This is a genomic window from Flavobacterium fluvii (assembly GCF_900129545.1).
Classification (GTDB): Bacteria; Bacteroidota; Bacteroidia; order Flavobacteriales; family Flavobacteriaceae; genus Flavobacterium; species Flavobacterium fluvii.
The window spans coordinates 1-182,638 of sequence record NZ_FQWB01000008.1 but is presented as its reverse complement, the minus strand read 5'-3'; the positions used below and the strand labels follow the sequence as shown (position 1 = coordinate 182,638).

The 182,638-nt window shown below is 37.4% G+C and carries 140 protein-coding genes and 1 pseudogene; 74 read left to right on the top strand and 67 right to left on the bottom strand.

Going from position 1 to position 182,638, the window contains the following annotated elements; all coding sequences use genetic code 11:
- The coding region (locus BUC16_RS15715; RefSeq protein WP_211517993.1) for a hypothetical protein at nt 1-385 on the top strand (385 nt) is incomplete at its 5' end.
- Nucleotides 386-753: 368 nt separating this feature from the next.
- Nucleotides 754-1,275, top strand: coding sequence for a porin family protein (locus tag BUC16_RS15710; RefSeq protein ID WP_073371755.1), 522 nt, complete (start codon nt 754-756; stop codon nt 1,273-1,275).
- 80 nt (nt 1,276-1,355) lie between these two features.
- Here the strand turns inward: BUC16_RS15710 and BUC16_RS15705 are convergent, their stop codons facing one another.
- Nucleotides 1,356-2,561, bottom strand: a complete 1,206-nt coding sequence (locus tag BUC16_RS15705; protein ID WP_073371754.1) for a sensor histidine kinase — start codon at nt 2,559-2,561, stop codon at nt 1,356-1,358.
- A gap of 214 nt (nt 2,562-2,775) precedes the next feature.
- Between BUC16_RS15705 and recG the strand changes: the two genes are divergently transcribed.
- From recG to pheT, 8 genes are all read left to right on the top strand, one after another.
- Nucleotides 2,776-4,911 carry an ATP-dependent DNA helicase RecG gene (gene recG / locus BUC16_RS15700; RefSeq protein ID WP_073371753.1) on the top strand — a complete coding sequence of 712 codons (2,136 nt, stop codon included), beginning with the start codon at nt 2,776-2,778 and terminating at the stop codon, nt 4,909-4,911.
- A gap of 71 nt (nt 4,912-4,982) precedes the next feature.
- Nucleotides 4,983-6,074 carry a fatty acid desaturase family protein gene (locus BUC16_RS15695; protein WP_073371752.1) on the top strand — a complete coding sequence of 364 codons (1,092 nt, stop codon included), beginning with the start codon at nt 4,983-4,985 and terminating at the stop codon, nt 6,072-6,074.
- A 210-nt stretch (nt 6,075-6,284) separates the two neighbouring features.
- Nucleotides 6,285-7,343, top strand: a complete 1,059-nt coding sequence (locus tag BUC16_RS15690; protein WP_073371751.1) for an efflux RND transporter periplasmic adaptor subunit — start codon at nt 6,285-6,287, stop codon at nt 7,341-7,343.
- A gap of 80 nt (nt 7,344-7,423) precedes the next feature.
- Nucleotides 7,424-10,522 (top strand): efflux RND transporter permease subunit, encoded by a 3,099-nt coding sequence (locus BUC16_RS15685; RefSeq protein WP_073371750.1) that lies wholly within the window; start codon nt 7,424-7,426, stop codon nt 10,520-10,522.
- 150 nt (nt 10,523-10,672) lie between these two features.
- The gene (locus BUC16_RS15680) at nt 10,673-11,983 is read left to right on the top strand and encodes a TolC family protein (protein ID WP_073371769.1); all 1,311 of its coding nucleotides are present in this window, start codon (nt 10,673-10,675) and stop codon (nt 11,981-11,983) included.
- Nucleotides 11,984-12,009: 26 nt separating this feature from the next.
- Nucleotides 12,010-12,873 (top strand): bestrophin family protein, encoded by an 864-nt coding sequence (locus BUC16_RS15675; protein WP_073371749.1) that lies wholly within the window; start codon nt 12,010-12,012, stop codon nt 12,871-12,873.
- 175 nt (nt 12,874-13,048) lie between these two features.
- Nucleotides 13,049-13,570, top strand: a complete 522-nt coding sequence (locus tag BUC16_RS15670) for a MepB family protein (protein ID WP_170860887.1) — start codon at nt 13,049-13,051, stop codon at nt 13,568-13,570.
- 102 nt (nt 13,571-13,672) lie between these two features.
- Entirely contained in the window at nt 13,673-16,093 is a 2,421-nt protein-coding gene (gene pheT, locus BUC16_RS15665) for a phenylalanine--tRNA ligase subunit beta (protein WP_073371747.1), read from the top strand.
- A 409-nt stretch (nt 16,094-16,502) separates the two neighbouring features.
- On the opposite strand, the gene rpsA is transcribed toward pheT, so the two are convergent.
- Nucleotides 16,503-18,281, bottom strand: a complete 1,779-nt coding sequence (gene rpsA / locus BUC16_RS15660; RefSeq protein WP_073371746.1) for a 30S ribosomal protein S1 — start codon at nt 18,279-18,281, stop codon at nt 16,503-16,505.
- Nucleotides 18,282-18,692: 411 nt separating this feature from the next.
- Here rpsA and BUC16_RS15655 point away from each other — a divergent pair, with 411 nt between their 5' ends.
- The 4 genes from BUC16_RS15655 to BUC16_RS15640 all read left to right on the top strand — a co-directional run bounded on the left by BUC16_RS15655 (nt 18,693) and on the right by BUC16_RS15640 (nt 20,978).
- The gene (locus BUC16_RS15655; RefSeq protein ID WP_141226184.1) at nt 18,693-19,523 is read left to right on the top strand and encodes a hypothetical protein; all 831 of its coding nucleotides are present in this window, start codon (nt 18,693-18,695) and stop codon (nt 19,521-19,523) included.
- Nucleotides 19,524-19,644: 121 nt separating this feature from the next.
- Nucleotides 19,645-19,833, top strand: coding sequence for a hypothetical protein (locus tag BUC16_RS15650; protein WP_073371744.1), 189 nt, complete (start codon nt 19,645-19,647; stop codon nt 19,831-19,833).
- A gap of 144 nt (nt 19,834-19,977) precedes the next feature.
- Nucleotides 19,978-20,526, top strand: coding sequence for an REP-associated tyrosine transposase (locus BUC16_RS15645; protein WP_073371743.1), 549 nt, complete (start codon nt 19,978-19,980; stop codon nt 20,524-20,526).
- An 80-nt stretch (nt 20,527-20,606) separates the two neighbouring features.
- Nucleotides 20,607-20,978 (top strand): RDD family protein, encoded by a 372-nt coding sequence (locus tag BUC16_RS15640; RefSeq protein WP_073371742.1) that lies wholly within the window; start codon nt 20,607-20,609, stop codon nt 20,976-20,978.
- A gap of 27 nt (nt 20,979-21,005) precedes the next feature.
- Here the strand turns inward: BUC16_RS15640 and BUC16_RS15635 are convergent, their stop codons facing one another.
- Nucleotides 21,006-21,770 carry an oxygenase MpaB family protein gene (locus BUC16_RS15635; protein WP_073371741.1) on the bottom strand — a complete coding sequence of 255 codons (765 nt, stop codon included), beginning with the start codon at nt 21,768-21,770 and terminating at the stop codon, nt 21,006-21,008.
- Nucleotides 21,771-21,939: 169 nt separating this feature from the next.
- Here BUC16_RS15635 and BUC16_RS15630 point away from each other — a divergent pair, with 169 nt between their 5' ends.
- Entirely contained in the window at nt 21,940-22,278 is a 339-nt protein-coding gene (locus tag BUC16_RS15630) for a potassium transporter KefB (protein ID WP_073371740.1), read from the top strand.
- 95 nt (nt 22,279-22,373) lie between these two features.
- Here BUC16_RS15630 and BUC16_RS15625 read toward each other — a convergent pair whose 3' ends face one another.
- The 11 genes from BUC16_RS15625 to BUC16_RS15570 all read right to left on the bottom strand — a co-directional run bounded on the left by BUC16_RS15625 (nt 22,374) and on the right by BUC16_RS15570 (nt 38,628).
- Nucleotides 22,374-23,630, bottom strand: coding sequence for a nucleoside permease (locus BUC16_RS15625; protein WP_073371739.1), 1,257 nt, complete (start codon nt 23,628-23,630; stop codon nt 22,374-22,376).
- A gap of 547 nt (nt 23,631-24,177) precedes the next feature.
- Nucleotides 24,178-24,822: a pyridoxamine 5'-phosphate oxidase gene (gene pdxH / locus BUC16_RS15620; RefSeq protein WP_073371738.1), complete on the bottom strand. Its 645-nt coding sequence runs from the start codon at nt 24,820-24,822 to the stop codon at nt 24,178-24,180.
- 146 nt (nt 24,823-24,968) lie between these two features.
- Nucleotides 24,969-25,874 carry a ribonuclease Z gene (locus tag BUC16_RS15615; protein ID WP_073371737.1) on the bottom strand — a complete coding sequence of 302 codons (906 nt, stop codon included), beginning with the start codon at nt 25,872-25,874 and terminating at the stop codon, nt 24,969-24,971.
- 93 nt (nt 25,875-25,967) lie between these two features.
- Nucleotides 25,968-26,300: a ribonuclease Z gene (locus tag BUC16_RS15610; RefSeq protein WP_073371768.1), complete on the bottom strand. Its 333-nt coding sequence runs from the start codon at nt 26,298-26,300 to the stop codon at nt 25,968-25,970.
- A gap of 71 nt (nt 26,301-26,371) precedes the next feature.
- Nucleotides 26,372-27,298 (bottom strand): aspartate carbamoyltransferase catalytic subunit, encoded by a 927-nt coding sequence (locus tag BUC16_RS15605; protein WP_073371736.1) that lies wholly within the window; start codon nt 27,296-27,298, stop codon nt 26,372-26,374.
- 7 nt (nt 27,299-27,305) lie between these two features.
- The gene (pyrR, locus tag BUC16_RS15600; RefSeq protein WP_073371735.1) at nt 27,306-27,845 is read right to left on the bottom strand and encodes a bifunctional pyr operon transcriptional regulator/uracil phosphoribosyltransferase PyrR; all 540 of its coding nucleotides are present in this window, start codon (nt 27,843-27,845) and stop codon (nt 27,306-27,308) included.
- A 134-nt stretch (nt 27,846-27,979) separates the two neighbouring features.
- The gene (locus tag BUC16_RS15595; RefSeq protein WP_073371734.1) at nt 27,980-29,596 is read right to left on the bottom strand and encodes an ABC-F family ATP-binding cassette domain-containing protein; all 1,617 of its coding nucleotides are present in this window, start codon (nt 29,594-29,596) and stop codon (nt 27,980-27,982) included.
- Between the two features lie 234 nt (nt 29,597-29,830).
- Nucleotides 29,831-31,903, bottom strand: a complete 2,073-nt coding sequence (locus tag BUC16_RS15585) for a beta-N-acetylhexosaminidase (RefSeq protein WP_073371732.1) — start codon at nt 31,901-31,903, stop codon at nt 29,831-29,833.
- 42 nt (nt 31,904-31,945) lie between these two features.
- Entirely contained in the window at nt 31,946-33,886 is a 1,941-nt protein-coding gene (gene nagB, locus BUC16_RS15580) for a glucosamine-6-phosphate deaminase (RefSeq protein WP_073371731.1), read from the bottom strand.
- A gap of 82 nt (nt 33,887-33,968) precedes the next feature.
- A complete protein-coding gene (locus BUC16_RS15575) occupies nt 33,969-35,552 on the bottom strand; it encodes a RagB/SusD family nutrient uptake outer membrane protein (RefSeq protein WP_073371730.1) in 1,584 nt (527 codons plus the stop codon).
- 10 nt (nt 35,553-35,562) lie between these two features.
- Nucleotides 35,563-38,628 (bottom strand): SusC/RagA family TonB-linked outer membrane protein, encoded by a 3,066-nt coding sequence (locus BUC16_RS15570; protein WP_073371729.1) that lies wholly within the window; start codon nt 38,626-38,628, stop codon nt 35,563-35,565.
- A 276-nt stretch (nt 38,629-38,904) separates the two neighbouring features.
- On the opposite strand from BUC16_RS15570, the gene BUC16_RS15565 reads away from it, so the two are divergent.
- The 11 genes from BUC16_RS15565 (at nt 38,905) to BUC16_RS15515 (ending at nt 51,297) form a co-directional block, all read left to right on the top strand.
- Nucleotides 38,905-39,954 carry a sensor histidine kinase gene (locus BUC16_RS15565; RefSeq protein ID WP_073371728.1) on the top strand — a complete coding sequence of 350 codons (1,050 nt, stop codon included), beginning with the start codon at nt 38,905-38,907 and terminating at the stop codon, nt 39,952-39,954.
- Entirely contained in the window at nt 39,944-40,645 is a 702-nt protein-coding gene (locus tag BUC16_RS15560) for a LytR/AlgR family response regulator transcription factor (RefSeq protein WP_073371727.1), read from the top strand. The genes BUC16_RS15565 and BUC16_RS15560 overlap by 11 nt, the downstream gene beginning before the upstream one ends.
- Before the next feature lie 389 nt (nt 40,646-41,034).
- Nucleotides 41,035-42,471 carry an MFS transporter gene (locus tag BUC16_RS15555; protein WP_073371726.1) on the top strand — a complete coding sequence of 479 codons (1,437 nt, stop codon included), beginning with the start codon at nt 41,035-41,037 and terminating at the stop codon, nt 42,469-42,471.
- A gap of 237 nt (nt 42,472-42,708) precedes the next feature.
- Nucleotides 42,709-43,086, top strand: coding sequence for a hypothetical protein (locus BUC16_RS15550; protein ID WP_084546304.1), 378 nt, complete (start codon nt 42,709-42,711; stop codon nt 43,084-43,086).
- Between the two features lie 223 nt (nt 43,087-43,309).
- Nucleotides 43,310-43,570 carry a heavy metal-binding domain-containing protein gene (locus BUC16_RS15545; protein WP_073371724.1) on the top strand — a complete coding sequence of 87 codons (261 nt, stop codon included), beginning with the start codon at nt 43,310-43,312 and terminating at the stop codon, nt 43,568-43,570.
- A gap of 55 nt (nt 43,571-43,625) precedes the next feature.
- On the top strand, nt 43,626-44,915 hold the full coding sequence (locus tag BUC16_RS15540) for an efflux RND transporter permease subunit (RefSeq protein WP_073371723.1): 1,290 nt from the start codon (nt 43,626-43,628) through the stop codon (nt 44,913-44,915).
- A gap of 1 nt (nt 44,916) precedes the next feature.
- A complete protein-coding gene (locus BUC16_RS15535) occupies nt 44,917-46,851 on the top strand; it encodes an efflux RND transporter permease subunit (RefSeq protein WP_073371722.1) in 1,935 nt (644 codons plus the stop codon).
- A complete protein-coding gene (locus BUC16_RS15530) occupies nt 46,841-48,094 on the top strand; it encodes a TolC family protein (RefSeq protein ID WP_073371721.1) in 1,254 nt (417 codons plus the stop codon). Before BUC16_RS15535 ends, BUC16_RS15530 begins: the two co-directional genes overlap by 11 nt.
- 2 nt (nt 48,095-48,096) lie before the next feature.
- The gene (locus BUC16_RS15525) at nt 48,097-49,344 is read left to right on the top strand and encodes a heavy metal-binding domain-containing protein (protein WP_073371720.1); all 1,248 of its coding nucleotides are present in this window, start codon (nt 48,097-48,099) and stop codon (nt 49,342-49,344) included.
- A 2-nt stretch (nt 49,345-49,346) separates the two neighbouring features.
- Nucleotides 49,347-50,609: an efflux RND transporter periplasmic adaptor subunit gene (locus BUC16_RS15520; RefSeq protein WP_244534378.1), complete on the top strand. Its 1,263-nt coding sequence runs from the start codon at nt 49,347-49,349 to the stop codon at nt 50,607-50,609.
- 61 nt (nt 50,610-50,670) lie between these two features.
- Nucleotides 50,671-51,297 (top strand): peptidylprolyl isomerase, encoded by a 627-nt coding sequence (locus BUC16_RS15515; protein WP_084546302.1) that lies wholly within the window; start codon nt 50,671-50,673, stop codon nt 51,295-51,297.
- Between the two features lie 122 nt (nt 51,298-51,419).
- Here the strand turns inward: BUC16_RS15515 and BUC16_RS15510 are convergent, their stop codons facing one another.
- From BUC16_RS15510 to BUC16_RS15415, 20 genes and pseudogenes are all read right to left on the bottom strand, one after another.
- Entirely contained in the window at nt 51,420-52,862 is a 1,443-nt protein-coding gene (locus BUC16_RS15510; RefSeq protein WP_073371719.1) for a glycoside hydrolase family 28 protein, read from the bottom strand.
- Between the two features lie 275 nt (nt 52,863-53,137).
- A complete protein-coding gene (locus BUC16_RS15505; protein WP_073371718.1) occupies nt 53,138-53,953 on the bottom strand; it encodes an SDR family oxidoreductase in 816 nt (271 codons plus the stop codon).
- A 134-nt stretch (nt 53,954-54,087) separates the two neighbouring features.
- Nucleotides 54,088-55,650 (bottom strand): glycoside hydrolase family 28 protein, encoded by a 1,563-nt coding sequence (locus BUC16_RS15500; protein ID WP_084546300.1) that lies wholly within the window; start codon nt 55,648-55,650, stop codon nt 54,088-54,090.
- A gap of 26 nt (nt 55,651-55,676) precedes the next feature.
- Nucleotides 55,677-57,314, bottom strand: coding sequence for a sodium:solute symporter family transporter (locus tag BUC16_RS15495; RefSeq protein WP_073371717.1), 1,638 nt, complete (start codon nt 57,312-57,314; stop codon nt 55,677-55,679).
- 54 nt (nt 57,315-57,368) lie between these two features.
- The gene (locus tag BUC16_RS15490; RefSeq protein ID WP_073371716.1) at nt 57,369-58,511 is read right to left on the bottom strand and encodes an acyltransferase family protein; all 1,143 of its coding nucleotides are present in this window, start codon (nt 58,509-58,511) and stop codon (nt 57,369-57,371) included.
- 49 nt (nt 58,512-58,560) lie between these two features.
- The gene (gene lacZ / locus BUC16_RS15485) at nt 58,561-61,689 is read right to left on the bottom strand and encodes a beta-galactosidase, LacZ type (RefSeq protein ID WP_073371715.1); all 3,129 of its coding nucleotides are present in this window, start codon (nt 61,687-61,689) and stop codon (nt 58,561-58,563) included.
- Between the two features lie 65 nt (nt 61,690-61,754).
- Nucleotides 61,755-62,627, bottom strand: coding sequence for an inositol oxygenase family protein (locus BUC16_RS15480; RefSeq protein ID WP_073371714.1), 873 nt, complete (start codon nt 62,625-62,627; stop codon nt 61,755-61,757).
- A gap of 127 nt (nt 62,628-62,754) precedes the next feature.
- On the bottom strand, nt 62,755-66,789 hold the full coding sequence (locus BUC16_RS15475; RefSeq protein ID WP_073371713.1) for a hybrid sensor histidine kinase/response regulator: 4,035 nt from the start codon (nt 66,787-66,789) through the stop codon (nt 62,755-62,757).
- A gap of 222 nt (nt 66,790-67,011) precedes the next feature.
- A complete protein-coding gene (locus BUC16_RS15470; protein ID WP_073371712.1) occupies nt 67,012-68,838 on the bottom strand; it encodes a metallophosphoesterase family protein in 1,827 nt (608 codons plus the stop codon).
- 49 nt (nt 68,839-68,887) lie between these two features.
- Nucleotides 68,888-70,975 (bottom strand): alpha-L-fucosidase, encoded by a 2,088-nt coding sequence (locus tag BUC16_RS15465; RefSeq protein ID WP_073371711.1) that lies wholly within the window; start codon nt 70,973-70,975, stop codon nt 68,888-68,890.
- A gap of 19 nt (nt 70,976-70,994) precedes the next feature.
- Nucleotides 70,995-71,132: pseudogene (locus BUC16_RS17915) on the bottom strand (phosphatidylinositol-specific phospholipase C1-like protein); the annotation flags it as partial.
- Nucleotides 71,133-71,404: 272 nt separating this feature from the next.
- The gene (locus tag BUC16_RS15455) at nt 71,405-72,253 is read right to left on the bottom strand and encodes a DUF4861 family protein (RefSeq protein ID WP_073371710.1); all 849 of its coding nucleotides are present in this window, start codon (nt 72,251-72,253) and stop codon (nt 71,405-71,407) included.
- A gap of 83 nt (nt 72,254-72,336) precedes the next feature.
- Nucleotides 72,337-74,133 carry a hypothetical protein gene (locus BUC16_RS15450; RefSeq protein WP_141226183.1) on the bottom strand — a complete coding sequence of 599 codons (1,797 nt, stop codon included), beginning with the start codon at nt 74,131-74,133 and terminating at the stop codon, nt 72,337-72,339.
- 37 nt (nt 74,134-74,170) lie between these two features.
- Nucleotides 74,171-74,740, bottom strand: coding sequence for a hypothetical protein (locus tag BUC16_RS15445; RefSeq protein WP_073371709.1), 570 nt, complete (start codon nt 74,738-74,740; stop codon nt 74,171-74,173).
- Nucleotides 74,741-74,747: 7 nt separating this feature from the next.
- Nucleotides 74,748-77,024 carry a GH92 family glycosyl hydrolase gene (locus tag BUC16_RS15440; RefSeq protein WP_073371708.1) on the bottom strand — a complete coding sequence of 759 codons (2,277 nt, stop codon included), beginning with the start codon at nt 77,022-77,024 and terminating at the stop codon, nt 74,748-74,750.
- 60 nt (nt 77,025-77,084) lie between these two features.
- Complete coding sequence (locus tag BUC16_RS15435; protein ID WP_073371707.1) at nt 77,085-79,397, bottom strand: GH92 family glycosyl hydrolase; 2,313 nt, start codon at nt 79,395-79,397, stop codon at nt 77,085-77,087.
- A gap of 282 nt (nt 79,398-79,679) precedes the next feature.
- Complete coding sequence (locus BUC16_RS15430; protein WP_073371706.1) at nt 79,680-81,293, bottom strand: RagB/SusD family nutrient uptake outer membrane protein; 1,614 nt, start codon at nt 81,291-81,293, stop codon at nt 79,680-79,682.
- Between the two features lie 18 nt (nt 81,294-81,311).
- Nucleotides 81,312-84,323, bottom strand: coding sequence for a SusC/RagA family TonB-linked outer membrane protein (locus BUC16_RS15425; protein ID WP_073371705.1), 3,012 nt, complete (start codon nt 84,321-84,323; stop codon nt 81,312-81,314).
- A 154-nt stretch (nt 84,324-84,477) separates the two neighbouring features.
- The gene (gene nagB, locus BUC16_RS15420; protein WP_073371704.1) at nt 84,478-86,406 is read right to left on the bottom strand and encodes a glucosamine-6-phosphate deaminase; all 1,929 of its coding nucleotides are present in this window, start codon (nt 86,404-86,406) and stop codon (nt 84,478-84,480) included.
- A 33-nt stretch (nt 86,407-86,439) separates the two neighbouring features.
- Nucleotides 86,440-88,629, bottom strand: a complete 2,190-nt coding sequence (locus BUC16_RS15415; protein ID WP_073371703.1) for an alpha-N-acetylglucosaminidase — start codon at nt 88,627-88,629, stop codon at nt 86,440-86,442.
- A 220-nt stretch (nt 88,630-88,849) separates the two neighbouring features.
- On the opposite strand from BUC16_RS15415, the gene BUC16_RS17760 reads away from it, so the two are divergent.
- The gene (locus BUC16_RS17760; protein WP_170860886.1) at nt 88,850-89,014 is read left to right on the top strand and encodes a hypothetical protein; all 165 of its coding nucleotides are present in this window, start codon (nt 88,850-88,852) and stop codon (nt 89,012-89,014) included.
- 78 nt (nt 89,015-89,092) lie between these two features.
- Here the strand turns inward: BUC16_RS17760 and BUC16_RS15410 are convergent, their stop codons facing one another.
- Nucleotides 89,093-89,863: a helix-turn-helix domain-containing protein gene (locus tag BUC16_RS15410; RefSeq protein WP_141226182.1), complete on the bottom strand. Its 771-nt coding sequence runs from the start codon at nt 89,861-89,863 to the stop codon at nt 89,093-89,095.
- Nucleotides 89,854-89,988, bottom strand: coding sequence for a hypothetical protein (locus tag BUC16_RS17940; RefSeq protein WP_262987420.1), 135 nt, complete (start codon nt 89,986-89,988; stop codon nt 89,854-89,856). Before BUC16_RS17940 ends, BUC16_RS15410 begins: the two co-directional genes overlap by 10 nt.
- Nucleotides 89,989-90,158: 170 nt before the next feature.
- Here BUC16_RS17940 and BUC16_RS15405 point away from each other — a divergent pair, with 170 nt between their 5' ends.
- Together BUC16_RS15405 and BUC16_RS15400 are read left to right on the top strand one after the other, a co-directional pair.
- Nucleotides 90,159-90,563: a cupin domain-containing protein gene (locus BUC16_RS15405; RefSeq protein ID WP_073371702.1), complete on the top strand. Its 405-nt coding sequence runs from the start codon at nt 90,159-90,161 to the stop codon at nt 90,561-90,563.
- 184 nt (nt 90,564-90,747) lie between these two features.
- Nucleotides 90,748-91,776, top strand: coding sequence for a rod shape-determining protein (locus BUC16_RS15400; RefSeq protein ID WP_073371701.1), 1,029 nt, complete (start codon nt 90,748-90,750; stop codon nt 91,774-91,776).
- Nucleotides 91,777-91,817: 41 nt separating this feature from the next.
- On the opposite strand, the gene BUC16_RS17665 is transcribed toward BUC16_RS15400, so the two are convergent.
- From BUC16_RS17665 to BUC16_RS15385, 3 genes are read right to left on the bottom strand one after another with little or no spacing between them, the layout of a single operon-like run.
- Nucleotides 91,818-91,946, bottom strand: a complete 129-nt coding sequence (locus BUC16_RS17665; protein ID WP_244534377.1) for a helix-turn-helix domain-containing protein — start codon at nt 91,944-91,946, stop codon at nt 91,818-91,820.
- Between the two features lie 14 nt (nt 91,947-91,960).
- On the bottom strand, nt 91,961-92,254 hold the full coding sequence (locus BUC16_RS15390) for a 4a-hydroxytetrahydrobiopterin dehydratase (protein WP_073371700.1): 294 nt from the start codon (nt 92,252-92,254) through the stop codon (nt 91,961-91,963).
- 41 nt (nt 92,255-92,295) lie between these two features.
- Entirely contained in the window at nt 92,296-93,060 is a 765-nt protein-coding gene (locus BUC16_RS15385) for a 5'-methylthioadenosine/adenosylhomocysteine nucleosidase (protein ID WP_073371699.1), read from the bottom strand.
- Between the two features lie 155 nt (nt 93,061-93,215).
- On the opposite strand from BUC16_RS15385, the gene BUC16_RS15380 reads away from it, so the two are divergent.
- The 5 genes from BUC16_RS15380 to BUC16_RS15360 all read left to right on the top strand — a co-directional run bounded on the left by BUC16_RS15380 (nt 93,216) and on the right by BUC16_RS15360 (nt 98,125).
- A complete protein-coding gene (locus tag BUC16_RS15380) occupies nt 93,216-93,692 on the top strand; it encodes a DNA-deoxyinosine glycosylase (protein ID WP_073371698.1) in 477 nt (158 codons plus the stop codon).
- Nucleotides 93,693-93,787: 95 nt separating this feature from the next.
- Nucleotides 93,788-94,303: a hypothetical protein gene (locus BUC16_RS15375; protein ID WP_073371697.1), complete on the top strand. Its 516-nt coding sequence runs from the start codon at nt 93,788-93,790 to the stop codon at nt 94,301-94,303.
- Between the two features lie 69 nt (nt 94,304-94,372).
- Nucleotides 94,373-95,002 (top strand): MCP four helix bundle domain-containing protein, encoded by a 630-nt coding sequence (locus BUC16_RS15370; RefSeq protein ID WP_073371696.1) that lies wholly within the window; start codon nt 94,373-94,375, stop codon nt 95,000-95,002.
- Between the two features lie 23 nt (nt 95,003-95,025).
- Nucleotides 95,026-95,586, top strand: a complete 561-nt coding sequence (locus BUC16_RS15365) for a DUF6642 family protein (RefSeq protein WP_073371695.1) — start codon at nt 95,026-95,028, stop codon at nt 95,584-95,586.
- Between the two features lie 193 nt (nt 95,587-95,779).
- On the top strand, nt 95,780-98,125 hold the full coding sequence (locus tag BUC16_RS15360) for a glycoside hydrolase family 2 TIM barrel-domain containing protein (protein WP_084546293.1): 2,346 nt from the start codon (nt 95,780-95,782) through the stop codon (nt 98,123-98,125).
- 152 nt (nt 98,126-98,277) lie between these two features.
- Here BUC16_RS15360 and BUC16_RS15355 read toward each other — a convergent pair whose 3' ends face one another.
- Nucleotides 98,278-99,090, bottom strand: a complete 813-nt coding sequence (locus tag BUC16_RS15355) for a hypothetical protein (RefSeq protein WP_141226181.1) — start codon at nt 99,088-99,090, stop codon at nt 98,278-98,280.
- A 298-nt stretch (nt 99,091-99,388) separates the two neighbouring features.
- Between BUC16_RS15355 and BUC16_RS15350 the strand changes: the two genes are divergently transcribed.
- The 11 genes from BUC16_RS15350 to BUC16_RS15300 all read left to right on the top strand — a co-directional run bounded on the left by BUC16_RS15350 (nt 99,389) and on the right by BUC16_RS15300 (nt 106,059).
- Complete coding sequence (locus BUC16_RS15350) at nt 99,389-99,760, top strand: hypothetical protein (RefSeq protein ID WP_073371693.1); 372 nt, start codon at nt 99,389-99,391, stop codon at nt 99,758-99,760.
- Between the two features lie 166 nt (nt 99,761-99,926).
- Nucleotides 99,927-100,934, top strand: coding sequence for a hypothetical protein (locus BUC16_RS15345; RefSeq protein ID WP_073371692.1), 1,008 nt, complete (start codon nt 99,927-99,929; stop codon nt 100,932-100,934).
- Between the two features lie 147 nt (nt 100,935-101,081).
- Nucleotides 101,082-101,543: a DUF6896 domain-containing protein gene (locus tag BUC16_RS15340; RefSeq protein ID WP_073371691.1), complete on the top strand. Its 462-nt coding sequence runs from the start codon at nt 101,082-101,084 to the stop codon at nt 101,541-101,543.
- A gap of 188 nt (nt 101,544-101,731) precedes the next feature.
- Nucleotides 101,732-102,181 carry a DUF6585 family protein gene (locus BUC16_RS15335; protein ID WP_073371690.1) on the top strand — a complete coding sequence of 150 codons (450 nt, stop codon included), beginning with the start codon at nt 101,732-101,734 and terminating at the stop codon, nt 102,179-102,181.
- 137 nt (nt 102,182-102,318) lie between these two features.
- The gene (locus tag BUC16_RS15330; RefSeq protein WP_084546291.1) at nt 102,319-102,825 is read left to right on the top strand and encodes a DUF6678 family protein; all 507 of its coding nucleotides are present in this window, start codon (nt 102,319-102,321) and stop codon (nt 102,823-102,825) included.
- Between the two features lie 190 nt (nt 102,826-103,015).
- The gene (locus BUC16_RS15325) at nt 103,016-103,393 is read left to right on the top strand and encodes a hypothetical protein (RefSeq protein ID WP_141226179.1); all 378 of its coding nucleotides are present in this window, start codon (nt 103,016-103,018) and stop codon (nt 103,391-103,393) included.
- Nucleotides 103,394-103,606: 213 nt separating this feature from the next.
- Entirely contained in the window at nt 103,607-104,065 is a 459-nt protein-coding gene (locus BUC16_RS15320) for a hypothetical protein (RefSeq protein ID WP_141226178.1), read from the top strand.
- A gap of 164 nt (nt 104,066-104,229) precedes the next feature.
- A complete protein-coding gene (locus BUC16_RS15315; protein ID WP_073371687.1) occupies nt 104,230-104,544 on the top strand; it encodes a peptidyl-tRNA hydrolase in 315 nt (104 codons plus the stop codon).
- A gap of 3 nt (nt 104,545-104,547) precedes the next feature.
- Nucleotides 104,548-104,937 carry a hypothetical protein gene (locus BUC16_RS15310; protein ID WP_073371686.1) on the top strand — a complete coding sequence of 130 codons (390 nt, stop codon included), beginning with the start codon at nt 104,548-104,550 and terminating at the stop codon, nt 104,935-104,937.
- Between the two features lie 235 nt (nt 104,938-105,172).
- Nucleotides 105,173-105,622, top strand: a complete 450-nt coding sequence (locus tag BUC16_RS15305) for an SRPBCC family protein (protein ID WP_073371685.1) — start codon at nt 105,173-105,175, stop codon at nt 105,620-105,622.
- A 29-nt stretch (nt 105,623-105,651) separates the two neighbouring features.
- The gene (locus BUC16_RS15300) at nt 105,652-106,059 is read left to right on the top strand and encodes a VOC family protein (protein ID WP_073371684.1); all 408 of its coding nucleotides are present in this window, start codon (nt 105,652-105,654) and stop codon (nt 106,057-106,059) included.
- Nucleotides 106,060-106,147: 88 nt separating this feature from the next.
- On the opposite strand, the gene BUC16_RS15295 is transcribed toward BUC16_RS15300, so the two are convergent.
- From BUC16_RS15295 to nusB, 3 genes are all read right to left on the bottom strand, one after another.
- Nucleotides 106,148-107,095 carry an ABC transporter ATP-binding protein gene (locus BUC16_RS15295; protein WP_073371683.1) on the bottom strand — a complete coding sequence of 316 codons (948 nt, stop codon included), beginning with the start codon at nt 107,093-107,095 and terminating at the stop codon, nt 106,148-106,150.
- Nucleotides 107,096-107,260: 165 nt separating this feature from the next.
- Entirely contained in the window at nt 107,261-107,536 is a 276-nt protein-coding gene (gene yajC / locus BUC16_RS15290; RefSeq protein WP_073371682.1) for a preprotein translocase subunit YajC, read from the bottom strand.
- 54 nt (nt 107,537-107,590) lie between these two features.
- Nucleotides 107,591-108,502: a transcription antitermination factor NusB gene (nusB, locus tag BUC16_RS15285; protein WP_073371761.1), complete on the bottom strand. Its 912-nt coding sequence runs from the start codon at nt 108,500-108,502 to the stop codon at nt 107,591-107,593.
- Between the two features lie 158 nt (nt 108,503-108,660).
- Between nusB and BUC16_RS15280 the strand changes: the two genes are divergently transcribed.
- Both BUC16_RS15280 and BUC16_RS15275 read left to right on the top strand, forming a co-directional pair.
- On the top strand, nt 108,661-110,421 hold the full coding sequence (locus BUC16_RS15280) for an ABC transporter ATP-binding protein (RefSeq protein WP_073371681.1): 1,761 nt from the start codon (nt 108,661-108,663) through the stop codon (nt 110,419-110,421).
- Nucleotides 110,422-110,491: 70 nt separating this feature from the next.
- Entirely contained in the window at nt 110,492-110,878 is a 387-nt protein-coding gene (locus BUC16_RS15275; protein WP_073371680.1) for a PUR family DNA/RNA-binding protein, read from the top strand.
- A gap of 545 nt (nt 110,879-111,423) precedes the next feature.
- Here BUC16_RS15275 and BUC16_RS15270 read toward each other — a convergent pair.
- The 3 genes from BUC16_RS15270 to BUC16_RS15260 all read right to left on the bottom strand — a co-directional run bounded on the left by BUC16_RS15270 (nt 111,424) and on the right by BUC16_RS15260 (nt 117,725).
- Nucleotides 111,424-112,977, bottom strand: a complete 1,554-nt coding sequence (locus BUC16_RS15270; protein ID WP_073371679.1) for a RagB/SusD family nutrient uptake outer membrane protein — start codon at nt 112,975-112,977, stop codon at nt 111,424-111,426.
- A gap of 11 nt (nt 112,978-112,988) precedes the next feature.
- Nucleotides 112,989-116,381: a TonB-dependent receptor gene (locus BUC16_RS15265; protein ID WP_073371678.1), complete on the bottom strand. Its 3,393-nt coding sequence runs from the start codon at nt 116,379-116,381 to the stop codon at nt 112,989-112,991.
- Nucleotides 116,382-116,576: 195 nt separating this feature from the next.
- A complete protein-coding gene (locus BUC16_RS15260) occupies nt 116,577-117,725 on the bottom strand; it encodes a FecR family protein (RefSeq protein ID WP_073371677.1) in 1,149 nt (382 codons plus the stop codon).
- A 192-nt stretch (nt 117,726-117,917) separates the two neighbouring features.
- Here BUC16_RS15260 and BUC16_RS15255 point away from each other — a divergent pair, with 192 nt between their 5' ends.
- From BUC16_RS15255 to BUC16_RS15240, 3 genes are all read left to right on the top strand, one after another.
- Nucleotides 117,918-118,439, top strand: a complete 522-nt coding sequence (locus BUC16_RS15255; protein WP_170860885.1) for a sigma-70 family RNA polymerase sigma factor — start codon at nt 117,918-117,920, stop codon at nt 118,437-118,439.
- 165 nt (nt 118,440-118,604) lie between these two features.
- Nucleotides 118,605-119,426 carry a sulfurtransferase gene (locus BUC16_RS15250; protein ID WP_073371760.1) on the top strand — a complete coding sequence of 274 codons (822 nt, stop codon included), beginning with the start codon at nt 118,605-118,607 and terminating at the stop codon, nt 119,424-119,426.
- A 414-nt stretch (nt 119,427-119,840) separates the two neighbouring features.
- Nucleotides 119,841-120,227 carry a GreA/GreB family elongation factor gene (locus BUC16_RS15240; RefSeq protein ID WP_244534376.1) on the top strand — a complete coding sequence of 129 codons (387 nt, stop codon included), beginning with the start codon at nt 119,841-119,843 and terminating at the stop codon, nt 120,225-120,227.
- A 41-nt stretch (nt 120,228-120,268) separates the two neighbouring features.
- Here BUC16_RS15240 and BUC16_RS15235 read toward each other — a convergent pair whose 3' ends face one another.
- Nucleotides 120,269-120,604 (bottom strand): tRNA-binding protein, encoded by a 336-nt coding sequence (locus tag BUC16_RS15235; RefSeq protein WP_073371758.1) that lies wholly within the window; start codon nt 120,602-120,604, stop codon nt 120,269-120,271.
- Between the two features lie 109 nt (nt 120,605-120,713).
- Between BUC16_RS15235 and BUC16_RS15230 the strand changes: the two genes are divergently transcribed.
- On the top strand, nt 120,714-121,274 hold the full coding sequence (locus BUC16_RS15230) for a thioredoxin family protein (RefSeq protein ID WP_073371674.1): 561 nt from the start codon (nt 120,714-120,716) through the stop codon (nt 121,272-121,274).
- A gap of 38 nt (nt 121,275-121,312) precedes the next feature.
- On the opposite strand, the gene BUC16_RS15225 is transcribed toward BUC16_RS15230, so the two are convergent.
- The 7 genes from BUC16_RS15225 to BUC16_RS15190 all read right to left on the bottom strand — a co-directional run bounded on the left by BUC16_RS15225 (nt 121,313) and on the right by BUC16_RS15190 (nt 130,081).
- Entirely contained in the window at nt 121,313-121,606 is a 294-nt protein-coding gene (locus tag BUC16_RS15225; RefSeq protein ID WP_073371673.1) for a c-type cytochrome, read from the bottom strand.
- 104 nt (nt 121,607-121,710) lie between these two features.
- Nucleotides 121,711-122,643, bottom strand: coding sequence for a peptidylprolyl isomerase (locus tag BUC16_RS15220; protein WP_073371672.1), 933 nt, complete (start codon nt 122,641-122,643; stop codon nt 121,711-121,713).
- Between the two features lie 86 nt (nt 122,644-122,729).
- Entirely contained in the window at nt 122,730-123,089 is a 360-nt protein-coding gene (locus BUC16_RS15215; protein WP_073371671.1) for a cupin domain-containing protein, read from the bottom strand.
- A gap of 148 nt (nt 123,090-123,237) precedes the next feature.
- Nucleotides 123,238-123,792: an REP-associated tyrosine transposase gene (locus BUC16_RS15210; RefSeq protein WP_073371670.1), complete on the bottom strand. Its 555-nt coding sequence runs from the start codon at nt 123,790-123,792 to the stop codon at nt 123,238-123,240.
- A gap of 219 nt (nt 123,793-124,011) precedes the next feature.
- Entirely contained in the window at nt 124,012-125,103 is a 1,092-nt protein-coding gene (locus tag BUC16_RS15205; RefSeq protein ID WP_073371669.1) for a hypothetical protein, read from the bottom strand.
- Nucleotides 125,104-125,455: 352 nt separating this feature from the next.
- Nucleotides 125,456-127,588, bottom strand: a complete 2,133-nt coding sequence (locus BUC16_RS15200) for a M3 family metallopeptidase (protein WP_073371668.1) — start codon at nt 127,586-127,588, stop codon at nt 125,456-125,458.
- A 363-nt stretch (nt 127,589-127,951) separates the two neighbouring features.
- Nucleotides 127,952-130,081: a M3 family metallopeptidase gene (locus BUC16_RS15190; RefSeq protein WP_073371666.1), complete on the bottom strand. Its 2,130-nt coding sequence runs from the start codon at nt 130,079-130,081 to the stop codon at nt 127,952-127,954.
- A gap of 198 nt (nt 130,082-130,279) precedes the next feature.
- Between BUC16_RS15190 and trmD the strand changes: the two genes are divergently transcribed.
- The 3 genes from trmD (at nt 130,280) to BUC16_RS15175 (ending at nt 134,078) form a co-directional block, all read left to right on the top strand.
- Nucleotides 130,280-130,957 carry a tRNA (guanosine(37)-N1)-methyltransferase TrmD gene (trmD, locus tag BUC16_RS15185; protein WP_073371665.1) on the top strand — a complete coding sequence of 226 codons (678 nt, stop codon included), beginning with the start codon at nt 130,280-130,282 and terminating at the stop codon, nt 130,955-130,957.
- Nucleotides 130,958-131,215: 258 nt separating this feature from the next.
- Complete coding sequence (rplS, locus tag BUC16_RS15180; protein WP_073371664.1) at nt 131,216-131,566, top strand: 50S ribosomal protein L19; 351 nt, start codon at nt 131,216-131,218, stop codon at nt 131,564-131,566.
- A 289-nt stretch (nt 131,567-131,855) separates the two neighbouring features.
- On the top strand, nt 131,856-134,078 hold the full coding sequence (locus tag BUC16_RS15175) for an NADP-dependent isocitrate dehydrogenase (RefSeq protein ID WP_073371663.1): 2,223 nt from the start codon (nt 131,856-131,858) through the stop codon (nt 134,076-134,078).
- A gap of 83 nt (nt 134,079-134,161) precedes the next feature.
- Here the strand turns inward: BUC16_RS15175 and BUC16_RS15170 are convergent, their stop codons facing one another.
- Complete coding sequence (locus tag BUC16_RS15170) at nt 134,162-136,777, bottom strand: glycoside hydrolase family 3 C-terminal domain-containing protein (protein WP_073371662.1); 2,616 nt, start codon at nt 136,775-136,777, stop codon at nt 134,162-134,164.
- An 87-nt stretch (nt 136,778-136,864) separates the two neighbouring features.
- A complete protein-coding gene (locus tag BUC16_RS15165; protein ID WP_073371661.1) occupies nt 136,865-139,333 on the bottom strand; it encodes a glycoside hydrolase family 95 protein in 2,469 nt (822 codons plus the stop codon).
- Nucleotides 139,334-139,932: 599 nt separating this feature from the next.
- On the opposite strand from BUC16_RS15165, the gene BUC16_RS15155 reads away from it, so the two are divergent.
- The 14 genes from BUC16_RS15155 to BUC16_RS15085 all read left to right on the top strand — a co-directional run bounded on the left by BUC16_RS15155 (nt 139,933) and on the right by BUC16_RS15085 (nt 157,266).
- On the top strand, nt 139,933-140,349 hold the full coding sequence (locus tag BUC16_RS15155; protein WP_073371659.1) for an SRPBCC family protein: 417 nt from the start codon (nt 139,933-139,935) through the stop codon (nt 140,347-140,349).
- Between the two features lie 20 nt (nt 140,350-140,369).
- Nucleotides 140,370-140,810, top strand: a complete 441-nt coding sequence (locus BUC16_RS15150) for a VOC family protein (protein ID WP_073371658.1) — start codon at nt 140,370-140,372, stop codon at nt 140,808-140,810.
- Nucleotides 140,811-140,826: 16 nt separating this feature from the next.
- A complete protein-coding gene (locus BUC16_RS15145) occupies nt 140,827-141,666 on the top strand; it encodes a VOC family protein (RefSeq protein WP_073371657.1) in 840 nt (279 codons plus the stop codon).
- A 12-nt stretch (nt 141,667-141,678) separates the two neighbouring features.
- Entirely contained in the window at nt 141,679-142,041 is a 363-nt protein-coding gene (locus tag BUC16_RS15140; RefSeq protein ID WP_073371656.1) for an iron chaperone, read from the top strand.
- A gap of 1,109 nt (nt 142,042-143,150) precedes the next feature.
- Nucleotides 143,151-145,736, top strand: coding sequence for a T9SS type A sorting domain-containing protein (locus BUC16_RS15135; RefSeq protein WP_170860884.1), 2,586 nt, complete (start codon nt 143,151-143,153; stop codon nt 145,734-145,736).
- A 310-nt stretch (nt 145,737-146,046) separates the two neighbouring features.
- The gene (locus BUC16_RS15125) at nt 146,047-148,449 is read left to right on the top strand and encodes a TonB-dependent receptor (RefSeq protein ID WP_073371653.1); all 2,403 of its coding nucleotides are present in this window, start codon (nt 146,047-146,049) and stop codon (nt 148,447-148,449) included.
- 4 nt (nt 148,450-148,453) lie between these two features.
- Nucleotides 148,454-149,275: a DUF4249 domain-containing protein gene (locus tag BUC16_RS15120; protein ID WP_073371652.1), complete on the top strand. Its 822-nt coding sequence runs from the start codon at nt 148,454-148,456 to the stop codon at nt 149,273-149,275.
- 79 nt (nt 149,276-149,354) lie between these two features.
- Complete coding sequence (locus BUC16_RS15115; protein ID WP_073371651.1) at nt 149,355-150,017, top strand: thiamine diphosphokinase; 663 nt, start codon at nt 149,355-149,357, stop codon at nt 150,015-150,017.
- A gap of 169 nt (nt 150,018-150,186) precedes the next feature.
- Nucleotides 150,187-151,143, top strand: coding sequence for a 23S rRNA (adenine(1618)-N(6))-methyltransferase RlmF (gene rlmF, locus BUC16_RS15110; RefSeq protein WP_073371650.1), 957 nt, complete (start codon nt 150,187-150,189; stop codon nt 151,141-151,143).
- 53 nt (nt 151,144-151,196) lie between these two features.
- On the top strand, nt 151,197-151,544 hold the full coding sequence (locus tag BUC16_RS15105; RefSeq protein WP_073371649.1) for a DUF5763 domain-containing protein: 348 nt from the start codon (nt 151,197-151,199) through the stop codon (nt 151,542-151,544).
- A gap of 137 nt (nt 151,545-151,681) precedes the next feature.
- Nucleotides 151,682-152,620: an alpha/beta fold hydrolase gene (locus BUC16_RS15100; protein WP_073371648.1), complete on the top strand. Its 939-nt coding sequence runs from the start codon at nt 151,682-151,684 to the stop codon at nt 152,618-152,620.
- 106 nt (nt 152,621-152,726) lie between these two features.
- Entirely contained in the window at nt 152,727-154,718 is a 1,992-nt protein-coding gene (gene uvrB / locus BUC16_RS15095; protein WP_073371647.1) for an excinuclease ABC subunit UvrB, read from the top strand.
- A gap of 173 nt (nt 154,719-154,891) precedes the next feature.
- On the top strand, nt 154,892-156,871 hold the full coding sequence (locus BUC16_RS15090) for a PAS domain S-box protein (protein WP_073371646.1): 1,980 nt from the start codon (nt 154,892-154,894) through the stop codon (nt 156,869-156,871).
- The gene (locus BUC16_RS15085; RefSeq protein ID WP_073371645.1) at nt 156,868-157,266 is read left to right on the top strand and encodes a response regulator; all 399 of its coding nucleotides are present in this window, start codon (nt 156,868-156,870) and stop codon (nt 157,264-157,266) included. The genes BUC16_RS15090 and BUC16_RS15085 overlap by 4 nt, the downstream gene beginning before the upstream one ends.
- 9 nt (nt 157,267-157,275) lie before the next feature.
- On the opposite strand, the gene BUC16_RS15080 is transcribed toward BUC16_RS15085, so the two are convergent.
- Nucleotides 157,276-157,677 carry an excinuclease ABC subunit B gene (locus BUC16_RS15080; protein WP_073371644.1) on the bottom strand — a complete coding sequence of 134 codons (402 nt, stop codon included), beginning with the start codon at nt 157,675-157,677 and terminating at the stop codon, nt 157,276-157,278.
- 295 nt (nt 157,678-157,972) lie between these two features.
- Here BUC16_RS15080 and BUC16_RS15075 point away from each other — a divergent pair, with 295 nt between their 5' ends.
- Together BUC16_RS15075 and BUC16_RS15070 are read left to right on the top strand one after the other, a co-directional pair.
- Nucleotides 157,973-158,431 carry a DUF1456 family protein gene (locus BUC16_RS15075; RefSeq protein WP_073371643.1) on the top strand — a complete coding sequence of 153 codons (459 nt, stop codon included), beginning with the start codon at nt 157,973-157,975 and terminating at the stop codon, nt 158,429-158,431.
- A 345-nt stretch (nt 158,432-158,776) separates the two neighbouring features.
- Nucleotides 158,777-161,287, top strand: a complete 2,511-nt coding sequence (locus BUC16_RS15070) for a mechanosensitive ion channel family protein (RefSeq protein ID WP_084546286.1) — start codon at nt 158,777-158,779, stop codon at nt 161,285-161,287.
- An 89-nt stretch (nt 161,288-161,376) separates the two neighbouring features.
- On the opposite strand, the gene BUC16_RS15065 is transcribed toward BUC16_RS15070, so the two are convergent.
- The 3 genes from BUC16_RS15065 to sucC all read right to left on the bottom strand — a co-directional run bounded on the left by BUC16_RS15065 (nt 161,377) and on the right by sucC (nt 165,003).
- The gene (locus BUC16_RS15065; RefSeq protein WP_073371641.1) at nt 161,377-162,942 is read right to left on the bottom strand and encodes a protein adenylyltransferase SelO; all 1,566 of its coding nucleotides are present in this window, start codon (nt 162,940-162,942) and stop codon (nt 161,377-161,379) included.
- A 182-nt stretch (nt 162,943-163,124) separates the two neighbouring features.
- Entirely contained in the window at nt 163,125-163,463 is a 339-nt protein-coding gene (locus BUC16_RS15060; protein ID WP_141226177.1) for a hypothetical protein, read from the bottom strand.
- A 346-nt stretch (nt 163,464-163,809) separates the two neighbouring features.
- Nucleotides 163,810-165,003 carry an ADP-forming succinate--CoA ligase subunit beta gene (gene sucC / locus BUC16_RS15055; protein ID WP_073371639.1) on the bottom strand — a complete coding sequence of 398 codons (1,194 nt, stop codon included), beginning with the start codon at nt 165,001-165,003 and terminating at the stop codon, nt 163,810-163,812.
- Between the two features lie 431 nt (nt 165,004-165,434).
- Between sucC and gltB the strand changes: the two genes are divergently transcribed.
- The 4 genes from gltB to BUC16_RS15035 all read left to right on the top strand — a co-directional run bounded on the left by gltB (nt 165,435) and on the right by BUC16_RS15035 (nt 173,746).
- Entirely contained in the window at nt 165,435-169,949 is a 4,515-nt protein-coding gene (gltB, locus tag BUC16_RS15050) for a glutamate synthase large subunit (protein WP_502493347.1), read from the top strand.
- A gap of 2 nt (nt 169,950-169,951) precedes the next feature.
- Nucleotides 169,952-171,406 carry a glutamate synthase subunit beta gene (locus BUC16_RS15045; protein ID WP_073371638.1) on the top strand — a complete coding sequence of 485 codons (1,455 nt, stop codon included), beginning with the start codon at nt 169,952-169,954 and terminating at the stop codon, nt 171,404-171,406.
- Nucleotides 171,407-171,585: 179 nt separating this feature from the next.
- Nucleotides 171,586-172,803 carry a diaminopimelate decarboxylase gene (lysA, locus tag BUC16_RS15040; protein ID WP_073371637.1) on the top strand — a complete coding sequence of 406 codons (1,218 nt, stop codon included), beginning with the start codon at nt 171,586-171,588 and terminating at the stop codon, nt 172,801-172,803.
- Nucleotides 172,804-173,017: 214 nt separating this feature from the next.
- Entirely contained in the window at nt 173,018-173,746 is a 729-nt protein-coding gene (locus BUC16_RS15035; RefSeq protein ID WP_141226176.1) for a hypothetical protein, read from the top strand.
- A 116-nt stretch (nt 173,747-173,862) separates the two neighbouring features.
- Here the strand turns inward: BUC16_RS15035 and pafA are convergent, their stop codons facing one another.
- The 7 genes from pafA to BUC16_RS15000 form a co-directional block, all read right to left on the bottom strand.
- Nucleotides 173,863-175,479, bottom strand: a complete 1,617-nt coding sequence (pafA, locus tag BUC16_RS15030) for an alkaline phosphatase PafA (RefSeq protein WP_073371635.1) — start codon at nt 175,477-175,479, stop codon at nt 173,863-173,865.
- Between the two features lie 86 nt (nt 175,480-175,565).
- Nucleotides 175,566-175,982: a hypothetical protein gene (locus BUC16_RS15025; RefSeq protein WP_073371634.1), complete on the bottom strand. Its 417-nt coding sequence runs from the start codon at nt 175,980-175,982 to the stop codon at nt 175,566-175,568.
- 45 nt (nt 175,983-176,027) lie between these two features.
- Entirely contained in the window at nt 176,028-176,972 is a 945-nt protein-coding gene (locus BUC16_RS15020) for an NAD(P)H-dependent flavin oxidoreductase (RefSeq protein ID WP_073371633.1), read from the bottom strand.
- Between the two features lie 15 nt (nt 176,973-176,987).
- Entirely contained in the window at nt 176,988-178,613 is a 1,626-nt protein-coding gene (locus BUC16_RS15015) for a S8 family peptidase (RefSeq protein WP_073371632.1), read from the bottom strand.
- Between the two features lie 26 nt (nt 178,614-178,639).
- The gene (gene mnmA / locus BUC16_RS15010) at nt 178,640-179,827 is read right to left on the bottom strand and encodes a tRNA 2-thiouridine(34) synthase MnmA (RefSeq protein ID WP_073371631.1); all 1,188 of its coding nucleotides are present in this window, start codon (nt 179,825-179,827) and stop codon (nt 178,640-178,642) included.
- Between the two features lie 161 nt (nt 179,828-179,988).
- Entirely contained in the window at nt 179,989-180,699 is a 711-nt protein-coding gene (locus BUC16_RS15005) for a toxin-antitoxin system YwqK family antitoxin (RefSeq protein ID WP_244534375.1), read from the bottom strand.
- Between the two features lie 241 nt (nt 180,700-180,940).
- A partial coding sequence (locus BUC16_RS15000; RefSeq protein WP_141226175.1) for an MBG domain-containing protein occupies nt 180,941-182,638 on the bottom strand: 1,698 nt, incomplete at its 5' end.

The window sequence follows — 182,638 nt, the reverse complement described above, 5'->3', positions numbered from 1 at the left end:
TCTTGGTGTTTTCATACTTATTTCAAATTTAAGGATTTTGAAAACACTCTCTTATTTTTTGTCTAAATCAGTCCACTTTTTGCTGACGATTTACACAAGATTAAAAAAACAGAAAATGAACTCAAAACTATTAAAACTTAAAACTATTGGGAGTACTGAAAAATTAGTCCTAATGCTTATACTAGACTACCCTCCTATTGCTTTATTCAATCTAAGAGCTGGAGATATAGCAAAAGAACTTGGAACGACCAGAAAAATTATACTTAAAACAATATCCAATCTAGTTGAAGTCGGATATATCAAAACCAAGGTTGTTTCTTCATGTTATTCAAGAACAACTACTTTAACTCCTGAATTTCTGAAGTTGATAAATAATGAAGAATAAGAATCGAGTAGAGATGTAAATCAAATTCAATACAACCTTTGACTATTTGGTAAAAGGCTTCAATGTTTTATACTTATAGAATGAGGTCAATGTCTTATATTAGCTTATTTACAGAAATATTGAGTGATTTTTAATTTGTTAAAAATAAATAAAGTGCTAATTGTAAATTTGTTACATATTTTTAAATTATCATTACTTGTTTAAATTATCCCACGAAGCAATGCGAGATGGGTTTTCATTTTAAGGTGTTTTTTATGCGAAGATATTCTGTTTTTAACATAATATCCCGTCAATTATCATATTTTTCAATATTAAATTATTATTTTTGATATTGATTATAAAAAAATTCCTAACTTAAATCACACAAAATGAAAGCATTAAAGACATTATTTTTCGTAATCTTCCTTTCTTTGATTGCAAATTCAGCAAATGCGCAAAGTTGGGGTATTCGTGCCGGAGCCAATTTTTCTACCTTGTCCAATAGCGATGCCAAAAGTCAAACTGGATATTATGGCGGTGTATACAGGCAATTCGGAATCGTAAAAGATTTTCTATACATTCAACCAGAACTACAATTCTCCAAACAAGGTTTTGACACCGATTTATCGACCGTTGATTTAAACTATATTCATCTTCCTATTGTTGCCAGAGTATATGTATTGAAACTTTTAAGTTTTGAAACCGGGCCTCAATTTGGTTTTTTGGTAAGTGATAATGCAGACAACTTTGATTTCAATTCAGTGGATACTTCTTGGGACTTTGGAATGTCCATTAATTTACCGTTTAGACTATCTATTGACGCACGTTACATTACCAGTTTAAATGAATTAATTGAAGGTAGAGATTCTAAAAGTCAAGTGATTCAAGTAGGTGCCAGTTTCAGATTTTGATCGAAAACAAATTCAATTTGAATAATCCAAAAAAAACTCCGAAATCTTCTGAATTCGGAGTTTTTTTTATGACAGTTGTTTTAGAATCTGCTTATCGTAAACATAAACTTTGACCCTTTTCCAATTTCGGATTCAACAGCAATAGTTCCTTTTAAAGTTTCAACTATTTTCTTTACCGTTGCCAATCCTATTCCATTTCCATTTTCCCCAAATCGGTCTTTCGTTGATAATACTTCAAATATTTGAAAAATTCTATCAAAATGCTCTTTTGAAATACCAATCCCATTATCCTTGACCGAAACGCTATAAAAAGCTTCTTCCTCAATCACTTCAATTTGAACTTCTACAATTTCTTTGTCATTGTATTTTATGGCATTGGCAACCAAATTAATCAATATTTGTTCAATAGCCGTTTTATTGGTTAGTATCGAACTCACATTTGATTGTACCGAAATCAAACAATTATTTTTGAACGTAAAGAGATTTGAAAGTTCCTCTTTTAAAACCTGAAGATTTACTTCCGTTCTACTATTTTTCAAATTTTGATCCGATTTACTGTACTCCAGTAAACCGTCAATCATCTCTCTTAACTTGGCTGAAGAAGTTTTAATCAAATTTAGAATCTCTTGTCCATCAGCATCAATGTCAATTCCATAATTTTCAACAAAAAACTCCGTAAGTCCCGATATATTGGCCAAAGGAGATTTCAAATCATGCGCCGCTATATGGGCAAATTTTTCCAACTCAACATTCTTGCCTTCCAATTTACCCAGTGTTTTTTCCAACTCAATTTTATTCAATCGCAACTCCAACAACTTCATCGTTTGATCCGAAAGCGCTTTTAAAGACTTAATCTGGTTCTGGGTTAATTCTCTTGGCTTTTGGTCCACTACACATAAGGTTCCGATTGGCAAACCTTTTTCAGTTACTAAAGGAACACCTGCATAAAAAACAACTTTTAGTTCTCCCGTAACGGCTGGATTATCGAAAAAACGTTCATCCTCCCTGCTATCTGGAACAATAAAAATATCATTGGACAAATTTATGGCATGTCCACAAAAAGTATAATCCCTGTCTATTTCATAAGCCTCTATTCCTACACGGGACTTATACCATTGCCTTTTTTCATCTATAAAAGTAACAAGTGAAATTGGAGTATCACAGATTTCGGCGGCCAATATCGCCAAATTATCAAAATCTGCTTCAGGAAGAGTATCCAAAATACAATACGATTCCAACGATTTTAGTCTTTCTTCTTCGTGCTTATGCTTTTCAGGTTTAATCATGCTTTAATTCAATTTTATTAAGCAAAACTAACTTTTTTTTCAGACCTAAACCTCACTTCTTACCCTTTCAAGCTAATTTTAAATTTCTCTTAATTAATTATCTCATTTTCTAATTTCCAAACAAAAAACTATCTTCGCTTCAACAAATAAAAATTCGTTTTTAATCTGCGTTTTTGCTTAAGCAAATCCGTTTTATCCGTGTCCAATAAACTGTATGCAGCAAAACCTACTGGAAACTTCAATCGAATACCTCAAAGGTGTTGGTCCCAACCGAGGCACTTTGCTTCGCAAGGAATTGGGAATTCACAAGTACGGACATTTGCTCAATTTTTTCCCCAATCGATACATCGACAGAACCCGTTATTACAAAATTAACGAGTTACAAAACAATGTTGCCGAAGTCCAAATCATCGGTAAAATCATCAACGTCAAAACCGTTGAATTTGGCAAAAACCAGAAACGATTGGTAGCTACATTCGTGGACGATACGGGTCAAATGGAACTCGTTTGGTTTCAAGGCCACAAATGGATTCGGGAGAGTTTGAAATTGAATGAAATGTGCGTGATTTTCGGGAAATGCACTTCTTTCGGAAACACTTTCAATATGGCGCATCCCGAAATCGAGTTGATGACGGAACACGAACAAAGTCTGCGCTCGGCAATGCAACCCGTTTATCCATCGACGGAAACCTTGGCAAATCGAGGGATTTCCAACCGTGTCATCAATAAAATGATGCAGCAATTGTTCTTGGAAACGCAAGCCAAATTCTCTGAAACACTGCCCGATTATTTGATTTCCGAATTAAACCTGATTCCGAAAAATGCGGCTTTGTTCAACATCCATTTTCCAAAAAGTGCCGAAGCCTTGGCGAAAGCACAATTCCGATTGAAATTCGAGGAATTGTTCTATATCCAATTGCAATTAATTACCAAAAACCTGATTCGGAAGCATAAAATCAAAGGACATCCGTTCACGAAAGTGGGAGAATATTTCAATGATTTTTATAAAAACCACCTGCCTTTTGAATTGACCAATGCCCAAAAAAGAGTCATCAAGGAAATCCGAATCGATATGGGAAGCAACGCCCAAATGAACCGATTGTTGCAAGGTGACGTGGGTTCCGGGAAAACAATCGTGGCCTTGATGAGTATGCTCATTGCATTGGACAACGGCTTTCAATCTTGCTTGATGGCACCAACTGAAATCTTGGCAAACCAACATTTTAACGGCTTAACAGAATTGGCCAAAGAATTGAATATCAACATAAAAATACTGACAGGTTCAACCAAAACTGCAACTCGAAAAATCATCCACGAAGAGCTCGAAAACGGTAGTTTGCACATCCTGATTGGCACGCACGCCTTATTGGAAGACAAAGTAAAATTTCAAAACTTGGGCTTGGCCGTGATTGACGAACAGCATCGTTTTGGAGTGGAACAACGTTCGAAATTGTGGAAGAAATCCACCCCTAACCCCTCCATTGGAGGGGAACAAATTCCGCCACACATTTTGGTGATGACCGCCACACCCATTCCACGAACTTTGGCAATGAGTTTGTATGGTGACTTGGATATTTCAGTTATTGACGAATTGCCGCCGGGACGAAAACCCATCCAGACCGTACATAGATTTGACAGCAATCGCTTGAAAGTCTGGAAATTCATTCGGGACGAAATTGCCATTGGCAGACAAATTTATATCGTCTATCCGCTAATTGAAGAATCGAAAACCATGGATTTCAAGGATTTGATGGACGGTTATGAAAGCATTTCCCGGGATTTTCCATTGCCGCAATATGCCATTTCCATCCTTCACGGAAAAATGAAACCCGCCGACAAGGATGCCGAAATGAAACGCTTTGCCGAAGGAAAAACCAATATTATGGTTGCCACAACCGTGATTGAAGTAGGCGTGAACATTCCCAACGCCAGTGTAATGATTATCGAAAGTGCCGAACGTTTTGGATTGTCGCAACTGCATCAGCTTCGGGGTCGTGTGGGACGTGGCGCGGAACAAAGTTATTGCATCCTGATGACGAGCCACAAACTGAGCGCCGACAGTAAAACCCGAATGGAAACAATGACAGGAACCAATGACGGTTTCGAAATTGCCGAAGTCGATCTCAAACTTCGTGGTCCTGGAGATTTGATGGGAACCCAACAAAGTGGCGTCCTCAATTTACAGATTGCCGATATTGTTCGCGACAGGGATATTTTGCAATTGGCACGCAATTATGCCTTGAAAATTTTAAAGGATGATGCACCCATACAAAAACCTGAAAATACAATCTTAAGAGCGACTTACATCGAATTGACCAAGAAGAAAAACATCTGGAATTACATCAGTTAAACCAATCGAATTATTTTTTTTTTGATTTTATTTTGTAATTTTACTAGTGTAAACTTTAAACATTTATTCAGATGTTTGAAAAACCAACTTTTACAAAATGTGCCGAAGAAGATCGGAATTTTATTCTGTTAAAAGAAAGTATCAAAGAACGATTGAATACCGACAATAAAGATTATCAAAACCAAATTAAAGTTTTTTTACTTCCTTTTTTCTATTTTCTTTTTTGGTTAGCCGCAATGCAGTATAGGTCTATACCGCTGCTTTATTATGTATTTTATGGTTTGATTGGAATAGCGACCACTTTGATTTTTGCAAACCTTATTCACGAAGCTTGCCATCAAACCCTGTTCAAACAGAAATGGAAAAATAAAGTCGTAATCTATTTTTTCGATTGTATTGGTGCCAATAGTTTTATTTGGATCAACAGGCACATCAGAATGCATCACAATTATCCAAACATCATTGGCTGGGATACCGATATTGAGCAAGGTGGCCCCATAAAACTCTTCCCGTCAGACAAACATTCAACGATTCAAAAATACCAACATTATTGGGCTTTTTTCCTTTATCCTTTTTTCTTTATAAACTGGGTATTACTAAGGGATTTCAAGGATTTTTACATCTCTGGTAGATACATTAAAAAAGTGATCAAAATTCCTTTAATAGAGCATTTTAAATTATGGTTCTTCAAATCGTTGTTTATTTCTTTCATCTTGATTATTCCGATTTTAGTTTTCAAAGTTGGTGTTGCCCAAGCCTTATTGGGATTTTTGACCCAAATGATTATTGGGAGTTTGTTTGGAATGGTGATATTACTTCCAACACATGCCAATGTGGGCAATGAATTTCCCATTCCTGACAGCAATTCTAAACTTCAAACCTCTTGGATACGACACCAATTTAATACGGTAAATGATGTCAGTGGTCAAAATTTCATAACAAAACATCTAATGAATAATTTCAATTATCATTTGGCACACCATTTATTTCCGAACATAAGCTCTATTTATGCCGATCAACTCACGGAAATTATTAAAGATTTTGCCAAAGAGCATCAATATCCTTATAAAAGTTACTCCCTACTGAAAGGCATTCAACTTCATTATCAACTGATAAAAAGAAATGCCATCGAGCCACAAAGTTTTTTTGAAGAAACGATGTGATTTATATTCAAACCTTTAAGTTTTTTTTCATTTGGTTTTAAACCATTTCATTTATTCTCGGTCTAAAAAGTGTACGTTTTTTGGAATATTAAAATTCGAATTTAAATTGTTAAATATTCAACAAAACGCTCTTCATTCAAAATTCTAAACATTAAATTTGTCTTCTAACAAAAATATTAAGGAGTCTAATCTCACTTTTTAAAATAAACCATGAAATTAAAACATATTATTTACACCCTATTAATCATAGGATTTGGTTCTTTTATCGGATATAGAATTACTTCAAATAAAAGCAAGAATGATGATTCCAAAGGCAAAGACGGAAAAGGCAAAAAAATGACCGTTAGTGGCATCGTAGTCAAGACCCAGACTTTCGACAACATTCTTTCACTTTCCGGTTCCATTGAAGCCAACGAACAGGTGGAAATTCGTTCCGAGATTTCAGGAATTGTGGAAGGCATTTATTTTAAGGAAGGAAGTAATGTCAGCAAAGGACAATTGCTTTTCAAAGTAAATGATGTCGAATTGAGAGCCCAATTGCAGCAAGCAAAAACCAAACAAGGATTGGCATCCGAAAACGAAAGACGTGCCAAACTTTTACTCGCAAAAGAAGCCATCAGCCAAGAAGAATATGATGTGGCCAGAGCCGATTTTAAATTGGCACAATCCCAAGTTCAACTAATTGACGCACAAATTGCCAAAACTTCAGTCAAAGCGCCGTTTTCCGGAAAGATAGGATTGCGTTCCATTTCGCCTGGAACCTACATCACTCCTAGCCTTCTGGTTGCAAAATTGGTCAATATCAGCAATTTGAAAATCACGTTTTCCATTCCTGAAAAATATGCCAATCAGGTAAAACCCAATTCCAATTTAAGTTTCACGATTGCCGGTTCAACCGAAAAATACCTCGCCAAAGTATATGCCATTGAGCCCGAAGTTGAAATCTCGACCAGAACATTGCAAGTTCGTGCCCTTGCCGAAAATAGGGATGGGAAATTATTGCCGGGTACTTTTGCCAACGTGGAATTACCATTGGACATTATCAAAGATGCCATAGTGATACCTTCGGAAGCGATTATTCCGGTACAAGACGGAAAAAAAGTTTTAATTTCATACAACGGTAAAGTCAAAGAAATCATGGTGGAAACTGCCACCAGAACAGACGCTTCCATTTTGGTTCTTTCAGGTTTGAAAGCCGGCGACACACTTTTGACAACGGGTGTGATGTCTTTGAAAGAAGATGATGGCGTAAAAGTTAAAGTGAAATAGATTACAGATTTCAGGTGTCAGTAGGAAGCAAATCATAAAATCAGAAATCTGCAATCAAGAATCAAAAATCTAAAATCTCAATGAGTTTATCCACCATAAGCATAAAAAGACCCGTACTGACCATCGTTCTCAACCTGACCATCGTTTTGTTTGGAATAATTGGATATACTTTTCTGGGCGTTAGAGAATTTCCTTCGATAGATCCTGCCCAAATCTCGATTCGAACCAGTTATACCGGTGCCAATTCTGATATTATTGAATCCCAAATCACGGAACCCATCGAAAAAGCGATTAATTCAATCGACGGAATTCGAAACGTGACCTCTTCGAGCACCCAAGGGAACAGCAACATCACGGTCGAATTCAATTTGAACAAAAATCTGGAAGAAGCAGCCAATGATGTTCGTGACAAAGTCTCCCAGGCGGCACGAAATCTACCCAAAGATATTGACTCGCCTCCAGTGGTTTCCAAAGCTGATGCCAATAGTGACGCCATTATTTCGATGACCGTGCAAAGTGATTCTCGAAATGAATTGGAACTAAGCGATTATGCCGAAAACGTAATTTCACAACGCCTCGAAACCATTCCTGGCGTGAGTGGTGTTCAAATTTGGGGACAAAAAAAATACGCCATGCGTTTGTGGATTGACCCCGTAAAACTAGCTTCCTACGGTTGTACGGTTTCTGAAGTCAGGGATGCACTGAACAAACAAAACGTTGAATTGCCGTCGGGAAAATTAACCGGTGATTCCACGGAATTAACGGTAAAAACCGTTGGAAATCTATCCACTCCGGAAGAATTCAACAATATTATTATTCGCACTGATGGCGAAAAAATAGTTCGTTTGAGCGATATAGGCTCTGCTTCTCTTGGATCTGAAAATTTGGAAACCAAGATGAGCCAATCCGGTTTGCCGTTGGTTGGTGTTGCCATTGTGCCGCTTCCTGGAGCCAATTATTTAGATATTTCAAAGGAATTTTACAAAACACTTGAGTCTTTAAAAAAGGATTTACCCAAAGACATCAAACTAAACGTTGCCATTGACAGTACACTTTTTGTAAAAAAATCAGTTCTCGAAGTGGCGGAAACATTGGCAATTTCGTTGGTTTTGGTAATCTTGATCATCTTTTTGTTTTTCAGGGACTGGGCCATTGCTTTCCGACCTTTAATTGACATTCCCGTTTCCTTGATTGCGACATTCTTCATTATGTGGCTGTTTGGTTTTTCGATAAACGTGTTGACTTTGCTCGCCATTGTTCTCGCAACAGGATTGGTTGTCGATGATGGAATCGTGGTTACCGAAAATATTTTCAAAAAAGTGGAAGAAGGAATGTCGCCTATAGAAGCAGCAATCAAAGGTTCTAATGAAATCTTTTTTGCAGTAATATCCATTTCCATAACCTTGGCAGCGGTATTTTTACCGGTAATTTTTCTTGAAGGATTTGTCGGGCGATTGTTCAGGGAATTTGGCGTCGTCATTGGTGCTGCCGTCTTAATTTCGGCTTTTGTTTCCTTGACGTTGACACCTATGTTGAATGCCTATTTAATGAAGGGTGGCGAACAGAAAAAATCCAAATTTTATATTGCGACCGAACCCTATTTTGAAAAATTGAACAGCAACTATGCAGATACTCTTGGCCGTTTCATGAAAATAAAATGGTTGAGTTTTCCCATATTGATTTTCTGTTTTGGATTGATTGCCTTGTTTTTTAGTTTACTCCCAAAAGAAACCGCGCCCTATGATGATCGAAGTTCTTTAACGATGAGCGTAACCACGGCCGAAGGCTCATCCTACGAATATACCGATCGATTTATGCAGGAAATCTCCAGATTGATTGATGATTCCATTCCGGAGAAAAAAGTGAGTTTGATAATCACTTCTCCCGGTTTCATTTCTGCAGCTTCAAACAGTGGAAGAGTTAGAATTGCATTGGCAGATCCAAGCGAAAGAAAAAGAACCCAAAAAGAAATAGCCGAGAAATTAACCAAATGGACCAAGAAATATCCGGAAGCCAAAACATCGGTGACGGAACAAGCCACAATTGCGGTTAATAAACGAGGGGGTATGCCTATTCAGTACATCATTCAGGCTCCAAATTTTGAGAAATTACGAGAAAAAATTCCTTTGTTTATGGACGAAGTGTCAAATAACGAAACTTTTTCCAACTCCGACGTGAATCTAAAATTCAACAAGCCCGAAATCAATGTTTCCATCGACCGGGAAAAAGCCGAAAGTTTGGGAATATCGGTAATCGACATTGCACAAACCCTGCAACTTTCGTTAAGCGGCCAGCGTTTTGGTTATTTTATGCGAAACGGTAAACAATACCAAGTCATTGGACAATTTGACCAAAAAGATCGCTCTAAACCCTTGGATTTAACTTCCATGTTTGTCAAAAACAACAAAGGCGAATTGATTCAAATGGACAATGTCGTGACCATCGAAGAAAAAAGCAATCCACCACAATTGTATCACAACAACCGCTATATGTCGGCAACGGTATCTGCGGGACTTGCTCCTGGCAAAAGTATCAGCGACGGCATTGATGCCATGGACGAGATAAAAACCAAAGTGTTGGACGATACTTTTACCACTGATTTGGGTGGGGAATCCCGAGATTTTGTCGAAAGTAGTTCGAATACTTCCTTTGCATTTGGACTGGCTTTGTTGCTGATATTCTTGATTCTGGCGGCACAATTCGAAAGTTTTATCGACCCGTTCATTATTATTCTGACCGTGCCAATGGCCGTAGCAGGAGCGTTGTTTTCCTTGTGGTTATTTGGTCAAACCTGGAATATTTTCAGCCAGATTGGTACGGTGATGCTCATTGGTTTGGTAACCAAAAACGGAATCTTGATTGTGGAATTTGCCAACCAATTGCGAGAGCAGGGAAAACCAAAATTGGAAGCCATCCTGGAAGCTTCGGAAGCACGACTTCGACCAATATTAATGACCAGTTTGGCCATTTCATTGGGAGCCTTGCCAATTGCTTTGTCCCTTGGCGCTGCTTCGACCAGTAGAATGGGAATGGGTGTTGTCATCGTTGGAGGAACTATTTTCTCTTTGGTTTTAACCTTGTTTGTAATTCCTGCTTTGTATTTAATGTGGTCAAAAGCCAGAAAACACTGTCCTGAATTTGATCATATCGAGGAATATGAAACCAGCATAAAAAAATAATTTTCTTCCAATGAAAAAAAAGCTGGTTCCTGACGACCTTATGCAAAATAATTTCACCGGAAGAAAAAGAAAGTAAATAATTTATTAGCCACAAATTCACGAATTTAATTCTATATAATTCGTGAATTCGTGGCAAAAGAAAAACAAAATATGAATACTAAAATTCTATTCCGCAGTTTAATACTTTTCCTCTTTTGCATTGTAAAAATGAATGCCCAAGAAGTTTTGACTATCGAAAATGCATTGAAAATAGCATTGGAAAACAATTTTGAAATAAAAATGGCTTCCAATAATTTGACTATTGACAAAACCAATGTAGCCTCTGGAAATGCGGGAATGTTGCCCAAAGTCACCGCAACATTGACCGATGCCAACAGCATTCAAAACAGTTCGCAAACGCGACAAGACGGAACAGTTACCGCTCTCGACAATGCCAAAAATAACAGTTTAAATTATGGAGTTGGACTGGATTGGACAGTTTTTGACGGTTTCAAAATGTTTGCCAAACTGGATCAATTAAAAGAATTGCAAAAATTGGGTGAAGCCCAATTAAAACGCACCATAATATTAAAAATCAGTGCCGTGAACGCGGTTTATTTTGATTTGGTCCAACAGCAGCAACAATTGGCGGCTTTAGACACCACCATCGTGATTTCGACACAGCGATTGACTTTGGCACAAAATCGTTTCAACATCGGGAAAGCTTCCAAGTTGGAAGTCTTGAATGCCCAAGTGGATTTAAACACGGACAAAGTGGCTCTTTTGAGACAAAAAGAATCCTATGCCAACCGAAAAATAGCCTTGAATCAAATTTTGGCGAGAGATTCCAAAGTCGATTTTAAAGTGGTGGACGAAGTTACCGTTGACGACAAATTAATACTGGCGGAATTAATTGCCTTGGCGGAAAAACAAAACCCACAATTGGAATCTGAAATCATCAATAAAAGGGTTTCCGAATTAGAATTGAAACAAATCAAAGGGGAACGTTATCCAACCATCAACTTGAATACGGGTTATAACTTTGCCGATAGCCAATCCAGTCTTGGTTTCACTTCGCAATCATCGTCTCACGGACTCAGTTATGGAGTCAGGGCTTCCTTGAATGTTTTTGATGGATTCGCCCAAAACCGAAACGAGAAAATTGCCAAAATTCAAATTGAAAATTCCAAAATTGCCATCGAACAACAAAGTCTTTTGCTCAATTCCGAATTGACCGTGGCTTTTCAAACCTATTTGACCAACTTGGAATTGATTCAATTGGAAGAAACGAACGAAGCCATAGCTAAACAAAATCTAAGCATCACTGTGGACAAATTCCGCATTGGAACCATAACTACCATAGAATTCAGGGCTGCACAATTGAATTACATCAATGCAAAAGTACGTTTTAGCAACGCTCAATTTCAAGCCAAATTATCTGAAATTGCCTTGAAAGAATTAGCAGGAAATATGACTTTTTAGTTTATTTTTGCTCAAAAAATTACTCGATGACTTCATATAACCCAAAAGAATGGATTGGTTTTATTTTTAGTGTAAGTAAAGCAGATACTTTTCAAAAATTAATTCCAATGATGCTTATTATTGGAGGCTATTCTGGAATTATTGGATATTTGGAAATTGAATATTGGGATTTACCCGATGACAGTCACATCAAGAACATCTCTGTCATGCACAGTTTGTTGGGTTTCGTAATTTCATTGTTGTTGGCTTACAGAACCAATACGGCCTATGATCGCTGGTGGGAAGGGCGAAGAATGTGGGGAGGCTTGGTCAACAGTAGCCGAAATTTATCCATTAAATTATCCGTGATTTTAAAAGACGAAAGTGATCGCGTTTATTTCAGGAAAATGATTCCGGGTTATGCATCAATCTTGCAGAAACATTTGAACGACAGCGATACGGCAAAACAGTTATTTGACGATGTTGATTTGGATATTGACCATCACAAACACAGGCCCAACCAAGTTGCCAAAATACTATTTCAAAAAGTGAATGATTTATATGCTTCGAAAAAAATTACGGGTGACCAACTTATTATCCTTAACAGCGAACTACAATCCTTTACCGATATTTGCGGTGCTTGCGAACGAATCAAAAATACTCCCATTCCCTACTCTTACAGTGCATTTATCAAGAAATTCATTTTTATTTACGTACTCACGTTGCCTTTTGCCTATGTGTTTATTTTGGGCTATTTCGTAATTCCCGTGGTGGTTTTTATCTTCTATGTATTGGCGAGTCTGGAATTAATCGCCGAAGAAATCGAAGATCCTTTTGGAACCGACGACAATGATTTGCCAACAAAAAAAATAGCGGAAAACATCAAAAAACACGTCGAGGAATTGATTTGATTATTTGGTTCTATTTGAATGTTGTGAACATTCTTTTTCTTTAACCATTAAGAAAATTAAGGTTCATTAAGTTCCGATACCAAAAATCTTAATCTTCTTAATTTTCTTAATGGTTTACATGTTTCGTCTTTTAAACAAAAGCTTGTAAAATTTTTTTTTGATAACTGAAATGTTTATGACAATTCCAAATTCCTTTCACGACGACTTGAAAACAGCCAAAGAATTGGTTTATGACCAATGCAATTTTGTCTTGAAAAATCCACAATTGAATTCCGAAAGCATTGAATACGGTGCTTGTTCCTTCGAACTTGATGGAAGGAAAATTCAATACAGGGTTTCCAAAATTACTCCCACAAAAAACGGCCAATTTGTAACGATTTGGAAAAGAAACCAAGATGGAATAACCGAACCTTTTGATGTAAATGACGAAATAGATTTTATCATTGTTTCTTCCAGAAATGGTGACCATTTTGGACAATTTATTTTCCCTACAACCGCTCTGGCCGACAAAGGAATTATAACACAAAACGGTAAATCAGGAAAACGGGGCATTCGTGTTTATCCTCCTTGGGATATTCCCCAAAACAAGCAAGCCGAAAAAACCCAAAGCTGGCAACTAAACTTTTTCTTGACCATCAAGATGGATGGTTCAACCAACCTTGGTTTGGCAAAAAGATTATTGGCAGCAAACAACTAGAATTACCCATTTGAATATGTAAATTCTATTCAAAAAACCAAATAAATTGTTTCTTACTCCAAACTGCAATCCTTATATTTGCATTCTCATTAAAATTCTCAAATGAAAATATCTTACAACTGGTTAAAACAATTCATAAAAATAGACTGGAAATCCGATGAAACTGCGGCATTATTGACAGACTTGGGTCTGGAAGTGGAAGTGGTGGAAAAATACCAATCGGTAAAAGGCGGCTTGGAAGGCATTGTTGTAGGCCACGTTCTTACTTGTGTTCCGCATCCTGATGCCGATCGTTTGAAAGTAACCACGGTTGATTTAGGCAATGGTGTTCCCGTTCAAATTGTTTGTGGTGCAGCCAATGTTGCCGCAGGACAAAAAGTACCCGTTGCCACTATTGGAACCACATTATACGACAAAGAAGGTGTTGCTTTTCAAATCAAAAAAGGAAAAATTCGCGGACAAGAAAGTCACGGAATGATTTGTGCCGAAGACGAATTGGGTCTTGGCGAAAGTCACGACGGAATTATGGTACTTGACAATTCCATAGCAGCGGGAACTTCTGCTGCAACAGTTTTCAAAATTGAAAATGACGAAGTATTCGAAATTGGACTCACTCCCAATCGTGCCGATGCCATGAGCCATTTTGGAACTGCCAGGGATTTAAGAGCCGGGTTGTTGCAAACGGGTGTTAAAGTGGAACTACTTTCCCCTTCCGTGAGTAATTTTAGAGTGGACAAAAGAACCTTGAAAATAGATGTCAGTGTCGAAAAACCTCTTTTGGCTCCAAGATATTGCGGGGTTACCATTTCTGGAATTACCGTAAAACCATCACCTGCTTGGTTGCAAAACAGATTAAAATCCATTGGATTAAATCCAAAAAATAATATCGTGGATGTTACCAATTATGTTTTACACGAATTGGGTCAACCGCTTCACGCCTTTGAGGCTTCGAAAATTCACGGTAAAATAATCGTAAAAACACTTCCTGCAGGAACTAAATTCACGACCCTTGACGATATAGAGAGAAGTTTGCACGAAGAAGACTTGATGATTTGTGACGAAAAAGGGCCTTTGTGTATTGCGGGAGTTTTTGGTGGAAAAGATTCTGGAGTTACAGAAAAAACTACTTCTATTTTCTTGGAAAGTGCTTATTTCAATCCCGTGAGCATTCGAAAAAGTGCCAAAAGACACCAACTAAACACGGACGCTTCTTTCCGTTTTGAAAGAGGAATCGATCCAACCATCACGGAATATGCATTGAAACGTGCCGCCTTGTTGATTCAAGAAGTGGCCGGAGGCGAAATCACTTCCGATATTGTGGATATTTATCCAAAGAAAATTGCCGATTTCCCGGTGGTTTTGAATTTCAACAATGTAAAGAAAATCATCGGTCAAGAATTGCCGAAAGAAATCATCAAAAACATCTTGGCTTCCTTGGAAATCAAGGTAAACAGCGTTTCTGATGCCGGATTAGGATTGACCATTCCTGCTTATCGCGTGGACGTACAAAGAGAAATCGACGTTATCGAGGAAATTCTACGAGTGTACGGTTACAACAACATCAAATTTTCGGACAAATTGAATGCCACGGTTTCCAATGCTCCGAGAACGGAAGATTACAAAGTGCAAAACGTTATCGCAACACAATTGAATTCACAAGGTTTTCATGAAATGATGGCCAATTCCTTGACGACTTCTACCTACGTGCAATTGTCGGAAATGCTGAAAGAGGAACACAACGTAATGATGTTGAATCCATTGAGCAATGATTTGGCAGCGATGCGTCAATCGTTGTTGTTTTCTGGTTTGGAAGCGATTTCGTATAACATCAATCGCAGAAATTCGGATTTGAAATTGTTCGAATTTGGAAAAACCTACCACAAGTTTCCATCGGGTTACGAAGAACACAAGCATTTGACGATGTTCATCACCGGAAACAGAAATCAGGAAAACTGGACCAGTGCACAGAAACCAACCGACTTCTTCTTGTTCAAAGGTTATGTTGATGCCGTGCTTTCGAGGTTGGGAATTCAAAAAACACAAAATCTTCCCGTGACTACCGATGTTTTCTCTGAAGGAATCGCAATAGGCCAAGGAAATGATATTCTTGTAGAATATGGTGTGGTAAAAAAATCAATTCTGAAACATTTCGATATCAAGCAAGAAGTTTTGTTCGCCGATTTCAACTGGGCTTTGATCTTGAAACTACTTTCCAATAAAATCAAGTTTGTCGAAATTCCTAAATATCCAGAAGTTCGCAGAGATTTGTCTTTATTGTTGGATGACAACATATCTTTTGACGCTGTTTACAATCTTGCCAGACAAACCGAAAAATCATTATTGAAAGACATTAGTTTATTTGACGTGTACCAAGGAAAAAATCTTCCGGAAGGCAAGAAATCGTATGCGGTAAGTTTCACGATTCAAGACAACACCAAAACCTTGACCGATGTCCAAATTGACAAGATTATGGGCAAATTACAAAAGAATCTGGAAACTGAATTAGGTGCTAGTTTGAGATAATTTTTTGAACCATATAAGTCATTTAAGTGCATGTTTAAATTGTATAAAAAATGCCAATCCTAAAATCAGGATTGGCATTTTTGTTTAAAAACAAATCTTCATATATTTTACACAGATTAGGAATCCAATTCCTAATCTGTGTAAAATAATAGCAAAAAAAGTTCAACATTGCTGCGGAGATTACTATATTACTAAATATATTTTTTGTAAACTTCTAAAATAAACAATTCCTAAAGTCACTTAAATTTGCCCTATCAAAAAAATGACCAACTTAATAAATCTTAATTTCTTAATGGTTTAAAATCAAAAAAACTTAAATTTAAAAAAAGTAAATCCAAATTTATGGCAACATCAATAACAAAAAAAGTCCCGATTGCTCGGGACTTTCTATATTCAAACGATTAAAAGATTATTTCTTTTTTTCGTTTTTTTCCATTTGGGCTTTAAGACCTGCAAGGATGTCATTGTTGTCTCCAAGAGTTGCAGCTGGTGCATTTGTAGAGGCAGCAGATGAAGTTTCAACTGCAGCTTTCACATTTTTCTCTTCTTCTTCACGGAAGATTGCAGTGTGTGAAGCAACTACTCTTTTGAATTCTTTGTTGAATTCGATTACTTTGAAATCAGCAGTTTCGCCTTTTTTCAATTTCTTACCGTCTTCTTTTTCAAGGTGACGTGTAGGAATGAAAGCAACGATATCATCACCAAATTCTACGGTAGCTCCTTTGTCAACAATTTCAGAGATTTCACCTGAGTGGATAGTTCCCACTGCGAATGAATCTTCGTATTGATCCCAAGGATTGGCAGTAGTTTGTTTGTGACCTAAAGATAATTTACGTCCGTCAACATCCAATTCCAATACCACTACGTCTAATTTTTCACCAACATTTACAAATTCAGATGGGTGTTTGATTTTCTTGGTCCAAGAAAGGTCAGAGATATAAATCAATCCGTCGATTCCTTCTTCCAATTCCACGAAAATTCCAAAGTTTGTAAAGTTTCTAACGATACCTGTATGTTTAGAACCTACTGGGTACTTGGCAGTGATGTCAGTCCAAGGATCTTGAGTCAATTGTTTGATACCTAATGACATTTTACGGTCATCTCTATCCAAAGTAAGGATAACAGCCTCAACAACATCTCCAACTTTTACGAAATCTTGTGCAGAACGTAAATGAGTTGACCATGACATTTCAGAAACGTGGATCAAACCTTCAACACCTTCAGCAACTTCGATAAATGCACCGTAATCAGCGATTACAACTACTTTACCTTTTACTTTGTCTCCAATTGCCAATTTAGCGTCAAGAGCATCCCAAGGGTGAGCGTTCAATTGTTTCAATCCTAATTGGATTCTTGTTTTCTCATCATCAAAATCAAGGATAACCACGTTAAGAACTTGGTCTAATTCAAGAACTTCAGATGGGTGGTTGATTCTAGACCAAGAAAGGTCAGTAATGTGGATCAATCCGTCAACACCACCTAAGTCAATAAACACACCGTAAGAAGTGATGTTTTTAACAACACCTTCCAACACTTGTCCTTTTTGTAATTTTCCGATGATTTCTTTTTTCTGTACTTCAATATCCGCTTCGATAAGCGCTTTGTGAGATACAACAACATTTTTGAATTCGTGGTTGATTTTTACCACTTTGAATTCCATCATTTTGTTTACATATACATCGTAGTCTCTAATTGGTTTAACATCAATTTGAGAACCTGGAAGGAAAGCTTCAATTCCGAAAACGTCAACGATCATACCACCTTTAGTTCTGCATTTTACAAAACCATTAACGATTTCTCCTGTTTCGTTAGCCGAAATAACTCTATCCCATGATTTGATAGTACGTGCTTTTCTGTGAGACAATACCAATTGACCTGTTTTATCCTCACGGATGTCAATCAATACTTCTACTTTGTCACCTACTTTTAATGCTGGATTGTAACGGAATTCGTTCAATGAAATAACACCTTCCGATTTTGCGTTGATATCAACGATAACGTCTCTATCAGTGATTCTAACAACGATACCTTCTACTACTTCTTCTTGATCTGTCGCGATAAAAGTTTTTGAAACTAGGTCTTCGAATTCTTGTAAGTTTTTCTCATCTACTGCATCAATACCTTCTTCGAAGTTGTGCCAGTTAAAATTTGCTAAAAACTCTTCTTGTGATTTTAAAATTTCAGACATGCTGATTAAAAATTTGTATTCTGCATTCTCTCGAGTTTCATAACGTGCTAGAAAACAACAGAAGTTGTTTGTATATTTTGTTGATACCTAAAGGAAACTCCTATTCACCAAAAGGTGTGCAAAAGTAATTCTTTTTTATTTATCTGCAAAATATTTGTCCAGAGATAATGGATTGATTTTTAGGAGCAAGACATTTTGGGGTTTTTATGACCTCTGCTCCCGCTTTTCGTTGCAATCTTGCCATTGCGAGCTTGCGCGGCAATCTCACCATAACAAGGATTTTCACTTCACTCGGGGCTAATTATGACTTTTAGTATTCTAAAACAAAATCTTCGCTTCATATTCGAAGAAATAATATTATTTTGTACTATTTTTTTTATTATTTTTGATAAAAATAACCTATTCCAAAAAATGCAAAAAACTATCCTATTTCTGTTCCTTATTGCCTCACACCTATGTAGCGCACAAAGCAAAAACGAATTCCAATTGAAGATACAATACAATCCCGAAACAAGTTACAACCAAACAATGGATCAAACGAGTCATATAGAAATGAAATATTCGGGTGATCCAGAAATCATGCAAAAAATAAAAGGCAAAGGAATTCAAAACCCTACCGTCAATGACAGTCATTCTATAGTTGAATCCGTTTATAAAACCGGGAAATTGTCTGCCAAAAAGGATTTTCCACTAACTATCGAGTTTCTCAAAACAACCAATAGTGACAACAAAATAACAATTCCAAATGGAACAATTATCTACGGAAAAGGAACCGTTGGAAATATGCCTACGTTGGATTCCATCGTTTCAAACGGTCTAAGTGAAGAATTTAAAAAAAATATTCTGCAAACTATGCAAGCTACTTTTGCCCAAATAAATATTCCGGAAAGGAAAGTTAAAGTTGGGGAAGTTTTTGCTTTAGACACTCCACTTTCCATTCCAATGGCCGGCGTACAATTAGACATGACAATTACCACTACCTATAAATTACTAAACATCAAAAATAACATAGCCGATTTTGACATCTCGCAAGTGTACACGATGAAAAGTAGCACGACTAAATTTCCAATGAATGCTGCAGGAACTGGTAAAGGAAAATTACTTTACGATGTCATCAATAATTTCAACCTTAAATACCAAATGGACATGGAAATGTCGGCAAATGTAAAAAATGAAAAAATTGAATTGGATATTATATCAAAAAGCGGAATCATCCAAACAGCAAGAATTTCAAAAACTTGATAACCCTGCTGTACGAAGTCGAGACTTCATACCCACTACATTATGCAACTACAACTCTCATAGTTTTGAACAACAGACTAAACGAAACATAAATTGACTTGTTAATCAAATAGTAATAAATATGGAAAATAAAAAAGGAATAAACTGGTTTTTTGCCTTTATCGCATTTACTTTAGGTTTGACATTATTCAAACACATAGATTTTAAAAATTTCACGTTGAAAGAGCCTGCTTTGGATATTCTTTATTTAATTGTATTTGTATTATCTATTTACTTTTTAATAAAAGGTAAAAACCAGCCTGAAAAATAAAACCCCAGCCGTCGCGAGCATAAGGCAACACAGCGCTAGTGCGAGCTTCAAGCTCGTACCCACAAAGTTGAGCAAACCAATTACATACTTATAAAGTTGCAGTTTTTCGTTTTAAGAATATTTATAGTTACAAAAAAATGACCAATGAGCCGAAAATATAAATTTCACGAAAAAGGCGGCGCTTATTTTATAAGTTTTGCAACAGTCAATTGGATAGATATATTTACAAGAGATCTATATTTTTCAATAATGACCGAATCATTAGACCATTGCAGAAAAAACAAGGGTATGGAAATTTATGGTTATTGTATTATGCCAAGTCACGTGCATTTAATTTTTAGGTCGGCTTTAGGCGACCCATCAGGATTGATGAGGGATTTAAAAGGTTTTACATCCAGAAAGATAATGAAAACAATTCAAGACAACCCACAAGAAAGTCGGCGCGAATGGCTGCTGTGGATGTTTGAAAGAGCAGGAAAGAAAAACAGCAATGTCAAGGAAAAACAGTTTTGGCAACAAAACAATCAGCCAATAGAGATTTGGAGTTTAAAAGTGTTTGAGCAAAAACTAAATTACATTCATAATAACCCTGTCGAATCGGGTTTTGTAACCGACCCTACAGATTGGAAATACAGCAGCGCAAGGAATTATGGCAATAATGACCAAACAATTTTAGAAATAGATTTGAATTGATTGTGATAATGGGTACGAGCTTGAAGCTCGCACTAGCTCAAGAAAAAAAGTGGATTTAAATATTAAAAATAACAAGCAAAATGACTGAATTTAAAGAATTTGAAAACGATAATTATGAACTGAAAAAGACTGAAGTTTTAAGAAAAAATGGTGCAGGAATTATAGATGCCATTTTAGTACTTGTTATTCAAACTACTCTTTTTCATTATTTTCCCAAACTATCGAATCTAATAGAATTCCCAAACCAGTTGAGTTTTATGTTTTTTTATGTTTTTGTGATATTCATTATGTATAGATTCCTGACCATTTTTGCTTTTGGAAAAACAATTGGAATGGCAATTTTGAATATGCAATTTGCAAAACGAAATGAAACAAAACTTTCTTTCAAGGAAAAGACTCTTTCCGTAGTGATGATTTATACCAATACCGTGGATTGCTATCATCTTGAATAAAGCCAAACCAATTATACATCTTCTGCTTTAATCCTGGCGAATGTCCAGTTCGTTTATTTGGTCTTTGTATTCTGAAGGAAACAACAAGCTTTTGACCAACCAATCCAGGTGCATCAGCCTGCTAATTTTATACATCGGAACTAGGGGCGTAAGCAGGGTAAAATCATTAAAATGCAACAATTCTTTTACTCTGTTGGGAACCATTACTTTTTGGCTTTCAATCAGCATCCTATACCGCAAGGCACCAAGGTGTTTTTTATATTGTTTAAAAAGATCCGCAGTATAGTCACTCTTGCGCAAGTTTTCCATTAAATGCGCTTCCCTCACCGGCAACCATTCGACGTAAGTAAGTGGCAAAGCCGTCAATCCCATTCTTGCGCCAACACGATAAAAAACATTGTAAACTTCTTCCTTTTCTTCATCGCTTAATTTTTCTTCCAGCAACTCGTATGACGCAATGGAATAATGAATAAGCATAAACAGCACGTCACGATAAGCCCAGTCCGGTATGGCGGCTCCGCGGTTTTGTTCCACCGCTGAATGTATTTGCCGCATGACGTCAATGGCTCCATAAGCTTCATCCCTTGACGAGAAAACAATCCTTCTGGCATACCTGACCGTGGAGAACAGCCTGCCCAAAGGATCCGAAGGCAACTTGCCCGTAAAATAAAGCCAATCCACGGCTTTGTTGAGGGCAAATTCAGCAGAGGCTCCCGCAAAAATAAAAAGTACGGTGTCGCTCTTTCCCCATATTTTCCTGACAATCGATTTATTTTCAACAAAGAATTGCATAACGTCCTATTTTGTTGTGCTAAATTACAAATATTTTTTTATATACAAAGTACTTTGTATTTCAAAGTTTATTGCATTTGTAAAATAAAATCAAAAAATGGACAATTTAAAATTGAGGACACTAATAAATTCTTGGTTGGTTTAAAAAAAATTAATTCTCTAAATTATCATGACAGAACGAAACAATTTAAGAACAGATTCAATTCATTCGGCTTCTTTGGAGGTACGAATGTTGCAAGGCTCAGGAATTGCATTAATCCTGATTGCAGTTTTTCTGCTGCGATCCGGAGAACCCAATCCAGAATGGGGAAAGTTCTGGATGGTTAAACCCCTAATCATGGTTCCGTTGGCCGGTGCAACGGGTGGCGTATTTTTCTACTATTTGGATAATCTACGTTACAAGGGCGGCTGGAGAAAAGTTGTGGCCAATCTATTGAGCCTTGTTATTTACATCATCGGACTTTGGATGGGTACTGTTTTGGGTTTGAACGGCACGATGTGGAATTGAAAATCTGAATCGAAATTTCAGGACAAGACAATTGTCCACAAAAAAACCTCCTTTAAATCATCTTTTAAGGAGGTTTTGCTTTGTATGAAAGTTTCTTAATGTGTTACTTTCGCCACTTCTTCTGGATTATGTTTGTGTTTGAACAAAACGGCAAAAGCAATCGCGATTACCAAGGCATAACCCGCAAAACTCAACCAGATACCGTGCCAATCCCTTGCGCCGTCGTGGGTAAAAAACGCATCAATAACCTGACCGCTTATGATTCCACCAAAGAAAGCGCCAAAACCATTGGACATCATCATGAACAATCCTTGCGCACTGGAACGAATCTTGGAATCGGTAGAAGTTTCGATAAACAACGAACCCGAAATATTGAAGAAATCAAACGCCATTCCGTAAACAATGCAAGACATAATAATTAAAGCCGTTCCTCCAAAAGAAGGATCGCCATAAGCAAAGAATCCAAAACGCAAGACCCAAGCCAACATCGAAATCAACATCACTTGTTTAATGCCAAATCGCTTCAAGAAAAAGGGAATCGCCAATATAAATGCTGTCTCAGAAAATTGTGAAATCGACATAATCAAGGTGGATTTTTGTACCACAAAACTATCCGCATATTCTGGAATTTTTCCAAATTCAGAAAGGAACACATCACCATACATATTGGTTAATTGCAGGGCAGCACCCAAAAACATCGAGAAAATAAAGAAAACAGCCATTTTGTAGGTACCAAATAATTTAAAGGCATTCAAACCTAATTTTTGGGTTAATGAAGCGTCTTTTTCTATTAGTTTTTGCGGTGGACATTCCGGCAGCGTGAAAGAATAAATTCCCAGTATGAAAGCTGAAACGGCAGATATGTAAAACATGTTGCCAGAAGCTTTGTTTCCAGATAAATTAGTAAGCCACATTGCGGCAATAAAACCAACAGTTCCCCAAACCCTGATGGGCGGAAAAACCTTGACAACATCATAATCATTATTCTTCAAAATCGTGTAAGCCACCGAATTGGACAAGGAAATAGTGGGCATGTAACAAAGCATCGCTCCAAAAATCACCCAGTAAAAGGTTGCAGGATTATCCACTTGCGGAATGTAACACAGCGCCAAACCTCCCAGAATATGAAGAGTTCCATACAACTTTTGGGCGCTAACCCATCGATCGGCCATAATTCCTATCAATGCCGGCATTATGATGGAAGAAAGTCCCAAGGTCGAAAATATGGCACCAAATTCGGCTCCACTCCATTGCTTGGTTCCAAACCAATAATTTCCAACGGTAATCAGCCAAGCTCCCCAAACAAAAAACTGGAGAAAGCTCATCAGCGTTAGACGATTCTTAATATTCATGATAGTGTAGGTTTAATTTAACAGTATTTTATCCTGTGCGTAAATCTACCATTAAATTCAGATATTCAAATTAAATAAATAAAAAAAAATCCACCAAATAAAAAAAAACCATCCCGTTTTACGGGATGGTTTTCCTAACTAATTAACAACTTAAAAAACTCTATATTTTTTTTAAATTAGTTGATTAAGTCTTTAAAGTAGATTGTGGGGCAAAATCTTTAAATTTCTTAATTTTTTTTAATTTAACAGGTTAAGTTTAAAGTAGATTGTGGGGCAAACTCTTTTAAATCTTTTAAAGCAATATTATTTAAACTAAATCAAAATATAATGAAAGTAATTGTGGGGGCAATTCTTTAAAAACACTTATTAATTTAATCAATATTGCTTTAATTCCTTGTGTCAAATATAGAACTATCATCGATTAAAAAGCAAATAAAATCGATAAAATACACAAATTAAATTATTAAATATAAATTATCCTACAAATTAAATAAATCGCACAACAATCAAACCCTTGAATAAGTCAACTAAATAACCAGAAATCTTTTTATGGAGAAAGTCGGTCTATTTTCCAGGAATAATCTTCCTGTAAATGATAGCGAATTCGGTCGTGCAGTCTATTGGGTCTTCCTTGCCAAAATTCAACTTCTACCGGACGAATTAAATAACCGCCCCAAAATTGGGGTCTTGGGATTTCTTTTCCTTCAAAATCTTTTTCCAAGTGTTTCAATCCTTCTTCCAGAACTTCTCTCGAAAGAATAACCTCGCTTTGATTCGAAACAATGGCACCCAACTTGCTGCCAGTTGGCCTGGACTCAAAATAACCGTCGGAAATGTTCTCCGAGGTTTTCTCTGCAATTCCCTTGATGATGACTTGGCGTTCGAGCGAATGCCAAAAAAAAGACAGACAAACATTGGGATTATGATCAATGGCCCTACCCTTTTCGGAATTGTAATTGGTGTAAAAAATAAATCCTTCATACGTGAATTGCTTCAAAAGCACCACTCTCGATTTCGGAAAACCATCCAATCCAATGGTGGAAACCGTCATGGCATTCACTTCATCCACACCACCAAAATCCTCGACTTCGTGAAACCATTTGTTGAATAAATTGATGGGGTCTTCTGGAATGTTGGTTTCCAAAAGTTCTCTTTTTTCATACGCCTTTCTATAATTCCCTATGTCTTTCATTATTATCTTTCTTTAATGCAAAAATAAGCAAACTTATCATCATAAAAGAATAAACTGCGAATGTTGAAAACATTGATTCTTATTTAAACCATTAAGATCATTGAAAATAGTGCTTAAGTTTTAATGTAAAAAATCATTTAATAAAATCAAAACTCGAATGATTTGCCGTCTTCGGCCAAAAGGATGTTTGGAAAAATGGTTTCGGCTTGTTCCTTGAAAAGTTCAATACTGTCGTATCGGGTGGAATAATGTCCCAGGACCAATTGTTGAACATTGGCTTTCAGGGCAATTCTTGCCGCTTCTTTTGCCGTGGAATGCATTGTCTTTTCTGCCAAAGCTTCCTCTGATTCCAAAAAGGTGGATTCGTGATACAAAACATCAACTTCTTTTATAATGGGAATAATGTTTTCATTATACACCGTGTCGGAACAAAAAGCATAACTCATTGGCGGAACGGGGTCAAATGTCAATTTATGGTTTTCAACAAGACGACCGTCGTCCAGCGTGATGTCTTTTCCGTTCTTGATATTTTGGTAATAACACTTTTCGATTTCGTAGCTTTGAACGGCATCCAAGTTCAATTTTCGTTCCCTGATTTTCTCTTGAAACAAAAAACCATTGGTGTAAACCCTGTGATTCAAAGGAATCGTTTTCACGATTACCTTGTCGTCTTCAAAAACAACTTCACTTTCTTTCGATTCCAATTCGTGGAAAAACAAACCATATTTTGTCCAAGAATTAGACAATCGCAATTGCAGATTAATGATTTCCTTGATTCCTTTTGGACCATAAATATGCAAGTCGGTAGTTCTGTTGAGCAAGGCAAAAGTAGAAATCAATCCAATCAGGCCAAAAAAGTGGTCTCCATGCAAATGCGAAATAAAAACATGGTTGATTTTAGAAAACTTGATTTTGTTTTTTCGCAATTGTACCTGCGTTCCTTCGCCGCAATCAATTAGAAACAATCGATTCCTGATTTCTAAAACCTGTGAAGTGGGATTGGTAAAAGTGCGTGGCGTGGCTGCATAACAACCAAGGATGGTTAAATTCAAAGTTTATTCGGTTAATCGGTTATTTGGTTAATCGTTAAGGTTACATTCGATTAAACAGTTAAACGAATAAACAAAATAAACAATTAACCCATTTTAAAAACCCAAATCTCGTTCTATTTCCTCCATTTCAATAATATCGTGGGCTTCTTGCAAGGATCGAACAACTGCCAATTTGTGTGAAACAGCATTAAAGTCAAGCTCCGAAGTTACTATGATAAATGATTTTTTGGATTTTTTGTGTGTTTTGGAAAGCGGCAAAAAACTGTCAATTTCTGCTATGGAAAGGACTTTATGCGGTCTAATATCAACAATGATGTTGTGTTTTTGGAACGTTTTATACTCGTGGGTCAATTTCAAACGAAATGAAACCAAATCACCCTGCGTATCTTTTATGGTAACAGTATGTCCTTTTTGCTCTACTTTCATCATGTTTAAAATTAGGTTATCGCTAATTTACAAAGAATATTCTAATTACGACAAAGTATCTGTTGCAAAATTTAATGAATTTTTGAAGCCAATAAATAAATCACCGCCATTCGAATCGCAACTCCGTTTTCCACTTGGTTCAAAATCACCGATTGTTTCGAATCGGCTACATCCGAGGTAATTTCCACTCCACGATTGATTGGCCCCGGGTGCATAATTACTATCTCCTTGTTCAACGAATCCAGCAAGGTTTTATCCAGTCCGTATTGTTGGGCATATTCCCGTGTGGAAGGGAAAAAATTCACGTCCATTCGTTCGTTTTGGACACGAAGCATATTGGCTACGTCACACCATTCCAATGCTTTGCGTAAATCAGGTTCCACTTTCACTCCAAGTGATTCAATGTATCTTGGAATAAGTGTTTTTGGACCGCAAACTTTAACTTCGGCACCTTGCATTTGCAAAGCATATATATTCGAAAGTGCTACTCGAGAATGCAAAATATCTCCCACGATGACCACTTTTTTACCGGCAACATCACCCAATTTTTCACGAATGGAATAACTGTCCAGTAAAGCTTGTGTTGGGTGTTCGTGTGCACCATCACCGGCATTTACGATACTTGCCTTCACGTTTTGGGACAAGAAGTGAGCCGCACCGGGACTGGAATGTCGCATGACCACCATATCGACTTTCATCGAAAGGATGTTGTTTACGGTATCAATCAGGGTTTCTCCTTTTTTAACGGATGATTGCGCTGCCGAAAAACTTATCACGTCGGCCGACAAACGTTTTTGGGCTAATTCAAAGGAAAGTTTGGTTCGGGTACTGTTTTCGAAAAAGATGTTGGCAATGGTAATATCCCTAAGTGAAGGCACTTTTTTTATGGGACGATTGATAACTTCTTTAAAATGATCGGCGGTTTCAAAAATAAGGTCAATATCTTTCTTGTTGATATATTTTATTCCCAATAAATGATTTACACTTAACTCGCTCATTTTACTCTTATTTATTAATTAAATAAACGGCATCTTCCCCGTCTTGTTCTATCCAACACACTTGCACTTTTTCGTCGTTTATGGCATCCACCTGACGACCGCGATAATCGGGTTGAATAGGCAAATGACGGCTAAAACGACGGTCAATAAGCACCAATAATTCAATTTCCGATGGTCTTCCAAAGGATTGAATGGCAGTCAATGCCGACCGAATGCTTCGACCGGTATATAAAACATCGTCTATAAAAACGACTTTCTTGTTTTCTACGATAAAATCTATCTGTGTTTTGTTGGCCTCCAATGGTTTGTTGGTTCTGCGGAAATCGTCCCTGAAGAAAGTGATGTCCAAATACCCCAAGGCAATTTTTGAAATGGCATATTCTTTTTCCAACAAATCTTTTAATCGCTCCGCCAAGAAAGTACCACGCGGCTGGATACCGACTAAAATGGTATCCGAAAAATCAAGATGTTTTTCGATTAACTGACAGGCCAAACGATGCAGAATGATATTGACTTCTTTTGAAGTGAGCAATACTTTTTGACTCATAATGAAGTGTTGTTTGGGATGTAAAGATATACTATTTTTTGAAATTTTTAATTTGCTTTTTCCATAAAAATTTTCAAAAAAAATCCCGCTACATCGCAGCGGGAAATCTTATATCCAATTGTAATTCTTGTGTTTTAAGAATACATTTTTGTTCTTAATTCCTGAACAGCTTCGTTGTCAAGATATTCATCAAAAGTCATGTAACGGTCAATGGCTCCTTTTGGAGTCAACTCCACTACCCTGTTTCCAACGGTTTGGGCAAACTCGTGATCGTGCGTGGTGAAAATCACGGAACCTTTATAGTTTTTCAACGAATTGTTGAAAGCCGTAATCGACTCCAAATCCAAGTGGTTTGTTGGTTCGTCCAACATCAAGACATTGGCTCTTTCCATCATCATTCGAGACAACATACAACGCACTTTTTCCCCTCCTGACAACACGTTACAAGTTTTCAAGGCTTCCTCTCCAGAGAAAATCATTTTCCCCAAGAAACTACGAATGTTTACCTCGTCACGCTCTTCCTCTGTTTTTACCCATTGACGCAACCAGTCCACCAAAGAATAATCATTCTCGAAAAAGGAATGGTTATCTCCCGGCAAATACGCTTGATTGGTCGTAACTCCCCAATCATAAGTTCCTGAATCAGCGGTTTGATTTCCATTCAAGATTTCATAGAATGCCGTTGTGGCACGAGAATCTTTGGAGAAAAGCACGATTTTGTCGCCTTTGGCCATATTCAAGTCAACACCTTTAAACAAAAGCTCTCCATCGATGGAAGCGCTTAAATCTTGAACGTTCAAGATTTGGTCTCCAGCCTCACGCTCTTGGTCAAAAATAATCGCAGGATAACGACGGCTTGACGGTTTAATCTCGGAAATATTCAACTTGGAAATCATCTTTTTACGAGAAGTGGCTTGCTTTGATTTAGCGACATTCGCAGAAAAACGACGGATGAATTCTTCTAATTCTTGTTTCTTTTCTTCGGCTTTCTTGTTTTGTTGTGCACGTTGTTTGGCCGCTAATTGACTGGATTCATACCAGAAAGTATAGTTTCCTGAATAATGGTTGATTTTGCCAAAATCAATATCGGAAATATGGGTACAAACGGCATCCAAAAAGTGACGGTCGTGAGAAACCACGATTACCGTATTTTCATAATTGGCCAAGAAATTTTCCAACCAAGCAATGGTTTCAAAATCCAAGTCATTGGTAGGCTCATCCATGATCAATAAATCTGGATTTCCAAAAAGGGCTTGTGCCAAAAGCACTCGTACTTTTATTTTCCCTTCCAAATCAGCCATTAAAGTATAGTGATTGTCTTCGGTAATACCTAAATTGGATAGCATTGAAGCTGCATCAGAATCGGCATTCCAACCGTTCATTTCTTCAAATTGAACTTGCAACTCCCCTATTCTATCTGCGTTTTCATCGGTGTAATCCAAATACAGGGCATCCATTTCGGTTTTTACTTTATACAAAACCTTGTTTCCCATCATCACGGTTTCAAGAACCGTATGTTCGTCGAACATATTGTGGTTTTGGTTTAAAACCGACATCCGTTTTCCCGGCTCCAAATGAATATTTCCCGAAGTAGGATCCATTTCGCCAGCAATTATTTTAAGAAAAGTGGATTTTCCAGCACCGTTGGCTCCAATAACTCCGTAAATATTACCGTTTGTAAAGACTGTATTTACTTCGTCAAACAAAATTCTTTTGCCAAACTGAACTGATAAATTATTGATTGATAACATAAATTGTTTTATAAAATTTTGTGCAAAAGTACAAAAAAATAATAGATTTCTTAACCAAAATAAATCACTTCAATCTAGCCTTAACGGCTTAAACATAAAATTAAAAAACCCGGCAAAAACTGCCGGGTTCTATTCATTATTTCCTTTTAAACCTAAACAAACTAAAAGAATAAAGGAAATAACACCACTCTAAACAAAACTATTAATCAAACTTGTTTTTAACCTAAACTTATTTTATGCTTGAATCAATTTTTTCAAGCTCTTATAGACTGCCAACTCCACATCGGCGTGATTTTTTGAATTGCATTGTTCCAACAAATCTTTTAGAACCGTTGGATTCACGGATTGTTTTTTGTCAATCATTAATAACAATTGTTCCGACAAATCAGCCAAACTTTTTGACAATGGCAAAAGCGGTTGAACCAATGGAGCATTGGTACTCAATTCCATCAAGTTTGAATTGACGTTGATCCATTTTTTCAAAAAATCAGTTACCAAAACCTGATTTTCAATACTCTTGTTTTTTAAATACTGATTTACGGCAGCGTCAAAATCCAATGCATCAATGGCATCTGGTGTACAGACATCGGCAAAAAGTGTCAAAGGCGAATACGTTTTGTATTCGGTTCCGTCTATATTTCTGGAATAGATTTTTAGTGGTTCACAAATATTGGAGAAATCCTCCAAAGCCTCACTTTTCTGATTGTTGCTTATGTTTCGAAACAGAACCGCTTTATTCCTGATGTGGGTAATTCCCAATTCTTCCAATCGGAACGAAACAGTTTTCATTCTTTTACGCAAACTGCTTAAATCCGTGACATTTTCATTCGACCATAATCTTTCGGCAATGGCGGCCGTTCTGGGCCAAATTCTGGAATCAATCGTCATTGGCGATGCCAATTCGCTCCACATCGTGGCTTCTCCCCCCAGAATTCGTGCTTTCTCTTCGACAGAAAGCGTGGTGTTTTTTGGCATTGGATCATTCAAATAGTGACTTTCGACTCCTTGCATCAAATCTACATAATAGCCATTGGATAAAACTGTTTTATAGCCATTCTTCACAGCATTGACAAGTGAACTACCTGTTGCAACGCCCTCGTTTGTCCCTTTCCAGGAATGGATTATGGCGTCTTTGGACATGTTTTTCGTCATTATTTCTTCCCACCCCATTAATTCCTTGTTGTGTTTTTTAAGCATTGGAATCAACTGCATCGTAAAATAAGTCTGCAACTCGTGATTGTTGGCCAACTTGTTTTTCTTTTTGAATTCCTGAATTTTAGGATTGGAATCCCAGTCTTTTCCTTCGTTTTCATCGCCACCAATATGAAAATACTTGCCTGAAAACAACGGACAAACCTCATCGAAAATCTCGCTCAACAATTGATAGGTTTTCGGATTGGAAGGATCTAATGTTGGGGTGAAAATCCCGGAATTTCTTTCCAAAGCATACGATTGTACTTGCGTAAACTGCTGCTCTTTTTCACCCGAATTCACGTTCAACATGACCACTTTGCTCCCAATTTCTGGATAAGCGGCAAGTATTGCCGAGCCGTGACCCGGAACATCTATTTCTGGAACAACCTGAATCCCTCTTTGATCGGCGTATTTTACGATGTTTTTGATTTCTTCCTGGGTATAAAAATTCCCATCCGAAGCCAATTCCGTCAGTTTGGGATGTTTCTTCATTTCGATTCTCCAACCTTGATCATCAACCAAATGCCAATGAAAAACATTCATTTTCATGGCTGCCATCGCATCCAAATTTCTCTTGATGACATCCACGGGCTGAAAATGTCGGGCAGCATCAATCATCAAACCTCTCCAACTAAATCTTGGAAAATCTTCGATAACGGCTGCTGGAAAATAATAGGAAGTACTGTTGTTTTGCAACATCTGCAACAAAGTTTCCAAGGCATGCAGCGCCCCCAAATCGGAAGTGGCATTTATCATTATTTTACCGGAAATGATTTCAAGACGGTAACTTTCGTCTTCATGCAATCCTATTTTTCCGTTTTGGACGCAATTGATTTGCAATTCGGCATTGGGAAATTCATTCAAACCTGTTATAAATCCTTGATTAAAAAACAAGCCTGTTCTTCCGTCCAATTTTCGAAGAAACTGGGTTGCCCCATTAAAAATACGAGAATTGGGATTGCCTGTAATGTTGACTTTAAAACCTTTGCCTATGACAAAAGTTCCTTGAGTCAAGTTTATGCTTTGTGGCCAAGGCATAAGATTTAATTGATCCGTTTTCACTTGGGCATTCGCCAGAAAACTTGAAATTAATAAGATGAAAATGTATTTCATGTCGTGTTGGATAGTTATCTTTTGGATTGTAAATTTTGCGTTTTAATACTGAAATCGCTTGAAGGCTTCGATGGCTTCGTATTCGGCAAGTCCCAAATCATCGTACAATTTTGCGGTATGCTTGTTGCGATCTTCGGCTCTAACCCAGAATTCCCTGGAATCATTTCCTTGGAACATAACCCTGTCTTTTTGGGATTGGTGAAACAAAATGGCATGTCTTTTAAGCGTTACCTCATCTGGACTTAATGGAACGGCCATGTCAATTTCGTGAACATCCCATTCATGCCAAGCACCTCTGTACAACCACAACCAACAATCAGCCATATAAGGTTCTGATTTCAAACTTTTCAATGCTGCAAAAATGGAGTTTAGACAAACTTCATGCGTTCCGTGTGGATCGGCCAAATCGCCAGCTGCAAAAATTTGATGTGGTTTAATTTTGGCAATAATATCAGCAACAAGGTTAATATCCTCGGTGCCAATTGGGTTTTTCTTGATTTGCCCCGTTTCGTAAAAAGGCATATCCAAGAAATGGGTATTTTCGTCTTTCAATCCAATGTATCGAACGGCAGCGTGGGATTCACGTCGTCTAATCAATCCTTTCAACTTTCGAACTTCCAAGGAATCAATTTGGTTCTCCGATTTGTTTTTCAAGAAATTGATAATGGACAAGAAATCAACTTTGCATTCATCATCCGCCACGTAATCGTTGCAAACTTCGGCAAACTTTAAGGCTTCGTCATCTGTAACGGCAATGTTTCCAGAGGTTTGATAGACCACGTGCACCTCATGTCCTTGTTTTATCAATTTTGAAAAAGTTCCTCCCATAGAAATCACGTCATCATCTGGGTGCGGACTGAAAAGTATGACTCTTTTTTTGGCTGGATTGGCTCTTTCGGGTCTGTTGCTGTCGTCAGTGTTTGGTTTTCCTCCCGGCCATCCCGTGATCGTGTGTTGTAAAACATTGAACATATTGATATTCAAATCATAAGAAGATCTATCGCCTGCAGCAAGTAAATCGGACATTCCATTATTGTTGTAATCCCTGTCGGTCAGTTTTAATATGGACTGATTGGTTTGTTGGCATAACCAAACAATCGCCTTGCTTTTTAATTCCTGTGTCCAAATGCATTCTCCAACCAACCAAGGCGTTTTAAATCGCGTCAACTCTGAAGCTGCTGCTTGGTCTAAAACGAAGGTGGCATTGCCGTGATTTTGTAAAAATGTGGCAGGAACTTCGGAAGTAATATCGTCTTGAATGGTTCTTTTGATGACATCGGCCTTGTTTTGACCCCAAGCCATCAACACGATTCTTTTGGAACGAAGAATGGTGGAAACTCCCATCGTTATGGCTCTTTTGGGAACGTTGTCGATTCCGTTGAAATCAGACGAGGCATCCACTCTGGTGATGTGATCCAAAGTAATGATTCGGGTTCCTGAATTGATGTGGGAACCTGGCTCGTTGAAACCTACGTGACCCGTTCGGCCAATACCCAACAATTGGAAATCAAGTCCACCGGCATTTTTGATGTTCATTTCATAATCAATGCAATATTGATTCAAATCTTCAAAAGCTACGGAACCATCAGGAATGTGTATGTTTTCAGGTTTAATGTCGACATGATTGAAAAGATGCTGGTGCATGAAATGGAAATAGCTCTGGTTATTTTCCTTTGTCATTGGATAATATTCGTCCAAATTGAAAGTAACCACGTTCTTGAAACTAAGACCTTCTTCCTTGTGCATTCGCACCAATTCTTCATACACTTTTATTGGAGAAGAACCGGTAGCCAATCCAAGCACGCAAGATTTGTTTTTCTCTTGCTTGGATTTGATCAATTGAGCTATTTCCTGCGCTACAATTATGGAAGCTTCACTGGAATTATTAAAAATTTCGTTATGAATTTTTTCAAATCGGGTTTCTTCAAATTGCCCAGCTGTCTTGAAGCTAATATCCTTGACTATGGTTTTAATGGTTCTCATGTTGTGTTTGTTTATTTATTATATTTTTTTATTTCCAGACAGGCTTTGACAACCTGTCCGGAATAAAATTCAATGATTATTCTTAATTCTGGATGATTTCCACGTCTTTGTCCCACCAAAGCCTGGTTCCTCCATTGTCTGGGCCTCCCAATAAAGGAAGTGCCGATGCCACGCCTTGAGGATTTCCTGCTTTCTCGGAATCAACAAAATTCACCCTGCGAATTCCCAAGGCAGAATCGATGGTTCCGGCACTGGCGTTTACAAGCACAGGGAACAATTTTGGAAAACCGGTTCTTCTGTATTCAGACCAAGCTTCTTGTCCTTCCGGGAAGTTGGCAATCCATTTTTGGGTAATGATTTGTTGCAGTTGCACTTTTTTGGTGGCGGCAGCATCATATTTCACGGGAACCAAATTCACCGCAGTACCATTGTTGCCGGCAGCTACTGGATCAACATAATTTTTAGGCAAACTGGTCGAAGTTAAATAAGTCGCCACTCCTGAAATTCCGTGTTGTTCGAATGAAGCTGTAACGCCTTCTTCGTATAAACTTTGGGCAGTACCTGTTCCCATGTTCCAACCTCTCAATTTTCCTTCGGCTCTCAAGAAATAGATTTCGGCAGTGCTCATCCAAACTGTCGCTTTGATATTTACGGAAGAAAAATCTTGACGATCTGATTTGTTGGCAATTTGAATCCCGGTGCGAATCCCTTTGTATTCTCCAGGAAATTGTTTGGAAGTCAAGAAAAATGCTGATAATCTAGGGTCATTGTAACCTCCCATAATTGATTCCATGTCGGCCGACATTTTGATGTCTCCCCAACCTTGGCTAATATCAGAAATAGGATTGCTGTAGTTTTTAGGTTGAAGCGTAAAAGTATCCGCTTTGGTTGACAAAACTCCAAATTCCTGGGCTACGGCCAATTCCGCTTGTTTTTTGGCTTCCGCAGGATTTACTTTCACGATACGCATCGCTAATCTTAGTCGCAAAGAGTTGGCATATTTTACCCATTTAGAATAATCTCCTCCATAAGAAGAAACGTCCGAGGAAGCAAACAATGAAGTTTTGTTTCCTGTGATATTGGCTTTTGCAATGGGTGTCAAACCAGTGATGGCTTTATCCAATTCAGTGAACATTTGTGTGTAAACCTGCTCTTGGGAATCATAAGGAAAAACCGTCGTGTTTGGCGTTCCAAAGGAAGAATAAACACAAGGCCCATAAATATCGGCAATTCTATGCATGGCTTGAACTTTGATAATCAAAGATACATAATAAAATTCATCGTATTTACCTTCGGCTTGTTGTTTTACTTTCAAGGCATTGGACATCACGCCTCTATAAGCCGATTCCCAAGCTTGGTTGTTCCAACCATTGTTCAATTTGTACTGTGGATTGTTTCCATTGGCAAAACCGGTTGGCGTGGCCATATAACCTGACCAAATGTCTCCTTGCAAGTTTTGAAAGATTTGGTACGGCCAAGCAGTAAGCAAAATCACATTGCTGAACATTGGAGAAAATGGTGCCTTGATCGTATTGTAATCTTGTTCCAATTGTGAATTGGTGGCTCCTTGCGGATTGGTGTTTATACTCTCAAAATCTGATGTACAACTTACTGCTGAAAGCAAAGTGATACAGATAGCGGTTGTTTTTATTTTATTTAATATCATGATTTTTTTATTAGAAAGTTACATTTAAATTAAGACCCACACTTTTGGTTGACGGCATTCCATACACGTCAACACCTTGTAAACCTTCGCCTGAACTCAAAGCAATATTGGGATCGAAAGGAGCATCTTTGTAAATAAAGAACAAGTTTCTTGCGATTAACGACAAGCTGGCCGATTCCAGGAATGGTAATTTTTTGGTGCTGAAATTATAACCCAATGAAATCTCTCTCACGCTTATGTTTGTCGCATCATACACATATTCTCCAGTGGCTTTGTTTCTGCCTCCAACATTGTTGTAGTATTGAAAAGCATCCATTGAGGTAACGGGAGTCACACCGTCAGCTGCAACAGCGTCAATGTTTACCACGCCACCATTGTTTCTGGCATCGCCCGTAGCTTTCGACACTCCATTGTAATCGTTGATGGCTTCGGTCAAACTCATTACTTCTCCGCCAAATCTTCCGTCAAGAAGCACATTCAAATTGAAAGCTCCGTATTTGAAAGTATTCGAGAAACCCAACATGAAATCAGGGTTGGCATTTCCCACTTCTTCCCAATCGGTCAATTGTACATTTCCTGTACCGTCCAATAAAATCTTGCCTTGGGCATTTCTCAAAATATTCTTGCCTTCGATGATACCAAAAGGTCTACCTTCATTCAATACATAACGGTAGTTGTTGGAACCCGATGGAGTCAAGACGATTTGTCCTCCCAATTCGGTTGGAATTCCTGTAACCTTGTTTTTGTTTTGAGAGTAGTTTAAAGTGGCATCCCAAGAAAATTTGTCTTTCTCGATGATTTTTCCATTCAAGATAATTTCCATCCCTTTGTTTTGAACGCTTCCACCATTGTAGGCATAATTCACGTATCCATTTGGATCTGTGGATGGAGCGGCAACGGTAATCAATTGGTTGTCGGTTGTGGAATCATAATAAGTAAATTCAAATCCAAGCCTGTTTTTGAACATTCTCCATTCTGTACCAAATTCCCAAGCGGTTTGCATTTCTGGTTTCAATGAAGAACCCGGTCTTGGGCCCACTGATGGCGGAACAAGAATACCTCCAACAATTGTTGACGAAGGCGTGGTCAAATAAGAAGGAACATCGTTACCTACTTGAGCCCAAGAAGCACGCACTTTTCCAAAGCTGATCCATTCCGGCATTTTAGTCATTTCGCTGATAATTCCAGATATTCCCACAGATGGATAGAAATAAGAGTTGGTATCAGTGTTTACCAATGTCGATGACCAATCATTTCTACCGGTCACGTCAAGATACAAATAGTTTTTATACCCCAAAGTAGCTGTTGCAAAAATGGATTGAATTTCTTTGTTTCCGAAGGTAACTTGTTGATTTTCAGAGTTATTCGCAAAATTACCTAAAGTAAACCAGTTGGCATATACCAAACCTCCACTTCCTCTACCCGAGTTTAATATAGTGGAACCATTGGCAGTTTTGGCAAAACTGGTTCCTAGAATGGCATTGAAACTTAAATCCTCATTGAATGTTGTATTGAATTTCGCCAACAAATCGCCGTAATTTTGAGTGCCTACCGTATTTACGTTGATATAAGTTCCGTTGATATGGGAAAGTGAAGTCGCTGAAGTGGCATATATTTCTTTTTCGAAAATAGACTCCAAACGATCGTAACTGTATCGTGCAGACAAATCCAACCATTCGTTCACTTTGTAATCCAAGCTAAGTCTTCCCTTGAAAAAACGGTCTTCATTTGTCGAAGCATTTCTTTTGATCAACCAATATGGGTTTTGGGAATCCTCATTTGGAGTGGTAATCCAATTTTGGGCCATCAAGTTTCTGGATGGATCGAAAACCTCAAAATTATTTTTGTAATATTCCAAAGAATTTCCGCCTCTTGGCATCGAATAAACAGCCGTTATCGGGTTGAAATAGAAACCATTTACAGGTCTGTTATTGATTTTTTGGTTCACATAATTGGCATTGACAGTAACCACCAATTTGTTGTCTAAAAATGTGTTGACTTGATTAATTCCAAAATTATTTTTGTTCAATTTATTGCCTTCAATAATTCCCGAAGCAGTTGTGTTGGCATAAGAAACTGTCGTAAAAGAAGTATCGGTTCCAGCAGTGTATCCCAAAGAGGTAATTTGTGTGGAACCTGTATTGAAGAAATCTTCCACTTCATTTTTAAAATTTCCTTTGGCGTAAGTTCCATCAGGATTTTTACCCCAAGTTGTCGAAGCGCCGGCAACTGAAGAAGCCACGTATTGATTTTGAAATTTTGGCAAATAAGCCGCTTGTTCAAAAGTGGTAACCGAGGAAACTTTCAAGTTGGCTTTTTGTGATTTCGCTTTTTTGGAAGTCAACAAAATAACGCCGCTAGCTCCTAAACTTCCATACAATGCAGAAGCAGAAGCTCCTTTGAGAACTGTCATTCCTTCGTAATCGTCTGGATTCAAAAGAGAAATAACATCTCCTCCATCTGTATTTCCTCCTGCCAAACTACCAAAAGTTTCATTGGGTTGGGTGGTGCTGGTTCCCATCAAAGGCACACCGTCTATAACATAAAGCGGTTGATTGTTAGTAAGAGACGAATTTCCTCGAATCACAACTTTGGTCGATCCACCGGCACCCGAAGCACTTTTGGTCACGGCCACACCGGCAATTTTTCCAGCTACCGTGTTCATCAAGTTGGCATCTTTTACTCGAACTAATTCTTCTGCTTTTAACTCTTGGACAGAAGACGTTACGGCTTTTTTAGATTTTTTGATACCCAATGAAGTAACAACAACTTCGGTAAGTGCGGTTGAAGAACCTTCTTTCAATTGTATTTTGATAACACTTTCGTCACCAACAACCACTTTTTGGGTTTCCAAGCCAACGAAAGAGATAACCAATGTTTTCCCTTTTTCTGCTTGAATCGAAAAATTACCATCCATGTCGGTGGTAACTCCTATTGTTTCGCCTTGTACATTGATGTTGGCCATTGGCAATGGCAATCCATTGGCGTCGCTCACGGAACCTTTGACGGTTTTTACTTGTGCAAAGGCAAATTGCGAAGTAAAAATAATCATAAAGATCAAAATAATTTGTTTCATGTTTATATGTTTTTTTGGTTAGTTATGGTGTAAATTTATCAGGAAGGAGTTTCCCAAAAAAATAAATTATACCAACTGTATTAGAATTTAAACCAACGACAGTTTTTAATCAACAATCCGTTTCACGAAAACGTTTTCTAGTTTTTGATTCTGATTCTATATCTAATATTTTTGAAATTAAATTCAACAAATAGTGTTTTTTACTGACAAAATGATTAAAGTTGCAAAAGTTTTAATCCTGTATTTTAGCATTCCACTAATAGTTGTTTTCACCAGATGAGTAAATTCAATGAAATAAAATTCGACATCAAGCTTCAAAATCATCTTTGGTTTTGGGGATTGTATTTTTCGTTAAACTTTCTGCGTTGGGGTGCTTATTTTAACGACTACGAATATTCTTTTAAATCGAATATTATTGAATTTTCACTTCACATTCCCTTGGTGTATTTCAATTTGTTTGTCTTGGTGCCAAGATATGTATTGAAGAAAAAATATTATCAATATACATTGGCTTTACTGTTGAGTTTAATAGTGGTCTATCTGCTGAAAACAGGAATGACCTATTTTCTCGTCTCCGAAGACATTTGGCCGGAAGCCAATAGAGAATACAAACCATTTGAAATCAATCACATTGTGGCGGTTTGCATTGGCGAATTGTATGTACTTGCCATGGCGTCTTCCGTTTATTTGACGCTGACTTGGTTAAAAGAAAGAGATAGAAACCGGGCTTTGAGGGAAGAACAATTCAAAATCAAGCTGAAATACCTGAAAAACCAAATCCAGCCCCATTTTTTCTTCAATACCCTGAATAATTTGTATGCCCTGTCATTGGAATCTTCCGACAAAGTTCCCGACGTGATTATCAAACTTTCCAAATTGATGGAATATGTGCTGTATGATGTCGAGGGAACCAAATTTGTCCCTTTAATCAAAGAGATTGACTATATCCAAAATTATATAGAAATTGAAAAATTGCGCTTCGAAAACGTGGAAGTGAACATCAATATAGAATCGAATATTGATGATGTCAAAGTTCCTCCTCTATTGTTCATTTCACTGCTGGAAAATGCCTTTAAACACGGTGGCTATAACAACAACAAGCTTAAAATAAAGATAAATTGCAAAATTGTTGAAGGTTTTCTGCATTTTGAAATACTGAATAATTTTGTACTTTCACAAAATTTTACTACCCAAAAAGGCATTGGATTGACCAATACCAAAAAGCGGCTGAAATTAATTTTCAAAAACAACTATGTTTTAGAACATAAAGTCAAATTCAATTATTACATCATCCTTTTAAAAATACCACTAAGCAATGAAGATTAAATGTGTTTTAGTTGATGATGAACCTTTGGCCATAAAGGTTTTACAAAATTATTTTGTGAATTTTCCTGATTTTGAAATTATCGGAACATTCAACAATTCATTGGAAGCCCTTGATTTTGTAAACAATAATGCTGTTGACGCCATGTTTTTGGACATCAATATGCCCATGATGACTGGTTTCGAATTGATTAGTTTGCTTGAAAACAAACCCAAAGTTGTCATTACCACAGCCTTTAGGGAATTTGCCGCCGAAAGTTATGATTTGGAAGTCTTGGATTATCTGGTAAAACCAATTCCACTGCCTCGTTTTATTAAATGCATCAACAAAATTACCACCGAATTCAATTTAAAAAACAACATCAAAACCGAAGCTGTTAGGACAGATTCCCACATTTTCATCAAGGTGGACAAGAAAATGATGAAAATCAATATCGATGAAATTCTTTTTATCGAAGGAATGAAAGAATACATCAAGGTAGTCACACTCGACAAAACCTATATCACGCACAAATCATTGACTTCCCAGTCGGAAGAATTGCCTGCCGACCGATTTATGCGAATCCACAAATCCTACACCATTGCCTTGGACAAAGTAAAATCCATTGAAGGAAACAGAGTCCAGATTCATACTTACACCATTCCCATTGGTCGCAACTTCAGCAAAGACGTGAAAGTTAAAATTCTGGAATAAATCATTTTTCATCAATTTTAAACTTTATAAATTGTCGTTTGTTGAAACAATAATGTTGTTCGTTTATAAAAGTCAATTTATATGATGAATTACTTTTTTATAATACTCTTTAAATATATATTTACTTTATTATTATGTGTTTAGAGAACAAATACATCCAATCTTATTTATTAAAAATAGTTAATGTGTCTATAATTTTGAATGCTATGTCCATATTTTAAAGATTCATTATTAATATATTTATCAAAAAATTAGCCGCTAATTTATTATGCTTAAAAAATTGAATGATTCTTTTTATTAGAAATAATAAATACATTTTGCGTATTTACTTTTCAAGTACAAATAAACAACGCTAAACTAAAAACCAAACCTTTAACCAATTTAAAATTATGAGTTCAGAAAATTTACAAACCAAATGGGGACAATTTATTCCCCTAGTTACCGTATTCTTCTTTTGGGGATTTGTTGCAGCCAGCAACGATATTTTAATCCCCGTATTTAAAAAAGCATTTGATTTAACACAAGGCCAAAGCCAGTTCGTGTCCATTGCTTTCTACATTTCTTATACCGTGGGTTCCTTGATATATATGGGTATTTCCTTGTTGATGAAACAAGACTTGGTCAACAAAATTGGCTATAAAAACGGACTTGCCCTAGGATTGGTAATTTCGGCACTTGGAACATTGTTGTTTTATCCTGCGGCCAATACAGGGTCATATCCCCTGATGCTTGCCGGTTTATTCACTGTTGGCTTGGGATTTTCTTTGCAACAAACCGTTGCCAATCCTTTGGCGATTGCCTTGGGACCAATAAAAACGGGTTCCCAGCGATTGACTTTGGCAGGAGGAATCAATAATTTTGGAACCACCATTGGACCACTAATTGTAAGTTTCGCCATTTTTGGTGCGGCTGCAACAGGAAATACCGATATGAGTATCGAAAGCGTTAAAATCCCTTATTTAATTCTAGGATTGGCATTTATAATTGTAGCCGTTTTGTTGAAGTTTTCTTCCTTGCCGGAGCATCCTGAAACAATTGAGGAATCTGTAGAAGAAACAACCTCCGCAAAAAGTTCCGCTTTGCAATATCCGCAACTGGTTATGGGAATGATTGCCATTTTTCTTTATGTGGGTGTTGAAGTGGCAACTGCAGCCAATTTGCCTGCTTATATGGAATCGAAACTAGGATTTGCCATTGGAGATATTGCGCCATACGTGTCTTTATATTGGGCGAGTTTGATGATTGGTCGTTGGACTGGTGCCGTAGAAGCTTTTACGGATAACATGACGACTCAAAAAGTGTTGCGATTTTTGGCTCCCTATTTGGCGTTTGGCGTTTTCTTGCTTGTTAATGCCATTGCCAAACACGATTTGACTCCATTCTACATTTACGGAATAATTATTTTGGTGTTGATTGCTGCCGATATGGCCAGTAAAGGTAATCCTGCCAGGATGTTGCTCATATTTTCAGCATTGGGAATTATAGCCTTGTTTACCGGAATGGCAACAACCGGAATAGTGAGCGTTTATGCCTTTACCAGTGTTGGATTGTTTTGCAGCACGCTTTGGCCTTGTATTTTTACATTGGCGGTAAGCGGATTGGGAAAACACACCAGTCAAGGAAGCAGTTTCTTGATCATGATGATTATGGGTGGTGGAATTATCAGTTGGTTGCAAGGATTTGTTTCTGACAGCATTGGCATCCAAAACAGCTATATTGTCGGTGTTTTGTGTTTTGCTTATTTGGTATTTTATGCCTGGAAAGTAAGCGGAATTCTAAGAAATCAAGGTATCGATTTTGACAAGAAAATCAGTGGAGGACATTAAGAATCTATAATAACATAAAAAGAGGATGTTTCATTTATTTTGAAACATCCTCTTTTTGTTTATGAATCAAATGAATATTTTGAGTAAAAACTCAAATTGTCGACAAAAAATCAAAAACAAAAAAACAGTTTCACAATCATTTTGAAATCTGACCAACAAAATCACGAAACCTTTTTAACAACCATTTATTGCTGTTTTATAATAATTTTGATTAAATTTGGTTAAAATTCATTCATAATGAAAAGATTACACATCATAGTATTGGTTGTACTTGGCTTCTTGCTGATGCCGGAATCAACTTTTGCGTGTGGATGTAATTCTGGAAAAAAATCTTGCAACAAAGAGGTTGCCGAAAATACCGAAAAAATGGATCGTTGCAAAATGGATTGTTGCAAAAACGACAACCATTCCAAAAGTAAAAACAATGATTGCAATGGAAAATGTGGCCATTCCAATTGTGTTACTTCATCTACTCATTTTAGTGTACTATTATCGGAAACTAGATTCCAAATAAACAACTTTGACTTTTCAGAAAAAAATCAAAATTACTTCAATTCAGAAACCAATCTCTCTTCTGGTTTCTCTTCAATTTGGCTTATACCAAAAATAGGCTAAATCAATTTTTGACAGCCATAAGTGTGTCAATTTCAAAGCAGTTCTTGCTTTAAACTATTTATTTTATAAGTTAATTGAATCAAATAAATTATAGTTTTTTGCTATTGCTTTATTATTTTATAACCTATTCAATTCAAAATTATTTATACTTAAACCAAAACGGTAATTCGCTAAATCGAAGCTTTCGATGAAATCAAATTTCGTTTATTAAAATCAAAAAAAAATGAAAAATTTAATCCTGTCAGCCATAGTTATGGCATTCATAATGGTTTCTTGTAACCAAAAAAACAAAGAAGTTGAAACTACAATTGCTCCAGTGACGGAACAAGATTCAACCAAAAAAATAAAAGATGGCACTGAGGTGGTGAAAGACTCTGCAGTGGTCGATAAAATTTATGCTTGTCCGATGCATCCAGAAGCTAAGGGCAAATTAAATGACAAATGCCCAAAATGCGGAATGAAGTTGACTGAAGAAGTGAAATAATTCATCTCCCTTTCAACGTTTTTACGCAGAAAAGGGTAATTATATCAATAGTATTATGGTAGAAAAATTAATATCATTTTCATTAAAAAACCGATTTGTTGTCTTGCTCGTTTCGGCCTGTTTATTCTCTTGGGGCGTATATAGTGTGCAACAAAACCCCATTGATGCCATTCCGGACTTATCCGAAAATCAAGTAATTGTGTTTACGGAGTGGATGGGAAGAAGTCCGCAAGTTATCGAAGCACAAGTAACTTATCCCTTGGTATCCAATCTGCAAGGAATCCCAAAAGTCAAGAATATTCGTGGTGCTTCCATGTTTGGAATGAGCTTCGTCTATATCGTTTTTGAGGACAATGTCGATATTTATTGGGCAAGAACCAGGGTTTTGGAAAGGCTCAATTATGCCCAACGATTGTTGCCCCAAAACGTGGTTCCCACGCTTGGTCCTGACGGTACAGGGGTTGGTCACGTATTTTGGTATCATTTGGATGCTAATGGTATGGACTTGGGTGAACAAAGAGCCTTGCAGGATTGGTACGTAAAATTTGCATTGCAAACTGTTCCGGGAGTTGCAGAAGTGGCATCTTTTGGAGGTTTTGAAAAACAATACCAATTGGTTTTGGATCCTTTGAAAATGCAATATTACAAAGTCAGTATGATGGAAGTAATGAACGCCGTCAAAGCCAACAATAACGATGTTGGAGGACGGAAATTCGAAATGAGCGATATGTCATACATCATAAGGGGTTTGGGATATATCAAAAACATAAAGGATGTAGAAGAGATTGCCATCAAGAATTACAATTCTATTCCGGTACGGGTAAAAGATATTGGCTCCATCCAAATGGGAGGCGATTTGCGGTTGGGGATTTTTGATGAAGATGGCAAAGGTGAAGTGGTTGGCGGTATTGTGGTTATGCGATACGGAGAAAATGCCGATAAAGTGATAAATGCGGTCAAAGCAAAGATGAAAGAAGTGGAGAAAGGATTACCCGAAGGTGTTACTTTCAAAACCTCTTATGACAGAAGCGAATTGATTGAGAAAGCAATCGAATCAGTCAAAGGAACGCTAATCGAGGAAATGATTGCTGTTTCCATTGTCATTCTTCTTTTTCTTTTTCATTGGCGAAGCGCTTTAATTATTTTAATTCAATTGCCCATTTCCGTATCTGTCGGATTTATTTTGCTCCAAACTTTTGGAATTTCATCCAATATTATGTCATTAACGGGAATTGCATTGGCGATTGGTGTTGTGGTTGATGACGGAATTGTAATGGTGGAGAATGCCTATAGGACAATTTCGGAGCGACAAGAAGAAATGGATAATAACCAACATCTAACTTAAAATGGAAGATAAACTTAAAAATATTTTCAAGAAAGAAATCGACCCATTATCGTCTGATGAGAAACTGAAACTAATCGAGGCTTCTTCCAAATTAGTTGGTCCGGGTGTGTTTTATTCGACAATAATAGTAATTGCATCCTTTTTGCCTGTGTTTCTACTAACTGGAATGGAAGGTAAACTGTTTAGTCCATTGGCCTGGACGAAGTCGTTTATACTAATTGTAGATGCGTTTCTGGCCATCACGCTTACACCGGTTTTAATTAGTTTTTTGTTGAAAAGCAAACTTCGTCCGGAAAACAAAAATCCAATAAACAGAAAATTGGAAAGCATTTACACACCCATTTTGACGCTTTGTTTAAAATGGAGAAAAACAGTTTTGGCGGTTAATATTGTGGCGCTGTTAATTGGCGCGTTGATGTTTACCCGTTTGGGATCCGAATTTATGCCTCCGCTCGACGAAGGTTCCATTTTGTTTATGCCGGTAACATTGCCCGATGTATCCAATTCAGAAGTGAAACGAATTTTGCAAGTACAGGACAGATTGATAAAATCAATTCCCGAAGTGGCCCACGTTTTGGGAAAAGCAGGTAGAGCGAATACGGCAACCGATAACAGCCCCATAAGCATGATTGAAACGATTGTTTTACTAAAGCCTCGCCACGAATGGAGAGAAGGCAAAACGAAAGCGGATATTATAAATGAAATCAATAATAAATTGCAAATTCCGGGTGTTACCAATGGTTTTACGCAACCCATCATCAACCGTATCAATATGCTTTCTACGGGTATCCGAACCGATGTGGGAATAAAAATCTATGGCGAAAGTTTGGACACCATAAATGCTTTGTCCCAAAAAATAAAAATGGCATTGGATGGAACTTCGGGAGTAAAAGATTTGTACGCCGAACCCATTACGGGAGGGAAATACATAGATATTGTACCCAAACGTGATGTCATTGGCAGATACGGACTTTCAATTGATGACATAAATAATGTTGTGGAAGCGTCTATCGGCGGAATGAAACTCACCACAACCATCGAAGGAAGACAGCGTTTTTCGGTAAATGCAAGATATGCTCAAGAATACCGAAACAGTATTGAAGCCTTGAAAAAACTGCAGGTACAAACAATGGATTTTGGCCCAATTCCATTAGAAAGTGTGGCCGACGTAAAAATAAGCGACGGCCCGCCAATGGTAAACAGTGAAAATGCAATGCTTCGAGGGAGTGTCTTGTTTAATGTTCGTGACCGTGATTTGGGAAGTACGGTTAAAGAAGCACAGGCAAAACTGAATGAAATGATGACCAAAATGCCTAAAGGCTATTACGTGGAATGGAGTGGTCAATGGGAAAATCAAATCAGGGCCAATAAAACGTTGAGTTTAATTTTGCCAATTGTTGTTGTAATCATTTTTCTCATTTTATATTTTACCTACCGTTCCATGAAAGAGGCCTTGATTACAATGATAACAGTTCCATTCGCATTAATCGGAGGTGTATTTATGGTGTATTTCTATGGAATTAATTTGTCGGTTGCCGTGGCTGTCGGCTTTATAGCCTTGTTTGGTTTGGCAATCGAAACGGCAATGCTGATCACTATTTATTTGAACGAAGCCATGAACAAAATGGTCGAAAAATACGGTAACAGCAAGGAAACCTTGACAGAAGAAATAGTAAGAGAATATATTATTGAAGGTTCTGTCAAGCGATTGCGTCCAAAATTGATGACGGTTTCGGTTTCATTATTTGGTCTGATTCCTATTCTTTGGGCAACGGGAACCGGTGCCGACGTGATGCTCCCAATTACAGTTCCACTTATTGGGGGAACAATTACTTCAACGATTTATGTATTATTAGTAACCCCTGTTGTTTTTGAGATGGTGAAACTTCGCGAATTGAAAACAAAAGGAAAAATCACTCTTATAGATGCAAAATAGTATATTTTATTTCATCATAAGCTGTTTGATTTTAAGCTTTACCACTGTTAAAGCTCAAACACTTACTTTGGATAATGTCTTGAGTACCATCAAAACAAACAATCCACAATTGAAAATGTATGATGCCGATATTCAAAGTATGGATGCTTCGGCCAAAGGTGCCAGAAGTTGGATGCCACCGCAAGTGGAAACGGGGTTCTTTATGACTCCCTACAATTCCAATCTATGGAAAGCAGATGAAATGGGGCCAGGAATGGGAAGTTATATGTTAGGCGTTACCCAAATGATTCCGAATGCTTCCAAGCAAAATGCCAATGAAAATTTGATGAAAGCGATGTCCTCGGTCGAAAGTGAAAATAAAAATTTCACTTTGAACCAATTAAACGCATTGGCCAAAACCTATTATTATGAATGGATCATCATCAATAAAAAGACAAAAATTGCCCAAGACAATCTTCTGCTTTTGGAGTACATGATCAAGAGTATGGAAATACGCTATCAGTACAATATGGATAAACTACCTTCTTATTACAAAGCTAAATCCCAATACGCTACTCTGCAAAGTATGATTGTTATGTTGGAAAATGATGCGTCACAGCGAAAATACATGCTCAATACCTTGATGGCTCGTGATAAAAACGAGGATTTCAACATTGATTCCAATTACCAAATCAAGGATTTCAATCTCCTTGAAGCGGATTTGTCTCCATACATCAACAACCGTAGCGACATCAAGGCTATTGATAAAACCAAAGAAATCAATAACTATAAAATTGAGGTGGAAAAAGTCGCAACGAGACCGGAATTTGGAGTGAAATACGATCATATGTTTGCTTTTGGGAATCAGCCTCAGCAATTTTCATTGATGGGAATGATGACTATTCCGGTGTCTTGGTCCACCAAAATGAATAAAGCCAATATAGAAAGCTATCGCATCAAAAACGAAAGTTTGGATTGGCAAAAGCAAATGATTGCCAACGAAGCCAGCGGAATGATAAAAGGGATGAATGCAGAGTTTTTGAACCTTAAAAAACAATATCAAATTACACAAGACAATATTATTCCGTCTCTGAAACGAAACTATGATACCGCCATTTTAGCTTGGCAAAACAACACCGGAGATTTATTCGCTGCCTTAGAAGCTTGGGAAGCAATAAACATGATTCAAATTGATGCTTTGGATAAATTAAAATCAATTCTATTAGCACAAGTTCAAATTGAAAAACAACTAGAAATCAATTAGTTATGAATAATTATATAAAGTATAGTTTGATATTTGTTGTGGTTTCTATTATTGGAATTGCTGTCTATTTCTTTGCCACCAAATCAGATCATCATTCGGAAATGGAGAATCAAAATGAGGTTTATACTTGTTCGATGCATCCTGAAATCATTAAAGACAAACCGGGCAGTTGTCCCATTTGTGGAATGAATTTGGTTAAAAAAGTAACCAAGGACCATTCCGAAATAAATGATTCTGTTGATGATCTTTTGAAACCTACCGATAAATTTGTCGTGGGAAATTATCAAACCACAACCGCAAAAGACACGGTCATACATAGCAAAATCAGTTTGCCTGGAATTGTGGCTTACGATTCGAATTCGGCTGTAAACATATCAGCGAGAATAAGCGGTAGAATTGAAAAAATGTACGTCAACCATAAGTACCAAAAAGTAGCCAAAGGACAAAAGATGTTTGAAATATATAGTCCGGAATTATTAACCGAACAGCAAAATTTCATCTATTTGATTTCCAATGATAGCCAGAATGTATCGATTATTAATTCGGCCAAGCAGAAATTATTGCTCTATGGGATGACAAACAATCAGATAAATGCATTGGCTTCCACTAAAAAAGTGAATCCAGTACTTACAATTTATAGTCCTGCAAACGGAATCATTACGGGAACAGAAACAATGACTAATTCAGTTATTTCAACGATGTCAAAAACTAGTAGTAATACAGAAGCTTTGGATGTCAAAGAAGGAAATTATATTAAGAAAGGAGAAGTTGTTTTCAAGTTGATGAATATAGATAAAGTTTGGGGCGTTTTCAATGTTCTGCAAGGATACACCAGTCTTGTTAAAATCAATCAACCGATTGAAATTACTTCTGAATTGGATGAAAAGAATAGTATTTCCGAAAAAATAAATTTTGTGGAAACGCAATTAAATCCAGCCGACAAAACCAATAAGATTAGGGTGTATCTCAATAATGAAAATTTAAAATTACCCATTGGAACAAGATTAGAGGGTATTGTGCAATTAAATTCAACAAAGGCAATTTGGTTGCAAAAACAGGCTTTGGTTAGTTTGGGTGAGAAAAAAGTAGTTTTTGTGAAATTGGGCAATGGTTTCAAAGCAACAGGCATACAAACAGGTATTGAAATGGGTGATTTTGTTCAAGTTTTGGGAGGTATTTCCAGCAAAGATACAATTGCTAAAAACGCCCAATATTTAATGGACAGCGAAAGTTTTATCAAAACCGAATAAAGATGAAATACGAAGTATTCACGAATACAATTAAAATAAAAATGATGAGTAAAACATTAAAACAAATAACTTTACTATCAATACTGCTTATGGTAATTGTAGCCTGCAATTCCAAAAGCAAGGAAGATCATGGCAAGCACAATATGGGGAAAGAAACTAAATATTACACCTGTTCCATGGATCCACAAGTTAAGGAGGATAAGCCAGGAAAATGCCCCATTTGCCATATGGAGTTAACACCAATAAAACAAGATGATTCTGGAGCCAACGAAATAAGTTTAAGCAAACAGCAAATCCGTTTGGGTAATATTAGCACGCAATCTATTGCAGAAACCAAAAGCAGTTTGAATCAAAGTTACACCGGTACTTTAGCTATAAATCAAGAGAAAATCAATTCGGTTTCATCAAGAGCGATGGGGCGAATTGAAAAATTGTTTTTCAAGTCAGTTGGAGATTATGTTGCCAAAAACCAAGCGGTTTATTCTTTATATAGCGAAGATATTGCCATTGCCAAACAAGATTATTTGACAGCTTACAAACAACTGTCGATGCCGGGAGATTTTGGAAAAAACGCAAAAAACATGCTAGTCAGTGCAAAGCAAAAACTTCTTTTTTATGGTCTTGCCAATGCCCAAATTGAAAGCATCAAAACCAATAAAGATATTTCGCCAAACACTATATTTTACAGCACTTATAGCGGAACAATTTCGGAAATCATCGCCACTGAAGGAGGTTATGTAATGGAAGGATCGGGAATACTAAAATTGGCTGATTTGAACAGTCTTTGGTTGGAAACGCAAGTCAACGTCAACTATGTCAAAAATCTAAAACTGGGGCAAAATGCTACCATTACATTTACCGATTTTCCAGAGAAAACAATACACACAAAAGTTTCGTTCATCAATCCAGAAATCAATCCAGACACGCGAATGTTGTTGATTCGAATGGAAATCCCCAATCCAAATTTGCTCCTCAAACCCGGAATGCAAGCCATCGCACAATTGACGCAATCCAACGCAAAAGGATTGTATATTCCTGTAAATGCCGTGATCAGGGAAGAAAATGCAACTTATATTTGGCTGGAAAAAAGACCCGGTGTTTTTGAAAATTTAATGGTGGAAACCGGAATTGAAACCAATGGAATGATCGAAATCAAAACCGAAATAGATCCCGCCAAAAAAGTGGTTGTAACCGGAGCTTATGCCATAAACAGCGAATATAAATTCCGAAAAGGAAGCGACCCAATGGAGGGGATGAAGATGTGAGAAGGAAACTATTTCGGTAAAATGACAACTCTAAAACAAGTTGAAATAAAAACAAAAAACCATGCAAATTAAAAATTTAGGCATTCTATTAATCCTGATACTCGTTATTGGCTGCACGAAAACTGTTTATAAGCCGAAATGGGTTCATGAAACGGCACCGGACACTTTCGTTACCAGATTCGAAACTTCTAAAGGCAATTTTGATGTTCAAATACATCGAGAGGCATCGCCAAAAGCCGTGGATCGATTTTATCAATTAGTCCAACGCCGTTTTTTTGACCAAACCGTTTTCTACAGGGTTGTTCCCAACTTTGTGGCACAATTCGGGATTATTGATTCCACTAAAACGGCTCTTTGGAAAGAAAACAAGATTCCCGATGAGCCGGTTCGCGAAAGCAATCTAAAAGGCGCCATCAGTTATGCCAGAGTCGGAAAAGAATCCAGACACGACCATTTATTTATCAATCTAAAAAACAACCAGAGGCTTGATACTGTTATGGCCAACGGTGTAAAAGGTTATCCTCCTTTCGGTACTGTAATAAAAGGAATGGATGTCGTGGAATCACTATATTCAGGATATGGCAACGAAACTATGGCCAAAGTAGATTCATTAAATTATACCCAATTACTGCAAGCTTTTCCAAAACTGGACTTGATAAACAAGGTTTATATACTTAAAAATAAATAGTTCCCGGCTTGTCTGACAGCTACATACAAAAAAGCAAAAACGCCCTAAAACAGATGTTCTACGGCGTTTTTTTATTCAAAACAATAATGTATTACTACTAATTTCTTCTATTTCAAATTACCTTATTGTTTTTTCACGGCTTCCAGTTTCTCCGGAAAAGCGGATTGTCCTTCCAGATTATTGATGAGCAAGGAATCCACATTGTTGCTTTCGACTGCATAGGCAAAATAATCAGGTTTGTTTTTTCCCCATTTCACGGAACAGTTTTGCATTTTTATATTTTCTGCCGCATCAAAATAAAAGCCGGAAGTACTTCCTTTTACAAACCCCTCCAACTCTGATGGGCGACGATCGTAAACTCCGCCTGGATTATTTGTGGTTTTATCAATAAAAACATTGACATTGTCAAAAACAATGTTGTCGATTTTATCTTTGGATTCTGCACTCACATACACCCCATTTTCACTGCTGCATTGGATATTCGAAAAAAGGATGTTGCTGATTTTGCCCACTTTCCCTTCTGTTGCTCCTTTTGGAAAACGCCAATTGGCATCTTTGTGGTTGCCTTTTGCCCGGCGATACCCCGTAACATAAATCGGTTCTGCCTTCCCCCACCAAGTATCGGTGGTCAAACGACTTTCAATAATCATGTTGGAAAAAATCACGTCGCTTACCGTTCCTTCATCCCTATTTTGAATCCCTACCCCACGATTGCTGTTTTTGATAATGCAATTATTGAACACGACTTGCCTGATGGCGTCCATATTTTCTGAACCAATCTTGATGGCACAACTGCTGCTGGTCATCGTACAGTTTGTAACCGTTATATTTTCGCAAGCACCAAACTCTTCAAATTCTCTCCTGTTTTTTAAACAAATGCAATCATCACCGCTTTCGATATAACAATCACTGATACGCACATTTTTGGAATGATCCAAATCAATACCGTCGCTATTGCGTACTTTCAAACTGTTCAGCAAGGTAATTCCACTGATTACCACGTCATTGCAACCCACAAGATGAACTGTCCAATAAGCCGAATTTCCTATGTGAATGTCTCTTATTCTAATGTTTTTTCCTCCAATGATTGTCAATACGTGTGGTCTTGGATCCAAACCGACAAAAGGTTTCAAAACATAGGAATCCGCCAATTCTTCTCCCATAAAAGAAATGCCGTTTCCATCTATTTGACCAGTGCCACTGATGCTGAAATTTTCTATGTTTTCACCACCAATCCAAATCGTGCCTTCTCCTGGATTCGTGCGAAAAGCACTTTTGGTGTATAGCTTTTCATCTGGACTTGCCAATAATTTAGCCCCTGCTTCCACATGAAGATCAATACCCGATTTCACGTTGAATGGACCTGTCAAAAAGGTAAACGGAGCCGGAATAAGTACTGTTCCCCCAGTTTTACTGCAAGCGTCAATTGCTTTTTGAATTGCAACGGCATCATTGGTTTTTCCATCTCCTTTAGCTCCATATTTTTTAACATCATACACTTTTTGCGCCACGGCAGTCAAGGAAAGACAACTAACGATTAGTACAATTATGGATCTTTTCATCATTTTTATTTAATTTAATATGAATATCTGCTAAGCAGACCAACAATTTATTATACTTTTTTAACCATTAAGAAATTAAGAAAATTAAGTTTTAGCCTTATGAATCTTAATTCCTGGTTCTACCTGAAATGTTGTGAATATCCTTTTTTTTTTAAACCATTAAGAAAATTTAAGAGGATTAAAAACACTGAAACTCTTAATTTTCTTAATGCACTTAATGGTTTAAATATTTTGTCTTTCACACAAATATCAGTGGGAGGCATTCTTTTATTTACTCTTTATACTCCGCTATTAACGGAAAAACCGCCATCCACGGTGATTTTTGTTCCTGAAACGAATTTGGAAGCATCACTCAACAGCCAAACCAAAGCACCTGTAAGTTCCTCTGGATTTCCAAAACGGCTAAAAGGAGTGTTTTGAATGATCAAATTCCCTCTTTCGGTCAAACTTCCGTCTGCATTGGTCAAGAGCGTCCTGTTTTGTTCGGCCAAGAAAAAGCCTGGCGCAATGGAATTCATCCGAATTTTATCGCCAAATCTATTTGCCAATTCTACCGCAAACCATTTGGTATAAGAATCAATGGATGATTTCGCCAAACTATATCCCAATACCCTGGTTACTGCATGATCTGCCGCAACTGACGAAATATTGACAATACTGCCTGATCCACCATTTTTTATGACTTCGCCAAAAATTTGTGTCGGTAAAATGGTTCCAAACAAATTCAAATTCATCACTTCCTGCAATGCCGACATGTTCAATTGAAAAATATCTTTTCCCGGCTCAATCACGGCATCGGGTATATTGCCGCCGGCACCATTGACCAATCCGTCTATTTTACCATATTTTGACAGCATTTTTTCACGCGCATTTATCAGGTCTTGTTCATTTGTCACATCTGCAATTAAGGCAACGGCTTCACCACCTTGATCCATGATTGTAGCGACTCTTTTGTCGGCAATTTTTTCATTTCTTCCCAATACGCCCACAATTCCACCTGCATCAGCAATAGCATTGACAAATGCTTCTCCCAATATTCCAGTAGCTCCAGTTACCACTATTACCTTTCCTTGTAATGAAAAATCGTTTTTCATATGTTGATATTTATTGTTTTTTATCGGTCATATGTAATTCGCATATCATAATTGGTTTTTGCGACCAATTATCGGTTATGCTCATTTCACAGTTTTATATTTAAATTTTTACTAATTCAGTCTTCAAATATAAATTATTTCATTTGCAATTCATAAGTACTTTGTTTCGGTTCACTTTTTCTTTTTAAAGCTTCTGCATCAAGATTACTGGAGGGAACATCTTTAAAAACGATTTGATTGGTTTTATCCGAAGGAACATCAATACTTTCCATTCGAAGTTGTTTCACATCATCAAATACAAAAGCGGGACGAAAATCTTCTTTTTCTAGTGTCAATTTTATATTCTTCATTTGGATTCCATCAACGTGGCGAACATAAAATCCCCACGAAGGCAGTTCTCCAAACATCGTAAATTCTGGATATCCTTTAATGTTTTCAAACACGTCTTTCAAACGCCACAAAGGCAAATAAGCCATTCCTTTGGACGCTCTTCCTGGATACGTAATTTCAATGTTTTCCAAGGTTATGTTTTCGATGGAATGTCCTGGTATTCCGGCAATCGAAGCAGGAAAAGGATTGTGGAAATAATCCACTTCCGGGCCACGCAAATCATAATCAATGTCCGGGCGTCCAAAAGGGATTTGGGCTTTTACGTTTTTGATGGACACGTTTTTGATATAACCCGGTTTGTCTCCATTTCTGTGTCCTAATCGAATTAGAATCGCATTTCCTGTATTTACGGCAGTAATATCCGAAACCTTGATGTTTTCAATCTCGGCACCGTCTACAGATTCAATGGCAATAGCCGATCTGAAAGTATCAAAAACCTTAATATTTTCGATAATAATGTTTTTGAAACTCCCATATGAACCCGTACCAAACTTGACCGCACTGGCACTTGATCTAATGGAACAGTTTGCTATATAATAATTATCATTGTACAATCCCGGACTATCGGATTTCAGGCAAATTCCGTCATCGGCTGCATTGATATCGCAATTTGTTATGCGAACGTTATTGCAACCATCCAAATCGATGCCATCATTGTTCCAATAAGCACGGCTGTTTACATTCACATAATCGATAACAATGTTTTTTGATTTTCGCAATGAAAACACCCAACCTGGACTGTTTTTCAATAGCACATCCGTCACTTTGATGGAGTCGCATTCCGAAAGAAAAATCAATTTTCCTCTGCCATCATTAGGGCGAAGTCTCCTGTAATTGTAATTTGGGTCGATTCGTACTCCGGTATGATGCAAACTGTCAACCGCCAAAGCCAACTCACGCCCCTGACCATCGATAATTCCTTTTCCCGTAATGGCTATGTTTTTTTGGGCGTGGGAAATTATCAAAGCGCGCGCATCATTGTATTTCGGATAATCGTCAGGATTTATGCTTCCCAACAGAGTAGTTCCATCTTCAAAAAACAACTCTACCCCACTTTTTAAAACAATACTCCCTGACAAGAATTTCCCTTTTGAAAAAACAACTCTTCCTCCCCCATTTTTATTGGCGGCATCAATTGCTTTTTGAATCGCTTTTGTGTTTAATGTTTTACCATCAGCCACAGCACCAAAAGCCGTCACCAAATAATCTTTTCGTTTATTGGCATACATTTCGACATTGAAACTTAGCTGGAAAAGAAAAAACAAAACGACACAATTCTTAAAAATCCTTTTGCTGTTATTGTTCATTATTATCTTATTTATCAATTTAAATATTACCAAAAAACAGTATATAATCCCACTAATATTCCACTAATAATGAATGATCCTAAAACAAAGTCAGAAGAAACTCTAAACAGTGATTTATCAACTTCAATCTTGTAGGTCGCATGCTGTTCTTCGGTTTGAGGTTTTAGTAGACTAATGGCCACCATTATCAATACTATGGCAAAGAATGCGATTGTCATTCTGTCCAAAAATGGGTAATCAGGAAAAACACCGTTCGTCCACAAAGGCAGGAACTTTAGTACTGCGGCAATAGGCACAGTCAGCAATGCGCCTGCAAGCCCAGCCGAAGCGGTTGTCTTTTTCCAAAACATTCCCAATAAAAAAATGGCGAGAACACCCGGCGAGAAGAAACCAACATACTCCTGTATAAACTGATAGGCTTGATCCAATGATTTTAATGCCGGGGCAACAAGAGCGGCAATACACATCGAAATTACCACACACCATCTTCCGGTAAGCACCAATTTTCTTTCGGTTGCGTTTTTGTTAAAATATTTTTTGTAAATGTCCAAAGAGAAAATTGTGGAAATACTGTTGGCTTTACCTGCCAGAGAGGCTGCAATCGCCGCCGTCAAAGCCGCCAAAGCCACTCCTTTTAATCCAGCTGGCAATAAATTCATCAATGTTGGATAAGCATGATCGGGTTTTAAAGCCCCAGAGGCATCGACCATTTCTTGCTGAAACATTCCGTGCTGATGCATTACATACATTGCAATGCCCGGTAAAACTGCAATAATTGGCACCATTAATTTTAAAAACGCGGCAAACAAAATACCTTTACGGGCGGTTTTCAAATCGGCTCCCAAAGCTCTTTGAACAATGTATTGATTACAACCCCAATAAGCCAAATTATTGATAAGCATACCGCCTATAAGTACAGACATTCCCGGCAATTCAGCATAATGAGGGTTAAATTCGTCAAATATCATGTGCAGATGATCCGGCGCTTTGTCTTTCAAAACAGAAAGCCCTTTAAGAATGTCTTTTCCAAATCCGAACTTTTCAGACAGCAGGGTTAGCGACAAATAAGTGGTAACCAAACCACCAAGAATCAACACAACAACTTGAAAAATATCGGTATATCCTATTACTTTCATTCCTCCCAAAGTAACGATGATGGAGAACAAACTCAATCCTATAACACAAGCTTGGAAGCTAATGGGTGCGATAGATGAAATGGCCAAAGCGCCTAAATAGATAATTGAAGTAAGATTTACGAACACATAAATCAACAGCCAAATTATTGCCATTATGGTGCTCACGGTACCGTTATATCTTTTTGCCAAAAATTGTGGCATCGTGAATATCTTGTTTTTAAGATAGACCGGTAAAATAAATATGGCCACCAAAATTAATGTGGCGGCTGCCATCCATTCGTAGGAAGCAATGGCCAATCCAAGTGCAAATCCGGAACCGCTCATTCCTATAAAATGTTCCGCCGAAATATTGGATGCAATCAATGATGCTCCAATAGCCCACCAAGTAAGTGACCCTTCTGCCAAAAAATATTCTTGAGAACTGGAAGATGTGTTTTTCTTACTTCGGTAAATATACATCCCATAGGTTGTAACCAGTATGAAATAAATAATGAAAACTATATAATCTGCGGGTTGTAATACATTCATAATTTAATTGGTTGATTTAGTAATAGTGTATAATTTGGTTTAAATATTTTTGGTTTAGATTTTCAAAAACCATTTTCTTTTGTACAGAAAATAAAGTAAAACGAGTTGGACAAACGTTACTGATAAAGCGGTAAACACGGGTTGCCAAATGAGCGGCAAAAATTCAATGGCTCCTCCAAATACAAACTCGGCAGTATGTTTGAAATTTACCAAACCCTCTGATGCCATATAAATCAATATCGAATTGGAGCCAATCAGTAGTAAAGGAAATGCCCATTTACGGAAACCCAATACGTCGATTACCAGATAAAAAAAGACAAAAAACAAAATACTGAATCCGCCAACCAAACACACGAAAGAACTTGTCCACAAGCGCTTGTTTATAGGAAAATCATAATTCCAAAGAATACCAATCCCTATCAAAACAACTGCTGACGCAATCATTATCAATAGTTTTTTGTTTATCGAAAAGGAGTCCTCCATTTTCAAAAATGTTCCCAAAAACATTCCCAGCAAAGCGGTGGCAATGGCTGGTATCGTCGAAAACAATCCTTCGGGATCATATACTTTACTGTGTAGTCGTCCCGGCAGAAACTTTTGGTCGAAATAGCTTGAAAATGAGCCTTCCGGCGTTAAAATACCAGCCCCAAAATTAGGGACTGGCATCAACTTTAAAACTAAATAATAACCAACCAAAATAACTGCTAACCACAACAGTTGCTTTTTTAAATCAAAATTCAAATAGATGATGCCTGCAAAAAACCAAGCTAGTCCAATACGTCCCAACACGCTGGCAAAACGAGTTTGATCATAGCCGTCAAACCGCAATAATCCATTGACCACAAACCCCAACAACAATAAAATACCCGTTCTTTTTACCATGGATAGGTATATTTTTCGTTTTTCGCTGGACGGTAATTCCATTGGTGTTTTCACTCCTGCACTCCTCATTTTCTTCTCGAAAGAATAAGGCATCGAAACTCCGGCAACGAATAGAAATACGGGAAATATCATGTCATAAAACGTAATACCGTTCCAATCTGTATGATGCATTTGCGATGACATCCATATAAAAACAGGAATTGGCATTGCCTTCGCCAAAGCGTGAATAATATGTTCGCCACTCATGATCCAAAACATTACAAACCCTCTCAGGACGTCCAAAGAAACCAGCCTGCCATTTGTAGTATTACCCATAATATCCTTACTTAAATCTTCCTTTTCCTTTAATCGTTTTCTATATTTTCTATTCTATTGGTTTTATGACAAATCCGTAGCTGTATTCATTTTGTTTCAATAAATATTGCTCATGTGGATATTCCCCCCAGCTGGTATCTCCACCCACTCCTCGTTGTGCCAAATCCACACAAATCACGATTTCATTTCTTGGAGTAATATCGCTTGAATGCTGTTGTTTTTTTGTCAATCCCGGATCAAAGTCAGCAGGATAATTATTCAATGCACTCATACAAACAGGCTGATTCCCTGTGATTTCAATTCCTTTTCCTGAATTATTTGTAAGGGTCGCCCAACGTATATCTGTTTTATAACCGTTTTCCTGTGGACGCGGGTAAGGAACATATTGGTCGGCAACTTTGCTGTGGTAAATTCCTTTGAGAGAAGCGGTATTCCTGTCTGAATAATTTTCCCAAGGCCCTCTTCCGTAATAATCAAAGTTTTCAAACTCGTTGCTCAATGAAAACAACATCCCGAAACGAGGCATTTCTGGGACAGGATTGATTCCTTTTTTGTATGAAGAAATAATTTCCAAACTGCCGTCTTCCTTTATCGAATAGGTAACAATATATTCTGAAGCTACATCATTCAAGATAAAGTTGGCTACTATTTGACCGGAAGCATCTGTCTTGATTCCTTTCAAAGTCATATTGTCTCCTGCTGTTCTCCATACATTTAACTTAATTGGCATTTTGTTTCCAAAGTCATTATCCACGGGAGCTCTCCAAAAATTAGGTCTTGGATATTCTTTGAAATATTTCACTCCACTCACGGTATAACCGGAAATGAGTCCCGTTTTTTTACTGATTTTTACCTCAACGGTTCCTGCTTTCAAGATGAAAAAATCATTTTCATCTGCAACATTTGACGCTGGTTTACCTTTTACTTTTGCAAAATATCTGGAATCTTCAATCACAAATTGTTCTTTCGCGATTTCAAATCCTGCTGGTATCATTTCCGTTGCCTGTTTTGTCAATGCGAAAATATTCAGCAGATATTCCACACCTTCTTTTACCTGAATTTTTGGCAGCTCAATTTTTACTTGTTTTTTGGTCAGTGGATTTTGTTTTAAATTCAAAACACCTTCTTTGATCACTTTTCCGTTTTCTAAAACCTCGTATTTAATGGTGTATTGAGAGAGATTTGTGTAAGCAAAATTGTTTTCAATTTCGATGATTCCTTTTTTGACATCAACGTCGTTAAAATAAATATCCTGATACCATTTTTTTACTTCAAAGGCGCCCGGATGTGGTATACGATCCGGCGAAACTATACCGTTATGACAGTCATTTTCGTCATTTACATAATTTTGTCCGCCCATGTCGCCTCCATACGCCCAATACTCGCGACCGATTTCATCTTTAACTTTGAAACCTTGATCAACCCAGTCCCAGATAAATCCGCCTTGCATATTTTTGCTGCCGCGAATAATATCCCAATATTCTTTAAAATTACCGTTGCTGTTCCCCATGGCATGTGAATATTCACACATGATATACGGACGGTCCACTTTTGGTCTAGCGGCATATTCTTTCATGTGTTTTATAGTGGGATACATCGGGCAAATAATGTCTGTATTCTCCTTTTCTTCTGGTTGTTCAAACTGGACAAGACGGGTTTTGTCTCTTTCTTTTATCCATTTATAAGCCTCATAAAACACGGGGCCATTGCCACATTCGTTACCCAACGACCAAATAATTACCGAGGGTTGATTTTTATCTCTTTCGACCAAGCTAAAAATTCTGTCCATATGAGACGCTTTCCACTCGGGCAAATAGGCAGGGTGAACCGACCTGTCCATTCCAACATTATGCTCAACGCCATAACCGTGGCTTTCGATATTGGCTTCATCTACCAAAAAAATTCCGTATTTATTGCACAATTTTACCCATAGTATATTGTTTGGATAGTGACTGCAACGAACCGAATTGATATTCAATTGCTTCATCATTTTGATATCCTTCATCATCATGTCCTCCGTCTGATAATGTCCTGTCACCGGATTGTGTTCGTGGATATTCACGCCATGAACCATAATTCGGACACCGTTTACGAGAAGTTGACCGTTTTTCAATTCTACTGTCCTAAACCCGATTTCAGTTGAAACCGTTTCAATAACTTTTCCTTGTTCATTCTTGGTGTTTATCAACAAAGTGTATAAATAAGGATTTTCGTTGCTCCACAAATTAGGATTGACAATATTTTGAGCAAACTCAATTGATTGCTGTTTTCCCTCTTCAATACTTGTTTTTTGTGCTTTGACAAAAATGACTTTTCCTTTAGCGTCAATTAATTTTGCTTCAACCGTTTGATTGTTTTTTGCTGCAGTACCCAAGTTTTTAAGCTTAACATCAATCGAAAGGCTCCCGTTTTTGTATTGGCCGTCTAGGTCGGGTTTTGCAAAGAAATCGGCAATACGAAGGTCGGCGGTACTGTACAAATACACATTTCTGTCAATTCCGGAAATTCTCCAAAAATCCTGGTCTTCGAGGTAAGAACCATCGCTCCAACGATACACCTCTACAGCGACATCGTTTTTGCCTTGTTTCAGATATTTTGTGATATCAAACTCGGCTGGACTTTTTGTGTTTTCTGTATAACCCACTTTTTCGCCGTTCACCCAAATGTACATAGCCGATGTTCCCGCTTCAAAATGAAGAAAAACATGGCGTCCATCCCAATTTTTAGGCAAGGAAAACTCCCGTTTATACGACCCCACCGGATTGTCTTTGTGGTCAATAAAAGGTGCATTTTTAGGAAATGGATAAGTGATATTGGTATAAATAGGAATCCCATACCCCTTTAACTCCCAATTAGAAGGAACCTCTATTTCCTTCCAGTCACTAGTGTTATAATTTGTTTTGTAAAAATCTGCTGGACGTTTATCGGGTGTGGCAGACCAGTTAAATTTCCAATTTCCGTTCAAATTCATATACCAGTTCGAAGCTGAATAAATATCTGCAATTGCTGTTTTTTCATCCTGATAAGGCAAAAAAGCAGCACGCGCCGGTTCTCGATTAATCTGGAACACTTCCGGGTTTTCCCAATCGTTTCTGTTGTTTTTTTCTTGTCCAAAAACAATTGTCCCACAAGTTATAAACAGGCACAATGAAAGTATTCTAGTCTTGATTTTATGCATTGATTTTTATTTTAATTTCCGCCACAGGAAAAAGTACAAAATGAAAAGAAAGAGTGAAACTCCGTTTAGAAATTCAATTTCTCCGGTAAATATTTTGCCACTAATTCTTTATAATACGGCAATAATGCTTTTACATCCGGCTTAACGGGCGCTTTTGTATATAAATCATAAGGATTAAACTTTTTGACCCATTCAAACATTTCCACGTCTTTCTCATTCATCAAATGTGCATAAGCATTCTCTTTGTGTTGCGAGTAAAATGAATGGTATCGAATCATGTACAAGGCTGGATCCGGCAAATAATCTTTCATTATCTGATACAGATATTCATCATGTCCCCAACTCATTTTTACTTTGTCGAGTCCACAGTTTTCAGAATAAATACCCAATTTAGTATTGAATCTCTCATCTGTGTAATCTGGATTTTCCTTGAAAAATTCCGGGTAAACAATCTTGTCCGAATACGCACAACCAACAGGAAAAGTATCGCCTACCACTGCCCATTGTGGTTCTCCGAACAAACACAAAACTTTTCCAAGATCATGTAAAAACCCCGTAAGAACAAACCAATCTGGATGGCCATCTGCCCTGATTGCTTCAGAAGTTTGCAAAAGATGTTGGGTTTGGTCTAAATCAATGTCTGGGTCACTGTCGTCAACAAGAGTGTTCAAAAAATCTACTGCCTCCCAAATAGACATTTGTTTTTTATTGAACTGCAGAAACTCTTCCTCTTTGCTGCATACGAAATCATAGGTTTGGTAGGTGTGATTCATCCTGTAAAACTCTTTAACCGTTTCTACACGCTCTGAATCGACATAATTTCTAAACTCTTCCTTTTCTTTTATATTTTCTGTTGGATCTGGGTAACGTATCAACAAATCATCTTCCCATTCGTCCAAATTTTTCAGCGGTTTATCCGTGTCTATTATTTTTTTCATGACATTTAATTAAAAATTACAAGACAAAAATATAGTTTCAACTAGAAAATGAAATGGACTAATCCATCAAAAATATGGATAGATTGTAATTTGAGGATGATTTTACGCCTACTTAAAATACTAATAACTAATTAATTAACTTGCTTGGAGGAAACCCGAACTGTTTTTTGAAACATCTACTGAAATATAAAGGATCGTTGAAGCCCACTAAATCGGTTACTTCGGAAACATTGTGTTTTTTTGTTTTTAAAAGTTGAGCGGCTTTTTTCAAACGAATGGTTCTAATAAATTCATTGGGAGCCAAATCGGTCAATTCTTTGATTTTTCGGTATAATTTTGAAGAGCTGACACCTAATTTATCACACAAAAATTCCGTTGACAAATCCAATTCGCTCAAATTATCGTTTATTAAACCCGTGACTTTTGCCAAAAACTCTTCGTCAATGGGAGAATGGGTCAGCAGGCCTATCTTGCTTTCCACTTCGCCAGAGAATTTTGCTTTTAATTCCAGTCTTGATTTGATAATGTTTTCAATGACTGATTTAAGCAACGAAGGTTCGAATGGTTTTACGATATACCCATCGGCACCTATGCCATATCCTTTTACCTTGTCTTCATTATCGGAAAGTGCGGTCAATAAAACTACCGGAATGTGGCTAATAAACTCGTCCTTTTTTAGTTCTGTGCAAAATTCGTGACCATCCATAACCGGCATCATGACATCCGAAACACATAGAATTGGTTTGATTTGTCGACAAATTTTCAGTCCTTCCTCTCCATTTTCGGCCTCGTAAACTTTGTAATAATCGGATAAATAATCCACTAGATATTTTCGGAGTTCCACATTGTCCTCAACAACCAATATTTTTTGTTTTAAATCCGTGTTTTGAAGTATTTTCTTCACCGTTTTTTCAGGAATCGGCATACTGTGATTGTCATTTTTCACAACATATTCGACTGCTTCTTTATCGGTGTAAAAAACCCGGTCTATTGGAATTTCAACTGTAAATATACTTCCCTTGCCGGGTGTACTCACTACTTTAATGATTCCCTTGTGAAGTTCCACCAACGATTTTACCAATGACAAACCAATCCCCGATCCCGTGTTGTGTTCTTTGCTGTTGGTCACCTGATAAAAGCGCTTGAATATTTTTTCCTGGCTTTTTAAAGGAATTCCAATTCCGTTGTCACTTACTTCAATAACCAACAGGCCTTCTTCTCCGTCTTTTAACCTTAGAAACAAATCTACATTGCCATAATTATTTGTAAACTTCATGGCATTGGACAAAAGATTGTATAGAATTTTATCATACTTGTCATTATCTATCCAGCCGGTTATTTCTTCATTTTCTGTTGTAAAACCCAATCGGATATTTTTGTTGTATGCCAGTTCCTTAAAAGAATCGAAAATGTTTTTGGAATAGGCAACGATATCGGTTTCTGAAACTCTCAGTTTTAATTCTCCTGCTTGTGCTTTTCTAAAATCCAATACTTGGTTGACCAGATTTAACATCCTGCTTGCATTTTGATGAATCAGATTGTGCCTGCTTTTTTGATATTCGCTTGCATTGCCTTCGTCCATCAATTGCTTGGCAGGGCCCAATATTAGGGTCAAAGGCGTTCTTAACTCATGGGAAATATTGGTAAAAAAACGAAGTTTTTCATTGTTCAATTTAACGTCTTGTTCTCGTTTTACTTTTTCTGTCAGCAATTCTTGTTTCAATCGAATACGATTTTTAATCTCTTTATTTACAAAGTAAAAAATAACGGCCAATAGTATAAGAAATAACAATAATGCGGGTACCGTCAACCAAAAAGGAGGCAGAATTCTTATTTGGTAAGAAGCCGTCTTGCTCCAATGTCCGTCACTGTTGCTTGATCTTATTTTGAAAACATATTCACCAGGATAAAGATTGGTATATTGAACATTTCTTGAGTTACTGTTGGCACTGATCCAATTCTTATCAAAACCTTCAAGCATGTATTCAAACTTGTTCAGTTTTTCGTTTGTAAAAGAAGGTGTCGAAAACTGGATTGAAAAATCGCGATTTTTATAGCTTAGCTCCACTTCTTTACTATAATTCAAATCTTTTGAAAGTGGTACTTGTCCATTAATTTCCTTGCCGGGAAAAATCTCTTCGTTCTGAATCTTGAATTCAGTAATAATGGGCATTGGAGACCATTTATTATTTATTATCTTGTCGAGCGAAAAATGAATGATGCCGTTTTTACTCCCTAAATAAATGCTTGAACTATTAAAATTAAAAAAACCTCCAGAGCTGAAAACATCGAGTCTGTTTCCGCTTTTTACATGATAAACATTGACATCTTTTAAATTAGTGTTAAGCCTTGCTATAGTATTATTGTTGATGTTCAACCATAAATTTCCATTAGTGTCCGACAGTATGTCCGTAATCCACTTTCCGGAAAGTTCCTTGGGATTGGTTATGGGTTTAAAATTATCTTTTGAGGGTTCATAAAAACATAGACCAAAACGTGTGGAAACCCATATTCTTCCTTTGACATCAACCAGAACGTCACTAATATTATCATCGTGCGGTATGCCTTTTTCTTTGGCATAAAGCGACTTGTATATTTTAATTTGTCCGGAATTAATGTTATATCTTGCCACTCCGGTTTCTGTTGCCAACCAAACATTATTGGCTTTGTCTTTCTCTATGGCATTAATTTGAAAACCAGGAAGTAATTTACCCGAAGCTCCTTGAACCTGCAACGTTTTGGTATTTAATATAACTGCTCCTTCTCCAAAAGAGCCTATGATAATTGTTTCTTCCCCAATCTTGTTAAAAGCAAATACAGGTGCTTCGCTAAATCCTACATTAACTTCTTTTGAGGTATTGGTCGTATAATTGTAAACCAGCACATTGCCGTTCCAAAGACCGCAGTAAAATATTTTCCCATCATCAGAATAGATGCTTGCCAAGTCCTTGTTATTGTCATACAAGGGAGCAAAACCTTTTGCATTGGATATAAAAAGTCCATTATGCCTTGTTTCGACAATTACTTTTCCATCATGCGTTTTAGAAAAGCCTCGGATACGGGGAGCTTGGTTACCGATGTGACGGGATATGTCTTTGTTGAGAACAAACTGGTTTTCGTACGGGTCATATTTGTCCAATCCATCTTCTGTACCAATCCACAGTACTCCGGATGCATCAAAATATAGTGCCGAAACTAGATTGTCAACTAGGGATGTTTCATCAGACAATATCGAATAATACCATTTATAATTCCCATTCTGAATATCTTCCAATTGATTGCACACGAGCAAACCTCCTAATGTCCCTACCAAATATTTCCCATTTGGAGCTTGGGCCACCGACAAAAAATAGGGACCCAAACTATTTCTGGTTTCTTTATTTTCTATATACAGATTTACGAATGCATTTTTTGATTTATCCAGTTTATACAAACCTTCCCGAGTTCCAATAAAAATATCAAACTTGGCATCTTGGAAAATAAAATTAATGTACGGGTTTTTTTCGGCTGAATTAGGAATACTTAGCGTATAATTATTGACACGCACAATCTCGCCTTTACCGCTTAAAGTAATTTTTGCCACCGATCCCGTTTCATAACTGCCAATCCAAATCCCTCCTTTTTTATCTTCGAAAATTTCATTTACATATACAAAACCCGGGATTGAAACTTTTTCGAACCTGTTTTCTTTTGGAAAAAACATGTAAACTCCCTTGGTTTTGGTTCCTACCCAAACCCTTTTGAATTTGTCTACGTGCACCGAACGAATCTCTTCGTCTGGTAAACTTTTGGGATTGTTTATTTGTGGCAAAAATGTTGTGAACTCATTCGTGTCGATTTTATAAAGCGTCAGGCCTTTTCTTGTTCCTATCCATAAATTGTTGGATGTTTTGTCAAGTTCCAGAGCTGTTATGTCATCATTATTCAATCTGTTTTCACTTGTGGAAGAACTCAAGTATGTTTTAAATTGATATCCATCAAAACGGTTCAGTCCAGAGAAAGTGCCAAACCACAAAAAACCATTTTTATCTTGGACAATATGCCTAACCGAATTATGGGACAAGCCGTTATTATCATTATAATGATCAAATTTTATATTCTGGGAATGAGAATAATAAAAAGTGATTATGAAGAAAAATAATATAAAAGGATTTGGTTTCATATGGGTGAATTATATTTTTCAGTGGTCACTTATGTTATGCTCCGCCAGTTCGCTTGTGCTCGTGTCGCCTTTTTACTCATTGGTGTTTGCTTCATTGGGTTAATATTTTTCATAGGCGTTCAGCGAATTTCATTTGCTAGCACAAACTCCTTGTTAATGGCGATTTCATACAATGAATTATAGATGCAATTTACTATTTTTAAACCAATAAATTTATCCCCATCAAGGGTTTATTCGTTCTATATGGTTGGTTTTCAAGTTGATTTTAAAATGGTTTGACGGTTGTCCTTTCATCATTTTTTGAACTATTTTTGACCATAAAACCAATCGCTCGTCGCCTGATTTTTCTAACTGTTCACATACCATTTGGTATTGCTTTAATCTGTTGGCGCCTATTTCCGGCTTGGCCAATTCATCGGCATTTTTCAACCTGTAAAAATCAAATAGCATGTCAAAAGCTGTCCAGGTTTCAAAATCGTGGATGGTTAAATGGTTTGAGGATAACGCAGCATCAACTTCCGAAGTGTTTTTATTGATCTCCAATAAATCCTTGCCTGAAAGCTTTACGATGGAAGATAAAAATGCTACGGGAAAATCTTCGGGCAAAAAACGAAGACGCACTAATTCTTTCAAATGCCATTGGGTAAATTCTTCATAATCTTTGGCTTTCAGAATGTCTTTATTCCAAATATTTGGGCTTTTTATATTTTGCAAATGGGCATACTCCTCTTCATAAAAAGGAAACAAGCTGTTAAACTTTGGAACCGACCCAATCACGACGGTTTCCACCTCAACTTCGGAATTGGAATTAATAGTCAGAATTTTATAAGCGGGTTTGTATGCAGCCAACGAAGGCGTCTGGATATTAAACAAGGTATTCCCTTTTGCCGTTGTTCTTACTCCAGTATCGTTGATGTGCATGTGACCACCAAAATGAATTTGGATGCCCGCATCGGCAAATGTTTGGGCTACCTCTTCGTTGGGCACTCTGTCCAGCTGCATTTTATTGGGAGCAAAAAGTAGTTTCATTTCCGGTGTGGCACCATCATTAAAATCGACCATGGGATAATGGCTAAAGGCAATCAATATTTTTCCTTTTTGTTTGGCTTCCGCCGAGACTTTTTTGACCCATTCTACCAAATGATTTTTATATAAAAGCACGTTGTTATACCCAATTGTGGCTCCTGAAAAATTATGGGGATCATCCAACAAACCCGACAATTTTTCATTGGGAACATAGGCATTGGCGTCTATGGCCAAAAGCCAAACTCCTTTGATGGGTTCGACCAAATAACTCGCATCGGGAAGGGATAAATTAGTGTTTTTAATAGCATAGGTTCTTTTTTCCAAGACTGATTCTGCTAAAGCTTTATCAAAATTATAGGCTTCATGCCCATAACTTGAAAAAGGGGTTTCCCAATACAAATAGCTCTTTTGTGGATAGAAACCAAAATCAGCCATTTCATTTAAGGTTTCTTTGTAACCCCAGTTTTTTATATCGGAAGTGATGATGGGTTCCAATTCCTTTTCGTGTGCCAAATTAGTTTTATAACTGCTGATAATTTGTTCTTTTCCATCTTTGCCCAAAAAATCGGTTTTGGTTGCTTCTTGGGAAAAAGGTCTTACTACGTCGTGATTTCCCGTTGTCACGAAAAATGAAATGCCATATTTTTTTGAGTAGTCATCGAGTATTTTTTTCAATCCCCTAACGTGTACAGGTTGCCCGTCATCGCTGAAATCGCCTGGAAGCACGACCTGTTTGATGCCTCTTTTCAAAATATCATTTAAGGCTTCCAAAAACGCGAAATAGTTCTCGTTGAAAATTCTGGTGGAATGCAATTGCGAACTCATGGTCCGGATATTGGCATATTCATCCGTTACCGGATTTTTTATTCCTTGGTAAGTGTTGTCTTGAAATTTTCCAAAAATATCATTCAAATGTACATCGGCAATAAAAGCAATTTGTACCTTTTTTTGAACTGGTTGCTGTTCCGTTTTACAAGCATATAAAGAAAGTAATAGTAGCAATAAACCCGATATTCTTGACATATAACTTTGTTTTTCAATTATTTATTACGCTGGAACTTCTTGTCTAAACCTACTTGGTGACAACATCAATTTCTGAATACCCAACAACATCATCCCCTTTAGTATTTTTCAATGCCTGAAGCTTTATGTAACGTGCTTGTGCCAACTTAAAAGTTTTATTTTGCCACAAGGGATTGTTGTTGATATTCGAAAATTCGCCTTCATCCACTAATTCCCAATTGTTGTTATCCTGCGAAATATAGAATTTATAATTCGAAATAATCCCTTTAGACTTCAAATTTTGGTCTGGCAAGTATCTAAAACCGATTAAATTTTCTGTTTTACCCAAGTCAATCACCAAATCAACAGGCATCTTTTTATTTTTATCCTGAAACCAAATTGAAGTAGAATTCCCGTCAATGCTTTTATACGCTTCCACATCATTAATTTCCAGAATTTTCCAATTCGTTCTGGCAATATCAAATTTTTCTTCAATGACAGCACTACTTTTTTTGGTGGCAGGATTGTAAGCAATGGCCTTAACTGCTACTTTTCCAGCTTCCGTTTTAATTTTTCCAATATATTTATTCGAATTTGCTGTTGGATTACTTCCATTCAGCGTGTAAAAAACTTGGGATTCCGAATCGGCAGGAATAATGCTGATGTCTCCTGATTGCTCCCTGATTATTGCTGGAGCAGTCAATATTTGTGGCGCATTGTAAATTTCGATATTGGAAATAAGCGGACAACTTTTTGAATCCGTAATCGTAAAGCGAAGTTTTGTTGCCTCTACAGTTGGAAAACAAAGTATTCGTTTGTAACCAATGGTGGTTTCCTTTGCCAATTCCTTCCATTCCCCTTTCACATAGGCTTCGACGGTAAAAGATTTTACCCGTTGTCCCAATCGAATGTATTCCTGAACCAGAAACCGGTTGAAAGTGGTCGGCTTGTCAAAATTAATAATCAGTGAAGCGGTATTGATGTTGTCATCCGTTGCCCAATAGGTTTCCTTGTCGCCATCTAATGCCTTGTCTGCTCCAAATATTGCATTGTTCTCCCTACTATTTGAAGCTTCCGCTTTCACTTTTTTGGCTAGATTCACGGCAAAAGATTCCTTTATTGCTTGCGCCAATTCCAAAGCTGCTTTTTCGTCATTTTTATGGATTAAACCGTTCGGCATAATCGGAAAATTAAGTAGAAAAGTGCCATTGCGACCTATAGAATTGTAGTAAGTTTCCATAAGTTCCGGCAGCGTTTTTACCTTGCTGTCTTCTCTTAAATGATAAAACCATTCCGGTCGGATGGACGTGTTTACTTCACCCGGAACCCAAGCATCACCATCTTCCACTCCATACCGTAACATATCAGCCTGAACATCCCCTGTTGCATTTAACAGACTCCAATTGGTTTTTCCCACATAACCTGCTTCAGTACCAACCCAGCGAAGATCTGCCCTATCCCCATTGTCATTCCAAATCACAATATTGGATTGCAATTTTCGAACAAGAGCATAGGTGTTTTTCCAATCATAATAGGTTTTGCGGTCAATCTTGCGAATTTCGTTCGCACCGCCGTAATAACCGTCACCACCATTGGCTCCGTCAAACCACACTTCGAAAACATCTCCATAATTGGTCAGGAGCTCCGTTAATTGATTTCGGAAATACGTAATGTATTCCGGTTTTCCATAATCGGGATGGTTCCTGTCCCAAGGAGAAAGATAAACTCCTAATTTCAATCCATATTCTTTACAAGCATTTGCCATTTCACGCATAATATCCCCTTTGCCATTTTTCCAAGGAGAATTTTTTACCGAATAGTCCGTATATTTTGATGGCCAAAGACAAAAACCACTATGGTGTTTCGCCGTAATTATAATGCCTTTCATACCTGCTTCCTTGCAAATTCGAGCCCACTGCCTACAATCCAACTCGGTTGGGTTAAAGATTTTAGGATCCTCATCACCCTTTCCCCAAGCCATATCGGTATAGGTGTTCACGGATAAATGAACAAAAGCATAATATTCCATCTCCTGCCATTTCATTTGGTTTTCACTGGGAACTGGGCCATAATCTTCGGGAGCTTTTACTTGGCCATAAGCCGAAAAAACAAAACTTAAACAAAAGAGGGTTCTAAAAAAAATGGTCCTGAAATTCATTCGATTATAGTAAATTAATTTATTTTTTTATTCTTTCAAAAGTATTGTTCTCAAAAGAAATTTTGTAATCCGATTTGAATAGTTGGCTTGGCAAGTAATGATCCTTTGAAATGACTCGAGCACCGGATGCTTTCGCTTTTTCAAACGAAACATAATCATTTGTTCTGGATTTCTATTTTTTTTGTATTAATTACACTATAATCAAAATCAAATCATTTTTTAATAAAACACTAACAATCAACAAATTAAATAATAAATCCCAATCGTTTTGCCTAAAAAAAAGCAAAAAAAGAGTACACAGATGACACCAATTGATCAAATAAAAGATTGATTTTAAATTTTCAATCCATTAAAATTCGTCTCATCTGTGCACTATTCTTTGCGTTTCAGAATTTCAAATCCCACAAAAAATAAAGCCAATTTTTTGCTTTATTTGATGTAAGCTTCTAGTTTGTCGATAGTGTTTATTTCCTTTTCTCTGGCACTTGCCGAAATTATTTCGGTCGATAAATGTTTTGTCGGTTTGGAGATTAACAAATACTGTGTTCCATCATCGGTATTTTTCACATAATCTTTTGGATTATATTTTATTGCCGCTCCAATTTCAACAACCTCGGCAGCCACGTCTTCAGGGTGTTTTCCCCAAACAGCGATGTAATTATTCCCTTTTTTGGTTTTAAAATCTTTAAAATAATTTACTCCCGTAACAAACTGTACTTTTTCTCCATTCAAGCTAAAAGCTTCCACTTTAGCCTCTCTTTTCCCGGAAAATACGGTAACACGAACCATGATGTCTACTTTTTTTCCTTTGTAGGGAACTCCTTTGGAAATCATTTCCATCCATGAAGTCGTGTCTGTTTTTCCAACACGAGCCAAACGATTGGTTACTGGATTCAAGGGAACCACTTTTTCTCCGTCCCAAAGACGCACGCCTCCCAAACCTACGGTAGCTGCCACTTTATAATAATCCGCTCCCCATCCTTGTTTTTGTTGTTCTGGAGTTGGATACCAATGCGCTTGTTTCAACTCTAAACCTGGTTTTGCTTTATTGTAAACGTCGATGGCCGCTTTGTCACTAAAATAGATTCTCAATGCCATCCACTCGTTTTCAACTGCCGGTCCGTGATGTCCAATTGTCTGGTATAAATCTCCTGATTCTGAACCAATGTCGGTCAAGAAAGTTATTTTTTCGGACTTCATGTACAAACTGGTGTCTGTATTATTTTGTCCAAAACAAGCACAACCAAACAGCAAAACAGCCATAAATGATAATTTCATAATTTCAATTATTTATAGGTTAATTTTAATTTTTCGTAAAATTAAGTAAACTTTCTACAATGCCAGAAAAATTCCTCCATTTATTATGAAATCGTCATTTTATGCCTAAATGGGGTGAATCCCGTAATGTAAACATGTACGCCATTTGTACGCAAACTGCCTTGATGATAGGTATATATTTCACTGTCCAAATTATCTATATTGCGATGTTCCACCTTTCCAGGGCCAAATTGAATGCTATCTGCCCCCATGGACAATTCTGCCAATCCAGAATTCAAGAAATAATTGTTCTTTTCATCCTTCACGGCTCCCGTAATGTTGCTTCCTTCTTTAAAGCACATTTCTATTGTCACTTCAACATTGGGTGGGCCATCCACTTTAAAATCCAAATTTAGCCTTCCATTATTTTCCGTAACTTCAATCACGGTAATTTGCTGTTTTACATTGCTTTTTGATCGGGAATCAAATTCCATTTTATTCCAAAATCGACCATCCGGTGATGGCGATAATGTATAATCCCCGTCGGCTTTGCGGAATTCTGCGGCAAGAGGCTGGTAATAATCCGCTTCCTTGGTTTCCTTCAAAATATATTTATTTCCTTCTTTGATGATGCCGTCACTACTGAAATATCCCATTCTAAAAAACGAAGTGGACAAACGCATGTATTTCAGTATGGCATCACTTTTCCTGTACATCAAAAAGTTGGGATTTGAGGATCTCCCGGAAACAATCATTACCGGTTTGTCATTTCCGCCAAATAATGTTACAGCCGTTTTTCCGCGCCTGATTCTGGCCAAATTGGACAATGCAAAAAACTTTTCATAATCATTCTCCACATTGGCTGCAACCGGAAGCGGTTGCTGAAGCTCTTTGTTTTCCATAAAAAACAACAACGAACCTGAAAGGGTTTCAGTAGTAAAATCGGGAAGATTTTCGATATTTTTAGCCATCTGGGCAAACATTGGATTGTTGGCATAAATGGCCATGTAACGGTATGGCAAATAAAATTTGGAGCTATTTATGTCCATAAATTGATCCTGTCTTCTGGAATCAACGGAAACCAAATCTCCATTGGGTTCCATATAATAAAAATAGGTCGTCAGGTTTTTTTGAACAATATTCAACAATTCCGGTTTGTTCAACAATCTTGCAATGGTAATCAATGCTTTGTCGATGACAACGGAATAAATTCCGCTTCGCTCCGAATAATGACCCTCGGCATCGATGTAAATCCCCTCGGCCAGCCATTGGTCAATTCTTCTGACATATTTGGCATCCGGATACAAAAAATTGATATTGGCCAAAGCGGCACTGACAACCCATCTGTGGTTTGGAGTATGAACCCCTCCAGTAACCATGGCTTCTCCCGCATTGACGATAAAACTTTTCATTTTGTTTCTCAACCCTTCCAAATCTTTCTGTTTTTCCAGATTCAACACTGCGGCAGCCGGACAAATATATTCCAAAATAAAAGCGGTATCAGGCGGTGATTGTCTGTTGCCTCCCGCATCCAATGTGCCATCACTGTATTGCTCCTTCAACATTATATCCATTACTTGATTCAGTTTCTCTTCCAAAACTTTGGACTTGTAATATTCCGATTCCGAATGGGATATCGAAGCGGTCATCGCAGTTATGGCACCTGCCAATGGCCTAAAATTACTGATGCGAATATTGGGATTAACCAATCCTTTATCCAATATGCTCTTCACTTTGGCATCATTGTTCAAAAGGAGTTTTTTCATTAATTGCGTATCCACTTTTGTCTTGCCATTATCTGAAAATAAATCATTTGCAAAAACAAGATCGCTAACCAATGCTCCTGCCAATGTCAGTCCACCAAGTCTAATAAATTTTCCACGACTCATTTTATTTTTCATGCTGTAGGTTTTTCGGTTGGTTTTTGGTTGGTTTAAATTACTTATCCTCAATTTTCACGAGCGTGAAATTTATTCCCAATGGGTTTTTGGTCATTTTACAGATTAAAGGGTAATCCAGATTTTTTACAATCCACATTTCGGTTTCATCTATCTGTGCAATTACGTGCAAAGCATCAACCGATTTTCCGTCTAGTACAAACGGATTTTTGTCGGCATTTTGATCTAAAACATAGGTGGTATTGTTATAAATGAACTTGTTGTTTTTTAATAAATCTTGGTAAGCCGCTCTCGAAATCATGAAAAAAGTCTCTGTCGGTTTCAATACCAAAACTTCTAAATCCTCGCCTTGAATATAACTCAAGGCATTTCCCTTTTTCAATGCTTCCTGCCGAATTGTGATACTGCTGTTTTTCACGCCTTTGGTATTCAATTCAAACACAAGCGTATCGGCTGTCATTTTGGTGTTTAGCGTCAAGGTTCTGGTTTGCCCGTGCAATTTGCAGACATAATTTAATTCTGTTTTGTTTTTAATCGTGGGTATATGGCTTTGTGCTGTCACCATTTGAAATAGTGAACAAAAAACGATTGTGGCAATTATATTTTTCATCTGTTGCTTATTTTGTTGGTGGTAAAATAGTGGTGCCCCAAGCCGAAGGTTTGGAGTCCATTTCCAAAATCAATTCGCCTCCTTTAACGATGTCTTCGTGTAAAATCCAAGCTTGGTTGAAAGGCTTTCCGTTCAACAAAGCCGATTTTACATACTTCTTGGTATCACTTAAATTTTTGGTCGTAATCTTGAAACTTTTCCCGTCTTCCAACTGCAATGTGGTTTCTTTGATTAATGGCGTATTCAGTAAATAATAAGGCTGACCTGCGTTTGGATACAACCCTATCATGTGGAAAGCCAACCAAGACGACATCGCACCGGAATCGTCATTGCCCGGCAAACCTGCATGGGAAGTATTGAAACTCTCATTAATGATTCCCATGATTCTGTCACTGCTTAAATACGGTTTTCCTATCCAATGATACATAGTCGGCGCCAAAAAAGAAGGCTCATTGGAAACATCATACAATTTGTTGTCAAAAAATGTATCCAATCTTTTTTGGAAAGCCAATTCACCGCCTGATTTACGAACAACTTCAGGTAAGTCATGCGGGACACTCAAAGAATATTCCCAAGAAGTTCCTTCATAAAAAAACACGCACCAATGACAAACATACCAAGGAGATTCCGTAATTGTCGGCGTATATTTATAGGTTGGCTTTTGAATTTTTGACTCTCCAAAAACAACATCATCCAACCAATTGCCGGCCGCATCTTTGGGCATGATGAAACCTTTGGTGCCTTTATTTTCATAATCGGCTCGCCATAAATTTTTCCAATTATTGGATTGTTTCATGTATCTGTCATAAATATCCATACGATTCAATCCTTTGGCAACCGTTGCTATATTATAATCGTTGTAGGCATAATCCATGGTACAGTTTCCAGCACGACCCACCCCAAATGGCACATAGCCCAATCGCAAATAATCCACTAATCCGGCACGGCCTTCTTTCTCTTCATTTCCACCCGGAGGAACTTCTGCATCTTTCAGCATTGCTTTCAATGCCAGTTCATAATCAATCCCTTTTAGATTTTTCACAAAAGCATCAGCTAGTACAGTCTCGGCATTAGAACCGCCTTGAGTACGGCCGTTATCATTCCCGCTTCTGCCTTCCGGCAAATAACCATCATGCTTGTAGATATTTAGCATGGCATTGACAATTTCTACCTGACGCTTGGAATCGATTAGTGTTATCAAAGGACTGGATGTTCTAAAAGTATCCCAAATAGTATAAAAATCATCATAATATGGCCCATCATTTTCCCACAACGGATTTTCTCCCGTTCTGTTTACAGGCATTATCATGGTATGGTACAAGCCCGTGTAAAACATTTTTTTATACTCATTGGAGGTGTCTGCCGACAGTTTGATGCGACTTAACAATTGCTCCCATTTGTTTTCCAATGCGGATAAAACGGTATTGAAATTCCAATGCGGAATTTCTGTTTCAATATTGTTTTTGGCTTTCAGCTCACTCAAAAACGAGATTCCGATTTTGACATTCAGTTCTTGCTTTCCAGCTGTACCAAAAGAAAGTAGTGCAGCCGTTTTTTTTCCTGAATCAAATTGAGCCGATTGGTTGGCGTAAAATTTGCCGTCTTTCCAAGTAACATGTTTGGCAATTGGCTGGTCGAAAACTGCCCAAAAGTAAACGGTATAAGCACGACCGTTATTCCATCCTCCTCTTATCCTGCTGTATCCTCTTACTTCTGTGTCCGAAACAATTTCGATTTGGGAACCAACAAATTGCTGGGCTTCTCTTGCGTTGGGTTCAGGATTTTCTCCCAAGAAAAAACCTGGGTCAATCTTTAACTCTTTGGATGCGTTTTTGGGATACGTAATGCGATAAAACGAAACTTTCTCGGCTGTCGTTATTTCCGTTTTTATCTGATTTTCTTTGAAAACCGTTTCATAATAACCCAATTTTATGTTTTCTTCTGCCCTATAAGAAGTTTGATCTAATTTATCCAAAGCACCGGAAAAAGGCATGATCTGGATATTCCCGTATTTTTGACCACCACCAGTCCCACTAACGTGAACTTGACTGAATCCCGTTACTTCTGTTGGCAACGGCAACCAACCACTATTGGGTCTCACCGTGCAATCCGGACTTGGTTTGACCATGCCGTAAGGACAAGAAGGACCAATAAACACTCTTCCGTCGCCTTCTGACCCAATCATGGGATCTACGTAATTATGAAGCTGGTTTTGGGCATTGATTGTTGTCGAAAAGAATAACGACATCCCTAAAAAAAACATGATTTTAGTATTCAATTTCATTTTCTTTTATGCTTTGAATTGGTATTGTTTTTTGTTGTCAATTGGTTTTTTAATAAAATATTATTTCGTTGGTTTATTGGACATTTCCAAAATTAATTCACCACCATTTGTAATATCTCTATGAGAAATACTAAGGTTTTTTACGGTTTTTTTGTTGAAGTTTATCGTGTTGACATAAACGTTTTCTGGGCTATTGTTGCTGGCTTTAATGACCAACTTTTTACCCGGATAATACTTTGGATTCAATTGAATGGACACTTTATTAAATATGGGGCTTCCTATCTGGTATTCAGGATTTTCTGATGTACCCCCATTCATTTGAAACAATCCAATTTTAAACAATACATTTAAACTCCCCATTAAACCTTGATCTTCATCCCCGTTATAACCTGTACTTGGCGACAATCCGCTAAAGGTTTCCTTAACGACGTTTCGGGTCCAATACTGTGTCAAATCGGGTCTTCCCAACAAGTTGAAAATATAGGAAGTTTGAATCGAAGGTTGGTTGCCAAAATTGATTGGAATGCGGCTTAACTCCGGATGCAATTCAGCATCGTGCGAGGTTCCAGAAGTGAATTTCAACTTTTGGGCAGCTTCAAATTGAGCGTTTAATTTTGCCACCGCTTTTTCTTTTCCACCCATCAATTCAGCCAAACCATCAATATCTTGCGGCACAAACCAAGTTGATTGCGCACCATTCGATTCTACAAAGCCATTCTCATATTGGTACGGATCGAAGTTTTCGAACCATTTTCCATCAGCATTTTTAGGGCGCATCCATCCTGTTGTTTTATCAAATATATTTTTATAATTTTTGGATCTGGCCATAAAATAATTATAATCGGCTTCATAATTTAATTTCTTGGCCAATTGCGCCAAAGTCCAGTCTTGATAAGCGTATTCCAAAGTTTGGCTGGCACCGTCTTGGTGACTTCCAAATTCGCCTTCAGGGATTGGATAAGGCACAAAGCCCTTTTCCATATAATATTTTAATCCTCCTCCACTATTGGTGTTGTGTTCATAACCCGCTTTTCCCATAATGCCATTGAGCATGTGGTTTTTTTTGAGTGCCGCATAAATGGATTCCAAATCTTCTTTTACCAATCCTTTTTGAATGGCACTAACGATAAAAGGAGTTGTCGAAGCTCCCGTCATCACAAAGGTATAATTGCCTCCGGAAGGACCACGAGGAATCATTCCGCCATCTTTATAATATTGCATCAATGAATGTACAAATTCTTCCATAATTTCTGGGTAAACAAGACCCCAAAGTGAATTTATCGTCCATTGGGCTCCCCAAAACGAATCGGAATTGTATTGATTGAATTTTGGTTTCCCGTTTTCATCAAGCGGCAATTGCCCAATCCTGAAGTTTTTTCCCGTATTGTCCGGATAGGCACCATTTGCATCACTGATCATTTTTCGTCCTTGCAAAGCGTGCCAAAGGTCAGTGTAAAATCGTCTCTGATCGGTTTCTGTTCCGCCTTCAACCTTGATTCTGCCCAACAAATTGTTCCATTCGGTTCTTGATTCTGCAACGACTTTGTCAAAATCCCAATGCGGCAATTCTTCTTGGATGTTGATCGTGGCGTTTTCAACCGAAGTATAAGAAATACCGACTTTCATCAATACTTTTTTATCAAATTTACCCAAATTTACCAAATAATTACCCGTAACAGCGTCTTGCTTTATGGAAGCAATTGGCGCATTAGTCTTGATCATAAAAAATACCTTCAATGGTTTTGGGCGTCTAAAATTTGGACTCATTACCAATGTTCCGGAAAGCTCGTAATCGTTATTCTTTTCCAATGTTCCATTTGTATTGTCACAAGGCCCCAAGATGGTATTGAGATTGAAAAGAATGGCTTTTTGAGTGTTTTCTGGAAACGTGTATCTATGAAAACCTACTCTTTTTGTACTGGTCAATTCCGTGTTTATTTGGTATCTGTCCAATAGCAGGGAATGATATCCTGGACTTATTTTTTCGGTTTCATGACTAAATTTAGAGTAAAAATCTTTAAAAATATTTTTATTGGACTCTTCAGAAATGGTTACCGGCATCACGGAAAGTCCAGACATTTGCCATTCATGAATATGGCTAAAACCTTTTATTGTATCTGTCGTGTACTTGTATCCACCTCCCCAATCGCCATTGATTCCCGTGTCCGGGCTTAAATTCATCATGCCAAATGGACGGCTTGCGGATGAAAAGAAAAACCAACGCGAGTTTTCCGTGTCAAGCAAAGGATATACCTTGTCCACCAATTGTTTCTTTGGAAGAGAAGTTGTTATTTCGGTTTTACATGATACTAGAAAAATAAGGGCAATGCTTATTCCTATGTTCCCGATTTTTAAAATTTTATTTAGTCTCATTTGTTCTATTTATATTGACAGTCTGTGGATGTTACAGAACTTGATGGAACTACAGCGTTTCTGCGTTTATAAATGGCATTCCATTATTTTTTGTTATCAGTCGAGAACAGAAAAATAAAATGACTTAAAAAAAATCATCCTGCATTCAAAAATGGGCATTCCAATGGCTGCCAAACTAAATCCAGAATGTTTTTTTTGATAAAAAAAGGAGAAGAAATTTTAATCTTCTTCTCCTTTTTATAGAATTGAAATCTACCAGCAAATTTACTTTTAGATTAATTTTTATTGTGGATAACCCGGATTCTGTGTTAGAGCAGGATTTAAAGCCTTAGCATAAGTTGGAATCGGGAAAATACGACGATAAGTTTCCGTATTTGTTTTGAATCCCCATTGACCTTCATACTTGCCAAAACGAATCATGTCGTTTCTATGCCATGCTTCCCAAGCAAATTCACGAGATCTTTCTTTATAAAGATCTTCTAAACTTACACTAGTCCATGCTGCAGAAGTAGATCGTTGGCTACGAACCATGTTTACCAATGAAAGAGCAGTGTGACCCAAAGTGGCATTTCCTCCACGAAGAATAGCCTCAGCTTTCATCAAGATAACATCTGAATAGCGTAAAAATGGCACATCATTATTTTGGTTACGGCTAGTTGATGTATTGTCAGGATAAAATTTAATGTTTCTATAACCCATATTCCAGGCAATTTCATCATCTCCACAGTCGAACAAAGCAGGATTCTGGCGAAGCACAATATTTGGCGTCAAGTTTACCTGATAGGTATAACTCGCAGCACCATCAGATCCAGTATAGAACTGATCGTATCCCTTTTTGGTTGTGGTAACCATTACTGGTGTTACTCCGTCATTCATGAATTGCAAACCAGTCAACCATTGTTTGTTGCGAATATCATTCACATCATTGAAATTGGCATAAAATTCAGGCAAAGTACTTCTAGGTGCACTTGGCGTAAAAGGAAGACCAAACTTGGCTCTTTCAGAACGAGGCACATCGTAACGTGAATGATACATTTGTCCATTGAAACCTACTGTTGTAGCTGAAGGATCAAAAGGTACAGCAAAAATAAATTCTTTCATTTGCGGTCCATTGTTTGGATAAAACATTTGAAGATAAGAACTTCTAGGCTCAATTGCATACAATCCTGAACCAATTACTGCATCACAAGCGGCAACACAATCATTGTAGCGTGCAGTTCCGGTATAAACCTCAGCATTCAAGTATAATTTGGCAAGCATGGCATTGGCCGTTTGTTTGTTGGGTCTTCCATAAGTTGTGATACCAGATGCAGGATTCAAATTAGGAACTGCTTTTTTCAATTCTTTTTCTATGAAATTGAAAACTTCAATTCTGCTAGATCTCGCTTTAGAGCTAAATTCTCCATATACAGTATCTAATGGCACACCTCCATAAGAATCCATCAGCATAAAATAAGTAATGGCACGCATCGTTTTTAATTCAGCAATCATTGTTGATTTTTCTGAACCACTAGGCATTGTTTTATCTAAAATTGAAATGGTCTGATTGCTCGTTCCAATAACAGCTTCTGCCCAGCCCCAAGGCCCCACTCCATTGTCTGGAGTCCAATCATGGTAATGCTGGCAAGCATAGCCTCTATTATCAAACCAGTTTCCTCCACGTGCAGGCATAATGGCTTCATCAGTACTTAATGATTGTGACCACCACCAAGAAAAGGCAAAATCTCCACGAAAGGCAGTATATACTGCGCCAGAAGCTTGAATATATTGTGCTGAATTCTGTGGGAATACATCCGGCGTTAGTTGCGTGGTAATGGGTACATCTAGATTCTCGCAAGACCATAATGATCCAACTATAAGCATTGGAAGTCCTATATATTTTAATATCTTTTTCATAATTTTACAATTTAATTTTTAGAATATAACGTTTAAACCAAACAAGAAAGTTCTTGTTTTTGGATAAAAGTTGTTTGAATCTACACCCGGAGCCGTTCCTCCTTGTTCTACTTCAGGATCAATTCCAGAATACTTGGTAATAGTAAACACATTGTTTATTGTCTCGTAGATACGTATTTTTTTTATGTATTTACCAACTTTACCAAAATCATATCCAAGAGTCATATTGTCCAATCTGATGTAACTGCCATCTTCAATAAACCGCGTCGAATATTTATAGGCATTCAGGTCATTTGGTGATTCGTTTGCAGCATCTGCATGAATGTTGTTAGTCATTGCAGTACTTGGCCTGAATAAATCCGCACGGGTTGCGTTGAAAATTTCATTGCCAAATACGCCTCGGAAAAAGATGTTCAAATCAAATTTTTTGTATGTAAAATTGTTATCCCATCCCATTAAAAATTTAGGCTGTGCACTTCCTGCATAATGGTAATCTACACCAATAGCAGGATTTGTTGTTAAACTTCCGTCTTTGGCACGATATTGAGAAACACCGGCTGCATTTTTTCCTTCATACTTCAGCGTAAAGAACTGTCCAAGAGGTTTTCCTTCTTTGAAAATCTGCAAAGTACTTCCTGTTTGTCCGCCTCCATCAGGCTGTACTCTTCGTATGGAGTCTCCTCCGATAAAATACGGATTTGTCAATTTAGTGATTTCGTTTTTGTTGTGTGAATAATTCAAATTGGTTGTCCAGCTAAATTTTTCAGTTTTAATTGGAGTACTGCTCAAAGCAACCTCAACACCTTTGTTTGACATATTACCTCCGTTGGCTACAATTGATCCTACCGGTACAAGTACAGGGTTTACAGCATAATTATAAATCATGTCGGTTGTTTTTTTGTTATACACATCAACAGAACCAGATACTATCCCTTTCAATATCGTGAAATCAACACCAATGTTTGCAGTAGCCGTTTTTTCCCAATTCAAATCTGGATTGGCAGCTTGATTTGGGCCATAAGCACCTGTCTGCTGTCCGTTATAATAGAATGTACCAAGACTTCCCGAAATAAACTGGGCCGTATAAGCATTGAATCCAGAAGAGTTTCCGGTTTCACCCCAACTTGCACGAAGTTTTAAATCCGTAAAAATCTTTTGGTTTTTCATAAAACCTTCTTTTTCAATTCTCCATGCACCACCTACAGAAGGGAAATAACCCCATTGATTGTTTGATCCAAATACGGAACCACCGTCTCTTCTGATTGATCCTTGCAAAAGATATTTATCCTTGTAATTGTAGTTTAGACGTGCAAATTCAGAAATCAAACGTTTTTTCTGGTAAGCCCTGCTATCGCCAAAATCAACTCTATAACCTGAAACTGAACCATAATTACCTAGGGCAAGATTGTTGTAACTTACATCATCTACAGGAAAATTAGTGTTTGTGGCCTGAAATCCATCACCCAAAACATCTTCTTGCCATGAATACCCGATAACTGCCTTGATTTTGTGATTTCCAAAAGTCTTGTCCCAGTTTAAAAAGCTTTCAATAATCGTATTGGTGTTTTGATATGAATTTCTCAATGCCGATCCATTTACTCCAAAATTCACCAATGAACGTGTAAAAGGTGGATCTGGGTTATTATAAAAATTAGCACTATTATATTTTTGATAGTAGCTGTCATAAAACTCACCATGCAATGAATTTAACTGCTGATAAGAAAGATTTAAGTTATAAGAAAATCCAAAAGGAAGTTTTACCTCTGTAGTGAAACTACCCACAAAATTATTGGTTTTTGTATCATCATCACCATGATTAATCATCGCAACAGGATTGAAATAACCTGTTTGAATGAAGTTTTCAAAATACGATCCATCGGGATTTCTTACCGGTGAAACTGGAAGGTGACTAATTGATTGTAAAAGTACAACGTTACGCTGAGGGACGTTATTGTAAACACTATTGGAGTTGGTTACATTCAAACCAAATTTAACTTTATCGTCAATAGCATATTGCTCTACCGCTAAATGCGCTATTACACGTGAAAATTCATTCCCCAAAAGAACTCCTTCTTTCTTGATGGATGTCACACTTGCAAAATAATTGCCATGTTCACCTCCACCACTCATCGAAAGGTTGTGGCTACTTGAAACAGCCCCTCCATCTCTAAGGATTTCCTTTTGCCAATCCGTATTCGCCCCTTTATCATTTTGAGGAGTAAAATTCAAATTGTTTTTAGTCGTGAATGCTCTTAACTGATTGGAATCCATCATGTCAATCTGATTTGAAACTTCCTCAATACCAAAGTAATTGCTGTAACTAATTTGGGTTTTGTCTTTACTCCCTCTTTTTGTAGTTACCATGATAACACCATTTGCGGCACGATTACCATAAATAGCGGTTGCTGCAGCATCTTTCAAAACATCAACAGTAACAATGTCCTCTGGTGCAATAATGGAAATATCAACACCTGGAATACCATCCACTACATAGAATGGTCCTTGTGAACTATTTAATGTTGAAGCACCACGCAAAACTACCGAAGAGTTTTTGGTAGGATCACCACTGGTCGAAACGTTTAACCCTGCAACTTTACCTTGCAGCAGTTGCCCAACATCACTGATTACTCCATTATTCAATTGATCTGCTTTTACGGAAGAAACGGATGTGGTCAAGTTTTTACGAGAACCTTTTCCATAACCAACCACCACAACTTGTTCCAAGCCAGTGGCTGCGGAAGCCAATTTAATTGTATAATTGGTTTTTGAACCATCTACTTTAACACGTTGTTCCACAAACCCCACAAAGGAAATTACCAATACTGCATTTTTATTTGAAAGCGATATTTTGAATTTTCCATCAGAATCTGTACCGACACCATTTTTAGTGCCATTTTCAACTACATTGGCCGCGGGCAAAGGCATCCCTTGCTCATCCAAAACTACACCTGACACTTGTGTATTTTGTGCCCAGGAATTAATTGAGAAGCCTATAAAAAAGGCTAATAATAGAAGCTTAAGTTTTTCCATATTTTTTTTATTAGTTAATTGGTTAATGTTTAGCGAAATTAATAGTAAAGAATTATCGAGAGATGGACAAGTTATTCAGAAATATGGATATTTTCTTTAACCCCAATGAATACGGGACATACCAGTCCTTAATTTCTACAACGATATAGTGAAATTAATAGATCCATCTCACAAAAGCTTCCATAGCCGCATAGTGCGAGAGTCCAAGTTGATGATATAGATCGGCAGTTTCCCTGTTTCTGTCCTCGGCACGTTGCCAGAATTCCCTGCTGTCGGCTCCTTGAAAAACCACTCCGTCTTTTTGGGATTGGTGTTTGAAAATAGCCTTTCTTTTTTCCAGTACTTGATCGGGTCCCATCGGCACGGCCATCTCAATTTCATCCATTCCCCATTCCTGCCATGCACCCCTGTACAACCACACCCAGCAATCGTCCATGTACTTTTGGGGTTTCAATCTTTTGACCGCTTCGAAAACAATGTCCAAACAGGTTTTATGGGTTCCGTGAGGATCGGCCAAATCGCCTGCCGCATATATTTGGTGGGGCTTGATTTTAGCTATCAAATCCATCGTGATTTGAATGTCTTTTTCTCCCAGCGGATTTTTCTTTATGGCGCCTGTTTCATAAAAAGGAAGTTCCATAAAATGAATTTGGCTGTCCGGCAAACCCACAAAATAACAAGTGGATTCCGCTTCTCCTTTTCGAATCAATCCTTTGATGTATCTAACCTCTGGGATATCTACTTCACTGTTTTTCTTGTTTTTGAGAAATTGTGCGGCTTTCGTGTAAATGTTGTCCGCTTCCCTACTTTCGATACCGAATTTGGTATTGTAATCGCATACAAAACTGGCAAAACGCAAAGCTTCATCATCGGCCACCGCGATATTTCCGGAGGTTTGGTAGCCTACGTGCACTTCGTGTCCTTGTTCCTGCAAGCGTTTGAAAGTTCCTCCCATACTTATGATGTCGTCATCGGGATGAGGACTAAAGATAAGCACCCTTTTCTTGGCAGGTTCCGCCCTTTCCGGTCGTTTGCTGTCATCGGCATTGGGTTTGCCTCCCGGCCATCCCGTAATGGTGTTTTGCAGTTTGTTGAAAATCTTGATGTTGATGTCGTAAGCCGGTCCTAAATCGGCGAGTAAATCACTCATTCCATTCTCGATATAATCGGCATCGGTCAACATCAGTATTGGTTTTTTCAAATGCAAAGCCAAGCCTAAAACGGCTTTCCTGATGAGGTTGTCTGTCCAATCCACTTTTTCAACCAACCAAGGCGTATGGATGCGGGTCAATTTGGAAGCGGCCGATTTGTCCAATACAAAAGTGGTGTTGCTGCGCTCCTGCAAAAAGGAAGCCGGAACCTGGTTGGTCACGGGACCTTCCACGGAAGCCTTGATGATGTTCGATTTTCCTTCTCCCCAAGCCATCAATATCACCCGTTTGGCCTCCATAATCTTTTTGACTCCCAAAGTAATTGCCGTTCTTGGCGTATTGTTCAACCCCGAAAAGTCGTTGCTGGCCGCCACACGCGTGATGTGATCCAAGGCCACCAATCTTGTTTTCGAGTTTTGCAACGAACCCGATTCATTGAATCCGATATGTCCATTTCCTCCAATTCCCAAAATCTGCAGGTCGATTCCTCCCGCCGCTTCTATCTTGGCTTCGTAATTGTCGCAGTAATCCCCTATTTCATTTTTCGACAAAGTACCGTCGGGAACGTGAATGTTTTCCGGCAGAATGTCGACATGATTGAACAATAATTCTTTCATGAACCGCACATAACTATTGATGGAATCGGGTTCCATAGGGTAATATTCATCCAAATTGAAGGATACCACGTTATGGAAACTCAATCCTTCTTCCTTGTGAAGACGAACCAGCTCCGCATACAGGCTTTTTGGGCTAGAACCCGTAGCCAATCCCAATATGCACGGCTGGTTTAAGGCCTGCTTTTCCTTTATTAAACTCGCAATTTCTTGGGCTACCGATTGAGAAGCCACCACCGAGTTTTCATACACCACAGTGCCGATGTTCTCGAACCGCTTTTCAAAACTGGTTGCTTTGTCTATACTGCTTTTTAACATTGTTTTTATTTTTTGGTTAAACTATTAATATGTCTATTTATCATACATTTCACTGCTTTCACACCATTTGGTTTCCCATTGTTTTATGGATTCTCTTTCCTTCTCTTCGTCAAATGGTTTGTCGTTTATTTTTGATTCTCTTAATGCCTGCAAAAACATTTTCCATCTTGGCCAATAAAATTCTTTGTACATTCCGCTCCAAGCCCTGGAGGCATAATCATTCAAATGACCTTCTCCTCCCCAAAGGGTTATGAGCGTTTTGGCATTTTTTACATACAGTCTGGATTCATCAGGAGAACTTCCATAATCCCAGGCAGATTTCAACCAATATTTCAAACTGTTCAAGGGTTGCCCTGAAACGATGGCGTTTATATCCAAGGCCTGTTGTTCTATTTTTTTGAACAAGCCATCCGCTTTTGCCATGTCTTTCGACTCATAAGCGGCAACGCATTCCATCAACAACTCGTCCATTCGAAGCGAGTTATAATGCCTTGAAACATCCCTTAAATCATAATCATAAAGACTGTTTTTATCAAAGTTTTTGGCTTCCCTTTTCAAAATATCCATAGCTTTTTCCAGTTTTTCCTTGTTACCGGGATTGCCCTTGAATTCCGTTATTTTCAGGGTGGGTCTTTTAAAAAACAAATAAGCACCTGCCCTGTCATTCCACCAGCGGGTTTCCCAATATTTGGTGCTGTACACCGATTCCAGCAACAATTGCCAAGCTTGAAAAACTGGGGGAGTGATTTTATTTCCGTATCTGGCTTTCAAATAATTCATTAGCCAATCGTTGACCGGTTCCTTTCCTTGAGACCATGGCAGATCATAAATGTATTCGTAAACCATCGAGTTGTTGTTCAAACCTTCGGGCATTACGCCATAGCCCACCAGATTGCCTTTGTTGGCATTTTTCAACACATATTCGAGTTCTTTTTTGTAGTAATTCAAATCCCCATAAACCGGATTCGATCCCCCATAATTATGCACGTAGCCATAAGTCCATTGTTTTCCATAAAAGGCTTCCTGCTTTTCCCATACTTTGTACCTGTCGTTGGCATAATCTTGAATAATCAACCTGTTGTTTGGCACTTTAGACAGAAAAGCTTTGGTGGCTTCTTTCGTCCAAAACTCTTTATTGTCACCAAAGAGCCAGCCTTGCATCACCCAAGTAGCGCTCGGCGAGGCTTCGTCAATGGTTTGAAATATTGCGTTTCCATAATCGGACAGTTCTTCGTATTTGTGTTCTTTTGAAACTGGTGGCGTTATTTCGTTGAATGAATCGGCCAGATAGAAATCGGATTCTCCATATAATTGGGTGTAAATTTCGATGAATCGTTTTCCTATTTCCTTGAACAATGGGTCTTTGGAATCCAGCAAATAGGTACTTTCGAAACCGCCTCCTGACCAAGAACTTAATTCGCTAATCTTGGAACCAGGATGTTTCTCGGCAAATGCTTTGGGCACATAACCACTAAAAGCGGGCACAACGGGATGCATACCCAATGCCCTCATTCGTTGCAGGATATTTTTTTGGATCGTTGCCTTTTTATCAATCCATTCTTGCGGCAAGGGGCCTTCCAGACTGTTTATGTTCCCCATTCTTTGCCAAGGCAAGAAGGCCGGTCCCGCAAAATGTGATTTCAATTGGCTATCGGTTACGCCATACTCTTTCCATAATTGTTGCCAAACCGCTTCTTGTCCTTCCATTGCCGTAGGCAGGTTGATGCCGTGAAGCGCCATCCAATCTATTTCTTGCTCCCAACGCTTCCAATCCCACCATGGCATGGTGTAGCCAAAGGTGCAGGCATTCAAGTATTTCCTGTATTTAAAAGGCGTAGCTCCTTTTTTGGCATACTTGGGCCAAGTTTTGGGCAGGTCTATCCTGTTTCCTTCCCAACTCACCGAAGCGGCTCCAATGTCTCCAAGAAAAGTATGGGCCGCATAACAAATGACCGCATTGGATGTTCCTTTAATCTTTACTCGATTCGCCGTCGTTTCCACTTCAAAGCTGTCTGCATTGTCTGGATTCTTGTTTTCCATAATGCTCAAGTCAAACTCAGTCACACGTTTCCCGATAAGCCTTTCCAGAACGGCTGTTGCGCTTTTTGTGTTTTCTCCATTTTGGGAATAACCCACGGCTGTCCCAAAGAAGAACATTGCCAAAAAAGGAATAACAATCCCCAATCCATTATAATTTTTAATTTTCAAACCCATTTTTCTCATATAGACATATATTTATTAAACGAACACTACTCTTTTTTCTAAAAAACAAATGCAAAAAAGGGAGATTAAATATATAATCCCCCCATCAAAAACCAACTCAACTAAACCAACTCATAAATTAAAATATTGACATCATCCACCTTTACTATTTCGCTTCCTGCTGCATTGTTAAATTACGCCATCTTCCCAAAAAAACCAACCGTAAAATCCATACACTTTTATGCGAAATAAATTTGCTCCTGATTTAATGATAAAAGTATGGATAATGAATCTTCAAAAGATGGACGCATCAACCAAAACTATAGACAGATTGCGTATTGAAAAAAAACGGATGATGCCAAATGGATTGACGCCCAAAGAATTGAAGTTTCGGTTGGATTTATGATCTAACATCCCTTATTGATAATTGAAAAAGACAAAAATAAACCCCTTAAAATAATTTGATTTTAAGGGGGTTATCTTTTTAATTCAACACTCTATATTCATTGGGCGTATAACCCGTACTTTTTTTGAACATTCGGTTGAAATGTTGGGGATATTTGAAACCGAGTTCGAATGCGATTTGGCTAATCGATTTTTCGGTATCGAAAATTCTTTCCTTGGCCACATCCATCAATTTTAATTGGATGTGTTCCTGAGCCGATTTTCCAGTCTCTTTTTTGATTAAATCGCCAAAATAATTTGGTGAAAGATGCAAGCGATTCGCAAAATAAGCCACTGAAGGCAATCCTAAATCCTTTGTCGTTTCCAATAGGAAATAATCGTTCAACAAGTGTTCAAATTTGGACAGAATGTTGGTGTTGATGTTTTCGCGGGTAATGAACTGCCTGTCATAAAATCGGACGCAGTAATTTAGCAGTAATTCGATATTATTGGTTATGATGCTTTTACTGTGTTTATCAATAGACTGGCTTAGTTCATATTCCAGTTTGCTAAATAAATCTTTTATAATTTGTTGCTCTTTTAAAGACAAATGTAGGGCTTCGTTCGATTCATAAGAAAAGACGGAATACTGGCTCATTTGTTTTCCAAGTGTTGTTCCTTTTATTAAATCGGGGTGAAAAAGAAGTGCCAATCCTGTAGGTTTGTAATTATCAGCATTATTAATTTCTATAACTTGTCCGGGTGCAACAAAAACCAAAGTTCCCTCATCATAATCATAGTTGTTACGGCCATATTTCAGTTCTCCACAATGTCCAGCTTTTAAAAAAATGGCATAGAAACCTAAATGCAACGGCTATGATTGGGTAAGTTTTCTGTATCTGTATTGTCAAAAACACTGATTAAAGGATGCAGGGTTTCAATGCCTTTTAGCGTATTGCGCTGGGATATTTTTTCGAGTTTTATAATAGTATCCATATGTTTTTATTAAATTTATAGCACAAATATACTCTCCAGATTGATACCATGTCAGCTCGAATACCCAAATCAGGAATAATGGCACTAACATCCATAATCTGTATAATGTTCAAGGAGACCGTTATCCAGCCCATTTACAACAAAGAACAGGAAAATAAAATTATAAAATCATGAAAAAAAGCTCATTTATAGAAAAAGGAAACAAAGCCCCCGTAGACTATTTTGTTGGTGAGGTAAACGTCAATTTGTTATTGGATAAAGAAGAATACAATACTATAATGGGAATTGTGTCATTTGACCCCGGAGCAAGAACCAATTGGCATACGCACACGAATGGCCAAATATTAATTGTCATTGAAGGTGTTGGTTATTATCAAGAAAAAGGAAAACCAATTGAAATAATAAAATCAGGTGAAGTGATACAAATACCTGTAAATGTGGAACATTGGCACGGTGCTTCACATAAAAATGCAATGAGACATTTTGCCATTATACCCGATAGCGCCACAGATAAAACGGAATGGTTAATTCCTGTAACTGAAGACGAATACAATATTGGAAATACAACCGAATAATAAACTAAACATAAAAATTTCATTAATCCCAAACACTTAGTAAATTGGTGTTTGGGATTTTTTAGAGTTTGAAATCGTTCGTTCATTAGTCTTAATATTATCATAAATCTATGCTGTTCAGGCAGTGTATTCATTTTATTTAGAATAAAACAGGAACAATAGCGTTCTTAAATAAAACGATATTATGGGTTTATTTGATTTTATGGTAGTGGAAATAGCAATGGATTTAGGAACAGCTAATACTTTAATAATTTATGATGGAAAGATTGTAGTGGACAGCCCTTCCATTGTGGCCAGGGATATTAGAAACGGTAAAATTATCGCAGTAGGGAAAGAAGCCGGTTTAATGCAGGGAAAGACACACGAGAACATTAAAACAATCCGGCCGCTTAAAGATGGAGTTATTGCAGATTTTGATGCCTCAGAAAAAATGATCAATTGGTTTATAAAAAACATACCTGAATTAAAGAAAACTTTTTTTACTCCCGCATTCCGAATGGTAGTATGTATTCCAAGTGGAATTACCGCGGTAGAAATGAGAGCTGTCAAAGAGTCCTGCGAACGGGTTAACGGAAAAGAAGTGTTTCTAATTCATGAGCCTATGGCAGCCGCTATTGGAATTGGTTTGGATGTGATGCTGCCTCAGGGGAATCTCATAGTGGATATAGGGGGAGGAACTACAGAAATTGCCGTTATTGCACTTGGAGGAATAATTTGTGACACATCCATAAAAATTGCGGGTGATGTTTTTACCAACGATATATTGTATCATATGAGAACGCATCATAATCTGTATATCGGGGAAGCTTCTGCAGAAACAATAAAAATTGAAGTTGGCGCTGCAATTGAAGACCTCGAGGATGCTCCTGATGATTTAACGGTTCGTGGAAGAGATTTGCTTACAGGGAAGCCCAAAGAAGTTTTGGTTAGCTTCAGGGAAATTGCAAAAGCTTTGGATAAATCAATACAAAGAATTGAAGACGTTATTATGGTAACGCTTTCACAGACACCACCTGAACTGGCAGCAGATATTTATCATACGGGTCTGTATCTCGCCGGTGGAGGCGCGTTGCTTCGAGGTCTTGATAAAAGGATTTCGCAGAAGACGGATTTACCCGTATATATTGCAGAAGATCCTTTAAGAGCCGTGGTTAGAGGCACTGGCATCGTTTTAAAAGACATGACTAAATATAAAAGGGTATTGATAAAATAAGTCAGTTATTGCTGCCGTACTTTATTTACAAACCTCCAAAGTCAACTGATTTTGGAGGTTTGTAAATTTTGGTTTCTATATTCCAAAGGTGTATATCCTGTGTGTTTTTTTAACATACGATTAAAATGCTGTGGATATTTAAAACCAAGTTCAAATGCTATTTGACACATCTTTTTTTACAACACTAGACGTATTTCAAAGCTGTTTTGTCTATTGCCTTGGCCAAATCGAAATCTTTTGTCGTTATGCCATCGGCGTCGTGGGTGCTGAGCGCGATGACTACCTTGTTGTAGGCGTTATTCCAATTGGGATGGTGGTTCGCTTTTTCGGCCAACAATGCCACGGCCGTTATAAACGAAAAAGCTTCTACAAAATTCTTGAAAAGAAGTTCCCGATGGAGGAATTTCCCAAATATTATCCAAGACGGATCTAATTCCGTCATCTTGGCCTGGATTTCTTGTTGGTTTAGTTTTTCCATTTTTTCTAGTTTTTAGTTTGCAATTATTCAACTCGAATGTTTTACATCTGTTCGAAAATATCTTTAATGATTTCGGCGGCATATTTGCTGGAAATCTTTTGGATGAAGGCCGGAAAATCGATGTGCGAATTATCGTCCGCCACATCCGAAATGGTCCTGATGATGCTGAAAGGAATATCATATTCGTAACACACCTGTGCCACTGCCGCTCCTTCCATTTCCACGCACAACACATCGGGCAATTGGGAGTTGAGGTTGTTTTTTTGTTCGTTGCTGGAAAAAAACTGGTCACCACTGGCAATTTCTCCAACCATCAACTTGGGTTGCACAATATGGAACTCCTTTAAACCTTCCGTTCCAATAACGGAATGCAAACTTCTGTTTTCAAGCACAGTATTGATTGATTTTGTCGCTATTTCCAAATGGGCCGCATCGCTTTCAATATAGGTTTTGGAGAGCAAGGGAATTTCGTATTGCTTCATCAGCGGTCTTGCATCCATGTCGTGTTGAATGAGCCTTTTGCCCAGCACAATGTCCCCTATTTTCAGTTCTGGACTGATGGCTCCGGCCACTCCCGTAAACAACAATTCGGTTATCTTGAATTCGTGAATCAAGGTGGTGACAGTCGTTGCGGCGGCCACTTTGCCCCATCTCGAAAAAACCACCACGGTGTCGATACCGTTTATTTGTCCCGTGAAATAGCTGCGTTTGCCCATTTTTGTGACCTCTGGATTTGTCAGCAGTGCCACTACTCCTTCAATTTCTTCGGGCATCGCACCCATAATGCCAATTGTTCTTTTTTTCATGCTAATTCAATACTTGTCTTGTCTTTCCTAATCCAATAGTAAAATTAGGTGTTTTAAACCACACTAAACCCATTTCTTAAATGATTTTACCCACAGAAAGAAATCTAAAACAAAAGTTTAAATGCTATATTTGAAATACCATTAGCTTCCCTTTGATGAAAAAACATGCCTTCTCCCCGATATCAAATTTTGATGCCAAAATCCTTATCCTTGGAACGATGCCCAGCGAGCAATCCTTGGCTGTCAACCAATATTATGGACACCCGAGAAATGCTTTTTGGAAAATTATTTTCTGCTTATTTGACACACCTTTTTCTACCGACTACGAACAACGCAAAAATCTTTTACTGGAAAACCAAATTGCGCTATGGGATGTTTTACAAGCCTGTGTCAGGGAAGGAAGTCTGGATAGCGCCATTGAGCAGGAAGTGCCGAACGGTTTTGATTCTTTTTTGAAAGCACACCCCAACATCAAGCATATTTATTTTAACGGCCAAAAAGCAGCAGCCTTTTTCAAGAAACACGTCAAGCTGGAGAATGAATATCAATTGACCGTTTTACCTTCCACAAGTCCAGCCAATGCAGGAAAATCTTTTGAGGCAAAATTGAAGGAATGGAGCGTTATTCTTTAGTAATTTTGTAACCAGTTCCAGGATTTGTATTTGCCAAATTTGAAAACGAAACACACCCGAAAACCCACTGCGATAGCAACATTAAAACAAAAAATATGTCCCGATTAGACAAAGCCCATAATCTCCCACTCTATCAAAAAGCCGAATTGATTTTTAAATTGGTGGAAAGCTTGGTGGCTTCACTTCCGGAAGAAGATTCATATCTTCAAGACACCAAACACATGATGCGGGAAGACGCCATGATGATTCTAGCAAAAATTGTCGGTGCCGAAGGAGGCGATTTGTACAGCATCCGGATGCAAAATGCAGCCATAATCAGGGAACACGCCATGCATTTGTATGTGCAGGTGGGCAGTTTGCGAATGCATCAAAACTATAAAGAGCTGGAATATGTCCAACTTATTCGCAAGGAAATTGATAATTTCAGGTTATTGTTTATCGAATGGGTAGAAAATTTTGACACCAATAACCATATTTGGGACGAATGGGGTTTATTCAATCCGCCGGGAGCCATTCCACCAAGCGAAGAGGACTCGCATGACGATAGTTTTGATCCCAATGATTTTTTTGACGACGACGACTTTAGTGATTATGACGATGATGAGAAATAAGATGCGCTACATAGTCGACAGAAATCCAAGATAATATCTTAACTTGCATAGTCCAAAAAATCTTCCGCCATGAAAGACCTGAAAAAATATAGCAACAAGACAAAAGCCGCTTTTGTATTGTTGATTGTCATGCTTATCATCTTGTTAAGCAATTTCAATACCCTGCAAAACTCCAAGAAGACCAACGAGAATATCAATGCCATCCACAAAGATCGATTGGTGGTGGCGCGTTATATCTTCCAGTATGCCAATGCACTTCATTCCATCAAGGCAAACACATTGGAAACTGCACTCGATGATGCCCAAAAAAAGGAGAAGATCAAGACTGCCATCCAAAACATTCAAAGCATTGATCGTTTGTATCTGGAAACGGTTTTAACAACCAAAGAAAAAACTTCTTTTACGGCATTTCAAGCTGCTTGCTCGACTATTGACCAACACTCCCAAAACAATAATTGGATTCAAGCAAGGCAGTCCAGCAATCAGGCTCTGCAAACCTTGGAATTGCTGTCCCAAATCCAAATCAAGGAAAGCCAATTAAAATTGGAACAATCCAATTCCTTGCACAAAGGCAATACCCTTTGGGGAGAACTCCAGATTGCCTTACTGGTTATTTTGGGCGGATGTGCCTTGTATTTATTGATGGTCAAGAAAAAAAAGATCTTTGTCAAAGTACCGGAATCCCCAAGCCTGAATTAATTGTAATTGACAGACTATTTAAGATGGATGATGAACAATTTATTTTCTGCCTCGAAGGTGTTCCCGATATAGAAACGAATGCCACTACCGAAGTGCTTCGAAACCTGGAGCGATTGGCCCTCGAACAAGGCATTGCCAGTATTTACAAAGCTTGCGACACCATTGAAGGCTTGGAAGAAAGCCTGAACACCTTGCTCTATGACGACCACAACTTCACCGATTATGAAATTATCTACTTGGTGATGCCGGGCGAAGCCAACAACATTTGCCTCAACGACTATTACTACAGTTTTCAGGAAATAGCCGAAATCTTTGAGGGAAAAATGAAAGGAAAAATAATCCATTTTGCCAATGCCAAAATACTGGACTTGAGCCAAGATGAAGCCCAATATTTTTTGGATGTCACGGGAGCTTACGCCATTTCGGGTTATGGAGCGACAATGCCTAAATTGAGCAGCTTGAATCTTGACAAAGCATTCTTTGGTTTATGTCAAGAACTGGACGATGTCGTGGAAATTGTGGAAGAATTGCATCAAAAGCATTATGCTTTGTGTAAATTGCTCGATTTTAGATTGTATTATTAAACAATCCTAAATAATCAAGGCAAGAATTAAACCTTCTTGGCTTTTTTGGGTCAAAATTGCTAAATCAAAACTATGGGGAGTATCAAAAATAAAACAATAGTACTTTTGGCAAATTGAATAAAACGATATTGCTGAATACCCCAAGAAAAAAACACCAACTATAACATCAAAAACGAACTAAAAATCAGAAAAAATGACCAATTTCAAAACAAACCATTTGCGACAACTGCCCCTAACCTTCTTATTTCTGTTTTTAGCAGTAGCGACAAACGTCTTTTCGCAAGCCCGAAAAGTAATTAATTTTGACAACGGCTGGCAATTTACAAAAGGAGATGTTCCCGGTGCAGAACAAGCCACATTCAACGACACCCAATGGAGAAAATTGGATGTTCCCCATGATTGGAGCATCGAAGGGCCTTATGACAGAGCCAATCCATCCAGTCGTGGCGGCGGTTATTTGCCTACCGGAATTGGTTGGTATCGCAAAACATTTACAGTGGACAAAGCCGATGCCAAAAAAATATGCACTATCGAATTTGACGGCGTTATGGCCAATAGTGATGTCTGGATTAATGGTAAACATTTGGGGAAACGTCCCTACGGTTATACCAGTTTTACGTATGACCTGACTCCTTATTTGAACTTTGACAAGGCCAACGTTATTGCCGTGAGGGCCGACAATTCCATCCAACCTGCCTCCCGTTATTATACCGGTGCGGGTATCTATCGCCACGTTCGTTTGGTTTCGGTAAATCCAACCCATTTCAAACATTGGGGAACCTTTATCACGACGCCGGTTGCCACGATCAGCAAAGGAGTTGTCAACCTGAAAGTAGAAATCGACAACAAAGGAATCGCCGGTGACTACAAATTGCAAATCGATATTCTGGACAACAAAGGAACGGTGGTGAAAACTGTCGAAAGCCTGAAAAATATTGCTGCAAACGCAACTGGATTGATTTCGCAAGACATTGAAATCAAGAATCCAAAATTATGGGGTTTTGAAGAACCTAATTTATACACTGCCACCACCAAATTATATTCAGGAAAGACTCTTATCGACAATCAAAGCATTCCATTTGGAATTAAAAAAGCAGAATTTATTGCCGAATCCGGTTTTTGGTTGAATGGCAAAAATTATAAACTAAAAGGAGTTTGTCTGCATCACGATGGTGGAGCCGTTGGTGCCGCAGTACCTTTGGGCGTATGGAAAGAACGATTCAAAAAACTGAAGGAAGTGGGCGTCAATGCCATTCGTACCTCACACAATCCCGTTGCTCCAGAGTTTCTTGATTTGTGTGACCAAATGGGTTTTGCCGTAATGGACGAAACTTTCGACACCTGGAATTCTGCCAAGCACAATGGCGAAAAAGGATATAATTTATATTTCACGGACTGGTGGGAACAAGACACGAGAGATGTTATTTTGAGAGACAGAAACCATCCTTCCATCGTGATTTACAGCATTGGAAACGAAATACACGACAATCTAAGTTATCCTGAAGGATACAAAAAGTATAAAATGCAGGAAGACGTCGTGAAAAAATATGACGACACCAGACCGGTAACAATGGCACTCTTTAGACCCGCCAATTCCAAAGTATATCTTAGCGGTTTCGCCGAACAAATGGATGTCGTGGGACAAAATTACCGTGAAAACGAACTAGTCGCTGCCCATGAAGCACACCCAACATGGAAAGTATTGGGTACCGAAAACACCCATGTTCTTGTTCAATGGTTGGCTTTACGCGACAAACCGTATATGGCAGGCCAATTTTTATGGACCGGTTACGACTATCTCGGAGAAGCCGATTGGCCGGAAACCACCAACAACCAAGGGCTGTTTGACAGAGCCGGAAACTGGAAACAACAATCCTTGCAAAGAGACAGCTGGTGGTCAACGGAGCCCGTGGTTCACATCGTGAGAAAATCTGAAAATGCAGGAGCAGGAAATTGGGTGGCCGATTGGACGCCAAACGATTTTGACACCTACGACAATGCCAAAGTGCAGGTTTACAGCAATTGCGACGAAGTGGAGCTTTTCCTTAACGACAAATCATTTGGAACGGTAAAAAAACCGGCGGATGATTCGCCTAGAGAATGGAATGTCACTTTTGAAGAAGGCACCATCAAGGCAATCGGAAAAAACAATGGTAAAATTGCTGCCCAAGAAGTATTTGCAACTGCAGGGAAACCGTCAAAAATTATCCTTACCCAAAGCAATCCAACACTGGCCAACAACTGGGACGATGTTTCTTTCATCACGGCAACCATTGTGGACAACAAAGGCGTTAGATGTGCCAATGCAGACAACCTGATTAAATTCAGCATCACTAATTCAGGCAAGATTATTGGCGTGGACAACGGCAACATCATCAGCCATGAAGATTACCTCTCTCCTGAAAGACATGCTTTCAGCGGTAAAGCAATCGCCATTGTGAAAGCCTCACAAGATTCAGGTAAAATCGAGATAAAAGCCAGCGCAGAAGGTTTGGAAGCAGGATCGATAATCGTCGAGATTGTTTCCGATAAAAAATAATACCGATTGTAGTATTACACCATAACGATTTGGATTTAAACCATTAAGTAAATTAATAAAATTAAGATTTGTAATGTTCTTAACCTTCTTAATTTACTTAATGGTTTTAAAAAAAACACTCGAAGTGACGGATAAAACCCTTAACTTATGCATTACACCAAAAAATCAGAGAGCAGTCGTTGCTGGAATCTGTCTATGGGTTTCAAATCGACATTGGTGGCTTCATCGGACACGTCAAAAGGATCGTCCAAGCCGCAAATAAGCAAATACAAATAGCAAAATAAAAAAGTGATGGCGGAGGTTACCAGATAATCGGCTGCGGGAGTCTTGAATTTGGTAATCAACAAAAGCGACATTACGATCATCAAGATGCTTTGGAGCAAGGTATATGCCGGTTTGATGAAATTGTTTCTCGAAATCGAATAGGCTCTCGTGAGTTGTTTTCGCATCGCGTTGGTGTTTTCCTGAATGCCTTTTATGGCTTCTTTATCGACTCCCCTTTCGGCAAAATAATAGGCAATTTCGTTTGATTTCCTAATCAATGGAAAGATTACGTTCGAGTCTTTTTCAGTCGAATAAATCCAGCCAATGATCCCTTCGGTGATATTCAGCATTTCCTGGCGCAAGAAAGGACTGTCCAAGTTTTCCTTGCACAAATCCGTCGTGCCCGTTCTGGGTGCCCTGAAAGCCAAATAAATCCAGTCCTTGATGGCTTCGAGATTGGAAGCTATTTCGCCCGGAATTTTTTCGCTTTCCTTAAAGTCAGACATGGTGGCTGCCAGCAACAACCCAAACACAAAAAAGGCTCCCGTAAACACGATGGTGATATCCGAAAGCTCTATCAAGTCGTGTATGTCTTGCCCATAAACGGACAGGTTTTTCAATAGAAAATTCTTGATTCCCAGAATAACCATGGCGGCAATAAATGATTTTATGATTATGGCCCGGTTTATTATGTACTTCATTTTTTGTTTTGTTTTTTTCGCAAAGTAAGAAATATATCCAGAATTTGAAGCTTTTTTTTGATTCCAAACATTCCTCAATCACTTTGAAGGCTCATTTAAATAATACCTGTCTTTTTGTTATTTGTAAGTATTTATTTCTATATTTGAAATTAAATAAAGTATGACGTTTATCATACATATCTAACCAAAATTGGGTGGCTTTGTGTGATTTTGTCACACATATAAACAAGTTAGGCATCAGTTCAGCCGAACTGACGCAGGTAAAAATTATTTAGAAATCATCTTAAAATATAATTTAATGCTAATAAAAATCATAATAAGCATAATTCCAGTTATTGCATTTTCCATTTTTTGGGTTTGGACAAACCAATTGATAAATTCCAAAATAACCAATATTGGAGACAGAACTAAATACAAAAAGTATTTTAGAGAAAATATATCTGACCTTTTCGCACCTGTCTTCTTGATTTCATTAATAATTATTTTAATTTTCTTCTCAAAAGAAGAAAATACGAAAGAGGGAAATTTTGCCATAGTTTTTATAGTTATGAAAATTATTTTATTAATTCCTCAAATTGGAATTGCAAAAATTAAATTTGAATATGTAAAAGCGGACATTATAAAACTGAAAACGAATACCGAATCTGAAATCATTAGTAACTTAAAATAGAACCGAATGCCTAACAGCCACTACAACGGATTTGGGCATTTGGCTTAATGGAAAGATGGTTTTGTATTTGGGATGATTTGGCAAATCCGAAAAATGGTCTTAATTTAACCCCAAACCCGCTGTAGTGCCAAGACGTTAGCGGTAATTTTAAACGACACAATAAAAATTGAAATTGACAACCAAAACGAAAAAAACAAACCGAAAATCAGCTGGAATTAGCCTGACGCCATATTTAATTATTGCAGGAGTATTAGGACTTGCCTTGACAGTTTATATTGGCTATAGAGCTTCAATAAGTGACAGAAAATTATTTTCAATTAGTTTAATTGCATTATTCGCTGGACTTCTTTTTGAAAGTATTAGAGTTTCGGGCAGTTGGAAAACAGTAGCTGGAATTTTTGTCGGGACTTACTTATTTAGTTTATTAAGTTTCTTACCGGGAAAACGTGAACGAATTTACAATTTTGAAAACCATATTGAGATGTGGCCATATTTCTTCATTTTTATTTTCGCACTGTTTTTTGGAATTGCATATAAGGACAAGGTAACTTCAAAGCTTACTGAAGGAATTACTTTATTACTATCAATTTCATTAATCTACTGGGCTATTGACTATGGATTTACAAATTATCATAATTGGTTTTCAATTTCTTTAATGACAATTGGTTTGCTACTTTCAATCTTTTCAATAGTTAACGCATTGACACATTTACATCTTTCAAGAACAAACAGATTAACTCTAAGTATTTGGAGCACTATTATAATGTTTGCATTTGCAATTGATAATATTATTCGTGTATTCAGCAATGCAGACATTGAAAGCTCATATTTATCAGACGGACTTTACATTAGTTTGCAATTTTTTTTAATGGGAGTTTCGGCAGTTTATATAATGCAGAACTATATGCTACTTGCTGCGTTTTTGCCAAGTAAAAATGGTAACTACAAAAATGACCTTAAAGAAAACAAGAAAGACCACATTGACAGATACTCGGACGAACAAGTAAATGTTGGGCAATCTTTATTTTGTATCTTATTTACTGGGACAGTTTATTGGTTAAATCATAAATTTCAATTATTACCAAGACATACAATGATTTGGCTTGTATTCCTGACTTTTCCATTTTTATTACATTTAAAAACATTAGTTAATGGACAGAAAAACTACCGCTAACAGCCATTTGGCGAGATTGGGCAATTGGCTTAATGGAAAGTTGGTTTTGTATTTGTATGATTTGGCAAATCCGAAGAATGGGCTTAATTTAGTCCCAAACCCGCTGTAGTAGCGGGACGTTATGCACCATATTAACTGACCGAATTAATGAAATCGACTGAAGAAAAACTACTAATTGAAACTATTGTATCGTTTGAGAAAACAGCAAACGAAATGATAAAATTATTAGCAGTAGAATATCAGCTAGATTTAAGCGAACGTTTTCCTTTTGCTAAACTTATGTCAAGGCAGAATAATCTTTGGAAAGGTAGCCTAAACACAAACTGGACTTATTGGTTTCACGGAGATGCTTGCGATTTTGAAAACTTACAAACTAAACAATACTTGCACGTAATAATTAATCGTGAATCGAATTACGGAGCAATTGACAATTTCTATCTTTTTAAGTTTATGCAAACTACAGATTCTTTAAAACATGCTTCTGAAATTCTAAACTCTGAAAGTATTTTTTATGAAGTATTGGCCGATTTAGAGAAAAAGAAAATTGTTATAAATATTGATGAATGGCCTTTGAAAACTTTAATATTAAATAAAAAATACGGTGCATAACAGCTACTACAACGGATTTGGGCAATTGGCTTAATGGAAAAATGGTTTTGTATTTGGGATGATTTGCTTCGCCTGTTCGCTATCGCTCGGGTGGCAAATCCGAAAATAGGGCTTAGTTTAGTACCAAACTCGCTATAATACCAGAACGTTATGTATTATGCCGTAAACAACGGAATAAATAAAATCAAATGGTGATAGAATCAAAATTTAGAAAATTATTTTGTATCAGAATAGGAATTGGGCTTTTCCTATTTTTATTAATTTTATCTTTTTGCGTAAATGGATTGAAAAATCCTGACGAAACCACAAAACAATCTTTAATTCCTGCATTTGTTGTTTTGTTCTTTATAATATATCTTTCAATAGATTTATTTAAAGATTTTACTTTGAAAATTATGGAAAATGGTATTGAAAAAACTTCACTAATATTCCGTACAAAACAATTTATTGCTTTCGATTCTATTTCAAGCTTAAACAAACAAAAAACAAGATTAAGAAGTACACGTGGAATTAATATAACTGATGGATATCATTATAGTATTTTGCAATTTAAAAATGGTAATACTTTAATTATTTCACCAGATAATTTTGAAAATTATACTGAAATTATAGAAGCTATAAAAAGTAGAATTGAATAAATGCAAGTTGCATAACAGCTAATAAGACGTATTTAGTCAATTTGCGTAATAGAAAGTTGGTTTTAGTTTTTTCACGGACAGACATAGGCACCAATTTTAGAATGACTGGCCTTTCAATAATTTAAGTTGATTAAAAAATGGAGAATACAGAAAAGCAAAAATTATACTTTGACATTCTTGGAGACCCAAATAGTACAGAAAGAGAAAAGTATAAATATTACATCCAAAATGACGATTACGCTTTGATTTTAAAAGATAAAGTAAAAAAAATTGTAACGGAAAAAGGGTTGAGTTCCATAATGAATGATACTAAATGGTTGAAATTACAAAGTTCAATAAAGAAATTACCGTTTCCACCTCCATACATTGAAAAACTTATACTTGAGAATAAGGCTTTTGAAGATGTACAAATAAATGATGCCCCAGAATGGTTCGGTGATTGGAGTCCATTTTATCAAGAAGGCATGTGTTTGTTTTTTGCAATTGAATACATGAAGGTTAGACCTCGTTATGCTGAACACGCTGGAAACTTAGTTGCTCCAAAAATACATGACGAAACCGAAGAATTTGAACAGCTTTTAAAAGAGTTGCACATACCTTACGAAGAGGACAATGGAACTTTTATGATATACGGATACAAATAACACCTGCCACCAGCTACCACGACGAATTTACTTCGTCCGTTCGGCTTGCAGCCTCGGGTGGGCAATAGGCTTAATGGAAAGATGGTTTTGTATTTGGAAATTTGTGTTTAACCGAAAAATCTCGCGTCTTTAATCCCCAACCTCGCCAAGCGCCAGAACGTTGTGCGCCATTATAAAAAACAATACTAAATTGAAAAATATATTATCTAAAGCATTTTTATTTTTAATGATTATTGGAGTAATCTATATGTTCATTAAGGGTTATAAATACAAACAAGAAATTGAAACTAATCGTGGAGAAACAATTTGTAAATATACTTTCTGTAAAGAATATCCAAAAACAAATTCTGCATTTGTAAAATACTTTGTAAATGGTAAAGTGTATCGGAATCAAGCAGGACGATGTCCTGACAAATATTCGCAAACAATAAACAAATATTACGAACTGAAATATTCCAAAATTGATCCAAACAAAATTATTGTCGATTTTTCAAAAGAAGCTAAAGACAAAGCATTAATCGCCGAACTAGAGTCGAAACTTACTTTTAAATATTGGATGGAACATTAATAACGTCGCACAACAGCCACTCCTATGTAAAGCATCGTAAAGTTATTCACAACTTTTGAGAGGGTTATATGTCGGTTATTTTTCGAGTATAGAATTCCATACCAACGGCTTGTTGAAAAAGTTGGAAACAACTTTTTTGTTATATTTGATGCAACTCAAACGAAAGTTTTTTCACAGACTGACGTTAGCAGCCATTTTAAAAAGCCCCTACCAATGAAAAAACTTATCCCAATCCTGATGCTCTTTACCGCTTGTATGACAAATTCAAGCAAAGTTGACAAAGCTCAACCGTCAAAAGAAACTTTACCACAACAAACTTCCCAATTAAAAGAAACAAATATCGAACCTGAAATTAAAATACAAACTTTGACATTTAGTTATAATCCATATTCCCCTAGTGGTGCGAAATGGTATGAATCAAAATTTAGCAAGGATCCCAAAAACAGGATTAGATATTGGTTGGAACCCGAAAGTACATTGTTGGTAAATGCAGATACATTGTATCGTGGAAGTTTACCACTACAAATAAGACTAACAGGGCAAATGTTCGATAAAAATAATTACCCGGTTGGAATAATTTTAGAAAAGGTTCGTTTAGACGAAGACGCAAAAGTATTCAAATATACAAAAATTGAGGTGTTAAAAAATGGAAGCAAGAAAAACGGCAACTAACAGCTACAACGGATTTACTTCGTCCGTTCGGCTTGCAGCCTCGGGTGGGCAATTGGCTTAATGGAAAGTTGGTTTTGTATTTGGGAGTTTTGGTAAATCCGAAAATAGGGCTTAATTTAGTCCCAAACCAATAAAACTATACACAATATCAACAACAGCATCGAATGAAAATGTACATCATCGTAAAGGACGACATTCCAGACAAAATAGTTCCAGTAATAACTGCACACGCTGCATTGGCTTGTTATAAAAAATTCGAAACCAATGCCGACATGACAAAATGGATTAATGGAATATTCAAAAAGGTGGTGTGCCTAGCCAATGAGATTGAATTTGACAAACTGAAAAATGAAACTGATTTTGTTCTATTGACGGAATCTTCGCTTGACAACAGGGAAGTTTGCTTGGCTTTTTGCCCAAGAGAAGAATACCCCAAAAAATTTAAATTTCTAAAAATGTGGACTCCCCAAAATAGCTAAAAAATGGAAAATCAGGTTTATAATTGGTTGGTCAAAAAAGGAAATATTCAAATTCAAAAAAACGAAGATTGCATTTCGCTGCAACTGGACTACGAGAATGGTGAAAATTGTTTGCTGACACATTCCGACACTAATGAAATAATTGACCTATTAATCAACATCTCAAAACAGATTTGGGAAGATCCCGACTATCAAAGAAAACCGTATACCAATCAACTTTTCAAACAGATTGACAACGAATACCATTGGGAAACTGAAACCTCGCAAATTCTAATAAAATATAACGAAGTTGAAGATGCAATTGAAATTAGACATTCCGGAAATAGCAGAATGAATTTAGAAATAAACCATGTTGTAGAGATGATACAAATTTTGGAACATCTAATTAAATAGAAAAACTGTGCCTAACACACGTTTCAAACCATTTCCTCGTTCTCGTTAAATACAAGCAATAAATTTCATAACTTCGTTTTTTCTGGCAAAAAAAACCGCAGTTCTTAAACTGAAAACGGCTTGAAGCGACGTGAAAACGTTAGCGATCATGGTACAACGACACTATCCGGCAATCGGAATTCTATCAAAAAAATAACAGAAAATATTTAATTTTATTAATTTAAAAAAGAATGCGATGGCAAATAATAAAGTTACACTTCACAGAGTTTTTACGGCAAGTCCTGAAAAAGTATACAAAGCTTTCACGGATGCCGACGCCATGGCGGCTTGGTTACCGCCTTATGGTTTTGTTTGCAAAGTTCACAGCCTGGATTTCAAAATTGGCGGTAAATACAAAATGTCGTTTACCAATTTTAGCACGGGCTACAGTCATTCATTTGGTGGAGAATATTTAGAAATCATCCCCAATGAACTATTGAAATATTCAGACCAGTTTGACGACCCCAATTTACCGGGGCAAATGATTACCAAAATAGAATTGCGAAAAGTATTATGTGGCACGGAACTTATTGCTACACAAGAAGGAATCCCTGATGTAATACCGACTGAAATGTGTTATTTAGGTTGGCAAGAATCGTTGGACAAATTAAAACGTTTGGTAGAACCAAATATTCCAGATGCATAACTAAACAAAATAGTATAAAATTTAAAAAAATGGCAAAACAAATTTTCATCAATTTAGCGGTAAAAGATCTGCAAAAATCTTTGGACTTTTATACTGCATTAGGCTTTACAAACAACCCCCAGTTTTCGGACGACACTGGTAAGTGCATGGTTTGGAGCGAAAACATTTTTGTAATGATTCTGACACACGAAAAGTTTGCAGGCTTTGCGACCAAACCCATTGCAGACACAAAATCAAAATTGGCAGCAATTTATGCACTCTCGGTTGACAGTGTTGACGAAGTAAACAACATCGTGACAAATGGACTAAAAGCTGGTGGGAAAGAATCTGGCGAGATGCAAGATTACGGTTTCATGCAACAGCGAACCATTGAAGATTTTGACGGACACACTTGGGAAGTATTCTATATGGACATTTCAAAATTTCCAGCCAAGTAACCCGACGGACAATAGGCACTTTTAGTTTTAAGAAATAATTTCAAGAAGCCGTTTCAAAAGATAATTTGGGGCGGTTTTTTATTTCCAATTATCGAGCAATAGACAAACTCACTTCCTGGTTCAATTTCAAGTCAGAATCGTGTTCGAAGAAAATGGCTTTTCTTTCGAAAGCGGCTTTGACCAAATAATGACTTCCCTTGAAATAACATTGCTTTACGACCGCTTTGAACTTTCCATCTTCAACCACTTTTAGTTGATGTGGATACAATAACAGCGTTTGGTCTGCTTCATCCATATCCGTAAAATAAGATTGTTTCATCTCGTTTACTTCTCCAAAAAGGGAAGCAACATAAAAACTGGGAGGACTGTCATAGAGTTCTCTTGAACTTCCTTTTGCCTTCAACTTTCCATTTTGCAACACGATGGTTTCGTCTGAAAAAGACAAGGCTTCGGTGCTGTCGTGAGTTGCAATGACACAGGTGATTTGTTTTTTCTTGAAATAATTGAACAAATTACGGCGCAAGGAGTTTTTCCGGAAAGAATCGATCTGGCTAAAGGGTTCGTCCAATAATAGAATTTCGGGTTCCAATGCCAAAACTCTTGCCAAAGCCACTCTTTGTTGTTGGCCTCCGCTAAGGTATTTTGCTTTTACTTTGGCAAATTCGGTCATTTCAACCATTTCCAACAGTTCTTTTACGCGTGCTTTTTTCTTGTCTTTGTAGATATTGGACAAAAATTTCCCCACGTTTTCTTCGACAGTGATATAGGGCATTAAGTCAAAATCCTGCGCCAAATATTTGATGTAATCTTCACCCGGAATCAGGTTGAATTTTGGCCCGAGTATTTGCTTGTCATTATAGTGTATTTCGCCATTGTCCAGATCATGTAAGCCATACAAAAGTTTCAACAAGGTACTTTTACCGCAACCGCTTTCGCCAATTACGGCCACATTTTGACCTTTCGAAATTTCGAAACTGATATTTTCGATAACGGGATTTTCTATATAGGTAAAGGAAATATTTTTTATTTGAAGCATTTTCTGTGTTTAATGGTGCAAATTTACAATGTTTATTAAAAGTAAACCTTTATAATTTTAATGAATTTAGATTTTTAAAAAGCATTTTTCCAAACATGTACCTAATAGCAAAAGCCCCAATTCCACTAAAGAATTGAGGCTTTCGATTTTTCAGGAGACCAGTGTTTATGCCTTTTTGTTCAAAGAAGCACTCAATTCCATGGAAATGGCGGAACGCTCCATTTTCAGTTTTCCAGCCATTGTTTCGATAACAACGGTTCCTTCTGAAAGCTCGGCCACTTTACCGTGAAGACCACTTTTGGTAATAATTTTATCGCCCACTTTCAATGCACTTTCGAATTCTTTTTCTTGTTTGGCTCTTTTTTGTTGTGGTCTAATCATGAAGAAATAGATAACGACAAACATTAATAGAAACGGTGCAAATTGAGTTAATTGTTCCATAATTTTAAATTCTTTTTGTTATTTGATTATTGTTTTTTATTGTGTTTTTGCTTTTTACATTAACCCGCGACCCACTTTCTGGATTCTGTTGTCGGTTTGCAGTTCTTTAACCAAATTATCCAAAATCCCGTTGATGAAAATGCTGCTTTTTGGAGTGGAATATTCTTTGGCCAATTCCAGGTATTCATTCAGGGTAACTTTCACCGGAATGGACGGAAATTTCAAAAATTCGCAAATCGCCATTTTAAGGATAATGGTGTCGATTTCGGCAATCCTGTCGCTATCCCAGTTTGGGGTTTTATCGTCATATTCCTTGGCCAATTCTTTCTCGTTCAAAACTGTTTTCCTGAACAAATCCCTGACAAAATCCTTGTCTTCGTTGTCCTTGAATAATTTTGGCACCCTGAAACCACCTTCTTCCACATTTTTAATGGCTTTCAATTGCTTGATAATCTCCGTGTTTACCACCGGAATATCGTCAATCCAGGTCAGTTTGTTGTCTTCCAGGTATTCGTATAATTTCTCGTTTGGAACAATTACTTCCATAAACAAATCAACGATGAAATCCTTGTCTTCCTGGAATGTGTTTACCGAATTACCCATGTAATTTTGGTACAATTTGCTTTGCTTGATGTCATTGAGAAGCAACAAAATATAGTCGTCGTTCAACGTCCAATTGTCTATTTTTCGGTTTTCCAATGCTATGCTCAACGAATTATTTTCGGCAAGGATTTGAAAAATGGCGTTTTTGATAAACTTTTCGTTGGGTTTGCGCTCTTGCGGAGTAGCTAAATGTTTTTGGCTGGACAAGTGCAAAAAAACGGTTTCTTTTTTGCAAATTTCTATCAAGGAGGATAGCATTATAAGGTATAAATCCTGAATGGCATCGATGCTGTAATAAAGGAATTTTTCTTCTTTTTCTAAATTATCTGAACCATTTTGATGCATCGCATAAATGGATTGCATAACCTTAACGCGAATGTGTCTTCTGTTTACCACCTTGTAAGAACTTTTATTAAATTAGTTTGCAAAAATAAGAATTTCATTTTTTAAAATAAGAATTAAACTTGAAAAATATCTGAATTTCATCTTACCTTTGGATTTATTAAGAATCACCAACCGTTATGAAGGAATTACGCTATCTCAATAAATATTTCATCCAATACAAATTCAGCTTTTTGCTGGGAATCATCATTACCATTGTTGCGCAAATTTTTTCCCTGTTTACTCCAAAACTGATCAGTAAATCATTCAAGGCAATCGAAGATTTCGCCAAAGATGAAACGATCTCCAAATCATTCATCCGGCAGGAACTCATCTCCGATATTCTCCTGATAATTGCCACGACAATCATAGCGGGTTTCCTGACTTTCCTGATGCGACAAACCCTTATCGTGATGTCGCGCCACATCGAATTCGACTTGAAAAATGAAGTATTTAGACAATACGAAAACCTTTCGCAGAATTTCTACAAACAAAACCGTACGGGAGATTTGATGAACCGCATCAGTGAGGATGTTTCCAAGGTAAGAATGTACGTTGGCCCAGCCGTGATGTACACCATAAATACCGTTATCCGTTTTGCCATCGTCATCGTGTACATGTTCAACGTGTCGCCGAGGCTGACATTGTACACCTTGCTTCCCTTGCCCCTATTGTCGTATGCCATTTTTAAAATCAGTTCCGAGATCAATAAAAGAAGCACCATTTTTCAACAATATCTATCCAAAGTTTCCAGTTTTACCCAAGAAATATTTTCGGGAATCCGAGTTATAAAAGCCTATTCATTGGAAGACCAGCACCAAAATAATTTGGTGCAATTGGCGGATGAAAGCAAAAGCAAGAGTTTGAGTTTGGCCAGAATACAAGCTTTATTTGGCCCTTTGATGATGGCACTTATTGGAATAAGCAACTTGGTCGTGATTTATTTTGGCGGATTGATGTACATCAACGGAACCATAAAAAGCATAGGAACCATTGCCGAATTTATCCTGTACGTGAATATGTTGACTTGGCCTGTAGCCTCTTTGGGTTGGGTTTCTTCGATGGTCCAGGAAGCCGAAGCCTCCCAAAAACGCATCAACGAATTCCTGAAAATAGAACCGGAAATACAAAACACCAATCCCGGAAAATCAATTATTGAAGGTACCATCACTTTCGAAAATGTAAGCTACACTTATGAAGACACCAACATAAAAGCATTGGAAAACGTGACTTTCACGGTACACAAAGGCGAAACTTTGGCGATTTTAGGAAAAACAGGTTCGGGAAAATCGACCATTGTTTCCTTGATTTCTCGCCTGTATGATGTTACCCAAGGACACATTGTCATTGATGGAAAAGAAATTAGCACCGTCAACTTGCACGATTTGCGAAACAGCATCGGAATTGTGCCGCAAGATGCCTTTTTGTTTTCGGACACCATCAAAAACAACATCAAGTTTGGTAAAGAAAACGCCACCGACGAGGAAGTGCACGCCGCTGCCAAAAGTGCCGTGGTTCACGACAATATCATAGGTTTCAGCAAACAATATGAAACCATTCTTGGCGAAAGGGGCATCACGCTTTCCGGCGGACAAAAACAAAGAGTTTCCATAGCAAGGGCGATTATCAAAGATCCGGAAATCCTGCTATTTGACGATTGCTTGTCGGCAGTGGATACCGAAACCGAAGAAACGATTTTGAACAACTTACTGGAAATTTGCAGAGACAAAACCACCATTATTGTAAGCCACAGAGTCTCTTCGGCAAAAAATGCAGACCGAATAATCATCCTCGATGAAGGACGAATTATTGAACAAGGTTCTCATAATCAATTGATAAATGAAGACGGCTATTATGCCGCCTTGTACTTGAAACAACTTTCTGAAAAAGAATTGCAATAATTGTTGTATAATACATATATTTTTTAGATTTTTGGTTGATGCTTAACAACACAAAATAGACTGAAGGATTATGAGAGAAAATGACATGTTAGAAAAGGAAGAGATTTTTTCAAAGGTATTAAGAGCTGGAAGAAGAACTTATTTCTTTGATGTAAGAGCCACAAAAGCGGACGATTATTATATCACCATTACCGAAAGCAAGAAGTTTACCGAAGCTGATGGTTCTTTTCACTTCAAGAAACACAAAATTTATTTATACAAAGAAGATTTTACCGCTTTCACGGAAATCTTGGAAGAAATGACTTCCTACGTCTTGAACCACAAAGGCGAAGAAGTAATCTCTGAAAGACACCAAAAAGATTTCAAAAAAGAATATGCAGGCGAAGCTTCGGAAGGAGAAGAACTGGCATTGCCATCAACATCAAGTTTCACCGATATTGATTTTGACGATATTTAATTTTCAAACAAACCATATAATTAACTAACCAAAACCAACCTGATTAAGTCCGAAAATTGAAAGATTTTCGGACTTTTTTTATGCCCAAAACCTTTTACCCCTAGAGAAGAAACAGCCCCTTTCATAAATGCAAATACCCATGAATACAGAACCAAAACTGTAACATGGGTAAATGCATTATAACTAACTAACTAACTATCTTTAATAAGCAGGGTTTTGACCATAATTCCCTGAATCTAATGCTATTGCCGATAATGAAATCGGACGTAAAATTTTATAATGCCCCCCTTTTCCTAAAAACGCATCTATTCCCGAGTCATAAAGCCTCTTTATTTCTGGTTTTCTTGCTTTGATATAATCCACAAGTTTTCCTGTACCAATAAAACGAGATGTACAAAATCCTAAAACACATTGGTTTTACAATTGAAAACAGTGCTTTTTTTTTAATTTTCTGAACAGTATTAATATTAGACTTAAAAATATCCAAGGAGAAAAAAGTTACTTTCTCCTTGGAATAAAATTATGATCAAATTTGAACCATCTTTTTACTTATAATCTGGATTTTGTTCCAGTTTTGTATTACGATCAAGTTCATTTTGCTGTAGTGGCAAATAGTAATTCTTTTCTAAAAATTGCATAGGCTGAGAACCAACTGTACTCATTCCATCTAATTTAGCTACGGCAATTTTCCATCTTTTCAGGTCAAAATAACGCAACCCTTCCATCGCCAATTCAACTCTTCGTTCGTTACGTATATATTCTCGTAATAAATCTTTAGTGCTATAGCTACTTTGAACCACTTCTGGCATATTAACAGTTGCTCGAGCACGCACCTTATTTATAGCGGCATAAACTGTAAGATCAGGACCTGTAGACTCGTTTTTCGCCTCTGCATACATTAACAATACATCAGCATATCGCAAGTGGATATAATCCTGATGAGATGTAGAAGCTGTAGCCCCTGAAATTGGTATTTTAGAAAGATCTACATATTTTTCCATAATAAAACCTGTAACACTTGGGTTATCAATAACCTGGCTTACCAGTGTATTAGGATTTCTCCAAGTTTCATTTGGCAATTTCATAGTCATATCCAATCGAGGATCACGGTTTATATAATTGGTATTTACAAGTGGTGAATCGCTTGATGATTTTCCATCTATCATCTGGTAGGAATCGGCAAAAGCTTTGAATGGTTGCAACATTGACCCATTTGCCATTTCTATCTCATATCCAGCAGGCTGTGGAGTTAGTCGCTGCGGATTGCCCGCAGCATAATTAGTAGAAAACATAATTTCACAATTCACGGAAGGATTTACCTGTCCATCAACAATGAACAAATTTTTATAACTATTAGCCAGTTGAAATTTACCACCATCAATAATTTGCTTTAACACTGTTGCAGATTCAGCCCATTTTTCTTGAGTCAGCAATACGCGACCTAGCAAAGCTTGGGCACTGCCTTTTACAGCATGTCCAGAATATTTTGTGTCTGGAAGATTGGAAATAGCAAAATTAAGATCTTCTTCAATGAAAGCATAAATTTCGGCTTTAGAACTTTTTGCTATTCTTCCTTCTTCAATTGTTGAAAAATATTTTTTGTAAACTGGCACTTCACCAAATAATTGAACTAGATCAAAATAACACAAAGCTCTGATAAATCTCACCTCGGCTTTATAGATATTCATTTGGGCTGGCAAAACATTGCCTTTAGCCTGATCTACATTATCCAGAAACAAATTACAACTTGTAATGGCACGATATGGCGAAGAGTACATATTATCGATGGCCCCGCCTGATGATGGTGAAATATTACCAAGTGTCATTTCGAATATATTTCTCTGATTAAAGTTGGGACCGCAATAGGTATTGTCTGTTAACCCTTCAAAATAAATTCTTTCATACCCCAGGAAATTTTGCTGCAGACGAGAATATACACCTGCCAATCCCGTTTCTACATCTGCTTTAGTTTTCCAAAATCCTTGGCTGGCAACACTGTCTAAAGGGTTTTTGTCCAGAAAATCACTATCACAAGAAGTGAAGCAAAAAACCAACAAAATGATAATAGACAATTGTGAAATTTTATACATTTTAGTCATAATAGTACTTATTAGAATTTAACATTAATACCGAAGTTTATTATACGAGCCTGTGGATACGAAAGATAAACATTCTGATAACTGGTTAAAGATCGTTCTGGATCCTGACCTTCGAAATTAGTGAAGGTTAGTAAATTATCTCCAGAAACAAATATTTTGAAATCTTTAAAATTAATTTTATTTATCAAGCTCTCTGGCAAAGAATAAGACAGCATTACACTTTTCAATCGAAGATATGATCCGTCTTGTAAAAAGTAAGTTGAATTGCTATAATTATTTACACCTGCATATCCGTCAGTATGCAATGCTGGAAGCGCATTTGTCGGATTTTGTGGAGTCCATGCATCGCGCCATTTTGGCATTGGAGGCATTCCTCCCGCAAAAGGTTGAGGCCCCCAAAAAGACATGATGGATTTTTGCCCCTCTACTCCTTGGAAGAAAATATTCAGGCTAAATCGCTCATAATCAAAATTAAACCCGAAAGAATAATCAAATTTTGGATACAAACCAGCTACTGGCTGACGGTCATTACCATCAATAACTCCATCATTATTAACATCTTTCATTTTCAAATCACCTGCCTTAGGATTAGGATTCAAGGTACTCTTTGGAAATTTAGGATCTGTAAGATCTGCTATCTGGACAGTTCCATCCCAGATGTACAAGTTCATTTCATTGTAAGGTTGACCGTTGGCTTTAATCGTGTTTCCTAAAGAAGGAGCACTTATGTAAACTACTTCATTCTTGTATTTTGACAACATAAAATAAGTGTCGTAGTTTAATTTTCCAATATTGTTCTTGTGTGTCAAAGACAACTCAAAACCACGATTTCGCATTTTCCCATCGTTCATTGTAGGATCTGCCAATCCCATACTTATAGGTATTGGTTGCTTGGCAAGAATGTTGGAAGTATATTTATCAAACCAATCGAAAGTAGCCCCAAATAATCCATTCTTAATATTGAAATCAAAACCCAAATCTGTTATACTAGTGGTTTCCCATCTCAAACTTTGATCTTTGAATGTATTCACTACCGCTCCTTGAACAAGTGTAGATTCGTATGGATATGAATTCGTGATATCCATATTGTCCTGATATGCATAAGCACCAATATCAGAGTTTCCTAACACCCCGTAGGACGCTCTCAATTTCAATTCTTTCAACCAATTAACTTTGTTTTTAATAAAACTTTCTTCAGAAACTACCCATCCTAAAGATGCCGAAGGAAAAACTCCCCAGCGGTAATCAGGAGACACTTTGGATGTTCCATCATAACGGATATTACCTTCAAAAAGATATTTGTTTTTGAAACCATAATTAACACGTCCAAATACCGATTGCAAGGCCCATTCATAAGGAGCACTATAACCTAACATACGTGCTGTTTGCTTGAACAACTCTTGGTTAGTGGCTGTATAAGCTTGTAATTCGGTAAGCGCTGGATTTACTGAACTAGATCTAGTAGCTCTCAATTGTTGGTGTCTGAAACTAATCTGCTCGTAACCACCCAGAGCCGTAAAATCATGATTCTCTCCAAATTTGGTGTTGTATGTTGCCACGGAGTAGAATGTTTTCGTAATATCTTTTGAATAATCATCCGTTACTCCAAGTACATCGGCATTTTTAGGAATCGCAAGATAATCTCCAGTTATCTTGTCTCTTTCATGTAAAGAATAAGCCGTGTAATTTTGCTGGTGCATTTTATAAAATACATCCACGTAATTAATAGCCACTTTTGATGTCCAAGTCAACCCTTTGAAAGGCTTTATGTCCAGAAAAATCTGTGGATTAACATTTGTCTCTTTATAATACTGATTTCCCATCACAAAAGATTCCTGGAGACCTGGTCTACCACGAATAGGAGCCTCAGAAGCATAAGCTCTTGTTACTACACGCCCACTGCCGTCTGGCAAATACGGTTCATTAAGAGGACTCGCAGTATAAATATACATTGGAGTAAATAAAGAATTCGCAGAGGGCTGCCCCGTATATTTACTGGTTAAATTTATTGTAGTTCCCAGTGTTGCCCATTTTTTAAGTTCTATATTATTACTTATCAACCCATTGTATCTTGAAAACTTGTAACCTGGAATCATTGAATTTTGGTCTAAAATATTTAAAGATATATTGTAAGTATTGCTTTCTCCCCCACCTGAAATGGAGAGGTTATTATTTTTTACGATTGCATCCTGAAACCAATAGTCAAGGGCATCAAAATTCGGAAACTCTTTGCTACCAGCCGGTGCATTGCGATAATCATTAATATTTTGCTGAGTAAAAGGTATAGGTTTCCCATCATTGAGAGATGCCGTGTTCAGCATTTCCATATATTCTACAGAATTGGTAATAAATTTAGGCAATCTAGTAGGTGATTGGACAGAAAGGTTGGTAGTAAAATTAATTACAGGAGTTCCTTTTTTACCTTTTTTTGTGGTAACCAAAATTACTCCATTGGCTGCTCTCGCTCCATAAATTGCTGCAGAGGAAGCATCTTTCAACACCGTAACATTTTCAATATCGGCTGGAGAAAGGTTATTAAGAGATCCTGCAACTCCATCAATCAAAATTAACGGATCGTTACTTGCCCCATAAGACCCCAATCCTCTAATTCGTATAGTAGGATTATCCAATCCTGGTTCTGCACCTGGCTGTGTAACATTCACACCTGTCAAACGACCCTGAAGCAAGTTGGACGAGTTTGTTTGAGGTCTAGCAACCAATACTTTTCCTGAAACATTGCCCACTGAACCTGTTAAATTTACTTTCTTTTGAACACCATACCCCACAACAACAACTTCGTTTAATGCAGCCGGCTCTTCCATCAAAACAACCTTTATGCTATTCTGGTTATTCACGACTACGTCTTGTGTGACAAACCCCATAAACGATACCGAAAGTGTAGCCTTTTGACCAGAAAGAGTCAACTTGAATTTACCGTCAGAATCAGTTTGTACGGCATTGGTTGTCCCTTTTTCAAGTACATTGGCACCTGGCAAAGGCAGTCCGTTGCTGTCAACAATTTGGCCCACAATTTCATGTTGCTGCATAATTACGGGAGCCGGAGCTGGCGCAATTATTTGCGAAGTGGTTTTGGGAGAGGCACTTTTTTTGACGGTCAACAAAATTTGACGATCATTTATCTTGTACTCCACATTTGTCCCCTTGAACAAAACCTGTAAAACATTGGAAATATTTTCTTTATTTACATCTATTGAAACCTTTCGATTCAAATCAATTTTGTCACTTTCGTATAAAAATCTAAATTCTGAAGTAGTTTCTATTTTATTAAAAACCTGTCCCACTGTAATCTCGTTTGTTTTCAACGTGATTTTTGCATTTTGAGAATACGTGTAGGCTTGAACTTTTAATAATGAAACCAATAATAAAATGGTGGTGAGTTTCATTTTTAAACTAATTTTAGGAAAATATGGGCATGCCAAGTTCCTCTTAATTATTTTTTTCATAATTTTGGTTGGTTATTTAAATGATTTATTTGTGTAGGTCGTTTAATACACCTTTTTAAGCCGGAAAATACTGATCCTATTTTTCGGTTTTTTTTAAGTGTAATTTTTTTGATTTCACTTTATTTCATAGGCTTGTCATTTGGTAATGGTTATCGAATTTGTTTTAGTAATTTTATAATCAAAAGAGTAAATCTTGCTCATGGCATCCATCACCTCATTGATGGATTCTATGTTTCTGTCAAAAGAACCACTGAATTTTACGTCATCCAATTCTTTATTGTTGTTGGTAATGGAAACGTTATAAGTGCGCTCCAGTTTTCGCGCTATTTCCTTGAATCCAATTCCTTTGAAAGCAATTTCTCCTTTCATCCAGTTTGTATATTGTTTGGTATCTACTTTTTCCAATGAAAAAACGGCAGTTCCCGATTTATCGAATGCACCTTTAAATCCTGGTTTCAACATGGTTCTATCTGCCGGTTTTTCGGATGAACCCAATGCAACGGAGCCTTCAACCAAAACCGTATTTACCGTTTTGTCTTCCGCATAAGACGAAACATTAAATTTCGTGCCCAATACTTTAACTCGAACATCATCCGCATTCACTACAAATGGATGTGCCTTGTCCTTTGTAACATCAAAAAAGGCTTCCCCTTCCAGGAACACTTCCCTTTTCATTCCTTTGACAAACTGCACGGGAAACTTCAAACTACTGCCTGAATTCAAATAAACATGGGTTCCGTCAGACAAGGTGATATTGAATATTTTTCCGTTTGGAATTTGAATCGTGTTATACACCAATTCCTTGACACTCGAAGCCGAAACATAATTCAATTCTTTTCCTTTTTGGTTTCCCACAACTTGGCCATTCGACAAAACCACTTGATCATTCCCCCCAACTTTCAAAATTTGGACCTCTCCATTTTCCAAAACCAATTTTATCTCGTCATTGGCCAGTTTCACATCTGGATTTAGGGTTCTATTCTGTTGAAAAAGAAAAAAACAGCCCAGCAAAACGATTAGGACAGCAGCATATTTTAATAATTTCTTCCATAAAGGCACCACTGGTTTCGAATATCTCTGTAATATATCTTGTAATTCTTCCCAATTTCTATCCACATCCATTGAATCAACCAAACATAAAGCTTCCTCAACCAACCCCTCTTGATATAGATTATTAACCAACTCTTGTTCTTCGATACTTAACTGCTCCAATTTTTCAATATCTATTTTCCCATTAGAGTTTATTTCTCGAAGAATCTTGATCACATTTTGATGGATTTCCATAATCAATTTATTTGCTTATCACTTAATCGTTATAGTTATGTTGTAAAAAAGGAAGTTTAGGGTGACAAGAATTTTACTTTTTTTTTCGATAATTTATTTATTTTTTCGATAATTTATTTTTTTTATGATTTTTTTTACTAACTATGCAATCATATAAAACCTTTTTTAAACATATAGAAAATGTCTGCGGTTATGGATTTAACAAAATTCGAGGCTTTATACAAGGAAAATTTCGCTTTTTTGTCATTGGTTTCATTTCAAATAACCAAAGACAAAGAAGTCTCCAAAGACATTGTACAAGAATTTTTCATCTATTTCTGGAATAAAAAAGAAGAGATAAACATTACGACTTCATTTAAATCTTATGGTTCAAGGGCAGTAAAGAATTTGAGTATTCAACACCTTGAAAAAAGCAAACAAATTGTTTCGATAGAGAAAAACAAGCTTGTTCCCGACTCGGAAGAACCTGTTTTTTTTGAAAAAATGGAGGAGGGCAAAATTTCAAAAGTCATGAAGTTGTTGAACCAGTTACCAGAAGCTCGAAGAAACATTTTCTTGGCTCATGTCGTTGACAACAACAGCTATTCAGAAATTGCCGAGAACGAAAACATTTCCATCAATACCGTAAAAACACAAATGAAACGTTCCTATTCTTTCTTGAGAGAAAAAATGGACACTTGCATCTTAATATTGACAATAACCCTTTTTAGATAAGGAATTATAAAAGAAAAAGAAGGTTCTCAAGAGCGATTAGAGCGTTCCAGATCCTTCCATCTCAAAATGATTAACCAAAACCAACCTGATTAAGTCCGAAAGTTGAAAGATTTTTGGACTTTTTTTTTATTGGAATAGTATTGTACTTTTATAAAAAAAATGAAAATGAAAAAAACCATCGTGTCTCCAATATGGCTTTCTGAACATTTAGAAGATTTAGATTTAATTATTTTAGAAGCTAGATTAGACCAAAATCAATCTAATTTAGAGAATCAATTTCAGGATATACAAATTAAAGGAGCAATAATATTTGACATAAAAAATACTTTTAGCGACATACAAAATCCTTTACCCAATACCTTTCCTTCTGTTTCTCAATTTACTATTGAATGTCAAAAATTAGGCATCAACAAAAACAGTACAATTGTCGTTTATGATACTTTAGGAATTTACCTGAGTCCTAGAGTTTGGTGGATGTTTAATGCAATGGGGCATTCTAATGTTTACGTTTTAAACGGTGGTCTTCCAGAATGGATAAAAGAAGGTTTTCCTACTGAGATTCAAAAGAAAAACACCTATTCCACAGGGGATTTTGAAGCTAAACTTCAACCGGAATTAATCAAAAACAAAGAGCAGATTCTGAAAAACATAAACTCAAAAGAAGCCGTTTTAATTGATGCGAGATCTCCGGATCGTTTTCATGCCACGATAGAAGAAACAAGAGTTGGTATCAGAAATGGTCACATTCCGGGTTCCATAAATATCCCTTTTGGCAATTTATTAGAAGATGGAAAATACAAATCAAAGGAAGCTTTATCTGAAATATTCAACTTAAATGACAAGCCTATATATTTTACTTGTGGTTCGGGAATAACAGCTTGCATTCTCTTGTTGGCAACGGAACTTATTTCAGATAATCCAAAAGCGGTTTATGATGGTTCTTGGACAGAATGGGGGCATTCCACTACTTTACCGATTGACAAATAATATAAAAATTCAACTATCAAATCCGGAAGTCGAAAGATTTTCGGATTTTTTATTTCTCCAATTTTCGATTACGGTATGTTAAATCAAATACAAATACCCCAAATCAATATTGATATTAGAAAAAGGAGTGTATTTTTGCCATGCGAAATTTATTTTATGACCATTATCACCTATACACTATCAAATTACAGCTCTTTTCTTAAAGGGAATTTTGTGTTTGGTGCCAAATTTTCGCATTCAAAAGCCTTTGTCAATTAGACCTTCGTCTATATAAAACAAACTACTTCAGACGAAGGTTTTTCTATACTATTCCGAAATTTAAAAAATTATTGTTGAAGCTATTTACTTTTATGGTAATTAGTTATTTGACTTATTCGTTTCTATACATTCTACAAAAAATTAATACTAAAATAAATGAACATGAAACCAACTCCTGTTTTAACAATGACCGATTATACTATTCTTAGAAAATTGGTAAAAAATGCAAAAGATGCCACAAACATTAGAGAAATCGCCTTGCTGACACAAGAGCTAGACCGAGCAATTGTAAGCGAAGAAAACACTCTTGACCAAGCCATTATCCGAATAAATTCGTGTGCTGTAATTGAGGATATTAATAGCAAACAACAAATGAAGATTCAAATTGTCATGCCTTCGCAATCTAACCTAAAAGAAGGAAAAGTGTCTGTTTTAGCCCCATTGTCAGTGGCGATTATTGGCTTTAAAGAAAATGATCAGGTGGATTGGTTATTGCCGTCCGGAAATAAAGTTTTAAAAATAATTACTGTAACAAATGACTAATTCGCTTTTTAAACACCTCATATTGTGAAGGTGTTTTTTTTTTATCCAATGCGCAAACCATTTTCAATCTTGAAATCGGGCGCCAACAAAATCACGTCGCCTTCCTCGCCCACTGCCCCCAGAACCAGGCATTCGCTCATAAATTTTCCGATTTGCTTTTTGGGGAAATTAACCACTGCCACAATCTGTCGATTCAGCAAATCTTCTTTTTGATAGCGTTTGGTGATTTGGGCGGAAGTTTTTCGGATTCCAATATCGGAACCAAAATCAATCGTGAGTTGGTAAGCCGGCTTTCTGGCTTCGGGGAAATCATTGACTTCCAGAATTGTCCCCACGCGCATTTCCACTTTTTCGAATTCAGTCCAAGTTAAATCCATTGTATTGTTTGTCATTGAAATTTGATAATCTATGCAGACTAATTTACGGTTTCCAGTCCAAAAAACAATACTTTTTCATAACTTTAAACTTTCAACAAAAACAAACAAAATGTCAAATACCCCATCAAAGATGTTGGCTCTCGGAACCATTGCCCCCGAGTTTTACTTAAAAGACACCAACTCTGCCGATTCCCATTTTTCTTTTTCGGACATCAAGGGCGAAAAAGGAACCCTCGTCATGTTTCTCTGCAATCACTGCCCATTTGTGCATCATGTTCTTGGAGAAATTGTGCGAATTGCCAATGATTACCGGGTGCAAGGCATTGGATTTTTGGCTATTTCCAGTAATGATGTCGTGAATTATCCACAGGATTCACCTGAATTGATGACCGAGTTTGCTTTCGAGAATAATTTTGAGTTTCCCTACCTTTATGACGAAACCCAGGAAGTGGCAAAAGCATACGATGCGGCTTGCACACCCGATTTCTTTTTGTTTGACAACCAAGACAAATTAGTCTATCGTGGCCAATTGGACGACAGCCGACCAGGAAACGGAATTCCGTTGAGCGGAAGCGATTTGAGAGGCGCCATCGACGGCGTGATTTATAATCGAATCATCAATTCCAATCAAAAACCAAGTTTGGGTTGCAATATCAAGTGGAAGAAATAAAAAAAGCATTCATTTTTAATGAATGCTCTTTTGAAATTTTATAATTGTGAAGTAATATAATTTGATATTGCAGCTATCTGGACATCATCTAAACGTGCTTTTTTCTGCATTTTAACCAAGATTGGTTTCCATTTTTCTTGACTAAACTTCTTGGGCTCATACAACGCATGACATTTAACACAGTTATTCACGTACAAGTTTTTTCCATGTTGCACTAATTCCGGACTAATACTTCCTTCTTTTGGAACATCTGCCGCAACCACCGTTTTTTTACTGGAGCAAGAAGCGATAAATACAGCTGTCGCTGCTAAAAAAATTAATTTGATTTTCATTTGGTTTAGATTTTTTGGTAAACATAAAAAAAATCCCAATATCTTTTACAATATTGGAATTTTAAAATTTATTGAACATTGCAGCTTGAAACTGCGACTGAATATTATTTTACGTCCATTAATTCTACGTCGAAAATCAAGGTAGCATTTGGTGGAATTACTCCTCCTGCTCCACGAGGTCCGTATCCCAAATCAGACGGGATAACGAAACGAGCTTTATCGCCCACTTTCAACAAGGCAATTCCTTCGTCCCAACCTTCGATAACTTGACCTTGACCCAATCTAAATTCGATTGGTTTTTTTCTTGGATAAGAAGAATCAAAAACTTTTCCGTTCTCCAACGAACCTTCATAGTGAACAGAAACCGTTTTTCCAGATTGTGCTTGTTTACCGTCTCCTTTTTGGATGAATTGGTAACGCAAACCACTTTCTGTTTTTTCGAAACCGGCAGCCAATTTTTCCATTTTTGCTTCAGATTCCGCTTTCAAGGCTGCATCACGTTTAAGTCTGGCACCTTTCAAACCCACGAAAGCTTCAATGGCATTCCAGTTCTTGGCTTCCTCTCCCACTCGGATGATTTCAAGAGTTTGCAATGCATCACCTTGGGCAATGGCGTCAACTACGTCTTGACCTTCAACCACGTTTCCAAAAACAGTGTGCTTGTCGTCCAACCATGGTGTTGCCACGTGCGTGATGAAAAATTGGGAACCGTTTGAACCCGGTCCAGAGTTTGCCATCGACAAAACTCCCGGTGCATCGTGACGCAAGTCTTGGTGAAATTCGTCGTCGAATTTGTATCCTGGATCTCCAGTTCCAGTACCTTGAGGACATCCACCTTGAATCATGAAATCTGGAATTACTCTATGAAAAGTCAATCCATCATAGAATTTTACCCCTTGAGGTTTTACTTTATTTTCCATGTTTCCTTCTGCAAGAGCAACAAAATTCCCTACAGTTCCCGGAGTTAAATCGTGTGTTAGTTTTACCAAAATCGAACCTTTTGCGGTGTTGAATTTAGCGTATATTCCGTTTTCCATTTTTATTGTTTTTTATTGAGGTGCAAATTTACAAAAATAAATTAGAGTTGACGATTGGCCAATACCTCGATTTTCAGAATTCTATGTTAATACGTCTTTTTCTGCATGAAATCTTCTCGAATCGGGCTGAAAACGTCTATCAACAAACCGTCTTCGAGACAAACCACGCCGTGAACGACATGAGGCGGAATGTAAAAACAATCGCCTTGCTTCATTGTTTTTGTCACGCCGCCAATGGTAACTTCAAATGCGCCTTTGGCCACGTTGGTCACCTGCGAATGATAATGTTCGTGGGGAGTTCCAATGGAGCCTTTCTCGAAAAGTACGTTGACCATCATGACCGTGTCGTCATACCCCATTATTTTGCGTTTTATGCCTTCACCGACCACTTCCCAGTCGAATTCATCGTCTTTTATAAATTCCTTGCTTGCGCCAAAACTTTCCATCTTGTATTGTTTTTTATTGAGGTGCCAAATTACGAATTATTTTTTAGTTGTTGTGGCTGTGCAAAGTCTCCGGACTTCGTACCTCGTCCACGTAGATATAAATAGTATACAGTTAGCGCAGAATTGCATTCTGTGCCTATTCCAATTGTCAAAACAAATCCAACAAAATTACCTCCAACTCATTCTCTAAAGACGCATAATTTCTGGCAGAACTAAAATAATAATCTTCAGGCAATGTTACTATTTTCTCTTTCACAGGGTTTAAATGAATATAATCTACTTTTTGCTTTATAAACTTATTGCTAAAAATGTGTTCTGCATGATACCCATTTTGCCACACCTTATATTGTTGTTCCTTTTGAAAATGCTCACTTGCTTTTTTAAAATAGTCTAACATCCATTCTCGTCGGCTCTCTGGCTCATCATTAATAATTTGAATGATTTTTTTTGAAGTGAATTTTTTAAAATCACGCATAATATTGCTTAGAATAAAATCATTCGTTGCTCTACAAAGTAGATGTATGTGACTCGACATAATACAATAAGCATATATTGCCAAACCTTTGTTTTCTTGGCAATATTGTAAAGCATTGATGATGTTTTGTTTTTGATTTAATCTTGTAAAAACATCAATCCAACCTACAGTAGTTATTGTAACAAAATAACAATCTTCTGTAGTCGTGGCTTTATATTTTGTCGACATATTTTTATTTTAAAGATATTAAAAAAAGCTATACCGTTTATTGATATAGCTTTTTTGACTTGCTTTGTTTGCTCTCGTTTGTAGGCACAGAATGCAATTCTGCGCTAACGTCGAGAAGATATATCTGCGCGGTCGGAATTTGCCAAATCATCCCAAATACAAAACCAACTTCCCATTAAGCCAATTGCCCAAATTGCTTGTAGTGTGTGTTGGCAGTAGTTATTCCTTTTCGTAATTTTCTTCTGGAGGTAAGGTTGTAAATTCTTCAAGTAATAACTGTTTTGTTATCGCATCAAGTTTTTTGTAATCTATCTTGCTTTTTGCAAATAATTTTTCTTTTTCTTTTTCTTTCTCAACTATTTCTTCTTTGTCTGCAGGTGAAGATAAAAGTTTAACGCCATTACCTTTGATAATATGGTCGGTTATAAGTCTTGTAACTTCGTCAATTTTTTTATCTAGTGCTTCTTGTTTTTTACCTTTTTTAACTTGTTTTTTTATTTCGTCTTTTACTGCTTTTTTTACATTTTCCAAAAGTAATTTTTCTCTTTTTTCTTCGAGTAAAATCAATTCTTTGTTTCCTTTAAAAGTATCAAAAAGTTTTTCGTGAATTAAAGTTTTATAGGCAAGGTAAGCTCCATATGTTTCTAACCCTGTTTTAAATAAATCAACTAGTTTTTCAGCAACATCAAATATTAAATTTATTACTACTTCAACAGAACCTTGTTCAACTTCAATTATCTCAAATGCTTTTGGAGTTTCATCAGATATTATTTGTTGATAAAGAAAAAGTCCTCTATCCCAATTTTTAAGTTCAAATGACAAAGATTTTAGATTATTAAATGAACTTTCATTATTGAAGATAATTGCAAAAATCGCATTATTATCTTCTTGTAAATCATCAAAATCTTTAGTTTGAAATGGATTAACGATTTTTCTTATGTTTTCAATTTCTGTAATGTTTTGATTTATTTTTTCAATCATTTGAGCGAAAAGGGTGGTCAATTCATTATATAAAGTTGAATAATCAGAATGGTTTTTATTCTTGAGTTCAATTAGTTTTTGTTGATATTTTTCAAATTCAAATGGAATTACTTTTCCAACTAATACCTTTTGTAAAAGTTCCGGAATGTTCTCTTCCATTAAATCCTCAATGTCAAAAATACTTTTGTCGAGTATTTCTTTTAAAAGAACAATATTGCTTTGGTTGTTTTGAATTGTACTTTGATAATCTTGAAGGTTAGTGATATAATTTTCATTACCAATTTTACTTTTTATAAGTTCAATTAATTCTATAATTTTTCTTACTGTCATTTTTAGTTTTTTTAGGGAAATGCTTATTGTTATTATCTTGATTCAATGCGACAATTACTGCTAACTTGCATATACTACTGACGTTATCAGACTTATCACACCTGTTTTGGGTAGATCTGTCTGACAAACAACAGACTTTATTTATTTTCAAATATATAAAATTTATATTACAAAAATTAAAATTTGTAAGTTATTATTTCGTTCTGGTTCAATCCCCTAGCCCAGATTGAAGCGGCATCCTTTCCTTGCTTTCTTTAAGCAAGGAAAGATATAGCGAAAAGCTGGACTGGCTCCAAAAAAAAAAAAAAATGACATCCTTGAGAGATGCCATTTTATAAATAGTATTCAGGAGTTATTGTTTTCCCGTGAGTCCCGTGTTTTTCAAATAAGGCTCAATTTGCATGTCGTGACCTATAAATTCCTTGAAGGCTTTGTTCAAATCGACGCTGTTCCCAACGGATAGAATGTATTTACGGAATCGGTCGCAATTGGCTTTCGTCATTCCACCGTTGGCCATCATCCAGTCGTAAACATTGTAATCCAAGGTTTTGGACCAAGTGTAGGCATAATATCCCGCCGAGTAGCCGTCGCCACCCCAGATGTGTTGAAAATAAGGCGAATGGTATCTTGGCGGCACTTCGCTAACCAACAAACCGTATTTTTGCAAAGCCGCTTTTTCGAATTCCAACGTTGGTTTAAAATCGGCTTCATTTTCTACGGTATGCCAAGCCATGTCCACCGTCGAAGCAGCCAAAATCTCGGTTACTTCGTAGCCTTTATTGAAGGTTTCCGCTTTTTTGATCTTGTCAACCAACTCTTGCGGAATGGGTTGTTTGGTTTGGTAATGAACAGCATAACTTTTTAAAACCGTTGGATCCAATGCCGCGTGCTCATTGATTTGGGACGGAAACTCCACGAAATCTCTTGGCACGGAAGTACCGGAAATAGAAACGTATTGCTGGTTGGCAAACAAACCGTGCAAGGTGTGTCCGAATTCGTGAAACATGGTTTTCACGTCATCTGAACTAATCAATGATGGTTTTCCATCTGCCGGTTTCGAGAAATTATACACGTTGACAATAACCGGTTTTTGCTTCAAATAATGGGTCTGGTTCACAAAATTATCCATCCAGGCTCCTCCTTTTTTGTTGTCCCTGGTATAAAAATCCAAATAATAAATGCTTATTGATTTTCCGTCTTGGTCGAACACTTCATACACTTTCACGTCTGGATGATAGACTGGCAAATCATTTCGCTCCTTGAACGTGATGCCGTACATTTGTTTGGCGGCAAAAAACACCCCTTTTTCCAAGACTGTGGTCAATTCGAAATACGGTTTGATTTGGCTTTGGTCCAAATCATATTTAGCTTTACGCACTTGTTCGGAATAAAAATCCCAATCCCAAGGTTCCAACTTGAAGCCTCCTTTTTGGGCATCAATCAAGTCTTGAATTTCTTTGGCTTCAACCTTGGCTTGTGCCACGGCAGGAGCTGCTATTTTTGCCAACAAATCCATTGCCGGAGCCGGTGTTTTTGCCATTTGGTCCTGCAATTTCCATTCGGCAAAACTTTTCTTGCCCATCAATTTGGCTTTCTGCAAACGTAATTTGGCGGTTTTTTCCAATGTTGCTCGCGTATCTCCATCATCGCCTTTCTCTGCACGATACCAAGCTGCCTTGAATAATCTTTCTCTTGTTGCCCTGTTTTTAAGGCTTGCCAACAAAGGTTGCTGTGTCGTGTTCAATAAAGGAATCAAGTATTTACCGTCTTGTCCGGCTTCGGTGGCTTTGGTCTTTGCCGCTGCAATTTCATCGGAACTCAAACCATCCAAGTCTTTTACATCGTCAAATATAACGGCGCCATTTTTTCGGGCAGTCAGCAATTTGCTGTTAAACTGCGTGCCTAAACTGGCCAACTCTCCATTGATTTTTTTCATTTTTTCTTTATCCGCAGGAGACAAATTGGCACCGGCCAATTCAAATTGCTGCAAATAATATTCCGTCAATCGTTTGTCTTCACCTTTCAAAGTTTTCAAGTCCAATGCCTTGATGCGTTTATACAATTTGCTGTTCAACAACATTTTATCACTGTGGGCAGAAAATATTGGAGCATATTCCGCTTCAATGGCCTGCAAGGTTGGATTGGTGTTTGATATTGCCAAATTGCCAAATATTCTTGCAGCCCTGTTCAAATCGACTCCGCTTAATTCCAATGCCAATACGGTGTTTTGGAAAGTAGGTTTGGCCGGATTGTTCGCTATTTTATCGATTTCTTGATCGTGGATTTTCAAACCGTAATCAAATGCCGGTTTATAATGCTCGTCTTTTATTAAATCAAAAAGAGGCGCTTGGTATTGCAGCTTGCTTTTTTGCAACAGTGGATTTGTCATTTTTACGGAATTGTTTTGTGCGGAAACTGTTTGGGTTTGCAGGGATGCAAACAAAAAAACAGAACTTGCCACAATAATTTTTGAGAAAATTTGCATAATGAAATTGTTTTTTTTAGTCCATAAAAGTAGTGAAAAAAGAAAAACCCTAAACTATGACGAGAATAAAATCAGGATATCTTTCTTGCCAGGGCATTCGTTTTTTTTTAGCCACAAATTCCACAAATTTGCACAAATTGTATTGATTATTAAAATTGAATTATCACGAATTTTACCAGTAATATGAATTTGTGGAATTTTACAATTTACTCTTCGTGTTCATTCGTGAAATTCGTGGCTACTTTTCTTTTTTTTAAAGTGATTGCCCCGCCTTCTTGTTAAAAATGGATTATCAAAAAATCAGAAATGGCATAAAAAAAATGACATCCTTTAGAGATGCCATTTTTATAAATTATGAAGAAATTATTCTTTTCCTGTCAGTCCCGCGTTTTTCAAATACGGTTCTATTTGCATGTCGTGGCCAATAAATTCCTTGAAAGCTTTGTTCAAATCAACGCTGTTCCCAACGGATAGAATGTATTTCCGGAATCGGTCGCAATTGGCTCTGGTCATTCCTCCGTTTGCCATCATCCAATCATAAACATTGTAATCCAAGGTTTTGGACCAAGTGTAAGCATAATATCCTGCCGAATATCCACCTCCCCAAACGTGGGCAAAATAAGGTGTGTGGTATCTTGGTGGAACTTGGTCCACCAACAAACCGTATTTTTTCAAGGCTTCTTTCTCAAATTCCAACGTTGGTTTAAATTCCGATTCATTTTCCACGGTATGCCAAGCCATGTCCACAACTGAAGCCGCCAAAAGTTCCGTCACTTCATATCCTTTATTGAAATTCTCGGACTTTTTAATTTTATCGATCAACTCTTGCGGAATAGGCTGTTTGGTTTGGTAATGAACGGCATAATTCTGTAAAACTACCGGATCAAATCTTGCGTGTTCATTGATTTGGGACGGGAACTCCACAAAATCTCTTGGTACCGCCGTGCCGGAAAGTGTGGTATATTGTTGGTTGGCAAACAAACCGTGCAAGGTGTGTCCAAATTCGTGAAACATTGTTTTCACATCATCAGAACTGATCAATGATGGATTTCCATCTGCCGGTTTCGAAAAATTATACACGTTGACAATAACCGGATTTTGTTTTAAATAATGGGATTGGCTCACAAAATTGCTTTTCCAGGCTCCTCCTTTTTTGTTGTTTCTGGTGTAAAAATCCAGATAATAGATGGCTATTGATTTTCCGTCTTGGTCGAATACTTCATACACTTTCACGTCTGGATGATAGACCGGCAAATCTTGTCGTTCCTTGAACGTGATGCCATACATTTGTTTGGCGGCAAAAAACACTCCTTTTTCCAAAACAGTGGTCAATTCGAAATAAGGTTTTATTTCGCTTTCGTCCAAATCGTATTTCTTTTTGCGAACTTGCTCGGAATAAAAATCCCAATCCCAAGGCTCCAACTTGAAACCTCCATATTGGGAATCAATCAGGTCTTGAATTTCTTTGGCTTCCACTTTGGCTCTTGCCACGGCCGGTGCAGCAATTTTTGCCAATAAATCCATTGCCGGTGCAGGAGTTTTTGCCATTTGGTTTTGAAGTTTCCATTCGGCAAAACTTTTCTTGGCCATCAATTTGGCTTTCTGCAAACGTAATTTGGCGGTTTTTTCCAATATTTCTCTGGTATCGCCATCGTCGCCTTTCTCGGAACGATACCAAGAGGACTTGTATATTTTTTCTCTGGTTGCCCTGTTTTTAAGATAAGGAAACAAAGGTTGTTGTGTCGTGTTCAATAAAGAAATCAAGTATTTCCCGTCTTGTCCGGCTTCGGTGGCTTTGGTTTTTGCAGCTGCAATATCATTGGCGCTTAAACCATCCAAATCGCTAACGTTGTCAAATACAACAGCTCCATTTTTTCGGGCAATCAACAATTTACTGTTAAATGAAGTGCTTAAACTCGCCAACTCTTCATTGATCTTTTTCATTTTTTCTTTATCCGCAGGAGACAAATTGGCACCAGCCAATTCAAATTGTTGCAAATAATATTCGGTCAACCTTTTATTTTCCCCTTTCAAAGATTTCAAGTCCAATGCCTTGATTCTATTATAAAGCCTGCTATTTAAATACATTTTATCACTGTGGGCTGAAAATTTTGGAGCATATTCCGCTTCAATGGCCTGCAAGGTTGGATTGGTGTTCGACCCGGTCAAGTTGTAAAAAATTCCCGTGGCCCTGCCCAAATCAACTCCGCTTAATTCCAATGCCAATACCGTGTTTTCAAAAGTTGGCTTGGCAGGATTGTTGGCAATTTTGTCGATTTCTTGGTCGTGGATTTTCAAACCATATTCGAATGCCGGTTTGAAATGCTCGTCTTTTATTAAATTAAAAGGCGGTGCCTGGTATTGCAGCTTGCTTTTTTGCAACAGTGGATTTGTCATTTTTATGGAATTGTCTTGGGCGTTGAGTGTTTGTGTTTGTAATGCGGTAAACAAAAAAACGGAACTTGCCACGGCTATTTTTGAGAAAATTTGCATAATGAATTTGTTTTTTAGCCCATAAAAGTAGTAATAATAAAGGAAGCCAAAAACGATGTCACCACAAAATTTATAACAATCTTTTTTACCAAACCACTTTAATATAACAAACCAATAGCCAAAAATAATCCTGGTTGAATTCTATCATTGGCTATTGCCCAAATAACTTTGTACATTTGCAACCTAGAAAATAAAAAAATGCGCATAGATATTATTACCGTTTTACCTGAATTATTGCGAAGTCCGTTTGAGGCTTCGATGATGAAACGTGCCATCGACAAAGGGATTGTGGAAGTTCATTTTCATAATCTAAGAGACTATACGACCAACAAACAAAAAAGTGTGGATGATTATCCGTATGGTGGTGGTGCCGGTATGGTAATGAATATTCAGCCTATTGACGATTGCATTTCGCATTTGAAAAGCGAAAGAACTTACGACGAAGTCATTTACATGTCGCCTGACGGGGAAACGTTGAACCAAAAAATGGCCAACACGATGTCGATGTGTCAAAACATCATTATTCTTTGCGGTCATTATAAAGGTGTGGATCAACGGGTACGTGACCATTTTATCACCAAAGAAATCTCTATTGGCGATTATGTTTTGTCTGGCGGAGAATTGGGTGCTTTGGTGTTGTGCGACGCATTAATCCGATTGATTCCAGGAGTTTTGAGCGACGAAACTTCGGCATTGACGGATAGTTTTCAGGACAATTTATTGTCTGGCCCCATATATACACGTCCTGCAGATTACAAAGGTTGGAAAGTTCCTGAAGTTTTAACCAGTGGAAATTTTGCCAAAATAGATAAATGGCGGGAAGACATGGCGTATGAACATACCAAGAATAGACGACCAGATTTACTGGGGGAATAGTTTGCAGATTGCAGGTGGTAGATTTCAGGTGGCAGTTTGCAGTGTTGGAATAGACAGGAAAGTTTGATATCTGAAATCTAAATTTCTGAAATCTGAAATCTGCCTTCTGAAATCTGAACACTGGAATCTGAACTCTGAATACTTAAAAATAAAGTTTGTAAATTACCAAAAAAGATGTAATTTTGCACCCTCATTAGACCAACCTCTGGCGAAATCCGTGAATGTTGCTCTTTTTAAAACCATAAAATAAAAAATAAAATGGCAGATTTATTGAAATTCGTTCAAGACGAATTCGTAACAAGAAAAGATTTCCCTGTATTCGGAGCTGGAGACACAATCACGGTTTTCTACGAAATTAAAGAGGGTGAAAAAACAAGAACACAGTTTTTTAAAGGTGTTGTTATTCAAAGAAGAGGTTCTGGAAACACGGAAACTTTCACTATTCGTAAAATGTCAGGTTCAGTTGGTGTAGAGCGTATCTTCCCAGTTAACTTGCCAGCTTTGCAAAAAATTGAAATCAACAAAAAAGGTCATGTTCGTAGAGCTAGAATTTTCTACTTCAGAGAACTTACTGGTAAAAAAGCCAAGATTAGAGATAAAAGAAGATAGTCAAATAACTTCTTGTCATAAAAGTCCCGATAATTTCGGGACTTTTTTTTGGATAAAAACCATCCTTTTGTTATAAAAAAATTTATATCTTCTTTTGATTTAATAGCTTGCATTTTCATTTCGATAAAAAACGAAGCCTATTTTAAACAATTCTCTTTTAGCAAATTAAATAATAATAATTTCATAATTTTTAAGGATAAATCAAACTTAATTAAAACCTTTTCTCTTTTGCGAAAACGTTTTATTACATTTGTAACCCGAAAATAAATATCAAACAATTTTTATAAAAATGTCAACTAAATCAAAAATTTTTTACACTCTTACAGATGAGGCGCCTTTATTAGCCACTTATTCATTTTTACCAATTGTTCAAGCATTTACTGCAACTTCCAATATCGAAATTGAAACCAGGGATATTTCTCTTGCAGGCAGGATTTTGTCAAACTTCCCAGATTTTTTGAAAGATGACCAAAAAACTGGAGATGCTTTATTGGAACTTGGAAAATTAGCCACTACACCAGAAGCCAACATTATAAAATTGCCAAACGTTTCTGCTTCAGTACCGCAATTAAAAGCGGCTATTGCAGAATTACAAGCTCACGGTTATGCCGTACCAAACTTCCCTGAAGACGCTCAAACTGATGCTGACAAGGAAATTAAAGCTAAATATTCCAAAGTCTTGGGATCAGCAGTAAACCCGGTTTTACGTGAAGGAAACTCTGATCGTAGAGCTCCAAAAGCTGTTAAAAATTATGCAAAAGCCAACCCACATTCCATGGGAGCTTGGTCATCTGAATCAAAAACAAAAGTAGCTTCAATGGAAAGTGGCGATTTTTACGGAAGTGAACAATCAGTTACTGTTGCAGAGGCGAATGACGTGAAAATAGAATTCGTTGCCAAAGACGGTACAACCACTGTTTTGAAAGCAAGCACCCCTTTGAAAGCTGGTGAAATCATTGACAGTTCAGTATTAAACGTAAAGGCGCTGAAATCTTTCGTTGCCAAAACAATCCAAGAAGCCAAAGAACAAAACGTATTACTTTCAGTTCACTTGAAAGCCACGATGATGAAAGTTTCTGATCCAATTATTTTTGGTGCCATCGTGGAAGTTTATTTCAAAGACGTTTTCGAAAAATATACTGCTTTATTTGCTGAATTAGGTATCGATACCCGAAATGGGTTGGGTGATGTTTATGCAAAAATTGCCGGGAAACCGGAACAAGCTGAAGTAGAAGCCGCGATCAACCAAGCGATAGAAAACGGACCAGCATTGGCAATGGTAAATTCTGAAAAAGGAATTACCAACTTGCAAGTTCCTTCGGATGTAATTGTTGATGCTTCCATGCCAGCAATGATTCGTACTTCTGGTCAAATGTGGAACAAAGCAGGAAAATTACAAGATACTATCGCCATTATTCCAGATCGTTCTTACGCAGGAGTTTACACGGCTACAATTGATTTCTGTAAAAAACACGGTGCTTTTGACCCAACAACAATGGGAAGTGTTCCAAACGTAGGTTTGATGGCACAAAAAGCAGAAGAGTACGGATCTCACGATAAAACTTTCCAAATGAAAGCAGACGGAGTTGTTCGTGTTGTGGACGTTAACGGAAATGTTTTAATGGAACAAAATGTTGAAGCTAAAGATATTTTCAGAATGTGTCAGGCAAAAGATGCCCCGATTCAAGACTGGGTTAAATTAGCCGTAAACAGAGCACGTTTGTCTCATACTCCAGCTGTATTCTGGTTGGACGAAAACAGAGCGCACGATAGAGAATTAATCGTGAAAGTTCAAAAATACTTAAAAGATTACGACACATCTGCATTAGACATTCGTATCTTAAACCCAATTGCCGCAACTGAATTCACATTAGAAAGAATCATAAAAGGTTTGGATACTATTTCTGTAACAGGAAACGTATTGCGTGATTATTTAACGGATTTGTTCCCTATTCTTGAAGTTGGAACTTCGGCAAAAATGTTGTCTATCGTTCCTTTGATGAACGGTGGTGGTTTATTCGAAACGGGTGCTGGTGGATCTGCTCCAAAACACGTTGAGCAATTTATCCAAGAAGGTTATTTACGTTGGGATTCTCTTGGTGAATTCTTGGCTTTAGGAGCTTCTTTGGAACATCTAGGACAAACATTAGACAATTCAAAAGCGATTGTTTTATCAGAAACTTTAGATGAAGCCAATGATAAATTCTTGGCTACCGATAAATCTCCTGCTCGTAAAGTAGGCCAAATTGACAATAGAGGTTCTCACTTTTATTTAGCATTCTACTGGGCTCAAGCTTTGGCTGCCCAAACAAAAGATGCTGAATTAAAAGCAATCTTCTCTCCTATTGCTGCTGAATTTGAAGCCAACGAAGCAAAAATCAACAGTGAATTAATTGGAGCACAAGGAAAATCTCAAGAGATTGGCGGTTACTACCAACCAAATCCTGAATTGGCCAGCAAAGCGATGCGTCCAAGTGAAACATTCAATACTATATTGGCAAAAATCGCATAAACCGATTTTTACAATTTATATTAAACAAGAAAGCCGGTTCATTTTTTTGAACCGGCTTTCTTGTATATTAAAACAACTATAAACTATTTTTCCAATAAAACTGTTTTACCAGTTATATTGAATCGCCCTTTTTGGATATCTTCAGAACCATCAGGCTGTTTTCCTCCCACTGAAATGGTAAACCATCCAGGCTCCACAACACGTTGTCCTTTTTTATTGATTAAAGACAATTGTCTTGGAGTAAGTTTAAATCGAACCGTTTTTGATTCTCCTTTTTTCAGGTTAACACGTTCAAAACCTTCCAATTGCACTATTGGACGTGGAGTTGTGGCTTTTTCATCTTTTAGGTATAGCTCAGCTACTTCGTCTCCGTCACGGTCACCAATGTTCGTTATATCAACCGATACTTCAAAATCTTTTTCAGGATTGATATTGGCAGGAATTTGCAGATTACTGTATTTGAATTTTGTATAGCTTAAACCAAATCCAAAAGGATAAAGCGGTTTTTTATCGAAATAACGGTAGGTACGACCTTTCATGTCATAGTTTTCGAAAGCAGGAAGTTGGTCTACCGATTTGTAATAAGTGACTGGTAATCGTCCAGCAGGATTGTAATCCCCAAAAAGAACATCCGCAATAGCATTCCCACCTTGCTGACCGGGATATCCGGCAGTTAGAATTGCGGGGACATTATCATTGGCCCAATTTATGGAGAGCGCACTTCCGTTTATCAAAACCAAGATGACCGGTTTTCCTGTTGCAACGATGGCTTTCATTAGTTCTTCTTGATTGGAAGGCAAGTTGAGGCTAGTTCGATCTCCACCTTCAAAACCATCTGCTTCGACTTTCATTTCTTCACCTTCCAGACGTTCATTTAAACCTAATACCAAAACCACGGTATCCGCTTCGTTGGCAACCTGAACTGCTTGTTTCAAAACATCTTCTTGTGGTTCAGCCCATAAAAGTTGTGCAATTGCATCGCCATAGGTGTTTTGGTATTTTACCACTATTTTGTACTTTTTTCCGGCTTCTAACTCCATTTTCTGTGGACGAATGCGAGGGTGATGGTTGTTTTTTCCACCCGATGTTTTTCCGGTTTCGATTTCGATAGTCATAAAAGGTTTCGACCATTCAGAAATGTTGTAAAGTCCTGTTTTTGGTGCTACAATGTAACCCGTCCATTTCACGCTATAGTTGCCCATTTTCATGCGAGGGTCTGGCGTATTAATGTCCCAATCAAAATCTACATTATCATCTATGCGAGTAAAAATCGGTTTTCCTTCCCATTCCTTATTATCAAAATATTCTGCTTTCAGACCTTGTGATCCGTTTTCATTTTGAAGACAAATAGACGGAATAACTTTCATTTCGGGAACACCTTTAGCCAAATCTGTGCCTTTTGCATAAACTACTTTGGCATAAGGTTCTAATTTATTTTGAATTCCCTTTAGCACGGTAATTGGATTACTTGGAATACCGCTGTAGTTTCCCCATAATGACTGCACATCATTGGCATTTGGTCCTATTACGGCAACAGTTTTTATTTTTTTGGACAATGGAAGCGTATTATTCTGATTTTTCAAAAGAACAATACTTTTTTGTGAAGCGACACGAGCTAGATAGTCGTGAGCCGAATTGTTGTTTACCGAATAAGGAATTTGGGCATAAGGCACAATTTCCTCCGGATCAAACATCCCTAATTTAAAGCGGGCTGTAAACAAACGTTTAATAGTAATATCAATATCAGCTTCCGTAAGCAATTTGCGATCCAATGCTTCTTTTAATGATTTGTAACTGCTTCCACACTCCAAATCTAATCCTGTTTTCACGGCCAAAGCTGAAGCTGTTGCAGCATCATTGGTAATTTTGTGGTATTTCCAAATATCCGTTACAGCACCACAGTCGGATACAATGTAGCCCTTAAATCCCCAATCATTTCGAAGAATATTGAATAGAAATGGGCTAGAACTGGCAGATTCACCTCTAAAACGGTTGTAAGCGCCCATTACAGAATAAACATGCCCTTCTTTTACCAAGGTGCGAAATGCAGGAAGATAGGTTTCGTAAAGGTCTATGTCACTGGTTTCGGCATTGAAAAGGTGACGTGAAGGTTCTGGACCCGAGTGAACAGCATAATGTTTGGCTGTAGCAATGACTTTAAAATATTTCTCATCCGTTCCTTGAAGACCATTGACATAATTAAGTCCCAATTGACTTGTAAGATATGGATCTTCACCATAGGTTTCATGTCCGCGTCCCCAGCGTGGATCACGAAAAATATTGACATTGGGTGACCAGAAAGTCAATCCCTGATACATACCGTGTTGTCCTCGTCTCAAATATTCGTGATGTTTGGCACGAGCTTCATTGGAAATAACATTGGCAACATCCAAAATTAATTGACGATCCCATGAGGATGCGATTGAAATAGATTGCGGAAAAACAGTGGCATATCCGGCACGGGCAACACCATGCAAGGATTCGTTCCACCAATTGTATTCTGGCACACCAAGGCGTTCGATGGCAGGCGAGGAATCCATCAATTGGCTGATCTTTTCCTCAATGGTCATTCTGGAAACAAGATCATTTACACGTTGTTCTGTTGTTAAATTTGTGTTTTTATACGCTAAATTTTCCTGTGCAAAAGTGTTTAATGCTAGAAAGTTTAGCACAAACACGAACTGATATATTCTTTTCATGGAATTGCTTATTAAATATTTGTTTTGTAGTTAGTTGAATAATTATTTTGTCTAAAATTCATTAAAGAAACTGGTTTTCAATAGAAATTATTTCGCTTTAAAAACATAGACTTTCCCAGCCGTAGTATTAAAATCATACAATTGCGTATCTGGAGATTTAAAGCCTTTTAAAGATGCCTTTTCGGCAATTAAAGGTTCTTTTATCGTTTCTACTTTGTAAAAAGAGTTTGAATTTTCTCCTTTGGCTTCATCAAGTTTAACATCTCCATTCAATTTAACACCTGATGACAGACGCAGCCTGCAATTACCTCCTAAAGTAGATTTTATGGTTAATTGTTTTACTTTTCCATTTTCCCATTCCACGGCAACTTCAAAACCTCCCCTGGCTTTCAAACCAGTAACTTTACCACTTTTAAAATCATCGGGCAAGGCAGGAAGAAGATAAATGGCACCATCGTAACTTTGCAACAACATTTCGGTTATTCCTGCAGTACAGCCAAAATTACCATCAATTTGAAACGGCGGATGGGCATCTAAAAGATTTGGATAAGTCCCTCCTGATTCTCCTTTAATTTCTGTAGGCGCCGGACTTAATTGATCTTTTATTAATTTAAAAGCCCTGTTACCATCCAATAATCTAGCCCACCAATTTACTTTCCAACCCATGGACCATCCTGTTGAAACATCTCCTCTGGATATCAATGTGTTTTTGGCTGCCTCTACAAGCTGTGGTGTTCTAAATGGTGAAATTTGCCCCGATGGAAACAAACCGTATAAATGCGAAATATGTCTGTGGTGATCATTGGGTTTATCCCAATCATGAAGCCATTCCTGCAATTGTGAATACTGCCCTATTTGCATTGGAGGCAATCTTTTTAGCGCAACAGATACCGAATCAACAAAAGGTCTATCTATTTCCAAAATTTTAGAGGCATTGACAATATTATTGAAAGTATCAAAAACCAACTGATTATCCATTGTTGTTCCTGCAGAAACACCCACACTTTTCTCATACGTGTTTTCAGGAGACATCGACGGAGCCACAACCAGCCATTTATGTTCCGGCTCTTCCTGAAGTACATCGAGATAAAATTGAGCAGCACCTTTTAGAACAGGATAATATTCCTTTAAAAATTTACAATCTCCAGTATATAGATAATGCTGCCATAAATGTTGGGTAAGCCACGCACCACCCATTGGCCAAAGACCATAAAACCCACCATCAACAACTCCCGTCATACGCCACAAATCAGTGTTATGGTGCATATTCCATCCTCGAGCATGGTACATTTCTGAAGCGCTTTCTTTCCCGGTTTCTGCTAAATCTTTCAGCATGCTAAACAAAGGCTGATGCATCTCGCTCAAGTTGGTTATTTCTGCCGGCCAATAATTCATTTCTGTATTAATATTTACCGTGTATTTACTGTCCCATGCAGGATTTAATTTATGATTCCAGATTCCCTGAAGATTGGCGGGCTGATTCCCTGGCTGTGAACTCGAAATCAATAAATATCTGCCGAATTGAAAATAAAGTGCCACTAATTGTGGGTCATAAGAATTAGCAAATTCCTTAATTCTCACATCGGTTGTTTTATTGGACTGGGGTGAATCGCCTAAATACAATGACACCCTGTTAAAGTATTTTTGGTAAGCCGTCACATGGCTTTGAAAAGATTCGGCATAATTTTTTTTAGATGCTTTAGCCAAAACGGCAGCAGCTTTTTCGATTGGATTAGCGGAAAGATCTTTGTAATTTTTAAAATTGGTGGCAATAGCTATGCGAATGATAACCTCATCAGCACCTTTGATTGTTAACTTATCTGCTTCAACGGTTAAACTCCCTCCTTTTAATGTGCAAGCTGCTTCCCCTACATATTTTAATTTTCCTGTTTTATTATCTACACTTCCTGATGTTCCTTCAAAAAACAATTTGTTTTCTTGGGTTCTAAAATTACTCATCACTTGCGGACTAGTGGCAGATAAAGTAAAACTAATGCTCTTTTTCTTGTCAGCAGTTAACTTCACCAAGATAATATCATCCGAAAAAGAAGTCAACAGTTCTCTTTTATAGGTAACACCGTTTACTTTATAGCTTACGGACGAAACTGCTTTTTCAATATCTAAATCTCGCTTATAATCTGAATAATTAGCATGTCCAGGAAATTCAATCCACAAACTTCCAACTGTTTGATAAGGCATGCCATAGTTCAAATCTTTGGGAGCTTGTCTAGGAAATGTATTGTTCGCTAAATCTTGGGCTTCTTTATTTTTGCCTTCAAAAATCAATTTTCTAATTTCTTCAATATTCGAAAATACATTTTTAGGAACATTATTCCCTGGCTCACCAGCCCAAACGGTTTCTTCATTTAATTGAAGCTCTTCTTTCTGAGGATTTCCAAAAACCATTGCTCCCAAACGACCATTACCAAGCGGTAAAGCTTCATTCCAATTGGCGGCGGGTTTATCGTATTGGAGTTTTAATTTTTGTTGTGCTATTCCCTGAAAAATACTTGTAGACAGCAATAAACAGCTCGCAATAATTTTAATTCTATTCATTTTTATTTTTTATATGATATTATGTATTTACTTTTTAAACCCCAAAAGCAAAGAATTAACAAAACCAATTATGCCATAAAATTCCATGGTCTTGATTTGACAAACCGAAAATTCCCAAAATTGTAGAACACAATATATTCATGCTTCCCATCAAAAATTAAAAACAGCGTAAAAATATATTGTTTTTGATATATTATCTATTTTTTTAACATATAATCACACATAATTAATTGATTTATCATTAATTACATAACAGACCCCTTAACAGAATAGAACAGAAGACAGGACAGAAAATGGGTTGCATAAAGTTTAAATTAGATGTTTTTTTACAGGATTTTAAAACTGAAAATGATGATAAAAATAAAGCAATAAAGATTAAAATCGCAAAACTTTTACCTCACCCTAGATTCGTTATCAGCTTCTTGCATCCAAGTGAAACATTCAATACCATAAAAAAAAAACGATTTTTAACAATTGCTTATAATTAAAAGACGACCAAATGGCCGTCTTTTTTTATATATTTGATTAGTGGAAATTTTACATTGTTAAAAACAAATACCTCATAATCAACAAGTAACATTAAAAAACTCTTTTTTTAAATGAAAACCAAAGAAACCATTACCATAGCAACAGTCGTAAAAGCACCAATTGAAAAAGTGTGGCAATTTTGGACAAAACCTGAGCATATAACAAAATGGAATACTGCCTCTGAAGATTGGCATACCACCAAAGCTGATAATGACTTAAAAATTGGTGGCAAATTCCTATCCAGAATGGAAGCCAAAGATGGCAGTTTTGGTTTTGATTTCGAAGGGATTTATACCAATGTAATAACCAATGAAAAAATCAGTTATACTCTTTTGGATGACCGAAAAGTAACTGTCACATTTTCGACAACAGAAAATGGTGTGCAAATCACTGAAACTTTTGAAGCCGAAAACCAAAATTCCTTGGAACTGCAACATCAAGGTTGGCAGGCCATTTTAAATAATTTCAAAACTTACGTTGAAAATTAACATCAAATCCTAAAACCATTATGGCACGAGTTAGCACCTACCTCAATTTTCCAAGAAATACCGAGGAAGCTTTTAATTTTTACAAATCCGTTTTTGGCGGAGAATTTGGCAACGATGGAATTGCCCGTTTTGGCGATATTCCACCACAAGAAGGTATGCCTCCAATGGCAGAAGCGGATAAAAACTTGGTGATGCACATCGAATTGGAAATTCTGGGCGGATACGTTTTAATGGGAACCGATGCGCCGGAATCAATGGGCTTCAAGGTGAATTTTGGAAATAATTCCTATATCAATCTGGAACCCGATACCAAAAGTGAAACCAAAAAACTGTTTGATGCATTGTCCGCTGGCGGAATTGTAACCATGGAATTGCAAGACATGTTTTGGGGTGCGTATTACGGAAGTTGCAGCGATAAATTTGGTGTACAATGGATGTTCAATTGCGTGGAAAAAGCGTAACGTAAAAAAAAACAAGATGAAAAATGCAATTTATCCTTGCTTGTGGTTTGATGGCAATGCCAAAGCAGCAGCCGATTTTTATTGTTCCATTTTCAATAATTCCAAAATCGTAAATGACACTCCATTGGTGGTAAGTTTTGAAATTGAAGGCAAATTGATAATGGGCTTGAACGGCGGACCAATGTTTAAAATAAATCCATCCATTTCGCTTTTTGTCACTTGCGAAACAGACAATGAGATTGAACGACTTTACGCCAAACTAATCGAAGGCGGAAGTGCGATGATGCCTTTGGACGAATATGCCTGGAGCAAGAAATATGCCTGGGTAGTTGATAAATTTGGAATGACTTGGCAATTAATGTTGGGAGAATGGCCTGCGGGCAGACCAAAAATATTGCCTTGTTTTCTATTTGTTGGAAATCAATACGGCAGAGCACAAGAAGCCATTAGGCTTTATACCACTATTTTTCCAAATTCAAAAATGCATCGTTTAGAAATTTATGAAGAAGGAGATGCCCAACCAGCAGGAAATTTGAAATTTGGTGATTTCAATTTGCAAAACGAATTATTTGGTGCAATGGATGGTTTTGGCGTGAACGAATTTCAATTCAATGAAGGTGTTTCACTCGTGGTTGAATGTGACACCCAAGAAGAGATTGACAATTATTGGAAAAAATTAACAGAAGGTGGAGAAGAAAGCCAATGCGGTTGGCTCAAGGATAAATTTGGAGTTTCCTGGCAAATTGTCCCAACTATTTTAAGTGAACTTATGTCCAACCCTGAGAAAGCTCCCAGAGTGGTTGAGGCATTCATGAAAATGAAAAAATTTGATATTGAAACCTTGCTGCGTGCTTAAAAAGTGATTCCCATGGAGCGTTCTTTTAAAAACATCGACGATTATATTTCCGTTCAAACTCCCGAAGTCCAGATTCTTTTGGAACAAATGCGGCACGCCATAAAAAAAGCAGCTCCCGAAGCCGAAGAAGTCATCAGTTATAATATGCCGGCTTTCAAATACCACGGAATGCTGGTCTATTTTGCGGCTTATAAAAAGCATATCGGTTTTTATGCCACACCTACTGGACATTCTGAATTCAAGGAGGAATTATCGGTTTACAAACAAGGAAAAGGTTCCGTGCAATTTCCATTAAACCAACCTTTGCCTTTGGATTTAATAACAAAAATTGTAGCGTTTAGGGTCAAGGAAAATTTGAAAAAAAAATCAACTTAAATTTGAAAAAGACAAATTGAGTCCACTGGGACATTACGACACCTTGGAAATAATCATTATTTATATTTCGCTCCTGACTATAGAGCTTATGTCCCGAGTTAATAAAATAGTACAAAGAAAAAAAGACGATCTCTTCGCTATTCACGAAATATAGTTTGTTAAAAACCAAGCATATATAAAAATCAATTAACTGATTGTCAATACAATAAAACCTACATTGGAAGTAATTTCTTAAATAAAAAAGTCGTTCATCGGATATAATTGCTTATTAACCGATTTATCCCAATCTTTAGTTAATTTCCAAACTTATTGATTATTTTTAATACCCTAAATAATTGAATTTAAATTTGTTACGTAAAAAATTTACTGGTAAAAAGAATTTGGTTATTGCTCCCCACAATAGAATATCCTTTTGATGATTGTGCTCTTCATAGATTTATTTATGAAGGTGGTATTGTTTATTGCTTATTTTTTTTAGATCCTTTAACTTTTACTTTTTTTGACTTTTTAATTAGCAGTATTTTAGAATTAATTCCTCAAGCTGTTCAATAAACAGTTTATCGGTTAAAAAAGAATTTAGTTATTGTTCCCCACAATAGAATGTCTTTGATGATTGTATTCCTCATAAGTTTATTTATGAAGGCTATGCAACAGTAGATTTTTATGGCTCAAACTGAAAGCTACTGTTTATCCGCTATGTATTCATTTTATTAATTGAAAAATTGATTTTGTTTTTTTAAAGCCTTTTCGGTTAATATAAAGATTCTTTCTCCCCAAAAAAATATCTTTTGATGATGGAGTTCTTCATAAATTAATTTATGAAGGTGTATTGTTTTTCTAAAAGTCTCCAGTCTGCTCGTTTCCTGCTTTTTAACAATTTATGGTGTTAAAACTATATTATCATGGAAAAAAATTCACTTCTGCCGTTTTTCGAAGTTTTATCAAGCAAAATTAAATGTTGCTTATTGCTGAAAAACATTGTTTCTAGATTAGTTTTTTTAAAATTAGAGGATACGACTTCTGTCCATTTCCGAGAAAAATCAGTTAAAATAAAAAATAGTTTATTTCATTATTCAACGATTATTATTCTATGTTTTTCTGGATTATTTATGAGTACTACAATATTGGCTCAAACACCACCTTCACAGCCATCCGATTGTAAAATAGGATGTACCTCCAACGATGTACAAATTCAAAGAGCCTATTTGGTAGATATGAATGGAGTAGAATTGCCTCCTAATTTTATCTGTACAAATACAACTAGTGTTAAGCTCGCCTTGGATTTAACCACCAAAACACCACGGGTCGGTGTAACTGTTTATGCCAATATAAAAAGTTTTATTGGAGGAATTGTTGGTACAACTCCATTAAAAACAGTGAAAGAATGTTTTGGAATTGCACTAAACCAGCCTACCAATAAAGTAGTGTTTTCCCAGTCATTTGGTTGGGCCTGTGGGACACGAATTGTTTTAACGGATGTCTTTATTGGATGGGGTACGGGAAATACTAATTTTTGCACTGGAACCAGTTTTCAATGTCCGGCGACTTCTTCTAAATGTTTTTCTTTGCCTCCCGGAGAATACATTACCGTTCAAACTCCAACTGCTAATCCAACAGCAGCCACAAAATGTTCAACAACAATTTTACAGGGAATTCCTGCCGCTACGTTTAATCTTCCCGATTTGGAAGGTGATGTAAAAGGTGCACAGACCAATGTCACAGTTGAATGGTTTTTAGATGAAGCTTTGGCGAATCCTGTTTCAAGTTCCTCTTCATTTACAACCGGAACCAGGGATGTATGGGCAAAAGTTAGAAGCACTATTCCTCCTAATCCCGAGACCAAAATTAAAATAACATTGACTGTAAATCAAACTCCCGATTTAACGATTACAGATCCCGTTGCGGTTTGTTCGCCATCAACAGTTAATCTGACTACTGAAGCTGTAACTTTGGGGAGCACATTGCCTGCGGGGACTGCACTTAGCTATTGGACAAACGTTGGCGCCACTTCATCTTTGTCAAGCCCAGACGCAATTACGGCAAGTGGTACTTACTATATTAAAGCAACTACAAATACTAATCCTGCCTGTACCGATATTAAATCTGTAACGGTTACAGTGAACGAGAAACCAGCAACCCCTGATTTAACTGTCGTTCAGCCAACCTGTGCCAATGCCAATGGTACCGTAACCATAACAAGTCCTACAGGCGCTGATTATGAATACAGTAATGGTGGAGCTTTCCAAGCTAGTCCCGTATTCACGGTTGTAGCGGGAGCATCTTACAGCATCACGGTTAAGAAACTGAGTTCCGGTTGTATTTCAACAGCTAAAACAGGGGCTATGGGTTCACAGCCAATCACGCCAGCTGCCCCTGATTTAACTGTCGTTCAGCCTACCTGTGCCAATGCTAATGGCACGGTAACGGTAACCAGTCCTTTGGGAGCGGATTATCTATACAGTAACGGAGGTGCTTATCAGGCAACTACTTCTTTCACGGTAGCAGCCAATGCGGCTTACAACATTACGGTTAAGAAACTGAGTTCCGGTTGTATTTCATTGGTCACTTCGGGTACTATGGGCGCACAGCCAATAACGCCAGCTGCCCCTGATTTAACTGTCGTTCAGCCTACCTGTGCCAATGCTAATGGCACGGTAACGGTAACCAGTCCATTGGGAGCGGATTATCAATACAGTAACGGAGGTGCTTATCAGGCAACTACTTCTTTCACGGTAGCAGCCAATGCGGCTTACAACATCACGGTTAAGAAACTGAGTTCCGGTTGTATTTCATTGGTCACTTCGGGTACTATGGGCGCACAGCCAATAACGCCAGCTGCCCCTGATTTAACTGTCGTTCAGCCAACCTGTGCCAATGCTAATGGCACGGTAACAGTAACCAGTCCGTTGGGAGCGGATTATCAATACAGTAACGGAGCTGCTTATCAGGCAACTACTTCTTTCACGGTAGCAGCCAATGCAGCTTACAACATTACGGTTAAGAAACTGAGTTCCGGTTGTATTTCATTGGTCACTTCAGGTACTATGGGAGCACAACCAATAACGCCAGCTGCCCCAACCTTTTGCATAGTCCAACCTTCTACTTTATGTAATGCAAATGCTGAAGATGGAAGTGTTACCATAAATAGTCCTTGTGGTGTAGATTATGAGTACAGCATTAAAGACGGGGAAAGCGGAAGTTGGCAGTCATCTATACATTTCGACAATTTAAAGCCGGGGGATGTAACTGGAATAAGAGTTAGAGATAAAAATATCGGCTGTGTTTCAGATGCATCATCTTGCAATGCATCCGATTGTTCAGTGTCGCCTTGTCCGCCGATACCACCAGCAAATGGTAAAACCGTCAATCCAGATACTAAAAAAACAACTTCTGCAATCGCTCCCGTAGAAACAACTACAGCCAGCAAAACTGAAACTGCAGGTTTTGATGCCTATCCAGTTCCGTTCAAAGACCAGCTTACAATCAAATACAAATTTGATTATGTGTCTGACGTAAAAATCGAGGTGTTTAATGCACAAGGCATTTCAATTCTTTCCAAAACGGATACCAATAGTTATTTGAACAAAGAAATTGCACTAGATCTTAAATTGAATAAAGGAAAAGAACAACTGTATATGGTCAAAGTGAGTACCAATCGAGGAAGCAGCGTAAAAAAAATAATTTCTTCAAAATAAACTTAAACTCATTTTAATAGAAAGCATCCGCTTGTGGCGGATGCTTATTTTGTTTAAAATCGTATCCATTTTAATTATCTTCAAAAAAAAACATACCGGCTCTTTAGCCCTGATGGAATCAGTATTTGCGTGGAATATAGTGGCCAGCAGGAACGATGTTTGTCGATAAAGCAGAATCTTTCGCTCCATACTATTTCTGACATTTTTAGACCCTTCCTGAAAAACAAAACAAAGTCATTAACTATATATTAACAACTTATATGTGCAAATTAACCCTAATTTAATGACATTTGTATTTCAAAACCAAAATATGATTTCAAAGAAATTTTTTTATCTATTTGTGCTGTTTTTAAGCGCATTAGCTTCCTTTTCGCAAGACACGGGCTCAAGCGAAGCAGCGAAGCAAAAATTTACGCTAAGCGGAACCATTACCGATGCTAAAAGCAATGAAACCTTGATTGGAGTAAATATTTCCATCCCTGAATTAAAAACTGGTGTGACCACCAATGAATACGGATTTTATTCGATAACGCTTCCCAAAGGAAACTACACCATACAAATCACTTATTTGGGCTTTCAAAATGTGGAGGAAAAAATACAACTAGTTCAAAATACCAAAAAGAATTTTAAACTTGGGAATAGCGAACAACAATTGGATGAAATCGTGGTAACCAGCAATAAAAAAAGCGCCAACATCAAAGCTCCCGAAATGAGCGTCAACAAACTCTCGATTGCGACCATCAAAAAAATGCCCGTGGTCTTGGGTGAAGCAGATGTTTTGAAATCCATTTTATTGCTTCCCGGAGTAACGAATGCCGGAGAAGGACAATCGGGTTTCAACGTTCGTGGCGGTGGTGCAGACCAAAATTTGGTTTTATTGGACGAAGCAACCATTTTCAATTCCTCCCACGTTTTTGGTTTTTTCTCGGTTTTCAATCCCGATGCCATCAAGGATTTAAAATTATACAAAGGTGGTATTCCGGCACATTATGGAGGAAGAGCCTCTTCGGTTTTGGATATTTACCAGAAAGAAGGCAACAGCAATACCTTTCACATGAATGGTGGAATCGGCTTAATTTCCAGTCGATTATTGGCAGAAGGTCCAATCGTGAAAGACAAAGGTTCGTTCCTCGTTGGAGGAAGAACATCCTATGCACACTTGTTCCTGATGTTGACCGACAACGAAAATTCTGCTTCCTTTTATGATTTGAACGCCAAATTAAATTACAAATTAAACGACAACAACAGCCTTTATGTTTCCGGTTATTTTGGAAGGGATTTTTTCAACATCAGCGAAGAATTCGAAAACACTTACGGCAACAGCACCTTCAATTTAAGATGGAATCATTTATTTTCCGAAAAACATTTCTCCAATTTATCCGCCATTTTTAGTGATTATTATTATGGTTTGACCCTGTCGTCAATTGGTTTTGATTGGCAATCTAGCATCAAAAACTTCAATTTTAAATACAATCTAAAATACTATTTGAACGACAAAATTAAATTGACCTATGGACTGAATACCATCTATTACAAATTCAATCCGGGAACCATCAAACCAATTGATTCCAATTCAATCATTAATTACAACCAATTGGACAAGAAAAATGCCTTTGAACCTTCGCTTTATGTGGAGGCAGAACATCAAGCCTCCCAAAAACTATCTTTTATGTATGGTTTGCGTTTCAGCATGTTTTACAGATTGGGACCGTCCAAAGTCAATTTATACGAAAACAACCAAGCGGTCACTTATAATGACCAACTCAAAATTTACGAAAAAGGAGTGCCTATTGGTTCCGTATCCTATGGTTACAATGACGTGGTTACTTCCTTTTCAAATCTGGAACCCCGTTTTTCCGGTTCCTATCTTTTAAACGAAGAATCTTCGATAAAAGCCAGCTATAATCGAATGGTGCAATACCTTCAATTGGTTTCGAACACCGCCTCGCCTACTCCCTTGGACATTTGGACACCCAGCGACCAATACATCAAACCGCAAATTGCAGATCAAGTCGCCGTTGGCTACTTCCGAAATTTCAAGGACGACATGTATTCCTTGGAAGTGGAAAGTTTTTACAAAGAAGTTAAAAACCGAATCGATTATATTGACGGTGCCGATTTAATCGCCAACAACGCCATCGAACAAGTCGTTCTCAACGGACAATTGAGAGCCTATGGACTGGAATTGATGCTGCGCAAAAACACCGGAAAAATGAATGGCTGGATTGCTTACACGCTATCCAATTCCGAGCAACAAACTCCCGGCAGGACTCCGAATGAATCGGGCATCAACAATGGAAATTGGTACAAATCCGGCTACCACAAATTACATAATTTGGCGATTACCACCACCTATAACCTGAATCCAAAATGGACATTTGGCGGTAATTTCATCATTCAATCCGGTCAACCCGTCACTTTTCCAAACGGCCAATACGAATACCAAGGCATAAATGTTCCCAGTTATGATGCCAGAAATGCAAACAACCTGCCTTTATACCACCATTTAGACCTGTCGGCGACTTATGTTCCTAAACCCGAGAAAAGAAAAGGCTGGCAAAGTGAATGGGTTTTTAGCGTTTACAACATCTATAATCGGAAAAATGCCGCTTCGATCAGCTTCAGGGAAAACCAAACTTCTGGTTCAAACGAAGCCGTCAAGTTGTCCATTTTTGGAGCAGTTCCATCGGTAAGTTATAATTTTAAATTCTAAGATCATGAAAATAATAAAATATATTCCCCTAGTCATTGCCTTATTTTTTCTTGTGAGTTGCGAGGAAGTCATCAATGTCGATTTGAATACTGCTCCTCCCAGATTAGTAATCGACGCCGCCATCAATTGGAGAAAAGGAACAAACGGTTCGTCCCAAAAAATAATATTGTCCACCACGACTGGTTTTTACAGCAATGTGATTCCAAAAGTGTCCGGCGCCACGGTTTCCATAAAAAACAGTAAAAATGTCAATTATATATTTACCGAAATTCCCAATACTGGCGAATACCGCTGCACTAATTTCCAACCCATCATTTATGAAACCTATGTTTTAACTGTAGTCTATAACGGAGAAACCTACACGGCGAGCGAAACGATGCAATCCGTCACTCCAATGTATGCCATTCAACAAGATCAAAACGGCGGTTTTTCTGGTAAAGATTACCAAATCAAAGTTACATTCGATGACCCACCAGTCAAAAATTTCTACATGGTACAATTCTTTCCGGACTTCTATAAATCACCCAGTTACCAAGTGATTGGAGATGAATTCACAAACGGAAATCGAAAATCTTGGTCCTTCAGCGACGAAGATTTGAAACAAGGCACGAAAATCGCCATAACCCATTACGGCATTTCGGAAGCCTATTACAACTATATGAACAAACTCATTTCCGTAGCCGGCAGTTCCGACGGAGGAAGCCCTTTTCAAACCCCACCGGCAACCGTGAGAGGCAACATTGTCAATCAGACGAACATCGACAACTATGCTTTGGGTTATTTTTCCTTGAACGAAGTCGATTTTAAAAATTATGTAATTGAATAAAAGCCAATCCGTGAAGATTTCAGAATGCCAATTTTAGGTTTTAGATTTTTCATACATTTACAAAAAATCTAAAACCTCCATGTCTTCACACCATATCGTCCGCGATGACCAAGAACCGGCTTTAATCATTGCCAACGGCGCTTCCTGCAATCCCGAATTATTGGGACAATTACTCGAATGGTCGCCATTGGTAATTGTGCTTGACTCGGCAATGGATCGTGTTTTGGAATTGGGCATAAAAGTAGATGTTTTGCTGGGCGATTTCGACCGAGGTTTCGACCCCAATTATTACAAGGAAAAACAATATCCATTGGAAATTGTACACACTCCAGACCAAAACAAAACCGATTTGGAGAAAGCATTCGATTATCTGGTCGAACGAAAAATTCCTGCCGTAAACGTGGTTTGGGCAACCGGAAAACGTGCCGACCACACCATAACCAATATCACCAATATCACTCGTTACAGGGATTTAATAAAAATCGTGGTACTCGACGACCATTCCAAAGTGTTTTTATTGCCCAAAAAATTCGAGAAATGGTATCCTGCCAACACCCCACTTTCCTTGATTCCCATTGGTCACGTAACGGGAATCCATTCTGAAAACCTCTTTTATCCTTTGGTAAATGATACTTTGACCATTGGTTACAGAACCGGAAGCAGCAACCACGTAAAAAAAGACGGATTGGTTGTCATAGAGCACGACCAAGGCGATTTATTGCTGATGGAATGCTGGGATTAAGATTCAGACAGCAGGTGGCAGAACGCAGATTTAAGTTATTGTAAAAGACAATCTATTTTTTTATCAATATAAAACCTGCAAACTCCAAGCTGCCATCTGAAATCTGCTATCTGAAACCTGCATCCTAATATCACTATAAATCAACTATCTTTGCATCGAATTTAAGAAAATGAAATTGAAAACGATTATCGAAAAAACGAATTTACATCCCAGAAATCAACATCGATTGGGATATAATTTTGAAGAATTAATTGCTGCTTGTCCTGAACTTCAAAACTTTGTGGCGGTCAATGAACACAACATAACAACCATTGATTTTAGTAATCCCCAAGCCGTAAAAGAACTCAACAAAGCCTTGCTGATTGCCGATTACGACATCCAAAATTGGGATATTCCGGAAAATTATCTTTGCCCTCCCATTCCCGGCCGCGTGGATTACATACATTATATCGCCGATTTATTGGCTTCCAACAACAACGGCATAATTCCCGAAGGCGAAAATGTGCAAGTGCTGGATATTGGCATTGGCGCCAATTGCATTTATCCCATATTGGGAAATTCCGTTTACGGTTGGTCTTTCGTTGGAACAGAAATTGACGAAAAAGCCATTCAAAACTGCAAAAAAATCATTGAAGCCAATCCAAAATTAATCGACTTCATCAGCTTGCAACAGCAAACGGAATCACGTTTTATTTTCAAAAACATCATCACGCCCGAAGACCGGTTTTCGCTCACGATTTGCAACCCCCCGTTTCATAATTCCCAGGAAGAAGCCACAAAATCATCCATTCGCAAAGTCAACAACCTCGAAAATACGCGAACGAAAAAACCAGTCCTTAATTTTGGCGGTCAAAATGCCGAATTATGGTGTGAAGGCGGCGAACTGGGTTTCATCACCCAAATGATTTTTGAAAGTGCCAAATACCCGATGCAATGTCTTTGGTTCACGACCTTGGTTTCCAAAAAAGAAAACCTTTCCAGTTTATACAAAACCCTGAACAAAGTAAATGTGGTCGAAGTAAAAACCATTGATATGGCGCAAGGCCAGAAAACCAGCCGAATCTTGGCTTGGACTTTCCAATCGGAAACGCAACAGAGGAATTGGAAGTTTGAATTAAATCTTTAATTGATTGAACAACATAACTGATACAAACAAATTAAAGTAATATTCAACAACATATGAAATACTTAAAAATAATTTGCTTTTTACTAATTTCACTCAACGCCAAAAGTCAAAACGTATATAAAACACCTTCGGGTGCGAAATATCATATGGCAACGTGTCGTATGGTAAATAATGTTTCGCAGGAAATGACTTTAACGGATGCTGTAGCAATAGGCTTAGCTCCTTGTAAAATTTGTAAGCCGCCAATTATTGAAAGTTCATACACAACATCTCCAAAAAAAGCCAAAGGAGAATCCAAGACGGTTCAATGTATGGGAACAACAAAAGCGGGAAACAGGTGTAAGCATATGACAAACATTGCCAACGGATATTGTTTCCAGCACAACCCAGACAAAATTTAACTCATATATTCAAACTCCCCGAAGTCTTTCTCAAAAACAAGAATCCACAAGTTGAAATTATTATACTTTAAATTAGAATTCCAATACTCTTTACTTGCATTTTATAGTATTTTTACATTTAATTGAAATTTATTTTTATGCCAAAATTAGTACTCCAACTTCTTGTGATAGTTTTATTATCGGCTTGCACTTCTTCAAAAAAAGTAAAATTTGACGACTATATTTTTAAAACTAAATCGGAGAAACAATCTTATATCAAGTCATACGATAAATCACTTGAAATATTGAATGTTCCTTATATGGAAGAGGACATAAAAACCAGTTATGGAATTGCTCATGTTATAATAGCCGGTCCTAAAAACGGAAAAGATTTGGTTTTGCTTCATGGAATGGATGCCAGTTCAACCATGTGGTATCCAAACATAAAAGCATTAGCCAAAAATTATCGTGTTTTTGCCATCGATAATTTAATGGAGCCCAGCAAATCCACTTTAACATCAAAACCTCTTTCCGTTGAAGAAATAGTCATTTGGTACAACGAGATTTTCAATCATTACAAATTAAAAAATTTTGATATAATTGGAGCTTCCCGAGGAGGTTGGTTGGCTACATTGTTGACCGTCCAAAAAAACAGCGAAATTGACAAACTGGTATTGTTAAGTCCTGCACAAACTTTTAAAAATGTGGACCAGAAAAGAAAAGCATCAGCGGCATTGTTTCTGAAATTTTTTCCCAACAAGAAAAAACTAAAAAAAACACTGGACGCATTTGCCTATTATCCTGATAAAATCAGCCCTGTATATAAAAACCAATTTTATCTGGCTAATAAATATTCAAAATCCAATATCAGCTTCTTGCAAATGCTGCCTTTCACTGATGACGAATTAAAAAAAATAAAAAATCCTGTTTTAGTACTTATTGGCGACCATGACGTAATCAATTCTGAAGATAGTTTATTGCGTGCCGACGAATTTTTAAGCAATGGCAAAACGGAAACCATCAAGAATGCGGGACATTTTTTGAGTATGGATCAATCCAAAGAAGTAAATGAAGCCATTCTGGATTTTTTAAAATAAACCCAAATAGCACTTATTTTCATCAATCTGACTGAAAGAACGCATTCTCAGAAATTGTAATCTTTTGCGTTTTACTTTGTAACTTTGTCATTCTGAATAATAGTAAATGAAATTCCAAGTTATATCCGATTACAAGCCCAAAGGCGACCAACCGCAAGCCATTGAAAAATTGACTCAAGGCATTGAGGCGGGTGAACAATACCAAACTTTGTTGGGTGTAACCGGTTCAGGAAAAACCTTTACCGTTGCCAATGTCATTCAGGAGGTGCAAAAGCCAACATTGATTTTGGCACACAACAAAACCTTGGCGGCGCAATTGTATTCGGAGTTCAAACAATTTTTCCCGAATAATGCCGTGGAATATTTCGTTTCCTACTACGATTATTACCAGCCCGAAGCCTTTATGCCGGTTTCGGGAGTATTCATCGAAAAGGATTTATCCATCAACGAAGAGCTGGAAAAAATGCGTTTGAGCACCACTTCTTCCCTACTTTCGGGACGAAGAGACATTATTGTTGTGGCATCGGTTTCCTGTATTTACGGTATTGGAAATCCCGTTGAATTTCAAAAGAATGTCATTGCGATTGAGAAAGACCAAGTGATTTCCCGTACCAAATTGTTGCATAGTCTGGTGCAGAGTTTATATTCCAGAACCGAAGCCGATTTCAATCCCGGAAACTTCAGAATAAAAGGCGACACACTCGAAGTCTACCCAAGCTATGCCGATGATGCGTTCCGAATTCATTTTTTTGGAGACGAAATCGAAGAAATAGAAAGCTTTGACATCAAAACTTCCCAGGTTATAGAGCGATTTGAACAGCTTACCATTTATCCTGCGAATATGTTCGTCACTTCTCCTGATGTGTTGCAGGGCGCCATATGGCAAATACAACAGGATTTGGTCAAACAAGTCGATTATTTCAAGGAAATTGGCAAACATCTCGAAGCCAAAAGACTGGAAGAACGCACCAATTTCGATTTGGAAATGATTCGAGAACTGGGTTATTGTTCCGGAATTGAAAACTATTCCCGCTACCTTGACGGAAGAGAAGCCGGCACAAGACCTTTCTGTTTACTAGATTATTTCCCGAAAGATTATTTGATGGTCGTGGACGAAAGTCACGTTACCTTATCACAAGTGCAAGCCATGTATGGTGGCGACCGTTCCCGAAAAGAAAATCTGGTAGAATATGGTTTCCGACTTCCCGCTGCCATGGACAACCGTCCGTTGAAATTTGATGAATTTGAGGCAATGCAAAACCAGGTCATTTATGTTTCGGCAACACCAGCCGATTATGAATTGCAAAAATGCGATGGTGTTTATGTGGAACAAGTCATTCGCCCAACGGGACTATTGGATCCCATTATTGAAATTCGCCCAAGCCTAAACCAAATCGATGATTTGATAGAAGAAATCCAAACCCGAGCCGAGATTGACGAACGGGTTTTGGTCACTACTTTAACCAAAAGAATGGCTGAAGAATTGGCAAAATATCTGGATAAAGTTTCCATTCGCTGTCGTTATATTCATTCGGATGTGGATACATTGGAACGCATAGAAATCATGCAGGATTTGCGAAAAGGATTATTCGACGTTTTGATTGGCGTGAATTTACTGCGAGAAGGATTGGATTTACCCGAAGTTTCCTTGGTAGCCATTCTCGATGCCGACAAAGAAGGATTTTTGAGAAGTCATCGTTCACTAACCCAAACCATTGGTCGTGCAGCTAGAAACCTAAATGGAAAAGCGATAATGTATGCCGACAAGATTACGGCAAGCATGCAAAAAACCATTGACGAAACCAATTACCGCAGGACCAAACAAATCAATTTCAATACCGAGAACAACCAGGTTCCTGTTGCCTTAAACAAAAAAATTGAAAGTGCGTTTACCAATAACAAATTGGTAGAATACGAATTGGGACATATTTTGAACACGGCCGCCGAACCCGAAACAGCCTATTTATCCAAACCTGAAATCGAAAAATTGATTCGTGAAAAACGAAAATCGATGGAGAAAGCCGCCAAAGAGCTAGATTTTATGCAGGCTGCAAAACTTCGTGATGCCATTAAAGCCTTGCAGGAACAATTGGCATAAAATTATTTTTACTCTCAATAGGAAAAAAGTAAAACTAACAATATGAAGCTTGTCAATAATTTCTCCTTAAATAAAATCACAAAATAATCTTATTTAAAATACTTTAACTAATAAAAAAATATTAAGTTTATATTGATTTAAGAAATTGATGAAAAAATCATTAAAAACTATAAATGGAAAAAGAAAGAACATTATGGTCTAATTTCATAAATTGGTTATCTTCCAGACCCAAGTTTTCAGGGTTTTTACTTTTTTTTTTTCTTAGTTTCGGTACTATTACCGTTAGTTTCCTTCGAAATCAAATTCTGAAAGAACAGGAACAAAAAGAAATGATTTACATTCTGGAAGAGGTTCATCAAAATATTGAACAATCCCTAAAAAACTGTTACACTACCTCTGTTTCCCTTGCCCTGACTCTTAATAACGATGGTATTCCCCAAAATTTTGACACAATTGGCAAGCGGCTTGTAGAGTCTAATCCTATTGTCAGTGTAGTTGAACTAGTTCCAAATGGAGTCATAAAGTACATCTATCCTTTGGAAGGCAATAAAAAGGCCATGAATTTGAATCTTTTAGACTCAAAAGATCTCAGAATAGAGGCGGAAAAATCTGTTGAAACCCAAAAAATTTATTTCGCCGGGCCTTTCAAATTAAGACAGGACGGAATTGGCATTGTAGGCAGACTCCCTATTTACCACAACAACAAGTTTTGGGGATTTACGGCAGTTATCATCAAATTGGAAACTTTATTGAAATTTTCGGGAATTGATGCTGTTGACCAAACCAACTATTATTTCCAACTTTCGAAGAAGAATCCAAATACTTCCAAAGAACAATTTTTTCTTCCTGAAATAACCGATTTATCAAAAAGTTATTATGTGTCCAAACCCATAAATGACAGTGACAGCGTACTTTATTTGGTTGCAAAAAAACAACATATTATATACACTCCTGTTCTATTGAGTGCCATTTTATGTTTTATCATAGCGATATTGTTTGGCTTCTTGACAACAAAATTATTGAAAAAACCCCAAGAGTTGGGGGTTTTGTTAAAAGAACAAGAAACAAGACTCTTAAAAAACGAAATGAAATTCAAGTCGGTTTTTGACCAATCTACCATAGGTTTTGCAATTATAGATTTTAATACTGTCGAATTATTGGAAGCCAACAAGAAATTCATTGAAATGCTGGGTTATACATTGGAAGAAATTAAATCGATGGGAGTCTTGAATTTAATTCTTCCAGAAGATGTGGATAGCGACAGATCATCGACTTTAAAAAAACTTTACGATGGGCAAATTACGGAATATTTCTCCGAAAAAAGATACTTGACTAAATCTGGAAAGCATATTTGGGTAAACTTGACCATTTACCCATTGAAAGAAAACGACGACAAACCTACCAGTCATATTGCTTTCATTAAGGACATCACCGCCGACAGAGAAGCCCGAGAAGACTTAAAGAACACCCTGCAATTAGTTACAGAACAGAATAAAAGACTTTTAAATTTTTCTTATATCGTTTCTCATAATTTGAGATCACATACCAGCAATATTGAGTCAATTATTGATTTAATTGATTCGGCAGAATCAGAAGACGAACGAAAGGAAATGATGAGTTTGCTTAAATCCGTTTCCATTTCGCTGGATGAAACAATGAATCATCTCAACAAAGTAGTAAACATAAACACCAATATGAGTTTAACGATAACTCCTTTGAACTTGAAAGAATATATTGAAAAAGCGCAGGATATTCTATCTGAACAAATCAAATTAAACGGAGCCACATTTGTCTTGGACTTCCCTGAAAATACAACGATAAATTATAATTCGGCATACCTTGAAAGCATTCTTTACAATTTAATTTCGAATGCCGTTCGCTATAGACATCCTGAACGAAAACCAATTGTAACCATAAAAGCATACGTAGAAAACGATAAAAATGTCGTTGAAGTTTCAGACAACGGGATTGGAATCGACCTGAAAAAGAATGGCGACAAAATTTTCGGCATGTACAAAACATTCCACAACAATTCAGACGCAAGAGGAATTGGTCTTTTCATAACCAGCAATCAAGTTCAAAGCATGGGTGGAACAATAACCGTAGACAGTATTCCTGATGTTGGGACAACATTTAAAATTTATTCTAAATGAAAAAGATAATCTGGGTCATAGATGATGATTTTATTTACCAAACAATCATCAAAAAATTAATTCAAAAATCAGAAGTGTATTCCGAGAGTTTTCCATTCCCAAATGGAAATGAAGCCATTAATGCTTTAAAAAAAATATTGGAAGGAGACAACAACAACAATTTTCCAGACATTATTTTACTGGACATCAATATGCCTATTCTCGATGGTTGGGAATTTATGGATGAATTTCAATCCCTAAAATCAAAAATCAACAAAAAAATCAACATCTATATCGTAAGTTCTTCCATTGCTGTCGAAGACAAAAAAAAGGCCGAAAGCTACGGCGAAATTATGAGATATATGAGCAAACCTGTTTCCGTGGATGTATTGGTTGAATTGGCTTCAAAAGAATAAGCACCAAAATTAATTATGCTGTTCCCGAAAAATTTTCAATAATACTTCTGGATCAATTATTGGAGTTGCCCCCTTTTTCATGATTTTCAGAATGCGTTTGGTTGCCACCGGATTCAACCCCATATTAAGGGCAATTTGTTGAATGGCACTATCTTCTTTAATGTGCAAAACACCGTCAATGTGCATCAATAAAGCCAAACGATAAAATTGTTGTATACGTCCAAACTCTGATTTTATGAGTACTTGCGGTAATTCTTGGTGGAATAAATCTTTAAAAACATCCTTCTCGATTTGGAGTTCTTGAGCCACAATGGACAAAAACTCGTATTCTCTTTTGTGCAACTGCCCATCAACAGTTGAAAAAGCGATCATTTCTAAAAGTAAACTTCTTTTTTCCTCGAAACTGTTCATCGAATTATTATTTTTAGCTAAAATACAAAAATCCATAATAATGATTCGAAAACTTATTGTTAGATGCGAACATGATTCCCAACATAAACAAAATGGATCATTTACTTGCCGAAAAACGATGTGAATGCCAACACCTAAACCAAAAAAGGATGTTCAAAGGCGGATAACATAACGAAAAAATATGGCGAGATGGATTTGTAAAAGCGTATCTTTGGCTTTTTTAATGCAAATTGCAAAAATCAAAACTATTGTCACCCTGAACTCAGTAGATGGGCTAAACTTTAAATCATAAAAAATGACAAACAACGATATATTCAAAAAACTCCGAGTAGCCCTGATGCTACGTGACGACCAAATAGTGGAAATTTTGGAATTAGTGGATTTTCGAATTTCAAAAACAGAATTGAGTGCTTTTTTCCGTGCCGAAGATCACGAAAATTATGTGGAATGTGGTGATCAAGTCTTGCGTAATTTCCTCAATGGACTCGTAATTCATCTTCGTGGCACAAAGGAAAATCCTAAAAATCCAACAGCGGTTTTGGCTAAACATAAAGCCGAAATTCCCGTAAAAGAAGGACAAAAAGAAAGAACCGAATTTAAGGCAAAACCAAAAGACGAAGAAAGAGCCAGAGGCGATCAAAAGCCGGGACAAAAAAGTACGGCGGCAAAAAAGAAACCTTTCAAAAAACCGGCTCCCAAAGTTCAAGTAGTCGAGAAAGTGAAATTCAATTTTGGAAAAAACAAGAAATCGTAAGACAACGAATAGTTTGCGAATACCGTCCTACTCAAAATATAGGACAACGATAATTGATTAACCTGAATGAAAGTTCAGGTTTTTTTATGCCTAAAATTCACGGCATCCAAACATCATTTGCAACCAACTCTTTTTAATGATATGTGGTGTAAACTAATGTTTTTTATTAAATTTGACATACACCCATCTAATAATATCCAATTGAAATAGTAAAAAAAACAACCTTTCTTAATTCATTTCCATCAAGTGTTGGATCCAGGGACAAATAAACGGGATGGAACCATTTTTTAAATAATTACAGAAAAGCCAAGCACAAAAAAGTAAACAAAAAATATAACTGAAGCCATGTTAAATTTCACCATTCAGAAGATCAAGCCTGTCAAAATGAATAACGGCACTAATTGGAGAACTATTTTTATTTTTTTTACCCTAATTTCCTGTCTTTCGATTGCTGCCCAATCCACCAAAAAAGAAATAGATTCCACGACCCATAAAATTGGAATCAAAAATAGTCTAAACCAGATTGCACTTGAAAAGAAAGCCGAAAATGACAAGAAGGAAAGTCAGGAAAAATACATCACTTACCAAAAAATCCAAAAACAAAACAAAACTTTCAATTTGATTGAATTGCAAGTCCAGAATGCGAAGTTTCTTTTGGACAAAGGATTTGCTTACAAGGACATTACCGAAGAAATCCACCAATTGAAAGAATGGGAAGAATTTGCCGTTAAGGGAATTATTGGAAAACAATTCAAGGTTTTGACTGACAGAAATCTGAATTCCACTTCAATTCTACTAGATGAATTGTTAAAACGCACCAGTAATCGTTTGGAGAAAATAAGTATTGAAAACAATGAACTCAGCAAAACACAAGAAAAAATTGATTCATTGGTGGCTGATAAAAATCTGTATTTTGTTCCAACAGATTCAGTGGCCAGGGAAATTTATCGCCTGAATTCTTTGAAGATGAGTTCCGACATTGACATGGTTTCTGAAAGATTGAAAAATGCCGTGGACAGCATTCAAACATTAAAAATTTTGGGAGACCAATTGAAATATAAAATTGAATCGGATATTATAGAAAACGACAGACTCAGACAATTGGAACTTGACCAATTATTCACTAAAAAAGTGGCTGTTTTTGAGCGCCCGAACATCAAAACATTAATGATTCAAGATCCTTTGGCTTTTTCCATTAAAACAAACAATTTGGTCTTTTATTTTTATATCATAAATAATATCAATTCTATTGTTGCTATGCTGGTTTTAATAATCGGTTTAGGGATATATTTTAGATTACAAAAGAGGAAATTCCTAAATTTAGGCTATGAAAAGAACATGTTGATTGACGTTCATTTCCTAAACAACCCTTTTGCATCGGCTATTTTGGTAGGATTGAGTTTATACCAATTTGTTCTTCCCATGCCTCCGCTAATTTTTTCTATCATAATCTGGACAACATCGACCATTTCATTGACCATAATGATGTGGAAATCGATTACCAAGATATTCGTATGGAAAATCTGGATTGCCATTTTTGTATTGAATTTAATGGCATTGTTTGATCTCATCATTCTAATCCACTTTGTAGGGGAATCTTATTTAATTTTGGCGATAAATACTTTGGGCATTTCAATAGGGATTTATGCATTTATAAATAGAGATCAAATTCAAAGAAAAATTTATTTATGGTATATCCTTTTAGCGGCAACCATTCAAATTTTCTCCTTTTACTTCTTGGTAAACGGTCATTACAATCTAGGTAAATTTTTAATGACCAAAGCTGTGTATACAGTCGTGGTAGTTTTTGCCCTTTACACTACCTTCGTTATTGTCAAGGAGATTGGCCTGATGAACAAAATTTTGAATGAAGTTGATGAAGATAAGCCGAAACAAACCATAAAAAGTATTCCCCATCAATTTTCCATTGGGTTTTATCTGTTGATTTTTGTTTGTTGTTTTTTGCTGATGGTCAGAAACACGTTTACTTTTCAAAATATTGTTGAACCTTTCAGAAATTCCATTTCGGAACCACGAAGCATTGGAAACATTTCGTTTACTTATCAAAACATTGTGACATTTATTCTCGTGATTCTATTGTCTAGTTTTATTTCAAAAGTGGTTTCTTTTTTAGCTTCCGAAAGTCAAATCATCAACACTAAAAACAAGACAAAAGATTTTGGCAGCTGGTTGTTTTTATCCCGAATAGCCATAGTAACTTTAGGTGTTCTGGTGGCATTCGCATCAGCAGGAATCCCCTTGGACAGAATAACATTAATCATCAGTGCCTTGGGAGTTGGTATCGGTTTTGGCATGCAAAGCCTGGTCAATAATTTAATAAGCGGGCTCATCATAGCCTTTGAAAAGCCGGTAAGTATAAACGACATTATTGAGGTTGGCACTCAATCCGGAAAAATGAAATCCATAGGCATACGAAGTAGCGTGGTCACAACATATGACGGAGCTGACGTGATTATTCCAAACGGGGAACTTTTGAATCAAAATTTAACCAATTGGACACTCGGAAGCAGTACCCGCAGATCTGAAATTCGATTTGGGGTGGCTTATGGAACCGATTTGGAATTATTGCAAAATTTACTTTTTGAAATCTTGAAAAAAAACAAAAATGTACTCATGAAACCAATACCGGGAATATGGTTCACTAAATTTGGCGACAGCTCGATTGACATAGTTTTAAAATACTGGATTAAGCACTTTGAATTCGATAACGACACCAGAAGTGAATTGATAATTGCCATTGACAAAAAATTAAAAGAAAACAATATCGTCATACCATTTGCCCAACATGACATACGCATTATAAATACGGACATCGAACCCAAAACTGAAACTTGAAAATTTCAGAATATAGTTTAAAAGCAAAAAAGCAGTGGTAAATAAAAATTCACTACTGCTTTTTTAATAGGTTTGATTTCAAAAAACCGCTAAGAACTACAACTCAACATGGAACAGCCTACTTTATCCCTGGCCCAATCAGGTCTTTTGGCAAACCATTTTTGATTCTCTGGTTGCTCTTCATAAGGCTTTTTAAGCAATTCAAACAGTTCATTAAGCAATGAATAATCTCCCTTGTCGGCGTCATCAATACACAATTGTGCCATGTAATTTCGCAATACATATTTGGGATTTACGGCATTCATGTGCTCTTTTCTTTCAGCATCCGATACCGTTTCTTGATTGATTCGGTCTCTGTAGTACCCCAGCCAAGCATGCCAGTTATCCAAAATAGATTCATTAAGCGCTTTTTCATCGTAAAAAGCGGCTGCAATTTTATCAAAAGCAATTTCAGCTGAATCCTCTTTCTGGATACTACCCAAATTTCTAAAGAAAATAGTCATGTCAGTTTCAACCAATTGAAGGAGTTCGATTAGGCTTTCAATTAAAATAGCATCCTCGTCTTTCATTATTTTGAACCCGAGTTTATTCCGCATCATATTCAAATATTCCTTTTGATAATCAGTACTAAAAGTATTCAAAACAGCTTCGAGTGGTTTGGCATCATTGATTAAAGGATACAAAGCATTGGCCAATTGGTATAAATTCCACAGCGCCATTTCGGGTTGATTGCCAAATCGGTATCTTTTGTGTTGCCTATCGGTTGTATTGGGAGTCCAGTTTGGATTGTAATCTTCCAGCCATCCATAGGGACCGTAATCAATAGTTATGCCGTGGATCGACATATTATCGGTATTCATGACACCATGGACAAAGCCAACGCGTTGCCAATGAACAATCATGTCCAGAGTAGTTTGTGATACCGCTTGAAAAAAGTCAAGGTATTTTTCTACGCCTTCACTTTTAATCTCGGGAAAATGATGTTTGATGGTATAATCCGTCAACGATTGAAGCGTGGCAAGGTCATTTCTGGAAGCAAACAATTCAAAATTACCAAAACGAATAAACGATGCTGCCACCCTGCAGACGATGGCTCCTTTTTCATAAGCCGGATTTCCGCTGTAAAGTATGTCACGCAAAACTTGGTCGCCGGAAAGCATCAACGAAAGTGAACGCGTGGTCGGGACACCCAAATAATGCATGGCTTCTGCACACAAATGCTCGCGTATGGAAGATCGCAATACTGCAAAACCATCTGCGGTACGGGAATAAGGTGTAGGTCCAGCTCCTTTTAACTGCAAAGTGCATGACTTATCATTATAGACTACTTCAGTTAGATTGATGGCACGACCGTCTCCCAATTGCCCTGCCCAATTCCCGAACTGATGTCCGGCATAAGCTAGAGCGTACGGTTTAGTTCCTGGATAAACAGTATTTCCTGAAAAGGTATTCAAAAAATCAGCTGAAAGAATGTCTTCTTGGGATATTCCAAACAAATTGGCCACCTCCACAGCAGTATGAATCAAAGACGGATTTGATGGCTGTTTTGGCTGTACATACGAAAAACAAGCTTGCTCTACCTGTCTCGGTATATTGATTTCACTGGAGTCAGCTGGCAATTCGGTTGTAAAATTATTTTGTATGTGAAGTTTCATCTCTTTGCAGAATTATATTTGTGTAAAAGTATTGCATACCCAAGACAAATTTGGATTCTTATGATAACTTTATTTTATGGGTAAAATCATTTTGGCTATAAAACAAAAAAGCGACAAACCCTGTCGCAAAAAAAATCCTGAGTAAAAACTCAGGATTCTGACAAAAATGTCTGGCTAATCATTTAGGATTTGAATTTCACGTCAAAAACATAATCTTGATCTACCTTTAATTCCGTTGAATTAAGCATTTTGTAATTTAAATTGTTTTTAATGTAGTTGTTTAACTCCACATTGGTTGAGTTGGTTTGCAAAACCACGATTTCATTATTTGAATTGATTCTAATTTTTACTTTAACCACTTTTTCATCTTCCAATTCTCCGATATCCGAAGTTGGGCTAAGTAGTCTTGATAATTCTTTGGATACTCTAACATGATTTTTTTTAGAGCTCGTTTCTTTTGCTGAAACAAATGAAACGCTCATAAATAATACTAGCGAAATGGATAAAATTAATTTTTTCATGATATTCATTTTTAAGTTAAATGTTCTTTTTGACAATTCAAAACTACAATCCTTTCCAAAGAAAACACCACCCCAAAACAGAACTTAACACAATGATAAACAGCATTATAAATATTGATAAATTGAATCCATAATTTTAGTAAATTAAAATTAGCATATCAATTTATGTTGATTAATAAAATTAACATATCTACAAAAAAAGCAATGAAACCATGCAGAAATCTAATATTTGAAACCTGATTAACCCTATAACACTGTGTTAACATCAGGAAAACATCTTATTTATACAACAAAAAAATCCTGAGCTCTCACTCAGGATTTTAGTATAAAAGTATTTCTTGTTTGATTAAGAAAGTGCAGCTTGTACTTGATCGGCAGCTTCTTGAAATTGTACTGCAGACAAGATCGGCATTCCTGAATTATCAATTAATTCTTTGGCAATCTCTGCATTTGTACCTTGCAAACGAACAATGATTGGCACCGTGATAGCGTCACCCATATTTTTGTAAGCATCAACAACACCTTGGGCAACACGGTCACAACGAACGATTCCTCCAAAAATGTTGATCAAAATTGCTTTTACGTTTGGATCTTTCAAAATGATGCGGAACGCTAATTCCACACGTTTTGCATCGGCAGTTCCACCAACGTCCAAGAAGTTTGCCGGTTCAAAACCTGCATATTTAATTAAATCCATCGTTGCCATGGCAAGTCCGGCTCCGTTTACCATGCAACCTACGGTTCCGTCCAAATCCACATAGTTCAAACCTGCTTCTTTCGCTTCCACTTCAATAGGGTTTTCCTCACGAACGTCACGCATTTCGGCTAATTTTGGATGACGGAACAAAGCGTTGTCGTCTAAATTTACTTTGGCATCAACAGCAATAATTTTGTTGTCGGAAGTTTTCAATACTGGATTGATTTCAAACATCGAAGCGTCAGAACCGATGTAAGCTTTGTATAAAGCATCCACAAACTGAACCATTTCTTTGAAAGCATTTCCAGAAAGACCTAGATTAAAAGCAATTCTTCTTGCTTGAAAACCTTGCAACCCAACAGTTGGATCAATTTCTTCCGTGAAAATTAAGTGAGGAGTGTGTTCAGCCACTTCTTCAATATCCATTCCACCTTCGGTAGAATACATAATCATGTTGCGACCTTTACTTCTGTTCAACAAAACAGACATATAAAACTCTGAAGTTTCACTTTCGCCTGGATAATAAACATCTTCGGCAATCAAAACTTTATGTACTTTTTTACCCTCGGCAGATGTTTGAGGCGTGATCAATTGCATCCCGATTATTTGTTGTGAAATTTCTTCCACTTGTTGAAGGTTCTTGGCAAGTTTAACTCCACCACCTTTTCCACGTCCACCTGCGTGAACTTGGGCTTTTACAACATGCCATCCTGTCCCAGTTTCGGCAGTTAATCGTTTTGCAGCGGCAACTGCTTCTTGTGGGTTGTTAGCCACATAACCGCGTTGCACTTTTACGCCATAGCTGGCTAGAATCTCTTTTCCTTGGTATTCGTGTATGTCCATATTAAAGTATTTGGCAAATTCCTAATTTATTTCTGGAATAGTGTGCGACAAAAATAGATAAATTCATCTTAACTCTAAAATATTTTTCTGGAATAAAAGACTAAATCACAATAAAAGAAAAATTAGTTGTTTTAAGCCGATTTAAGCTCCATCAGTCGAACTCCAGAAGGTTTTTCACAAAATGTTAGTTTTTTGTACTAATATGATGATTGAAGTAACACTAATAAAAGTAAGAATAACATTAATTTAACACAAATTTATACTTTGAGTCCTAAAAAAAATTATCAATTTATCAATTTCGATGTACAAGAATGAATTATTAATCAATTATTAAACGTTTTTCTATTATTACTGTAAAAATGGAAAGTAAGCAACGTTTTCAATTCATTATATTTAATGAAATCTTTATTTTTGCATAAAAATTAATAAGCATGAAAATTAAAGAACAAGGTCTTTATTTGCCAGAATTCGAGCATGAAAACTGTGGGGCTGGGTTTATCTGCAACCTTAAAGGCGAGAAAACAAATCAAATCATACACGACGCATTAGAAATCCTTGTAAAACTCGAACATCGTGGAGGTGTGAGTTCTGACGGGAAAACTGGAGATGGCGCTGGACTATTAATTGACATACCTCACGAATATTTCAATAGAGTTTGCGATTTCAAATTACCGGAAGCGCGCGAGTATGCTGTGGGAATGGTATTTTTACCACAAACGGAAAATCAATACCTTTTTTGTAAAAATACATTCGAAAAAGAAATCAAGAACCAAGGATTAACCATTTTAGGATGGAGAGAAGTTCCTGTGGATTCTACCCAATTGGGTCCAATTGCAGCAGCATCAGAACCAAAAATTGATCAAATTTTCGTTGGAAAAAGTGAACCAATTGATGATGCTACCTTCAAAGCTAAATTATATGCTGCCCGTAAAATTACGGAGCATACCATTATCAATTCTAAAATATCTGAAAGCTCGTACTTTTACATTCCGAGTTTCTCGACCACTACCTTAATATATAAAGGTATTATTATGCCCGAAGATATCGGACCATATTATACCGACTTGCAACAAACCGATTTGGTAACGCGTTTAGCATTGGTTCACCAACGTTTCTCTACCAATACAATGCCTTCATGGGATTTGGCTCAACCATTTAGATACATCTGTCAAAATGGAGAAATCAATACTTTGCGTGGTAACGTGAGTAGAATGCGTGTTCGTGAAGAAATCATGAAAAGCGAGGTTTTCGGACCGCAAATCGAGAAATTATTCCCAATCATTATTCCTGGAAAATCGGATTCGGCTTCCATGGACATGGTGGTTGAATTGTTGATGCACACAGGAAGATCATTGCCGGAAGTAATGATGATGATGATTCCAGAAGCATGGGAAAAGCACAAAACCATGTCTGCCGAAAGAAAAGCATTCTACGAGTACAATGCTTGTATTATGGAGCCATGGGATGGCCCTGCTTCGGTTCCGTTTTCTGATGGGGATTATGTGGGAGCTTTATTGGATCGTAATGGTTTAAGACCTTCTAGATATACCGTAACCAAAAGCGGAAAATTAATTATGGCATCAGAAATTGGTGTTGTGGAAATTGATCCGGAAGACGTGGAAAGTCACGGTAGATTGGAACCAGGAAAAATGTTCTTGGTTGACATGAACGAAGGACGCATCATTAATGACGAGGAAATTAAAAGTAAAATCGTTTCTGAAAGACCATACCAAGAATGGTTGAAAGAATACAGACTGCACTTAAGAGATGTACCTTTCACTTCTGAAGTTTGTCCAATAGAAACTATCGACTTACCTACAAGAGAACGTCTTTTCAACTATACATTAGAGGATATTCAAGACATGATTACTCCTATGGCACAGACTGGAAAAGAAGCTTTAGGTTCCATGGGAACAGACACGCCTCTTGCCGTATTGTCTGATAGACCACAATTAATTTCCAACTATTTCAAACAATTATTCGCCCAAGTTACCAATCCACCTTTGGATGGAATTCGTGAAGAAATTGTTACAGACATCAGTTTGGCATTGGGTCAAGACCGAAACATTTTTGATATTTCCAGCAAACAATGCAGAAAATTAAGAATTCAAAATCCGGTTATTTCCAACAGGGATTTAGAAAAAATAAGAAACATTTCGATAGACCATTTCAAAGCGGAGACTTTCCAAATATTATATCCTAAAGCAAAAGGATTGAACGGATTGGAAGATGCCTTGGATGCCATTATTGTTCAAATCACGAAAGCAATAGAAAGAGGCACCAACATTATCATCTTGTCTGATAGAGGCGTGAACAAGGAGTTTGCTCCTATCCCATCTTTGTTGGCTTGTTCTTATGTTAACCACCAAATGAACCGTTTGCGCAAGCGTTCTTATTTTGATATCATCATCGAATCTGCCGAACCACGTGAACCACATCATTTCGCCACTTTGTTTGGATATGGTGCAAGTGCCATCAATCCTTACATGGTAAACGAAATCATCCGTGTTCAAGTAAGAGAAGGCTTTATCACGGGGATAGACGAAGAAAAAGCCGTGTATAATTTCAACAAGGCAATTGGTTCAGGAATTTTGAAAATCATGAACAAAATCGGAATCTCTACATTACACTCGTACAGAGGTTCCCAAATTTTCGAAATTGTTGGTTTCAACTCTAAATTTGTTGAAAAATATTTCCCGTATACAGCTTCAAGAATTCAAGGTATTGGATTGTATGAAATCGAAAAAGAAATTAACGAAAGATACAAATATGCTTATCCAGACAATTTAATTCCAAACCGATTGGGATTAAATATAGGTGGTGAGTACAGATGGAGACGTAATGGGGAAAGACATATGTTCAACCCAACCACGATTGCCAAATTACAACAAGCTGTACGTTTGAGCGACCAAACCAGCTATGATGAATATTCTAGAGCAGTAAACGATCAGGCTCAAAATTTAATGACTATTCGTGGTTTATTCGAATTTGACAACTTGAATCCGATCCCATTGGATGAAGTAGAACCTTGGACTGAAATCGTGAAACGTTTCAAAACAGGAGCCATGTCTTATGGATCCATCTCTAGAGAAGCACACGAGAATTTAGCTATCGCCATGAACCGTATTGGTGGTAAATCCAATTCTGGAGAAGGTGGAGAAGACAGAAAACGTTTTCAACCAGACATGAATGGAGACAGTCGCAACTCGGCCATCAAGCAAGTAGCTTCTGGACGTTTTGGGGTAACTTCACACTACTTGTCCAGTGCAAAAGAAATTCAAATCAAAATGGCCCAGGGTGCAAAACCTGGAGAAGGCGGACAGTTGCCAGGGGAAAAAGTATTGCCTTGGATTGCATCGGCTCGTAACTCAACTCCTTATGTTGGATTGATTTCGCCACCGCCACACCATGATATTTATTCTATCGAAGATTTGGCACAATTAATTTTCGACTTAAAAAATGCCAACAGAGAAGCTCGCATCAACGTGAAATTGGTTTCCGAAGTAGGTGTTGGAACAATTGCAGCAGGTGTTGCCAAAGCAAAAGCAGACGTTGTGTTAATCGCAGGTTATGATGGTGGAACTGGAGCCTCTCCTCTGACATCATTGAAACACGCCGGTCTTCCTTGGGAACTTGGATTGGCCGAAGCACAACAAACCTTGGTTTTAAACAACCTAAGAAGCAGAATCGTAGTGGAATGTGACGGACAATTAAAAACAGGTCGTGACGTGGCTATCGCTGCTTTATTGGGAGCTGAAGAATTTGGTTTTGCCACTGCCCCACTTGTAGCTTCTGGTTGTATCATGATGCGTAAATGTCACTTGAATACCTGTCCAGTTGGTATAGCAACCCAAGACAAAGAATTGCGTAAAAACTTCAAAGGAACACCTGAACACGTTATCAATTTCTTCTATTATGTTGCAGAAGAATTAAGAGGTATTATGGCTCAATTAGGTTTCAGAACTTTAGAGGAAATGGTGGGACAAACTCACAAAATTAATTCCAACAAAGCCATCACGCATTATAAAGCAAAAGGTTTAGACTTGTCATCCATCTTGCACACTCCAGACGGATATAGCGAAAGAATTGTTAGGAACACTGAAAAACAAGATCATGGTTTAGACAATGTACTTGATTTCCAAATCTTGAAAGATTCACATCGTGCGTTGTACAGAAAAGAAAAAATGACTTTGAATTACCCTATCAAAAACACCGACCGTTCTGTTGGAGCTATTGTAAGTAATGAAATTTCAAAAATATACGGATACCTTGGTTTACCGGAAGACACTTTAAACATCAACTTCAAAGGTTCTGCCGGTCAAAGTTTGGGTGCGTTCAGTGCTCACGGATTGACATTCACGGTTGAAGGAAACACCAATGACTATTTAGGAAAAGGACTTTCTGGTGCTAAATTAATCATCAAGAAACCTGCAAAAGCGACATTCATTGCCGAAAACAATATTATCGTTGGAAACGTTTGTTTGTTTGGAGCAATTGAAGGAGAAGCCTACATAAATGGTATTGCGGGAGAACGTTTTGCCGTTCGTAATTCTGGTGCAACAGCAGTTGTGGAAGGAGTTGGAGACCACGGCTGCGAATACATGACAGGTGGTAAAGTAATTGTTTTGGGTAAAACTGGAAGAAACTTTGCTGCTGGTATGAGTGGAGGTATTGCTTACATCTACGATCCTGAAAACAAATTCACAAACGGATTGTGTAATACCGAATCAATTGCATTTGAAACAATAGAAGCAGAAGAAGCTGAAGAATTGAAAGCATTGATTGAAAAACACGTACGCTACACAAAAAGTACAAAAGGAAAAGAATTATTGGCAGATTGGTCAACTAGCTTGAACAAATTTGTGAAAGTAATGCCTATAGAGTACAAAAAAGCGTTAAAACGTCTGGAAACAGAAGAACAAATGGTAGAAGAATTAACAGCATAATAATGGGAAAAGTAACAGGTTTTAAAGAATTCGAAAGACAAGATGAATCATACACTGCGGTAAAAGAGCGTGTAGGACATTATAATGAATTTACGGTTCCTTTGAGTGATGCTGAAATTACAAAACAAGGATCTCGTTGCATGGATTGTGGAATTCCTTTTTGTCATAGTGGATGCCCTCTAGGAAATTTAATTCCAGATTTCAATCATATGGTACACCAAGGTGAATGGCAAAAAGCCTCTTGGATACTACATTCAACCAATAATTTCCCTGAATTCACGGGACGTTTATGCCCAGCTCCTTGCGAAAAAGCATGTGTATTGGGAATTATTGCAGAGCCAATCTCAATTGAAAACATAGAAAAAAATATCGTTGAACGCGCCTTCGCAGAAGGATGGATCAAACCACAACCTCCAAAAACAAGAACTGGAAAAACAGTTGCCGTTGTAGGTTCTGGCCCAGCAGGGTTGGCTGCAGCACAACAATTGAACAGAGCAGGACACTTGGTTACCGTATTCGAAAGAGACGATGCTGTTGGAGGATTGTTGCGTTACGGAATTCCTAACTTCAAATTGGAAAAAGGAATTATTGACCGTCGTGTAGCTATTTTGGAAGCCGAAGGTATCACGTTTAAAGTAAATACCAACGTTGGTGTAAACTACGATATCAATGACTTGAAAGCTTTTGATTCTATCGTGCTTTGCGGTGGAGCAACAGAAAGAAGAGGCTTGCCAACTCCAGGAGCCGATGCTGATGGAGTGGTTCAAGCAATGGATTTCTTGACACAGCAAACCAAAGTGGTATTCGGTCAAAAAGTAGAAAACCAAGTATTGGCTACCGGAAAAGATGTTATCGTGATTGGTGGTGGTGACACCGGTTCTGACTGTGTGGGAACTTCAAACCGTCATGGTGCCAAATCAGTGACCAACTTTGAGATTATGCCAAAACCTCCAGTAGGAAGAAGCGAAACAACTCCTTGGCCTTATTGGCCACTACAACTGAAAACTTCTTCTTCTCACAAAGAAGGAGTGGAAAGAAACTGGTTGATCAACACCAAAGAATTCGTAAAAGATGCCAATGGTAAATTAATCGCCCTGAAAACAGTTAATGTAGAATGGAAATTGGTTCCTGGACAACGTCCTGAATTAATTGAAGTGGCAGGATCCGAAAAAACTTGGCCTTGTGATTTAGCCTTGTTGGCCTTAGGTTTCACAGGTCCTGAAAAAACATTGAGCAGCCAATTAGGGTTAGAAACGGATTTCAGAAGCAACTATAAAGCTACAAATTATCAAACCAATGTTCCCAACATCTTCACTGCTGGTGACATGAGAAGAGGACAATCGTTAATCGTTTGGGCTATCTCCGAAGGTCGCGAGGCTGCAAGAGAAGTTGATTTATATTTAATGGGATCAACCAATTTACCAACCAAAGAAGGTGGTGATTTGCCAACTGTATAATAACAAACAACTATTTTTTAAAAGACCTTGATTCATTTTCAAGGTCTTTTTTTGTTTTAAAAAACCAAGAAAAAGAAATGAAATTTCGTTTTTCAAACAATTTGTTATATTTTGTTTGTTTTCAATTATTACTTGTGTGTATCAATAAAGAATAATAAATTTGCCAAAAATGTATCACAATGCAAGCAAAAGAATTAGTACAATTAGCAGAACAATTTGGAAGTCCATTATACGTCTATGATGCGGCAAAAATTCAATCACAATATAAAAGATTAACAAGTGCTTTTTCTAAAGTAGAGAAATTGCGCATCAATTATGCCATGAAGGCGTTGTCCAACATTGCCATTCTTCAATTGTTGAGAGAAATGGGTTCATGTATCGACGCTGTTTCGATTCAAGAAGTTCAACTCGCACTTCATGCAGGATATTCTCCTGATCAAATCTTTTTTACGCCAAACGGTGTTTCTTTGGAAGAAATCGAAGAAGTATCGGCTTTGGGAGTTCAAATCAACATTGACAATTTGTCGATATTGGAACAATTTGGAACAAAACATCCAAACGTTCCTGTTTGCATCCGCCTAAACCCACACGTGATGGCTGGTGGAAACGCCAACATTTCTGTAGGTCATATCGACAGTAAATTTGGCATTTCAGTTCATCAATTGCCACATTTGGTTCGCATTGTCGAGAACACAAAAATGAATATCGTTGGAATCCACATGCACACGGGTTCTGATATATTGGATATTGAAGTATTCTTGTATGCGGCAGAAATCTTGTTTGACGCAGCCAAAAGTTTCAAAAATTTAGAGTTTTTAGATTTCGGAAGTGGTTTCAAAGTGCCTTACAAAAAAGACGATGTTGAAACCGATATTGAAGAATTAGGAAAAAAATTATCCAAAAGATTCAATGCTTTCTGTAAAGAATATGGGAAAGATTTGACCTTGATTTTTGAACCTGGAAAATTCTTGGTAAGTGAAGCTGGTTATTTCTTGGCCAAAGTAAATGTGGTAAAACAAACTACTTCAACTGTTTTTGCTGGAATCGACAGTGGTTTCAACCACTTGATTCGACCAATGTTTTACGGCTCGCAACATCATATCGAAAACATCTCCAACCCAAAAGGAAAAGAGCGTTTCTACTCCGTTGTGGGGTACATTTGCGAAACAGATACTTTCGCCAACAACCGTAGAATATCCGAAATCAACGAAGGTGATATTTTGAGTTTCAGAAATGCCGGAGCTTATTGCTTCTCGATGTCATCCAACTACAATTCTCGCTACAAACCAGCCGAAGTATTGTGGTTAAACGGAGAAGGTCATTTGATACGAACCCAGGAAACTTTCGAGGATTTACTTAAAAATCAAATCCCGTTGCCAGTAATAGCAACAGCATAATAAATAACGAATCCCATTTCAACAAAATTGAAATGGGATTTTTTTTTGAGATTAAATTATATTAGATTTACTTCATAGTTAGGGAATCCAGTTTCTTTAAAATGAGAATGTCGATTTTATCAGCTAAATGAATTCTCTTTTAAAACATGAGTTTTATCATATTGAACAGCTTTTAATTTGGTTAATTTCACATCGAACAATTAAATATAAAAAAATGAAAAAAATAACAATTTGGAGTGTGGCAAGTATAGTGGCATTGTTGGTTTTGGTTCAATGCAAACCTAATAATGAAAAGCCTGAAGTTGCAACGGCAGTGGAAAATTTAGATGCAGATTCAAATTTCCATGAAATCACTGTCAAAGAAGTTTTAAATGCAAAAGCCTACACCTATCTTTTGGTAACCGAAGGAGAAAAAGAATATTGGATAGCTGTTCCGTTAACAGAAGTAGAAATAGGAAAAACCTATACCTATGAAGGCGGAATGGAGATGAAAAAATTTGAAAGCAAAGATTTAAAAAGAACTTTTGATTCAGTTTTCTTTGTTGAAGGATTAACAGATCCAAACCCTCCTGCTGCAGTAACTGAAACTGTCATAGATCCTAAAAAAATAGCGCCTGTCACCGAGTTGGCAAAAGGAATTACTTTGGCCAAAGGTGGAATCTCCCTATTTGATTTGTTTTCAACTAGAGATAAATTAGCTGGTAAAACCGTTATTTTAACAGGTAAAGTGGTAAAGTTTATGCCAGACATCATGTCGAAAAACTGGATTCATTTACAAGACGGAACAAGTTTTAACGGATTTAACGACATCACGATTACTTCTTTGGCCAAGTTGAAAGTGGATGAAATAGTTTCCCTAAAAGGCAAAGTTGTTTTAAATAAAGATTTAGGCTCAGGTTATAAATACGATGTTCTCATCGAAGATGCTGTTGTCGTAAAATAAGCCCAGCTCCGATATTTCGGAATCCATAAAAAAATCCCATTTCAATTAAAAATGAAATGGGATTTCTTTTTGATTTGTTCCATCCTGAAATAACAGAAAAGAAAAGTATTAAAATATTATTTCTCCCCCAAAACCTCTTCCAAGACATTGGCTTCCGTTCCGTTTGGAAAGCTGATTTTAATTTTTTGGGCAATCGTTGGGGCAATTTGGGTAATTACTTTTTTGTTGAACGATTCTCCGTGTTTAACGTTCCATCCGTAGAACAACAAGGGCACGTGTGTATCATAAGTGTAAGTAGTACCGTGAGTTGTTCCAGTTGTTCCGTGTTGAATATAACCCGGTTTATCCAGAACAATCAAATCCCCGTTTTGCGTGACGTCATACCCTTTTGCAATGAAATTCAGGTAATAATCATTCCCTGTGGAGGCTAGAATTTCTTCTTCGGTATAGACTCTTTTTATCTGTTTTTGCGTCATCAAATAGTCCTTGAAGGATTGTTTTACTTTTGCCAATTCCAAACCTTTGGCTTTGATAATTTCTTTATTGAAGAACAAATTCCAACTGGAATAATTCAAGACCAAATCTTCTCCAAAAGTATCAACAGAAAACTTTTTTAAATCTTTTCTAATTTCCTTTCCTTCCAGGTTGGTAACATTGTATTTATGGTCTTTTAGGTAACTACCGTTTTCTGCACCTGCATGGTCTGCGGTCAAGAAAAGCAAATAATTGTCTTTGCCTACAGTTTTGTCCAAATAAGTCAACAAATCGGCAATAGTTTGATCTAGTCGCAAATAAGTGTCTTGCAGTTCCATCGAACGTGGCCCAAGAATGTGCCCCACATAATCTGTAGAGGAAAAACTAACTGTCAAAAAATCAGTAACATCATCTTTTCCTAATTCCTCTTTTTCGATGGCTCTCTTGGCAAATTCAGCCAAAAAATCATTTCCGAAAGGAGTTACTCGAATCACTCCAGCATCATTTTTGTCATACATATCTTTTAGATTGTATGGGAAAACTGGTGCTTTACTGTCGTATAATTTTCCTTCATAAGGATTGTCGTCTTCCATACTTTCGTTGTAGGCGGCAATAGGTTTCAACAAATCCCAACCCTTGGTAATATAAGGCATATATCTTTTTTCTTGGTTGAATTCCGTTACCCAATCCGGTAATTTCTCGCCATAAAAAGTGCTGGAAATAAAAGACCCTGTTTTGCTGTACCAAAAAGCCCAGTTGGCAAAATGTCCTGCCGGCAGAATAGCTCCCCTGTCTTTCAAACTCATTCCAATAACTTTTCCCTTGAAGTTGGTCGCCAATCGCAATTCGTCTGTAATGGTGGTACTGAGCAGGTTTTTTGGAGACATTTCGCCTTCCCCTTTTGTGCCGTCGCCAATCGTTTTTACGGAAGCATCATCCGTGCAATACATTTCTTTTTTCAAAGTTCTGCTAAACCATTCATTGCTCACAATTCCGTGGGTTGCCGGTGTGGTTCCAGTATAAATCGAAGCGTGTCCTGGTGCAGTATAAGTCGGCATATAATTGTAATGCATATTCTGGAACGTATAGCCCTTGCCCATTAATCGCTTGAAACCATTGGGAGAAAAATCATCCGAGAAACGATATAAATACTCCATTTTCATTTGATCAACCACAATTCCGACCACTAATTTAGGACGTTCTTGGGCTTGAATACCCACAATCACGAAAAACGACAACAATAAAAACAACTTTTTCATAGTACACTTTTTATAGAGACAAAATACATATTCGATGGTAAAAAACTGGATTGTGAGAACCTTTTACAGGTATAAATTAAACCTATTTATGATTTGTAATTGGAAATATTATAGACAATAATCCGGTTGTCATAATTGATGTAAAGCTGTTTCCGATTGTCCTGCTTCTTCCTCGTAATAATCGAAAGCGTGCAATCGTCTCCATTATTGTCCTTGCAGGTAAAAGAGTAAACACTGTCTGTTTCATTTTCTGTCAAGGGAACATAATCAATTATTTCGAACAATTGAATCACTTCGGAATAAACAACAATTCGGCTTTTATCCGTATCCAATGCCACTAAAATATTGACTAAATCCAAGTCGGACCATTTGCCCCATTTGCCTTTTTGGTCTTTATGCATGACGCTAAGACCAGAAGTCGTGAATCGATAGGTTTGACCATAAGATTGTTGCAATCCCATTGCAAAAAAAGCCAGAACAATAATTGTTTTTATTTTCGCCATTTAAGTATAAAATTAGTAGGTCTTCAAAAGTAATAAAATTTGAAACTAGAAATCAAATTTATCGACTTCTTTTCTAGCTTGTTCAAAGTCTGCAATCATTTCCAAAATAATGTCCGCAGCTGGTTTAATGTCGTGAATCAATCCCGAAATTTGCCCAATTTCGAGTTCGCCTTCGTCCAAATCACCTTCAAACATACCGTGCTTTGCTCTTGCCCTGCCCAAAAGTGCCGCCAACTCTTCTTTCGTTGGACATTTTGAATACAATTGCTGAACGTCTTGGTAAAATTTATTCTTGATTAATCGAACGGGAGCCAATTCTTTCAAGGTGAGCTGCGTCTCCCCTTCCTTGGTTTCGATAATTTTGTTTTTGAAATTTTCGTGCGCCGATGATTCCACCGATGCGGCAAAACGACTTCCCACTTGCACGCCATCTGCTCCAAGAGCCATGGCGGCCAGCATTCCTCGACCGGTTGCAATTCCGCCAGCGGCAATCAGCGGAATCTTGATTTTTTCTTTCACCATCGGAATCAAGGTAAAAGTCGTGGTTTCTTCTCTTCCGTTGTGTCCTCCGGCTTCAAAACCTTCGGCAACCACGGCATCGACTCCGGCCACTTGCGCTTTCAAGGCAAAAGCGGAACTGCTCACCACGTGAACTACCGTTATTCCTTTTTCCTTCAAAAAAGAAGTCCAGGTTTTTGGATTTCCAGCCGAAGTGAAAACTATTTTCACGCCTTCTTCGACAATAATGTTGATGATTTCCTCGATGTAGGGATACAACATCGGGACATTTACCCCAAAAGGTTTATCGGTAGCTTTTTTACATTTCTGAATGTGTTCCCGCAAAACTTCGGGATACATCGAACCCGATCCAATCAATCCCAAACCACCGGCATTGCTTACCGCACTTGCCAATTTATAACCAGAATTCCAAACCATTCCAGCTTGAATAATGGGGTATTTGATTTTGAAAAGTTGGGTGATTTTGTTCATTGAAGCGTTTAAATGTTACTCTTTTATAATTTTTCCACTTTTGGCAAAACCATTCGATTCTATTTTATACAAATAAGTTCCTTTGCTCAAGGATTTAATCGAAATGACGGAAGATTGTTTTGTTATTTTTTCTTCCAAGACTTTTTGTCCCAAAACAGTATAAAAGACGGCATTCCCCGTGTTGAATCCTTCGGACAAAGTAACCGAAATGGAATCAGTGGCGGGGTTTGGATAAACGATAAAATCACTTTTTGAATAATCAGCAACCGATAATGCATTTCCATTGACCAAAGCCAAACTAAAATCGGGAATTCCATAACCATATTGTACGGTTGGTGCTGTATATCTATCTGCCGATTGTACAATTAATTGCTTGATTTGTTGATTCGTTTTTGTAGGCAAAGCTTGCCACAAACAAGCTACCATTCCCGCAACAATGGGACCTGAATATGAAGTTCCACTTCCAGTATTGATAATATTTCCCGAAACATCGGAAACATACGGATTTTGGCCTTGAGCCGTGACATCGGGCTTTACCCTTCCATCATAAGTTGGTCCTTGTGAACTAAACGTAGCATAAGTTTCGTCCGCTTTTACCGCACCAATTGTCAATGCATTTAAGGCATCTGCCGGTGCCGAAACATAATGCCAAGCCAGGTTTCCTTCATTTCCTGCCGAAACTACACAAACCATTCCACGACTGAAAGCCACATCAACGCCTTTCGAAATGAAAGCGGTAACGCCATTCATGTCGGTGTAAGTCAAATTATAATTCGAATTGTCAAATGTGGTATAACCCAATGAAGTCGTAATAATATCAACCCCCAACCTATCGGCTTCTTCGGCGGCTTCGACCCAATTTGATTCTTCAACCGGATTTTCAGAAGCACCATCTTCCGTGATGAATAAATAATAGGAAGCATCTGGAGCAGTTCCCACAAGAGCGTTGTCAACATAACCTCCCATCAAGGAAAGCACCGAGGTTCCATGAGTAGCTCCCGTGTAAAAATTAGTGCTTTTATCGACATAATTGTACCCTCCAAGAATCTGGTTGTTGGTTCTTAACCTGGCAAAGGTCGGAGCGGTATCCACGCCAAGAAATCCGCCATCCATTACGGCAATTATTTTTCCGGAACCCGTATAATTGGATTGGTGCAACAAATGCCCATTCAACATTTGAATTTGATTGGCAGAATTGCCGTAATTAAAAGTTGTTGTCGTCTGCAAGGTTTTGTTTACAGGCTTGTTTTTACCCTGTTTTGGTGCACTGATTTTATTCACGTTGATTGATCGATTGGCGAATTCAACTTTTTCCACAAAATACAATGATGTAAGTGCCGTAATATTGGCTTGCAAACCACGAACGTGGACACAATTGAACCATTTGGATTTAGCTTTCACGGTAATTCCTGCTGATGCAATAACTTGGTCGATATAAGGTTGGTAAATGGGAACATCTTTACTGTCCAAGGGAATGCCTTGATTGGTTCTTCTGTCCAAAGCTCTTTGTGAAAGCATCGTCAAGGGATTGGCCAAATAAGTTGCCGCATCTGGTTTATCTTTAAAATATACCCAGGCATCTTCTTGAGAAAAGCCAACAAAACTGGAAACTAAAAACAGGAAAAGATATAATTTTTTCATATTTTTTTTGGAAATGAAAGACTAATTTAAGCAATTACTCCCGAACCCACTAATTCATCGTCTAAATACCAAGCTACGAATTGTCCTTCTGTTATGGCTGATTGTGGTTCTTCAAAAGCCACGTACATTCCGTTTTCGAATTGGTGTAAAGTCGCTTTTTGCAAAGGTTGACGGTAACGAATTCGTGCCATCACTTCCATCGTTTCGCCATTGGCTAGAGCCAAATCCGTGCGAATCCAATGCACTTCTGATTTTTCGACAAACAAGGCTTTTCTGAACAATCCCGGATGTTGACTCGTTAAACCAGTATAAATAGAATTGGTTTCCACATTAGTTGCAATGATAAACAAAGGATCGGTTGTTCCGCCGACATTAAGTCCTTTTCGTTGTCCTGTCGTGAAATAATGTGCGCCTTGATGTTTGCCCACAACTTTTCCCATTTCTGGAGTGTAGTCTATTTTTTTTGCATCAAAAGCCAAGGCTTCTTCAACAGAAAGATTTATTGGCTTTTCTGAATTATAAACAGGATAATCTTTGTCAATTTGAAAAATCAATCCGTCTTTGGGTTGTAATTTTTGTTGTAAAAACTCCGGTAATCTCACTTTTCCAATGAAACACAATCCTTGTGAATCTTTCTTTTCGGCGGTAACCAAATCCATTTCGGCAGCTATTTCGCGCACTTCAGGTTTTGTCAATTCACCAATTGGAAACAAGGATTTCGCCAATTGTTCTTGGGATAATTGACACAGGAAATAAGATTGGTCTTTGTTGTTGTCGGCTCCAGCCAAAAGTTGATAGACTTTTTCGCCGTTGACTTCAGTTTCTCCTTTTCGGCAATAATGACCTGTTGCCACATAATCGGCTCCAAGACTTAAAGCGATTTTCATGAAAACATCGAATTTTATTTCGCGATTACAAAGCACGTCAGGATTTGGAGTTCGCCCTTTTTCATATTCGTTGAACATATAATCAACGATTTTCTCTTTGTATTCTTCGCTTAAATCTACCGTTTGGAAAGGTATGCCCAATTTTTCGGCAACCAATAAAGCATCGTTACTGTCTTCGAGCCACGGACATTCGTTAGAAATGGTTACCGAGTCGTCGTGCCAATTTTTCATAAAAAGACCTATGACTTCGTAACCTTGCTGCTGCAATAAATAAGCCGCAACACTCGAATCTACACCACCTGAAAGCCCAACAACTACACGTTTCATTTTGAAATAATTATAATTTTACAAGGCTGCAAAGTTACAAAGATTTACGACAGGATTGGCGGATAATATAGGATTAACCTTTTGTTGTGAAATTTTACCACAAACGTCCAATTTTTTTTTAATGATTTTGAAATTGAAGTTCCCAAAGATGGGAAGTGGGACTAATTCTTTTTGGCTTTTGGCTTAGTTTGGGGAAAACTCATATTCTCTTCTTTGACCAATTTTCCTTTTTGGAAAAACTGCCAAATTCCCGATTTCTTGCCATTGACGAATTTCCCCGTGGAAACAATTGTTCCGTCATCAGGATTCCTGAAAGTAGCCAAACCATCATATTCGTTGTTCTTGTAATTGGATTCTTCGATGATGATTCCGTTTTCTGCATATTTTTTATAAGTACCGTTTTTCAGGTCGTTTTTATACATCGTTTCTTCTGCAATTTTTCCGTTTGGATAAAAAACGGAACGCAAACCCTCCAGCTTGCCTTTGCTGTAATTTTCGGTAGCCATTATTGCTTTTGACGCTTTATGGTAATAAGTCCACGGCCCTTCAGACAACTTGTTCACGACCTTGCCTTCACTCACTTTATTCTTGAGTTGATCGTACATAATCGTGTAAGCTGAATTGTCTGTGGCATTAAATTCCCGGGTAGCAATGACTCTTTTTGTTTTGGCATTATCAAAGAAGGTAAAAACCCCTACTTCTTTACCGTGTTCAAAAGTTCCTTCGTATTTTGGGTTTTTGGTATCTTGATAAAAACCTTTCCAAAGTCCGTGCTTCTTGCCTTTTTCGTCTAATTTATTGTAATCGGTTTGCGACAACAGGGTTTGGCAAAAAAAGAAAAACAACACTATTTTAAAAAAACTAAACTTCATTTTAATCATGATATTTATCCATTTAACGGACAATTAATTAATACTGTTTGCTTGGGCAAAAGTACATTTTATAACAACATCTTGTTTCATTAGCCATTAGATTTAAGAAAGCTTTATAACCTCATTTTGACATCCTCCGTAAAGATCAAAAAACTTTTGTTTATCATTTCAAAACTTTTTATGCTAAAAAAAGCCAGCCCGTTAATCGGGCTGGCTTTGATTAAAATATTTTAATAAATGCTTATTGTTTAATCAATCTTATTGTTTTTTTGTTGGCACCTTGATTGACTATCGTGAAATAGGATCCTGCCGGCAATTCTTCTCCGAAAACAATTGGTTGACCGTCGGTGCTTTCGATTTTTTTCACCGTTCTACCCAAAACATCGTACAACACCACCTCAATTTTTTCTTTGCTGCCGCCTTCCACAACCAACGTGAATTGGTATTTGGCAGGATTTGGATAGGCAATAACATTGAAAGGAACCTGCTCTGAAACTTTTTCAACAACTTCAGCCGTTTTGGCATTGTTTTTCTTCACTTCGTGAATTACAATTGAACCACCACCAAGTGCTGTTATTGCATCTGCATTATCTGCAGCTCCTATTTGGTTGTCATATACTGTACCGAATGCATTCCATATTTTAATTCTAAATTTGTCCTGAACAACGGTAGATTTCTTGTCACCATCAATGCCGGATACCATAAAACTGTATCCAGAAATTCCGTTTATCGTTCCTTTTCCTTTATATATTGCTTGCGCACCAGCTATTACCAATGACATAGCATCGTGGCTGCTACTGGAGAAATTTAGATTTCCTGTATGAAATTGAAACTCTGTATTTCCATCCACTTGAGTACTTCCTTTTTTGTATTTGGCATTAAAACCAAAGTTGGCTTTTCCTGTAAGAGCTGGGTTAGCTGTATAAGCGCCTGCAGGAGAATTAATCCATCCACCACCTGTTACGAAGCCACCACTTGGATCGTAAACGGCAAGATATGCAGTTGATGTAGCACAACCCGAACCTGCTACAGCTGTAATCTTATATACTTCAACTGCAAGACCGCCAAGTGAATAGGTTGCTAAGCCATTGCTGTTGGTTAATACTGTAGGATAAATTATAGGTGTGCCATTCCCATTATCAAGCGTAAATACAACAGGTATTCCCGAAAGATCACCAGATTCTGATGACGTAACCGTTGCACTTAAAGTTATTGGTGAACCTAATGCTACTGGAGCGCTACTGGCACTTGCATCGATAGAAACACCATAAACAGTAAATGTACCAGCTACAAGATTAAAGCTGTAATTATTATCTAAACCTCCTGATAAAGTAATTGAATCAAGGTAGTTTGCTGCAGTTGTTGTCACATTAACTGTTGTACTGATTACTGGTGGTGTATCAATTGCTTCTACTCCATTCACCCATCCGCTGTATGTAAAAGTTAATTGTGGATTAGGCTGACCACAGTATTTGGATTTATCAGCTGCTGTAACAGTCAATGCGGCTTTGGTAATTGCAAATTGTGCTGTTGGGAAACTGATGGTATAGTTTGCATCTACTGCTCCAGATGGGGTGATGGTATAATTACCAACATCTTCTCCCGCTGCTCTTGCAATGCTCACTGGCGTGTCTAAATCAGCTTCATCATCACCATTTACAAATCCTGTAATGGTAAAAGTCAAGGTTGGATCTGTTGCTCCATATACTTTTGTTTGTCCTGCATTAGCTGTAACAGTCAATGCGGCTTTGGTAATTCCAAATTGCGCTGTTGGGAAACTGATGGTATAGTTTGCATCTACTGCTCCAGATGGGGTGATGGTATAATTACCAACATCTTCTCCTGCTGCTCTTGCAATGCTCACTGGCGTGTCTAAATCAGCTTCATCATCACCATTTACAAATCCTGTAATGGTATAAGTCAAGGTTGGATCTGTTGC

Coding starts and splice junctions, on each gene's coding strand:
- BUC16_RS15710 (WP_073371755.1), top strand. CDS start 754: ATGAAAGCATTAAAGACATTATTTTTCGTAATCTTCCTTTCTTTGATT.
- BUC16_RS15705 (WP_073371754.1), bottom strand. CDS start 2,561: ATGATTAAACCTGAAAAGCATAAGCACGAAGAAGAAAGACTAAAATCG.
- recG (WP_073371753.1), top strand. CDS start 2,776: ATGCAGCAAAACCTACTGGAAACTTCAATCGAATACCTCAAAGGTGTT.
- BUC16_RS15695 (WP_073371752.1), top strand. CDS start 4,983: ATGTTTGAAAAACCAACTTTTACAAAATGTGCCGAAGAAGATCGGAAT.
- BUC16_RS15690 (WP_073371751.1), top strand. CDS start 6,285: ATGAAATTAAAACATATTATTTACACCCTATTAATCATAGGATTTGGT.
- BUC16_RS15685 (WP_073371750.1), top strand. CDS start 7,424: ATGAGTTTATCCACCATAAGCATAAAAAGACCCGTACTGACCATCGTT.
- BUC16_RS15680 (WP_073371769.1), top strand. CDS start 10,673: ATGAATACTAAAATTCTATTCCGCAGTTTAATACTTTTCCTCTTTTGC.
- BUC16_RS15675 (WP_073371749.1), top strand. CDS start 12,010: ATGACTTCATATAACCCAAAAGAATGGATTGGTTTTATTTTTAGTGTA.
- BUC16_RS15670 (WP_170860887.1), top strand. CDS start 13,049: ATGACAATTCCAAATTCCTTTCACGACGACTTGAAAACAGCCAAAGAA.
- pheT (WP_073371747.1), top strand. CDS start 13,673: ATGAAAATATCTTACAACTGGTTAAAACAATTCATAAAAATAGACTGG.
- rpsA (WP_073371746.1), bottom strand. CDS start 18,281: ATGTCTGAAATTTTAAAATCACAAGAAGAGTTTTTAGCAAATTTTAAC.
- BUC16_RS15655 (WP_141226184.1), top strand. CDS start 18,693: ATGCAAAAAACTATCCTATTTCTGTTCCTTATTGCCTCACACCTATGT.
- BUC16_RS15650 (WP_073371744.1), top strand. CDS start 19,645: ATGGAAAATAAAAAAGGAATAAACTGGTTTTTTGCCTTTATCGCATTT.
- BUC16_RS15645 (WP_073371743.1), top strand. CDS start 19,978: ATGAGCCGAAAATATAAATTTCACGAAAAAGGCGGCGCTTATTTTATA.
- BUC16_RS15640 (WP_073371742.1), top strand. CDS start 20,607: ATGACTGAATTTAAAGAATTTGAAAACGATAATTATGAACTGAAAAAG.
- BUC16_RS15635 (WP_073371741.1), bottom strand. CDS start 21,770: ATGCAATTCTTTGTTGAAAATAAATCGATTGTCAGGAAAATATGGGGA.
- BUC16_RS15630 (WP_073371740.1), top strand. CDS start 21,940: ATGACAGAACGAAACAATTTAAGAACAGATTCAATTCATTCGGCTTCT.
- BUC16_RS15625 (WP_073371739.1), bottom strand. CDS start 23,630: ATGAATATTAAGAATCGTCTAACGCTGATGAGCTTTCTCCAGTTTTTT.
- pdxH (WP_073371738.1), bottom strand. CDS start 24,822: ATGAAAGACATAGGGAATTATAGAAAGGCGTATGAAAAAAGAGAACTT.
- BUC16_RS15610 (WP_073371768.1), bottom strand. CDS start 26,300: ATGAAAGTAGAGCAAAAAGGACATACTGTTACCATAAAAGATACGCAG.
- BUC16_RS15605 (WP_073371736.1), bottom strand. CDS start 27,298: ATGAGCGAGTTAAGTGTAAATCATTTATTGGGAATAAAATATATCAAC.
- pyrR (WP_073371735.1), bottom strand. CDS start 27,845: ATGAGTCAAAAAGTATTGCTCACTTCAAAAGAAGTCAATATCATTCTG.
- BUC16_RS15595 (WP_073371734.1), bottom strand. CDS start 29,596: ATGTTATCAATCAATAATTTATCAGTTCAGTTTGGCAAAAGAATTTTG.
- BUC16_RS15585 (WP_073371732.1), bottom strand. CDS start 31,903: ATGAAATACATTTTCATCTTATTAATTTCAAGTTTTCTGGCGAATGCC.
- nagB (WP_073371731.1), bottom strand. CDS start 33,886: ATGAGAACCATTAAAACCATAGTCAAGGATATTAGCTTCAAGACAGCT.
- BUC16_RS15575 (WP_073371730.1), bottom strand. CDS start 35,552: ATGATATTAAATAAAATAAAAACAACCGCTATCTGTATCACTTTGCTT.
- BUC16_RS15570 (WP_073371729.1), bottom strand. CDS start 38,628: ATGAAACAAATTATTTTGATCTTTATGATTATTTTTACTTCGCAATTT.
- BUC16_RS15565 (WP_073371728.1), top strand. CDS start 38,905: ATGAGTAAATTCAATGAAATAAAATTCGACATCAAGCTTCAAAATCAT.
- BUC16_RS15560 (WP_073371727.1), top strand. CDS start 39,944: ATGAAGATTAAATGTGTTTTAGTTGATGATGAACCTTTGGCCATAAAG.
- BUC16_RS15555 (WP_073371726.1), top strand. CDS start 41,035: ATGAGTTCAGAAAATTTACAAACCAAATGGGGACAATTTATTCCCCTA.
- BUC16_RS15550 (WP_084546304.1), top strand. CDS start 42,709: ATGAAAAGATTACACATCATAGTATTGGTTGTACTTGGCTTCTTGCTG.
- BUC16_RS15545 (WP_073371724.1), top strand. CDS start 43,310: ATGAAAAATTTAATCCTGTCAGCCATAGTTATGGCATTCATAATGGTT.
- BUC16_RS15540 (WP_073371723.1), top strand. CDS start 43,626: ATGGTAGAAAAATTAATATCATTTTCATTAAAAAACCGATTTGTTGTC.
- BUC16_RS15535 (WP_073371722.1), top strand. CDS start 44,917: ATGGAAGATAAACTTAAAAATATTTTCAAGAAAGAAATCGACCCATTA.
- BUC16_RS15530 (WP_073371721.1), top strand. CDS start 46,841: ATGCAAAATAGTATATTTTATTTCATCATAAGCTGTTTGATTTTAAGC.
- BUC16_RS15525 (WP_073371720.1), top strand. CDS start 48,097: ATGAATAATTATATAAAGTATAGTTTGATATTTGTTGTGGTTTCTATT.
- BUC16_RS15520 (WP_244534378.1), top strand. CDS start 49,347: ATGAAATACGAAGTATTCACGAATACAATTAAAATAAAAATGATGAGT.
- BUC16_RS15515 (WP_084546302.1), top strand. CDS start 50,671: ATGCAAATTAAAAATTTAGGCATTCTATTAATCCTGATACTCGTTATT.
- BUC16_RS15510 (WP_073371719.1), bottom strand. CDS start 52,862: ATGATGAAAAGATCCATAATTGTACTAATCGTTAGTTGTCTTTCCTTG.
- BUC16_RS15505 (WP_073371718.1), bottom strand. CDS start 53,953: ATGAAAAACGATTTTTCATTACAAGGAAAGGTAATAGTGGTAACTGGA.
- BUC16_RS15500 (WP_084546300.1), bottom strand. CDS start 55,650: ATGAACAATAACAGCAAAAGGATTTTTAAGAATTGTGTCGTTTTGTTT.
- BUC16_RS15495 (WP_073371717.1), bottom strand. CDS start 57,314: ATGAATGTATTACAACCCGCAGATTATATAGTTTTCATTATTTATTTC.
- BUC16_RS15490 (WP_073371716.1), bottom strand. CDS start 58,511: ATGGGTAATACTACAAATGGCAGGCTGGTTTCTTTGGACGTCCTGAGA.
- lacZ (WP_073371715.1), bottom strand. CDS start 61,689: ATGCATAAAATCAAGACTAGAATACTTTCATTGTGCCTGTTTATAACT.
- BUC16_RS15480 (WP_073371714.1), bottom strand. CDS start 62,627: ATGAAAAAAATAATAGACACGGATAAACCGCTGAAAAATTTGGACGAA.
- BUC16_RS15475 (WP_073371713.1), bottom strand. CDS start 66,789: ATGAAACCAAATCCTTTTATATTATTTTTCTTCATAATCACTTTTTAT.
- BUC16_RS15470 (WP_073371712.1), bottom strand. CDS start 68,838: ATGTCAAGAATATCGGGTTTATTGCTACTATTACTTTCTTTATATGCT.
- BUC16_RS15465 (WP_073371711.1), bottom strand. CDS start 70,975: ATGAATTTCAGGACCATTTTTTTTAGAACCCTCTTTTGTTTAAGTTTT.
- BUC16_RS15455 (WP_073371710.1), bottom strand. CDS start 72,253: ATGAAATTATCATTTATGGCTGTTTTGCTGTTTGGTTGTGCTTGTTTT.
- BUC16_RS15450 (WP_141226183.1), bottom strand. CDS start 74,133: ATGAAAAATAAAATGAGTCGTGGAAAATTTATTAGACTTGGTGGACTG.
- BUC16_RS15445 (WP_073371709.1), bottom strand. CDS start 74,740: ATGAAAAATATAATTGCCACAATCGTTTTTTGTTCACTATTTCAAATG.
- BUC16_RS15440 (WP_073371708.1), bottom strand. CDS start 77,024: ATGAAATTGAATACTAAAATCATGTTTTTTTTAGGGATGTCGTTATTC.
- BUC16_RS15435 (WP_073371707.1), bottom strand. CDS start 79,397: ATGAGACTAAATAAAATTTTAAAAATCGGGAACATAGGAATAAGCATT.
- BUC16_RS15430 (WP_073371706.1), bottom strand. CDS start 81,293: ATGAAAAAGATATTAAAATATATAGGACTTCCAATGCTTATAGTTGGA.
- BUC16_RS15425 (WP_073371705.1), bottom strand. CDS start 84,323: ATGGAAAAACTTAAGCTTCTATTATTAGCCTTTTTTATAGGCTTCTCA.
- nagB (WP_073371704.1), bottom strand. CDS start 86,406: ATGTTAAAAAGCAGTATAGACAAAGCAACCAGTTTTGAAAAGCGGTTC.
- BUC16_RS15415 (WP_073371703.1), bottom strand. CDS start 88,629: ATGAGAAAAATGGGTTTGAAAATTAAAAATTATAATGGATTGGGGATT.
- BUC16_RS17760 (WP_170860886.1), top strand. CDS start 88,850: ATGCGAAATAAATTTGCTCCTGATTTAATGATAAAAGTATGGATAATG.
- BUC16_RS17940 (WP_262987420.1), bottom strand. CDS start 89,988: ATGGATACTATTATAAAACTCGAAAAAATATCCCAGCGCAATACGCTA.
- BUC16_RS15405 (WP_073371702.1), top strand. CDS start 90,159: ATGAAAAAAAGCTCATTTATAGAAAAAGGAAACAAAGCCCCCGTAGAC.
- BUC16_RS15400 (WP_073371701.1), top strand. CDS start 90,748: ATGGGTTTATTTGATTTTATGGTAGTGGAAATAGCAATGGATTTAGGA.
- BUC16_RS17665 (WP_244534377.1), bottom strand. CDS start 91,946: ATGTGTCAAATAGCATTTGAACTTGGTTTTAAATATCCACAGCATTTT.
- BUC16_RS15390 (WP_073371700.1), bottom strand. CDS start 92,254: ATGGAAAAACTAAACCAACAAGAAATCCAGGCCAAGATGACGGAATTA.
- BUC16_RS15385 (WP_073371699.1), bottom strand. CDS start 93,060: ATGAAAAAAAGAACAATTGGCATTATGGGTGCGATGCCCGAAGAAATT.
- BUC16_RS15380 (WP_073371698.1), top strand. CDS start 93,216: ATGAAAAAACATGCCTTCTCCCCGATATCAAATTTTGATGCCAAAATC.
- BUC16_RS15375 (WP_073371697.1), top strand. CDS start 93,788: ATGTCCCGATTAGACAAAGCCCATAATCTCCCACTCTATCAAAAAGCC.
- BUC16_RS15370 (WP_073371696.1), top strand. CDS start 94,373: ATGAAAGACCTGAAAAAATATAGCAACAAGACAAAAGCCGCTTTTGTA.
- BUC16_RS15365 (WP_073371695.1), top strand. CDS start 95,026: ATGGATGATGAACAATTTATTTTCTGCCTCGAAGGTGTTCCCGATATA.
- BUC16_RS15360 (WP_084546293.1), top strand. CDS start 95,780: ATGACCAATTTCAAAACAAACCATTTGCGACAACTGCCCCTAACCTTC.
- BUC16_RS15355 (WP_141226181.1), bottom strand. CDS start 99,090: ATGAAGTACATAATAAACCGGGCCATAATCATAAAATCATTTATTGCC.
- BUC16_RS15350 (WP_073371693.1), top strand. CDS start 99,389: ATGCTAATAAAAATCATAATAAGCATAATTCCAGTTATTGCATTTTCC.
- BUC16_RS15340 (WP_073371691.1), top strand. CDS start 101,082: ATGAAATCGACTGAAGAAAAACTACTAATTGAAACTATTGTATCGTTT.
- BUC16_RS15335 (WP_073371690.1), top strand. CDS start 101,732: ATGGTGATAGAATCAAAATTTAGAAAATTATTTTGTATCAGAATAGGA.
- BUC16_RS15330 (WP_084546291.1), top strand. CDS start 102,319: ATGGAGAATACAGAAAAGCAAAAATTATACTTTGACATTCTTGGAGAC.
- BUC16_RS15320 (WP_141226178.1), top strand. CDS start 103,607: ATGAAAAAACTTATCCCAATCCTGATGCTCTTTACCGCTTGTATGACA.
- BUC16_RS15315 (WP_073371687.1), top strand. CDS start 104,230: ATGAAAATGTACATCATCGTAAAGGACGACATTCCAGACAAAATAGTT.
- BUC16_RS15310 (WP_073371686.1), top strand. CDS start 104,548: ATGGAAAATCAGGTTTATAATTGGTTGGTCAAAAAAGGAAATATTCAA.
- BUC16_RS15305 (WP_073371685.1), top strand. CDS start 105,173: ATGGCAAATAATAAAGTTACACTTCACAGAGTTTTTACGGCAAGTCCT.
- BUC16_RS15300 (WP_073371684.1), top strand. CDS start 105,652: ATGGCAAAACAAATTTTCATCAATTTAGCGGTAAAAGATCTGCAAAAA.
- BUC16_RS15295 (WP_073371683.1), bottom strand. CDS start 107,095: ATGCTTCAAATAAAAAATATTTCCTTTACCTATATAGAAAATCCCGTT.
- yajC (WP_073371682.1), bottom strand. CDS start 107,536: ATGGAACAATTAACTCAATTTGCACCGTTTCTATTAATGTTTGTCGTT.
- nusB (WP_073371761.1), bottom strand. CDS start 108,502: ATGCAATCCATTTATGCGATGCATCAAAATGGTTCAGATAATTTAGAA.
- BUC16_RS15280 (WP_073371681.1), top strand. CDS start 108,661: ATGAAGGAATTACGCTATCTCAATAAATATTTCATCCAATACAAATTC.
- BUC16_RS15275 (WP_073371680.1), top strand. CDS start 110,492: ATGAGAGAAAATGACATGTTAGAAAAGGAAGAGATTTTTTCAAAGGTA.
- BUC16_RS15270 (WP_073371679.1), bottom strand. CDS start 112,977: ATGACTAAAATGTATAAAATTTCACAATTGTCTATTATCATTTTGTTG.
- BUC16_RS15265 (WP_073371678.1), bottom strand. CDS start 116,381: ATGAAACTCACCACCATTTTATTATTGGTTTCATTATTAAAAGTTCAA.
- BUC16_RS15260 (WP_073371677.1), bottom strand. CDS start 117,725: ATGGAAATCCATCAAAATGTGATCAAGATTCTTCGAGAAATAAACTCT.
- BUC16_RS15255 (WP_170860885.1), top strand. CDS start 117,918: ATGGATTTAACAAAATTCGAGGCTTTATACAAGGAAAATTTCGCTTTT.
- BUC16_RS15250 (WP_073371760.1), top strand. CDS start 118,605: ATGAAAAAAACCATCGTGTCTCCAATATGGCTTTCTGAACATTTAGAA.
- BUC16_RS15240 (WP_244534376.1), top strand. CDS start 119,841: ATGAACATGAAACCAACTCCTGTTTTAACAATGACCGATTATACTATT.
- BUC16_RS15235 (WP_073371758.1), bottom strand. CDS start 120,604: ATGGATTTAACTTGGACTGAATTCGAAAAAGTGGAAATGCGCGTGGGG.
- BUC16_RS15230 (WP_073371674.1), top strand. CDS start 120,714: ATGTCAAATACCCCATCAAAGATGTTGGCTCTCGGAACCATTGCCCCC.
- BUC16_RS15225 (WP_073371673.1), bottom strand. CDS start 121,606: ATGAAAATCAAATTAATTTTTTTAGCAGCGACAGCTGTATTTATCGCT.
- BUC16_RS15220 (WP_073371672.1), bottom strand. CDS start 122,643: ATGGAAAACGGAATATACGCTAAATTCAACACCGCAAAAGGTTCGATT.
- BUC16_RS15215 (WP_073371671.1), bottom strand. CDS start 123,089: ATGGAAAGTTTTGGCGCAAGCAAGGAATTTATAAAAGACGATGAATTC.
- BUC16_RS15210 (WP_073371670.1), bottom strand. CDS start 123,792: ATGTCGACAAAATATAAAGCCACGACTACAGAAGATTGTTATTTTGTT.
- BUC16_RS15205 (WP_073371669.1), bottom strand. CDS start 125,103: ATGACAGTAAGAAAAATTATAGAATTAATTGAACTTATAAAAAGTAAA.
- BUC16_RS15200 (WP_073371668.1), bottom strand. CDS start 127,588: ATGCAAATTTTCTCAAAAATTATTGTGGCAAGTTCTGTTTTTTTGTTT.
- BUC16_RS15190 (WP_073371666.1), bottom strand. CDS start 130,081: ATGCAAATTTTCTCAAAAATAGCCGTGGCAAGTTCCGTTTTTTTGTTT.
- trmD (WP_073371665.1), top strand. CDS start 130,280: ATGCGCATAGATATTATTACCGTTTTACCTGAATTATTGCGAAGTCCG.
- rplS (WP_073371664.1), top strand. CDS start 131,216: ATGGCAGATTTATTGAAATTCGTTCAAGACGAATTCGTAACAAGAAAA.
- BUC16_RS15175 (WP_073371663.1), top strand. CDS start 131,856: ATGTCAACTAAATCAAAAATTTTTTACACTCTTACAGATGAGGCGCCT.
- BUC16_RS15170 (WP_073371662.1), bottom strand. CDS start 136,777: ATGAAAAGAATATATCAGTTCGTGTTTGTGCTAAACTTTCTAGCATTA.
- BUC16_RS15165 (WP_073371661.1), bottom strand. CDS start 139,333: ATGAATAGAATTAAAATTATTGCGAGCTGTTTATTGCTGTCTACAAGT.
- BUC16_RS15155 (WP_073371659.1), top strand. CDS start 139,933: ATGAAAACCAAAGAAACCATTACCATAGCAACAGTCGTAAAAGCACCA.
- BUC16_RS15150 (WP_073371658.1), top strand. CDS start 140,370: ATGGCACGAGTTAGCACCTACCTCAATTTTCCAAGAAATACCGAGGAA.
- BUC16_RS15145 (WP_073371657.1), top strand. CDS start 140,827: ATGAAAAATGCAATTTATCCTTGCTTGTGGTTTGATGGCAATGCCAAA.
- BUC16_RS15140 (WP_073371656.1), top strand. CDS start 141,679: ATGGAGCGTTCTTTTAAAAACATCGACGATTATATTTCCGTTCAAACT.
- BUC16_RS15135 (WP_170860884.1), top strand. CDS start 143,151: ATGAGTACTACAATATTGGCTCAAACACCACCTTCACAGCCATCCGAT.
- BUC16_RS15125 (WP_073371653.1), top strand. CDS start 146,047: ATGATTTCAAAGAAATTTTTTTATCTATTTGTGCTGTTTTTAAGCGCA.
- BUC16_RS15120 (WP_073371652.1), top strand. CDS start 148,454: ATGAAAATAATAAAATATATTCCCCTAGTCATTGCCTTATTTTTTCTT.
- BUC16_RS15115 (WP_073371651.1), top strand. CDS start 149,355: ATGTCTTCACACCATATCGTCCGCGATGACCAAGAACCGGCTTTAATC.
- rlmF (WP_073371650.1), top strand. CDS start 150,187: ATGAAATTGAAAACGATTATCGAAAAAACGAATTTACATCCCAGAAAT.
- BUC16_RS15105 (WP_073371649.1), top strand. CDS start 151,197: ATGAAATACTTAAAAATAATTTGCTTTTTACTAATTTCACTCAACGCC.
- BUC16_RS15100 (WP_073371648.1), top strand. CDS start 151,682: ATGCCAAAATTAGTACTCCAACTTCTTGTGATAGTTTTATTATCGGCT.
- uvrB (WP_073371647.1), top strand. CDS start 152,727: ATGAAATTCCAAGTTATATCCGATTACAAGCCCAAAGGCGACCAACCG.
- BUC16_RS15090 (WP_073371646.1), top strand. CDS start 154,892: ATGGAAAAAGAAAGAACATTATGGTCTAATTTCATAAATTGGTTATCT.
- BUC16_RS15085 (WP_073371645.1), top strand. CDS start 156,868: ATGAAAAAGATAATCTGGGTCATAGATGATGATTTTATTTACCAAACA.
- BUC16_RS15080 (WP_073371644.1), bottom strand. CDS start 157,677: ATGAACAGTTTCGAGGAAAAAAGAAGTTTACTTTTAGAAATGATCGCT.
- BUC16_RS15075 (WP_073371643.1), top strand. CDS start 157,973: ATGACAAACAACGATATATTCAAAAAACTCCGAGTAGCCCTGATGCTA.
- BUC16_RS15070 (WP_084546286.1), top strand. CDS start 158,777: ATGTTAAATTTCACCATTCAGAAGATCAAGCCTGTCAAAATGAATAAC.
- BUC16_RS15065 (WP_073371641.1), bottom strand. CDS start 162,942: ATGAAACTTCACATACAAAATAATTTTACAACCGAATTGCCAGCTGAC.
- BUC16_RS15060 (WP_141226177.1), bottom strand. CDS start 163,463: ATGAAAAAATTAATTTTATCCATTTCGCTAGTATTATTTATGAGCGTT.
- sucC (WP_073371639.1), bottom strand. CDS start 165,003: ATGGACATACACGAATACCAAGGAAAAGAGATTCTAGCCAGCTATGGC.
- gltB (WP_502493347.1), top strand. CDS start 165,435: ATGAAAATTAAAGAACAAGGTCTTTATTTGCCAGAATTCGAGCATGAA.
- BUC16_RS15045 (WP_073371638.1), top strand. CDS start 169,952: ATGGGAAAAGTAACAGGTTTTAAAGAATTCGAAAGACAAGATGAATCA.
- lysA (WP_073371637.1), top strand. CDS start 171,586: ATGCAAGCAAAAGAATTAGTACAATTAGCAGAACAATTTGGAAGTCCA.
- BUC16_RS15035 (WP_141226176.1), top strand. CDS start 173,018: ATGAAAAAAATAACAATTTGGAGTGTGGCAAGTATAGTGGCATTGTTG.
- pafA (WP_073371635.1), bottom strand. CDS start 175,479: ATGAAAAAGTTGTTTTTATTGTTGTCGTTTTTCGTGATTGTGGGTATT.
- BUC16_RS15025 (WP_073371634.1), bottom strand. CDS start 175,982: ATGGCGAAAATAAAAACAATTATTGTTCTGGCTTTTTTTGCAATGGGA.
- BUC16_RS15020 (WP_073371633.1), bottom strand. CDS start 176,972: ATGAACAAAATCACCCAACTTTTCAAAATCAAATACCCCATTATTCAA.
- BUC16_RS15015 (WP_073371632.1), bottom strand. CDS start 178,613: ATGAAAAAATTATATCTTTTCCTGTTTTTAGTTTCCAGTTTTGTTGGC.
- mnmA (WP_073371631.1), bottom strand. CDS start 179,827: ATGAAACGTGTAGTTGTTGGGCTTTCAGGTGGTGTAGATTCGAGTGTT.
- BUC16_RS15005 (WP_244534375.1), bottom strand. CDS start 180,699: ATGAAGTTTAGTTTTTTTAAAATAGTGTTGTTTTTCTTTTTTTGCCAA.